We start from the raw sequence: 230,686 nt of genomic DNA on the forward strand, positions 1-230,686 counted from the left end.
AAATCTTTTTCAACTGTTTCGAGCGCTTCTTCTAAACAATTTTTAGCTTCTTGTAATGATTGAAAAGAATCTTGTACATATCCGCGAGCATTTTGATGCATTTCATAATCCTCCTTGCGTGTTCGTATATGGGTAGTATGAACAGTAAGGAAGAAAATATAATTTGTTATATTTATTTGACAATTAAAGTGGAATTACGTATAGTAAGAATTAAGTGAATATTTTCTTATCCAGAGAGGTGGAGGGACTGGCCCGATGAAACCCAGCAACCGCGATGCAGGTGCTAATTCCAGCAGAACATATTTGTTCTGGGAGATAAGACGAAGATATATACGTAACTTCTTCTTATCGGAGAGGTTTTTTTATTGCAAAAAAACCGATTACGAAAATTTATATTAAGAAGAAAGGGGTTGCGCATTACTGTGACACTCGAAAAATACGTAAAACTGCGTAGTACAGTTTATGAATATATGATAGAGCAAGATAAGCCGATATCATTGTTAGATATTCAAGAACATATCGTTTCGCATCATGAAGGAAAATTCACGAAAAAGATGTTGCATCAATTTTATTTATCAAGATTATTAGACGAACTAAAACTGGATGGGAAAATTACATTAGCTGATGAATATCTCTATGCTGAAAAAGGGGTATTGTATAAGGCGAGAAAAGGGAGCTAAGCTCTCTTTTTTTCTTAAAATAACGGAGTATGTAGAGTAAAAGACTGCTAAAGCAGCCTGATACAGGGAATGGTGTTGAGTGTGTAGTGTCAAAAATTGAATGTGCCTGAAAGAGGCAATTCATATCGGCTGCAAATGAAAAGAGACACCTTCGCCGAATAGGTGTCAGTCGTTTTGTCATATAGACTTGCTATTTGACAGTTATTAGAATAACATACAGGATTTTTGAAGTCAAAAGGGAATTAAAGGAAGGGGTACAATTATGTACGCTTACTTATTAAAAGATATAACGAAATGGATCCCAAAGTACATTGTAGATAAGGGATATGAATATTATGAAGATGGACATGTAGAAGATGTTGAAATACATGATAAAAAAGTGTTTGCTTTCGTTACTGGAAATGCAGGAAATTATGAAGTAGTTATCGATCTCGAAGATTTTTCAGAAAGTAGCTGCGAATGTCCATATGAGAATCTTTGTAAGCATATGGCGGCAGTTGTTTATGATATTCAAGGTGCTGGTGAGAGTGCAGTTAAAGAGAAACTGAAAGATTTAGAAAAAGAAGAATTACTTATATTATTGAATCGATTATTGCAAAGTTCGAAAAACGTACAAATTGTAGAGAAGTTATTAAAGAAGGGGAAACTTTAACGTATAGAGGGAGTTGTTATGTAGTGAACGTACTAATTGTATACGCTCATCCTAATCCTTCAAGTTTTAACGCGGCGATTTTAAATCATGTGCAAAAAGGACTACAGGAAACAAATCATTCAGTTACGCTGCTTGATTTATACAAAGAACAATTTGATCCAGTCCTCGTATTTAATGAAGAGAAGAAAAGGCTCGTACATTATGAATGAAGTCGACCGTATTATAAACTGTATTCAGTATGACGGCGAACTTTTTCGGAAGTATGTTACGCGTTTACTTCAATTGAAAAAATGTAGCGAAACATTTCAGCAAATTCAAATAGAGTTAAGAAATGACTACTTGATAAGAGGAATTTGTGAAAGAGAAGTAGATGAGGTAGTACAGGGAAGTAAAGAATATGAAATGCATTTTCTTCCTAAAGTATTACAGTGGAATTTTTTGAGGGAAAATCCACATTTAATTGAAAAAGTGTGTGAAGATTTTTTTGCATTTGAGTCATTACATCTTACGGAGGTAGAGTGGAAGAAGATTATAAATTGCATGGGAAATAAGTGATTTATTATGTAAAAAAGCTAGTATAAAACTAGCTTTTTGTTTAAATAAATAAGAAACATAGACTAATGATAAAACCCGCATATAGTAAGTTCACAACACAAAATCCCATAATGTCACGAGCACCTAAACCAGCTATCGCTAATGCTGGTAATGCCCAGAAAGGTTGAATTAAATTCGTCCAAGCATCGCCCCATGCAATTGCCATTGCTGTTTTTGCAGCAGGTACACCAAGTTCAGCGCCAGCTGGAATCATAATTGGTGCTTGCACAGCCCATTGACCGCCGCCAGATGGAACGAAAATGTTAACAATGCCAGCACTTAAAAATGTAAAGAGCGGAAAAGTCGTTTCATTTGAAATGCTAATAAAGAAATTAGAAATAGCTCCTCCAAGTGAAAGTCCTTCACTATTTGCTCCAATCATCATGCCCATAATTCCTGCGTAAAACGGAAATTGAAGTAAAATGCCAGAAGCACTTTTCGTAGAGTCTGAAAAAGCGCGAATATACTGAATCGGAGTACGGTGGAAAATAAGACCTGCAATTAATAACATGAAAATCACGATATCGAGAGTAAGGTTAAAACCTTTCGTATAAAAGTAATTGAAAATATAAATGAGACCTAACAATCCAACGCAAAGTGTAATAATAATGCTATTTTCCATCTTTTCAGCGAATGTATTTTTTTCTACTTCTTGAGCAGCGGCTTCTTCATGGAACACGCTAGGATCTACAGTGATCGTATGTTTTTCATCTGGATGCATCGCCTTATTAATGAGAGGCATCGTAATGAGAAAAATAATAACTGGAACGAGAGCGTATGGTGAGAATAACGTTTCTGTTATTGGAATCGCCTCTTTAATACTTCCAGCAGTCGTTTTAATTAACGTTTCACCGCCTGTTGCTAACGTAAGAGGGATAGAGGCAGAAAGACCCGCATGCCAAATGAGAAATCCAGAGTAAGAAGAGGCGATTGCTAGTCTATAATCTAATCCGTCCAGCTGCCTTGCCACTTCTTTTGCGTATAAAACAGATACAACAATTCCAAAGCCCCAGTTTATGTATGCACCAAGTAAACTTACAATTGAAATGGCAATAATGCCTTGTCCAGTCGTTTTTGGTAGTCTGGCAGCTTTCGTTAATCCCTTTTTAATAAGAGGAGCATTTGCTAAAGCAGATCCAGTCACGAGTACAAGTGCCATTTGCATAGAAAAGGCGAGGAGTCCCCAAATTCCATTACCCCAGTGATTAATCATTTCTACAGGGGTTTGGTGAGTCGCAAACATACCAAAGAAGATAACAAAAACAGTTAGTAAACATGATAAAATAAACGGTTCTGGCAAGAAGCGTTGCACCAAGGCGACGCAACCATTTGTAAAGGAACGAAACAAAATAGATCACCCTCCTTATGTATATGTATTACAATTATTCGAGGTTGTTTAGGAGATAACCTCTAATATAAAGAAAATTCAGATATTTATAGGGTGATAATTTATTGATAGGTTGATATAGAGCCTTGTATCAGATTCTGCTTTTAATATACTAGAAGAAAACGGTTGGAAATGGGGTAGCACTTATAGGGATAGTATAGAGAAAGGTTACTAGCTGGCTTCAAAGCAACTGTTGCAAAATGGTCAAAAAATAAAGTTCATCATCCCGGAAGAAACTTTATTTTCATCTATAGAAGAAATTTTCGACCAATATGAACAGACAATCTTTGTAAGGGAAGTGTTTTAATACATTCTCCAAAAGGTGTGGATGTATAAGTTAACGCTCAATTAAAATTGTAAACTGCTTATAAAATTTTCGATAGGTGTATTTTAGGTAATTGTTTTTTCAATCTTTTCTAATAACGAAAAGATAATTGGTATAGTAGTGTAAATAATGTACTGTAATGAAAAAGCTTCCACTACTGTGGAAGCTTTTCTAAATGATGTGCAATATCAATATACATATTTGAGTAAACCGAATGTATTTCATTACTTGGCGTTGCATTAGAAGAGAAATGAACGATTACCATATTTGTTTTCGGATCGATGTAAAGTGTTTGTCCGTAACTACCTAACACTTCGAAAGCACCTTGTTCATTGTGCGGAATCCACCATTGATTATGATAAGAAATGGAAGCTCCAGGGCCAATTGCAAGTTCACCTTCTTGGACATTTTTTACACTTCCTGTAATAGAAGAAGGGAGAATTTGTTTTCCGTTATATTCCCCATTGTTTAATAGTAATTGCCCGAATCTCGCCATATCTCTAGCAGTTGCATTTAATCCAGCACTAGCTTGTTCTACTTTTGTTTCATCTGTAACGTAATACGCGTTTTCTTCCATACCAATTTGAGACCAAATTCGTTCGTTTACATTTTCAGCTAGTGATTTACCAGTAATAGTTCTAATAATCCAAGCGAGCGTTTCTGTTGATCCGTTATTGTAAGAAAAGGAAGAACCAGGCGGTGCAGTTTCTTCGGCTTCTCGTAACATATCATAAATTTTCATCGGACCGTCGTAATTTTTGCCGCGGGGTAAAATATTGCTAGCTAAATATAATTGTGCATCTTGATTTTCTAGCCCAGGCTGCTCATATCCATGAGTAGGATATTCAGCTGACACTTGCATGTCCATTAATTGCTGAAGTGTGGCATTACCGAACGGTGTGTTTTTTAATTCTTTTATGTAAGTGTCAGCTGTTTTTTCTAAGTCAATACGTTTTTCTTCAGCGAGAGATTGTATAATCGCCCCGGTAAAGACTTTTGCTAATGATGCCATACCATGAGGTTCATTCTGTTTATACCCATTGAAATATCGTTCGTAAACAAGTTGTCCATTATGTACAACGACAAAAGCATCTGTTTTGTTATCGTCTAAAAGTTTTTTTAGAGGAGTTGTATTTCCGAATCTACGCTCCACAGCAAAATCGTCTAAGTTTTGCAATGCGGAAGGGAAGTGAGCAATTTGGTCAGGATTGTTTTTTACGTTATTAACTAAAGTGAATTCTTTCATATGGGTATATGACCAACGTAAGTAAGGGTCATTTAACCAGTTTTCTTTTGTCACATTATGTTTTGATGGGGTCGTTTTATTTTGTTTGAAGTAAGTAAACCCAAGCCCTGTAATTACAAATATGAATGTTAGTATAAGTAAGAGTAGGGGAGATTTTTTTAGTTTCATATATGGCCCTCCTTTTTATTTCTACTATAAGTATACGCTCGTCTTGAAAGAAATACAAAATAAGGAAAGTAAACGGGGAAGTTTACTTTCCTTATTAACGTTAAGCGGAAATTTTTCCGTCTGTAGGTTGTTTCTTGAATTTTTGTTTTCGTCCGTGTAATCCATAATATAAAAGTAAAGTGAACGCAACGATAATAGCTGCGATAAAATACATATTATGATAACTGGATTTCGCTGCGACAATACCTAAAATGAAAGAACCAAAGCCAATACCACTATCAAAGAATGAGAAATACGTAGCTGTCGCAGAACCACGTCTATGGTTTGGAGCGGCAGAAATCGCAATCGTTTGGAAACTCGGAATTAATGTTCCGTAACCTAAACCGATTAGCATACCTGCGCCAAGGAACCAAAATGAAGTTTGTGCTTGGCTTAATATGAACATTCCGATTGTGAAAATAATGATAGCAGGGTAAACGAGTACATTTTCACCGAAGCGATCAAAAATCTTTCCTGTAAATGGACGAGAAATGACAACAACAAGTGCGTATAAAATAAAGAAGTAACTTGCAATTTCACTTAAACCGAGTTCTTTCGCATAAATAGGAATAAAGGATAAAATACCACTATAAGAAAAGGCTAAAACAAATCCTGTAAGTGCAATCGGAATAGAAGATGGTTCGATTAAGTCTTTCCATTTCATTTTTTCACGTTTTTGTTTGCTAACAGGTGCTTCGTGTGGAATATCTACAAGTAGTCCTAATAAAAATGCAAGTAATGAAAATACGGAACAAACGATAAATAACACAGTAAACGAAAAATGAGAAATAATTGTTAAACCTAAAAAAGGACCAATTACCATCGGCAGACTCATAAATACGCCGAAATATGCAAGTGCTTCGCCTCGTCGATGAGCTGGCGCAACATCAGTTACGATCGTACCAGTAGCTGTCGTTGCCATCCCGAACCCAATACCGTGTAAGAAGCGAAGGGCAAGTAATAAGAATAAACTTTGCGCACCGAAATACATAACAGTAGCGGCTAAAAATAATGAAAGTGAAATAAATAATATTTTCTTTCTTCCTAAATCATCGAGCCATTTTCCTGTGAATGGTCTACATAAAACAGAAGAAATAAGAAACACAGTTGCAACTAAACCAATTTCCTCAGGTTTTCCTTTTAGGCCGTCTATTACATAGACAGGCAGAGTAGTCATAAGCATGTAAAATGTTAAGAAGAGAAATAGACTACTAAAACAAGTTCCGAGGAAATCCTTCGTCCAAAGTTTCTCACTTTGCATCGTCATCCCTCCAATTTAATCTAAATTTTTAATAATTTGTTGTAAAACTTGAAATGCTTGATGTAAATCATCTTCATTAATACCTTCTAGTGTTTTTTCTTCGAAAGTATCAACTTCTTCTTGCCATATTGGAATCATCTTTATCGCTGTTTCGGATAAAGAAATGAGCTTCTCACGGCGATCTTTACCTTCTGTACGAATAATCCATCCCATCGTTTCCATACGTGTTAATGTACGAGTCATCGTTGGTGATTCAACATTTAAATACTGGCACAATTCTGTTTGCGTACAAGAACCAGTTTGATTAATGCGGAAAATAACAGCCCATTGCGCACTAAATAACCCTGTTGGAGATACACGTTCATTAAATTTCTTCGTAAACTTTCGAGAAGTCTGGCTGACGATGTGAAAAAAATGTTGTTTTTCGTCCATGTATTTTGATCCTTTCAAATTAGTTACCTAGCTAACTATATACTTTTTTATAATAATTGTCTAGTAATAGACATGTTGATTTATGTAAAAAATTCTTATAGGTTTTATGTTGCGAACGTACATTCTACGTGCTATTCTTTAATTAAGTAAAGAATTTTCTTTCTATTAAATAGAATGGGGGAACTTGTGATGATTAAGCCTGCAACAATGGAGTTTGTTTCACTATCGAACGGAGAAACGATTGCATATCAGGAAGTTGGAAGGCGAAATACAGATATTCTTGTACTCATTCACGGGAACATGACATCGTCACAACATTGGGATTTAGTTATTGAAAAGTTGCAAGATCAATACCATATTTACGCTCTTGATTTAAGAGGATTTGGACAATCAACGTATAATCAATCGATAGATTCATTACAAGACTTTGCAGAAGATGTAAAATTATTTATCGACGAGTTAAAGCTAGAGAAATTCTCATTAATGGGCTGGTCAATGGGCGGTGGCGTTGCGATGCAATTTACAGCGAATCACCCAACTTTTGTAGAAAAGTTAATTTTAGTAGAATCAGTAGGAATGAAAGGTTACCCAATCTTTAAAAAAGATACGAATGGGCAGCCGATTGTATCAAGTTTAGTAAAGACGAAAGAAGAAATTGCACAAGATCCAGTACAAATCGCTCCAGTATTAGACGCGATAAAAAATATGAACAAACTATATTACCGTACAGTATGGAATCTATTAATATATACGCATAACCAACCTGAACCGGACCGTTATGAAAAGTATTTAGATGATATGTTAACGCAACGTAATTTCGTAGATGTGAATTATGCGCTCATTACATTTAATATTTCAGATGAACATAATGGGGTTGTAGAGGGAAGTAAGCAAATTCATCGTATTAAAGCGCCAACACTCGTCATACAAGGCGATAGAGATTATGTCGTACCCCAAGTAGTCGGTGAGGAATTAGCGAAACATTTGCCAAATGCAGAGTTGAAGGTATTAGAAGATTGCGGACACTCGCCGTTTATTGATTGTTTAGATGTATTTATAAAACATGTAGAGAATTGGTTAGAACAGAAATAATCCCCGAAATGAAAGGTATTGCATATACTATAACATTGTAGGTAAAAGGGGAGATTATCAATGCATCAACCATTTTTCATCGCTTATTCGCCATATAATCATTACGCATATACAAAAATGATGATAAACCCGCTGTATATGCAAGTTTCGCCAGCTGTAGTTCCTTTACAAATGCAATATCCGCAGCCACCAATCGCTAACGCACAGCAATACTTATATGAAACTGCTTTTTATAAACATCCATACTTTAAGCAATTTCATAACAATGTGAAAGCGCAAGTTTGGGAAGGATAAGATAACAAGCTAAAAGGTTCATTCTTTTAGCTTGTTTTTTATTGTGAATATCCGTACACGCATTTGCAGAAACAGTTTATAATGAAAAGTGGAAGCGTGAGAAGGAGAGGGAAAGGGATGTCAATGCGTTTTACTTTTTGGATTATGGTTGGGATTGTAGCAATCTCAGGTTTATCACAAGGAATGCTCTTACCTGCCATTGCAATGATTTTTGAACAAGAAGGGGTTAGTTCAAGTATTAATGGTATTCATGCGACGGCATTGTACATTGGGATATTAGTCATTTCGCCGTTTCTTGAAAAACCGATGCAAAGGTTTGGAATGAAGCCGATTATTGTTATAGGTGGGTTTCTCGTTATTATTTCATTATTCTTTTTTACACAAACATTTTCGTTTTGGGTATGGTTTATCCTTAGATTTCTAGTTGGAGTCGGAGATCATATGCTTCATGTCGGAACACAAACGTGGATCACGACAACATCAGACCCAAGTAAAATAGGGAGACAAGTATCGATATACGGTGTATTCTTTGGAATTGGTTTTGCCGTTGGCCCGTATTTAGCAAGCACTGTGCAGTACGGTCTTGCAACGCCATTTATTATATCTACTATACTTTGTTTAATAGGTTGGCTTTTACTACTTCCAACAAAAAATGCATTCCCAGCGCAAGATGAAAGAGAAGCGAAGAGTGAATCATCATTTTCTCGTTATAAACAAGTTGTTGGATTAGGATGGATTGCACTGCTAGGACCACTTGCATATGGCGTACTTGAAGCAATGCTAAACAGTAACTTACCAGTATACGCACTTCGTAAAGGGTGGTCTGTTTCAGATGTATCCTTCTTATTACCAGCATTTGCAGTTGGGGGTATTATTACACAAATTCCGCTCGGTATATTGAGTGATAAATACGGAAGGGACCGTATATTAACGTGGACGTTTAGCATAAGTACGAGCATTTTTCTACTTGCCGCCGTATTTGATCAATATTACTGGATCGTCTTTGCCTGCATGCTTTTAGCGGGTATGGTTATTGGATCGTGCTTCTCTTTAGGGCTTGGATTTATGACTGATTTATTACCGAGACATTTACTACCGGCAGGTAATATATTATCCGGAATCGCTTTTAGTTTAGGAAGTATTATGGGACCTGTATTAGGCGGCGTATTTATAGAAAAAATACAGTATACAAGCTTTTTTATTGCGGTTATGATTATAATGGGAATTCTCGCAATGTTATATATGGTCTACATGAAAAATCAATTTGCATCAAGAAAAATAGAAAGTAGGTTAGGGCATGACAAAACAACCTAATAAAAAGAAATTTGAAGTACTTGAAAATGAAACAATTACAGACTGCTTAGCACGTATGGAACAAGAAGGCTACGCTCCGTCTCGTCGTATGGAAGAGCCAATCTTTCATGAAGTAAAAAAAGACGGCAAAACAGTAGTTGAACCGTGCGGTAGGAAGATTGTTTTTGAAGGGAAATTGAAGTAATCCAATAACAAATTCTCTTTATAGTATAGAGCCATCCAATAGTTGGGTGGCTTGTTTTTTTATTAATCAATGCAGGAATTGAATAGAATGAATCTCTCGTTCATTTCTCCTAATGGGCTTCTTTATATGGGACAAAAGATTGCTACTTTTTTCGTATATTGGTAAAATAAGTTCTTGGGTCTTACTTATTGTTATCGGTATAATGTTTGTCGCTTGAATGAAAGAAATTAGTTGCAAAAATTTCGCACTATGTAAAGGGGTACAGCAACGATCCCTTTTTTGGAGGCACCTTAAACATAAAGCGAGAGAAGAGGCTATATGAACGATTCTCCTATCTTGTTTAAATATTAAACGAGTTATTGCAATTGGAATAGGTATATCAAACTAGTCGACATCCTGATGGATTATGTTTTTCTAGTAATCTATTACTTCTGATGGAATCGATAGATTGCTAGAAAGCGGAAAACAATTATTAGTATATTCCGAAGCAGGTGTAACAGAGTGTCCTTCCATAATTAAGGGTAAAACCAAAATACGTTTTTTTAAAGAATGATTTGTTAGAACAGGTTATAAGGAATAAAACAGAAAAGAGGATCACATGTTAGATACTTTACAGAGAAGTAAAAAGTTTTTTTTAGTATGTCTTATTTTTTTAGTGCTTTTAACCGCTTGTGGTAATACTGATGTTAAGACATCTAAAGCTTCGTTACCACCGGCTGAATCCAATATAGATACATCATTAAAAGCACCGAATTGGGTAGATAAAAGTCCTATCCAACAGTCTCCTAATTTTACGGAAGATAAAAAAGTACAATCGGTTGTGAATTTAATAGCTACGGGTGATAATTTATATCATGACGCAGTAATTAAAGATGGCAAACAAAAAGACGGTTCATATGATTATAATTATATTTATGAAAATATCAAAAAGGCTGTTAAATCAAGTGATCTTGCTATAGTGAACCAGGAGACTCCGATTGCCGGAAATAATTTAAAAGTACAGGGATATCCGACTTTCAATACACCTGAAGAAGTAGGCCAATCTTTAGTGGACACTGGATTCAATATAGTGACGCAAGCGACAAATCACGCTATGGATATGGGTATTAAAGGTGTTGCGAATACAAGAGAATACTGGAAAAAATATCCGGATGTTATCCCAGTAGGTATTAATGAGAGTAAAAACGAGCGTAATGAAATAAAAACGATTACAAAAAATGGTATTCGTTTTGCGTTACTAAATTATACATATGGTACGAATGGAATTAAAATTCCAGCTGATAAGTCTTGGGCTTTAAATTTAATTGATAAAAAAGCGATACAAAATGATGTGGAAAAGGCAAAGAGTAGCTCTGATATGGTGATTGTTATGGTGCATTGGGGAGTAGAATATACCTCAACACCTTCAAAGCAACAAAAAGAAGTTGCTCAATATTTAACAGATTTAGGTGTAGATGTAGTAATTGGAAATCATCCACATGTAATTCAACCAATTGAGTGGAAACAAAATAAAGATGGACATGAAACGCTAATCTATTATTCTCTTGGAAATCTTATTTCTGCGCAAGAAAAATTAGAAACATTAGTTGGAGGATTATCTTATGTACAATTTGTTAAGTATGAAGATAAAACTTTTGGTATACGACAAGCGGCAATCGTACCGACAGTAACCGACTATGCCGATGGTAAGAAACAATTTAAAATTCAATTTTTAAAAGATTATTCGGATGAAAATTCTAAAAAACATGGAATTAAAAAATTTGTCGGCCCCGTTTCTTTGAAGGATTTCAAGGAGATTCCTAGAGACGTGTTGGGAAATTGGTATAAAGACTAATAAACAAAAAGGGAATGAGATACAATTAAGAAATTTATAATTTTAGCATTGGTATTAGCAATGGGATGGAGTCTTGCTGCTTGTAGTGGAAAGCAAACATCTCAGGCAACTACTAATAATAACGATAAAAATAAAAATGAAATACATGCGAAGAAAAAAGATGTTTTACCTATCTCTGATGTTAATGATTGGAGAATTATCCTTGTAAATAGAGAGCATATGTTATCAAAGGAACTAGGAATTGAATTAACAAGTATCACTCAAAATGCGAAGCCAAATATGAAAATAGATAGTAGAATTGCAACTTCCTATCAGGATATGGTAGCAGCTGCAAAAAAAGAGGGAATCAATCTTTATTTAAGATCAGGTTATCGAGCTATAAAATTACAACAAACTTATTATGATGCTTCAGTTAAAAGCTATAAATCTCAAGGCTTGTCGGATAAAGAGGCTAGTGCTAAGGCTTTGGAATATCTTCAGTATCCTGGTGCAAGTGAACATCATACTGGATTAGCGTTAGACATTATTTCAGTTGAATGGCAGAATACTGTAGAAGATTTAAATGCAAAATTTGAAACTACCGATGCATTCAAATGGTTAGATAAGAACGCTGCAGAATATGGATTTACTCTCCGCTATCCAAAAGATAAAGAGAATATTACTGGCATTAAGTATGAGCCATGGCACTATCGTTATGTAGGAAAAGAAGTTGCCGTTTATCTAAAAGAAAAAGGGTTAACTTTAGAAGAATATAACGAAAAAATTAAGTCTGGTAAGTAAAAATATGCTTTAATTTTATTAAACATTATGCACTGCTACAAGAAAAGGTGAATCTGAGGATGTGTTAACCATCCACCTAGTATTGTAAAAACTGAGTATGATAATTTGAGCACGTACGAACCAGTTATCGTGTAAAAAGATGTATGTATTAAGAAATTAAAGTTAAGGATCTGATATTCATATCAGATCCTTTTTCTATTGTTCTTTTAAGAGCGACTGAGCCAAAATATTGGAATGAATATAGAAACAAAACAGCCCAAGAAATAGTATAACGAATCAGGGAGCCTACTCGTACGCTTCATTGGGATTATCCAGAAATAGTTGTTGATGAAATAAGAAAGAACTGGTCTTACTCTCAAGCAAGGATTTAATACGAATGAATTGGATAAAAGGTAGTAATAAAAAACACTGCGCCTGGCAGTGTTTTTTATTATTTCTGCACATAAATACATAGTCATATTGATTAAAGTTTCACTTTATTGAAGAAAAATGCGAAAGCCATTCATAAAATATGGAAATGTTAAAATCCCTTTGATAAAATAGCAATATGTAAAAATAATTATTTGTTAATTCTTAATGTAATGAATATTCATGTTTAAATATACGAATTTAACTACATAGTTATTGTGCTAAAGGGGGAGAAAGATGTTAGATGAATTGTACAATGCTTTTTTAAATGCGTCTGGTTTTACAGAAAGTGCGAGGAAACGAGATCGGTATGATGATTTACATGATTATTTAAAAGATAAAGAAAGAGAGTTAAAGCAATTCATTCAAGAGGCTGAATCAGCGAAGAGAGAGTATGAGAGTAAAAGTAATGGCTTAGAAGCTAATAAAATTCCGGCAGTTGAATTTGAACAAAAACGTCATGAAAAGGATGAAGAATTACATACATTAGTATCCTATTTTAAAAGTGCATTAAGCGATGTTGGATCTGCAAAAAGTACAGCTTATGCAAAGTATTTGGAATATAAAGCGAAAGCAGAATCGGAGAAAGCGTCAGCATACGCTGCAGCGACCAAGGCTTTTGAAGAAAAGAAAAAGGAATTTGAAAAACTTATCCATTAAGCATACAAAGAATGGAGGGAACCAACATGAGTGGTAAAGAGGTTGAAATTATAGGAAGTAACACTGCAAGTGCCATTTCTTACGCACAAAACATTGAAAATGGTATGAAGGATTCTTTAAACCAAGCGAAAGACTTAAAAGCATATGTCACAGGTGCGAAATGGAATGGAAAAACGAGAGATGCATTTTTAAGTTATCTTGATTTGATCATTCAATATAATTCAGAAATGGTAGAGGCATTTGAAGGACATACGAAAGCTTTGAAAGAGTTAGATAAAAGCATTCAAACGTACGGAGATAAATCGGAAGTAAGGGCGATAAAACAACTGTGATGGAGAAACGAGGGATAAAAGAATGGGGAAAGAAATGAGTTTTGCACCTGCTGAATTATATGTTCTCGCAGGTGCAGCTGGGGTTACCGATATATTTGGATTGCCAAACCGTGACGCAATTATTTTACTTGATGCAGAATGTGTCACGAAAGCAACTACGAGTTTAAAAGAAAAAGGCCTACTTACAAGTGAAAATGGAATTACCCCTGCAGCTTTTCAAATAATTGAACTATTAAAGGAATATGAAAATTGTCATGAATACACGAGAATGAATAATGTATTAATTGGCTTTTTAAATGAGGATAAAGACCGAGTGGCTGTATTAACAGAAATAGAACCAAATAAAAAATACGAGATCGACTACATACCAAAGCCGGACGTATATTTTTCATTATTAACACGCATTCCTTTCTTATTGAGAGAACCGAGGGAAATAGAAGATACATTTTTCTCAAAGAGAATGACAGAGACAGAACAACAAACATTTGAGGAAAAAGATTTATCAAATAAAGACGTTATAGCGATAGAAACGTATACGAGGCCTCGAAGTAATAGAGGAGGAAAATGGGAATGTTTCTTATATTTTACTGAAGGAGAAGATTTCGTTCAAATAGATGTAGATCGTAATCGATATGACTGGGTGAGCCTCTATGCGATTAATAAGAAATTGTATGACGTGTTAAAAATGCCATATAAAAAGTTAATTGACCCGAGACAATTCTCGTTAGGAGGTATTCAATAATGCAAGTATCAATGGGAGATAGTGGTTCTGGTGGTGGAGAAGAAGTATTAGTTAATTTTCAAGAACTACTTGATATAGTAATGAAGTTAGAAAATATATATAAAATCCATGTAGACGTCATTGGAACGAATATTGAGAGTTTATTAAGCTGTGATTTTTATCAAAAAGGTGAAGCGATGAGAGTAATTGAAAAATATCCTGATATATTACACAAAACACTAGAATTGGCTGAACACTATTCTAGGTCAGCGACAGTTGTAGGAAATGTATGTGTAGAAATGCTTGAAAAGGACGAACAATTACGTGAAATATTAAGTAAGTTGTAGAAATCACCATACGGCTGGGGGGATGAAAACGAGATGGATGTGAAATATAGACCTGAACCATGGCAAAACATGGGGGATGGTATGAATCGAATTACAAAAGATGCACTCATGAAATTACGGGAAGCAAATGAATCATTAAAAAGAATTGATGGAAGAATACGAGATTTAGACTCGGATGGTAGTATACATTTTAATCCTAAAGATCAATCGCAAAAAATCGGGGAATTACTTGATAGCTATTCGACATTACAAAAATATTGCGGAGAAGCAGGGCGATTAGTCTCTGAACATATAGATAAACCTTTTTTAGTAGAAATGGATAAATTTGCTCAAAAAATGAGAGATACATCTATTCTCAGTTTTGAAACAAATAACCGAATTGGCTCTACAACAACGACAGTATTACCAGGTGCGCATGCGGGCTACGGAAGTGTACCACAAACAATACAGAAGAAGAAAGATAAAATAACAGTAGAAGATATTTTTAAAGATTCACCTGCATTTGATAACGTACTGAGAGAGGAATACAAAGAACTAAAAAAACAAAATCCGGATGCAAAATTAAATTATGAAGAATACAAGAAAGTAGTCCCATCCACACGAGGATTTGAATACAAATCGATAGAAGATGAACAGAAAAAACTAGAAATGGTGCGAGACATAGGAATAGGCGTAGGAATCATCATCACAACAATCCTTTGTCCACCACTCGGGGCCGCTGCCGCAGTAGTATACGGAGGTGTACAAATAAAAAGCGGTATCGACGGAGAAGACTGGGGAACACATAGGAAATTGAGCCAAGAAGAGCGGGTAGGAAACATCATTTTTGGTGGATTAGATGCAATCCCAGTTGTTGGAGCAGTAGGAAAAGGAGTAAAAGCATTCAAAGGGACGAGTGAATTAGCCGATTTAGCCAAATTATTAAAATTCAAAGACGGAATGCCTGGTTTTAATCCAAATTTGGGTAAAAATGTGGTACAATCGCTTAAGGAAAATAAGACTTTAAAGAATGCACTAGATGCTATGAAAAATACTCCTATTCCAGTAGCAGTTAGGACGGTGGATACTGGAATAGGAATGAAGCTTCCTTATATAGAATCTTCAACTGTTGGAGAAGTAGCTGGAAAGTTTTCAAAGGCAAGTACGGCAGCTAAGGATGACGCTTATCAATTTGCTAAGGGTAGTGGTGGTAGTAACGCAAACCCAAACAAAATTAAACTAACCCCGGAAAGAGAAAAATACTATCGAATAAAAATAGATGAAGCCAAAGCACGGGGGGATTATAAGGAAGCAGATAACATTAGGTATAATCGTCATTGTGAAGAAACAAAAGAGCCTTTAGAACGTAAAGAGTGGGATGTTAAGCGTGAAAATTTAAAGAAAAGTCAAGAGCGTGGAAGAGAAGAAGAAATAAAAGGAAGAAAAGCTTTGGGAGAACACCTAAATCGTACATTAGAGGACAATAACTCTGGCAAGGTTGTTACGTATACATCCAGTGAAGGGCATCTTACGCGTCCAGATAGTATAGGTCGTAATGCTAAGGATGAAATCGATTTAGTTCATGATCACAAACACAAAATAAGTGACAAAGAACACGTTATTCATAATGACAGCCAAATGCGAGCTGAAAGAGAGATGCTCGAAGATAAAAATGGAAGTCATATTGTGACAATATCAAGCGATAAACCCGATTTGAATGGGATTCCTCCTCATCCAAGACCAAGTGGGCCTTTAGCGAAAGAGAGTGACATTTTCTATACTGATCCAAATAGTGGTAAAGTGACACATAAGTGGGAAGCGCACCCAGATATCCCTGGTGGAGGTATATGGATAAAAATATAGATAAGTATGTAACTTTACTTTTTAGTATTAAGGGGGATTTAAATGAAACCTAATTATTTTACAATTGCAATGTATCCTACAATATCGATTAATCAGGAAGAGATACTAGGTCGTCTTTTGAGCGTGTTTGATTCGAATGAAAAATTTGCTCCTACTCATTGGGGTAACAGTGAAACTGTACGGGTAGAATATAATCGTGAGGAAATTCTTGAAAAGGTGATTTTGGAACGTAAAGTATCAGAAGTACATTTGTATCGTGATAAAGCAGTGCACTATAGAGGAAGCTTTAAAGTTAACTGGAGTCATAGGTCATATCTTGAGTTTGAGTTTCATAAATCAATACCTAAAAGTTTATGGTCTGCTTTTTTTGAGTTATCCGATCAAATCGCAGAAATTGTAAAACCACGTTTTGGGGTGTCGCAAATCTTTTGGAAAGCGTCTTATCCATGGAATACAGAACGTGAACGGTTACATATGTGGATGAATATGTCTGCCTTACCTATACCGGTAAGGTTTCTTCCTAACGGTCCTTTGGGGGTAGGCGCTAAAACATATTTGAGTGGTCATATTTTAGACATGTTTGATAAGGAATTATTACTAAATAGCCCAGCTGTCGTATCAGAGCTGGATTGGGGTGGGATTTGTATAGACCTTTTACAAAATCCATTAGAAGCCGATATAGATATGTTACTTGATAGTTGGTTACATGTAATGAAATACTTAGAACCAGCTCAAGTAATGGCCATGCCAAGTTTTCATGAAAGTCGAATGGTTGTAACTTATTCTCCAAATGTTGCTTGGAAGGAGTATCTGGAAAGTTAAATGAAAGGAATTTGTAATCATGGATGAGAAAAATAATGATAGAATAAGAGTCATGGAAATATTAAATAGATCTCAATACAATGATGAAATTATAGATGGGCTAGATATGAGCAATTTAGATCTTACTTTTTCAGATTTGTCAGAGGTGATGGCAGAGGGTATCATGGCAAAACAAGTCCATTTAAGAGCTTCTTCACTAATGAGAGCATCTTTTTTTGATTGTGATTTTGAGTTTGCTGATTTCAGGAGCTGTAATTTAGAGGAAATACATATTGCAGATTGTAGATTTGGTGAAGCTAATTTCTCTAAAGCCAATATGAAATATGCAAAGGTAAATATAAGTAGTTGTTTTGAAACATGTTTTGATGAAGTTGATTTTTCATATGGAGAATTAGTTGGAACGATATTAAATCATGCTACTTTTCGACGAGCAAATTTATATAAAATAGATGCAAAACAGGCCGACTGTTCGGGAACGGATTTCAGCAACGCGAATCTTACAGAAGGTAACTTTGAAAAAGCATATTTAGAAGATGCTAATTTATCAGAAGTAAACGCTAGAAATGCAGATTTTACAAACGCAGATTTAACAGGAGCGACCCTTTTAAATGGTGATTTTACTGACGCGAATTTTACCGGTGCTAAACTTGACAATGTAGTTTGGACAGGAGCAAAGGTAGAAGGAGCCAAGTTTGACGAAAATGTGAAGGAACAAATCTTAAAAATGATTTAAATATGATGGGAAGTATATACATTTAAGCACTCGAAAACCTATGATTGGTAGCGAGTGCTTTTTTCTTAGAGATATTAGAGATTGCTAAATTAGTGAAAATCAATATAGATTATTTTTAAGGATTGTTAGATAGATTAAGTCGGGAATATTATATAATTGAAAATACAGTAGCAAAAGGTGTGGAATCCGTAACCCCATTCGCTAAAGGTGTAGCAATACTGCCAGATGGAAGTGTCGTTAGATCTGGAACGAACTATAGCGGGAAATTCCAAGAAGCCCATGATGCCTCAAAGGCGAGTATTCAGAATAGGATCTCGAATTTGGAGAGTGGTGGGGTTAAGGGTACGGGTGATAGAAGTAAGACAGCAAGTGAAGTTAATTTAAATAATATAGATGATTTTATTAACGGAACTAAGAATTTTGATGATGTATTAGATGATTATGCTCGACATTATATTGAGGTAATAGATATTAAAAACTGGTCTTGGGCCAATAATATTAAAGGTGGGAACAAATTAACAAGTAATAAAAGGAAAATGATAAAACAAAGAGCGGAAGAATTAGGTCTTATCCCGAAAGTTGAAGTGAAAAAAGTAGAAGGTATGCGCTATGGATTTGCTGATTTTGAAGGACTTGGTCTAGTAGTGCATAAAGATGAACTGCCAAAAAATTTATGGTTAAAAAGAGATGTAGAGCAATTTGACTGGTTGAACAACAGGCTTCCAGAAGATATAAGGGCTATGGTGGAAAATGGTTCTTATACGTGGCATCATACTGAAGTACCAGGGAAAATGCAACTAGTTCCTTACGGAATCCATGGTATTACTGTTCATAATGGTGGAAGGACTAAAGGAATGTGGGCAGATGCGCCAAGATAATAAAAAAAGGAGTGTTTTTGAATGGAAATTAAAAAAGAATCTATAATTTATCCGTTACCGTCTGATAGTTTAATATTAAAGAAAGAAGAATTTTGGAGAGTTCAACTACCGGTAGATTATAAGAACTTCATAAAAGTTAATAATGGTGGTTCCCCAGAAAAGAAATCTTTTGTGTGTAATAACCATAGCTATGCAGTTATTAGGTTTTTATGTATTCTTGAAGCCCCAGAAAATATTGAAATAGGTATGTTTGATATTGATGTAACGTGGACTCAGCTAGATGAGAGACTTACAGATGATGGAGATTTACTGGGAGTAGCTTTATTACCAATTGCTGTATTATTTGCCGGTGATTTTTTATGTTTAGATTTTAGAGAATCAAGAAATAACCCGAAGGTTTGTGTGTGGGATCATGAGAATTCTGCTGAACTTGAACCAGTAAGTCATCATGTTGCAGATACATTTGATGAATTTATGGGTATGCTTCACTAATACATCTATCTAGACAAAGCACATGATTAAAACTAAATAAAGGAACTCCAAAAAGATTTTTGAGTGATACAGGAAAAACAATGAGGAGTTTGACAATAATGACTCCTGATGGTTGTACCATCAGGGGCTACTATGTGCAATTCTAGAATAGAAAAGGAAGTACGAGCTTAGGCGAGATGACATTTTACTGGGTGATGAATATAAACATATGGAATGTATATTAAACTAATGAACTCGTACAAACTCGTACAAACTCGTACAAACTCGTAAGTTTTAAGATAGTATTTGTTATGAAGTATAAAAAGTGTCATATTGTTACTACAAAACTTATAAATTTATGCTGCTTAAAAACAAATGAACTTAAAGCGCTTGATTGTCTACGAAAGACAACAAGCGCTTTTTTATTAGATAGGCATGTTATAAATGTTTAGAAATTATTTTTATGAATTAAGGTTAACAGAAATTACTAGTATTATATAATTGAAAATACATTAGCAAAAGGTGTGGACTCCGTAACCCCAATCTTTAAAGGTGTAGAAATAATGCCAGATGGAAGTGTCGCTAGAACTGGAACGAACTATAGCGGGAAATTCCAAGAAGCCCATGATGCCTCAAAGGCGAGTATTCAGAGTAAGATCTCGAATTTGGAGAGTGGTGGGGTTAAGGGTACGGGTAAAGTATATCCAACTAGACAAATAGATTCAGTAACAGAAGCGCATATAATTGATAGAGTGAAGGAACTAAGAGGAAATTTATCGAGTAAATATAAGAAATCTGGTAATTTTGCTGTTGCCGAAGTGGATGTCAGTGGGATAAGCAAATCGGAATTTTATGCTCAAAGTAGCATAAATGAACTTAAGGGAAGTCTTGAGCATAAGGTGCCTGATATTTCTTTACAACCTGAAAATCCAATGTTTAAGGCTACAGAAGCAGTTGGTAAAAATGGATTTAATTATTTAAGGAATACAGATACTGAGTATAAAATACTAAATGATATAGCTTCTAGGCTTGGGGATAATACACAAGCTAGTGGTAGAATTAAGTTATTTACAGAATTGGATACTTGCGACAGTTGTAATAAAGTTATAGCAGAGTTTGCAGCTAAATATAAAAATATTGAATTAGAAGTCGTACACAACAATGGTAATAGAATTATTCCTTAAACTAAATTCTTTGGAGGAAAGTAATTATGAAAGATTGGGAGTATAATGAATTATTTGAAGCAATTCAGGAGACATATAAAGAGTTGTTAGATGAAGCTAGGGGATATAAGTATGCTATAGCAAAACTATCAGATGAGTTTGATAACTTAGGTAAGATAGAAGATGTTATTGTTGATACTGCTATTGGTGAGATTGCAATTGGACATGATAAAGTTTTTATTGGGCTTATTGAAGGTATAACAAGGAGATTAAGCAAGTTTAATCCACAAGAAGCAGGAGATGAATTAACATTAGAAGAAATAAAAGACTTATCGAGAAGAATAAATAAAGTAATAGAAGGACTAAAAAATGTAGAGGTTGATTATAATCCTTCAGCAGAATAAAGGTTAGTGTTTTAGAAAAAGAAATAAGTGTTTGAAAGTAAGTACTTCATGATGGTTGTACCATCATAGAGTATTATGTGCAATGATAGAATAGGAAAAGAAGTACGAGCTTAGGCGAGATGACATTTTACTGGGCGATGAATATAAACACATGGAATGTATATTAAACTAACGAACTCGTACAAACTCGTAAGTTTTAACGTAGTAGTTGTCATGACGTATAAAAGGTGTCATACTGTTACTACAAAACTTACAAATTTAATGCTACTTAAAAATAGATGAACTTAAAGCACTTGATTGTCAATTATGGCAACAAGTGCTTTTTTGCATTTTAGCGTAGAAATAAGTTGGTAAACGTATAATTTTATAAGTGCATTAATTGTTAATTTTTATAGATTGTAATGGCTGTGTACAGGGTATGACGATAGTAGAAGAAAAAATAAAGGGTTGTGTTATTTTTTGAATTCATCGTAAAGTACGTTTTAACGGATGGACGTTATGCACACGTTATCCGCAAAAAACGGGTAAACGTTACAGGAACTTTAATTGCTGTAACGGGAGAGGAATCAATATGGAAGAGAAAGTAGTTGGTTATGTACGAGTTTCAACAGAAGGACAAGTGCGTGAAGGTTATAGCTTAACGTATCAAGTAGAAGAAATCGAACGTTATTGTATGGAAAATAACTTACAATTGCTTCATGTATATGAAGATAGAGGACTAAGTGGCGCAACTGTTGATGAAAATGGATTAACAGTTGAACGTGAAGGCTTACAAGAACTATTGTCAGATATGGCATATCAACAAGTGAGGCGCGTGATTGTATTAAATACATCTCGGTTATGGCGCTCTGATATGGCAAAAGTATTAATACAACGAGAGCTAAAGAAACATAAGGTTGATGTGAAAGCGATTGAACAACCCAATTATAGTATATACACGCATGACCCAAATGATTTTTTAGTAAATGGCATGTTAGAACTACTAGATCAATATCAACGTCTCGAGATTGCATTGAAGCTGAGTAGAGGCAGAAAGAAGAAAGCGGAACAAGGTGGATATGCGGGTGGCGGTGTGATGTTTGGGTACACAGTCAAGAAAGGACAAAAAGTGTTAGAAGTAGATGCAGAAAAAGCAGTGGTTGTACGTAGACTATTTGAGTTACGACACTTTTTTAGGCAGTGGTCGCTGACTCAATTGGCAGAACGACTGAATGCAGAAGGCTATCGTACAGAGAAAGGGAAACGGTTTACGAAAGTACAAGTGAAACGCATGTTAGACCGGGAGAGCTTTTATCGAGGGATATACACATATGGTCAAATACAGACAAATGGGAAACATTCAGCAATTATTTTATAAACTCACTTAAAAAATTAGCTCATTTTACTATACATACTACTAGAGTGATGAAAATGGCTAGGCTTGCGTACCTATGCGCATCGGAAGATGAACGCTCGAACTAAGGTTGCCGACATTTTTATATATGACTAAATCATTGAATAGAGGGATGAGTTATGCATCATAGGCAGAACTATTTGTATGTAGGAGTAGATTTACATAAAGAGCAGCATACGGCTGTTATGATTAATTGTTGGCAAGAGAAACTAGGAGAAATACAATTTGAGAATAAACCATCTGCATTTTCGAAGTTCTTATTAGAAGTAGAGACATATGTGTGTGATGGGATAACTGTTGTATTTGGTTTAGAAGATGTTGGTGGTTATGGAAGAGCGTTAGCGAAATATTTAGTAGACCATGAACGAGTTGTGAAAGAAGTAAATCCAGCTTTATCATTTTTAGAGCGAAAGAGCCAAGTGATGATACAAAAAAATGATAGTTGGGATGCGGAATGTGTAGCACGCATACTGATAAACAAATTTAATCAACTGCCAGATGCAAAGCCAAACGATTTATTTTGGTCGATACAACAACTAGATTCAAGAAGGAATGCATTAGTAAAAGCACAAAGTGCATTAAAGAACCAACTACATATTCAATTAAACCATCATTATCCAAGCTATAAAAAGTTTTTCTCAGAGTTAGATGGAAAAACAGCATTAGCATTTTGGCAGCAATATCCGTCACCCTCTTGTTTAGAGGGGGTAAATATAAAGCAATTAACAGCTTTTTTATTAGATGTTAGCAACAATACATGTTCAGTAAAGAAAGCAAGCGACATATTAAAACTTGTAAAAGAAGATGGACAAACAATGAAAGAGTATCAAGAAACGCGAGATTTTTTAGTAAGAAGTATTGTACGGGATATTGAGTTTAAAAAGAGGGAAATGAAATACATCGAAAGAGAATTAAAACGGTTATTAAATCTACTAGATTATCAATTAGAGACGATGCCGGGAATAGAACTTGTGACGGCATCAGCATTAATTGCAGAAATTGGGGATGTAAGGCGATTTCCAAATGCCAACAAATTAGCACGATTCGCGGGGATTGCGCCTGTTTACTTTGGTTCTGGTGGGAAAGGTAAGACACACAAAAGCAAACAAGGAGACAGGGCGCTACATGCTTTATTTTATAATTTAGCTGTACAGCAAGTGCAAGTAGCAAAAGGAAGTAAGTTACCCAGAAACCCAGTGTTTCATGCATATTATCAAAAGAAACTTAAAGAGGGAAAAACAAAAGGACAAGCATTGGTATGTATTATGAGAAGGCTTGTAAACATTGTATATGGCATGATGAAATATAAAACAGCTTATGAATTGCCGGTAGTGGAAGAAAAAGAAGTAGTTTAATAAGGTTTTACATGGTTTGCTTTTTTATTGTGAGAGTTTAAGATTACAACATAGGGTACGGGTGAAGGTAGTACAAAAGTTAAAAAAACTGATAGTTTGTATAAGAGAAGTAGTTTTAGAAAAGGTACTCGTGTTAAAGCAGAAAGTGAAGCACCAAAAAATGCATCAGGAAAAATGATTTGTCCCACGTGCGGAAAAGATATTCCAGATAGTATTACCATTAATACTAAAAATGGACCAGTAAAAAGAATTGGATATGACTTAGATCATTATCCAGATACTTGGGCAGAAAGAGTTGTAAGTATGAAAACAGGTGAAGTAAAACCAACACGAAAAGAAGTATTGGATGAATATAATGCTCGACTAAGGGTTCAATGTCATGAATGTAATATAAGTCATAAATTTGAAGGAATAGAAGGAACATATAAAGGGGAGATAAAAGAATGATAAATTACGGAGAGCTTTATTATGACCATTATAGTAAATATTTAGGTGATCCAATAGACCGAGAGGTTTTTAAAAATAATGAAGAGCTTCCGAGTATGCAAATTTTAAAATATGAAAATGTATTTGAAGAATGTTTAGTTTTTAATACACTTGGACTCAGTAAATATGAAGAAATAGTAGGGGATAATGTTGAAATTTCAATGGTAGTTGATGGGGCATTTAATAGTACAGGGTATATCCTTGCAAGTGCTTTATTTTATTGTATAGGTAATGGAATAGAAATAGGACGAGGAACAGCAATTAGTGGTATTGAAAGTATTGATAAATCATTTGTTCAAAAATATAATAAAAGTGCAGTTTACTTTACTGAACCATTCGCTTTTCCAGAAGAATATGGTGATGTACGTACTGGAAGTGAAGATCAAGATGGTAAAATTTTGTTAGCATTCTTTATTTCCCAGTCGGAATATGAATGTTTTGTAAAATACGGAACAGAAAAATTTGAAGATTTGTTAGAGGAAAATAACGTAGATCCTTTTAATGTTAGCAGGAAATCTATAATTTGAGGGTTAATTAGTATTGAAAGGTATAGACAATTAGGGTTAGAAATTAAAGAATTCATATAAGACAAGTAAACGAAAAAGAATAAGAATAAGAATAAGAATAAGAATAAGAATAAGCTGTTAAAAAGTAAATACTTCATGATGGTTGTACCATCATGGAGTATTGTGTGCAATGATAGAATAGAAAACGAAGTACGAGCTTAGGCGATATGACATTTTACATGGTGGTGAATATAAACACATGAGATGGACATAAAACTAACGAACTCGTACAAACTCGTAAGTTTTAACGTAGTAGTTGCCACGATATATATAAGGTGTCAAACTGTACTACAAAACTTACAAAATTAGCGATACTTAAAAATATATTAACTTAAAGTACTTGATTGTCGATTACAGGCAACAAGTGCTTTTTTTGTTTTAGTGTAGAAATAATGTGGTACAATCGCCTAGGGAAAATAAGACTTTAAAGAATGCACTAGATGCTATGAAAAATACTCCTATTCCAGTAGCAGTTAGGACGGTGGATACTGGAATAGGAATGAAGCTTCCTTATATAGAATCTTCAACTGTTGGAGAAGTAGCTGGAAAGTTTTCAAAGGCAAGTACGGCAGCTAAGGATGACGCTTATCAACTTGCTAAGGGTACGGGTAATACAAACCATCCAGTGAGAGTATACCGTGATATTGACGACACCGTTTTAAATAAAGAGTATGAAATAATTACTAGAAAAGGAACATTTGTTACTAAAATAGTAGCAGATGAAAAACTTGTTGTGGATATGCCTTATATAGGTAAGGGGAAGCAAAGTACAAATTCAGAAGGATGGCTAAGAGATAACAAGTATTATTTTAATGAACTATATGAATTACATCCTGAGTATTTTAGCGATGCTAACATCAAAAATCTTAATAATGGATGGGCTATTGTAAATGATGCGGTCTTTAGGAGACATTTCCCTCAATATGATATTGTGGGATTAAAAGGAAAACCTTTAGTACATCATCATATTGGTGGTGGGGGACAAGCAATGGCTATTCCACAACCGTTGCATCCAGGGAGTGGAGGAATCCATAATATAGAGAAACAAATAGGTATATGGGGAAAAGATCAAGAAAACGCTGAACGTCTTCAAGTATTTATTAAGTAATCTTTTTGGAGGTATAACATGGACATAAAAAAAGCATTAGAACATTATTTTAAAGAACTCATAAATGTATGGGATACAAAATATGGTACATATCCTAAAGCACCGTGGGATGAAGAGATTGATCCCCGATTGTATTTAAGTAATCCAGATGAAGAAGAATATGTATATTGGAAACCTATTGAAAAAGTTGATTTAGATGATTTTACAGAAATTGAAAAAAAGCTGGGTATGAATATTCACCATGCAATGAAAGAATACTTTAATTCGTATTGGTTCTTAAGCTTACAAGGCTTTTACGGTTCAAGATTAGTTAATCTTGAACCCATAGAACCATGTAAATCTATATTAGAATTTTTTGAAGTAATGAAACAATATGAAGAGAACAATGGAAGAGAATTTAGATATATACAAATAGGATTTGTCTCTCCAGAAGATATGGCTATTATCTTTGACAATAAAACAGGACAGATATTGATAGAGAATTTTGAAACGGAAGAAAACGAATTTCTTGCTAATTCACTTGCTGAGTTGATAAATAATTTAAAAGTAGAATTGGAAGTTTAAGAGGTATTACTATTATGTAAACTTTATATGGAAATTTGTTTTACTGATTAAATAGTTTAATTTTATTATAGAAGTTCACCGATGTATTACGTTGAATAGGTGATAAAGAAGAATTTAGATATGGATAAAAAATTAGTATTACGTGCAATGATAGAATAGAAAATAAAGTACGTGCTTAGGCGAGATGACATTTTACCGGGCGATAAATATAAACACATGGAATGTATATGAAACTAAAGAACTCGTACAAACTCGTAAGTTTTAAGATAGTATTTGTTATGAAGTATAAAAAGTGTCATATTGTTACTACAAAACTTATAAATTTATGCTGCTTAAAAACAAATGAACTTAAAGCGCTTGATTGTCTACGAAAGACAACAAGCGCTTTTTTATTAGATAGGCATGTTATAAATGTTTAAAAATTATTTTTATGAATTAAGGTTAACAGAAATTACTAGTATTATATAATTGAAAATACATTAGCAAAAGGTGTGGACTCTGTAACCCCATTCACTAAAGGTGTAGAAATAATGCCAGATGGAAGTGTCGTTAGATCTGGAACGAACTATAGCGGGAAATTCCAAGAAGCCCATGATGCCTCAAAGGCGAGTATTCAGAGTAGGATCTCGAATTTGGAGAGTGGTGGGGTTAAGGGTACGGGTGAAGCTACACCTAAAAAGAAAAGTGTACCGGATTGGCTTAAAGAGCGATGGGAAGCAGGGAATAATTTTAATAAGGAAAATCGTCCTCGTTACCCTTATAATGAGGTAGAGTTGGAAGCAAAAGAAGTAGGGGGTAAAAAATACGTAGTTGACTCATATGCGCACAATAAGGAAATAGTATCTAGAAAATTCACTCAACTTAGTGAAGTGCAAGAAAAGACAGCTAAGAGTTATTTAAATGAAATTACAAAAAAATATCCTTCAGGTTCTAAAATATCAAATGGTCCTTTTAATCCTAACGCTCTCAAAGGGGGGCGGCTTAAAGGTGAGTTAATATTAGAAGTACCAGTTCAAAATAAACCAATTCCGCAAACGATTCTTGATGAAGCAACAAAAAATAGGATTATTATTAGGGATATTAAAGGGAAGGTGTATAATTGACTATGAAAATTTATTATTGTGACGAATGGTCGGATATTAAAAAGAAGCCTTGGAATATTTTAGATGACCGTGATGCATACACATACCATCAAAAACATGAACCATATACGGCGGTATTAACTGAAGATGAAAACCTTAAGTATATTGTAAATGTTACAAATGAATGGGTTTCGGTGGGATTTTATGATGACTTGATTCGTAAGTATTTAAATTATGATTTTGAAGTTGTGAGTGACAGTAAGATATTTTTAAGAACAGCTACGTATTGGGAATATGATGATGAAACTGATACAGAAGTAAGTAGCTTGATTTTGGGATTCCGAGAAAATGGCTATATAGCAATGGAAAGAAGGGATTTAAAGACCGGCTTAGTCGAGGAGCGTGAGATTAGCGATACCCTTGAAAGAAACTGGGATGTATTTCCTGAATTTGGTCATTATATTCATTTGTGTAGAGAGGAAAGATAATGTTTTTAGGAGCACTCTATAGTGCCAAAGCTATCTATAAGAAAGGTGTTATATATCACTAACACATAAGGCAAGCGAACTAAAGATAATTAAAGTATTGAATTAGAAAAAAGAAAAATGATATATTTGAAAATAGAGACTCCATGAAGGTAATACCATCATGGAGTACTGTGTGCAATGATAGAATAGAAAACGAAGTACGAGCTTAGGCGAGATGACATTTTACATGGCGATGAATATAAACACATGGAATGTACATTAAACTAACGAACTCGTAAAAACTCGTAAGTTTTAACGTAGTAGTTGTCATGGCATGTAAAAGGTGTCGTACTGTTAATACAAAACTTACAGATCTTATAAATCTTACAAATTTATGCTACTTAAAAACATATGAACTTAAAGCACTTGATTGTCTATTTGAGGCAACAAGTGCTTTTTTGTGTTTTAGAGTAGAAATAATGTGGTACAATCGCCTAGGGAAAATAAGACTTTAAAGAATGCACTAGATGCTATGAAAAATACTCCTATTCCAGTAGCGGTTAGGATGGTGGATACTGGAATAGGAGTGAAGCTTCCTTCAACTGTTGGAGAAGTAACTGGAAAGTTTTCAAAGGCAAGTACGGTAACTAAGGATGACGTTTATCAACTTGCTCATGGGCATAGTAAATTAGAAGGAAGTAATAAAACTAGCGGAGTGGGTAATAATAGCTCGCGTACTGACGAAATTGGAATCAAATCTAAACGTAATCGGAAACATAATGAAGATGAGTTTATATGACAATTAAAAAACCAAGAAGATGGACTGGGAAAATTGACAGTTTATGAGTTTATTTAGAATCGGAACTAATTTTTAAAATATGGGAGATCAAAACAAGCAAATTCAGCTCAAAGATTAACACGAAAACAAGCTGTGCAAGATAAAATTGATGAATTTATGGAAGAAGGTTTTTCATTTAGGGAAGCAGAAGAGCAAGCTTTAAAGTGGATAAAGGATAAAGCTACATTACATGACCCAGATCAAATTGCGGGTGGAAATCCATTAAAAATAACTGGCATGGGTGATTCTAGAATTAATTCATCAATAGGTTCGCAGTGGAAAAGCAGGATTGGTAATGTGGATAAGGAAATTAGACGAGTTGCTGACACCTTATCAGAGGAAGAAAAAAATTTGACATATCTTAATGTTAGATTGAAATCGGAGTAGGGGGATACTATGGAAAATATAAATGATTTTATATCTTTCGAAAAACCATCAACAGAGGTTATTGAAAAGTATACAGGGAAAGTTCCAGATCAAATAATAGATTTATGGAAATGCTATGGGTTTGGGAGTATGTTAAATGGATACTTAAGAGCAATAAACCCAGAAAAATATTTAGATATATTAAAGGAAAGTTATATCCGTTATGAAGAAGCTATCCCAATTTTTACAACAGGTATGGGAGATATTCTTGTGTGGGAAAATAACTATTTATTATTACTTAAGTATCGAAAAGGTACGGTAGATGTAGTAGCTGGAAAATTCAAGTTTTTCTTTAAAAATACGAAAGATGATTATTTTTTAGAGAAAGGATTGGATTGGAAGCATTATCAGCAGGCATTAAATAAATACGGAAAGCTTGAAATAGATGAATGTTTTGGTTACACACCTTTACTTGCACTAGGTGGACCAGAAAAAGTAGAAAACTTACAAAAAGTCAAACTTATCGAGCATGTTTATTTAATTACTCAATTTATGGGGCCGATAGAATAATGAAAGAAGAAACTGGAAGGTGGATTAATCCTCTTTCAGTTTTTTTATTTAAAAGGCTATTAATGTAAATGAAGCTTTAAAAGATACGATTGAGTTAATGTTATAATATAGAAATGTGGTAACGAGAAACTTGGGTTAAATTTATAAAAAGTAATTTTTTATGAATTAAGGCTAACATAAATTCCTAGTATTATATAATTGAAAATACATTAGCAAAAGGTGCGGACTCCGTATCCCCAATCTTTAAAGGTGTAGAAATAATGCCAGATGGAAGTGTCGTTAGATCTGGAACGAACTATAGCGGGAAATTCCAAGAAGCCCATGATGCCTCAAAGGCGAGTATTCAGAGTAGGATCTCGAATTTGGAGAGTGGTGGGGTTAAGGGTACGGGTGAAGGTGAAAAGCTTCAAAGAGGAAAATATGCAAATCGCTTGGATAAACTGCATGATAAATTTGGTAAGTTAACACCTGGACAAATTAATGAACGAATTAAGACACATTATAAAAAGGGAACACCAGATGAAATAGAAGTTAGTCCTGATTTTAGGAGCAAGATGATTACAAGAGAAAGACAGATTGAAAGAATATTGCAAAAACAAATTGATGATTTTAACAAAGAATAATATAAAATAATATTAAAAAGGATGGGAAAAAATGAGTTCTAAGTTAGATATATTAAGAGAGTATAATGAAGATATTCAATTGATTAATGCAAATGAATTTAAGAATATAAATTCACCTTTAATTCCTGCTTTATGGGTGGAAGTATTTAGTGAACATGATAGAGAAAAGAGAATCAAGAAAATTTTAAGTATATGGAAAAAATATGTAGATAATAATTTATCTAATACTATTGCTTACTTATCAGAATACCTTGAGGATATTGAACTGATGGTAAGTGAGGACACCTATTCAATCTTGTATACAATAAAAAATCAAGGTGGAGAAGATTTATATTATGAAGGAAGAAACCCTAAAGATAGTTTTAATAATGAGGAATTAGAATCTTCATGGAGAGAAATTCCTGAATCTATTAGGGACTTTTATGAAAATGTTCATAATGGATTTTATGATTACATAAGTGAATCAATGGGATTGATGCCATTAGAAGCTATAACTTACTTTGGGGATGATGACTTAGAGTGGGGGATTATAGATGAATTGGAAGAACCTATAAGGATTAATTTAAAAACATCTTTTGGATTCTTTAGTAATGGTATGGGGAGCTACATAGCTATAGATTATGAAAATTGTAAGAATGACAATGCTACTTTTTGGTCAGCTAAGAGCCAGCCTAAATATAATGTTCACTTTTGGAATTTTGTAGATGAATGGATTGTTATCGGTTTTGAATAAAAGGTTTTTAAAATTTTGATACAAAGTCTATAAACCTTTTGACGTGATTGTGACATCTGAGGGGAAATTAAAAATTTATTATGGGTATACTAAATGGTATCAATCTACTTTTGGACCGAATGACCGAGTGGATTATTTTGAATATAAATATTTAGGGAAGAAACCGAGTAATGAAAATGAGCGAAGAAAATTCGAAGAGATGAAAGAATATGAAGAGCAAAATAAATCTTAAAATATTCTCTGTTAAATTAAGGAATGCATTATTAGCGAGTAAATATGTAAAATATCCAAATCAACTAACTTTAGTTAGGCTATTGAAAAAAGAATAGTGACGGATTAATGTTACTTATAAAACAGATGAACTTAAAGCACTTGATTGTCAATTAAAGGCAACGAGTGCTTTTTTGCGTTTTAGCGTAGAAATAATGTGGTACAATCGCTTAAGGAAAATAAGACTTTAAAGAATACACTAGATGCTATGAAAAATACTCCTATTCCAGTAGCAGTTAGGATGGTGGATACTGGAATAGGAATGAAGCTTCCTTATATAGAATCTTCAACTGTTGGAGAAGTAGCTGGAAAGTTTTCAAAGGCAAGTACGGCAGCTAAGGATGACGCTTATCAACTTGCTAAGGGTAGTGGAGGGGTTAAGGGTACGGGAGAATCCAGATTAGAATATTTAAGAGGGAAATATGGCGAATTAACTTCTGAACAGCTCCATGCTAATTAATGAAAGGGCTGGTATTGCATTTCCGCAAAGGTCCACTAGGAGTCAACTTAAAAATGGAGGTTATATTGTTGAAGATGTTGACTTGTATAAAAAAATGAGTCCAAATAAGAATCGTGCTCTAGGTTTTCGGAATACCAAAAATGATGGATTGGTACAAGCGCATCATGCAATACAAGATGAATGGGCTAAGATATGGGCTAAAACAAGCGGTAATAATTATAGCAGTCGACAAGCACTATCAATATTACTCAAATCTACCTCTGGTGAACCACATACTATAATATCCGCCCTTCAAAGAGCTAGAAGAAGGAATGAAGGTTTTAGTACGGATATAATATACGAATTTAATATTAGCTATAAAGAAATGATTGAAGCGGGTGTAGATTTAAAAGTAGCAAAAAAAGTAATGCGAGAAGCATATAGATATTTTGATGGATTAGGAGGATTTAAATGATAAATGTTCAAAAATTGTCGACTTATGAATTATATTCTCCAGTTGATGAAAATGAAATTAAAAAAATTGAAGAGGAAATAGGATTAATACTCCCTAATGCTTATAAACAATTACTAAAGCATACAAATGGTTTTGTGTCCGATAATGGAGTCGTTATATTTGGAGTGGATATAATAGATGAAATGAATAAAACATATGAAGTCCATGAATATGCAAAGGGTTATGTTGCTGTAGGAAGTAATGGTGGAGGCAAAATACTGTTAATGACTGCAAATGAAAACGCAACAGCGTTAGTACAAGTTGATTCGGGGATTATGGATCCGAATTATGCAACCACAGTAAGTGAGAATTTTATACAGTGGATAAATGACGGAGCGATAGATATTGACTGTGTGGACGAAGAACAGGAAGTGTTTAAGGAAAAACTGTGTAATCTTATATTGGTAAGTCCACCAGTAGGAGGGGCTATGGATTTAAAGAAAATACAAGAGGTATTTATCATCAAAAAGGGATTGTTTGACTTATTAAAAGGATCAAAACAATTACCATTCGTGTTAATGAAAGACATACCTGTTGAGTTGGCTTTAAAAAACATAGAACTGTTAGGCGAATTAGGGGATATATTGAAAATATCTAGTACTGATTAACTGATTTTAGGGCTTAAAATAGAGGGTATTTGAATTAAGCACCGTTTAATACAATTATTAATTCAAAATAATATTGTTGGAAAATTGCTATTGGTTCCGTGTATGTCTTATATAATCAATAAATTAAACTCTTAGAAAATATTATTTGAATTTAGAGCACTTGATTGTCGACTAAAGGCAACGAGTGCTTTTTTAATAGATAGACATGTTATAATTTTATTGAGTGATTTTTCAGGCTATATAAACAATTTGAATTCAATTAATAGAAACGATGGATAACATCGTAGAAGAATGGGCAGAGATTAAAATTAATAAACCCATAATGGAGTGTAAAATATGGACTTAATTGGTATATACAATTTAATTGAAACTGAATTTAAAGTGATTAAAGGGGAAAAAGATATTATTTATGTTGCACCGGTAAGTGGAGAAGATTATCCTGAAGCTATAGTTAAGTTAACTTTCAATGAAGTAAATAATCAGTATGAGCTTTTTGAAGTTGTTAGAGGAAAAGAATACAAAGTAGATGTATTTTCAGATAAATATAAATCAGCAGTGGCTTTATATATTTTTTCGAAAAGTAAGTTAGAAGTAAGAAAATATGATGAAAATATTCAAAATGAGATTAAAAATGCAACATCATTAAGTATTATTCAAAAGATATTCAAAACTTTTTTAGATGAACAGTATTATTCTTTTTATGCACTTAAGCCAGACAGAATAATTTTAGAAAAAAGCACAAATGATAGATATAATGTATTATTTTTAGGAAAAGGTGACTCTAAGATTTATATAGATAAATCTAGAAAGTTAAATAGTGCCGCAGTTGTTCTATATAATTTTTCTTTTAAAATAAGCCAATTTTATGATTTGATTAATATGATTGGAGTAAAGACGGATTCTGATTTTATGGAAACTCTAAAAGAATTATATCTTTTGGGTTGAAAAATACAAATATATATTTTATAAATTGTTGAAAAAGCAGGTTGTTGCCTTTTCATAGATAGAGCTAGTAAGGGTAAAATATATTCTGTTGAAAATTCCTTAGATGAAATAAATGCTTTGGAAAGGTATTTTCAATGTTTTAGATATGAATAGGGTAAACGTTGGTTTTGTAATAGAGTTGCAGAAACTATTTCATACAATAATATTACGTTGTACTGGTTTTTTAACAGATATACAAAACAGCTTAAGCGTGAAGAGATATTGAAGTTTATAGAGAATACTAGAAATAATTTATTAACGGGGAAAATAGAATTCCTATATAAAGATTAAGAGGAGTAGTTTAATGAAAATATGGAAAATTATTAGCAATTCTAATTTTGATCAATTAGAGTGTGAGAATGAGGAAGGACAAGAAATCTTTGATAATGCTTTTCAAGGTCATTCAGTAATTGATAAATGGGATCCACTGCAAATGAAACTTTTAAATGAGGGGGAACCATCAGATTTATTAAGTGAAATACCACTTGTTTTTACAAAAAAAGCGATAGAAGTAGTATTTGATTTAATTAAAAGGAAAGTTGAAATTCTTCCACTTGTTCATGAACGATACGAATGTTATGCAATAAATGTATTAAATGTATTAGATTGTATTGATTATGAGAATGCGGACCCTGATGATTTTGGTGGATTTGATAAATTTGCATTTATTACAGAGGAAATTAGGGGGGAGCATATTTTTTGTACATTGAATACAAAGCATAAATATGGAGATTTTCCGATTGTATCTGTACAAACTTTCGTATCAAACGAATTTAAAGAGAGAGTTGCAAAAAGTGAACTAAAAGGGTTTGAATTTGAATTAGTATGGGAATCTGATGAGAAAAATGATGAACAAAAAATAGAAAATAATCCAATGATACGCCCAACGTCAATAGAAGATTTTAAGTCACATATTCAGCTACATTATGGAATGATTACGAATCATATAGAAGCCAATACAAAAATGATCACCGATGTAGAATTATATGATGTTGGACCAAATAAAATGGTTGATTTTCATACAGTAGTAACGTATCGAAATAGCTATTTCCGTATGCCAGCTCCATCGAGTGTAGATAGTGGTTATGCAGAGCTTGTCATGCATCTACCTAAGGATTGGGATGTATCAGTAGCCGCTTTGGCGAGTTCGAAATATGCTTGGCCTTTACGCCTTTTACAGGACTTTGGACAAGATGTAATGCGACATGGATATTGGTTGGGGCAGTGGCTTGTATTTCCAAATCAATCAAAGGAATATTTAAAAAATTCGTATGTAGCCCAGTTAGGTGGAGCAGAACAAGATCTAAATGCGCCAATTCATCCATATAGTGAAGAAACAAAATTTTCCGGTGTTATGGTGGTACCACCGCTTCCACAATGTTCAGGTGCATTCAAAATGGAATTTCGTGAAGATGGTAAAAGAATAGAGGGTGACTGGCCAGTATACTTCCATACATTATTACCATTATATAAAGAAGAAATCCATTGTTATTACACAGATGGACTTGATGTATTATTACAAAAATTAATGAAAAATGGCGTTGAAGCAGCATTTGACTTTAATCGAGAGAATACTTGTAAGTAAGGAATAGTAAGATATTAAAAGATACTATGAAAGTATAATAATGAAGCCGTTAGTGCATAAGGTAATAATATGATCAGAAATTACACCAACCTTAAAACTATTATAGCTAATAAAAAAATTGTTACTTTATAGTGAACTAAATGGTTTGATTTAGTAAGCGATAATTGAAAATCCAGTTATCGCTTTTTGTTTTAACTAAGGGCACGGGTGATATTGGAACACCGCCTCGATGCGGGGAAAGAAGAATCTCAAAGGAATTATATGATGAATTAAGAGATGGAACGCCTACTGCAAAGCTACGGGAAAAAGTTAATGAGGGCATTGAGGATAAAATAGGAACGCCTGACCCTGCTTTACCTGGTAAGTATATTACAGATAGACTTCAAGCTGATCATATCGTATCAATGAAAAATATAGCAAAGATGGAAAATTTCGATAAATTAACGAAAGAACAATAACTTAAGGTTTTAAACAATGAAGAGAATTTTCTAGGATTAAGTGAAGCAGCCAATAAATCTAAGGGGTCTAAATCTTATTCTGATTGGACAATTTATAAGAAAGAAAAAATTGAAGTTGATCCTAAGTTTAGAGAAGAAATGATAAAGAAGGAAAAAGAATTAGAAATGAAATTACAAAAACAAATTGATGATTTTGTTGAAGGAAATAAAAAGGATATAGATAAATAAAGGAGCTAGAATTATGGAACAAAAACTTGGTTTTTTAAGAAAATATAAAAGAAATGCACAACTTATATCATGCCATGAGATTAATAAACTTGATAGTGGGAAAATACCAAATTCATGGTATGAATTGTTTCAAGAAGAAAACGTAGACAAGAGAGTTGAGAGTATTTTATCGATATGGAAAGAGCAAGTAGGAGTGGAATTAAGAAACACTATTTCTTATTTGTCTAGGCACCTTGAAGAAGTAGAGCTTATGAACACAAATGGTAGATATTCAATTTTATACACTATTAAAACAGATAATGGGGAAATTCTATATTATGAAGGGGGAAATCCAAAAGATGAGTTTAATAATGAAGAATTAGAAAAATCTTGGGATAAGATTCCTTCAACAATACGAAATTTTTATCGAACTGTTCATAATGGTTTCTATTTTTATGCGAGTCAATCTATGGGTTTAGTTCCTTTAGAAAATGTAACTTTTTTTGATGATGAATGGGGTATTATTGAGGAGTTAGAAGAACCTTTACAAATTGATTTACAAACTACTTTTGGTTTCTTTAAAAGTGGTATGGGTGGTTATGTTGCAGTAGATTATAAGAATTCTAAGAATGATAATGCGACTTTATGGTGGACGAATAAAGAGCCTAGATATAATATGAATTTTTGGGACATAGTTGATGAATGGATAGTAATTGGATTTGAAGTTTAGTTTAAAGGTTCTGTTGCAAAGTTTTTATATAAACAAAAAAATCCTAATTTAGTAGGTAGAGTTTATGCAACTTTGAATAGTTTCTCTAATTCATTGTACGTCGAAAAAACAAAGTACGAGCTTAGGCGAGATGACATTTTACTGAGTGATGAATATAATCACATGGAAAGTATATTAAACTAAGAACCCGTACAAACTCGTCAATTTTAACTTAGTAGTTGTCATGGCATGTAAAAGGTGTCGTACTGTTGCTACAAAACTTACAGATCTTATAAATCTTACAAATCTATGCTACTTAAAAACATATGAACTTAAAGCACTTGATTGTCAACTAAAGGAACGAGTGCTTTTTTAATAGATAGACATGCTATAAATTTTTAGAAATTATTTTTTATGAATTCAGGCTAATGAAAATTACTATTATTATATAATTGAAAATATATTAGCCAAAGGTGTGGACTGACCACGAATAATAAAGTTGTTTGAAAAATCGTACAGAATTGAAATTTAATATCATCTTTTGAGTTTCTCGTATAATAAAAGGAATAATGTTTCGATATCTGTGGTTAGTTAATAAAAGGGAATGAGGTTTTGGGAGTGAAAATACCGCCACATATTACAGGTTTGAAAGCAATACATTTAAATTCCCATAATGAAAATGAAACAAAGAGAATATTTTATGATGTATTGAGGACATGTAAATTCAAAATAGTAGAATGGATACAACCACACTATCCCAAAAATTTTTTTGAAGTGATAGTGATAATAGACGATAAGGAATTTATTATTTTATTGCATGAGTTTTATCCTTTCTTAGCTTTTGCGGATAAAAATGTAGAAGGAAAAATTATTTTTAGTTTTATTGATATGCCCATATTAGAAAGTGAATTTGAAGCGTACTATCAAGTTTTGTCGAAAGCTTATTTAGAAAAGCCTTTTATACCTAGGGAACACAACTTAACAGAAGAAGAATTAAAAGATGCTAAATATTGGCGACCAGAAAATATCGGTGAAGTAATTTTTAATGTTTGGGATTGAATATTAAAGGGGTGATTATTAATTATTAGCTATCCAGAAATTAAACACTTTTATTATTCACTTAAATGAAAAAGTGCAACAAATAAAACTTATTTTTAAACAACTTTAATAACCTCGTACCAAATTAACAGGCAGAAGGTTATTGCATTTCTAGACACAAAATTAAACAACTTGATTATCACTGCACATGGACTCCGTAACCCCATTCGCTAAAGGTGTAGAAATACTGCCAGATGGAAGTGTCGTTAGATCTGGAACGAACTATAGCGGAAAATTCCAAGAAGCCCATGATGCCTCAAAGGCGAGTATTCAGAGTAAGATCTCGAATTTGGAGAGTGGTGGGGTTAAGGGTACGGGTGAAGCTCCTAAGATAACTGAAATAAAAGAGAAAGATCTTGGGAAGCACATTATTAAAGGGAAAAATGGAAGAAAAGAACTGGCACCAAACGTGCGTTATGTTACCGAGGATGGTTATAAATATACAACAGATGAGCTTGGTAGAATAGTAGATGTTGAGGCAGGAGAATTAATACTTCAAAAAGGAAAACGAAACAAAGGAATGCAAGTGGCAGCAGGCCGTGAAGATAGGTTACCTGATGATGGTGGCCACTTGATAGGAACTCAATTCCATGGTTCTGGAGATATAGATAATTTGATTGCTCAAAATAGACAAATTAATCGCTCTGGTGGAGAGTGGTATAATATGGAGCAAGAGTGGGCTAATGCGTTAGGTGGAAAGCCTCCTAAAAAAGTAACAGTAAAAATTGAACCAGTATACTTAGGTTCATCGCTAAGACCGAACTTATTTAAAATAAAATATCAAATTGAAGGTCAACGTAAGGTAATACGTGAAATATTAAATAAAACAGGAGGGTGATGTAAAAGTGTTCGAATTAGAATTAAATAAAATCTATCAAAATATAGCTCAAAAAATAAATGATACAATTCCCGTAGAATGGGATATCTTTTGTTTTAATGCAGAGATTCATAACCAAGAGGGTGGGGTATTATTCTTTTTCAATACCCCAGATAGATTGGATGAATATATATATTCCCATGATATACCAGATGTATTTAATGTGAGTGAAAAAGAATATGATAAAAAATATGATGAATTATTTCATTTAAGCGTAGAGTTACAGGAAATATTTATAAAAAATAATCAGGAACCTTGGTATTCTTTTGACATGATTGTGACATCTGAGGGGAAATTAAAAATTCATTATGGGTATACTAAATGGAATCAATCTACTTTTGGACCGAATGACCGAGTGGATTATTTTGAATATAAATATTTAGGGAAGAAACCGAGTAATGAAAATGAGCGAAGAAAATTCGAAGAGATGAAAGAATATGAAGAGCAAAATAGATCTTAAAATATTCCCTGTTAAATTAAGGAATGCATTATTAGCGAGTAAATATGTAAAATATCCAAATCAACTAACTTGAGTTGGACTATTGAAAAAAGAATAGTGACGGATTAATGTTACTTATAAAACATATGAATTTAAAGCACTTGATTGTCTACGAAAGGCAACAAGTGCTTTTTTTATAGATAGGCATGTTATAAATGTTTAAAAATTATTTTTATGAATTAAGGTTAACAGAAATTACTAGTATTATATAATTGAAAATACATTAGCAAAAGGTGCGGACTCCGTATCCCCAATCTTTAAAGGTATAGAAATACTGCCAGATGGAAGTGTCGCTAGAACTGGAACGAACTATGGCGGAAAATTCCAAGAAGCCCATGATGCCTCGAAGGCGAGTATTCAGAGTAGGATCTCGAATTTGGAGAGTGGTGGGGTTAAGGGCTTGTAAAAGTAAACTATGGAGAACAATATGCTAGGGAAAAACGTAAAAAGATATTAAAGCCAAATGTTGAGTATACAAGTAAAGAAGAATATACATATACAACAGATAGTCAAGGGCGTGTTGCAAGTTGCGAGGGTAGCCTTCAACTAGGTGATGGTAAGCGGAATAACTACGCTCAGAGAGTGGTAGGTGGGAATGATCGTTTGGATGATGATGACGGCGGACATTTAATTGCAACTATATTTAAAGGCTTTGGTAATATGGATAATTTAGTTCCAATGAATAGTAACTTAAACAGAAGAGAATGGAAAAAACTAGAGAATCAATGGGCTAATGCTCTTAATGATGGTGATAAAGTTAGGGTGAAAATAACGCCGAATTATAGCGGGAATTCAAAACGTCCAGACAGTTTTGTTATTAGATATAAAATTGGTGATGAAGATAGATGGAGATTGAGGAATTTTGATAATGTACCAGGAGGAAAATTAGATGAATGATGAAAAATTAAGCAAGTTATACAATGAAATAGCAGAGGTTATAATTGATACAATTCCAGAGAAGTGGTTTAAGGTTTACCTGTATGGTGAAGTTGGGGAAGGTGCTCAAGAGTCATATTTTTATTACTACCCTGAAGAGAATAGTACTCCTATTTACAGTCATAGTATTTTTGAACTCTTTAATGTCCCAGAAGAAGAATATTTTAAGAAGTTGCATCGTTTGTTAGAGTGTATTAAGAGAATGAAGAAAGAGTTTATTGATAATGATCAAGAAGCTTGGACAAATTTCACTATGATTTTTGATAATACAGGAAAGTTTAATATTGACTTTAATTATGATGACTTTTCGGGTGAAAATTCCCACGAGAGAATGATTATTTGGGAATATGAACATCTTGGTCTTATGCCTAAAAGTAATTCAGGAAAAAAATACTTAGAAAAGTATCTTAAAAATCTTGAAGATACAAAAAATTGAGTGCAATACCATATATGAGAAAAGCTTGTAGTGGTTTAACGTAAACATGTATAAGCATATATGAGAAGTGGGTAGAAAAAGAAATGGCTATTTTGAAGAATAAACTCCATGATGGTTGTACCATTATGGAGTACTGTGTGCAATGATAGAATAGAAAACGAAGTACGAGCTTAGGCGAGATGACATTTTATTGGGGGCTGAATATAAACGAATGTATATGAAACTAACGAACTCGTACAAACTCGTAAGTTTTAACGTAGTAGTTGTTACCACATATAAAAGGTGGAAGAGAAATTATGCTAAGGGATAAAATCAAAAATGATATATATTTTAACGAATTTATCGATTATGAGGAAAAGAGAATAGAAAAGTTTTTATTATTGGTTGAAAAGGTTATTGAGGAAAGAGGCAAAGATGATAAAGGTGTAAAGAATGGATATATAGCGTTACAAGGGTATCATTTTAATAAATTAAGGGCAATGTACTCGGCAGGTTGTTCTATTCAAACTATTCGTGATTTTTTACCTGAAGTAATAAATATAATGGAAAAAGTGTGGAATAAAGAAAGTGGATATATACGTATGTTATGGATGATATCTATAGCAATAATGCTAAATGTTGAAGATAAAGAATTTAATAGACTAATAGCGATGGTAAGGAAAGAAGGATTAAATGATTATTTGATTAATTATTTTATTGCTTTTAGAAATAGCGAGCCATCAGATTTTTATGATCAGAGTGAGTTTTATGTAAAATATCCATATTTAAAATTAAAAGAAGTAATTGAGAGTAATAAAATTTCACAAGAGAATTCTATAAAAAATTTAGGGGAATATATAAAGGAATATTGGTATAAGGGACATTCAGAAGAAGCATGGTACGATGCACATGAAAATAAACATGACATTTATAGTGGTTACTGGAGTTTTGAAAGTGGAGCAATAGCTAAAATTTTAAAATTAGATGACTCAACCTTGAAAGATAGTTTATACTACCCTTATGATATGGTGCATTGCCAAGAAAAATAAATGTTAAAATCCACAGTGATAAACTTTTATACTGTGGATTTTTTAAATTTGTGTTTAAGTACCTACTAGGGTACGTGTGAAGTAAAGGAGCTACATAACGTTCCGCGAATTGATGAAATGGAAGTAAACTGTAATTATAAAACTAAATTAGATTCAGAAGAATTTGCAAGACAGTTAAAGGATCAAGAAAAAGGTATGAATGCATTAAATATATATGAGTACCAGCAAAATCGGAAGCGATTTAATGGTGAAGGTAGAGCAATAGGAGGAAATGTAGCACAACAAGCAGCAGGAGAAAGAGCATTAAGAGATAAATTGAATAAGGATTAACACTTAAAGAAGTGAATGAATGAAAACTCAAGCGGTCTTATATAATCCAGGTCAAGTCGCTGGGGAGATTTAGTATTTATGTTCTCAATGGAGGATTGAATAAATGTTCTAGATGAACAAATTTGAAAAATATCTTCGAGCGTGAATGAAGAGCAATTGAAGGAATTTGAAATGATATCGGAGGTTTCTAAATTTGGAAGATAAAATATTAAATGAAGAATACGTTATGAATAATGGCGAGAAGTTTGGAGAGGATTTATCCTTTTTATGTTTGTTATTTGATGAGAACGCACAATATTTGGAAGTCTAAGTCCAAGCCCATCGACTTAAGATTTTTATAACAACCCATTCTAAAAATCACATATATTTTTGTTTCGGGATGAATAAGGATAAATTTGGAATAAAGGTATACAAAGGGGGATTCTCTACAACCGTAATACATGTTATCATATTATTAAAATCCCTAAAATTTCCTTTAAGAGCAAAAATGAGCTTATATTTGTTTATTTATTTTATGTTACAGTTCCATATGGTAGTCAATTAAAAAACTTTTAATTAGGAGTATACATAATGAAAGCAAAGAAACTCGTAATGTTAGCAATTCCAGTTATGTTATTAGTAGGTTGTGGGACAGATAAAGTAGACTCAAAAGCGAAGGATAAAGTAGAGTCTAAAGCAGAAACAAAAGAGAAGTTATCGAAAGACATTTATCCAGTACGTATGACTAGCTTATCATCTGAGTTAATGGGAAAAATCACGAATATAGTAGAAGTAGCAATGAATAAAGAAAAGGATGAGAAAACTTTAAAGAAAGAAGTCCTAAAACAAGAATCTGAGTTACAAACAATCATTGCTAAATTTGATAAGATTGAACCACCAAAAGAGTATGCAAAATCACATAAAGATTTACTAAAAGCAGTTGATTGTTATAGTAAAGCTTACTCAAAACAAGCTAAGTATTTTAAAGCAAATGAGAAGAATATAGACCCTGATAAGAAACAGGAAATCACAGAGTTAATCGAACGAGGTAATAAGTATTGGATATCAGGATTCCAACCTGTCCAAGACGAAACATCTAGAGTAGGCGCTGTGAATGCAAATAAAGCTGTAAAGGATAAGCAGAGTGCATTGGGGGATACAGACTCTGACACGATAAAAAGAACAGATGATGCCCCTAAGTCAAACGATGTATCTAATTTAGAAGAAGTTACGAAGTATAAGCAAGACATTATAGACAGTTCGAATGCAATTGCTGATACAATGCACTTAATTGAAGGAATAGCAGATTCAGACATCAAGGCTTATGTACAGAAGAAAAGTGAAATCCAACTAAGTGTAGGTGGAGCAAAAGCAAATGCTAAGAAACTAAAGAACTTAAAAGCCCCTTCAGGATTTGAGGGAGAACAAAATGAGATAAAAAAATCCATGCAATATTATGAAGATGCTTTCCAACTTCTATTTGATGCAATAGAGCAAGAAGACCAAGCTAAACTTCATGAGTCAATGGGTAAGACACATATAGGTGCAAAGATATTTGATGAAGCAACAAAGGGTATTGCAGATAAATCAAAACAATAAAGGGAATATGTAAATAAAACGTAAATTGTTATCTTTAGTTGTTCCAATCATATCATTGTCAGAAGAAGCTTGTTCTAGCAAAGACATTGCAGAAGAAAAGAAGACTGATAGTTTGCAAGTAGCTGTAGATTATCAACTACCCCCACTGAGATGAAATATTTCAGTGGGGGCTTGAGTTAGGACGCTAGGTCTTTTCGTCTATCGCTAGGAAGTCTGAAGCTCTAGCATTCATGCCACCTTATGGTAACGCCCCAAGTATGTTTTTGGTTGGTACTAGAAACGAACAATCGTTTCGAAAAGCGGCAGTCCTGTTGTGATAATATCAAGTGATAAACCTGATTTAAATGGGATTCCTCCTCAACCAAGACTTTGGGGAAATGACCAAAATATGCTGAACTATTAGAAAAGTAAGGATGATTATTTTGGTAATAAAGGATGCTATGAGCAAATATTTTAATTTAAGAAAAGAATATTTTGATAAAGGGTTAGATTTTTTATTTAAAACGCCATTTAACGAAGAAGTGGATTCATTTATATATCAGGGTGAAATGGATGATGAAGAAGAAATTTCATGGAAACCTATTGAAAAAAATAATAAGAATGATTTAACGACGATTGAGGAAAAATTTGAAATTAAATTGCATACTTCAATTGATGATTATTTTAATTCTTATTGGTTTGCTGATTTAGATGGATTTATTGATAATCATTATATTAGGTTAGAACCTGTATTACCAAATATTGAATTGGATTCCTTCGAAAGTAATTTAGAAGGGTATAAAAACAATCATAATAAGGTTGATAAGATTCCAATAGGTGTAGAAGGGAACGGTTTGATAGTTGTGTTAGATAATGTAAGTGGTAAGGTTGAATTGGAGGATTTTGAACGAGGTTCGTTTGAAGCGCTTTCGGATAGTTTAGATGAGTTAATTTCTAATTTAAAGTTACAAAAATAATATACTAAGAACATTTATATGAAAAAATGTCTGGTATGAAGTGTAGACCGAGTGTTAGATACAATTGGACTGCAGTATTTTATAGAAAGATATGATTAAAATCAAGCTAAGACCTACAAAATTTATGCTATTTAAAAAACATATGAAATTAATGCACTTGATTGTCTACGAAAGGCAACAAGTGCTTTTTTTATACATAGGCATGTTATAATTTTATTAGGAGATTATTTAGACTATATAAATAATTTAAATTCAATTAATAGAAACGATAGATAACATCATAGCAGGATTTGAAAATGTAGAAACTACCTAATCTCAACAGACAGATCTTTATGATCCTAATGAAGAAAAAAATATATATGAGTACATTGTAGATTATTGCAATAGACATATATAGGATAGGAGAAAATATGGCAGTTATAGATTTGGACCAGATAGATGCAATTGGAGTAGAAGGTAAAAACCTAAAGTTGTTAATAATAGACTATCTAGACTGGGAATATGAAGACATGCATCTAGACGTACTACAAGAAAAAATTAATAATTACTTAATATATATTGAAGATAAGCAGTACTTTAAAGATTACGGAGACAACTTTGAGAAAAAATAATTGATATACATTTCCAACATAGTGTTTCGGAAAATGGTTTAAAATTTCTGGATGTAGTTTCCAGTCAGCTAAGTAATACTGACATTTTCATCGATATTCACTTACCAGAAGAATAATTCTTTATTGAGGAGTGATTTCTAATATGAAAGAGGTTATGAAAGACTATTTCGGAAGATTTATAGATAAATGGATGGAGTACAACAACTCATTACCGCAAATAGCATGGAATGAAGATGTAGATGAATTTATATATTTGGGTGAAGAAGATGAAAATGGATATATTTGTTGGAAACCAATGGAGAAGGGAGTGGAATTTTCCTTTGATGAAATTGAAAGTCAATACAACGTTCAGTTACATGATTCGGTGAAGCAGTATTTCACTTCGTATTGGTTTTTAGAATTAACAGGATGGATTTCTTCTTATAATATTAATTTGCATCCTGTTATTCCAGGGATTGAACCAGATTATTTTATTTCACTTGTCAAAGACTATGCGGAATCTAAAAATGATATTTTTAAGTATATCCCAATTGGTTATGAATCAAATGGGATGTTAATAGTGCTAGACAACAATACAGGTGAAATTTTAGTTGAGGATTTGGAATTAAATGAGTATAAACGAATAACTAATAGTTTAGAAAGTCTCATTTCACAATTGAAATTTAAGGATGAACAATAGAAATCTATGGTCGAACTTTAAGTACGACAAAGTGTTTAACCTATTTTTGTTTCTTGTGGGAACTGGATTGATTTAGATACAAGTACTGAAATTGTTATGAACTGTATTAATAATGAGAGTCATTTACCTATTCCTGTTAGATTAGCAGATTTAGAAACACATAAAATGAGGAAGAAGTTAATAGGAGAATAAAACAATGTATTCTATATTTATTAAGCAATAACTACAAGTAGAATGCATTTGTATAAACTTGTAAGTTTTACCTAGGATTTGTCACAACATGTAAGGCTGTCGAACTGTTACTAAAAAACTTACAAATTTAATACTACTTAAAAACATATAAATTTAAAGCACTTGATTGTCTACTAAAGGCAACAAGTGTTTTTTTAATAGATAAGCATGCTATAAATTTATAAAAATTATTTTTGTGAATTAAGGCTAACCCAAATTACTGGTATTATATAATTGGAAATACATTAGCAAAAGGTGTAGAAATACTGCCAGATGGAAGTGTCGCTAAAACTGGAACGAACTATAGCGGGAAATTCCAAGAAGCCCATGATGCCTCAAAGGCGAGTATTCAGAGTAGGATCTCAAATTTGGAGAGTGGTGGGGTTAAGGGTACGGGTAATGTACCTAAAGGCTATTATCAAGATGCAAATGGGAAATGCATCGACCTAATGAGGAATACGCCTGGGAATGGCTACAATATGGGTAGAGAAGTAAATAGAAAGAATGGAAAATTCAATTTCATCAAAAATCCGTACAAAAAGTGATGGTGAACTAGAATTTATGGTAAGTGATAATAAATGGTATCCTCTAGATCAAGCAGATATGGCTCATTTAACTGATTCAGTTTCATGGTGGAATAGTACATACAGGTAGATAGATATTATGGAGCGAAGTCCCCAAAGGCTAGAGAATGGATGTTAGACTCCAATAATTATGTATTAGATCATTATAGGTTAAATCGATCCGCAGGTGCAAAGTTAAATGAAACCTACTTGTCACCAAATAAATGATTATTGGGAGGGGTTTATATTGGAACTCAACGATCAAGTGTATGACCAAATTGTGAGATTATGTAACGAAGGAGATGCTTTTGTTGAAAAAGGAAAAGATGATAAAGCAATAGAGAGCTATATTGCTGCTCTGGATTTGGTTCCGTTACCGAAGACCGATTGGGAAACAAGTACATGGATTTATACAGCATTAGGAGATACTTATTTTTTAAATCGTGAGTATGAGAAAGCAAAAAGTAATTTATATAATGCACGAAACTGTCCGGATGGTATTTCAAATCCATTTATTTTACTGAGACTTGGAGAGAGTTTATTCGAGTGTGGGGAGCTTGATAAAGCTAGAGAGTATTTGCTAAGAGCATATATTTTAGAAGGCTATAAACTCTTTTTTAATGAGGATGATAAGTATTTTGAATTGATTAAGGATATGATTTGAGGAGGGTAAATATGGCTATTTTACAATCACATATAAAAGAAGAATTCGAAAGTCTTTTGGAAAAAAGCAATGAAGAATTCAATAATGGTAACTATAATGACTCTATTGTGTTATTAGAAGAGGTATGGGATATAATCCCTGAACCTAAAGGTATTTATTGTGAAGAGAGTTACCATTTAGTTAAGGATATTATTTCCACTTGTTTTATGGTAAATGATTTAAAAAAAGCAAAGGAGTGGGCAGATAAAATATTTTTAACTGGATTTGCACGTATAGATTCTGGTGATAAGGAATTTATTGCAGGAAAAGTTTCTTTTGAATTAGGTGATTTAGAAACCGCAAAAGAATTTTTTAGTATTGCCAATAAAAAATCAGAAGGTAGATGTTTTGGGAATCCGAAGAATACTAAGTATCTTAAAATTTTAAAAAGTTAAATGTTTAGCTGCGTAAAAAAATTTAAGAACCTGATTACATTATATCTTAAAAAGTGGGCCTGATTTATTACCATTAGAACATAGAAAAATTGGAAAGGAGGATTAATATGGAAAGTCCAGGAGCTGTTTCTCTTTGGTTTGGAAATTGTACTAGCGAAATGGTGTTAAGAAAGTATGTAGAAATAAAATATGATAATGAGGGGAACAGAATCCCTTCGCGTTTTATGACTGATTTTCAAATAGATTTCATTGAGTATAACCAAGACTTATTAGAATGTACATATAATGAACATGTTACATCTTCTTTGTCTGAATTGATTCATAATGCTTCGTATTCTGAATCAATTATAAGTGAACTGATAGACTTTTATGGTGAAAATTTAGAAGAACAATACAATACTGTCATTAGGTTATATGATTTTGAGTATGAAGGACTTGTTAAAGAAGCAAAACTGGATGGTAGAAACATGAAGTATATGGGATCAGTAATTTATGAAGATTAGAAATTTAATGTAATGACCACGTATATATATTACACCGGATTAAATGTATTAAAGTATTTTTTGAAGTAAAGAAAAGCCTTTCTTTTCAAACGACAAAAGATACTTTTTTACATAGGTAATTTTGGAGGTAGATAGTAATGGCTTATGTAACAGGTGAAAAAGGTATCTATATACAAAAATTAATGGATAAGAGTAATGAAGAGTTTGATAAAGGGAATTTAGAAGAGTCTGTTTTTTTATTGGAGCAAGCATGGGGAGAGCTTCCAAATGATAAAATAACTTATGATGAAAGTTTTTTAATAATATGGGGTATTTTAGATATCTCAATTTTATTAAGTGATGTTGAACGGATGAAAAAATGGGTTGATAAAATATTTGTCGCAGATCCTGAAAGAGGAGATACAGGCGAACGAGAATTTTGGGCTGGCAAGGTGGCTTATGAAGTAGGAGATTTCTCTAAAGCTAGAGGGTATTTAGAGATAGCTAATAAGAAATCTAGAGGTAGATGTTTTAGTACAGAGGATGGAGAGTATTTGAATTTTTTAAAGAGTTAATGAAATAATATTCAATCAACTAAATTGAAGGATTTTAAAATGATATCGGGAGTTTCTAAGTTAGGAAGATGAAATATTAAAGGAGGAGACATATGGATATTAAATTTGAATATGTCTTTGAATCTACAAATAAACAAAATATTAAAGAGTTTGAAATGAAATATAATGTTGTACTTCCAGAGGAATATAAAGACTTTTTGTTACTAAACAATGGTGGAAAGACAGAGCGTAGAAGATTTACTATTTATAATAGTAAGGGGGCTAACATTACTTCATCAATTATGCTATTTTTTCCGCTTTCTCAAGAAGCAGAAAATAATCTTGAAAAGATGTACTTTTTATATAATAGAGGGAAGGTAGTGCCAAATTATTTAGTTCCGATAGGAATTGACCCAGCTGATAGTCTAATATGTTTGTCAATTGCGGGAGAAGATGCAGGTTATGTGTATTTCTGTGATTTAGATTATTTTGAAGAAGATAATGAGTTAAGAGAAGAATATATTATACTGATGGCAAAGAGTTTCACAGATCTTATAAACAATTTATTTAAACCCTCGGCATAGTAGTCCTGCAAATACATATTCGGATATAAATTACTTTATTTTGACTGTATATACAGAATCTTCATATGAGGTAAAGAAAAAATAACAATATCTATTATTAATATTCTTGGCTTAGTTTGTTAGTAAACAACCAGATACAAAAGAATACATATAAAGGATGAATAGGGGTGTAGTAAAAATGACAATGATACAATTTAATTCTTATCATCAAAAAGTAGAGATAAAGAGAAATTTAGAACTTATTAACTTAGAATATAAAAAAATTAGAGAGTATGTAAATTTTGATGTATGTTCTTTTGAGCAATTAGATGAATTTCAAGTAGGATACAGCATTGACACCGATGGAAACTCCCTTGTAACCGATGAGGAAGATACTTGGGATGCAAATTGGATTGTTATTGCATATGAAACTATGTGTGGAGATCCAATTATTATTGACTTAAGTGAGGAAGGATACCCTATATCTTCACTCATGCACGGAATGGATAGTTGGAGTGGTGGCAATTTTCTTGCAGATTCCATGGAATCATTTATTAATTTTATGAAAGATATAGGTGATTTTCTAACTGAGAAACAAGTGTTAGAAGGTAAAAGAATGATACTAACTAAAGAATTGGATATATTGTTAAATGAGTTTTTGGAAAGAAATAAATTTACTGATTTTGAAATATGGAACTCTTTATTAAGTCCATTATTTGATATTGCAGAAGAATATGAGCAAACAATGGAGAGAAAAGTAAAAAAGATGAAGGAAGAAGGAAAGAAAATAACGGAGATTGCCCACATGCTTAATATAAAACCTAAAGAAGTGTATGAGTATATTAAGAAAGTTTAATAGTGCCTCTTCACCTTAGAGGGAACAATCAGGCACTATGATGGAGTGATACATGCAGAAAATGCTCGAATTTTTATAAAGCCGAAACAAAAATTTGCTGGAGAAGAATTCATTTTGATCAATCTTTTTTCAAAATAGATTCTTTTTATTTATCGTAAAACCTAGAATTAAGAGTTGTTTTTGATTAGACTTTAGGGCATTGGGGTTTCGAGGCAGCTCTGCATGAGTAAAGATACTTATAAAAAATCAATGAAATTCAAAAGAATATCCATAAGTGAATACAGTATGGAGAATGGGAACGAAGGACGACGGGAAAGGTGGCTACAGGGATGAAGTATGGTGAAAATACTAAGTTAGTTGAGGAAGTTATCGAGTATATACAAAAAAGAAGCTTATTTGATAGGAATGATATAAAGTTACATGAATTAATACATGACATTGAAATGATTCATGATTTTGATAAAGCACAGGAATTGGCTTGGTCTCAAGATTTGGACGTTACCCAAATCGTTTGGGATGATATGAAATCGGATGAAAGTGCAAAATTATTAGAAGGAACTTATAACCCTAATATGGAATCAAAAAAAGATATGTTATATGAAGTTTTTTCTGATAACTATAATTATTATCAGGAGTTTATTTCTATTGATTATATAAATATTCTCGAAGAAGTAGAAAGAGACCTTGAGATGTGTGCAATAAATCGTTTAGTAAATGGAAAGGTGGATAATTTTTATCCCGCATTAACGAGCAGTAAGATCCCCACCTCAAAATCTAGCGAAAGCAAAGAAGTTAGGTGGGGGATCAACTGCCCGTAAAAGCCCGATTGGTGAGGGCTGATAATCAGTGGGTGATGAACAAAACCCCCACTGATTAAAGTTTCACTTTATGAAAAGGTATTTAAGGTGTATAAAATGGTAGGATGGCCTTGTGGATGGAAAGGTGAGTACTTGAAAGGGAAAATGATTGTCTACTTACCAAATGAAAAATGAAGGCTTACATACCGACATACTTTATAAATTTAATGAACTCTATTGTGAAACGATTATAGAGAGATGACAGGCAATACGTTTAAATATCTTGATAGTTTAGGAGGGAATATTAAATGATTAATCTATCTAATATTCCAGATTTGATAGAAAAGTCGGCAGCGAGTGATATTGAAATTCAAGCAGTAGAAAATCGCATGAATGTTACATTATCTAATGTATATAAGGAATTATTGAGATGTGCAAATGGCTTTTCAATAGGTGGTGGGTTACTTATTTATGGTACGGAGCATATTGCAGAAAGGAACGAGGTTTGGGAAGTAGATGAGTATGCGAGGGGGTATGTCTCAATTGGTGATGACGGTGGTGGTAATGTATTTTTAATGGCTCAACATGCAGAGGAAAAAGAGGTGGTAGTAATTGATTCTGGGGACATGAATCCAAGCCATGCTACTGTAATTACTGCTGATTTTAAAAAATGGGTGAATAGTGGTTGTGTAAGTGAAATAGAACAGAAAACGATAAATAAGTCGTCTGATTTATGTAATATAGTGTTAGTGAAAACTCCTAGTGAAGGTTTGAAAGATTTAATAAGAATAAAGAACGTATTAGGGCTTGAGATTTCCGCAATTGATTTGCTAAAGGGTTCAAAAAATTTTCCTTATATATTAGTAGAGAGATTTCCATACGGGAAGGCGAAAAAACTCATTGAAAAATTAGCAATTGATAGTACTATACTGAGTATAGAAACGACTGGAAAAAACAGTTAATGTTAGAGGGGAACTTTCATACGAATAGAGAAATCTATATGGATCCAAGGGAGTAAATAGGGAGAGTTAAAAATGATTATAAATGATGCAGTTTTTGGTGAGATTGAGTATACATATGGATGGGTTAAGGACATTACCGTTGAATTTTGTGGAAAAGAAGTTGAAATAGCATTGATAGTGAAAGGTGAAAAAGACGGTAAGTTTGATGAAGAACAATATACTGCTTATAATTCATTATTGCAAAATTGGGAACAACTGCAGCGAGGTTTTTTACAAGCGATTTTAGACTATTACAAGCAAGAGTGTCAACAATTAGGGTATGATATTGGATTTAATGAAAATTACCCGTATATCGAAACAATTGACCAATTACTTAGGAGGATCACTTTAGTTGGAATTGTAGTCCCATATGGAGATATTCATGAAGAGCGAGATATTGGGATAACTTTCGATTGTACGTGGGATACAGAGAATGGATTAGGAATACGTTTACTAAATGAAAAAGTAACTGAAGTGGGGTATCAAGACGTTGCTATTTAACTTTTAATCTAAGGAGCGAAAAAGTAGTATGAAAGAATTTGAGGAAAGGTTTAGTGAATTGCAAGTCGATATGATATCTATATGTATGGAATATGTTGAAAATAGAGCTGATAAAGTATATGTGTACGCTTCATGTGAAGAAGATATGATTTCTAGTAGTTTCTTTTATTTCATTAACAATAAGTATGTAGAGTGTCACAAGGTGAATGATGCATTGGAAAATGGGGAAAAAAGATATGATGTATCTCCAGAACGAATGTTTCAGGTTCTACAAATTATAAGTGAAGATATTGAAGGAATTGAAATGTTATGCAAAGAATACGAAAAAGATATGCCAACTGAGATGAAATTAATATACGATACTAAGAGTGGTAAGTTTAAAGCTGAATATGAGTATGATTTAATCCATACAAATGATGATATAAAAACGGCGGATGATTTTGCTGATGAGTGGTTTGAGGAAGTGAAAAATAATAACCTTTAAAAGGGGGACAGTAATAGTTATATCTTAGTTAAATAGATAATGAGTGGGAGTAGAAAATGGAGAAATCAATGGATTTTAATGAGCAAATAGCCATTTTATATAAAATGCGTTTTCTAGAGAATGAAGGGGATGATATTGAAGTTTTTGAGAGTATTCTCAATGAATTAGCGAATAAAGGGACAAATGATATAATTCCTGATCTTTGTATAATTTTTGATGATGATATTGCTGAGCCATCAGCGGGTGACTACCTTATTGAAACGATTTTTTATATTGCTGAACATTCCGGGCGAGAGGAAGGGCTATACAAATTAGCTATTAGTATTCCTAAAATGTTACCTCACGCAGAATTCTGGGCGGAAAGAATTCATCGGACACTTTTACATTCAAAAGGTTTAGTCGTATCGTATATGAATGTTTTAGAAAATATAAATAATTCAACAAAGCAAATAATTAAAGGGATTCTTCTTGAGATAAGAGAGGACGACCCAGATTTATATTTAGAAAAAGTAAATTCAATCTTAGAGAAATTATGATAAGGGGATACTATGAAAAAGAACACATATTCAGTATCATTTGACTTTAATCGAGAGAATACTTGTAAATAAAATAGAATGCAGCCTTTTTTCTAGTATAAGGGGGGATAGTTTGTGGGAAAAGATGAAATTGCAAACTTATTAGACAGTATGTTAGATAAAGAATTAGAGGATTTAGATTCTCCTTCAGATAATGATTGGAGGGAACTGGAGAAAAAATTCGGATGTCAATTTCCTAAAGAATTTAAATGCTTTATTGAACTAATGTCTGAATATGTATTTCCAGGAGATATTTTAAATGTTTCTAGTGGTAGAACGAATGGAAATGATACTATTGAATTTATTTATAATTATGAAATGAACGAAGGTTTTTGGAAAAAAGAACTAATCCCTTTTTATAGTATAGGTAATGGGGATTACTTTTGCCTTCATTCAAAAGAGGGGCAGAGAACGGGAGTTTACTTTTATTTTCATGAAGAACATGGTGTAACTAAGGAAGCGGATGATTTTGACGAATGGTTAAATCAATTACCAACCTATTTGAATTAATAGCAAAAGATAGATTTGTAAAGAGGTTATTTAATAAATTTATATAAAATAACTCTAAAGTTTGCGTGTAGGAATATGAAAATTTAGCTGAATTTGAATCTGCAAATAGCCTTGATATACTCCGTTAAAATATCAATCTAGATAAATAAAATGGTTAAAACTAGCTAGGGGAGCTTCGGAAAATATTTAACGGAGATGCCTAAAGCTTTACCAAAAATGGTTGAGAGTGCAAAAGAGTGGGCAATGCTACTAAACATAAGAATTTTAAATAATGATTTATATAGAAGTGAGTATGCTAAAGTACTTGTAGGAATGAATCATGATATACAACTAACGATAATTAATTTACTTAATGAAATTATTGCTGATAACCCTAAAAGATTTGAGGGCACTGCCAATGAGGTTCTTAGTCAATTACAAGGAGTTCATAAAAATAAATAAGAATTGTAGAACTACTGTATTATAGATAAAACTAAGAAAACCCTAGCGAAGAGCTAGGGTGTTTGTGTTATATAGTTTCACCATACGCTTCCGAATTAGGAGCAGGAGTAATCAACGAATCTTTTGTAGCGTTTCCTATAATAGAATGTAGGTGTTTAACATTTAAATATAGGAAGAAAAACAATTAAGCTTTTATTTTATTTAAAATGGATACTCTATTAGTAGTGAATAATAAATAATTTTGTTTTACTGTCTTAATTAAAATACGATCAGTTGTACTATATGCTGTTCCAATTCGGATTGCGCTTTTTTCTTCAACACCAGCATATGTATTATCTTCCGTTACCTCAGTGATTTCACATAATGGAATATGAATTTTAGAGAATTGCCATGAAATAATTAGTTCATCTTTTGTTTTTTCAACATGAATACCTAACATGTTACCAGAACCTTTCTATAATAAAATTTCACTCGTACTATTTTATTATACAAATTTACAGATTATATTTCTATTTTTTTACAGAGAGTATACAATTAACAACGAGAAAATGTTCATTATTACTTTCATCCCTATTATAACGAATTCTACAATAGAAAACAGAACGTATATTTGGTATAATCGAAATATACTATATGAAACGATGTACATGAGTTTGAGATTTTTGAAAAAAGGTAAGTGATACATAATAATACATACGCTATAGGATTCAGTTCATGTTATACAAATCAATCGTTAGAAAGGAAAAGAAGTATGAATCAAATTTCATTCGAAGATTTATTTGAAGAAGAAAACAAACGAGGAAAGGTAGAGGTAGCTGAGATTCCCGTACCTTTATCGCCCTTACAAAAGGACATTTTAGAATTAATTAATTCTGAAGAAATAAGTGCACTTGAGTTATGCGAACAATTAATACGAGCTGGTAAAATATCAGATGAAAGATTCACAACGAATAAGCCTAAAGCATATGGGCAAGTATGCTTACTATTAGAAGGGTTTGTTAAAGAAGAAAAGCTTATTTTTGTCAAAAGTGATGAGAAAAGAGATAGAGTATATAAATTGAAAGACGAAGATTCTAACGAATAAAATGTATAAAGTATAGTAATGAAATAAGGAAGTCCTCATATTTGTGTTGAAAGATTATTTTCACATAAGCGTGGGGATTTTTTTGAGGGAGGATGTATGAAAGATTGGGAGTATGATGAATTATTTCATGCAATTCGGGAGGCGTACGAAGAGTTATTAGATGAAGAGAGAGGGTATCGATATGCTATAGCAAAACTAGCGGATGAATTTGATAATGTAGGAAAGATTGAAGATGTTATCGTTGATACTACCATAGGAGAAATAGCAGTCAATCATCATATGGTTTTTGTTGGGCGTATTAAAGGTATAACAAAGAGGCTAAGTATGTTTAATCTTCAAGAGGCAGAAGGTGAATTGACAGTAGAGGAAATAAAAGATTTATCGATAAGAATAAATAATGTAATAGAAGGGTTAAAAAATGTAAAGAGTGATTATAAATCTTCGGTTGAATAATTCATGTTTCTGCAAATGTAAGAGACATAGCTAAACAAGAGAATAGAAATCGCTGCATACATAAAACGTAAGATAGATGAGAGATAATAAAGATTGGAAAAAAAAATAAGACTAAAATAATGGGATTGATAGGCATATGGTTATCAAATATAAAAAAATTATCTTATAGATAGTTAAATGGCTATTACTATATTACAAATAATCAACTTTTGTTTTATTTTTTATAGGAAAACAAAAGAGTAATCGTAAAGACTACTCTTGGATTTTTTTCTTTTCTTCCTTTTCAATTTCGGAAACAGACTTTTCAGGATCTTTTATAAGTTTTCCTAATTCCGCAGAGCAGTCAAATTTATCTTCGAAATTTTCTGTAGTACTAATACGAGCTACAAAATCTAATTGTTGGTTATTATTTATATACCCTTTTAGTCTAGGAATGCCCATAGGACTAGTTTCACGTTCTGTAAATGTAATAGATTTCACATCTTTAATATTATAATGAATATACTTTTCTACACGTACTTCTTGTGCTTTCCAAAACTTTTCTTCTATTTCTTTATGTTTTAAGTATTCCATTGTAAAATACCCTCCTGCTATGAGCACCAAAGCAGATACAATTAAAATAATTACTTTCTTCATTAGAAATGCCCCTATTACATTCTTTTTAAAATTGGATAGGGAAGACAAGAATAGTGCAAAGACTATTCTTTTTTCTTTTCTTTCTCTTCCTTTTCAATTTCGGATACGGATTTTTCAGGCTGTTTTATAAGTTGTCCAAGTTCTCCAGAACGCCCCAATTTCCTTTCGAAATTATCATTACTATTAAGACCGGCATCAAACCATAATTCTTGATTATCATTTATATATCCTTTTATATGAGGAACGCCCATAGGACTAGTTTCGTGTTCTGTAAATGTAATAGATTTTACATCTTTAACATTATAATGAATATATTTTGCTACTCTTGTTTCTTGTACTTTCCAAAACTTTTCCTCTTCTTCTTTATGTTTTAAGTATTCCAAAGTAAAAAATCCTCCTGCAATGAGTAACAAAGCAGACACAATCAAAATAACTACTTTCTTCATTAGAAATGCCCCTTATAAAAAACTTACCATTACATTCTTTTTAAAATGGGATAGACAAGAATAGTGCAGAGACTATTCTTTTTTCTTTTCTTTCTCTTCCTCTTCAATTTCGGATACGGATTTTTCAGGGTCTTTTATAAGTTTTCCTAGTTCTCCAGAACGTGAAAATTTATCTTCGAAGTTTTCTGTAGTACTGATACTAGCATCAAACCATAGATCTTTATCATCATTTATATATCCTTCTATAGACGGAATTCCCATTGGACTTATTTTATGTTCTATAAATGTAATCGATTTAACATCTTTAACATTATAATGAATATACTTTTCTACTCTTGTTTCTTGTGTTTTCCAAAAAAATTCTTCTTTTTCTTTATGTTTTAAGTATTCCAAAGTAAAAAATCCTCCTGCTATAATACAAATAATGGATAAAATAATTACTAATTTTTTCTTCATAAAAAATCCCCTTGTATTTGAATATAGTTAAAATATACCATGAAATGAGTTGAAAGATATGAGTGAATTTAAAAAGAATTCAATTGCGACAGATGAAGATTACTTCGAACTATCAGATAAAGTGTATGATGATAAATTTTTGCACAAAGGTGTAGAAATAAAAGGTGTTAATGGTAAAAAATGGGTTGTTATAGAATCAATAGATGCAGATTGTCAAAAAGTGAAAAATGGATTACAAGCTATTGCAGTGGTACCGAAAAATGATTATAAAGAGAATAAAACTCACTATGAAACTATAGTATTTGCATTTCGTGGAACAGAGCCTAAGCAATTAGCAGATTTCGAAACAGATATCGATCAAATTACGTTTGGAATTAAAACACATTCTAAAGTAATTACTCCAAGTAATAGTCAAACAGTAAAACCAGATTTTGCAACATCTTTTAATACCGGATTGGAATGGGTAGATAAAGTAAATGAAACATATCAGCCAACTTATGTGCATGCTACAGGGCATAGTAAAGGAGGCGCAGAAGCTGATTATGTTGCTTCGGAACGGAATTTTTATGCAACTACATGGGCTGCACCAAACCCTTATCGTTTGCTAAGTCCTGAAGCGAAAAAACGAGTAGATAGAGGGGAAATGGAAAACAAAGCTACGGATTATACACATGAGAATGACCCAATTGGTAACCATACTCAATTCGGTGCACCTCTAATTGGTAAGCAATTTACAGTGAGACAGAATGATACAAAAGAAGATTTTTTTACACGTTTAACTATGGAAGGACACGGTAGAGATACATTTAGAGGAGCATTTCATTCAAATGGAAGCCCCCTATTAAAATTAGAACCTGAAGATATTATAAGACAAGCACAAAAAATTCAAATGCTCAGTAATCGATTATCAGATATAGCAAAAAATATAGAAGAGTTTCAAAGAAGAGAAGCTGAAGCGGTTCAAAAGTTGAAAAGTCAATTAAAATATGAAACAGGGCCAGGTGGGAAATATCATCTATTAGAAGCATACGAAATAGATGAAGCCATCTCACGAATTGCTAAAACGAAAGAAGGTGGAAATGACTATTTTCACGATGTACACATGGCAGAAGAATTAATTCATCTTTTAAGAAAAGAACAAAAAAGTTTAAGTAGATTTGGGGATGAAATTAGTGATGCAGCAAATTCACTTAGGGATAAAGATAATCAATTAGCGGGGAATTTTCAGTTTAGATAAGGAGATAATTATATGATGGATTTTATGGGGGAAATTAAAAAGATAGAAAAGCAAATCGAAAATGTGACAGGAGATTTAGCGAGTCAGGTTGTTGAGGAGTTACAAGCTGCTAAAAAACAGATTGAAAGAGAAATGCAGCGTATGATGTTAAAAACAGAAGTAGGGTTTAAATCAATAGACATTATAAAAGAAGATACATATGCTCTTCAAAAAAATATAGGGACATTTCATGAATTACAAACAAGTCTAAGAGATATAGCAGCAGAATTAGAGAAAAGTTTTGAAAGTAAAACTGGCAGTAAAATCAATGAAGAATTAAAGAAATATGAAAAACAAATTAACAACAACATTTTTAATGAACATGTTCACTTAGCAAACAGTTGTGGGAAAAAATAAGAGAAGAGGAAAAACTAAAGATAGTTTCTATTGCTTTAATTTACTGAAAAAGATGCACTGTGTAAATGCGAGGTTTGGATTGAACAAAAAAGTGTGTCTGGTGATAAGTTATATGAATAGATAATACAAATTGTATAGAAATATATGAGCTCGTTGAAGGTGAGAGTGAATTAAGGGGAAAGGTTAAAGAAGAAAATAGATGTATTCATAGGAAGGATGCAGTTATGAATCAAAAAAAGTTAGAAATGGCTTTTAAAAGATATAGCAAAAATTTTGTGGATGGAATCAAATTTGAAGATGTTAAAGATAAGTATAATGTCAGTAAAAATAAGATTGAGAAGATTGTTGAGCAAAATGAAATAGAGAAAGGTCACATCTTATTAATAAATTTAAGCAAAATTTTCTCATATCACTTGTCACTATGGAAAAACGATGTATTAATAAACGATGGAAACAATGTAGAAGGATTAAAGAACATGCAGAAAGTCTTATTTTACCAGTGCATGGGACAGGATCTCTATACAATCAGGTATCCAAAGATGATTTTGGGATATACGTTTAGAGAAGTCACCCTCACAATAGTTCATTTTGCAATGTATGGATGGGAGAAAGAAGAGAATATATTATATGATTTTATGGTTCATCACTTCTGTGGACATTTAATAGATGCTAATGAAGAGAATAGACATATTTGGTTTTTGCTAGAGCTGTACTTGCAATATAAAAATAAAACCATCATGGGAACAAATCAAAAATTGCACTTAATCGTGAAAAATAAGTTTAAGGAAGCTAAGCTGCGATGCGATTTAATTCCTGAAGACCTTAACATGTATGATGAAGTGTTGGGACGTTGGGCGACTGATGATTTAGAAGAAATAGAACATCTAATTTCAATAATGGCTCATTATCATTCTGCATTAGTTTCTGAAATCGGACAACTAGGTGAATTTGGCGATTTCAGATATGGGTTTTATCCTGTTGAAATCTTATTTTTAATTCATGTAAGGAAACAACTAGGGTTGCCAGTACCTACTCAAATTGATAATTTTCTGATGAATACTCCAGAAGCGAGAATGGTATTTGGGGAACGTGAGCCATATCCTAAATGGGATCCTGTGCTTCAGATGATTGATCAATTTTATCGTAAAAACTATCCGGAATATATTCCTAACAAGCATGGAGAATTATTTTAATAAAAAAGGAGGAAGCTAATATGCATAATCAAGGTATAGCGCAGAGTATATTTCCCGATAGTGAGGATTTGGAAACGTTTTTGAAGGAGCAAGGAGGTTATGGCTTACATGAAGATCTATTAAAATATGGTTTGATGACGAAACTGTTTTTATACGTTGACTATAAAGGTGAGCAATATCAAGAAATTGTCAACTTTATGCTTGATTACGAATTTACAAACCAAATTGAATTAGCGACACAAGAAGAACTCGAGAAATTAGAAGCATTTAACTATGAATATTTACCTGAGAAGATTGAATTGGCCAACAAAATACTGTCACCAAAGGGGTATGGACTATTTTCATATCCTAATTCGGGCGATTTTTTCACATTATTCATTGCGAAAATAGAGGATATAATAAAGTTTCTGCAAGAAGAAGTGCTATTTGATGATAGAATCCCTTTCCAAGAAAGATGCATTAAGTACTATAAATAGACTTAAGATAATGCAGTTTTGAAAGAGACACCACACTATCCCTATGATATAGTGCATTATCAAGAAGAGTAAATGTAAGAATCTACAGTGATATACTAGACTGTAGTTTTTTTATTTGTGCGTAATTAATACATACTGTGCAAAATGAAAAATAACTAAGGGGATCTGTTAGTTCATTAGGCGATTGAGGAGTGAATTTAAAAATCAGAAAAAATATGTATTTAAAAGTTAAAATTATATATTGATGGATATATACGTTTATAAAAAAATATTAGAAAATCCCCCTCATTGTATATAGAAATTACATAATAAAAATAGAAGTATATTACGATAAAAACTTACTTTTACATAACAGACTTAACCATTAGCTAATATCGTAAAGGAGGATTGAAAATGTTAAATGGTGTGTTAACGAAGGAGTATATAATACAGAATGGCCTTGAGTTTGAAGAGTGTTTAGAATATGGGGGACCTTATGGGCTAGGAATAGTAGAGTGTGCAGATGATGGTAAAGAAAAATTGTTTACTGGTTTAGCTTATGATGTTTATGAGAATGGAAATATAAAAAGAATCAGCAATATGAATAGAAGCACGGTTGAAGGCTACCATGTTGAATTTTTTCAAAACGGAATGAAGAAGCATGAGTCTGAATGTATTGCGGGACGTGAAATGACTTTTAAAAAGTATGATGAACAAGGGAATATTGTAGAACAAAAAAATGAAACCGAATTATTTTACAATCGCAATGTATCCGACTGTAGCATTTAACGAGGAAGAGATATTGAATCGTCTTCTAGATGTATTTGAGTCAAACGAAAAATCCGCTCCTACTCATTGGGGAAACTGTGAAACGATGCAGGTAGAATATAATCGCCAAGAAATCATAGAAAAAGTAATTTCGGAGCGTAGAGTATCTGAAGTTCACCTGTATCGTGATAAAACAGTGCACTATTAACTCTACATCAGTAGAGTTAATAAATTATTTAAATAAAAAACTGTTAATAAAAAACTAGAATTAATGACGGGTTATATTCACTTAAGAATATAACCCTATTTATTAGAACCAGTAGTATATAAGGAGATTATCCTACGGGTTATTTACAAATATTTGACGCTGTAAAAGAAAAAATATTGATTCTTATATCATTATTGATATTGTCCTCAATTTTCCTCATGTAGCACTTGAAAATCAGTAACAAGTGAAACGATTTTTCCTGCTTCATCGATTCCCCAATAGGAAGGATAAAATCCATCTCCATAACCTGAACGGAATATAATGATATTACTTCCTGTTTCCTTACAAACCACGCAATTTCCCCAATCTTCATCATGTTCTGTTAGTATGTCATCTATAAGATCATCATACAAACTAGTAAATTCTTCTCCTAGTTCCTGTTGTAACTCATCTTCTATTTCTTCTAACTTATCAATTGCTTCAACATCTGCAAAGCACCCTAAGCCTGTATCAACTGGGTAACCAAAAATATATCCGTCTTCCAGTTCACTGACATTTTGTCCTGGTTTTGTTGCCATCTTCCATCTTACCGCTTTTGACTCCGACAATTTCAATTCGGCACCAGCAATGATTCTATCTTCCTTATGCCACCAAGCAACAATTGGATATGTACCTGGCTGAATTGTTTGTTCGAAGTGATTTTTATTAAAAATAAGAGGATCACAAGCAACAATTTTACCTGAAGTAACTTTCAACTGTTCTAGTGCTTCGGAACGCAGGGCCTCACTATCCGGTTTAGATAATTCACGTAATAACTTTGACATAATGTTTCTCTCCCTTTCCTTTTAAAATATTTGTTGGTGCTGCCTCCCATATATTTTTACATGAGTTTCATTTGTGTTCTGTGGTATTTCTAGCGCCTTTGTATGTTCCTATAACTTCGATATTATCGTCATGAACTTCTAAAACCTCTGCGGCATATCATACCCGCGTTTTCTAATAGTTCCGCAACATATTCTTCATGCGTTTTACGTTTTCGGATATATTGCTCCCCCGTACAAGTGTAGATAGAATAAACCTTTATTCATTGAAAAATATAACAAATGAATTTGATTTTAAAGTTAGACCCAGTTTTGAGGATGTAAATAATAATCCACCCGTTGATTATATTATTTTAAGGGTAAAAATGCATTAATTAAAAATTCAATAAAAGAAGATCGAACTAGATAGTCTTTCTAGATTGATCTTCTTATTTTATATTCTCAAAGGATATTCCCCTTCACTGCAACTCATTGCAATATGTCTACTTCTGTGACACATTACACAATTGTACAGAGATAATGAAGTAATATGAAAAAAAATATAAAGATTGTAATTTAATCCTATATATTTTTTATAAATTCTAAAAGTAAATCCCTTATTTTTGGTATGATTGACAGAGACTATTTAATTTCTTATGAATATTCTTAAAAAGAGAGTGATGCTATATGAAATCAATAAATATAAATGGGAATATATATCATATTGAATCTGTTCCTTTTGAAGATAAGAGTGAGCAGGATGAAGAGGGATACTACGAATATTTTTACAAAGGAGTCAATTTATCGTTTCACTCGGACAAAGAAATAATTAAAGCCCGAATTTATGAAGAGGAAGAAATAATATATTTCTTAAAAAATCCATCTCTTGCATTTGGTAAAGATTTTGAAGCTATAAAAGTATATATAATTAAAGAATATGATGTAAATAAATTTAAAATTCCAGGTGAAAAAAAGCCTATATAGAATTATAGCTATAATTCTATATAGGCTTTACCATGACCAATTATAATAAAACAGGAAAACTCACAAAGTATTTATGCCTGTGGGTGATGAAAGGAATGTATTCGAAATTGAGTAAATCAAGTGAAATAAGTAGATTTGAAAATAGATTCTCAGAAAATGTGATTGAAATAGCAGCTGTCACAGGGGCATTAGGAATCGGCGCATCAAAAGGCGGTGACAACATTTTGTGGACTGCGTCAATTGATTTGATTGCGTGGAAAGACTTACATAACAATGAAACGATTACAAAAGAAGACATACGACTTGAATGGTTGGTTGATGATGCAATTAGTTATTTCGGATAAACGTGATGTGATTTGTTAGGAGGTGAAGTTAACATGGCCAGTACCGGATGAACCAGTTTCAGCAGAATATATAAACAATGTGGGAAAAGAGATAGGGTATATATTTCCAAGTGACTATGTAAAATGTGCTACAAATAATAATGGTTCAGCTGTATTACCTTATAAATTTGAAATAGATACGATAACAAAGGTATTTGGAACTTTACTTTCTTATGATGTAGATAGTAGTGAATATATCGTTAAAGTATATAACCAGTATATTTCTACTCTGCCAAATGAATTGGTACCATTCGCATTTAATCCAGCAGGAAATTTAATTTGCTTTGATTATAAAAATCATGAAGAAGATCCAATTGTCGTCTTTTGGGAACATGAGGGGGCATGGGAAAAGGAAACATTGATGGAAAGTGAAAGGATTACCGCTGAGGAAGCAGAGGAAAGAGCAAGAGAAAATGTATTCCATATTGCTAATAATTTTATGGAGTTTTTAAATAAGTTACATGATTAATAATATTATCCATATAAAATGGTTCGTATAAATGTAAGCAGCAATAAAAGGAGGGAGAATGATGGAATTAGAGGATCTAAAAAAAGATGTTTGGTATGGAGAAGTTTCTAATTATACAAGAGAAACTCTTAAGTCTAACTTAAGGGATAGTGCAACAGAGAAAGAATCCTTTATTTTAATTAATGAATTGTTAAAGCTTGGTGATTTCTCTGTAAAGAGGTTACTAATCGAACTTATGAATAGTACTCGAGATGAGCTTGTTTTGAATTTATGCACTAGACTATTTTGTTCAGCAGCTACTCACGATGATTTATTAGAAACGAATAATTTGAAATTCCTTTCAAGTGCTTCAGAGGATGGAGTTCATAATTTTGTAGTAAGTGCTGGTGAAACTCTTTCATATCATGTAGTACCATATCTTTTAGCATTACTAGAAGAGTGGGAAGATACCTTTGTTGAAAAAGCTATAAGAAATGAACTTTCATGGATGCTTGGAATTGAGGACGAGTATTATGAAGTATCGTTAGAAGAATTTAATGAAGCTTATTCTAAATTTATCGAAAATAACGATACGCAAGAATACTATTATCGTAATAGACTATCTTTTCCTGGAGATTTGGCAAAGGAGTTAGTTTCGGAAGTTATGAGTTCTTTAAGAGATAGAACTACTTATAATGTTGTTACTATACCTTCCGTTTTATCAATTTGGAGTGGAATCAAATGTCCAATTCAATACGATACGATAATAACAAATGAAAAAAATAGAGAGTTGATGTCATATATCGATGTTCTAACAAAGAAAGAATGGAAGATTGGTAAAAAGTATTTTTATGGACATGTAGTCGTATAAGAAAACGATATATGTGATGAATCATTCTATGACACTCTGTTAAGGAGTGATTTTTATTATAACGGAAAGCTTTAATAGATGTTTTATGGGAGAAAATAAAAAAACAACTAGTAGCTCAACTAAATGTAAAAAGTTATAAATACATCAAGAAGGTGAAAAAATGATACTACCAGAGGATTTTCGAGAGAAATGGGATGTTAATAAAGATGGCCCACTCATTACATTTCCTGAAAAAGAATTAATAAACAAAAACTTTTCAGCTGAAGTGAAACGATTTTTGGCTATAGGAGGCTTACCGGAAACACCGCCACCATATTTAGAATTTACTTCATCTCAGTCTTTCGTAAGGTCTATTATAAATGTATTTCAAATGCCAGAAGAGTTTCGAAAATATTGGTATTTAGGAACAACAGGTTCTGGAAATCCAATTTGTATAATTGAAAAGCAAGAAAATATAGTATTTCTAAATAATAGTGATGAGTATAAAGAAGTGTTTATGAATTCTTCTATACATCAATTTGCAGCATGTTTATTAGTATATTCAAAAATGATCGATAGGGCAGTAGAGATAAATGGTGAGGATGCCTTTATCGATAATAATATACCAGAGTGTACAATAAGTTGGTTGAAAGAAAAATTAGAAAAAATTGATGAAAAGTGTATGGAAAAGGGATCTTTTTGGTTAATTGAAATTGAGAACTTATATGAATAATTGAAAGTGAAAAAAATGTATGGTGCATTGAAGAGGAGTATGGTGATAGTGAAGAATCCTATGAGTACATATTTTAAATTAAGAAAAGAATATTTTGATAGAGGTTTGAATTTCTTATTTAAAACACCATATAATGAAAAAGTCAATTTCGTTATATATCATGGTGAAATAGAGGAAGAAGAAATTTCATGGGAACCGGTTGAGAAATATATTAAAACGGATTTAACAATAATTGAGGAACGGTTCGGGATTAAGTTTCATGATTCGGTTTATCACTATTTTAACTCATATTGGTTTGCTGATTTGGATGGGTTTATCGGTGACCATTATATTAGTTTAGAAGCTGTATTACCAAATATAGAATTGGAGAATTTTGAAGGTAAGTTAGAAGGATATGAAAAAGATCATCGTAAGCTAGATAAGATTCCTATAGGAGTAGAAGGAAATGGTTTACTAGTTGTTTTAAATAATGTAAGTGGCAAAGTCGAATTGGAGGATTTCGAACGAGGTTTGTTTATAGAGGTTTCGAATAGTTTAAATGAGTTGATTTCTAGTTTGAGATTACAAAAATAGTAAAGTGAAGAATGTTTATATGAATTATAGACCGGCTAGAGGGGCGTGGGAAAGTGGAATATAGTGGAATGGCTTCAGTTTGGTTTGGAATTTCTAAATCACTCCAAAATCTTGAGGAGTATGTCGATATAGATTACACGATAGATGGTGATTCAGTTCATTCAAATTTTGGGACGAGCTTTGAATTCGGTTATTATGATGAAGATAATATTGAATTTTGTTTTTATGAGAATAATAAAAGGGACGTTGAACATATTTTAAGTGATTTTTCTTACAGTGAACGAATTACTCCTAAAATAAAAAAGCTAATAAATGGAGATAGTTTAGCGAAAGATATTAACTTTGCTATTGTTCTTTATGATTTTAAATATAATGAAGCGAAAAGAGAAGATATGTTTGATGGTTTAGAGGTTACATTTATTGATTCTATGCCATATAGGTAGTTTGCAGGGAGATGCAAATTCATTTCATAAACACATGGAATAACCTTATAAAAGGGGGATACAAATGCATGCTTTGCCAAATTGCTTAGAAGAAGTTTTGGAAGAAGACATATATAAACGGGAAGATAAAGATCAGGTGAATAAAGTAATAAATAGGTTAGGTGTAGAAGTGGCTAATACATTTAGAGAGTTTTATTATCGATTTGCAGGACCTTTTTGGGAAGAGTACGTTCCTTATGAATTACTTGATATTATAGATGAAGAGAATAATATAGAATATTACACAATGATTGCGCGAAAGGAACATGGATTTCCTAATAAATATTTAGTTTTAACGGAAATGACAGCAAATGCTGCATTGGTCCTTGATAGTGTAACTGATAAAGTTTACTCAGTAAATTTTGAAGGTGGAGATGCATTACTTTTAAATGGAGAATTAAAGGAGAGTTGGCCAACGTTTTATATGTTTTTGAAAGAATATTTCAAATGTTAAGTGTTGATGGGAGTTAACAATAAACAGGGACACCTTAGTAATAAGTGCGAGAGGAATGAAGGATAAATGAGAGTGAACGATTCAGTTTTTGGAGAGATTGAATATAATTATGCTTGGGGTAAGCGTATGCCTATAACTTTTATAGGCAATGTCACTGAGATTGATTTGATGATAGATGGTGAAGAAGATGAGATGTTTGATGAAGGGCAGTATGTAGCGTATCAATCATTAATAAAAAATTGGGAAGAGGTACAAATAAGTTTACTACAGTCTATATTAGACTATTACAAACAAAGGCGATGTGAATTAGGATATGATATTGGAGTGCAAGAAAATTATCCATTAGTTGAAACAACTGATCAAATACTAGAGATGATCGGTTTAGAGGGTATTGTTGTTCCGTATGCAGATATTACGGAAGGACGAGAGGTTGGAATTACATTTAATTGTACGTGGGATATAGAAAATGGTGTAGGAGTTCGATTATTAAATGAAAAGGTAATGGAAGTAGGTTATCAGGATATTATTTTTTAATATAAGTTAAAAGTAAATGAGGGGATATATAACCTGAATGAAAAAGGGATCAATCTTTATCAGATTGACACCCTAATACGAATCTTTTTTAACACCTTACATATTTACGCTTAAAACCAAGTCTTCCTCTATCAATTTCTTTCTGAATACTCTCTGAAGCATGTAGCAAACTGCTTTTTTTATTATCACGTTTCACTTCAACTATACCAACTTCTTTTGCAGTTTCGACTGCTTTTTCATGTAGTGGTACATATGAAATTGCCACGGTGTTTAGGAAATTATTCATAGCAGATTTTGTTCGTTCTGGAGAATGATGAATTGTATCTTTCACCATTTCAAGCATATCGGAAATTTTACTTTCGGAAAATTCATTGTCTTTGCGATTTCCTAAAAGCCAACAGTAGCAACTCCAGCCGGCAGACATTTTAAGCTCGTCCCCACTTGCAATCCATTTATCAGCAACATCTTGCGCAATATTTGACTCCGATAAAGTTACTGCCACTACATAATCAGATAGCATATAAAAATATGCCCCGTCTATCCAGCGATCAAAATCAGACTCACTCATAGCTTTTGGATCGGCAATAATACCTGCAAAGTACATAGCATCGTAGTTACCTGTGGCATAAAGTTCTTCAGCTAACTCTTGATTTAATTTTATTTTTTTAGCGATTGGTTTCATAGCACCTGTAGCTACTCCGAAAACCGGTTCGTGCGCACCGTTAGATATGTATATTTTTTTCGTTCGTTCCTTACCTAGAGCTTCAAGTTCTTGCATAACTGTTTTAAGATCCATAGTTGTGCAACTTCCTTTCTTCATGTGAAAGCCTTTTTAAGTCTTTCATATTTCTTATTTTAATACTAATTGTATTTAAGAGGTATGTCTACTTTCTAAAGGTATCGAAACTTGGTTTGAATTTTAGATGAAATAAAGAGCTAATTAAAAGGGTGGTATAATATAGAAAAAGTGAATGATGAACATCAAATAGGGGGTATTCAATTGGAAATAAAATTGAATCGATTATATAGAGAGATAGCGGAAACGGTTCATGCCATGATTCCAGAAGAATGGGAGAAATTTTATTTTTATGCACAAATATCAGAAGCTGGAGGGGGAACTTACTTTTTCTATAACAACTTCAGAAATAAACAAAATTATAAGTATAGTGTAGAAATTCCTTTTAAATACGAAGTTAATGAAGAGGAGTTTGAAAGGAAAGAAGATTCTTTATATAAATTGAGTAAGGAATTAAGAGATGTTTTTAAAGATAATCAGCAAGAGCTTTGGTACTCTTTTACAATGTCTCTGGAACATAGTGGGGAATTTAACATGCATTTCGATTATACCAATTGGCTCGAAACAGAATATAGTTTTAGTGATCAAATGATTATTTGGAAACATAAATACTTAGGTGAAGTACCAATTAATGAAAATGATAAAGCGTTAATTAATAAGTATGATAATGAATTTCCGAATAACCCCATTTAACTAAATGGAAAGAAGAAATGTTTTTTATAAAAATTATGTGTTTTAAAGTAGTCGGTAAGTTATAAAATTGGTTCTGCAAGATAAAAAATAAAGGAGAACTACAATGGAAGTACATGGAATGGTTTCAATATGGTTAGGTAATATGAAAACGCAAGATCAGTTAGATGCATATATCGATGTTACATATGATGAAGAAGGAGATGCTATACCAGCGAGTTTTTTTGTTGATTTTAATATTGATATGATTGATGTAGATGAGGATTTTATTGAAAAGGAAGTGTTAGAAGAAGCGAGTGATGACATTTCTATGTTATTAACGGGATGTTCATATGATGATAAAATATTATCTCGAATTAACGAAGTAGTTAAATTAAAGAAATCCTACAATTCTATCATATTAATTTATAATTTTCAGTATGACAATTCGGTTAGTAATTTTGAAGCTTTTGATTTTGTGACTGCTACAAGCTATCTATAATGGTAAGAAGGTCACTGTAAGGAAGAATGAAAAGTATGTATAGTTTTTCCAATGAATATTTGGTATGATGGTTAATGGGAAAAATATACAAGTTGTTAGTGGTTCATAAAAGGGGGATTGAATTGAAAAGAACACCTGAATTCGTATTAGGTTTAATTGGTGGCATTTTGGGAATTATTATTTCCATAATATTAATAGTTGTAGCGTTTAATATTATGGAAGGTGTTGATTACGAACTTTTAGCTTATTACTCTATTATTTTAACGGTTCAAATAGGGTTGTTCATTTTATCGTGTTTAGTAAACAAGGTTAATAATAAAGTTTATGGAGTTTGTATGATTGTGATTCCTATAGTTATGTTGTTTATGTCATTATTCTTTTTACTTATTCCGACAATTTTACAAATTATATCTGGTTCATTTGCATTTAGGACATTAAAGTTAGAATCGAATGTAAGCTAAATATAATTATTAACGTCTGAATATTCGGTTTTTTAAACATTTTCGTTTGCAGTTCCAATTAACATAAAGTACAAAGTTGTACGCTTTAGGAGGAGAAATAGATGATTATTTGGTCTGGTTGGGGTTTTTTAGTCGCAATTATTGTAATTATTAATACTCTTTTGGGTAAGGCTATCTTTGGATCTATAACGGGGGACGCTACATATTTTCAAGACCATAGTTGGCCAATGGCGGTAATGTTTATTATATCAGGGGTTATGTCTTGGTATTTAGGTAAATATATTAATAAGCCAGATGGGAAAGTTTATATAGATGCCGAAACTGGTGAAAAAGTTATGTTTAACAAAAAGCACTCATTATTTTTTATAAAAATGGAATATTGGGGACCGATTCTAGGAGTTATTGCGATTGTAACTTTAATTACAAGATAAAAAAAGAGGATGGGTATAGCAAGAGTAATCTATTCAAGTAGAAGGAGAAATCAGTCATGAATGCAAAGAAACTACTAGGGGTAGCAGTTCCGGTCATGTTGTTATTTGGTTGTGGAGTTTCTGAGAAAACGAACACTTCTAAACAGGAGAAAACGGAAGAGTCTAAAGTAAAAGAATCGAAGTCTAATAGTAAGAAAGAAAAAGTTTCAAAGGAAGACTATCCTAATAAAGTGTATAAATTAGGAGTAGAGTTTGATAAGTTGTTTGCGGAGCATAACAATATTACAAGAGAGGTTTTTGACGGTAAGAAAAAGAAATCAGATATAGTAGATAGTGTGAAAGAATTAAATAAAGTGTTAGATAAATTTGAGTCAATAGATCCCCCTACAGAGTATGTAAACCAACAAAAAGATTTTGAAAAAGCAATTAGTTATTTTAGAGAGTCTTTTTCTTTAATAAATGAAGTATTCACCAGAAAAGAAAAAAGAGAAAAAGGTGATAAGACTGATAAAGAGTTAATAGAGAAATCTGAAAAGCTAGTGAAAGAAGGAGATATTTACTGGCTTAAGGCATTCAAAGATCTTGAAGGGGATATTAAAATCGGTGACGGTACAGTATCAATGAAAGATTTGAAAGAGTTAGATAAGAAAGCTGGAATTAATACAGATAACGTTATGAAGAATGTGAAGGATGGTACGGAATTAATCGGTAATTGGGGATTCCAAGGAACAGACGGTTTCAATATGTCACTCATTTTAAAAGGTGATAAGACATTTGAAACGTATGGTAAAGGTGAGTATCCAAATAAAAAGAATTATATTGAAGGAACTTGGGAATATGATAAGGAAGCTTTTACAATCTATTTACATCTCAATAAACGTTTAGTAGACGGTGTAGAAGATACAATTCAAAAAAAGAAAATAGCATATAAAGTTCAAGATTATGATGGGGAAAACTTGCAATTATTTAATGAGACGTCATTTAATACAATTAAGTATGTGAAGCAAAGTTAAAGTTATGTAGGACTAGGTTTAAATGGCCTGGTCCTTCATTAAAGTGCGAGTATGTAAATAATATGTTATCTTTCGTTCTGTTTACTTAGTATCATGTTATTCTTTAATAGAGTAATAAATGGAGTTTTGCATTAAATATATGAGGTTGGCTACAAATGATAAAAAAATTTACTAGATTAGTATTAATAGTGGTTATCCCAATCAGTCTTATTACAGGTTGTGGGGCTGCTGAAAAAACTGAAGCACAAAAGCCGAAAGCGGTACAAACGGAGAAAAAGGACTATATGGATTACTCATATGGTAGCAAAGGTATATTAGTAAGTGGCAAAGCGAAAGAACGGCAACAATACGAGATTGGATATATGGATGATAATAAGTTAATTGGGATTGACGAAAATATTGAAGACTGCATTATTTTAGATAATAAAGATGAAGCAGGTCTCATTTGGAAACAAATAGAGCGAGGATCTATTATTGAAGTGCAATACGGTAAGGATCGCAATGATATCGTAGGCGTGCAATTCGTAGGAGATCGTGAGTCATATGAAATTAGTGATAAGTTTGATCGGAATACGATAAATGAGATTGTTGAAAACGTTAAAGGGAATTTGTAATAGATGTATTTCGATAGTATAGGATCTCTTATTATGAAATTGTATGCCAGTTATTTGTCTAAGTTTAAATTGATTATTTTGACGGTATTTGTAATTAGTTGTAAAATAATGTTTGTTGACGAAATTTGTAAAAAGTATGTTAGATGAAATTCATCTGTAGGGATGACATATAAATATTTTCTTAATGAGTATAAAATGAAATAATTAAAATATGTAAATAAAAAGAAAATATAATAGAAGTACATAGTAGATTCATATTTTTAAAAATTAATGTGACAATAAAGGGAGGTTGAGATACATACACGGTGGGAGTGTGTATGTATTTATTATAATAATGAATAAGACAATCAAACAACAAGTAATCGCACTATCAACAAGTCTAGTGATTTTAGGGAGCGTACCTTTATCAGCATCAGCAGAAGAGATAAACAAATCTCAAACTGATCAACTTAATATTGCCCAGGGAGAACATGGAACGAGCGGATTAAATTATTCTAATTTCAAGTTGGAAGTTCCTGATCATGTACAAATTAACGAAGCAGAAGTATCTGAAAATGAAAAAATGCTTTTAGAAGAATATAAGCATAAACATGATGAAACAGAAGAATTAAATAAAATGCAAGATGCTAAGAAGGGACAAGTAGCAGAAAAGGAAGCTATTTCAAACATTGAAAAGGCATTTGAATCTGTAGATGGTCGAAATGATGGGTCTGATCGTCAAATGAAACCTGTTGCAAAGCCAAGAGGTATTCAATATAGTGCACAGAGTACGAAGAAATATGGAACACTTGCAGGAGTTCCATTTGTGGAGTGGATTGTTCCAGCAGGAAATCCTGATATTCGTCCTGCAAATCCGATGAAAGCATGTTACATTACAATTCATGAGACCGCAAATACAGCCGCTGGTGCTAATGCTGAAAATCACGCGAAATATTTATACAAGCAAGCAACGGAAGGCACTTTCCGAACAGCTTCATGGCATTTTACTGTAGACGATAAACAAATTTATCAACACTTACCAACAAACGAAAATGGTTGGCATGCAGGAGATGGAGATGGATCAGGAAACAGGGAGTCTATCGGTATCGAGATCGCGGTTAACCAAGATGGTGATTACAATAAAGCTTTAGAAAATGCAAAACGACTTGCAGGTTATTTAATGAACAAAGAAGGAATTGGTGCAGATCATATTTACAAGCATCAACAATGGAGCGGGAAAAAATGTCCTGACATTTTAATTTCACGTGGTAATTGGGCTGGTTTCGTACAAGGAATTCAGTGGTATGCAAATATAAATGCGCAGATTGATACGCCTTTACAAGATAAAAATGACTCATTTAATCCAAATGAAAATAATCCAGCTGAACCTAGCATGGAACTAGTGGTAAATGGTAGTGGTATCAATGTACGTAGTGATGCGGGTATTGAACATCGTGTTGTACGTAAAGCTTCAAACGGAGATCGTTACAAAGTATTAGCGGTTAAAAATGGTTGGTATAAAGTAGGTAATGGAGAATGGATTTTCTATGACCCAAGTTGGATTAAAATTAACTACAATGTACCAAAGGAAGAAGTACAAAAGCCAAAGGAAGAAGTACAAAAACCAAAAGATGATATTACAGGTGGCTGGTTTGAAGGGCATATTCGTAAATTAAACAGTCTAGGTATTATGCAAGGCGAAGGTAATGGTGTATTTGCGCCATATCGAAATGTAACGAGAGCGGAGTTTGCGAAATTAATCTCGAATGCTCTTAAACTACCAGAGGGAAATAAGTCATTTGTAGATATTAATGAGGCACATCCATCACTTCATGACGGTATTAAACGTTGTGCAAGTGTAGGAATTATTAATGGTCGTGGTGAAGGGATTTTTGATCCTAACTCACCAATTACTCGTGAAGAAGTATCTATTATGATTGACAAAGCATTACGATATAAAGGAATTACAGGTGAGTTAGTAGCATTACCATTTACAGATAAGCATTTAATAACATACAAAGAATCGGTTCAACGATTATACAGTCTAAAGGTAGTTAATGGTATTGGAAATAATGAGTTTGATCCCCGAGGTACAGCAACTCGTGGTCAGGCAGCTGCCTTTATTGTGAAGATGTTAGATTCAATGCAAAAATAAAAGGAAACTTTAATCAGTGAGGGCCACTCGCATTGCAATCGAGCAGTTTATTCACCGAATTTTGAAATGAGAGTTGTACTGTCCGCAAATAGCAGAATAAATGGTATGTAGAAGCTGACATTGGTAGAAGTAAAAAATAAGAAGAATTTGAAAGGAGCTATCCAAAATAATAATTTGGAATAGCTCCTATTTAGTAGGAAGAACAAATTGTATTTCATAGATTGTAATGTAGAATGCCCTTCCAAGCCCCTTATAAGCCCCTACCAAGTAATAAATCACTAAGAAAAAACAAAAACAAAAACAAAAACAAGAACAAAACAAGCGCGAAAAAATGAAACCGGCGTTGTAGTAGTAAAAAAATTGTAATTCGAATGCCAAAACCATTCCCGTATGCCTATCTTTATAATGAAGGATTAAAATTTTCCTATTTACTAGCAAAGAGTGGAGGGAAACATATGGCGGTATACCGTAATGTGCAGGTGAACTTTTGGCAAGATGAATTCATATTAGATTTAACGCCAGAGGAACGTTATTTTTACATATATTTGTTAACTGGTACGAAAACAAAGCAATGTGGTATTTACATATTACCGAAGCGTGTGGCAGAGCTTGAAACAGGTTATAGTATGGAGACTGTTGAGAAGTTGCTAAACAGGTTTGTTGAGTATGGAAAGATTTTATATGATACGGAAACGAAAGAGGTATTCATAATAAATTGGTTACACTATAACCCTATTTCAAATACGAATGTGGAGAAGTGCGTATTACGTGAGTTAAAGACTATAAAAAGTAATGAGTTCATACATATATTTTTACGTAAATGCCTTGAAGAAGAATACAAGATTCCATTATTATTGCAGCATTTTGGTATGCCAAAAGAAGAGGATAATAGTAGTTCACAAGTAGTTATTGAAGAGAAAGAAGAAGCGGAAGAGATAGAGGTGGAAACTATAGAAAAGGACGTTCCAAATAGTGAAGTTTATAAGTTTTATGAACAAAATATTAGTAGTTTATCCCCATATATTGTGAAGGAATTGAAGAATTGGATACAAAGACTTTCTGGAGAGAAAGTGTTAGAGGTACTTAAAATTGCGTTTGAAAATAATAAGAAAACGTTAGCTTATGTGAGGGGGATTTTGAGGAATTGGTGTAGTGAAAAATTAAAGGATTTTAGTGGGGAGAAGTGCGTAATGGGAAGTTTAGAGAGAAGGAAATGTATTTTGAGTAGTGTATTTTAATTTACATTAACTTAACATAGAATGTATGTTCGTTTTTGTGAGGTTTATGCTATACTACCATTAAATAAGGGTATTTTTATAATAGATAAAAAGATGCGGGGGGTACAAAGTTTGACTACTAGTACATCTGAGTTGTTTCAATATATTAATATGACAGAAGAACAGAAACAATTATCACAACGATATTTACAGACAAAAGAAGAAGAGATTTTAAAAGATATTCAACTAACGACAATTCGTGATCAAAAAAGAAGCGATTTTGCGGAGCGATTTATAAACGATTTTAGGAAAGTGCATAAACAAGATCCGGATTTTTTTCGATTATTTTACCATATACTCGAGGAGCAATTATTAAATGTTCTTGTAGTCCGTTTTGCGCATGTCAGTTTTTCTAAAATGAAGATTTATTTAGAAAAAAGTGCACTTCCTTTGGACAAACTTGTAGCAATCGCATGCAAATATTTATCCAGTATTTCAAGTTATGTGAATGAAGCAGATGTTTTTCTTAGAGAGTTAACAAGAGAGAATCCGAACTATATAGAGGGACAATTACATACTTTACCAACTAACCAGCAAGTAACATTACTTCTTGTAATGTTTGATGTAGATTATGAAAAGTTTCGTACATATAGTTCTTTATTGAATGAGAGGTTAGAAGAACATACAGAATTTATATTGAAACTGCTAGGGGAAGAGGAAAAGGTTGAAGCAGTTAAACGGTATTTAAAAGGTAAAGATGATAGTGAAGTATTTATAGGTGGGAATTTACCGGAACATATTTGGCGGCTATTATTTTGTGTTCATAAATATTCGAATGTTGCGAGGCGATATATTGAAATATTGGCGAAGAAAAATGTTTGGGGTTTTATAAACTATGCAACACGTTATATGTGTCACACTCTCGGTCAGTCTCAAAACTACAAAAAAACTGGTAGTGTAAATAGAGAAACATATGAAGAAATTCAAAGTTTTTGTACACAGTTTTGGATTTCTAAGGAACGATTTTTTGCGCATCGTCTAAGGCAACATGATTTGAATAGTGAGGATTTTTGTAAGACGTATGAATATGAATTGCTATGCTTTATGTTGGAGGAAGATCCTGAATTTATTCAATGTACTTTGCAATATGTAAGTAAAATGAATTATCTCATCATCGCACGCACGTTAGCTGAAAAAGGATATGAGCTAAATATAGGGAAAATGCGAGAAGAATTTTTTGTTGCTGCTTTGCAAATAAAATTGTCTACAGTGCGGGATACATATCGTGATTATTTACTAGGGAAATTGTCACTTGAGGATATGGAGCAAATACTTAAAAATCCGAAATATAGAAGTATGTATTGGGGTATGCCGGTGTTAGAGGTTGCGCTTCTTTGGGATATAGATGATGTAGCGAAGAGGGAAGCTGTACTTACACTACAGTTTGGAGATGAAGATAGTGTTAATTTATACGAACTTCTTTACGAATGTTCTATCAGGGGAGTAGAACCGAAACAAGTATTAGAAGATCTGCTTTCGTATGGATTAAGTAAGGAAAAGCTTATCGCTTATGCAGTTGAAGAAGCTGCATGCTACAGTGAAGAGCGAAATAAGGCGAAGGAAGCGCTTGTTTGTGTAATTGTAAAAGAACAAGCGTACATCATTGAACGATTTGATGAGTATTCTGCTGTGGCCAAAGCATATATTTTAGAAGAGTTAGCAAAGGATAACATGATTAAAATGCGTCCAATTTTAATTAAAAGCTTAGGAGATTCATCTAAAAAAATGCGTGAGTCTGTAGTTAAACAGCTTTCAAAAGATGTAGAAGCTGCAGCAGATGTAGCAGTTGAACTTCATAATAAAAAGAAAATTGTTCGTGAAAATGTGATGAAAATACTTATAGAGTATAAGCTTGAAAAATATACGAAACTTGTACAGGAAGCTTTGCAAGAAAGTAAAAATGAATCTTTCGCAGGAAAATTCTCGTTTTTATTTCAAACGGAGGAAGAAAAGATAGAAGAACTATGTGCACGTATTTTAACTGAACAAACAAGAAATTCACTTCTGCAATTGATTGGGGATGAGCCACAAATCCGTTTACGTGACTCTGATGAAATTGCTGATGCTGCAATTCCGTTAGCCTATTTACAACAGTATATTTCAGATGCTGTTATTGAGAAGAAAGAAACAGCAGAAGTAATTGGTAGAGCTTTAAATGAAGAGGACTTAAAAGAATATGTGCAAACAATATATCAAATATGGATTTCTCAAGACGCAGATGTGAAGAAACGTGGAATTCTTTCGCTATACGGAATGTATAGTGACGACAAAATGGTCGACATACTTATAAAGCAAATTGATGAATGGGTGCTTCAAATGAGAGGAAAGATAGCAGCGGATGCCGTTCGTGCTTTAGGTTTGTCTTCATCTAAGCTTGCACTTATGTCTATTCATGCAATAGCATTTAAATATAAACATAAGCAAGTACGTAATGCAGCAAAAGAAGCGCTAAGTCTTGCTGCGAAAACACGTGGTATAACAGAGGAAGAGCTGGAAGATCAATTGGTGCCGGACCTTGGCTTTACTATACATGGTGAAAAAATAATTGATTTCGGGAATCGAAGTTTTACTGCCATTTTAACTACAGAGTCAAAAATTGAATTAGAGACAGAAGAAGGAAAACGTATGAAGTCACTTCCAAAGCCGAATGCAAAAGATGATGTAGAAAAGGCTGAAGAGGCTAAAAAAGAATTAGCCTCTTTAAAGAAGGAACTCCGAAATACTCTTTCCATGCAAAAACAACGATTGGAAACGGCACTTTCATTAAAGCGTTATTGGTCACATAATGCATGGAAGTCTGTATTTATGGATAATCCAATTATGAAGCAATTTTCTATTTCACTCATTTGGGGTGAGTATAAGGAAGGGAAGTTGCTGAAGGCATTCCGTTATGCAGAAGGTGGCGTGTTCTGTACAATTGACGGGAAGAGTTATGAACTTTCATCTAGCACTGTTATTGGTTTCGTTCATCCGTTAGAATTGTCTGGGGCGGAGAAGGAATTATGGAAAGAGCAATTAGAAAGTGCGGGAATTGTTCAGCCGTTCCTACAAATTGAGCGTCCAGTGTTTGTAGTAGAAGAGAATGATGAGAGTGCTATTGAGAGATTTGGCGGTATTTTACTAAATGGTCGTTCGTTATTCGGTAAGATGACGAAGCTTGGATGGATCCGTGGGTCTGTTCAAGATGGCGGTGTGTATTATACATTTTACAAAGAAGATACTCGTACCGGATTAGGCGTGCAATTGTCATTTAGCGGAGCGCCGATTGGTTATGAAGATGAAGAAGATGTATGTGTATTTGACATTCAATTTTATAAAGCAGGTACAGTGAATCGTGGTTCATATGAATACGATGAGATTGATGATGAAAGACGCATTGTACCAAAAGAAGTAGATAAACGCTTCTTTAGTGAAATGTTATATGATGTGCAAGTAGCGACAGATTCAAATCTTGGGCATAATGAAAGTTGGCGTAGCGAACGATAAGAAAAACCCCCTTCATTGGTAGGAAAATGAAGGGGGTTTTTCAATGTTTCAAAAGGTTCTTTCATAATAGAAGCGAATTAGGGGGAAGAGGATTTTTATCCTTTTAGAAGGGATTGGTATCATGATCAAATAGATGATTTATCATACGACTACACTGAATACAGCGGGAATAGAAGGGAAAATGTTAACGTTACAGCCACGGTAATGATAGAAAAGACTTTTACTATATGTAAGAGTCTCTTTTTTTGTAAACGCGACAAAATTTGACAAAAAAATTTGCAGGAACTTGTTATAATTTCTGTTGGAATATTTTGTTTAACGAGAAATGGGTGTATAGCGTAAAAGATTTCGATGTCATACAAATACATTTTTTGTTTTACATTCAAGGATTTCATAAGAGAAGAATTACAAAAATGAATGACATGGAGAAGTCATAGGGGGAGAGGAGATTTAGCATGAGTATTAAAGTAATAAGAGCAACAGGGGTAATGGGAGGAGCAGCAAGAGTTGCTGTAAAGGTAGATAACGAAGTAGTAATGAAACTTGAGAATAACGAAGAATATACGCTTCCTTTTGAATTAGATGAAGCGAATATTAAAGTAAAACAATTCTTTTTTGGAAGTAAAGAAAAGAAAGTAAAGGATGGCGATGTAGTAGAAATTAAGATAAATAGTATTGCTATGCTATTACTGATGGTGTCAATGATGGCTGTTTTATTTGGTTCGTCAATTGGTATAAATATTGTTGTTTTTGGTATGATAGGAGCTTTAGTTACATTAGTATACGGATTGAATAACTGGTTTCGTTTAGAGGTTAAATAATTATTGTATATATATTTATTTCAGTTGATTTACTATACATGGGATGAAAATATTTTTAAGTGGGAAATGGGGAGAATCAGTATGAAGAAAATGGTTGTAATATCTAGTTTGGCGCTAATAGTAGGTTTAACAACTGGTTGTAGCAGTGAAAAAACAAGTGGACCTAAAACAGTATCTGTAAAAAAAGAAAAAGAGTTAGTAGCGAAAGATATTTTTAAAAAGCAGCTGACGGATTAAAACAAGAGGAATATCTTACATTGACATCTCTTATGTCAATGAAGGGGAGCGGCCAATCAGAAGAAATTAAAATGAAAATACAAATGGAGCCGAAACTGAAGAATTCTAGAGCTGAAATGAAAATAAGTGGTACAGATATTGTAACGTATGAAGTAGATGGAAAGGTCGCTGCTCAAGTGAAAAACCCTGATACAGGAGAGTTAGTCACGATACCTAATGATCAATTTAATGTAAATGATGTAATGGTCAGTAAAAATTTACTTAATGAGTTAGATTTACCGGAAGCTTTGGCTAAGAAAATGAAAGCAAAGAAAGATGGAGACACATATAAACTTACACTTGAATTAAAGGGAAAAGAAGCGGTAGATACGTTACAAAAAATTAATGGAGATATGAAAAAATTAACGGAAGGATTTAATATGGATGCGTTTAACATTGAATATATAATAACAAAAGATTATAAATTTGAAGAGATGCGAACAACTATAAAAGTGAGTGAAAGTAACTCAGATAAAAAAGCTAGTACAGATAAGGAAAAATTGGATGCAGTTGTGAGTATAAAGATTGATTCATATGAAAAGTTTGATTCAATTAAGTTACCAGAAGGGATTCAATAATTTCAATCGTAAAAGGATAAAAAGGAGCGGAAATCTGCTCCTTTTTTATTTTTCCTACTATTTTTAGAAGATTTATATGAATATAGTTGAACGGCACTTCATTTTTTTCTGGAATAAATGTGAAACGTTGTATAAAATAATCAAGAAAGGCAAAAATTATAGGGGGAAAGTTGTGAAGAAAAATAAGAGTTTAATAAGTTTTTTAGGAGTGTTTATTATGTTGTTTTCTTTTTGTTTTCAAGGAAATGTACAGGCAGATGTAAATACTGTTCAATCTGGAAAAATCAAATCAGGAAACGTAACAGTATGGGAAGTTGGAAATGTAGCGAAAGTATTAGCGGATGTGGAGCGCTTAAATTTAAATACAGTAAATGTACCGATTCAAGTAGATATCCCAAATGTGACTTCTACTAATATGGTAATTAATCAAGCGCAAAAGCAACAAGCTATTATTTTAATTCAAGAATTATTAAAGCGTAATATTCAAGTTATAGTGGAACCGTTCCCATATATTCAGCAGGGGAATGTTGGAGAGACAGAATGGAACCCAAGTAACATTAATGATTTCTTCTGGAATTGGAAGACGGTTATTCTGCAAGATATTTTTAATTCCATTACAAGTAAATACAATGTGTATGGACTAAAGATTGCTTCTAATTTCGTGAATATGGAGTATGCAGAAGGATACTGGAGCGATACAATTGATTTTGTTCGTAATCAGTATAAAGGAAATGTTTTGTATCAAATGAACTGGTGGTTAACAGCAAGCTGGGATCCTTCTTATGAAGCGAAGTTTATAGAGAAAATAAACCGTCCGTATTTAAAGAAGGTAGATATTGTTAGTATCGATAGTTGGTTTGAAGTTTCTGGAAAAAGAAATCCGTCATATGAAGAAGTGAAGCAAAGTTTATTTGCGACGACAGTATATAACCGTGGACAAAATGTTGTTCAGCAATTGGAACAATTACATAATGCAACAGGAAAGCCCGTTTATTTTGGTGGATTTAACGTTCCAGCGCGTGAACTTGGACTGCAAAATCCGTGGAATCCAGATGTTTCTAATGTGTTTTCGAAAGATGTACAATTAAATGGATGGCGTGCTTACCGCGATGTATTAGAACCGAAACCATATTTTAAAGGTTTTTCAATTTGGTTTATTGGCTCTAATGATAGTACACATCCGTATCAAATACATAGTAAAGAAGCGGAGGCAGTTATTAACGGCTGGTACCGAAAATAATTTTTACAAAATAGGTAAGTTTTGAAGTTTACTACATATATTTCTAGTGAAAGGCCTTTCACCATCTTATCACCTAGGGGGCAATCATAATGAAATTTTTGTCTTACCTTACAGTAATTTTGGTGATTCTCGGCGGTTTGAATTGGTTGTTTGTAGCGTTAGATTACAATGTAGTTGAGAAATGGTTTGGTTCTATGCCGGCGCTTGTGGACACTATTTATTGGCTCATTGGTCTTTCTGCTATTTATCAAATTTTTGATCGGTTCTTCACGGATAATTAGCAATTATACTTTATTACTAGAGTGTTAAGTACGATTATGTACTTAACACTTTTTTGTATGTTTATAAAAATAGTTTGCACATGCAAGCGATTCCATTGCGTCTTGCGCCGTAATAATAGAAAACAAATTGACCACGTATTATATTTCGGGTTATAATTCAGAAAGTTTAAAAATTAATAAAAATGAGAAATAGGGAGGTTATGAGGGTAATGGAGAGAGTCTATAATTTTTCAGCAGGACCATCAATACTCCCTTTGCCAGTTTTAGAGAAAGTGCAAAAGGAGCTTGTAAATTATAACGGGACAGGCATGTCTATTATGGAAATGAGTCATCGATCTTCTTATTTTCAAAGTATTATAGAGGAAGCGAGTAACTTACTTCGTGAATTAATGAGCATCCCTGATGAGTATGATGTTTTATATTTACAAGGCGGTGCGTCATTACAATTTTCTATGATACCACTGAACTTAATGAATACGTATAAAAAAGCTGGATACGTACTAACTGGCTCATGGTCTAAAAAGGCACTGCAAGAAGCCGAAAAAGTTGGGGAAGTACAAGTGATTGCTTCTTCCGAGCAAGAGAAGTTTACTACGATTCCTAAACTGGACGGTTTACTAAGCGATGAAAAACTAGATTATGTACATATTACAACGAATAATACAATTGAGGGGACAAAATATGTGGATATTCCACATATAGAAAGAGTGCCGCTCGTTGCGGATATGTCTTCAAATATTTTGTCAGAACAATATGATGTTTCGAAGTTTGGTCTTATATACGCGGGAGCACAAAAAAATTTAGGACCAGCGGGCTTAACGATTGCTATTATAAAAAGAGATTTAATTGGGGGAGCAGATCGCTCTTGTCCGACAATGTTAAATTATGAAACTTACAGTAAAAATAACTCCTTATATAATACACCGCCATCCTTTAGTATTTACGTAACAAAACTTGTACTAGAGTGGTTGAAAGAGCAAGGCGGAGTATCTGCGATTGAAGAACAAAATAGAATGAAATCTTCACTTATTTATCATTTTTTAGATGAATCTAAATTGTTTACTTCACCAGTTGATCCTGCGCATCGATCACTTATGAACATTCCATTTACAACACCGTCAGAAGAACTTAACAATGAGTTTTTACAAAAAGCGAAGGAACGCGGCCTTGTTACGTTAAAAGGACATCGCTCAGTTGGCGGTATGCGTGCCAGTATTTACAATGCGATGCCAGCACACGGCGTAAAACGATTAGTAGATTATATGAAGGAATTTGAGCTTGAGAATAGATAGGGAGATGGGGATATGTTTCGTGTTCAAACGTTAAATCAAATTGCAGAAAAAGGCTTGCAAGTTTTTACTGAAGAACGTTATGAAGTAGGAGATAGAATTAATCATCCAGATGGAATTTTGCTTCGTAGCTACTCTTTACATCAAGAAGAGTTTTCAAAAGACTTAAAGGCGATTGCAAGAGCTGGCGCTGGTGTAAATAATATTCCTGTCGAGCGATGTACAGAAAAAGGAATTGTAGTATTTAACACGCCGGGGGCAAATGCAAACGCTGTAAAGGAACTCATTATTGCCAGTCTTATTATGTCTTCACGTAACATTATTAATGGTGTAAGTTGGACGAAAAACTTAGAGGGTGAAGAAGTACCACAGCTTGTTGAATCAGGAAAAAAACAATTCGTTGGATCAGAAATTGCAGGGAAACGTCTAGGTGTTATCGGACTTGGCGCAATCGGTGCTTTAGTTGCGAACGATGCGTTAGCGTTAGGGATGGATGTTATCGGATATGATCCTTATATTTCAGTTGAAACAGCTTGGCGTCTTTCTACACATGTGCAAAGAGCATTTAGCCTTGATGAAATTTTTGCAACGTGTGATTATATTACACTGCATATTCCTCTTACGAATCAAACGAAGGGGATTATTGGGGAACACGCTGTAGAGAAGATGAAAAGAGGGATGCGCTTATTTAATTTCTCTAGAGGAGAACTTGTAGATGAAAAGGTTCTTCAAACAGCATTAGAAGAAGATATTATTACACATTACGTAACGGATTTCCCGAATGAAAATGTAATAAAGATGAAAAATGTAACAGCGACGCCTCACCTTGGCGCATCAACGTCTGAATCGGAAGAAAATTGTGCAGTAATGGCGGCGCGTCAATTACGTGAATATTTAGAGACAGGAAATATTCGTAATTCAGTAAACTATCCAAACGTAGAATTGCCGTATATCGGAAAGAAACGAATTACAATTATGCATCAAAACGTCCCGAATATGGTAGGGCAAATTACAGGATGCTTAGCGGAACATCATATTAATATTGCCGATATGATTAATCGTAGTAAACATTCTTGGGCATACACAATGATTGATATCGATAACGGAATTGATGATATAATAAAAGAGAATATTGTGGAAAATATAAGCAAAATTACAGGTGTTGTAGCCGTTCGAATGATTGTGTAAAGGAGAGAGGAATGTGGCAAAAATCCGACCGTTTCGGGCCATTCGTCCAGTAGAGGAAAAAGCAGCACAAGTTGCAGCTTTACCGTATGACGTATTAAATAGTGAAGAGGCAAGGGAAGTTGTAAAAGGGAATCCATATTCTTTCTTGCATGTTGATAAAGCAGAAATTGATTTAGACCCTGAACTGTCACCGTATGATGATCGCGTGTATGAAAAAGCGGGCGACAATTTAAAGCAATTTATACGAGAAGAAGTGTTCATACAAGATGAAGAGCCAGCGCTATATATTTATGAACTGACGATGCAAGGAAGAACGCAGTCAGGCCTTGTCGTTTGTACATCTATTGATGAGTATGAAGATGATACAATTAAAAAACATGAAAGAACACGTCATGAAAAAGAGTTAGATCGTATTCGCCACGTAGATGTGTGTGACGCAAATACAGGTCCGATCTTTTTAACGTACCGTACAAAAGATGAAGTAAAGCATTTAATTAGAAGCTGGAAAGAAGAGCATGCGCCAATTTATACATTTACAGCAGAAGACGGTGTTAAGCATGTTGCGTGGAAGATTGCAGATGAAGATGTAATTACGACTTTAGTAAACGCATTTGAAGATATTCCTAATTTTTATATTGCAGATGGGCATCACCGTTCTGCATCAGCTGCAAAAGTAGGACTTATGCGAAGAGAACAATATCCAAATTACACAGGAGAAGAAGAGTTTAATTTCTTCCTATCTGTTTTATTCCCTCATGATGAGTTATCTATTTGGGACTATAACCGAGTTGTGAAAGATTTAAATGGCTTATCAGAGGAACAGTTTTTAAATCAAATTACGCAGTACTTTTATGTAGAAGGAGCACCTGTTTCTCCGTATAAACCAAATGAGCCAAAAACATTTGGTATGTATGTAAATGAGAAGTGGTATAAGCTTACTGTGAAAGAAGAAACATTTGATGCGAATGATCTTGTTAGAGGTTTAGATGTATCTATCCTGCAAGATCATTTATTAAGCCAAGTACTTGAAATACATGATCCGCGTTCTGATTCACGTATCGATTTTGTCGGAGGAATCCGCGGATTAGAAGAACTAGAACGCCTTGTGAACAGCGGCGAATACAAAGCAGCATTCGCATTATATCCGACATCTATGGAAGATTTATTAGCAATCGCAGATGCCGGAGAAGTCATGCCACCGAAATCAACGTGGTTTGAACCGAAACTGCGTAGTGGGTTGTTTGTCCATTCTTTAAAGTAAATATTGACTTCTATAGTTTTGAAAAACCGAAATGATTTGAGTTTCGGTTTTTCTTATTTTAAAAGAGTTTTTGAGGAGGGGCATGGGATGAAATTACAAGTAGGCGAAAAAATCACCTTTGAACGAACGTTTACAAAAGAAGATGTTGCGTTATTTACGGAAGTATCGAAAGATGAAGGTGTTCATCATGTTACACCAGATGAGCAGGGGAGATTTGTTGTACAAGGGCTTTTAACATCAACACTACCTACAAAAATTGGCGGTGATTATAACGTACTAGCTCGTCAACAAAAAGGACATTCCTAGTATTACAAGAAATGTCCTTTCCACTAAATTATAAGGTATTTTGCTAACGTTCAAATTCTAAAATTAGTTTACTAGTTTGACCTGTAAACTGATAATTATAGGACCCTCTCAGATTTTCTAAGTTACCGGTAGCCTTAATAATTGTTCCTGGGGAATCTAAATTTCCTTTATCAAATATTCCTTGCTCTATAGCTGTGAATGTCCCTTGTTGCCCCTTATAAATTCCTTCAAAGTGTAAAAATCCAGAAATTTTAGCCGTAGCCAAGTGACCATCATTTATATTTGAGTCTAGATAATATAATAAGTATTCAACAAAAGCTTTTCCTTTTAATTCTCCATCAATATCATATTCAACATGGGCAATATTAATAGGGAAATCTTTTCTAGTATCATCAATTAGTTTTTCATCCCATTTACTTACTGTAAATGTTACTTCCATACACGTAAATCCCCCTTTATCATTAGATAAGTAATCTTCATATCATTTGAAAAGTACCAATTCACAGTCATATCTTATAGGAGTGTTTTTTATTTATTTGAGTCCTGTCATATCGTTATCTGCTCCTCCCCACGAAGGACTTACTGTCGCCACGGTATCTCCTGGCTGTAATCTCTTTGGTTTTTTTAACATGTTAACTCCGCTCCTACATAATGTAATGGACTACGATTATACAAACTGTATCATTGAAAAACATGATGTATGACATTAGTTTCTTCATCATCAATCCGTTTACCTGCTGGGATTCAAGAATTCAGTCTTAGTGTTGAATATAGGAATAACCGATTTATATTTGAAAATTACAGTATGCAACATTGCATGAGGAAAACGGTTGTTATTTTCACTACCTGTAACTATAATGATTACAGGTTGGTCGATACCAATCAAAAAAATAAAATCATCATGAATGGAGATGTTTCATAATGGGTATGAAAAAATTAATTTTAGCAGGTGCTTTAGGGATCGCAGCATTATCAGGAACAAATTTACCAGGACTAGAAGTAACAAAAGCGAGTGCAGCTTCTATTGAATCGAATTTCTCGACGTTAGAAGGACGAGTAGTAGAAGTAGATAACGGTGTAATTGTTGTAAAATCTAAGCAATATGAGGAACCGGTTAGTGTGTATATTGATTCACTTTCAAATGTGAAAGTAGGAGATGAAGTAAAAGCTACTGGATCTATGATGCGTAATTTTACAGAATATATGGTTGCAACTGCAGTTGAAAATACAACAAACAAGTTAGGTATGCACATGAAAGAAGATGGCTCACCTAATTATGTAATTGGAGAAGTATCAAAAGCAAGAACGATGGAAGATGAGGGAGACGGTGCTACTAAATATGTTGTAGTTGAGTATCCATCGCTAAATGGGAAGAAAGCTATTATTGATGTTTTCTTAACAAAGGGACAAGTATTTAATGTGGGTGAGAAAGTGAAAATTGATATGAAGTATGTAGGCTGGGGTGGTATTTCTATTAACTGGAACACAGTTGACCATATTGAAAAAGTTCATGAAGCAAAGACGAACGCTGAAAATAATGATGGTGTATGGATTTGGTCTTAATTAAAATCCTGTAAATAACAAATGTATCATGTAGTATCCAGCAAATGGTGATGTGTATGACCATTTGCTGGATACTTTTTTGCTTTGTATTTTTTGAGAATAAGGGATATCCGACTAGAATATGATGTTTAAATCGGAGCGAGTTAAAAAATACAATAATGAAAGAGGTGTTTATATATGGAGCGAGATGAGAATTATTTACGAGCTAAAAAAAGAGTGGAGAATTTAAAAGCGTTTTACATTCATTTAACGGTCTATATATTAGTTAACTTAATGCTTTTTTTCATAAATATAAGCTCTGATTCAAGTAAATTATGGTTTTTATATCCACTTGGAGGTTGGGGGATTGGTATCGTTATACACGGTTTAACAACTTTTCCATTTGGGATATTCGGAAAAGAATGGGAAGAACGAAAAATTAAAGAGTATATGGAGAAAGATAAGTGAAAAAATCAGAGATTTATGAATATAAATCTCTGTGAGCACACGTTTGATGCGAAGCCTATTCTATAGCTTCGCCTATTTGTTTTGTACTCGAAGTTAATGCGAGTACGTGTTCCTATTCATTTTTAGCATGAATTGCATGTGAAATCAAAACTTTAGTTGTAGTACATAATAAATACAGTTATTTTACTTTCTTAATTACAAGTGGATATAGGATAAAGTTGATTTATCATCCTATATTAAAATAAAAAACAAACCACTGTTCGATTTGAATATTCCACGATATAATGGTGAGAGTTTATGACAGAATAAATATTTACATAAGAAGTGAGGTACTGTATGAAAAAAAGAACGACAGACATTATTTTTATTATTATTGGTGCATTTCTTTTTGCGTTAGGTGTCAATTTATTTGTTATCCCGAACGAGTTTGGTGAGGGTGGGGTAACAGGTATCACGATTATTACGTACTATTTATTTGAATGGTCACCAGGTTTAGTTAACTTAATTTTAAATGCGATTTTGTTAATAGTCGGTTATAAATTTTTAAATAAAATCACAACAATTTATACGATTATCGCTGTAGTGACTAACTCGCTATTTCTTCATTTAACAGAAGGCTGGACGATTGCTTCGGATGAAATGCTTGTAAATGCCATTTTCGGAGGAATATTTATCGGGTGTGGTATTGGTCTTATCATTCGCGTTGGCGGAACAACTGCAGGTACTACGATCTTAGCAAGGATGACACATAAATATTTAGGCTGGAGCATTAGCTACGGTCTACTGTTCTTCGATTTAATCGTTGCATTTTCATCTTATTTCATCATTGGTGCAGAAAAACTGATGATAACAATTATTATGCTATATGTAGCAACGAAAGTGATGGAATTTGTAATTGAAGGGTTAAATCCGAAGAAGGCTATTACGATTATTTCTGATAATCCAGATGAAATTGCCGGGAAGGTGACAACCTTAATGGGGAGAGGGGTTACTGTATATTCAGGGCATGGCTATTACACGAAAACTCCGAAGGAAATTCTTTATGTTGTTATTAATAAGCAAGAAGTAGTGAAGCTAAAGCGGATTGTTCAAACTACGGATCCGGCGGCGTTCATCGCTATACACGATGTTCGTGATGTGTTCGGAGAAGGATTTGTTGATATTTCGAAGGCTTAGAAATTGTTTTTGATTAAAATAATCTTAATACTAAAACGTAAGAATCTATTTTGAATAATCTTTTTTCAAAATAGATTCTTTTTCTTTTTCTTGCAAAAAATCCAATTGTTTCTTAATGTAGTGATGTAGAAGGATGAACGAGAGAGGGTTTAATGAAGATGATACATATTTTATTAGCTGATGATGATAAGCATATTAGAGAGTTGTTGCATTACCATTTACAAAAAGAGGGGTTTAAAGTTTTTGAAGCAGAAGATGGAAAGGTAGCGCAAGACGTTTTAGAGAAGGAAAATATTCATCTTGCGATCGTAGACATTATGATGCCGTTCGTTGATGGCTATACGTTATGTGAAGAAATCCGGAAGTATCATGATATACCGGTTATTTTATTAACGGCGAAAGATCAGTTAGTTGATAAAGAAAAAGGATTCATTTCTGGTACGGACGATTATATCGTAAAACCATTTGAACCAGCTGAAGTGATTTTCCGTATGAAAGCTTTATTACGACGTTATCAAATGCTGAGTGCAGATATTATTACGTTGCACGGAACGACAATTGATCGAAAAGGTGTAGAAGTAAAGTGTAACGGTCAAACGATTTTGCTTCCTTTAAAGGAATTTGAGTTATTATCACAACTTGCTAGTTATCCTGGAAGAACATTTTCAAGAGAAGAGCTAATTGAATTAGTATGGGGAATGGATTTTGAAGGAGATGAACGAACAGTTGATGTTCATGTGAAAAGGCTGCGAGATCGTTTCTCAAAACGAACGGATGATTTTCAAATTACAACAGTGCGCGGCCTCGGGTATAAGTTGGAGTTGAAATAAGATGAAATCACTATATTCTAGATTTGTATTTATGACGGTCGGCATTATGCTACTTAGTAGTATTATCGGCTTTTTATTAACGAACGTATATTATCAAGTGAAGTTAAAACCATATAACAGTGAAAAGATTTTAAAGTATGCGGAAGAAGTTAAATCGTTATATGAAAAGCAAAGTGAAGAAAATCAAGAGACGTATTTGCATTCTATTGCAAAATTAGGGTATGAGATTTACATTGTTGATGATCAAAAGAATGGAAAGCGTATCGGTAATGCGTTTCGTAAGACGACAATAAGTGATGATACCGTTCATAAAGTATTGCAGGGGGAGACATTTAATGGTGTTTCTACTTATCCAACGCGCCTCTTTATTACAGGTTTTTTCGATAATGAATTAATTAATAGCGTCGGTGTCCCAGTACAACACGGTGATAAACAGTACGCTTTATTCATTCGCCCTGACGTTCAACAACAATTCGGCGAGATGAGAATTTTTCTAGCGGTATTATTAGGGTTTATCGTACTATTAAGTATTATTTTTATAGCGATTGCAGCAGGTTACATCGTTCGCCCAATCCGTAAATTTACGAAGGCTACGCAAAAAATTGCGAGTGGGGAATATGAAATTGAATTAGATGTAAAACGAAAAGATGAAATAGGAACGTTATCTACAAGCTTCCAAAAGATGACGAAGAGTATTAAAGAACTAGATGAAATGAGACAAGAATTCGTTTCGAACGTTTCACATGAATTTCAGTCGCCACTTTCTTCCATACAAGGTTTTTCAAAGACGTTGCAAACAGAAAAGATGAGTGAGGAAGAAAGAAATCATTACTTACAAATTATTGAGGGTGAAAGTAAGCGAATGTCTAGTTTATGTAAACAGTTACTTACGCTCGCTTCATTAGATAAAGAGGAAAAGGTTCTACAAATAAGAGAATTCAATCTGCAGAAGCAAATTAAAGACGTCATTTTTATGCTTGAGTGGAAATGGCGGGAAAAAGATATCGCCGTTGAATTTGATGTGCCAGATATCACTATAAAAGGTGATGAAAACTTACTTCATCAAGTATGGAGTAACATTTTTACGAATAGCATTAAGTTTTCAAACGATGGTGGAACGATTGAGTTTTTCGTCGAAGAGTTAGAGTCTAGTGTCATTATTTCTATATCAGACAACGGAATCGGTATGGAAAAAGAAGAAATGGATCGTATTTTTGACCGTTTTTACAAAGTAGATACAGCAAGGACGAGAAACGTAGAAGGTAGCGGTTTAGGGTTGTCGATTGTGCAGAAGATTGTTGAACTGCATCATGGAAACGTTTCGGTGTATAGTACGAAGGGGGAAGGAACGACCGTTCGGGTGGAGCTTCCGAAATAGATGGAAAGAAAGAGGCTGTTTCGGAACGGCCTCTTTTTTTGTCGTTTTATGTCGGTAAGTCGATATAATCGGAAAATCGCTGATATAATTTGAGTTGCGCCGATATATTTTGAAAATCGCCGATATAATTCTATTTGCGCTGATATATTTGAAAAATCGCTGATATAAATTTCACGTACTGTATTTCTGTTACAAAGCAGTATCTTTCACCCGTTCTTCCTTAAACTGAAGCTCAAAAGTATCCGCTGTAATTTCATCTGCTTTCGGCAAAGCCCGTAATTTCGGATGAAGTAGCCATACGAGAGAAATGAATAAAATCCCAATACTAGCAAGCGCGAAAATGAGTTGGCTACTATATACATTCGCAGTGTATCCGCCAATTAAAGAGCCAAGCGGCATAGCAATTGTGCCCATACTCCGTGTGACTGAATTGATGCGTCCAAGATATTGGTTTGGAATTACAATTTGACCAATAGTTGCAAATAATATGTTGGTCGCACCAATTGGTATCCAAGCTAAGCCGAATAAAAAAATGGATAACCATTGAAACGGTACAACCGTAGAGAGAAACCAAAAGAAAGCGCCAGTTGCAAAGCTAATAATGGAGACACGGCCAACATTATATTTACCAACCCATGAACTGAATAGTGCTCCAATTAAACAACCAGCGGATATAGCGGCTAAAAAGAAACCATATAATTTCACACCGCCTAAAGAATCAGCGAAAGAAGGGAGTATTGCCATCGTCATACCGATTGAAAAATTAGCGACAATGGAACCGATTAAGAAGACACCCATCAATGAACGAAAGACGATTGAAAAGCCTTCTTTTAAATCAGAGAAATATTGCTTTGTTGAAAGTGTTGTGTCTGCTTCAGTTTGTTTTGGCATTTTTAATGAAAAGAACAAAAGGGCAGTAATCGCGAATGTAAAGGAGTCGATCACATATAAAGTAATTGCGCCAAATAGTGCTACTAATATTCCAGAAAGAGTCGTACAAATTAAATCAATGCCTTGATATGCAAATGAAAAGAGTGAGTTTCCTTTTAATAATTGTGTTTTATGCAGTAGAAGTGGTAAAGCTTTCGATTGTGCGGGATAGGCGAATTGTTCGATAAAAGCTACGATGGGCATGATGATGAGTAGTAGGTGGACTGTTAGTAGGTCGAAGTAGTGTGTAATTGGAATGATTAAAATAAGAATGCATTGCAAAACTTGTGTGATGACGAGGGTGTTTTTTATTGACCATCTATCGACGAATGGACCAGTAAGAAATTGTAATGCAGAAGGTAATAACGTAAGGAAACCAGCCAATCCAGAATAAAAAGGATTACCACTTAATTTGTATACGAGCCACATTGCTGCTACATAATACAAGCTATCTCCTATGTTTGTAAAAATTCTCCCTAAAAATAATAAGAGGAAATTCCGGTTTTTTAATATGTCCACTTTATCTACTCCTTTATAATAATTTTATTCGGTAAAATAAAATTGACCGTCTCGGTAAAAAAAATCGTATTACGATTTTTCTTCTTTTTTAATAAATTGCTGCATTGTTCTCTCAGCGATTTGAAGTGCAGTAGTAGAAATATAATAAGGTTTGCTATTCGGATCTTTATCTGCACCTTTTGTGATTTCGTTTAATTCAGCCATTAATTCATAAAACTTTTTCACCCACACTTGAAATTGTTCTGGCGTAGCATCAAATTCCCAGCAGGATGAAACGTAATTCCACTTAGCTGGATCTTCACTTGCATTTTGTAATGTAAAAGCTTCTTCTGGTGCAGCGAGAATTTGGCTTTTCGTTCTTTCTATCATTTGTAAAAAGATTTGGCGACCTGATTCGCTTAATATTTCTAAATGAGGTAATAGATCTGCGGCAGGGGTGAAGCCTTTAGCGACAGATTGATAAAACTTTTGAACAATCCCATTCTTTTCTTCTGTATAAACGATCTCTATAAGCTCATTCTTTTCTAATTCTTTTAAATGATAATGAATTTTCGCCCTTGAAATGCCGAATTTCTCAGATAGTAATTGTCCAGTATAAGGACGTTCGCATAGACGTATCATCATTTCGGCACGTAATGGATCGCTTAATGCTTTTAGTTGGCTATAAGTAGTTAGTGTTAATACGGGCTTCAACATGATCAACTCCTTGAATTAAATTACTCGGCCAATATTATTTGACTGAATTGTATCAAGGATTCTATTTATTTTCAATACTTTCTGAAAATTAAATCTTACTCTCTGTAATCTTCTGTTCATATTCCGTTCATATTTCTTTTTTATGATTAGTGCATAGAAAGAAAGAGGAAGGAGCGAGCGAAATGTTTTTAGCTCTGCGTGAATTGAAACAATCAAAATTAAGATACGGATTAATCGGACTGATTATGGTGTTATTATCATTTTTAGTTCTTGTTATTTCAGGATTAGCAAATGGACTATCATATGATAATGCTTCATCGATTCAAAATATGGAGGCGAATAAGTTCGTTTTAGCAGATGATGCGGAAAATAAATTACTTCGTTCACAAATTAAGAAAGACGATGTAGATAACGTAGTAAATCAAGTAGGCGAGAAAGAAGCCGTTCCGTTTCGTGTGAAAGTTTCAACATATGAAAAGAAAGATAGTTCTAAAAAGGTTGATATCGCTATTTTCTCAAGTGAACGGGATTCATTTTTAGAACCGAACATTGTAAAAGGGGAGAAATTAGGTACAGCAAATAACGAAATGGTTGCTGATGAATCAATTAAAGAAAAAGGAATCGATATTGGGGATACAATTATCGATCCTGTTTCAAAGAAAGAATTTACAATCGTCGGATTTACGAAAAATCAAATGTTTAGCCATACACCAGTCGTTTATGTAAATGAAGACGTATGGGGTGCTATTTCACAACCAAACCAAAAAGATTATAGTGCAATTGCACTTAACACAGATAAAGAGATTAAAAATGCACACGTAATTGACAAAAAAGAAGTGCTACAAAGTATTCCAGGATTTAAAGAAGAACAAGGAACATTAACGATGATCATTGCGTTCTTACTTGTTATCGCTGCATTACTAATCGGTGTATTCTTCTACGTTATTACACTGCAAAAAACACAGCAATTAGGTGTATTAAAAGCAATCGGTACAAAGAACTCGTATTTAGCAAATAGCTTAGTCGTGCAGGCGTTATTCTTATCAGTCGTTGCGATGGTAATCAGTATCGTTCTTGTACAAGGGTTAGAACAAATTTTACCAGCAGGTATGCCGTTCTTATTAACAACACCGATGATTGCGCAATATGCAGCAATCTTTATCGTAATTAGTATTTTAGGAACACTTATTTCGTTATACCAAGTATTAAAAGTTGATGCATTAGAAGCAATTGGAGGCGGGATGTAATGACTTCATTATTAAAATTAGACAAAGTAAGTAAAGTGTACGGAGAAGGGAATACGGAAGTAACAGCCCTTCATCCGATATCGCTTGATGTGAAAGCCGGAGAATTTATCGGAATCGTCGGTCCTTCTGGATCAGGGAAAAGTACGTTATTATCAATCGCGGGTGCATTATTATCACCATCAAAAGGGGATATTTACATTCGTGAGCAAAATATTACACAGTTATCAGAAAAGGAAATGACAGACATTCGTTTGAAAAAAATCGGCTTCATTTTCCAGTTTGCAAACCTTGTTCCATATTTAAATGTGAAAGAACAGTTACTTTACATTGCAAAGCTAAAAAAAGAAAGTAAACAAGAATCCGAAAAGCGTGCAGATCATTTATTAGCGGCATTTGGATTAGGAGAAAGAAAGAATCATTATCCAAATCAACTATCTGGCGGGGAAAAACAAAGGGTAGCAATCGCTCGTGCGTTCATGAACAACCCAGATTTAATATTAGCGGATGAGCCAACGGCAAGCTTAGACTCAAAACGCGCACGTGAAGTTGTTGAAATGATGAAACGTGAAGTGAAAGAGAGCCAAAAAGCAGCAATTATGATTACACATGATGAAAGAATGCTTGATGTATGTGATCGTATATTGACGCTTCGAGATGGACAGTTAATATAAAAAAAGGAAAACCGTACATGTATGTGCGGTTTTCCTTTTTTTATGGACTTATTTAGAGAATAACGTTTTAATTTTATTACGAGTAAGTAATAAAACACCGCCTAATACAGATAGCATTCCTAGAGCCATATTGTTTGATTGCTCGCTACCAGCGTTAGGAAGTTCTTTAGCGTTATTGTTTTTAGTACCATTATCTGCTTGCGTTTGTTTAGACTGTGATACTTCATTAATCTTGTTATCAACATTTTGCTTCGTTGTATGTAACTCAGCTAATTTGTCGTCAATTTTTTTCTCAGTATGCTTAAAGTCGTTGATTTTAATATCTAAGTCTTGTTTTTTCTTTGATAAATCATCTGAAACAGTTTGTTTCGATTGTTTAATTTCGTTAATTTTATTAATTAAATCTTGTCTAGCTTCTTGTAAAACAGCTAGTTTATTTTTTACATCTTGTTTAGCTAATTCTAAGTTAGCGGAAAGACTGTCTAAATTGCCTTTAATTTTCTTAAGTTCCTCTAACGTGTTACCAGTATTCGGCTTGTTTTCTTTTAGTTCAGCGAGTTTGTCCTCAGCAGTTTGTTTTGCTTTCTTTAACTCAGCTAATTTTTCATCTACTTGTTTTTTAACTTCCTTAAGTTCATTAACCTTTTGATCAATGTTCTCTTTATGTTGCTTCATTTCATTCACTTTTTCATCGACAGTTTGTTTATGTTCTTTAATCTCATCCACTTTGTTATCGATATTTTGCTTATGTTCTTTTACTTCAGCAACTTTATCTTCTACTTGTTTTTTATGCTCTTTAATTTCAGCGATTTTATCTTCGGCGATTTGTTTGTCTTGCTGCAGTTTTGCATCTAGTTCTTGTTTATGCTGTTTAACTTCGTTAATTTTTTCATCAGCAACTTGTTTACGTTCATGTAGTTCATTCACCTTCGTATCAACATTTTCCTTAACCTTGTTAAGTTCATTTAATGTTTGATCCACGTTTTCTTTGTGTTGCTGCAATTTTGCATCTAACTCTTGTTTATGTTGCTTAATTTCAGCTAATCGATCTCCCGTACTTTGCTGAGGAGTAGCATCATTTACTTCCGCATGAGCAGAGTTCGCGCCAGCAATCATTGCTAAAGCTAGTGTAGACGCAGCAATTGTTTTTTTTGTTTTCATATTTTTGTACCTCTTTTCTTTCATATGCATGAACTGTTTTGTGTAAAAATGAGCATATAGAAGTAGATTCTTCCATCATTATATACCATCTGCGCCGTCTAGAGGAAGTATTTGCATAATAATCTATGATTATGTAATTTTTATAATCTCTTATTTTGGAGTAGGGGATAAATCTTTAGCTAGATGAACAATTTCTTCAATAGTAAAGCTTATATCTTTATTATTGCAAATAACAAACAAATAATCAGCCTCATTTTCTATAGGATCTACCACATCATCGTGAAGTGATTCAGTTTGTTGTCGATCAAATACTTCTTTGAAACTAGAATATCCACCTCTAAAAATATTCGTACTTCGCGTGCTTCGAGCCACTCTTTCGTAAAGTACATCATCTGGAATGTCAAAATGAACGAGTATGCGTACATATTCATTCTGTGGAAATAATTCGTTTAGTAAATATAACCTTCCATTTTTACTGCGATTGGAGTTACTAATAATAAGGTGTAAATTTGAATGTTCTTTCGCATAATCAACAATGAATTTTGAAAGACCGTGCTTAAATGTATTAGGGCCTTTAGCCGGCTGTAATTTTTCATAATGCGTGTTAATAAATTCAGCTTGATTATCTTGATCCATAACGAAAGAGTGGGGTAACTCTTTTTCTAATGCTCTTGCAAATGTAGTTTTTCCACTGTGTGTTTTTCCAACTGTAATGATGACTAATCTTTTCATGACGCCCTCCATTTGTATTGTTATGAACTGGAATATTCGGTGTAGATCGAAATCTTCCTGCTAGAGATTACACAAATTATTGGAGCGTTAGTAGGCTGAAAACTTGACAAAAAAACTTATTTATGCTATAATTTACCAATACGAAAATAAGGTGTATAATAGGGTTCTCCTGGCCAGGGGAACCCTATTTTTGTTGTGAAAATGAAGGAGAGTGTATGTGCGTGAAACAAGGTGAAGCAAGTGTAACGTCGTTAGTATCAGCATTCGGAAGGGCGTATCATAGTGAATTTGATAGTCCTAAAATCTTTAATGATTATGTAGCTAAAGATTTCATTTCACAAAAAGAACGTAACAATATTGAAACGAACATGGTTCAAGGGATTCACTTTTTCAATACAGACATTGCAGAGCAGTTTCAAGACAATCCAAAAGAAATATTAAAATGGATTACACAAGTTCAGTTATCACCAACACCTTTAGCACGTGCCGCATATTGTGAAAGAGTATTACTACATGAAATTACATTAGGAGCGAAACAATACGTCATACTCGGTGCAGGCTTAGATACGTTCAGTTTTAGAAACCGAGAGTTAGAGAATAAAATAGAAATATTTGAAGTGGATCATCCTTCTACGCAGGCGTTTAAGAAGGAAAGAATAAAAGAAGTAGAACTTGAAGTTCCAAATAACCTTCATTTTGTTTCAATGGATTTTACGAAAGGATTTTCCTATGAACAGTTACGCAATGAAGGATTTGAAAATAAAAAGACGTTCTTTAGTCTATTAGGTGTAACGTACTATTTAACGAAAGAGGAACTTTCTAGTTTAATAGAATGTTTATTTGAGGTGGTTCCGGCAGGAAGTTCTATCGTTTTCGATTATCCCGATGAAAACTTGTTTACGGAAAAGGGACTGTCCAATCGAGTTGAAAATATGGTAAAAATGGCTGCGGTAGGCGGAGAACCGATGAAATCATGTTTTTCTTATGCCGAAATGGAAGCACTGTTAGAGAAGGCGGGCTTACTCATTTATGAACATTTATCGCCAGAAGACATAAATAAATTATATTTTGAAGGACGAAACGATTATTTGAAAGCTTTTGAGACAGTGCATTATGTGCATGCGGTGAAAAGGTAGGAAATTAGTAGGTATGGGGAGGAATCTCTGTGTCTTTTTTTATAAAAAAGGAAATGAGCTGTAGTGGTGGAAAATATAATTATAAATATATATAAATTAATGTTTTGTAGAAACTAAAGGAAAGGGCAAATAGAAGATGTTGAAATTACGAGGAAAATACAATGAAGCGAAAGTATATACTACGAATGTAGAAAAAATGGCAGCAGGTCAAATTATTGATCTTTGTAACCAAGAATTCGTAAAGGATAGCAAGATCCGTATTATGCCAGATACACATGCGGGTGCAGGTTGTACGATTGGGACAACAATGACAGTTCAAGATAAGATTGTTCCTAATTTAGTCGGGGTTAACTAATCGGCTCAGACTTTAAACTACTCACTCAATTGACTGGAAACCCTAACGATAAAAGACGAGGGCAATCAGCAGCCAGTGGTTATGGTGACATAATCGAATGGTTCAGAGACTTGCACCATGTTAGCAGACTAAGGTACAGAATTATTCCTCATCCATTTTGAGTTGAAGAGGAATAATTAATACGGTGAGCCTACAGTAGAGACTGCATATCTCGATGACTGTAGAGAAGGTATAGTCCACACTTTCAGGAAACTGGGAGGTAAGTACGATATTGGTTGTGGCATGGAGGTTGTTATAATTAATAAGAAAAAAGAGGAAATCAACTTCGATTACTTAGACGAAACGATACGTAAATTTGTCCCAAGTGGTTTTCGTATTCGAGATAAGGAACATAGATTTTCAAAAATGATTGATTTTGATAGTGTAAGAGCCCCGTTTACATTGCAACGTGCTCAAAAAAGTATTGGTACACTTGGCGGGGGCAATCATTTTGTCGAACTGAATGAGGATGATGAAGGAAATGTATACATTGTTATTCATAGTGGTTCGCGTAATTTAGGGAAACAAGTAGCAGAGTATTATCAAAACTTTGCTTACGAGCAACTTATAAACGTTAAATCTATTAAAGAAGAAATGATTGAGCGTTTAACGAAAGAAGGCAGACAACAAGAAATACATGAAGCTTTACGTGAAATTAAGAAACCGGTGATTCGTAAAGAATTAGCTTATTTAGAAGGACAAGGATTTAAAGATTACATGAATGATATGAAAATTGCACAAAAATATGCGGAGTTAAATCGTAAAGCAATGATTGATGAAATCGTCACTAAAATGGATTGGAAAGTAACAGATCAATTCACTACAATCCATAACTACATCGATATGGACAATATGATTCTAAGAAAAGGTGCTATTTCAGCTCAGAAAGATGAACGAGTAATCATTCCAATCAATATGAGAGATGGTTCAATCATTGCATTTGGTAAAGGAAATCCAGATTGGAACTTTTCTGGCCCTCATGGAGCAGGGCGTATTATGAGTCGCAAGAAGGCGAAAGAAGTACTTAACTTAGAGGATTTTCAAAATACAATGACAGAGGTTTGGACTACATCTGTTGCAGAAAGTACTTTAGATGAAGCACCAATGGTATATAAGCCAATGGATGAAATTATTGAGAATACAAAAGAAACAATTGATATTAAACATATTATTAAGCCACTTTACAATTTTAAGGCTAATTAAAAGAGGAGTAACGTTTATTAAAGAAAGAGAACTTGAAAAGATAGCATATTTTGTGGCGGTTATATAACAGAGATTAAAAAGACAACATATTAAACTAAGAGATTCATCATATTCATTTACATTTATGTAATGTAAAAGACTAGAAAGCTAGATTGGCGCGAATTGCTAATTGTGGAGTGTGTAGAAAAGACAAAATCTCTTAAAAAACACTTAATTTTTTATTCCATTAATCTTTACAATCTCCCCCTATAATATGAATTGGACAAGCACCTAAGAGAAAGCAGAATATGTCAGTTTGTACATTCTATTATTAGGGGGAGAATTTGTATGAAAAAGACAGTTGCTTCGTTAGCAGTTATGGCGGCATTATTACCGACATTTTCAGCACATGCGGAAGGGAAAGAGCAAGTTCGAAAATCAGCTACAACTTTTAATGTTATTAGTGACATTCAAGGTGATTTAGGAGATTTTGATCACGTATTAAAAGATATGAATAAAGTAACGCCACTTTCTAGAGCGCTTATTATGAATGGGGATATAACGCCGACTGGACAACAGTCACAATATGATGATGTAAAGCGTGTGTTAAATAAAAATAAGCATCCGGAAAATGTATGGTCTACTGTTGGGAATCATGAGTTTTATGCTGGTAAATGGACAGCAGATGGGAAACTCTCTCAAAGTACATGGCCAAATGGTGTAACTGAGGAAACTTTATTTAACCGCTATCTGAAATTTAGTGGACAAGAAAAGGTATATCATAAAAAAGAATTAGATGGCTATCCACTTTTATTTTTAGGAACTGAAAAATATATGAAATACCACGATTCAAAAATGTGGGATGAAGTATATATGAGTGATGAGCAATTAGGTTGGTTAAAACAAAATTTAGAAGAGTATAGTCAAAAAGATAAAAATAAACCAATCTTTATTTTCTCACATCACGTTTTACCTGATACAGTATCTGGATCAAGACAATCACCATATTTACAAGATTATTTAAACGTGGATAAATTGTACGATATATTAAAAGACTATCCGCAGGTTGTTTTCTTCACGAGTCATACGCATTGGGATTTAAACTTACCTGACTGGGCTGGTAAAAAGAAAATTAAAGGTGGAGATGAAAAAGGTTTCACTGTTGTAAATACGGGCGGGATTGAAACAGGCTGGATGTCAGCAGGACCAAATGGAGGAGAGAAAACTGCTCCTGATGGCTATTCATTTAAACAAGGGTTGCAAGTGAAAGCATATGGTAACGATGTAATTGTGACAGCTTACGATTACAAACGTGATAAGGATATAAAGAAGTTATTAATTAGTGATTCAAAAATTGCGCAGATGGCACCAAATGTAACGGCAGATGATAGTGAAAATATAATTGTCGGTGCAACTGAATATATGGAGTATTCTATAGAAGGAACGAATGAGTGGCATACGTATAGTAAAGCAAACCCTCCGAAATTTGATGGGGATAAAGTCGTATACGTACGCCATAAAGGTGAAATGAATTTAGAGCCGGGATTAACACAGTTACTTCGTTTTTCGGTAAATAAGTGATTGGAGGGAGTCTGCATTTGAATGTGTGGGCTCTTTTTATTTTGTCACTTTTTGTCGGTAAGTCGATATATTTGAGAAATCGCCGATATAAATTGAGAATCGCTGATATATTTTGAAAATCGCCGATATAAATTGAAAATCGCTGATATATTTGAAAAACCGCCGATATAAATTTCATGTACCGAATTTTAATACATTTTTAACCGAGAAAGGTGACTTCACCATTTTTACGTGTAATAATAGTAACGTTACATATATTGTGAAAGAAGTACAAAAGGAGCGTTACAATGAATTTAGCTAAATTCCCGAGAAAAAAATATACAGAATCATATACACCAATTGAAAAGTTAAACAACTTTTCTGAAGCACTTGGTGGCCCGACTATTTATTTTAAACGAGATGATTTACTTGGTTTAACAGCTGGTGGCAATAAGACGAGAAAGTTAGAATTTTTAGTTGCAGATGCACAGGAAAAGGGTGCAGATACGTTAATTACAGCTGGTGGTATTCAGTCAAATCATTGCCGCCTGACACTGGCAGCTGCGGTAAAAGAAAAAATGAAATGTATTCTTGTATTAGAGGAAGGGCTTGAGCCAGAAGAGAAGAGAGACTTTAACGGAAACTATTTCTTATATCACTTATTAGGTGCTGAAAATGTAATTGTTGTACCGAACGGAGCAGACCTGATGGAAGAAATGCATAAAGTAGCAAAAGAAGTAAGTGAAAAAGGTAGTACACCATATGTAATTCCAGTTGGTGGATCAAACCCTACGGGCGCAATGGGATACGTTGCTTGTGCGCAAGAAATTATGGCGCAATCATTTGAGCAAGGAATTGATTTCAGTTCAGTTGTTTGTGTAAGTGGTAGCGGCGGTATGCATGCTGGTTTAATTACTGGTTTTTCTGGAACACAAAGCCATATTCCTGTAATCGGGATTAATGTAAGTAGAGGAAAAGCTGAGCAAGAAGAGAAAGTAGCAAAACTTGTAGATGAAACTTCAGCACATGTTGGTATTCCAAACTTTATCTCGCGCGACGCTGTTACGTGCTTTGATGAATATGTAGGACCAGGCTATGCGTTACCAACGCCGGAAATGGTAGAGGCAGTTCAGTTACTTGCGAAAACAGAAGGTATTTTACTTGATCCAGTGTATACAGGTAAGGCAGTAGCGGGATTAATCGACTTAATTAGAAAAGGTAAATTTAATAAGGAAGACAATATTTTATTCGTACATTCAGGTGGTTCACCAGCTTTATATGCGAATACTTCTTTATTTGCGTAAGTGTAAAAAGCATTGGGTATCCAATGCTTTTTTTGTTATATACTGGAATTACCGAGAGGTAGGAGGATGATATGAATTCAAATTTAAAATGGATTATATATACGGCACTCGGCATTTCTATTCTATTAATCTTATTTGCGGCTTATGGGGTGTATTCTTATTTTGCATTTTAAAAGCGTAATGGAAGTGAACCATAATGTAATGTATGTTATAGTTTGATATGTTAATTACTTACAATACTTTCTACAAGGAGAATACATAATGAGAGCAAAGAAACTAGTAACGTTAGCAGTTCCATTTATGCTGTTAGTCGGATGCGAGGTAGGAGATAAAGATTCTACTCATAAGACTGAGCAAACTAGTAAAGCAATAACGAAAACAGTAATTTCTGAACAACAGTATCCGTACTACATATGTGAGCAAGTGGTAGAGTTCCAATTTAAGAAGGATGAACTATTACTAAACTTAGGAGAATCCTTAAAGGACAAAGAAAAAGCAAAAGCTGTTTTAAAAACATCAAACGAGATAGATAAAATTTTAGACAATATGGAACACATAAAAGTACCTGATACATACAAAGACATTCACAAATCCATACAAGAAGGGGTAACAGAGGCAAGAAAAGCAACCAAGTTAATTAAGGATGCTGGTAAAGAAGATAAACAGAAGATTCAAGAAGCTACAATGAAAGGTACTGAATTTTTATCAGGTGTAGACGGAGAGCATTGGAAAAAAGCAATTTATGAGTTATCGCAGGAAAACAAAGATGCTTATAGTAAGGCACTTGATAAGAAAGTAAAGGAGCACTCAAAGTAAAACAGTAACTTGTAACAATACATATCCACCTAAAATTTCCGCGAATGCTATGCTAGGAAGTTAGGTGGGAGATTACTGTCCTTAAATGTGGCTGATTAAAGCTAAAGCCACATTCTCCTGTTCTAATTAACTAAAAGAAGAACTTCCCCATCCCGATTAGACTACTGATCATTCCTATTCCACTCATGGTGCCTTTTCCTGCTGTAAGTAAGTTTCCAAGCATTCCTAGCTGACCGTTACCTCCGTTATTTCCCCATCCCATTGGGGCCCACGGACCACCCCATCCTGGAGAGTTTCCAAAAACACCCGAGTTATTGGTATTGAAATGAAAAGGCTTGGCTGGCGGCGATAGTAAAGCTGCAAGATGACCTTGTGCGAACATCCCTGTATGATTGAATGGTTGCGCCCAGGGGAAGGGAGGTTTTTGAAAATTAAAACCTGCATGACTTGGTAATGGAGTCCAATTAGCAGGATGACCTTGGGGCATTATCCCTCCATAATTAATTGGCTGCCCCCAAGAGAAGAGAGGGGGGCGGGGATTGAACCCCGTATAATTGGCTGATGAATCCCAACTAACTGGATAGACTCGGTAACTCCAATTTTCAGGAATCTTCAAATCATTCATTACCTCAGATGTAGTTATTTCGGACTGTGAATATAATGAAATTTGGTTATTATATTGTTGCCCATTTCCCTGTGAATTCAAATACCAATATTGGTCCATACGCTTATTCTCCTCACTTTAAAAATGTAATGTTAGACTTAGCCTATGTAATATTCCTTTTTATGGATGGTTACATAACTAGATCTACAAGCCTGTATTTAAAGGAATGGGTGCGTGGTCTTTTTGGTTTTTCTCGCTGCCTGTAAAATTCCCATTGATTTAAAGCTTCACTTTATTTTAGAAGGGGATTTTCAGTTGCTTATTTTGTGTATTTCAGCCTAATTTAAATTCCGTTAACAAACATTTTTATAAAGGTTTAATCAACAAAAAGATTTTAAAATGGTATGTTGAGCAAGTGGAATTGCTAAAAAGAGAATATCCATTCGAAGAGTTTGGCAAAATACTGCAAGGGTAATATTTTCTTGTGCAAATATGTAAACGATTTAAACGAATCAATGAAATTTATAATGAAGGGGCAATTAAATATATGAGTGAAACATTACATAAAAGAAAACCACCATATGTAATGCTTGTAATCCTTTTTATTGGGGCATTTGTTTCATTTCTAAATAACTCCCTTTTAAATGTAGCCTTGCCATCAATAATGAAAGATTTAAACATTCAAGATTATTCAACGATCCAGTGGCTTTCTACAGGGTATATGCTTGTAAGTGGTATATTAATTCCGGCCTCAGCATTTTTAATAACGCGTTTCTCGAATAGGAGCCTATTTATTACATCTATGGTGATTTTTATTCTTGGTACTGCCTTAGCGGCTGTAGCACCTAACTTTGGTTTATTACTTACTGGTCGGATGGTTCAAGCGGCAGGCTCTTCAGTTATGGGACCTTTGTTAATGAATATTATGCTAGTAAGCTTTCCGAGAGAAAAAAGGGGAACAGCAATGGGGATTTTTGGACTAGTTATGATTACAGCTCCAGCAATTGGGCCGACACTATCAGGTTATATTGTAGAGTATTATGACTGGCGTTTGCTTTTTGAAATGATTTTACCGTTAGCAATCATTAGCTTACTGTTAGGGATTTGGAAATCTGAGAATGTCATGAAACAAAACAAAAATGCAAAACTTGATTATCTCTCATTACTATTATCTTCTGTCGGTTTTGGCGGTTTGTTATATGGATTCAGTTCTGCAAGCTCCGATGGCTGGACGAATAAAGTTGTCTTAACAACCTTAATCATAGGCGCTATTGCCCTAATTGCTTTCATTATTCGTCAATTAAAAATGGATGAGCCGTTATTGGATTTACGTGTTTACAAGTACCCAATGTTTGCACTTGCGTCTGTAATTGCAATTGTCAACGCGGTGGCCATGTTTTCGGGTATGATTTTAACACCAGCTTATGTACAAAACGTCCGTGGTATTTCGCCGCTGAGCTCTGGGCTGATGATGCTTCCAGGTGCGGTTATAATGGGGATTATGTCACCAATTACAGGTAAACTATTTGATAAATATGGTCCTCGGATTCTTGGCATAGTGGGGCTTTCCATTACAGCTGTTTCAACTTATATGTTGGCAAGTCTGCAAATTGACTCTAGTCACACACATATTATTCTTATCTACACACTGCGGATGTTTGGGATGGCGATGGTTATGATGCCACTTATGACAAATGGTCTTAATCAATTGCCAACTCGCTTAAACCCGCACGGTACAGCTGTTAATAATACGGCTCAACAAGTGTCCGGTTCGATTGGTACTGCTATTCTTGTTACGATTATGAACTCTGTAACAAAAACAAAAGCTGAAAGTTTAATGTCTCATATAGATCCAACAACCTTTACAGAAACTACGAAGGCAATAGTAACTCAGAAGGCTTTATTATCTGGAATTCAATATTCGTTTTATGTAGCGCTTGGCATGAATGTTGTTGCACTACTATTAGTTTTTTTCGTTAAACGTGTAGATACAAGTGCGGAAGCTGTCGAGAAGCTAAATCGGTAGAGAAAAATAAAACGCTTGATAATGATTCCTACAAGTTTTTTGCTGCTAAGGCGCCGGTATTTAAAGCTGGAAAAGAACTAAAAGAAGCAGGGAAATAATTATATAGTAAAAGAGGACCTGATGTTCATATCAGGTCCTCTTTCATTAGTAACACGGTATACTTGCTTATCGTATTGGTTTAACTAAACTACTGATTTTTCGAATACTACAATCTTAAGCTCGTCAACTTCTCTATTTTTGGGGTGTTTTAGAAGAAAATGAATCAAAATAATCGTTTTTATAAACAAATACAAGAGATGAGATCCGTTTGCAATTTCTCATAAACATTACAAGTTTAGATTATCTTTTAACACCAACATTAAAAGGCTCCAACTATATTTATTCGCTTCATTTTAATTTAGTATTTTTCTACAAGTTAGAAATCTAATTGCCAAGCTTATACGTAATATCATAATCATGAATAGTTAGGGAAAAGATAAAATAAGGTAATCAATTACATATCTTTATCCCAGGCGATTAGTTGCTATTTCCTCTTTATTAAATGGGATATGTTATTTCATGCTTTTTTGAAAGGGTGTTTTAAATGGAAAAAAAAGTATCTGCCATTCCTCAGCCGAAAACATATGGACCGCTGGGTAATCTCCCATTAATCGATAAAGATAAACCGACCCTATCCTTTATCAAGATAGCGGAAGAGTATGGTCCCATTTTTCAAATTCAAACTTTAAGTGATACCATTATTGTCGTTTCCGGACATGAACTGGTAGCAGAAGTCTGTGACGAAACACGGTTCGATAAAAGTATAGAGGGTGCTTTAGCAAAAGTTCGCGCCTTTGCTGGAGACGGATTATTTACAAGCGAGACTCACGAGCCTAACTGGAAAAAAGCTCATAATATTTTGATGCCTACATTTAGCCAACGGGCAATGAAAGATTACCATGCTATGATGGTTGATATTGCTGTACAACTCGTTCAAAAATGGGCACGGCTTAATCCGAATGAAAACGTGGATGTTCCGGAGGATATGACTCGTCTTACGTTAGATACAATTGGTCTATGTGGTTTTAATTACCGATTTAATAGCTTTTATCGTGAGACCCCTCATCCTTTTATTACTAGCATGACCCGTGCTCTAGATGAGGCGATGCACCAATTGCAGCGGCTGGATATAGAAGACAAACTTATGTGGAGAACGAAACGTCAATTTCAGCATGATATCCAATCTATGTTTTCTTTAGTAGATAATATTATTGCTGAACGTAAAAGTAGTGGAGATCAGGAAGAAAATGATTTACTTTCCCGTATGTTAAATGTGTCAGATCCGGAAACTGGTGAAAAATTAGATGATGAAAACATTCGTTTCCAAATTATCACTTTTTTAATAGCTGGGCATGAGACAACAAGTGGATTGTTATCTTTTGCAATTTACTTTTTATTAAAGAATCCGGATAAATTGAAAAAAGCCTATGAAGAAGTAGACCGTGTTTTGACAGATCCTACTCCAACATACCAACAAGTTATGAAACTGAAGTATATACGGATGATTTTAAATGAATCACTGCGTCTATGGCCTACCGCTCCAGCATTCAGTCTCTATGCAAAAGAAGATACAGTGATTGGCGGGAAATACCCAATTAAGAAAGGAGAAGATCGTATTTCTGTTCTTATTCCACAGCTACATAGGGATAAAGATGCATGGGGAGACAATGTGGAAGAATTCCAACCTGAACGATTTGAAGAGCTGGATAAGGTTCCTCATCATGCTTATAAGCCATTTGGAAATGGCCAGAGAGCATGTATCGGTATGCAATTTGCACTTCATGAAGCCACTCTTGTAATGGGAATGCTTCTTCAACATTTTGAATTAATTGATTATCAAAACTATCAGCTGGACGTAAAACAAACATTAACGCTAAAGCCCGGTGATTTTAAGATTAGGATTCTACCCCGAAAACAAACTATTAGCCATCCTACTGCTCTTGCACCTACAGAGGACAAGCTGAAAAACGATGAAATTAAGCAGCACGTTCAGAAGACACCTTCTATTATTGGGGCCGATAATCTTTCACTTCTTGTTCTGTATGGCTCGGATACAGGGGTAGCAGAAGGTATTGCAAGAGAATTAGCGGATACAGCTAGTTTAGAAGGGGTTCAAACGGAAGTGGTAGCTCTTAACGATCGAATTGGAAGTTTGCCAAAAGAAGGAGCGGTACTTATTGTGACTTCTTCTTATAATGGAAAACCACCAAGTAATGCAGGGCAGTTTGTGCAATGGTTGGAGGAACTAAAACCGGATGAGCTAAAAGGTGTTCAATACGCAGTTTTTGGTTGTGGAGATCATAATTGGGCTAGTACCTATCAACGGATTCCAAGATACATTGATGAGCAGATGGCTCAAAAAGGAGCAACAAGATTTTCTAAACGCGGAGAAGCAGATGCAAGTGGTGATTTCGAGGAACAGCTTGAGCAATGGAAACAAAGTATGTGGTCTGATGCAATGAAGGCATTTGGATTGGAGCTCAACAAAAATATGGAAAAAGAGCGCAGTACTTTGAGTTTGCAATTTGTCAGTCGTCTTGGAGGATCTCCTCTTGCACGAACATATGAAGCAGTTTATGCATCTATACTAGAAAATCGTGAACTCCAATCATCCAGTAGTGATAGAAGTACACGACATATCGAGGTATCCTTGCCAGAAGGCGCTACATATAAAGAAGGAGACCACCTTGGAGTGTTGCCAGTTAATAGCGAGAAAAATATCAACCGAATTTTAAAACGTTTTGGATTAAATGGGAAGGATCAAGTTATACTGAGTGCAAGTGGACGAAGTATAAATCACATACCTTTAGACAGTCCTGTTAGTTTATTGGACCTTCTTAGTTATAGTGTTGAAGTTCAAGAAGCAGCCACTCGAGCACAAATACGAGAAATGGTAACATTCACAGCATGTCCTCCTCATAAAAAAGAATTGGAAGCATTATTAGAAGAAGGAGTTTACCATGAACAAATACTAAAGAAACGGATTTCAATGTTGGACCTTCTTGAAAAGTATGAGGCTTGTGAAATCCGATTTGAACGCTTTTTAGAACTTCTTCCTGCGCTCAAACCGCGTTACTATTCTATTTCAAGCTCTCCACTCGTTGCACAGAATCGTCTGAGCATTACGGTCGGTGTTGTTAATGCGCCTGCATGGAGTGGGGAAGGGACATATGAAGGAGTCGCTTCTAATTACTTAGCTCAGCGTCATAATAAAGATGAGATTATCTGTTTCATTCGAACGCCACAATCAAACTTTGAATTACCTAAAGATCCAGAAACACCAATTATTATGGTTGGGCCAGGTACTGGAATTGCACCATTCCGTGGATTCTTGCAAGCGCGTCGTGTTCAAAAGCAAAAAGGTATTAACTTAGGAGAAGCACATCTATATTTTGGTTGTCGTCATCCTGAAAAAGATTATCTTTATCGTACAGAACTAGAAAATGATGAAAGAGATGGATTAATCTCTTTACACACAGCTTTTTCTCGTCTAGAGGGACATCCAAAAACATATGTACAGCATTTAATAAAACAAGATAGAATCAATTTAATTTCGTTATTAGATAATGGAGCTCATCTTTATATATGTGGTGATGGAAGTAAAATGGCTCCGGATGTAGAAGATACCCTTTGTCAAGCATATCAAGAAATTCATGAAGTCAGTGAACAAGAAGCAAGAAATTGGTTGGATCGTGTGCAAGATGAAGGGCGATATGGAAAAGATGTTTGGGCTGGTATATGACTGTTTCTTAATTAGATACATATTAACTAATGAACTTCTTTCGAATAAATTTCACTTTATTAGTATAGTGTATTTAGATGAATAGTGATTAACCGGACTATTTAGTATCTACTAAATAAAAAACAGGACCTGATATGCATCTATCAGGTCCTGTTTCACATAGACATTATACATCGATATTTTCCACGCATTATCAATGTTTGTAATGTAGTTAGCCTTTTGAGTCAGCTATAAAATCAGATATTATTTTTTCAATATCGAAAGGAGTAATCCCTTTATCCAAAGAAAAAATGCTTTCTGCTTCTTCGATGTCTTGAACGAGTTCACCTCTAGCTTCAATATGTAATCGGAACAAGTCATATAAATTCGGTTTAACTAAATTAGTTAAAGCCTTTCCAACTAGTATCATACCTTTTTGATTAGCCTCGATGGTATTATCATAAGTTAGATCTCTTGTAAGAGACAAATCTGTCCAAATCAATTTTCGTTCCTTTAAGTCTAAAATAACTGGAATAGAGATTTGGGTGTCGGCAGTAATATCCACTTTATCTTGAACAGTAGAAGGTTCAAATGTTTCACCTGAACCAGGATATTGACGAACCATCCAACCAGTAAAGCATTCTGGTAAATCTTTATACGGTTGGTCTGTGTAAGAAAGCAAAGTCATGACTACATAGCGTGCACCATATTTCAGCACAGACGGAATATCGAAATCAATGAATTCAGATGCCCCCTTTGGTGCAGAAGTAATATCTCCGCTATGGTAGGCTTTGAAATTTTTTGAACGTAAGTTCGTGAAGGATACATGTTCTTTGTATTGCCAATCTTCGTCGTACATTGCAGCAGATAAATCAATGTCAACGCGTCCTGTATGTTGTCCATTCACATAGCCTTCTTTCCACCATAGGAAAAAACGAATCGTATCTCCTTCTGGCAAATCTACTTTACTTCCTCGAGATAATGTGCGAAGCGCTTTGCTGGCTGAACGTTGAGAGAAGGGAACTAAGTGATTTTTTAACTGTTCATCCAAAAATACTTTTCCGAGACTTGGAAGTTCTGCGAAGCGATTTTTTAAAGTATCTTCACACATTTTTACAATCATTAAACAAATATCCTCTGAGATAAATGGAAGTGTATTTTCGATACCTATAGCTTTTGCTACATTTCCCTTTGGAAAAAAGGTACGAAATTCATTTTTATCATTTCGATGCTTAAAATGAGCTGTGAGTTGAAGTAATACAGGAGTAGAAACGTTTCCTATTATACTTAGAAAATCTTCGAGAATATTGAAAACATCTGTTGACTTATCACTACATAAACGGATTAAATGATCCAAGCGTCTGGCAAATTCCCCTGGGCGAGTTTTTAAAAGATTTTTCGCTGTCATGATATCACGATTCAACAAAGCTGCTTCTATTTTTCCATTAAATGTTTCAACTTTAATGTTGTTGCGAAGAGTCTCAAATGCTCGGTGGGTTTTTGGGAAACGAGTATGATATTCTGCTGGATGAAGAATTTCACCTAAACGAATCCAACGTTTTTTGTATCGAAGCATATCTTCGGTAATGTTTCCGCATTGCTCTAACAATCCTAAAAGGAAGCGTCTTTCTGCTCGGTTAAACTTTTTGAATCGGACGGAGGATGCTAAACTCACATCGCCTTCAGATAAAGCAACTGCAAGGCGAAGAACATCAGTTGCTGTTTTAAAATACTTTGCAGCAGCATCGGCTGATATTTTTCTGTTTATTAATAAAACCCCAATTATAAAAGACATATTTTCCTTATGAGGAATTACATTAGGTAGAAAACAGGAAACATCTTCAGTGTGTGTAATAGCCCATTCTACATCCGTCTTATCAGTTGAGGAAATAGAGCTGTTTGCACTAATCAATTGAGAAATCATTTGATTGAAATCTTCTTCACTTCCTAAGTCAATAACTTTCAAATCAACTCTATCTAAAAGAGGGAGTCGTTCTTCTACTTTTGATACAGGTAGGCGCAACGTCACATAATGAATAATGGCATTAATGTATAAATCAGCGTCACTTAAATCCATCATTTGTTGCGGAAAGTTTGGATACATAGGAGTAAACTGAATATGTGCTCCAACCATTTCTTTTAAATGTTTTACCAACTCTTTGTAAAACGATGTGAATGCATCAACCGAAAGTGTTTGCAACTCTTCTATTAAAGGCTCGGAAAAAGTAAATCCTAAATTTTCCAAGTTTTTTAAAACAGTGGCTAAATAAATGTTCGGTAGTTTATTTTCTTCTCTTTTTATAATTACTTTCAAACTTCTTCTTATGTAAATAGAATTTTTCATGAGAACGCCAGCTATTCACGCCTTATAAAAGAGGGGAATAGTCTGACTGTCCTCCTTTCAGTGGTAGATTTTTATTTTTATATGTATAAACACACTAATTGTAGAAAAATGCACAGAGGGTACATAGCTATTTTTTAGTGGAAAATTAGGGATATAACATTTAGCTGTTAAGTGGTAATTTGTTAATTAAGAAAAGAAAACCTCTACATCAATGGTTGATAAACTAAAGTTTATGCAATCCCAAAGAAGAAAGAGGTTTTATAGTCTAATTATTTTTCATAGGGAATTGACAACTCTAAAACAATTTGAAATTTCTACAAAGAAGGAAGAATTGTCATAGCCTATGTGTTTAGCAGGAAAGTAACATCCCTATTTGGCCAAAGAAGTTAGAAGGAAGGAACGTCATAGCCTGCTTTATTAGTATATTCTCATGCGAAGAGCAATTCAAGTATACTGTCTGATTTTTTATTTTTTTCTTAAAGGGGAATTTTCATGATTATCCCGCATTAACGGGCAGCCAGATTGGTGAGGGCTGATTAAAGTTTCACTTTATCCTTTACTGTACCTTGTAACTACATTTCATCTTGCTGTAAAGAAACAAAAAACACTTTTTTATTCAATAACTCCAATTTCTAGAGCCTTTTGAACAGCTTCTTCTTTGTTAGAGACTCCTAGCTTTGTATAAGCTGTAGAAGCATAATTTCTGACCGTACCATTCGATAAATATAACCTTGATGCTATGGTAGTGTATCGAAGTCCCTTTGCTACTAGCTGTAATATTTCTATCTCCCTAGCTGTTAGCTCATAAGCGGTTGCTGTTGATTGTGGTGTCTCTTTTTGCTCATCAAACTTCTCAAATATTTTGTGAGACATTCCCTGATCAATCAGTGTTCCACCTTTGTGAATAAGTCGGATCGTATTAGCTAGCTCCAACGTTTCAATAGATTTAAGTAAAAAGCCATCCGCACCGTTGCGAAGTGATTCCAACGCCTGTTCGGTATCCTGAAACGTTGTGAAAATTAATACGCGGATATGTGGCCATTGTTGCTTGATTTTTTTGGTTGCTTCGACTCCATCCATGTGCTGCATATCTAAATCCATAAGTATAACATGGGGTTGAAGGCGCCCACACAAATCGATGGCTTCATTGCCATCTTCAGCTAAACCGACTACATTTAAATCTTCATATCTATCGAGTAGTGTCCTCAAACTTTCCCGGACAAATGGCTGATCGTCTACAATTAACAAACGAATAAGTCCATCTTTTATTTCAGTTTGTCGCGGTATGGTACAAGTAACAAGCATTCCTTCCTCTGGCTTTGTATATACAGACAATTGACCTTGCAAGTTCATTGCTCGTTCTTTCATCGCATTCATACCGAAGCCTTCCTGCCATTCTACATTTCCTTTTCCATTATCTTGAATTTCTAATCTCGTATATTGTTGTTCAAACTGCAATGAAACTATAATTTCAGTTCCCTGACCATGGCGTACTGCATTCGTAAGGGACTCTTGTAAGCAACGAATGAACGCTATCTTTGCTTGCCGAGACAATTCATATTCCTCTCCGTATGCTCGAAAACTTACATTAACCTGAGCGTGCTCCTGAAATTCGGCTCCAAGATTTTGGAGAGATTGAATTAAGGAAGGCGATTGACACGGAGAATCCATTTGATGTAGGTAACCTCTCACGTCCTCGATGCTTTTCCGTCCCATTTCAAGCAGAGAATCTAGCCTCTGTATACCCATTTCAGTAGCAAGTTCGGTGCGCAACGTTTCCATCCCCATAATAATAGAAGTATAAGCGTGACCAACTGTATCATGAAGCTCACTCGACAGTCTGTTCCGTTCTTCCGCCAGTGTGATGCGTTCAATCTGAGACATATATTGCTCAAGTACCGCGTTTTGTTTACGAATTGATTCATTTTGTTTATGATTGACGATTAATAAATGAAAAGCGAAACCCATTACATATGCGAATCCATAATAGGTGACCATAACCCAATAGCTATTACTTGGCGCAACCGCATAGAAAATTCCAGTCGTTATAAAAACTGTTATTGGAGCTGTCCAATAATAGGACAAATGCTTACTATTCGCAGCAATTAGAAACACTGATATAAGAAATGTGTTGTAAGCTCCTGGAAATAATGAGGTTAAATATATACATAGTCCACCATACAGCAGTATTTCTGTGAACAAATAATATTTATAATTGAATAGTAAGGCTACCCATGGAATAGAGAAGGCAATAATTTCCCAAAGAATAATACTCCAAAGTGGTAATGTTAAACCATCCTGAAAATTTAATGTAGCTAGAATGATAGACACACTAGCAAGTAGGCGTACCCCCAACATAATCCAATCATACCAAAACCAATACTTAACCATATCTAACAAGTTCTTTACCCCCTAAATAGCCTACCATTTTCTTCCTATATTATAATTTAATCCTTCCTGCTTTATTATACTTTTTAATTTAAAACTACGATACTACTCACAGACTGCAAACTTTTATTGATTTAGTTGCCGAATCATACTACGTGTATAGCCCCCAATTTTCTTTGTCAAACCTTCTACTATCCTAATACTTATGGCGGTAAATACTATACCTATAAACATTACAAAGAGTGACTTGGCAAAAGTATCTATCTGTATGAATATAATATTCATATCGATGTATCGATACAGTAGTGGTGCCAACAGGAGCATAAGTGGCATTACATAAAAAATGATTGCACTAATGAGACTGAAAATGCCAATCACAAATTTCTGCATTAACCAAAAGACAGCAGACCAAGTGCGACGATCTGTAAGCACTAATTTCACCTGAGTCCAGTTTGATGTAGCCATTTTTATACTTTTATCGTAAGAGTCGGTCGAAATATCAGTATAAATTTTCGTCTGTATGCGCTCGAATTGGATAAAAGGTGTCGTAGTCTGTAGTACGCGTATAACTAGTGGAATCCCAATTACCGTAAATGAAAGGGTAAAACTGAATAGCAGAGCTATTAGATAAAAACAAAAATAAAATAATCCTGTAACGAAAGTTAGCAATAAAAAATAACCATTCTGGATGAATTTTGATTTCATAAAGTTCATCGCTCCTATCTATGTAATAACCGAATCATACTGCTTTTTTTGTCATTCTCACTAGTGTAAAAGTGTCATATGACAGTTCTAAATGATATTAAAAAGGGGGAGAGCAGTTTACTTCTAGTTAACAAAGATGCTTGTATCCCGCTATTTGCCAGGCAGTAAGACCCCCGCCTCAAAATTCAGCGTTAGGTGGGGGGCGGGCTGCCGGTAAACGCACGATTGGTGAAGGCTAATAATAAGTGGGGGATGAACAAAAACTTGCTGATTAAAGTTTCACTTTATTAATCCCCACAAAACAATCCCGTTCTTACATCTGCAAGAACGGGATTGTTTTGTACTTTTATTTAATATGAGATGGACTTGTTTTTCGAATATGAAAAATAATATCAAATTGCTCAAGCAATGAAGTATCAAAGTATACCGAACTGTTGGGGATGATTTGTCCTCCTATACTTAGTAATGGTCTTTTTGCTTTAACCCATTTCTCTGCTTGTCCTTTAAGGTGACGGTTATCCAATAAAAACGTTTTATAGGGCACTTTTCCGAGAGTGTAATTGAAACTTTTTACATCTTGTGGAATAGCGTCTGTTGTAATCTTACCTCCGGTGGAAGGATTATATTCGCTATATAAGGTGAAATTCCCCTCCGTAGTTGTACTACCAATTGTGACATAATTATTGTTTAAACGTTCCTTTAAAAACTGCCCCGCAACATCAGGATATAATTGCTCATCGATAATTCCTTTAGCTATATGAATATTGTGTCCCCATACCATCGTTTTACCACCAAATGTCTCTTGTGCCCACATTGCATGATCGGCCAAGTATTGCTCATGTAGCTTTATCATACTTGGATAGTCGTTAGGAAGTAGCATTGTGGTAAATTTCTCTATTGCACTTGCCGTTGCTTTCACCCAGATGTACTCAGGTGAAACTATTTCTGTGTTGGCTTGCTCACTCTCATCTTTTAGTAATCGAGCTACCCTCTCAGCGTTTGCTTTGAACTTCTCTTTCAATTCAGGAGTAAGTTTCATATATTCCTGTATACTTTCAGTAAAAGACGATAATTCTTTATAATTTTCTTCTACTTCTGCCAACAAATCCGGTCGATGCACCCTTACATAATCAATTACTTTATTAAAGCTGCCTTGGTCCAACGTTTTTAAGTCGAGCCCAATAAATTGGATCTTTTTTTTATTGGATGGATCAGCATTATAATCTTTCATCCACTCAATCATGGCTATAATTTCATCAGTAGGATATAACAATTTTAAAAATTCTCTAGGGTTTCCTTTTCCTGTTTGGATATATTCATTTAGTTTTAAGCCGTTTCCCCAATCTTCTTCCATTGTGAAATTTGTAAAACCCATCTCAGTAACCAAATATTTCACAAGGCGAAACTTCATAGTGAAAATTTCAGAGCTTCCATGAGTATTCTCTCCTAATCCTACATATTGTGCGCTCCCAATCATTTTCTTAAGTGGTTTTAAATCCTCAAATGATTTTGACGGCTCTATCGTTTTTAATGGGTAAGCCTGTGATTGTATGGATTTAACTATATTTTTTTGTATTGATTGACCTGAATTTTCGACTGCTACTGTTTGAGCCTTTCCTACTTCTACACCTCCTGTGACTAATAGAGCTGTACTAACCATTGCAATTATTTTTTTCTTATTCATTTTTTCCACCTCAATTGAATTATTTGTAAAAGCAAGAATGATTCATTGTACTTGCACGAATCAATTGCCTTAATTCAATTGTTATTTATTCCATATCATATTTTCTAGTTACATAGTGTCATAAGGTTAATTGACACAGGTCATAGACTAATCATTACACTTTTGTACTATCGGTTATGACAACTTATAAATAATAATTACATTGATGAGCCGTAAGTAAGACTAGATTATAAATTGGGGAGGGATTTTAAAGATGAATGAATTTGTATACAAAAATATTTTTATTCTAAGTTGTGTCTGTGGAAATGACAAGAAGTATATTCGATAAACAAGTGAATTATAGGGGAAGGGCGGATTAAAATGATATTACACGCAAAGTCGTTCCACAATAAAGATAAAATCCAACGTGCTAAAATAGGACTTCAACTTTTTCTGAGTATCTTAATCATTACTTCAATTATCCTAAATGTAGTAGTAATAATTACGAAAAGTATGCCACTTATTGTGGTATATATGTTTACCCCAGCATTATCTTCTATTTTGACTCGCATAATACTGAAAGAAGGGTTTAAAGATGTATCTTTTAGTCTCGGTAACTTAAAGATATGGAAAGGGATTGGTTTTGCTCTGCTAATCCCTATGATTATTTGTGGAATTACTTATTCTATCGCCTGGTTGAGCGGAATTGCGGGGTTTCAGTATCCCGAAGTTGGTATGTTTATTTTAGAACCGATCTACAATATGCTTGGGCTTCAGTATGTAACGGCACCATTCAGCTTCATTTATCTAGTAGTATTGAGCGGCATTTTCGGAAGTTTGCTTGGCTTAATCCCAGCTTTGGGAGAAGAAATGGGTTGGCGAGGTTATATGCTCACAAGGCTAGTCGATGCAGAGTTTTCACGGCCCATCCTTATTAGTGGATTGATTTGGGCAACGTGGCATGTTCCAATAGTTATTGCTGGTCTATATGTAGCGGGACCATCTGTCGTTCTTTCAGTACTTGGTATTTATCTTTGTATTGTACCATTCGGTTATATTATAGCTTATTTACGACTTATCACAGGTAGCATTTGGCCTTCGGTTATCATCCATGCTACTTGGAATGCCATTATTCAAGGACCTTTCACACGTGCAAGTACAGGGTATCAAACTGAGATTTGGATTGGAGAATCTGGCTTGATAACCGCTAGTATTATCTTGATTACTGCAATAATTACGTCTCGAATCGTAAATTTTACTAAATAGCATACGGATGTGTTTTAAATTCAATTAGTGAAATATGACGAGGCGAAATAAGATGCTCCTAAAAATATTAGAAAAAATCTAGTTGAACAGACTCTTACTTTATCTTAGGCTGCTGGAGATGTGGGGGACATCAAGCTAAGAAAATAAACTTGGTTGCCATAAAAAACATAATGTTTTCATTTAAAGGCTATGAGATGAAATTTCATCATCTTCATCAAGTTTGACCTTCAGGAAATAAAAAGTTAAACGATTATACAAATACTCTAACTGAAAAAACGATAGTCCTTCTACATTTTAGATAGAAGGACTATCGTTTATTTTTTTGACAAAATTAGGAGGTGATGTTTATAAAATGGATAATATAATTCGTATTTGCGTAAAGAGAAAAAGTTTTCCAAAGAAGATGTAGTTAATTCCTTTGGTATAACGGTTGATTGAAATTTCATTTTATAAGTTGTAAAGGGCTGTGCAATGCATCGTACTATTGAAAAATCTAAATTTAATCATTAAATTGCGATAAAATGTGGTCGGAAATAATGAAATTTTAGGAAAAATAAGGTACACTAGTTTATGATTTTAGTTGAAAATCGTTTGACGTTAATGCATACGGGGGAAAGATTGATGAACAACAATACAACAAATGAATCAGTTGAAGAAATTGATCAAAAACGAGTAAGATCAAAAAAACGTTATACAAATTGGAAGTTTATTGCAGCGGGTATTGGTGTAATTGCACTTCTTATTGGGGGAATGAGTTATTACCAGGCAACTCACTTCAATTCGAATGTTACAATTAATGACACAAAAGTTGGTGGTCTGAGCGCTGATCAGGCAATACAGAAATTAAAGACATCTGGACTAGCAAACAAAGTCTATGTTGATCAACAACAAATTTTAGATGAAAAAGATACAAAAACGGAACTTACGGAAAAAGATTTGCCTCAAGTTAAGAAACTATTAAAAAACCAGTGGACATTTTTCCCTTCCTCAAAGGGAGAAAATTATTCATTGCTACCAGAGAAGGCAGATCAGTATCGTAGTGAAACGATGAAAAAACTTGTAGAAGAAAAGCTCATCTCTATGAATGAGAAATTAAAAGCGCCTCAAGATGCTATGGCGAAGCTAGAACAAGGGAAAATTGTTATTTCGAAAAGTGTTGAAGGAAAACAGTATGATGTTACTAGTCTACTGAAAGATTATGATAAACAAAAATATAAAAGCGAAATTCATCTGAAGTCTGCATACATAAAACCTATTAAAGAAGACGATCCGATTGTCAAAAAAGAGGAGAAAGCACTACAGAATCTTCTTGGGCAGTCTGTTGAGTATAAAGTGCAGGATGAAGTTTATCCTTTAAAAGCGAAAGATTTAATTCAAAATGCCTCTATGTCAAAGGATATGAAAGTTACAATTGATGCGAGTGACATTAAGAAGAAAATCACTGAAATTAATAATGCCAAATCAACATTAAATAAAGATTTCTCATTTAAAACTCATTCCGGTTCAGTCATATCAGTAAAAGGACAAGGATACGGCTGGGCACTAGATGTTGAAAAAGAAACTAAACAAGTTCAACAAGCCTTTGAGAAAGGCGACAAATCGCTTTCTGCTTCTAATATTCACGGGAATGGTTGGGAGAAGGAAGGTATCGGTTATAAAACAACATCGAATAATGGCATCGGAGACACGTATGCAGAAGTTTCAATTGCAGAGCAACAAATTTGGATTTACAAAGATGGAAAATTAGTTGTTACAACAAATGTAGTAACTGGTAAACATAGTACTGGTGAAGATACATCACCAGGTGTGTGGTACGTCCTTTATAAACGAACACCATATACGCTAAGAGGTAACGCAGTAGGAAAAGCTGATTATGCGGTTAAAGTAGATTACTGGGTTCCATTCACAAATAGTGGTCAAGGATTTCACGATGCCGGCTGGCGAAAAGACTGGGGAAATAATGCTTATTTAACAGGAGGATCAGGTGGGTGTGTGAACCTTCTTCCTAATGTTGCAAAAACTGTATATGATAGTTTGAACACGTATGATCCAGTTATTGTGTATTAAAAAATAGCTACGTATCAAGAAATAAACAAAGCAGGAAATCTTACCTGATGGTATATGAAAAAACACCTCTTGCATTCGCATACTAAGTGTGCAAATGTAATGGAGGTGTTTTTGTTTGAATATAAAAGTGTGTTGCTTATAAGAAACAAAGTAGAAAGAAATAATAAGTATTCAAATAGTCAATAAAATTGACGATGAATATCATTTTCATTTAATATAGAATCGTTGCATGTAATTAGACATGAATTTTTTGTTAATATAATAGATTTCTATTAAGTTGTCACATTTAAGAACTATCATTAAATATTTTAAGAATTTAAACGTAGGAAAGGGTAATATAAAATGAACTGGAAAAAAGGCGGATTATGGGTTATTATTTTTTTTGTTGTAAAAGGCACGATTTCTACACTTTTAATCGTTACAGGTGCTAAATATTTTGATTTATCATTTATGCAACTTATCTTATTAATTCTGACCTTATTAGTGATTTCTCTAATAAGCCGAAAATTGCTGTATAGACATAAACAAAACAAAAAGCAAAAAGAGCTAAATATATAATGGAGCCCCAGAGACCTTTGGATTTCTGGGGTTTTATTTATTCAATAGTGAGTTTTCGGTCCGCGATACGAATGGTACATTCCATCAGTTTTATCGATTGTAAATCAAGAATTCGCTGATTTTATTGAATAAATAGAAAATTATTTTCTTTTTCTTGTGTTTCATTTAATATCAATAAGGGCACTAAAAAATAGATAGGGGTGCTAAAATGTACGGTATTATTAATTATGAAGTGTTTTTACTAACAGGAATTTTATTAAATCTAATTCCTGGTGCAGACACCATGTATATTGTGGGAAAAAGTATTTCACAAGGTAGAAAAGCAGGTGTGTATTCTGTTTTTGGTATTATTACTGGTTCTTTAGTCCATACGTTATTGGTTGCTTTTGGTTTATCTATTATACTTACAAAATCCGTTGTGTTATTTAACACCATTAAGATTATAGGTGTTATCTATCTTGTATATTTAGGAATGAAAATGATACTTGATAAGACAAATGTAGATTTTCAAGCCCCATCCAATAAATTGAACATTAGAAAGATATATTTACAAGGGCTCTTAACAAGTCTTACGAATCCAAAAGTCTCTTTATTCTTTATTGCGTTTCTGCCGCAGTTTATAGATACAAAGGCTTCAGGTCCTATACCTTTTATCATTTTAGGAATTACTTTTACAGTAACAGGACTATTGTGGTGTTTATTTGTTGCTTATTTCTCTTCCTATGTCACCAAAAAATTAAGAGGAAGTCAAAAGGTAGGAATGATTCTAAATAAAGTAACAGGACTAATTTTTATTGGGATGGGGTTAAAGTTGCTTCAAGCGAAGGCTCCTCAATAAACATGAATAATAAAAAAATGCCCCCTTCAAGAGATGTTATCTTTGCTTTAAGCTAATTTCTATATATTAAAAAGCCCCTTCAAATTTGAAGGGGCTTTTTGCTGGTTATTTTGGTTTATCTAAAAATTTATTTCATCGTGCATGACCTATTTTAATCAATTGTCATGTATATATGTGTCCTCTAATAACAAGGTTAAATCCATTCAGTTCGTCATCGTAGCTTCGTTATCTTGCTGTTACATTCCAAAATGCGTACAACAGCGTGCCTTCAAGGTTATACTGATGCTGGAGGTGATTCAAAGTGACATACAATCGGAAAATGAATTCGAAGCAAGCTAATTAATAACTAGATTCTTACAAATAAATCTCATCTGTATATCAATTGATTTATAAACGAATGCAGAATTATTTTTCGGAAAATGAGCTTTTTAATAGCCAAGAGAGCTCTAAAGATCAAGTCTTCATTTTGAAACTAAAATCGCTTTTATATTAGGCTTCGAATTTTTATGTGCTACAGACATTAGTTGAAAGATAGGCTTTTCCTGTTCTTATTTATATCGTTAACTTGATAATTTATAAATATGAATTTAGTGGGGGGATATTATGAAAGGTAGCAAACATTTTAATTTTCACAAGCTTTGGTTAGGACAGTCTATAAGTTTGTTGGGTACTCAGTTTACAATAGTAGCTTTGCCACTTTTTGCATTAGAGGTGTTACAAACAAGCGAAGCAAATGCTGCTATGCTTCGTGGGATTATATTCGTTCCTTATCTAATTTTCGGGTTAGTAGCCGGTGCTTTAATAGACATTTTTCATAGGAAAAATGTCTTGCTAATTTGTAGTTTATGTCAAGGAGTATTGTTTTTATCAGTATTCATACTGACTGTAACAAATATTATAACGTTCCCTTTGTTGGTGTTTATCATGTTTTTAAATGGAATATTCACCACGTTTTACAACATTGCCATTCCTTCTTTTTTACCGGAAATAGTAACAGATAAAGACCACTTAAAAAAAGGAAATGCACAACTAGCACTTTCGGAGTCTCTTTCTATAGTAATTGGTCCTATGCTAGCTGGAATCGTCATTACTCTAGTTGGATTAACAGGCTCATTCACTGTTGACGCAGTAACGTATTTTGTTTGCTTTATGTTTGTATTAATTATTTCAAAGTTTAAACCGCATACAGAAGGTTCTTTAAAAGACGTAAATGTAAAATCTATATACCAAAACATATATGAAGGTTTGGTATATTTCAAAAAACACCCTGTATTGGAGCCGATTGTAACTTGTGGTGCTGTTTACGGTTTTTTTAAATACATATTAAATAGCATTTTAGTAATATTCCTTTATAAGGTAATGAATCTATCTGAAATTGAAATAGGATTTGTTATAGGTTCAGCAGCGGTGGGATTTTTAATAGGTAATACGATACTTATGAAAAAAAGTCAACAAATTAATAATGCAAAAATGCTTATTTATAGCGCTGCTGTATCAGTTACCGGTTTGGCTTTTATACCGATAATGGGGTATATGGGAACAGTTTACGGAATAGTAGCCGCAAGTATCATACATGGTATGGGAGAAGGTGTATTTGGCCCTTACGCTGCAACTATACGACAACTTGCCTCACCAAATCACATGCTAGGCCGAGTAAATGCTGTACAGCGTACGCTGAATTGGGGAGCTTGGGCATTAGGAAGTTTTGCTAGTGCATTTTTAATTTCTATATTTGGGCTTCAAACTACGTTATTTATAGGGGGCTTCGGAACAACATTGTGTTTAGTGGCGTTGTTAAGACGAGGCGTATCAAAAGGAAATGAAATTGAATATACGAGTTCATATTAGAGGAGATGATTATGATGCATAAGGTATTAAAAGGAAATGACATAGAAAATAAAACACACATTTTATTTATAGGGGGATGGACAAAGCCTATACAAGATGCATTAGACAGTGGGTATACTGTTTCGTATATAGGATCTTACGCTAAACACATATATTTTGATGGGGCTATCTTAGAAAAATGTTTCTATAAAAAAGAATTAGACACGACAAACATACCCTTGTCTATATACTACGCTGAAGGATTATTCAAAGAGAAACCATTTGATGTGGTTGTATCTTTCAACGAAACAGCATTAGATACGGCTTGCATAATTGCAAAGATTTTTAATGTTAAAGGACCTTCTTACAATGCTAATATGATAACCCGTAATAAAGACATGATGCGTGAAATGCTAGCAGGTAAAGACTTTTCTATAGATTCGAAAGTTTGCAATAACATTAAAGGTATTAATGAATTTTTGAACAAAAAAGATAGGATTATAATAAAGCCCCCGATTGGCGCAGGTGGTAAAGGTGTATCTAAGCTAGACACGGGAGATGACGTAGAGGTATTTATTAAAGAGAATGGTATTCAACTACCTGTTTTAGTGGAAGAGTATATTGAAGGTGATATAGTTTATACGGTTGAAACCGTTTCTTATAACAAAAAACATTCTATACTAGCGATATCAGCTGAAGTATTTAAAGAAGATACGTTTATAATAAACTATACTATTATGCCAGCACCTATAGATGAATCTCAAAAACAATTAATTATGGAAAAAGTAATGCAATTTTTGGACGACATGCAAATGGAAAACGGCATTACTCATACAGAAGTAAAGATAGACAAACAAAATAAGCCAATAATTATAGAATCTCAAGTTAGAATAGGTGGCGGCAACATCTGGAAGATGGTGGAACTAACAACTGGCATTTCTCAATTTGGATACTATTATGATGCGTTAGCTACTGAGACTATAGATGAATTTAGATGTGTACCTTCAAAATGTCAAGCTATGTCTTTAAGTCTGATCCCAAAACCAGGTTGCATAAAAGAAATCAAGTATAAAGAGTTAACTAACATATCGGAGGTTGTATTAATTGATCTATTAGTAAAAGAGGGTGACACCATACCAACTATTGTAGATAGCACTCAACACAAAGGGTCTATAGTATTTACGGCTAATGATATAAAACATATGTACGAAGCTGCAGAGAGAATATGTAATAATATAACGTTTGTTTATCAGGATTTATCAGAATGGAAACCTTCTTTTAGAAAAAAATATAAAAATAAATGTGGAAAATGAATGGATCCAAATACCACTTCTTAAAAAAAGAAAAAATAATAAAGAAACCGAAACCCTTAAGCGGTGGGATTCGGTTTCTTACTACAATATTTAACTGCAATTAGGAAATGATTGTAAACTTTAAAAGGTAATCAGTAAGCTTTACAGTTTCTTTTTCACTCTTACTTTCTTCCTCAAATACCTTATTCTTTTTCTCTAACTTTTCAATTCTTCTTTTAATAGAAGCAATGACGGCGTTTTGATTGTTCTCGTTCCGTTTGGTTACACAGTGTGGTTTTACTAATCAGGCTTCTTTTTGTCACACTCTTGAAGTTAATTATATTTTTCTACGTACGAAATAAAAAGCTAAGGACCCCATAATAACAGGTGCAACAAAGTCAAAGAAATGCGAAAAATTAAAAGGAAAAAGAACAAGAAATGGTATAATTGTATAGAGAGCTGCTTGTCCTATAAATACAGGGACTCCAAATTGAAATTCTCTACATCGCTTGATTTTCCTGTATAACACTTCCCCGATTAGACAAGCTATAAGAGCTGGTATACTACCATAAGTGAAGATCGTTTTAATGAATCCTAATACAACGTTCGGGTGAATAAAGCTAGGATGAGAAATATATGAAATCAAGAACCATCCAAAAATAAAAGCAAACAGACTTGCAGCATAACTAATTACAAATTTTATCAACGTAATCATCCCCACAGTTTTCTAATATTAACTCCATTGTATGACATGAAATCCTATTATTGGTACCGAGAAAAAAGCGGATCCCTACTCTAAAATGCATCCACTCATCCTTCTATACTTGTTTTATTTTCTTTGCTCTAGCAAACTTCCAAAAAGCTGCAAGTAGTATGAGCAGCGGTATTCCCTGAATAAAGAGAAATCCTCCCAAAAAATAAAGTGCACGACTAACTAGAGGAGGCGCTGTTGTCGACTCGCCCGCAAAATAAGCCCCATAATTAGCTGCTACACCTGCATAATCAGCTATCCCACCTATAAGAAAAGCCGCTGGACTTATGATTAGATTTATTCCTAAACAGATCATTATTGAAGATAGGTTTTTAGCCTTAATTTTTGGTGAAACAGACAAGAAAAATAACAATATTGCAGTGCCGTCTATAAGAAGTAGTGTTATTACAAAAAAATTCCCATAATATCCCTCCATGATTTTAATTGTACCATCAGCAAGGACAACTTTGTGTAAATTTGGATGAATAGGGTCTTCATGTGAGGTTAACATAACGTCTCATTAACAGTAGTCAATGATGCATATAATTTTCGTTTTTGCTTTCTTATCTGAGCTGGATAGCGGTGGGGGGAGTCATAAATTGTGGAACACACTCTTAAGTTATTTGATATGAAAAAATGAAATTCTCCTTCTGTAATTTATTCAAATGACTCAATCTCCGCATCTTTTGAATGTCCTTCAATAAAACATAAGCAAAATAATTACCAATCCTATGCAAGAAAGTTAGGCTAGTTAATCGCATATGTTTTATGGAAGGGATGTGATGGAACTATGGAACGGCCGAATTGGGGAATTGGAGGATTAGTATTCGTTGGCTGTATGTTTCTTGGTGGAGGAGTGGGATCTATGTTAGGTAATGCCCAAACTGGATGGCTAATAGGAATGGGCGCTGGATTTCTTGGTATGGCTTTAACGAGACTGTTCAGAAAATAATGTAACTGAGATTCTTCTTCTGGTAAATAAGGAAATATGTAAGTAAGTCATGGCATAAGAGTTCTATAAATTATAGTTAGAATCTTCTCTTTTGTATTTGTCTTTTCTAAATTTCTCCATACATAGATATAATTCTCAAGTCGGAGGATGGCACCTTAGGGTGTCTTTTTTATGCTCTTTAAAAATGTCTTACCATTATAATAGCTGAGTTTTGCTTTCAGTCTCCGATGTCCATTAAGCATAAAATAAAAATTCTGCACCATTTAAACTCTGATAACAATTCATACGATCAAGAATAATTGAGTTAATAGCTTTCGGTAGATCGCCATCATTTTTTTATAATAGATTAGATTCATTGCCGTTTCAGACCTATGTATGAATTCATAATCTAATAGTAAAAGGAGGAATGATTAAAGGTATGGCGGTTAATGAGGAATCAATTTGTCAACAGTTTGCAAGAATCATTGGCGGTCAAGAAGGATTCGCTGGTGGGAAATGCGTGGCAACAATAAACCGTGATGAAATACGAGCCACAATCTTGGGAAAACGTTTTAGAGTAACAACTTCCTTTTCATTCGAATCACGAGACAATAAAACTGGACGAGCATTATGCCTAGGCCGAGTAGCACTCTTACAAAAAGAAGTCACTGAATTTGTGGCGACAATTATTAAACAAGGAATAATCGTTTCGTCTATACACAATGAGTGGTTATGTGATGATCCAAATTTAATTTACGTTAATATCGAAGACGTTGATGATCCACTAAATTTTGCAAGAAAAGTGAGAAGAGCGTTATGCACGTAATCAATTTCTTTAGTTAAACGAGTCATTATATTAAATTGAAAAGTTCAGCGTGTTGGATGGTTTTATAAAACGAAAGAAGGTGTTTCATATTTGGAATGCCTTTTCTTTATGTTTTCGTTACTAATGTGGGTGGTTAACTGATTACATGCTGTTTATCTTGCAACAGCAAGAACTGGACGAGGTATCTTTAAAGGTGTTTGACTGTCTATAGATACCGTATTTTATCAAATGTTGTTAGCATATCATAAAACGATAAGGGAAAAATCGCCTTCATACCAACCAATCAAAATCTTGAGGTACTATTCTTTATGTTGTAAGGTTCCACTATTATTTTCATCAATTACTCAACGTATTGCTTCGATGTTTTCTGGAGTCATTTTAATAAATCCTTGCTTTTCATGAGATAATACTTTTTGATGAGTCATTTTGTGCATGGCATTGATTATATGACGATTAGAATTGAGGTCAAGTATTACCTCTTCACCTTTAATTCTATCAGTCTGCTTTTCCTTAACTCCTGATTATATTAGCTTCAATAACATATGATCATTCTTAAGAATGTCATTGAAATGTACGAATAGATGTTAGTGCAGCAAAATAAATTGTGTTATGATATGAGGAAATATAAAGCTATGTAACGGAGGGAATAACATGCCGCATGTTGTGTTTCGTGGAATTACTACTGAACAATTAAAAAGCATAAGCAAGCCATTGGTAGAAGAACTCGCAGATATCTGTGAGTGTGGTACGGATAATTTCACCTTGGAACTACCAAGTTCTACGTTTGTATTCAATGGAGAAGAAATAGAAGCGTTTCCTCTTATTGAAGTGAAATGGTTCGAGCGTGGACAGGAAATTCGTGATCGATTTGCCAAGGCCATTACTACATATGTAATGGATTTTGGACTTCCAGAAGTAGAGGTTGTATTTACAGTTTTCACAGAATCAGCCTATTATATTAACGGGAAGCATTGTGCAAGTTAGAGTTATTAGAAAGATTTTTATAACACTAAGAAAAGAAATAGGAGAGGATATCCTATTTCTTTTTATTCCTATAATAAAATATGTTTCATTAAAAACAAGGGCCGGAATTCCGGCTCCTTTTCTATCCTAAAGTCTTACTTTATCTCTCCGTCTCAAAAAACTCAATCCACTCTCCATCAGGACCAGCGAAGAATATGTAACGTGTTCCATCTGGTAATGTTTCGATTTCTTCTCCTAGTAAAAAGGTTACTGCGTGTTTCTTCAGTCTTTCGATCTCATCCTCTAATGAATCCACTTTAAAGCAAATGTGATGTACTTTTCCTTCTGCCGGAAGAGAAGAGTTGTAGCCTTCAATGAGTTCTAGTATCGTTTCTTTTGATTCTTCTACACCTAAAAAAGCGAGTTTTAAGTCTGGATTCGGATGACCCATACGTTTCATGAGCTGTAAGCCGACTACTTCTTCATAAAATGAAATAGATGTTTCTAAGTTTGCAACCATAAGTCCGACGTGTTCAATTCTTCTAACTGGCATGTAGATTCCTTCTTTCTGAAAATTATATACAATATGTTATTGAAAATTAAGAAAATAAGCAAGATAAAAACCTTACAAATTTTAGCGTTTTATATGGTATAGTGAGAAAGTATGTTTGGGGAGAAGGAAGGAGATTATACGATGAATACAACTACTCAAACTCCTTCATTATCGGAAACGATGAAAGAGTGGCATTATGCATTAGCATATGAAATTAAACATTGGAAAACGATAGGTGGTAGTAAAATTTCTATCATGAATGGTCGTTTTTTATATACAGATTATGAAAGTACAGTATACGTATTTCAGCTTATTTCGGAAGTAAGCTTACCTGAAGGTTCACCCATTCGAATTGAGTTTGATGGTGAGGAAGCGACAGGAGAAGTATTGTCTGTACATGGATTAGAAATAGAACTGAAATTAAATGATTATATACAAGGTGAAATACGAGAAGCTGTTTTATATAGTGAACCGTGGCAACTTTTAGAGCAACTACAAGAGAGGTTGAAAGAAGCACGTAAAGATAAGCTGAAACGTAATCGTATAAAGCGTCTTGTTGATGGGACGAGCAGTCCGAAACATATTGAGAAGATGAAAAATCCGAAAAATGAATTGGCGTATCGTTCGTTTTACAATCCGACGACGTACGTATGGGGACCACCAGGAACAGGGAAGTCTTACAATTTATCACGTATTATTTCGGCGCATTATCAAAAAGGAAAATCGGTACTTGTATTAGCTCATAGTAATGCGGCAGTAGACGTATTAATGAGTGAAGTAACGAAGCAAATTGAGAAGAAAAAGAAATGGACGCCTGGCGAAATTGTTCGTTACGGTTATAGTCAACATGAACATATACGAAATCATGAAACGTTACTTGCGTCGAAGTTAGTTGAAACGACGAACGGATCTTGGGGTGAGGAAAGACTCTATTTAGAAGAGACACGACAAGATCTTCGTGAAAAAATCTTATCGTATAAAGCAACATCTGCTGATAAGAAGCGCATACAAGAGATTGAAAGTGATCTTCGAAAGCAAAAGGCTAAAATTAAAGAAGTAGAAAAAGAATATATTGAAAATGCAAAAGTAATCGGCGCAACTTTATCAAAATGTGCCATTGATTCACTTATTTATGAGCGCACATTTGATTTAGTTGTTGTAGATGAAGTAAGTATGGCATATGTTCCGCAAATTGCATTAGCTGCTTCACTTGGAAAACGTATCGTCGTTTGCGGTGACTTTTTACAGTTACCTCCAATTGCGATGGCAAATCATGAACTCGTTCGCAAATGGCTTGGGGAAGATATGTTTTACCATGCTGGGATTGTTGAGTCTGTTAATAAATCAGAAGCACACCCAAACCTATTTATGTTGCAGGAACAAAGACGTATGCATGCGGATATATCGAAGTTTACGAATTCGTTTATTTATAAAAATAGAGTATACGATCATCCGTCTGTTTCAGAGCGTAAAGAACTTGCGCAATTGCAGCCGTTCGCAAATGAAGCGAGTGTTTTATTTGATACGAGCCAAATGGGAGCTTTTTCGTTAAAAGATGCTGCTTCTGGTTCACGTTTTAACATTATGTCTGGTTTAGTAGCAATGCAAATGATGTTAATCGGATTGTTAGACGGTGTGCAATCAATTGGTATTGTGACACCTTACAGGGCGCAGTCACGCTTTTTAGCGACGTGTATTAGAGAAATGTTGCAGAGAACGAAATATCAAAACATACCAGTTTTAGCGGCGACAGTTCATAAGTTCCAAGGTTCTGAAAGAGATATGATGATCTTTGATACGGTTGACAGTTATCCGCAAGAACGACCTGGCGTATTATTCTTTGATCACAAAAACCATCGCCTCGTCAATGTAGCAGTGACAAGGGCGAGAGGGAAGTTCATTCAATTATCAGATTGCCATTATATGCGTAAAAACCTTTCGAGAAAACAAGCATTATCACAATTAACAGCTCATATAGAACGTCACGGAGATGTGTATGATCGCACGACATCAAGACAATTGTGGGAACGGAAAATTTCGAAACGTTTACGCTGGTTTATGGAAATGAATCTTGAAGAGCCGAAAGGGTTATTAAAAGATATTTTAGCCGCAAAACGAAAAATTATTATTTCACTTCCAAGTACAAAACAAGTGGATAAACGAGTATGGCAAGCGTTAATGCGTACAAATGCGCAAATAACAGTGTATAGTGATGGACCAGTTCCACTGAAAAATGTAAAGTTACAAAGACAAAATAAAGCATTCCCGTTTATCGTAATTGATGATGAAATCTTCTGGGCAGGCGCACCGCTTACATCTCAAATGATGTTTGAAGGTAGTACGGAATTTCCGTACGTATGTGCAAGACTGCAAGCACCTGAGACAATTGGTGTATTAAAAGGATTTTTAGATATTCGGTAAATTCGGATAGGAATTCCTTGACTTTTACTTGGAATGAACTTAGAATAAAAAATAATTTAATATAATTTTATGAAAATTCTTATCACGAGAGGTGGAGGGACTGGCCCTATGATACCTCGGCAGCGGATTCGTTATGAATACTGTGCCAATTCCAGCAAGGTAACTTGAAAGATAAGAAAGAAGCTCATTTTGACTGTATATACAGAAGCCTCTTTCTATCTTTTAGAAAGAGGCTTTTTTATGTGAAAATAAAAGGAGGAAGAAAAATGGGAGCGACAGGAGTAGCGTCACAAAGAAAAACAATTGAAGAGAGTATCGAAAGAAATAAGGAAAAGTACATAGAAACAAGTCATGATATTCATGCGAATCCGGAAATTGGTAACCAAGAGTTTTATGCATCTAGAACGTTAAGTTTATTGCTAGGCAGTGCAGGATTTCAGTTGCAGCACAATATAGCTGGACATGAAACGGGATTTATCGCGCGAAAAAGCTCTGGAAAACAAGGACCAGCAATCGCATTTTTAGCGGAGTACGACGCTTTACCAGGACTAGGCCATGCGTGTGGTCACAATTTAATCGGCACAATTAGCGTTGCAGCAGCAATTGCATTATCAGAAACGCTTGAAGAAATTGGCGGGGAAGTTGTCGTGTTCGGAACACCAGCTGAAGAAGGAGGACCGAACGGTAGCGCAAAATCGAGTTATGTAAAGGCAGGCTTATTTAAAAACATTGATGCGGCGCTTATGATTCATCCAAGCGGAAAGACAGCGACAACGAGTCCTTCACTAGCGGTCGATCCGCTTGATTTTCATTTTTACGGAAAAACAGCTCACGCTGCAGCTTCGCCAGAAGAAGGGATTAACGCATTAGATGCGGTTATTCAGCTCTATAACGGTATTAACGCACTTCGCCAACAACTTCCGTCAGACGTGAGAATTCATGGCGTCATTACAGAGGGAGGAAAAGCACCTAATATTATTCCTGACTATGCCGCAGCAAGATTCTTCATCCGTGCAGCAACGAGAAAAAGATGCGCGGAAGTAACAGAAAAAGTAAGAAACATTGCACAGGGAGCAGCATTAGCAACAGGTGCGAAAGTAAAAATCCATCAATTCCAAAATGAAATCGATGAATTACTCGTAACAAAAACATATAACGATATCGTAGCGGAAGAACTAGAACTATTAGGTGAAGATGTAAATCGTAAAGAAAGAGTAGGGATTGGTTCAACCGACGCAGGAAACGTAAGTCAAGTCGTACCGACAATTCATCCGTACATTAAAATCGGACCAGATGATTTAATTGCACATACGAATGAATTTAGAGAAGCAGCACGTTCAGAACTTGGAGATAAAGCATTAATTACATCGGCAAAAGTACTAGCGAATACGGCATATCGATTAATTACGGAAGAAGGGTTGTTAGAGAAGGTGAAGGAGGAGTTTAGAGAAGCGCAGAAGAATCAGGGGTAGATGGTTAAAGGGAGTGGGGGATCCACTCCCTTTCTTTTTTTTGTAACACTGATGCTAAGATTTTTTTGCAGTAAAATCAATGTTAGTGGAACTTTTTTAATTAAACTTTTTTAAAAATTAACATAAATACTTGCAATGTTTAAATTAGTACTATATAGTTCTAGTTATGACAAAGGTAAAATTAATGAATCAAAAACGTGTGATTGAAGTAGCTGCAACATTATTTTTAGAAAAAGGGTTTGCTTATACAAGTATGGATGAATTAGTACGTGTAAGCAAAGTTTCAAAGTCTAATGTGTATTATCACTTTTCTAATAAGGAAGTACTATTAGAAGGGGTCGTTGATTATTGGATTGAAATGTATCAATCTGCAATTGATGACATAATTTCTCAGAGCCAATTTTTAGTTGAAGATCGTATCCAACAGTTTTTAAAGCAATTATCACAAGGAGTTCAGTCGAGAGAGTATAAGGGGAGCTGTCCATTTATTACTCTTTATATTCAAAGTCCTAAACAGGCCACGCAAATAAAAGAAAAAATAGGTCTTTTTTTTACAGGATTACAAAAGAAAGTTTCTCTATTACTTAAACAAGGGGTAGAGAATGGAGAATTCAGAAATACGATTAATATTGATGAGGTTGCATCCCTTTTTCTTACAAATCTTGAAGGAGCGTTATTTATTTCAGAAACATTGAAGGATGCAACTGTAATTACGAAAACAGCAGATCATTTTTTAAAATTGCTTCGATAAAAGAAGCATTTTTTTTACATCGAATTAGTACTGAATAGTACTAAAAAGGAGATTTTATATGAGAACAGTATTTTTAACTGGTGGAACAGGCTTTATTGGAAAGCAATTAGTGAAAGAATTAGCCAAAGAGGATGTTAAAATTCTTCTTTTAGTGAGGTCGAAAAGTAAAGCAATACGCCTTTTTCAAGAAAGAGGCATCTTAAAAAAGGCAGTTATGCACTTTATTGAAGGTGATTTGACGAAAATAGATTTAGGTCTAAGTGCTGAAGATAAGGAGAGGGTGTTGAAAACGGATGTGATTATTCACGCAGGAGGCCCCATGGATATTCAAGCGACAAGTAAAGAGGCAGCTTCCGTATTTTTAAATGGCGCGAAACATATTAGTGAATTAGCTAAAAGTATTCATCAATTGAAGGGCTTGCAACAATTTATTCATGTTGTAGGTTATATGAGCCCCTTTGATGATAAAAATAGCAAGATTGCAATTGATGTGTTTAAAGAAGGAAACAGTTATTTGAAAATAAAAAATCCATATGAGAGAACAAAATTTTTAGCAGATCTTTATATCCGTCAACAGGCATCAGCAGTAGGTTATCCGCTTTCTGTAATTAATCCACCAACTGTAGTCGGTAGTAGTAAAACAGGGAGTACAGAGCAGATAGCAGGATTAGGTTTGCTTGTGATGAGTATGCGAAGAGGGCTCATGCCAGTGATTCCTGGAGGTAAGGGATATAGGTTACCACTTATTTCAAACGATGAGTTTGCGAAGTTTATTGTGCAGGTTTTCAGGTTGGAGCAACCGACTATTCAAACATATACACTTGTTGAAGACAAACAGCACGATCAGAACATTGCTGAATTATTAAGTATTATGTCAGAAAGTATGAATATGAGGGCACCAAAAATCTCTGTCCCAATGCCACTTATGAAAGCAATTATGAATAGTGGAGTAAGTAAAATAACAAAAATTCCTTCTGATGGACTGAATTTTATTACAAAACGAAAATTTTCAAATGTTTCAGCGAAAAAAATTATGGGAGGAGATTGGTTTAAGGAGACGAGTGTAATGAAATTTTTCCCTGCCGTAGTAGCTGATCTGGATTATCGAATGATGTATCAATATGGCCAGCATAATCATGTATTTAAACGAACATTATGCGATAACAATACCCTTTACCAATTACAAGGAGAGGGTAAACCGTTTATATTATTACATGGTTTATTGAGTGATGGAGAGGATTTATTTCCTTTAGCACAAGAGCTTCATAAAAAAACTGGTCAACCTGTATGGATCTTGGATCTTCCAGGTTTGGGACGTTCTCCCTTTAAACGGGAGAAAAATCTTCTAGATATCTATTTGAATGTAGTGAAAAAGTTATTGGAGAAAGCTGTGAATGGTGCACATCTAATTGGCCATTCATTCGGTGCGTTTATTCTTCTAGAAGCATTGGTAAAAGAGTACATAGATAAGAAGTATGCAATCACTTTACTTCAGCCACCTGTTGCTAAAAAAAATGCTAAATCGCTAAATGTTCCTCAATTTATGAACAAATGGACATTAAAATTGGCAACTACTAATTTGATAGGGCGTTATTTATTAAGTAATGGTTTGTTTGAAAGTATGGAGAGCATCCCTGAACATTATATTGAAAAAATAAGTAACAGTTTTACTTCCCCTAGAATTTTAAATACTACGGTTCAGCTTAACAGTTTACTACTGAAAAACGATCAAGGTGATTTCAATGAAGTAACAAAGTATAATCTTCACATTATTTGGGGGGATTATGACAGAGGTTATTCTGCTCCATCGCATCTTGGTAAGGTTGATTTTGTTCCATATGGCCATCATTTTCCTCTTAGCCATCCGAGTGAAACGGCAACATTAGTAATAAAAAATAGTAATACTAGCATATGAGAGTGTGGGATAAATAAAAAATGTGTAGTAAGAACGTTGTGTCTTTGAAATAAAATCGTACTGTTTGTGGTCCCGCGAACAAGACGCGAATTTTGCACGCTAAGCAAAAAAATACAATAAGCTGCCCATATGGACAGCTTATTTACATAATTTTCGAAAGCGGAAGTAACTACACTATATTTTTTAACTGTTGTTAACAGTACAAGTTAACTTTTCTAATACTTGAGCTACACCATCTTCATCATTAGTGTCGGTAATAAAATATGCAATATCTTTTAGTTCAGGTATTGCATTTCCCATAGCAATTGGAAAACCACATGCATAGAATAGCTCTAAATCATTCCAATCGTCTCCAAAGACCATTACGTCACTTATAGGGATATTATTTTGAATGCAGATTTCCTTTATAGCTTGTTCTTTAGAAACACCTTTTGCCATAATTTGCGTTAAAGTTCCTGCATCGGTACATATTGTATTTACTTTGTGTTCAAACTGTTTTTGTAACTTTTCATGATGAGAATATTGTGAAATTAATAATTTTGAAGCATTAACTTTTTTTAATTCATTTAAGGAAATTACAGTTGGATTTACATCTGTATTCATGGCTTTTTTATAATCTAATGTTTTATTACTGTACCATGTATCTTCTGATTCAACGGAAAGACATGCATCAGCTTGGTAAGTAATAACAAATTCTATAATTTCACTTGTGATAGCTGAATCAATTGGATAATGTTGTCTATAATCTAATGCTTTATTCACTATCAAAGCCCCATTGTAATAAACCATAGTTGCAATGTTTTGAAGTTCATGAGGAAGAAAATCTTTAACTGATCGTGGCGGTCTTGCTGTAGCAAAAATAACTATGATTCCTTGTTCATGAGCTGTTAAAATGGCTTTTTTATTTCTTTCAGACACTTCTTTTTTTGAATTTAATAAGGTTCCATCGAGATCCAAAACAATTGTTTTAACATTTTTTATTAGTTCCATATGATATCTCCTAGTTTAAAAATATTGTTACTTCTTTATATGTTCTATATTGAGTTATAAAATCCTGTATATCTTATACATGCTTGGTTAACATAACATCCCATTATCGGTAGCAAGTTTTTCATAGCATCCTTATTTTTACTAAATTTTTTGTCTCTATGTCTATCTATCTCTTATACAAGATTTTATACATCATTGATATAGCGGGGATTCTAGGGTCTTCGCTATTCTTTTTTGCATAAAATCTTGTATAGAAAAGTAGTTAGACTAGTGTGTTTTACTTCGGTCTATTTCAAAATATAATTGAAAATTCATCTTTAAATTAAAAAAAAGTGTTACCTATATATATTAATAACTTCGAAATATTGTATAACAGATAATTTTTATTGTGCTAACGAATCAGGATAGTGTGGCGACTGACCAACTAAATAGTTGCTTATTCTCGATTATTAGAAGGGAAGTTCTATCATTTCGCGAATTGATTAGACATAGACGAGTCCTATAATTTTCTATATATACATAAAGAGGTGACTACGTATGAATCAAAGACCGTCAGAAGAAGAATACGCCGGGAGCTCCGGTGAATATATCCGTTTGGTGCCGGACGGTAATATCATCGATATTCTGTTCGCCCAGGAAAAGCAAATGATCGAGCTACTGGCATCGTTGACCGAAAGCCAGGCCGCATATCGGTATGCGGAAGGAAAATGGACGCTGAAAGAAGTCGTGGGCCACATTGCAGACGCGGAACGCGTCATGACCTACCGCCTGCTCCGGTTCGCAAGAGGGGACCAGACGCCCCTGACTGGTTTCGATCAGGAATTGTTCATGCCCCCTTTCGGAAGTTGGACAACTGAGCAATTGGCCGAAGACTACCGGGCTGTACGGCAATCAACGATCACATTGCTGCGCGGGCTACCGGCGGAGGCGTGGACCCGCAAGGGCACAGCCAACAACCTAAGCATTACGGCGCGCGCCCTCGCGTACGGCATCGCAGGACACGAACTTCATCACATGGGGGTCATCCGAAACCGGTACTTGAGTTAATCGTCGGCTGAGGCCTTTTGAATGGAACTAACACCTTTCATACAATCTTAGATACCGTTCTTATTGGGGCCCGCCCCACAACCATCAACTTAAGGATTTAGACTATTTTTGAAATTGAAAGCACGTTACTATTCTCTTATGTTAATGAGAAAGGGTGACGTGCTTTTTATGATTATGCACTAAAAACAAGAGTTATCTTTATTTGCCGAAGAGTTATATCGATTTTTCTCATTTTGGGGTATTTGTTTTTCTTAGATTGATGGTGATGGGGCACTACTCTATAATGATCAAATTAAAATTTAAAATAGTTATAGAGACTCCATTTCTCGGAAATATTGTAACTATTAAGTTGTAAAAAGATATAATGGGAGGAAGTTTTTCTAAATCAAAAAAATTGATTAATAAGTTGCATAATAAACTCACTAGCGTATATACTATAAACATCAAAAAAAGTTGATGAAGGGAAGTGAACTACAGTGGCACAAAATTTTCAGTTATATGAGAAAAAGTTTAAAGCGTTGGCTGATCAAAAACGTTTAGAAATCATGTATGAACTTTGCCAGCGAGGCCAGACTTGTGTATGTGATTTAACAGAGATTTTTGAAATGACGCAATCTAAATTGTCCTATCATTTAAAGATTTTATTAGATGCAGGTTTAATTGTAAAAGAAACAAAAGGTACGTGGAGTTATTATGATTTAAATGATGCGGAAGTGAATAATTTGTTATCAGAAGAGTTGTGCTGTATCTTTAGAAAAACAGGCAAAGGTAGTTGTTGTTAAAATTTTGCGTTATTAATCAAAAAAAATTGATTAATAACATATAAAGAGGAGGAATAAGCTATGAGATATGTTCATGTCGGTATAAATGTTACGGATTTAGAGAAGTCTATTGAATTCTACGAAAAGGTATTTTGTGTGTCACCAGTTAAGGTGAAAGTAGATTATGCAAAATTTTTATTAGAGACGCCAGGACTTAATTTCACGCTAAACGTACGAGATGAAGTGAAGGGAAATCAGGTAAATCATTTCGGTTTCCAAGTGGATACAGCTGAAGAAATTACGTTACATAAAGAAAGATTAGAAAAAGAAGGTTTCTTTGCGCGTGATGAGATGGATACGACTTGTTGCTATGCGGTTCAAGATAAGTTTTGGGTAACGGATCCTGATGGGAACGAGTGGGAATTCTTTTATACAAAAGCACAGAGTGATGTTCATAAAATAGAAGAGGCACCTTGTTGCAAGACTTCTAACGTAGTAGAACAAAATTCTTGTTGTTAATAGGAGATGGAAAATAAAATGAAACGTTTATCTTTTCTAGATCGATATTTAACACTATGGATTTTTCTAGCTATGGCTGTTGGGATTGGTTTAGGGTTTGTATTTCCTAGTGTAGTAGACGGATTGAATACATTACAAGTTGGAACAACGTCTATCCCGCTAGCTGTTGGTTTAATTGTCATGATGTATCCACCGTTAGCGAAAGTTCGTTACGAGGAAATGGGCCGCGTATTTAAAGATGTAAAAGTATTGGTTTTATCTTTAGTACAAAACTGGATTATTGGACCTGTACTTATGTTTGTTTTAGCAATTATTTTTCTTCCTGATAAGCCAGAATACATGGTCGGACTCATTATGATTGGTTTAGCACGTTGTATTGCAATGGTAATTGTTTGGAACGATCTTGCAGATGGGGATAAAGAGTATGCAGCAGGTTTAGTGGCTTTTAACTCAGTATTTCAAATGTTATTCTTCTCCGTTTATGCATACGTGTTTGTAACAGTCATTCCAGAATGGTTAGGGATTGAAGGGGCTATTGTCGATATTACAATGGGAGAAGTAGCGAAATCAGTATTTATCTATTTGGGAATTCCTTTTATAGCAGGCATGTTAACACGTTTTGTACTCGTTAAGTTAAAAGGAAGAGAATGGTATGAAAAGGTGTTTATACCGAAGATTAGTCCACTTACATTACTTGCATTATTATTTACAATCATCATTATGTTCTCTTTAAAAGGGGAGATGATTGTTAGCGTACCATTAGATGTGGTAAGAATAGCGATTCCGTTATTAATCTATTTTATTGTAATGTTTTTTGTATCTTTCTTTATGGGAAGAAAAATTGGTGCAAACTATCCGGTGACGACAACGTTAGCATTTACAGCAGGTAGTAATAACTTTGAGTTAGCAATTGCTGTAGCAGTTGGGGTGTTTGGTATTCATTCAGGCGCAGCATTTGCAGCAGTTATCGGACCATTAGTTGAAGTACCTGTAATGATTGCACTTGTAAACGTTGCTTTTTGGTTTAAACGTAAATATTTTAATGACCAACCAGTCTAAATATAAAATAAAGGTGGAAAATACCATGGAAAACAAAAAGACAATCTATTTCTTATGTACGGGAAATTCATGCCGAAGCCAAATGGCAGAAGCGTGGGGTAAACAATATTTAGGGGATAAGTGGAATGTGTATTCTGCAGGAATTGAAGCACATGGAGTAAATCCAAACGCAATTAAAGCAATGAACGAAGTAAATATCGACATAACAAATCAAACATCAGATATAATTGATGCAAACATTTTAAATAGTGCTGATTTAGTCGTTACGCTGTGTAGTCATGCGGATTCTGTTTGTCCATCTACTCCGCCGCATGTAAATCGTGTTCATTGGGGATTTGATGATCCAGCAGGAAAAGAGTGGTCTGAATTTCAACGTGTTCGTGATGAAATTGGTGAACGTATAAAGCGATTCTCTGAAACAGGGGAGTAAATAAAGGAAAGAGTCAATCTTCTATCTTATAGGGGATTGGCTCTTTTTTTATTGTACATAGTCATGACTGTATTGGTTCGCATAAATTACCGGAAAATAGAGGGTATTCTATTGAATTGATAAAATTAGAAATCTATTTAATCATGTAGGTGTTCACAAATAATAAATTCATTTAAAAGATAATATAGTTGTTTAGAATTAGAGATGGTATGATGAATAATTACAATATCTTCCTTGTTTTATGTATAATTTAATAAAGGGTAGTATATTAGCGCAAGGGGGAGAATGATGGATAAGTTGTTACAAGAAATTATAAATTGGTTAAGGATGAGCGATGAAAAAATTGTTATTGGTATTTCAGGACATGGTGCAGCTGGAAAAACAACGTTTGCTAATAGACTCGTAAATCTACTAAATCAAAATGAAGCAAATTATATTAATACAGATCCTTACATTGTCAGTTCAGATATCCGTAAGCATGCAGTGATTCACTATACATATCAAAATGAAAATCATCGTTATAAAATGACAGCTTGTCATCCAGTGGCACACCATTTGGAAGCTTTAGAAAGAGATATTCAGATGGTTAGAGCTGGGCTAGATTTTTATACGATAGATACGCATTATATGAAAAGTAAGTTGATTTCTTCGAAAAATAAAGTAACGATTGTGGAGGGAATGAGTGCCGCATTTATTAACCCTGATTTATTTGATTTGAAAATTTATTTTTATACAGATGGCGAAACGGAACTAATGAGAAGATCAAGCCGGGATATAGCTGAAAGGGGAGCGGATATAAGTTATTTAAGGCAGTCTCATGAAGAACGACGGATTCAATATGAAGTATTTATGCATTCGTATAGTCAGCGTTTTGATATCATTATCAAAACTTCTGATGAAACAATATGTTTAGAAAAGAATACATTTGAGTTTTATAAAATTTAAATGAAAATCCTCACTTTGTTAATTACATTATGACGGTTAATTTTTCTTACGGAGTACTTGTATTAAACAAATGTATTATTTAATCAATAATACATTCATTATGAAATATCTAAATTTAAAAAAAGATTTAGTAGCCTTCTTTCATCTATATAGATAGAAGGCTACTGTAATTTTTGCATGAAAGGAGAATAGAATGAAACACATAATAAAAGACATATTAATAAATTATTTTAAAGAAATTCATTCACTAGCAGTGGAAGAAGAATTGTATAAGGATAGGTGGAATACGGATCTGCATTATAAAATAATGGTAAATGGAAAGCAATATTCCGCAAGATTTATAAATAGCAAGCGAACAATCAATCCAGCCTTTGGGGCGTTATCAAACGAACAACTGATAGAGCAAGTACGGTTTACCTATTATTTACGCGAACATGAAATTCCTTTTATGCAGATAAACAAGAATAGGGCAGGAGAGCCATTTACACTTGTCGCTTGGAATGATGAACAATACCGATTTGTATTGTCTAATTGGATTGAGGGAGAACATATTACGCATTGCACAGAAAACATTGTAGAAGCCTTCGGAAAGGAAGCAAGAAAGATTCATGATATTTCTTGCGCATTTCAAAGCTCGATTTTTCAAAAGATATCTCATTTGGATGGGTATGTTGAGTTTATTAATATGTTAGAAAGTAGGGCAAGCGCATGTAAGGAATTGCGGGAGTATATAGATCTTGCTAAATATCATATAGAGTGCGCATATACGAGTGAACTAGAATTTATCGTACAAACAGATTTAAATCCTTTGAATGTTTTATGGGGCTCAAGTCAAAAGGTAAAAGGAATTGTGGATTTTGAATCTATTAGTTATGTTGACCGCATTGAAGGACTAGCCTTTTTAATAAAATGGTATTCTCGAACAGAAGGAGTACAGTCTCATGAGGTGTGTTCGAAGGTTGCTAGTTCATTTTTAGTAGGGTATAAGGCCCATAATATTTTAACACCAAATGATTATAAGAGATTTTCTTCCTTGTTATGGTTATCCGGTAGTTTGAATTGGAATTTTGTGAAGAAAACGCTAGGTGTAATAAGTGATGAGAGGGAATTAGAAGAACATTTGGAAGTTTATAGAGTGAGGGGAGAAAGACTATCTTCATTATTAACGTGTACATAACATGTATTCTCCTAGTCTGGGACTCAAATAAGAAACCATAGGATGTGTTCTAAAAATGAAAATACAAATAGTATTGTTTGATGGTTTCGGAGAACTTGTCTCTTTCGCACCGTTTGAGGTACTGAAAAGAGCTATAGAAGAAGGGGCTCCATTTATAGTTGAATTCGTTTCGAGTGAACAAAAGCAGGAAGTTATTACCTCGTTTGGAGTTACAGTTAAACTACATGATTTTTTACGAATGGAGAATCGTCCAGATTTGTTAATTGTACCTGGTGGTGGCTGGAATCATAAAGCAGAGCATGGGGCTCGAAAGCAAGCAGAGCTTGGAACTTTGACTAAAATGATTAGCGAGATGCACAATGCAGGAACAATCGTTGCTGGTGTGTGTACAGGAGGTATGCTATTAGCTGCCTCTGGTATATTGAACGGTCGAAAGGCAACGATGCACTATTTGGCACAGGATGAAATGAATGAATACGGGGCAGAGCTTCTTCATTACAGAATTGCGGATCAAGGGGATGTTATCACTGCAAGAGGAGTCACTTCAGGAGTTGATTTGGGGCTTTGGATCACGGAAAGATTCGCAAGCCCTAAAATTGCGGCTGCCGTTGAATACAGAATGGAATATGAGAGGCGAGGTGTTGTTTGGAAGTAATTTGCTTTCTTTTTTATCCTATTTTAAATGGGAGGGGGGGGGCTGCCCATAAAAGCCCAATTCATATGTACTAATAATCAGTCGGGATGCCAAAACTCTTACTGATTAAAGTTTCATTTTATAATTTTTACTTTATTAAAAGTTGATTTGTTAGAAAGGATAATCATTTATTGATATAATGAATGGATGCGTGGCAGGAAATAGATAGAAAGATACTGCTAGTAATTTATACTTAAAATGTAGGGAGATTGAACAGAGTTATGGGGACAGAAAAAGAAATTAGTTCCGCTAAATTAATATGGAAGATGACGCGCCCGCATACGTTAACGGCGACGTTTTCTCCTGTAATTTTAGGGACAGTGGCATCACTTTATGTTGCTAAAATTGATTGGCTGTTATTTATTGCGATGATGCTTGCATGTTTAGCATTGCAAATAGCAACGAACTTATTTAATGAGTACTATGATTTCAAACGTGGATTAGATACCGCTGAATCCGTTGGCATCGGTGGTGGAATTGTCCGTCATGGATTGAAGCCAAAAAATGTGTTAACAGTTGCGCTTTTATTGTATGTAGTAGCAGCTTTTATTGGCATTTATATTTGTATGAATAGTAGTTGGTGGTTAGTGGTTATTGGTTTAATTGGGATGGCAGTTGGCTATTTATATACAGGTGGTCCACTACCAATTGCGTACACTCCGTTTGGAGAATTAGTTTCTGGGTTGTTAATGGGGACATGTTTTGTACTCATTGCTTTCTTTATTCAAACGAATACTGTAACGATTGAAAGTGTATTGATTTCCATTCCAATTGGAATTTTAGTAGGTGCAATCAATATGTCAAATAACATCCGAGATATCGAAGAAGATATTAAAGGTGGAAGAAAGACATTAGTAATCCTCCTTGGGAGAGAAAAAGCTGTGGTAACACTAGCGGTAGCCTTTTTCATTGCGTATTTATGGATTGCCGTAATTGTATTAATGGGTTATATAAGCCCTTGGGCATTAGTTATGTTCCTAGGTTTGAGAAAGCCAATTTCTGCGATTCAAAGTTTCCAAAAAGGGGCAAAGGATCCTGGATATATGCGCATCGCAATGAAATCAACAGCGATGACAAATACGATTTTCGGCTTCTTGTTGTCAGCAGGATTATTAATTAGTTATTTGTTTTAAATAACTTAACCCCAATTTCTCGATTTTAGTATAGAGAAATTGGGGTTTTATTTTGAGTTTTTTACGTTATAAACTATTATCATTTGAAATGTATATACCAATAAATTGCAACTTCATCACTTGTCTTATCCAAACCTTTATAAACAAGAAAATCAAACCCACCAATTACAAATCCACATTTTTCATAAAATTTACATGCTGCGACATTATTATTTTGCGTTTCAAGCATGATACCTGGCATATTTCCTTTTTTTGCCCACTGCTTTGCTTGATCAACTAATCTTTTACCAACTCCGAGTGTACGATATTTTTTATCTACCGTTATATCTTCTATGTAAGCATAGTGGTTCCAATTCTTTTTCAATACCATTAATCCAATGATTTGGTTATGTAACAGTGCTATGTAAATGACTTGATTAGGTTTATTTATATATTCATTGTAAGCCAGTTCTTCATTATCATCTTGATTTTGTAAATAACTTTTTTCATAACTTGGAACGTCTTCTACTGTATATTCTATACGTTTATTTCCTTTGGAAAGAGAAAGAATTAACCGAGCATTCACTATAAAACTGTCATCAATCTCCGGGAGATTATCTAAATCATTTGTTTCTAACTCTCTAATTACAAGGTTCATCGGGGCACCTCCACATAATAATATTTCTTCTAGTTCTTCATTTGGTTCAAATGAATTCCAATTACAAAATTATAATAGAATTTCAATAGTACGGCTATTTTTGTATTTTATCTTTATACCAGTATGTTGTTATCTTGATATAAAAATATTGTTTAGAAAGAGTAGTATCTTTTATTTTGGATGTATATCCAGTTTTTAAATTTAACTGTATTAGAGAAACAAATATTTTTCTAAAGAGTGGATGCCATACGTTATTCTTTAACTAAATTCGACATTATCTGCATTTTATCTTCACCTTCCTCTATTAATCTATTTATTGTAAACATCAGCTGGAGTTAATGCTCAGCTGTATAAATAATGAATATAAAAATTAATAGGGAAAGGATCGAAAAATAATGAAAGAATCACAAAGTAAGAAAAAAACAAGTCGACTAACTAAGGTAATAATATCTCTAGGAGTTGTTTTAGCAACGACCTTTTTCACCTTCTTTTTAATAGGAAAATGGAACTCTATCCCAGCGAAGGGAATAGCTAACGAAAGTAGTAATCAAGTTAACACGCAACAACAAGAAAAAAAAAAAGAAACACCACCAGCAAAACAGAAAAGACCTGATGGAAAACCGGTGGGAAAGGTTGTTTATTTAACATTCGATGATGGTCCTAGCGAACTAACTGGGAAATTTTTAGATGTACTAAAAGAGCAACATGTTGCTGCGACATTTTTTATGCAAGGTAGCAATTTACAAAATACAGGTTTTCAGGAAAACGTAAAACGAGCGGTAAAAGAAGGACATTATATTGGTGCTCATAGTATGACACATAATAGTGATAAGCTATACAAAAAAGGACAATTTGTAACGGAGATGAAAGAAACGTTAGCTCTTATCCATAATATTACGGGTACAACTCCTAAATTAGTTCGTCCGCCATATGGATCTGCACCAGGATTAAAGGGTGAGGAAATTCGTAACCAAATTGTAGAAGCAGCAATAAAAGTTTGGGATTGGACAATAGACTCAAATGATTGGAAATTAAAAGATAATCCAACTCAGATTATCGATAATGTAAAGAAACAGACAACAGAAGAAGTAGAAGTTGTTTTAATGCATGAAAAGGCGCAAACATTACAAGCCCTTCCTGAAATTATTAAATTTTATAAAGAGCAAGGGTATGGATTTGGGGTATATAATGACGAGGATCATTTTCGTCTAAACTTCCAAAAAGATCAACGTCTATAGTATAAACATAGTTATTTTAAAAAGGTGTTTTTATTACTAAATCAATAATTAAGCCAAAAGTCGATTTCCTATACGATAAAGAAATCGGCTTTTTTTATAAAGTTGACTTTTTAATCAAAAAGGTTTATTCTACTTGTGCAAGTGACGACTTGCATTCGGGTTTGGATAAAGATTATGTGAAAGTTGGATGAAACGTGAATGAAATGACAAATACATCAGAACGTATTATTGAGGCTTTTTTAGAACTATTTCGTACTCATGGCTATAAGGGAACGACGACTCGCTCGATTTCGGAATTAGCGGGCGTAAACGAAGTAACGATCTTTCGGAATTTCGGAAGCAAAAAGAATATTATGGAAAAAGCTGTCGAATCTTTATCGCGTGATATGGAATTGAATAAATTAATGCCTGGAGAGATGACTTGGAATCTTGAAGATGACTTGCTATCTATTGCAGAAGGATATCTTGCATATATAGAAAAGTTAAAGGATTTAATTTTGATTAGTTTTCAGGAAGCTGAAATGTTCCCAGAGCTTAAAGAAAAAATTGCATTAATTCCTAAACAATTAAAAGATAATTTGGTTTCATATTTTATTGAGATGAGAGAAAAGGGAAAGCTTATTGAAACTGATATGGAAGCTCAGGCGATGAACTTTATTTGGATGAATTTCGGTTACTTTCTTTCTAACTCACGCTTCGGGGACAATTTATTTTCAAATTCAAAAGAGATTTTTCTAAAACATAGTGTCCAACTATTTTCTAGGGGGCTAACTCCCTAGGTCTTTTTTTACACCGGATGCAAGTAAGTACTTGCTATAATAAAACAACAAGGAGTACGACAATGAAAACTTTAAAAAATTTCTTTAAATTCCCCCCAACATTCATTGGAATTGCAACAGCATTTGCCTTTCTGTTAATTTTCTTTTGTGTGTGGATGACTGCATACGATGGTGTTACTGATCGGGTAAACCAATTAAAAATCGGATTAGTTAATGAAGATAATCAAATGGGAACTGATATTGAAAAAAGCTTGAAGGAAAATCTGCCCTTTAAAGTTAAAAGCTATAGCTCGGTAACGCACGCCCAAAAAGACATGGATAACAGGAACTTAGATATGGTTATTCAAATTCCTGCAAATTTCTCAAGCCTATTGAAAGAAAATAATACTACAGAGATTAACTATTTCATCAATCAAGCAAACTCATCTTTGGCAAAACAGATTATGGAAGGCGCGGCAAAGGATATTACGCAAACAGTTAATAAAAACGTATATGCGTATAAACAAAAGTTTATTTCATCTAACCTATCTAACGAACTAAGTACAGTGATACCGTCAGAAGAATTGGCCCAAAAGTTATCAGAAAACATTACGAAAGCTGTAAGTTCATTAAACATTGATTCTGTGCAATCATCTGTCGAAAAAACAAACAATACAGATGGCTTTGCAGCAACCATGATTCCATTTTTAATTGTTCTTGCTTCATGGGTTGGAGCGATGCTTATGAGTTTAAATCTTAATATTGTTGCAACAATATTAAAAAACACGCACGGAAAATGGTCTATATTTTTCTCAAGACAAGTTATTAATATTGTCGTATCTGTTATTTTAGCTATTATCACGTTATTATTGATGACCGTATTTAACGTTAAATTGAATACAAGCTTATTTGAAACATGGATCTTCCAAACTCTTGTCTTTTTCTCTTTCTTAAGCGTAACACAAATGTTTATCGTTCTATTCGGTCCTGCGGGTATGATGTTTAATATCATATCGCTGTCAGTACAATTAGTTACTTGTGGAGTAATTGTTCCAAAAGCGTTACTATCTAATTTTTATCAAACTGTAGGTTCTCTTTTCCCTGGAACTTATGTAGCTGACGGATATCAAACAATAATTTTTGGTGGGGGAAATCTATCACACGATATGAATATTCTTCTTTGCATTTCAATTATTACCATTCTTATAGCGGTGGGGAGAATTATGCTGCAAAGAGATAGTAAAAGTGAATTGATCAAACAAACTGCCAACAGATAAAAAGCTTATAGTACATGTGAAGTGCACCCTGATTGCTAAACAAAGTCTAACAATCGAGGGGCACTTTTTTTAGTCAAATTCTCTTAGCATACGAAATTCGCGTTTTTCTCCGTAGCGAAATAGGGCTCATATGCTCTAACCTCATTCTATTAGTAAATAGCCTGCAATCATTGTCCTCTGTACATGAAATAAATTTGGTTTGTAATATAATCTGAACTAAAATGAAGTCCGTTTTTTATCCACCACATAATGATTCCTACCAATGAAGCGGTTTTAATCTCAATGGCAACATAATCTTCGGGTAGCTCTGTCTCACTATTATTTCTGCGCGTTTCTACTAATTTCTTTATTAATAGAAATAATTGTTCCTCAAAATGATTCATATTAAATAAAACAGATAAATAATTTCGATGAATATATAAATAATCAAGCAATTGTGTTAGCTGTTGTTTTTCTGATAAATTGCTTACGTGTATTAAAGCGGTAATTTTATTAGAAAGTTCGTTTAAAATTTCATCAGTGAGTTGCATGAGTAAATCCTGAATATCTTGATAGTGTAAGTAAAATGTTGTCCGATTTAATCCAGCTTCGTTTGCAATTTTCTGGACTGTTAAATTTGAAATAGTGGATTCCTCTTGTAAAAGAGAATAGACGGCATTTTTAAACATTTCTCTTGAACGAAGTGTACGAGGATCCTCTTTTTTAGATGTAGACATTTTGAAACTCCTTTATAGATTTTTCTTTGACTTTCTCGACATAGCATATTTTCAATGTCGATTAATGAACATTTTTAACAAAATTGTTCATGGTCAGGAATATGTATCTTTGTTACTATGAATTTTATCGACACTGTGTCGATAATGCAACTATAGAAAAAGGGAGTTTACAAATGGAGAAGGGAATAACAGAAAAAAATAAGAAAATTTTATTACTTGTACTAATTGCTGGATGTTTTTTATCAACATTAAACCAGACGTTACTTAATGTGGCAATGAGTAAATTAATGGAAGTATTTGATGTTACAGCTACAACTGTACAATGGTTAGCAACAGGTTTTATGCTCGTAAACGGTGTTTTAGTGCCAATTACGGCATTTTTAATGAAACGTTTTACAACGAGGCAATTATTTATTAGCTCAATGATTTTTTTATTGATCGGAACATTACTATGTGCCGGTGCCATCAATTTTGGCATGTTATTAACAGGAAGAATGATTCAAGCAATTGGGGCAGGAATTATTATGCCGCTCATGATGACAGTTATTTTATATTTATATCCTAGTGAAAAGCGCGGGAGTGTTATGGGAACTATCGGCTTTGCTATAATTTTTGCGCCAGCCATTGCTCCAACGTTATCTGGTTTTATCATTGAATATGTATCATGGAGATGGTTATTTATTGGATTAGCTCCATTTGTATTCATCGTCATTATTCTTGCGCTAAAATATTTAATGAACGTTGCAGATACGACAAAAGCAAGAATGGATATTGTAAGTGTCATTTTATCAACGATTGGCTTTGGTTGTGTTTTATTTGGATTCAGTAGTGCAGGAAGTAAGGGATGGGATCACCCGATTGTTATTACGACAATTATTACCGGGGTACTTGTTACAACGCTATTTTGCTTACGTCAAATAAAGTCTAACGATCCATTATTAAATTTATCCGTATTTAAGTATAAAATTTTTACTCTTACATCAGTGATCAATGTACTTATCACGATGATTATGTATGCTGATTTAATTCTTTTACCGATTTACTTACAAAACGGAAGAGGCTTTACTGCATTTGAATCAGGTTTACTTCTATTACCTGGAGCGGTCATTAATGCATTCTTATCACCAATTACAGGTAAAATGTATGATAAATACGGAGCAAAACCACTCTTTATTACAGGGTTAGTATTTATCATTATTTCGATGTGGGGGGTAATTGATTTAACTGAATCCACAACGTATATGTATGTAATGGTGCGTACTATTCTTTTACGGATTGGGTTAAGTTTCATTTCAATGCCTTTAAATACAGCAGGACTAAATGCTTTACCTAGAGAATTAGGTTCACATGGTTCAGCCGTAAATAATACGGTTCGTCAATTAGCTGGTGCTATTGGAACAGCTGTTGTTATTACTATATATACAACTCAAGCAACTTCACACGCTTCAGAGTTATCTTTAGAAAATGGAAACATTACAGCTATTCAACTAGCGAAATTATCCTCTATTTTCGGCTCAAGCGATGCGTATCTATTCATGTTATTTTTATCTTTCGTAGCATTAATCTTTGCATGTTTCATGCCTAAAAAAGTGGCAACTCAAAAACTTGAAAGTAAGGCAAGTAATTAGAATGGTTTATAGAGTTGTTTAGAAAGTATATGATGGAAGAAAAGCAAGTGATCTAATAATTAAGGTCATTTGCTTTTCTTTTTGTTTATGCACTTAACTGTATTTTGTAAAGATATTAAAGGAGACATGAAAAAATCCACCTACAGCAATTAAAAGATTGATTGAAACAATATAAAAAGGACTCGTAAATTTATCCCACTTTAATGGGTAGTAAGACCCCTACCTCAAAATTCAGAGAAAGCAAAGAAGTTAGGTAGGGGTCGGGCTGCCCATAAAAGTCCGATTGGTGAGGGCTGATTAAAGTTTCACTTTATAAGAGTTCTTTTTTGTAATTGCTATAATTTCTACTTAGGAATTGAAAATAAAATTAATCCGGATTATTATATTGTTATTGTAAATTTATTTTATTGAAGGAGGATACATAGATGAAAAGCTCAAAAGGCTCTATTGAATCAGAGATAAGCAAAGCAATTACTCACTGGGAAAAGGACTACCTAGGACGCGGGTCTATATCCGTTAAGACAGATATATTACGGGATATGATTATCGTAAATTTACAAGGTGTTTTAACGCCGGCTGAATATAGTGTTTGCGAAACAAAAGACGGTATGTTAACGATAAAGAAAAATCGTTCGGAGCTAGTTGAATCTGGAATTGATGATCTGAAAGAGATTATACTAGAATTAACTGGAGAGAAAGTGAAGAGCTTTCATACGGATATAAGCTCCCGTACAGGCGAACGAGTAATGATTTTTAAATTGCTTCATAATCTTGAGGAGAAATTTTAAAAATACCTTAAGGTTAGTGGAAGGATTAAGAAACCTACAAGTTTTGCACTTTATTAACAGGCTAATAATTAAAAACTTGAAGTTATTTAGGTATAATAAATCTTAATTCTAATAACTCTTAAAAAACGGATAAATAAATTGACAAACTGCTTAATATGGTTTATCTTATAATTGTTTTAAAAAATTGATAGATGCTCATTTTAACAGCTTGCTATAATTAAGGCTTTAGCATTTTTTTAATATGTAATATTGACTAAATGAAAAAGTTTCTTAATTAAAAGATAGCGTATAACATAAATTGATATATTGATTGCATAATCTAGGAGATCAGAAATATACATTTCTTTTTAACAGGAGTAATACATACATTATTATCCTCTATAAAATGGGAGCTCTTCAAAAAACTTTATTGAAGTTAGTTGAAGGGAAACCGACAATCTCCATAATTCAATGATGATATAAAATCATTGAATTATGGAAGTTGTCGGTTTTTTTTATGGGAAAAAACGATGCACTAAAAAGAGTGAATGAAAATTGAAATTTAAAAAAACATCTTAATTAAAAGGAATTTTATAGGTTATTTTCGCTTAGAAGGGAGTATTTAACATGTTAATTTCGCTGAGTTCATCAACACTGTTAACATTATTTTTTATGGCGCTTAGTGCTTCTTGGCTAAGTGGATTATTGTTTTTAAATGCAAGGATGCCTTTACGTTTTGTTCATATCCATATTGGTATCGCTGCTTTGCCTTCATTGATTTCTTTACTCGCACTTGTTAATAACAATGGAGATAGAGTTGTGGGGCCTTGGCATCTAGATACTTTAGCTTGGTTAATGGCTTTCTTTGTTCTTACAATTGGTTTAATCATTCAGCGTTTTTCTGTACGTTACTTAATGGGAGACCGCTCATATCGAAAATATTTTTTACTTTTTACATTTACTACAGGTGTATCTTCGGTTGCATGGTTAAGTGATGATCTTCGTTTCATGATCATTTGTTGGGGAGCAACGCTTATAGGATTGGTTCTACTCATAGGGCTAAATAAAGGGTGGAAAGTAGTTAGTGAAGCAACTAAAATCTCTGGCTATTTATTTACAATAAGTTGGATTGCGTTGCTATCAGCTATCATTTGGCTTTTTCAAGTAACTGGACAGTGGCAATTAACATCAGTTTTAACGAATGAAAATGTAGCGCTACATGGAACATTGGAGAGAACAGGAATTAACTTATTAATTATATTAGCGGTGATGATTCCAGCAGCACAATGGCCTTTTCAAAGATGGTTAATTGAGTCTGCTGTTGCTCCAACTCCTGTTTCTGCTATTATGCATGCGGGTTTAGTAAATGCTGGCGGTATCATGTTAACTAGATTTTCACCTCTTTTTCATGATGATATTGCACAAATAATTTTACTAATTTTCTCTAGTATTTCTGTCTTGATAGGTACAGGAATTAGTTTAGTCCAAGTTGATTATAAACGTCAGCTAGTAGGTTCAACTATTGCACAAATGGGATTTATGCTTATTCAATGTGCATTAGGCGCCTATTTAGCGGCTGTTATTCATTTAATTTTACATGGTTTGTTTAAAGCTACACTGTTTTTACAAGCTGGTTCTTCAGTGCAACGTTGTGGGGTAGTGAATCAGTCTAATGAAAAGATGTCCAATTTATGGATTATAGTCGGGCGTGTTTTAGGAGTATTTATAGCAATTACTTTCTGGTTTATGACTTCTGGAGAGGGGTATCAGCTAGTTAGTGCGTTAATCTTAGGGTGGTCATTATATTTTTCATGGAAACAGCTTGTTGTTTTTGGAGAGGGAAGAATGGGACGAATTGCTGGCGTAATTGTTTTGATTGGATGTTCTCTCATTTACTCTACTGTTCATAATTCTCTTTATAAATGGTTGCATACTGACATTTATCAAAGTGTTCAACCTTCAGCTCCAGCCGTTATCTTTGTTATATGTATTTTACTATTTAGTAGTGCTATTAGTACTTTCGTTACTCGTAATCAATCTTCTACTTTATTCGCTGTACTTTATCTTTGGTTAGTTCGAGTAGGTGAGGCGAGAAGAAAATCAGTAGAAAGTCACCCAAGCTATCTGAAACATTATGTATCAAAGGGAGGTAATTCGTGATGAGCATATCGTCAATATTAAAGAAAGATACAAACATTGATATACAAAAAAATAATATAAATGATTTAGTTGCATCTGCTAGCAGAGTTATTGCACCACTTTGGCCTATCTCTACGTTTGCAGCTCACCATCCTTGGATGGGACTTGAAAAGCAATCATTTGATCAAGTTGCAAATTGGTTAAAAGAAATTCGTAATGTGGATATGTATCCTAGTACTTCCATGATTCATTCGGCAAAAGCGAAAGGTGAGATTGAGGAATCATTTTTACAAAGTAGTTTGTCTCGTTGGCTGGATTCACAATCTTTTCATATTCCGCGAGAGAAAGCAGAGCGATTTTGCCAAGCGGCTTTAAAGTTAGAAAAATTACCTTCTAGTCTATTATCATCGCCAGAATTAAATAAACTGGCAGACGAAATGAGTTATATAAATACAGGGAGTATGAAAGCCTCTGTTATGCAGCCAATAAGTTCGCTTATAGAGAATCAAAATAGTGAAAACCTATCTGATATTCTTAATTATCATATCATTAAATGGTGTAAATTATATCTTGATGACTCCGGATCAAGTTGGACGATGCCAAATCGAGAGAAAGGTTTTTATCGTGCATGGCAACACCTTATTACATTTGATCCAGCGCTCAGTAAAAATGAGCGTAAAGTTTTAAAAGATTGGCCACAAGATGCCGAAGTAGCTTTAGCGAGAGCGTTATTTGAACTAGGAATTTCTGAATCTAACATACAAGCTTATCTTGAAGGGCACTTACTTTCTTTACCTGGGTGGGCAGGAATGATACGATGGCGCTCACAACAATCAATTCAGGAACAGGGGCTTTTAATAGAATATTTAGCAGTTCGAATTTCTATGGAGCTGGCTATTGCAAAACCTTATTTACCTTTAAAAAATCAAAAGGTTGAGAAAAAAGTTTCGATCGTCCCACTTATAGCTTCTTGGATCTATTGGGGGAATATTTCAACACGGGAATGGTCACAAATGTCTGCAGCTGAACAAAGCGAATTGTTAGCATTTGCATATCGTTTTGATGAAAATATTCGCAGGAAACTTTGGCTGGAAGCTTGGGAACAAACGCATGCAGAGCAATTAAGAGAGAAGATTGCTTCTAAACAACGTGCAACCAATGATAAAAAGTGTGTATTAGCTCAATTAGCATTTTGTATTGATGTACGTTCAGAACCGTTTCGTCGCCACTTAGAAAAACTAGGTCCGTTTGAAACGTTTGGAATAGCTGGTTTCTTTGGGTTACCAATTGCGACTAGTGAACTAGGTAGTAATGACAGCCATCCTTCTTTGCCAGTTATACTGAAACCGAAGCATCAAATAAAAGAGCTTACAGATGAAAATGAATTTAAATCTTATGAGCAACGTAAGAGGGTAGGCAGTTCGGTGCGTTATACATTTAAAACGATGAAACAGAACGTACTGACAAGTATGGCGCTACCTGAGTTAAGTGGTCCTTTACTTGGTCTACAGATGGTGACAAGAAGCTTTGTCCCAAGAGGAGTTGGTGGTTTCATTCGTAAACTTCGTAAAACTATGTTACAAAAACCTGATACAACATTCTCGCTTAATTATGTTCATGACACAAAAGGTGAGATACCTATCGGTTTTACGAAAGAAGAAAAAGTGAACTATGTGCGTCAAACTTTAAAAATGGTGGGACTGACAGAAAAATTTGCTCCTTTAGTTGTAATGTGTGGACATAGTAGTCAAAGTACGAACAATCCTTATGCGGCAGCACTTGAGTGTGGTGCTTGTGGAGGCGCAGCAGGGGGATTCAATGCAAGAGTTTTCGCTACTTTATGTAATCTTCCAGAAGTAAGAGAGGCGTTGTCTGCTGAAGGCATTAACATTCCTGAGGATACCATTTTTGCAGCAGCTGAACATAAAACAACAGTGGACGAATTGGAATGGATTTACGTCCCAGAACTTTCGAAAACTGCGCAAGAAGCGTTTGATTGTATCGAGACGATTATGCCAAATGTGAGCCAACATGCAAATAGAGAACGTTTAACGCAATTACCTAATTTTAAAACGAAAATAAAAAATCCGAGTAAAGAGGCGCATCGATTTGCAGAAGATTGGAGTGAAATACGTCCAGAATGGGGATTAGCGCGTAATGCATCTTTTATTATCGGAAAGCGTGAATTAACTCAAGATTGTGACTTAGAAGGTAGGGCTTTCCTTCATAATTATGATTGGAAACAGGATGAAAGTGGAGATATATTAGCTAATATTATTGCAGGACCAGGAACAGTTGCGCAGTGGATAAATCTACAATATTACGCATCAACTGTAGCTCCTCACTATTATGGTAGTGGAAATAAAACAACCCAAACCGTAACGGCGGGTCTCGGTGTTATGCAAGGGAATGCTAGTGACCTGTTGCCAGGCTTACCTTGGCAATCCGTTATGCAGTCAGATAGTGAGACGTATCATTCACCACTTCGTTTACTAATTGTCATTCAAGCACCTATTGAATATATAGAACGTTTGTTAAATAATGATTTCACATTTCGAGAAAAAGTTCAAAATGGATGGGTTAGACTTGCAAGTGTTGATCCAGAGGGAAGCTGGAAAAACTGGTAACAATTATTATTGTTACTAGCTTAAAAGTTTCATAAATACAATAATGAAGAAAGGGTGCTCCATATGAATTCAAAGAATAAAAAAGTTTTATTATTAACAGACATTGAACACGGAATAGAGCCTAGTATCCAACAAGTAACTAACATTCAACAAGAAAACATGTTGACTATACACAGCTATGATTCTGTAATTGTACATCCTTATGGAGATATAATGAGATCTATTATTATTGCTATTTATCAAGAAAATGTTAAAGAAATTTTTGTTGTCGGAATAGAGGATAAAAAAACTTCTTCAGTTAATCTACAAACTCAACGTGATTTCATAAAAGATAATATAGAATTAGACTATCTCTTTAAAAATTGCATGCCTGAATTTTCAAGTGGTAGCCTTAATCAATGGCTGAGTGGACAAAAAAATGTTAGTGAAAATATTGAAAAGAGTATAGATATGATCCGTCATCATCCATTAGTACCTTCTGATATTGAAGTTCATGGTTTCATAATTGATAGAACGGGTGAAAAAGAAACGGTTGTTAAAGTTTCTGCTAATAAAGTACTGAAACAAATGGATTTTTATGTGTAAGTTATCAATAGATAAGCAACTTTTATTTGGACTTGTGTCCTTTACAAAGAGCAAAAGAAATCTTCTATAAATGGGGATCTTTTGCTCTTTTTGTTTGAATTTTTAATGTGTTTTATAGGAGATACCTAATATGTACATAATAAAAATATATAACTTTTTGCATAAAATTTTAAGGACGGATTAGCAGGCGGAAAATAAAAATTTATGTTGTGATTTATTTCAAGATTATTACTAAAAAGAATGGAGATTCTTTAATTATGAGAATAAAACAGTTAAAACCTAAAGTGATATGGAAAAAAAGAATGTTGCTAACTCTTTTTATTGTTTTCGGATTGATTATTGCGGGGGTTGTTTTTTGGAATGTTTCACCTATTCCGAAAGCGTTTCTCATAAAAAAAGCATTTGAAGGTGGAATGTTTGTTCAATCTAATAATTATAAAAACGCTCTAAAAGAGACACGAATTGTTAAAGATATCAATTATAATTCTAAATTTCCTGATGGTACATTAGACATTATTTATCCCAAAAATTTTATAGGGAAAACACCTGTTATTTTTTGGGTGCACGGGGGTGGATTTGTAGGTGGAGATAAATCAGACATTACTGGTTATGCAGTAGAATTAGCTGCTCGTGGTTATACAGTGATAAATATAAATTACGCTCTTGCTCCTAAAAGAAAGTATCCTACACCAGTACTACAACTTGGTGAGGCTTATGAATATATAAAAGCAAATGCAAAGAAATATAATGTAAAACTAGATGACCTATATTTTGCAGGAGATTCTGCGGGAGCGCAAATATCTGGACAATTTGTTACTATTCAAACATCTCCAGATTATGCGAAATTAACCGGGATTGACGCTGTTGTTGCTCCTTCTACAATTAAAGGTATACTGCTATTTTGCGGCCCGTATAATATGCCTGCATTAGCTAAAATGGAAACATCCAAAGAAGTGCAAGACTTTATGCGTACTACTGGCTGGGCTTACTTTGGGAAAAAGAAATTTGAAACATTACCTGAAATGGAAATCGCCTCTATTTATAAACACGTTACAAAAGATTACCCACCAACGTTCATCACAGATGGAAATACTGCATCATTTGAAGAGCAAGGTAAAGCATTAGCTTCTACTTTACAAAATAAAGGAGTACCTGTAGATACACTTTTCTTTGATAAAAATATCTCTGGCGAGTTAGCACATGAATTTCAATTTAAAATGAACACTTCAGCAGGTGAAGAAGCTTTTAACCAAGTTCTTAAATTTCTAAATGAAAATAAATAATATATATACTATTAACTTTTTATAAGCCTAGTTTAATACTATATATGGGTGAACAAAATATTGCATTAATAATCTAATGGTAGCAAAAATAAATTTGATAAGAAGTATATAGTAAGAATGATTTGGAGATACAGATGGGGATATAACTATTTTATTTAGGACGGTGCACTTTAAATGGATTTACAGAAAGGGAAATTATATTGGAACACAACTTTTTCTAATACACCTTCTTATCCTCGGTTGGAAGAAGATATAAAATGTGACGTACTAATAATAGGAGCAGGAAGTTCAGGTGCTCAATCAGCATACTATTTGAGTGAATCAGATTTAAATATTGTTGTCGTTGATAAAAGAAAGGTAGGACACGGGAGTAACCTTACAAATACAGCACTTATTCAATATTTAGGTGACAAGATGTTTTTTGAACTTGTAAATACATTTGGAGAAGAGTATGCAGTTAAGCATATGAAATTGTGTGAACAAGCTATTAATGATATTGAATATGCTGATCAAAACTTGCCTTATTGCTCTGATTTTAAACGACGTGACAGTTTATATTATGCAAGTTATGAAGAGGATATAAAGAAATTAGAAAAAGAACTGTATTATTTACATAAGCATGATTTTAAAGCGACTTGGCTATCAGAGGAACAAATTGGACAGAGATATCCATTTAAAAAACGTGCAGCTATTTATACGTATAATGATGGTGAAATAAATCCTTATAAATTTACACATAGTTTATTAGAACAAGCTGCTAATAAAGGAGTTCAAATTTATGAAGATACAGAGATTGTTGGCAAAAAGTTAGAGAAAGAATGTGCTATCTTTTATACAAAGGGGGGCAATTCTATTACTGCCAATAAAGTAATTGTGGCTGCAGGATATGAAGGGTTGGAATTTAAAAAGGAAAAGAACGCTACACTGATTAGCTCATATGCAGTTGTTACTAATCCTGTAGAAGATTTATCTTCTTGGTATAAACGTACTCTCATTTGGGAAACTGCGAGACCATATATTTATATGAGAACTACTGCAGATAACAGGATTATTATAGGTGGGTTAGATGAAGATACAAACATTGCTCAAGAAAGAGATTCAAAATTAATCCATAAAAAAGAGAAATTAGTAAATGAATTTAATAAGCTCTTTCCCAATATAACAGTTGAACCTGAATTTTATTTAAGTGCTTTTTATGGTGGTACTCATGATGGTTTACCTATAATTGGAATGTATGAAGAGTTTCCAAATTGTCACTTTATCTATGCGTATGGAGATAATGGATTAGTATATAGTATGGTGTTTTCTAAAATTGTTCGAGATATAATTATTAACGGTTCAAGTCCGGATTTGAATTTATATTTACAAACTAGACCAAAACTAAATGAGTAAGCTACATGTATGCAAAATCAAGGTAGTATAAAAAAGTAATAGTTTTTACGGTTTTAATTACTTTATATAGGAAGCAATTCTACAATTATAATCTCTCCAATATATTTGGGGGGATTTATTTTTTTTTTAATGATTTATTGAAAAATAGTCTAATTAGACTATAATGAGTATATAGTTTAATTAGACTATTTATTTTGTTGAGTGTGAAAAAAGGAGGAAAGAGGTATGGTTGCAAAAGAGAGCAACTTACGCTTAGTGATAGCTGGGTTAATGCTAGGTATTTTAATGGCTGCAATGGATAATACAATTGTTGCCACTTCAATTGGTACAATTGTCTCAGATTTGGGTGGATTGGATAAATTCATCTGGGTTACTTCTGCTTATATGGTTGCAGTTATGGCGGGTATGCCTATTTTCGGGAAATTATCTGATATGTATGGTAGAAAGAGGTTTTATATTTTTGGTTTATTAATCTTCTTAATTGGTTCTGCATTATGTGGTACTGCGCAAAGTATTGTTCAGCTAAGTATTTATCGTGCAATTCAAGGTATAGGTGGGGGGGCACTGATGCCAATCGCCTTTACCATTGTATTTGATATTTTTCCTATTGAAAAAAGAGGGAAAATGACTGGGTTATTAGGGGCCGTATTTGGTTCTTCAAGTGTATTAGGACCTTTATTAGGTGCGTATATAACAGAAAATATAAGTTGGCATTGGATTTTTTACGTCAATATTCCAATTGGTCTAATGTCATTAATTTTTATTTTAAAAGCTTATAAAGAAAATAATCCACCTACTAAGCAAAATATTGATTGGTGGGGGGCGATAACACTCGTCATAGCAGTAATTAGCTTAATGTTCGCTTTAGAATTGGGAGGAAAAGAATTTAAGTGGGATTCGATACAAATCATTGGGTTATTTGCATCGTTTATTGTATTTTTTGTTGGCTTCCTATTGGTAGAAAGAAAAGTGAAAGATCCGATAATATCATTTTGGATGTTTAAGCGTAAGGAGTTTGCAATATCACAAATTATTACGTTTTTCTATGGAGCAACATTTGTTATTTTAACAGTATTTATTCCTATTTTTGTTCAGGCTGTATATGGTGGAACAGCAACTAATGCTGGATTAATTTTAACCCCAATGATGTTAGGTTCTGTAGTAGGTAGTGCAATTGGTGGAATATTTCAAACGAAAATTAGTTACCGCAACTTGATGTTATTATCTATAATATCCTTTGGGATAGGTATGTATTTGTTAGGAACGATGGATCCACAAACAAGCCGTGTACTTTTAACGATATACATGATTATAACGGGGTTTGGAGTTGGATTTTCGTTCTCTCTGCTTCCCACAGTTTCTATTCATAATATGGAACCGAGATTCCGTGGTTCAGCTACTTCAACAAATTCATTCTTTCGTTCACTAGGTATGACAATTGGAATAACGATTTTTGGCTCCATTCAAAATAGTACCTTTACAGCTAACTTAAAGGATGCTTTTAAGGGAATAGAACATGGTTCCAGCATGTTAAATAATCTAGGTGATCCGAGTGCAATATTTCGCTCAGATGTAAGGTCCAGTATACCTACTTTTATTCTTGAAAAGGTTATAGCTGCTATGTCATCTTCCATTACTACTGTTTTTCTATTAGCTTTAATTCCAATTATCGTTTCGTTTATGGCAATATTATTTATGGGGAATGTCAAAGCTGGTACAAAGGATAATAAAGTGAATTTGAAGTTATAAATTTTATAAAACAAAAAGATTCTTTACTTATTTTTAGCTTATACTATTGGTATAGGTTATTAAGGAGTGGAGAGTTATGAATACAAAGCTTTTTATGCTGGGTCTTCTTATGGAGAAAAATAGGCATCCGTATGAAGTCCAGCAACTTTTAAAAAATAGTGAAATGAAATATTATATAAAAATTACTAAAGGCTCTTTATATTATACATTTGAGCAACTTGAAAAGAAGGGTTTTATAGAGGTTGTTGATATTATTCGTAATGAACAACGTCCTGAACGGACTATTTACGGTATTACTAAAAGTGGTAAACAAGAATTTGAACATTTATTATTAGAGCAAATGATAAAGAAAGAGGATATGCATCGTCCTATATATGAAGCGCTACTTTTTGCACAATATGGGGAAGAAGAATTAATTCTAGAACAGCTAAAAACTAAAATTTCTCAACTGACGTTATATCTTACTACCCTTCAAAAAGTATATGAAGAGAAGTGTGGAAAAGAGAGTGTAGCTAAGTTATATATATTATCTAGTGTCATTTTACATTTAAGAACAGAGTTAAAAGTTTTACAGAGTTTATATAACACTATAAAAAATGAAAAGATAGATAATATTGGAAATGATGTACTTAGAGAGATAGAAAATCAATGTTTATAGTGACAGATATTATAAAATAAAGAAAAGTATAATATTTTAATTCATAAATTAAAAACGTTAATTTGGACAGGTCTAATAGTATAGGGAACTGTCCATTTTTAATATGTAAATTCTCCATTCAATGTTAAGAAATCTTAATATTTTTGTAGGGTGAAAATTAAGATTTTTTCAGTAGATTGATTGTATGTTCTAAATTAACATTGGAGAGGAATTTATGAATGTTATTTGTTTTATGTAAGAGTATGTGAAGCGGCCTCGGATCGTAGGGGGCTATTTTACCCAGTTCAAATCAACTTGCAAAACAGATGGTTTCTTCAATATGTTTAAAAAAGCAAAGTGTATTATCACGCATTAACGGGTAGTAAGACCCACATCTCAAAATTAAGTGGAAGCAAAGAAGTTAGGTGGGGGGCGGGATTCCCGTAAAAGACCGATTGGTGAGGGCTGATTAAAGTTTCACTTTATACGTGTAAGGTAAAACTAAATGTATAATACTACAGCATAGAACGAGATGTCAGAGAGGAAGAAAATATGATGCAGAAAGAAAAAATTTTGATTGTAGATGATGATATAGAGATAAGAAAAATCGTATCCATTTATTTAAAAAATGAAGGGTATGAAATTATAGATGCATCGGATGCTATAGAAGCTTTAGAAACTTTAAGAAATACAACAATTGATTTAATCATTTTAGATATTATGTTACCGAAAATGGATGGCATAGAGGCTTGTTTAAAAATAAGAGAACAGTATCAAATGCCTATAATTTTTTTGTCAGCTAAAGATGAGGATATAGATAAGATCCAGGGATTAATGAGTGGGGCAGAAGACTACATTACCAAACCGTTTAATCCACTTGAATTAATGGCAAGAATTAAATCTCAATTACGAAGATATCGTGTTTATCAAACAGAAGAAGTAAAACAATTTATTCATGAAATAGGCCATCTTAAGGTAGACGAGGAGACAAGACAAGTTTTCATTAGAAATGAAGAAGTAAGGTTAACTCCAAAGGAATTTGACATACTTTCTTTATTAGTGAGAAATAAAGGAAAGGTTTTTAGTGTAGAAAAAATATACGAGATGGTCTGGGAAGATTCATTTTATAAATCAGATAATACAGTCATGGTTCATATTACTAAAATACGGGAAAAAATTGAAGAAAACCCTCGTCAGCCTGTTTATTTAAAAACAGTATGGGGAGTTGGCTATAGAGTATGATCGATCGTACGAAATTAAGGGATAATATATTCTTTTCTACACGCTTAAATATAAAGCTTATTTTAATTTTTTTGCTCTGTTTCATCGTTGCGGTTGTTACTTTTTTTCTCATAGCAATGAAAAGTGCAAATCTACTTTCTTATAATCAACAGATTGAAAAAGAAGCCGAAATAAGGGAAATAGCGATAGGGATAACTAATGATATACAAAAGCGTAATTTGGAATCTGGGCATATAGAACAAGTTATACCGATGATTCAATCTATCCAAAAGAAGAATGAAAATTTAAGGTTTTTAGTATTAGATTATAAAGGCCATATTATCTATCGTTCACATAATTTTCAATTGCAGGATAATCTCCCACAGGAATTATTACAGGAGAAATTAAATGTTACACCAAACGTCAGAAATCCTTTGTTTGAGAAGTTCATATTGTTTGTTTCACCAGTTTCATTTCAAGATGGAATTGGATATGTAATGGTACAATCTCCAAATTCGAATGAAACAATCTCACCAACTCAATATAATCAAAATTTATTACTTGCTTTGGTGAGCAGTATATTAATTTTCATCCTTTTATTTTTGCTGTTTATGATCCCTATTACAAGATACATTAAAGAAATTGAACGAGGTATTCAAAAGATTGTAAAAAAAGATTGGAAACATTCCATACGTGTTAAAGGAAAAGATGAATTATCTTCTTTAGCTTATAATATTAATTGGATGGCTAGTCAATTAAGGGAGCGTTTTGAGAAAGAGAGAGCAATTGAGAAAGGTAAAAGTGAATTTATTACCAATATTTCTCATGATTTGCGTACCCCTTTAACGTCTATTATTGGATATTTAGCATTAGTAAATGAAAAACAATATCGAAATAAAGAAGAATTAGAAATGTATATTCAAAATACGTATAATTTAACATTAAAATTAAAAACTCTCATTAATGAATTGTTTGAATACACAAAATTATCTTTACCTGATGTTAAGTTGAGAAAAGAAAAAGTAGAATTGGGCAATTTGTTAGGTCAGCTAGTAGGAGAGTATATCCCGATTTTTGAAAAACAGCAATTAATTGTTAAACTAAATATCATTAATAAGGATATTTGGGTATGGGCAGATATAGAAAAACTGGTGCGTGTATTTGATAATTTACTATCTAATACTGAAAAATATAGTTTTTCAAATTCAACAGTAATAGTGGAACTAAAAAAAGAAGAAGATAAGGCATTTATTTGTATTACAAATAAAACAGATCATCTTGAAGCACAAGAATTAAGCAAGATGTTTGAGAAGTTTTATCGAGTTGATAAATCACGGTCGAGTCAAATACACGGATCCGGAATTGGTTTAGCAATTGTAAAGCGCACAATTGAATTGCATGAGGGTAAAGTATGGGCTGAAAGTCATGGAAATAGTCTTACGATACATGTAGAATTACAACTTTTAAAAAATGTTTAAAAACTATTTAAAAATTTTCATTATGTAACTAATATAAATGCTTAAATAAAGCATTTATAAACAATAGTAGGCTTCTTTTTGTAACCATTGCATGAATGCCATGCCCAAATGGGGAAATCTATAGTAAAGTCAATACCTTTCTGTTTCATGTGTCTTACAATGTATTTATATGCTGTGCAATCTTCTTTACTAACAAAAATAGGATTGGCTATAAGCTTACCTTCATTCAAAAGTGTATTTATAGCATTTTTGTTTTGAAAAGTCCATAGGATTGTTGAATCAATAAATGTATTTAAGTTTGACTGTTTATCAAATTGTTTTCCTATATTTTTCTCCAGTTTCTTTTTATTTTGCAGAATTAAGAATAAATATGACTAATCGGACAATAAGAAATACCTATGCTAGATACAATTTTAAATGCTTATTTAAAGTAACAGCAAGGAATAACCTTTGTATATAGAGTGTACAATACATGCAAAACAGGATTAAAGAAGATTTTAAATATAATATGAAATAGTACAAAATAAGAATTTGATATATCTTTTATATATAAACTATTAATTGAAGTTTGTAATTACACATTATAGTTAGTATACTAACTATATAATTAGTGTACTAACTATATTGGAGGTTATATGAATAATTTAGGCTATTTATTACACAAGGTAAGTATAATGACGAAAACAGAATTATCAAATCAATTAAAAGAATATAAAATAACAGCTCAGCAATGGTCTGTGCTAAAGGATATATCTCTTTATCCAAATGGAACCACCCCGGCTATGATTGCTGAAAGGCTCTTAGCAGACCGTCCAACAGTAACCGGAATTATACAAAGATTATTGCAAAAAGAATGGATTCTTATAAAACATAATCCTAAAGATAAACGGTCACATTTAATATTTTTAACAGATGAAACTAAGACATTAATACAGGAGATAGAAAATGTAAGCGATGAAGTTATAAAAAATGCTACAGCTAGTATTCCTAAAGAGGAAGTAGAAAATACAGTTCGAGTTTTGCAAAGTATGATTCAAAATTTACAAAAAAATAAAGGGTGATTAAAATGATTTTAGTAACAGGTGCTACGGGGAATGTAGGAAAAGAGGTTGTAAAATGCCTAATAAAAAGAAATGCTACTTTCAAAGTCACAACGCGCAGTAGAGAAACTGAAGGAGTGTATTTTGATTTTGAAAACCCTTCATCTGTAAAGGCGGCTTTAACAGGTGTTACTAAAGTCTTTCTAATAAGACCACCACATCTAGCTGATGCAAAAAAGTATTTCCAGCCTGTTGTAGATGTCGCAAAAGAAATAGGTATAAAACACATTGTATTTTTATCTTTATTAGGTGTAGAAAAAAATCCGATAGTACCTCATGCTAAAATTGAAGCTATGATAAAGGCTTCTGGGATCCCTTACACATTCCTAAGACCGAGTTTTTTTATGCAAAATTTATTATCACAACATGGTGATGAATTAAGAAATGAAAAAATAATTGAAGTACCTGCTGGTAAAGGGGAAACAAGTTTTATAGATGTACGGGATATTGGAGAAGTTGCAGCTAAAATATTAACCGAAGAGGGACATGAATTTAAAGCTTATTCTTTAACGGGAAATGAGGCATTAACATATTATGAAGTTGCTGCTATTATTTCAAAAATAATAAATAAAGATATTACTTATACAAATCCAAGTATATTTAAATTTAGAAAAAGAATGATTCAAAAGGGACTTAACAGTGACTTTATTTGGGTTATGATTGGAATATATACAACTGCAAAATTAGGGTTAGCTAAAAAAGTCACATCAGATTTATCGAATTTACTAGATAGAAGTCCAATAACTATGGAAACGTTTGTTTACGATTACAAAGAATTATTAATATAATAATGCAAAAGTAAAAAAGAGGATTATTCACATAAAGAATCTATTATGTTTTAAGAGTAAGAGGGGATAGCCATGCAAAACAAAATTATCGTTATGTTTCAAAAAGATTTTCGTTTATATGATAACCCAGCTCTATTTGAGGCTGTTCAGTCCGGGGAGGTTCTTCCGGTATATGTACAAGATGAAACTTTTTCAATAGGAAGTGCGGCAAAGTGGTGGTTACACCATGCTATAATAGATGTCCAAAAGCAACTTAAGGCATTGGGCTCTACTTTAATAATCCGCAAAGGAAATACACAGGAAGAAATACTTTCTCTCATAAAACAATTAGATATAACGGCTGTATATTGGAATAGTTGTTATGATCCAGACAGGTTAAAATCTAATCAAAAAATGAAAATGATATTAGAAGATAAAGGTATTATTTGTAAGGAATTTAATTCGCATTTATTATTAGAACCGTGGATTATAAAAAAGAAGGATAACACTGAATATAAGGTGTTTACGCCTTTTTACAATGCATTTCAAAAGCAGGTAATACCTAAACCTATTAGCAGAGTGCAGAGTATAAAGTGGGGAAACTCTTTACCAGCAAGCTTATCTGTTTCAGAATTACACTTGCTGCCGACTATACCGTGGACATCTCATATGGAAGCAATATGGGATCCGACAGAAGAAGGGGCATATAAAACATTTAAGAAATTTTTCTCTAGCAAATTAGTCTCTTATAGTGAAGGAAGAGATTTTCCAGATCAAAATGTCCATTCGATGTTGGCAACGTATCTTTCATTTGGTCTAATATCAGTAAAGCTAATGTTTCATTACTTAATAAATAAAAGTACCGAAAGACAATGTAGTCTTTTTGAAAAACAAGTTAATAGCTTTATACGTCAATTAATTTGGCGAGAGTTTTCTTATTATTTACTATACCATTATCCATTTACAGTATATAAACCTCTTAATAAGAGCTTTGAACATTTTCCGTGGAATAAGGAAGAGGAGTTATTAAGAGTATGGCAGAAGGGTGAAACTGGTTATCCGTTTATTGATGCGGGAATGCGGGAGCTTTGGCAAACAGGTTTTATGCATAATCGGGCAAGAATGGCTGTAGCCTCTTTTCTTGTAAAGCATTTGTTAATTCCGTGGCAAGAAGGTGCAAAATGGTTTATGGATACACTACTAGATGCTGATATTGCAAATAATACAATGGGATGGCAATGGGTTGCCGGAAGTGGAGCAGATGCATCACCGTATTTTCGTATTTTTAACCCCATCACACAAGGAGAAAAGTTTGATAAAAATGGAGAGTATATAAGAAGATGGGTACCAGAATTAAGAGATATCCCAAACAAATATATACATAAACCTTGGGAAGCACCTGAGCATATTTTACAAAAATCCAATATAAAACTTGGGAATACATATCCTTATCCGATTGTTGATCATAAGGCAGCACGAGAGAGAGCCCTTTGTGCATATAAAAGTATGAAAGAATTTGTATAAAATAGGTTAAAAAATATGTATTTGGAATTTAAATATTAGAATTTTATCCATTACAAGGGCATACTAATCATATAAAGTTTCTATAATCTTCTAGTAAAAAGGAGAATGTTTATGAAAAAATCTAGTATTATAGTATTTTTACTAACATATGGTTTGTTTTATGTTTCTAGTGTTTTATTCCCTATTGATCGTACTTGGTATGATGCGTTAGAAAAGCCGTCTTGGACACCTCCTGGTATGACAATCGGAATGATATGGGCTGTATTATTTGGACTTATTGCATTATCAGTTGCAATTATTTACAACAACTATGGATTCAAGCCAAAAACATTTTGGTTTTTATTCCTTTTAAATTATATATTCAATCAAGCGTTCAGCTATTTTCAATTTAGCCAAAAGAATTTGTTTTTAGCAACAGTAGATTGTTTACTTGTCGCTATTACTACGTTACTTCTCATAGCGGTTTCTTCCAAATTATCTAAAGTATCGACATGGTTGCTAATACCATATTTTTTATGGTCTGCATTTGCTACATATTTATCTTGGACAATTTATAGTATAAATTAAAGACGGAACTAAAAACTTGAGCACAATAAAAATGCTCGAGTTTTTATGTGTGTTAATGATAATCCGAAATATGGAATATATACATCTTATGGAGGTCATCTTTGTGAAGAAATGGATAAAAATTATGCTGTACTCTTTACTAGCTATTTTAATTATAGGAAGTTTTACTTTTTTGACTTGGTCTCAGTTTACTTATAAACCGACGAAAGAGGCTTTGTCGTTAGTAGATGATAAAAAAGATGAAGATAATATCGTTTTTGGAGCGAAAGATGCGAAAGTAGGGGTTATTTTTTATCAAGGAGCTAAAGTAGAAGCTGAGGCTTATAGTTACTTAGGAGAAGCGCTTGCAAAAGATGGGCACTTTGTAGTAATGCCTAAGTTACCATTAAATTTAGCGATACTTGGAATAAATGAGGTAGACAGTGTAATTGAAAAGTATCCGGAAGTTCAAAAATGGTATGTTGCAGGGCATTCAATGGGAGGAGCTATGATTTCTAAGTATGCCTTCCAACATGAAGACAAGGTAGACGGGATTATTTTCTTAGGTTCGTATCCTGCAGATGACTTTTCTACAAAATCGATTCCGATGTTATCAATTTATGGGGAAGTAGATGCTTTAGCAACTGTAGAAAAAATAGAGAACAATAAAAAGTTCATGTCAAAGAATACAACTATGCACATGATAAAAGGGGGAAATCATGCTCATTTTGGCATGTATGGTGAGCAAAAAGGTGATAATGCGAGTTTAATTACGGCAAAAGCACAACGAGATGAAACAGTAAAAGTAATTGAACAATGGTTATTGGAACAATGATAACGAATTTAATAAATCTACCGAAAGAATTATCCAAACGGTAGATGGGAGAGAGAATAAAGAGCCAAATCGTATGAATTGGCTCTTTTATTTATTTGCTATCTCCAATTGTCCCCTTATTTTCTCCGGAATATCCTCTTTAGAAATAATATCGTAAGAATACACATATTTTCCTTTCACATGAATTTTTAAGTAAGTTTTTCTTATAAAATCATTAGGCGTGTTCGTTCCAACTGTATATTCTTTTTCATTACTTAATTCGTCAACAGCTTTTAGTGAGTACATAGCTTTTCCTTTATGATGATAATCTGGAACACCATATCCTTTCGCAACGGCATATACATTTTTTTCTTCAGCAATCGGATTAAATCTGTCTAAATCTCCGCGTAATATAAAAGGTAGTAAGTATATAGGGAGGCCTATTCCTAGTATGCAAATTACAAATTTCTTCATGATCGTTTCTCCTTTTGTCTATTTACATTTTTGAGTATAGAAAAAAGTTCTTATGAATATAGAGGGAAATTCTTTAAGTTTTTCTTAATAAAGTTTAACTTTGTGAAAAAAACTAATTTGAGCATTAAGTTTACGAAATGAATAGCCAAATAACCTATTTTCTTTATTTTTCGATGGTAGGTTATTAGGTTTTATATTGGTATGAGTGAATTAAGAAATAAGTGAGGTTTAGGAAATAGAATGAATTTATCTTATAGTAATAAGAGAATTACCTGAATAAATGATAGTGAGAACAATTAAAGAAAGCATCTAGTGGGGTGCTTTTTTCTTTTGAAACAGAGAATCTCATGGGTCGGTTACATGTAATTTCGTGCTGTGCTTCTAGGTCATTGGAAAATCCAACAATAAAAAAAGAGGGGGAAGGCGTTTTTTATTGAAGTTTGTTAATGATAGATTTTTAACTTGAGAGGGGGATCGTAAAATAGATTATTAATCTCTTTGGTAATTTTTATTTTCCTTATAGTTGGCATATTGTATTAGAAATTTTAAATTTTGAAGGGAGAATCAATAAGTATGGGTAAGAAAAGAAGAATAAGTAATAAGTTATTACTTATCAGTGCAATTTTTACAATAGCAATTCCCTCAGTCTCATATGCGGAGGAAGTAATTTCACCTGAAAATTTTAAGAGTTCTTCAAATTTGTATAAGGCACGGAATACGGAAATTTTGAAAACAAATTTATATCCTAATACATATAATAATCCATTTAACCACCAATTTATTTCAAAATTAAAGGAAGTAAACACAAATATAAAAAAAATAGACAATAGTGATGATGAAAATCCTGTTATATCTACTACTCTTTCATTTATTCGCCATATGAATAGTGAAGATTATAAATCTGCATTTGATTTAACCTCAAGGTCATTACAGAAAATAATATCCGAAGAATGGTTGAAGAGCTATTGGGAGGGACTGCCAGTTCAATTACAAGCAGGTTCTTTTATAGAAATTGGAGAGGTTACACAAAAAGAGACAAATCCTGTTCATACAAATGTGGAGATTCAATTAGTTTTTGAAAAAATGACTGTACCTTTACTAATTAAACTAGATCCATCTGGAAAAATAGACGATTTTCAACTAAGCATGTCGTTTAGTCCTGTTGCTGAGCGTCCATCATATAGTAAGCCTGAATCATTTGTTGATAAAGAAGTAGTAGTTGGAAGTGGTGCATTTCCATTACCAGGAACATTGTCGGTTCCAAAAGGAAAGGGTCCTTTTCCAGCGGTTATTCTTGTTCAAGGATCAGGAGCAACTGATCAGGATGAAACAGCGTTTGCTTTAAAACCATTTCGCGATTTAGCTGAAGGTCTTGCATCGAAGGGAATTGCTGTCCTTCGCTATAATAAACGAACGTATGAACATGGGCTGAAAACACAATTCAGTCCCTTCTATACAGTTGATAAAGAGACAACAGATGATGCTCTTCTTGTAACTCAATTTCTTAAAAATGAGCCTCTAATAAATAAGAATCAAATATATATTCTTGGTCATAGTCAAGGTGGAATGATGCTTCCAAAAATGATTGAAAAAGACCAAAATCAAAATATTGCTGGGGCAATTGTAATGGGTGGACCAGCTCGTACGATTCAAGACGTTGTTTTAGATCAATTTGAGTATCTTTTTTCTATTGGAGCAATGAACCAGGAGCAATATAAATTCTACAAATCGCAATTTGAATTATTAAATGATCCAAATTTCTCTGGTCAGAATCCCCCAAAAGATTTTTACTTAGGATCAGCAGTATTTTGGGATTCTATTCGGAAAATTAAAGCAGCAGAAATATCAAAAGAACAAAAGACACCGCTTCTTATTATTCAAGGGGAAAGAGACTATCAAGTTCAATCAAAAATCGAAATTCCTCTTTGGAAAGAACAATTAAAAGAACGAAATAACGTTGATTATCGACTATATCCAAAGTTAAATCATTTCTTTACAGAGGGCGATGGGGAAATAAGTAAACCGGATGAATATTATAGTCCTGCTAATATTCCTGAGTATGTTATAAATGATATAGCTGCTTGGGTGCAAGGCAGATCGCAATTAAATTAGCAACCATATGTTTTAATAAAGACTTTCTTTCTGTAATCAAAATAGAAATATTTTTATTAGGTTATATGTTTTTTTTAGCACTCTTTGAAAAGGAGTGCTTTTTTATTTTTCTATGATTTCTATAAAATAATGGACTTGTCTTCCAAATAAAGCGTTATTTGTAACACTGTTATCAAAGCAAAGTGCTCGTGACATTTCCTTGATATTCAAAAACATTAATAACCTATTATGTGAAGTTTTTTGAAAATTTAGGTTTAACATCTTTAAAATAGGTGTATTACATATTACATAACAACTAAATAAGAAAATAAAAAATCTAAGGGAGGAAAAATACGATGCATAAGAATGAAAGAAAACCGGTGGTTTATGAATATCAAAATGAACAGGAAGTAGTTATGAAAGTAAAAGAGCTAGAATTGAAAGGGATTCACCAAGATGACATTTACGTCTTAACACATGAAAAACATATAACAAAAAAGATTGCGGATGATACAAACACAAATACGATTGGAGTAAAAGAACAAGGGTTGGGCACAAGTATTATCAACTTTTTCTCCAAAAAAGGGGACGAGCTCCGAAATCAAATGGAGGAAATGGGGTTGTCGAAGGAGGAAGCTAACTTATATGAAGAAAAACTAGATCAAGGGAGAATTTTACTTCTAGTAACAGATGAAACACTAACGGCGAGTGATAGGCAGCCGCAAAACTATCATTCTCTCTAATAGATTGCAATATCTGATAAATAGATAAGTTAATTATTTTAGGTTGTAGCATGGAAGAAAATAAAAGTAGAGAAGGGTGAGAAAAATGAAACATACAATATTTAAATATGCTGTGATTGGGATTACGACCGGAGTCATAGTATCTCTGTTAAAAAAAGAAAATCGGAAAGCTATACAAACAAAAGGAAAAAGCGTAAAAGACAAACTACAAGAAGGAAACATAAAGGAAACATTAGAGAAGGTAACCGAGACAAGTAAACAATTCTCTGTAACTGCAGCTAATGTTGCAAAACAAACATTACCACAACTGCTTACAGCCACACCGGTTGTCATTTCTACTATTAAAGATTTAACAGAAAACGAAAATAACAAAAAGAAAAAAGATGAAAAGGATAATGAAATAAAACAAAATAGTAAGAACCTAGACGGAGAAAAAACGGAAAATGAAAAGAAATATGTGAAAGAAGGGAAAGAAGAGAGTGCTTAGATTTAATTCTAAAAAGAGAAAGTGAGGAAAAAAGTATGAAATCTCTGTATGCAATTGATGTAGGAATTGGTTTTACTAAGCGGGCATATCGACAGGATGTAGATTCTGAGGTGACGATTAAGAGTGAAGCTGCCACACTAGCTCCTGTACCTAATCATGCTGAAAGTGAAGATTTAACAAAAGTAAGTTTTATAGACTTAGACTTTGCATACTACATGGGAAATGAAGCACATCAATCTGACGCTTCATTTCTTCCTCCATTTGACGAAGAAATAGAAAATTATTATGAAAGCGAAGAGTTTAAACAACAAATATTTGGTTGCATTGCAAAGGATTATAAAGAAAATGTCGTGTTACCTTTAGTTGTTACCGGGCTTCCAGTCACTTGTTTTGGTAGTCAGCATGAGCAATTACAACGTGCACTAAAAAAAGAAACTTCCGTACAAATTGATGGGAAATTTATTAATATTACGGTTGAAAATGCTTTGATTCTTCAGCAACCGATCGCTTTACATGCCTATTTCTTAAAAGAGGGAATCATTCAGGAACAAGATCGCATCTTAATTATTGATGGTGGATTTCGTACATTAGAAATGACAGATATGAAACAGAATGTCATTTTAAATCATTATGAGACGGAACTAGGATGTAGCAAGCCTTTGAAAAATATTAAGAATATCCTGCAGAATCATGCGGGTGAAAGTAATCAATTGCATATTAATGACATGCCAAAAATATTAGAAAAAGGATATGGAGATAAAGAAGAAAATTATGAGACAAGTCAGGTGGATATTTTAATTCAAAAAGAGTTGGATACACATTTCCAAGACATCATGCGTGTATTACAAGAACAATTTAAGTTAGACCAGTATGATACTATTATTTGGACAGGAGGAATAGTAGATCTCCACAAAAAACAAATTGAAAAAATGCAAGGTGAAATTGTTTCTTTCCGTATGGTAGACGCTTCAAAAGAGGCCGCGCTTCATGGATACTATATTATTGGAAGTCAAGTATTTGAGGACATCACCACTCAATCTGCATATAAATCCAAATTATAATGACGACCGAAATGGAGTTCGTTGAATAGACGTGCCAAATTGTGTGGCTTCTTTTCCAAATATAAATAAGAAAAGATAAAAAGTGCTTGTATAGAGGAAATGTTTAAAATTGAGAATAAAAATAACTAATATATAGGGGGTCTTCCTTTTTAAAGAATAAGACCTCCTATGCATTTATTTTGTAATTTAGATGATTTAAAAACTTTTCCTCCAAGATATGGATACCTACATACAAATTTCATATTACGGATATGATTCGATCAAACATAAAACTATTTAGAAAGGAAGAATAATATGGAATGCATAAAAATGACGAAATGGAGTTGGTATCATGTGAAAACTAGTGAGTTTGAAGAAATTTCTTCTATAATCCCCCGTGATGTAACATCTTATTTCTCTCAATTTGTAAAGAAAATAAGTTCTCCTTGTGAAAATGGATTATATGTTTATACGTTATCACCAAGTCAAACTTGTGTATATGGTTCGTTTTTATATGATCAAGATAAAAAGGACGCCAAAATTCAAAAATTTCTTCATTATTTCGTAGCTCATGGGATACTGATAACGGTCCAAGAAAAAGAGGAAGAAGATTTTCAAGAATTAATACATAATTTCCCTATAGGTATAAAAAATTGTAATAGTTCCGCTGAAGGACTATGTGCCATCTTATCGATATTTATATCTCACTATTTACGAAAGGTTGACTATTTTGAAAACAATTTCAGAAATGTGTTATGGGATTTTTATCATCATAATAACATAGCAGTTTTAGAAAGGATTTATCATATTCGTCATGAATTATTTATGAACACACATGTGTTTCGCTTAATACAAGAAGTGTTACAAGGCCTAAAAGAAGCTTGGTTAGAAAAACTAACAAACACCCTTTGTTATAAACAAACACACGTAAAATTAGAGCGTGGATTACAACTTGTTAAAGAGTACCAAGAAGAATTAGACACGATGATTCATTTGCAAGAAGTTGTTTCTTCTCATCGTGGGAATGAAATTATGAAAGCTCTTACTGTATTAACTGCTGTGAGTACGCCTTTGACAGCCTTAGGAGCATTATGGGGTATGAATTTTAAATACATGCCTGAACTAGAATGGAAATATAGCTATTTAATCGCTCTCTTATTTATTATTTTCACAACAGCGGGTATGTATATGTATATGCGATTCAAAGGGTGGACAGGTGATTTATTACGAGTAAAGAAAAAGAAGTCTTTTTTTAAATCTAATTGATCCTGTTTATAAAAAATATGATAGACATATAGTTAATAATATTTATTAATTGGGGGTAGTGCCATATCCCTATCAAGTTAAAGTTTTGATGTCCCCGCAATGATAAAAATAAACTTGGTTTCCATAAAAAACATAATATTTTCATTTAAAGGCTATGAAGTGAAATGTCATCATCTTCATCACGTTTGACCTTCAAGAAATAAAAAGTTAAACTATTCTTGTACTCGAAGTACTATTATAGTACTGGAGAGATAATAACTTTACTATTTTGGTATGAGGTGAATAAATGATGAAAGATCGGATTGCCAAAACTGCTATTGCGCTTTTTCATGTAAGGGGAATAAAATTCACAATGAGTGATTTAGCTCGTGATCTAGGTGTAAGCAAAAGTACGCTTTACGAGCATTTTCCATCTAAGGACGAGCTTATTGGTTATGTAGTTGAGCAAATAAATGAAGAAGCCCAAATACGTTTTCGGGAAATTATCGATAATTCGAATTTGACCATACCGGAAAAATTAAAAGGGATTCTTTTAATTGTGCCTAAGGATTTTCAGCACAGCTTCGTACGTTTACTGATTGAACTGCGACGTTACCATCCAGAGCAGTGGGCAAAAATAGAACAAGGCATAAATGAAGAATGGGAGGTAATTACTGGGCTAGTTGAAGAGGGCATCAATAGCGGTGTTTTACGTTCAATGGACATTCCAGTGCTAATCCAAACACTCAAAACGTTAATGAAATCAATTTTTGAACAGGGGAGTATAGCCTCTAACCAAATTACTCTACAAGAGTCACTTGCAATGATGGCCGATATCATATTGCATGGAATCACAAGTAAGGATTAAATAGTACTTCTACATAAAAAATGAGTAGGGTCACAATAACCATACAGGTTAACGTAGCCCCGCTCATTTTTTATTTTTATCCCGCTTTAATGGGCAGTAAGATTCCTACCTCAAAATTCAGTGAAAGCAAAGAATTTAGGTGGGAGATCAACTGCCCATAAAAGTCCGATTGGTGAGGGCTGATAATCAGTGGGGGATGAAGAAAACCCCACTGATTAAAGTTTCACTTTATGTCGATTTTACTTAAGGGTAATTATACTTTACAGTCTGGAAGATTTCGGTATAATATAAAATGAGTACCAAAAATAATTTTTAGGTACTGAAGGTACGGATTAAGATAATCAGAGATGGAAACGAAAAGTTTGTAATTTTAAATTGTTTTTTCAATTTGGCTGGGATGTCCTTGAAGATAAAATACGGGTATAGGAGGAATGTAAATGGATTTTTTTGAGACTGTTATAATTATTGTGAATTTTAGTATTCTAGGCTGTATATTGTTTTTTAGTGAGAAAATAAAACAATGGTCTGTCTTCATTCTAACAGTTGCCTTTTGTGTGGTTGTTGTGCAGCTTATCGTAGAAGGGTATCGCTGGCAGATGATTCCTGCTTATTTGTCCCCATTTATTTTAACAAGCTGCTATCTATTTGCTGAATCAAAAAAGAACGTTAAAAGTTGTGGGGCATTCACAGTCAAGACAGCGCTACTGGTCATTTATTTGACTATTGCGGTCATGCTTCCTTCCCTCATGCCGGTAGTTTTATTTGAAAAAACGAGCGGTCCCTTCAAGGTTGGTACTACACTTTATCATTGGATTGATTATAATCGAGAAGAACCTTATATGAAAGATTTGAACGGCCGGCGCGAGCTGATGGTTCAGGTTTGGTATCCTGCAAAAGAAAAAGGAGAGATGAATCGCGCACCTTATATCCATAACTCGGATGAGATTGCCAAGGGGTTGGAAAAATCATTGTCTATTCCAGCATTCGCGTTTCATCATCTAGGCTTGATGAAGTCGAATGCATTCATGGAAGCTCAATTGTCAGATTCAGAGGAACGTTATCCGGTCCTACTCTTTTCCCATGGTTTAAGCGGTTTTCGCAATCAAAACACGTTTGAGGTAGAGGAGTTGGCCAGCCAAGGTTACATCGTCGTAGGAATTGATCATACCTATGATGCTGCAGCTACCGTCTTTCCAGATGGCAGAACCGCTTTTGTACAGTCGATCAATTTAACTGATTTTGCCGAACGAGATCGCCATATCAAATTATGGAAGGAAGATGTTGTTTTTGTACTTAATCAAATAGAGAAGCTTAACCAAAGCGATAAAGATAATCGCTTTACAGGAAGAATGGATACATCCCGAATTGGAATGTTTGGACATTCTTATGGTGGAGCTACAGCTGCGCAAGTGTTAGTGGAAGACTCCCGTGTCAAAGCAGCCATCAATATGGATGGTACATTATATGGGGAAAATGTTCCGAAATCTAGAGTTGGAAAACCGTTTTTGATTATGAATGCAGAGACTAGTGATGATTCCACGAAAGATTTTTTAGAGGGAAAAGTTCGTAGTGACCATGCACTTGCAGGTGGTGGCATGTCAATGGTTATTCCCCATACCAATCATACGAGTTTCACTGATTTTCATTTGTTCTCTCCTTTGTTACGAAGCTTAGATGAAGATCCAAGATACGTTCACCGTATTATAAACGAATTCAGTCTCGCTTTTTTTGATCGATATGTGAAACAGGTAGACGATAGCTCTGCGCTTGAAAAATTGGACTCCAAATACCCAGAAGTGAAATTTAAAGTGAATTAATGACAATGTCTTTTAATATATTTGCTAACAGTTGGGTATATATTTTAATCATCAAGAAAGATTGCCCTCTGTAGCATACAGAGGGCAATCTTTTTTAAATTAATATAAAGGAGTTTTTTTATGTTTAATAGATTGAAGTATTTTCTTTTATCCGAGAAAGAAATAGTTGAAACTGTGAAGAATTACAAGGAGGAAAAAATACATGTTTTCATAATAAAAGATTTTTTAGGGGAGTTAATCTTAATAAGAACTCTTATATTTTTAATGTTTGTTCCAATATCAACTTTTATTTTTTCAGTTGTAATTTTTGGAGCTGTTTTCTTTTTATCCGGTATTAAGATTACCATTTGGGGCATTGCTATAATGTTATTGGTTCCAATAACATTACTTTTCTATATGAATATAACTAATACATCAATTATTATTACTGATTTAGTGAAGAAATTTTTATTAACCATAAAATATCTAAATCCATTTTACTCAATATTAAATAAACCTTGGTTATTTATTTTTGAATTATTATTTGGTTTTTTATATGTCTTCGTGCTATCTTTGTTTTCTATTTGGATAGTATTACATTCATTAGAAATAGGTTTCTCTGAATTTAGTTCAGAGGACAATCGAAGTTTCCAATTTTCAATTATTATTTTGCATACAGCAATTTATTTGTTTATAAGAGTTCATGGCCAGCCTTGTAAGACAACTAAGCAAAAAATTAAAAAACTGAAAATGAAATTTTATTTATGGTTTTGTTCTATGATTGCAAGTATTGTATATATATTTGAATCACTCTTTAATTATATGAATGGAATTCAAGCAATTTATTTTATATTTGTTTTAATGATTGCTTTAGAAAGAACAGTGACACATTATAAGAAATTTATAGATTTTTTAGAATCTGAAAATTTGTATGAAAAATAATTTTAGAGAGAAAAGTCATTTGAAATATAAAAAGTTATACCTACTAAGTACTGAACGAGTAAAAAAACGTTATTCTTTCTCTAGAATCCTAGGAAAGGATAGCGTTTTTTATGTCTATTTTTGTATCTGATGAACTACAACTATTTGCTCAAGAAATTCAATGTTATTTATCCCCGAACATCTTAAGAAATCTTGCCAGAGAGTCTGGTTTCGTGCAACGAACCTGTAAATTCCAAACAAAAAGTTTACTCAATTTATGAGTATGTATGGAAAAAGAAAGAGATTCAATAATGCTTTGTTTAATGTTAATTTATACAGAAATACATATTAAACAATTTGTAATAATACATTTTATGATAATTTATTAAGATAAAATGTTATATTTTTGGGTGGAATATATAAATGGAGGAAATGTTATGAACAAGAATTTAAAATTTACTCAAATGATGATCGGTATTAGTACGATGGCATTATCATTTGGAAGTATTCAAACACAGGTATCCGCAGAAGAAAAAGCACCCTATAATCTGTTGCAGATGAAACCAATTGGAACAGAAACTTCAAAAGATGAAATGGCTCATGCTACAAAAGCGGACGAAACATTGAATTTTGAAGAGCGTTTAAAAGTAGGCGATTTTTCACAACGACCTACTTCGGTGATGAAACATGATGAAAGGCAATTAAAGCAAAGCTATACTCTGGCAGAATTGAATAAAATGTCTGATAGTGAATTCATTGATACGCTATCAAGAGTTTCATGGAATCAAATTACAGACTTATTTCAATTCAATCAAGATACGAAAGCTTTTTATCAAAATAAAGAACGTATGAACGTTATCATTGATGAATTAGGACAAAGAGGGACATCTTTTACGAAAGAGGATTCAAAGGGAATTGAAACTTTTGTTGAAGTATTACGTTCTGCTTTTTATGTGGGATATTTTAATAATGAAGTAGGTTACTTAAAAGAGAGAAGCTTCCATGACAAATGTTTACCATCATTAAAAGCAATTGCAAAAAATCCAAACTTTACATTAGGTACAGCTGAGCAAGATAGAGTAGTAGTTGCGTATGGAAAGTTAATTAGTAATGCTTCTAGTGATGCTGAAACAGTACAGTATGCAGCAAATATTTTAAAACAGTTTAATGATAACCTTTCTATGTATGCTAAAAATTATACGAAAGAACAAGCTGTATATGAAATTGTAAAAGGTATTGATTATGATCTACAGTCTTATTTGCAGGAAACGAATAAAAAACCTAATGCAACAATGTGGTATGGAAAAATTGATAATTTTATAAATGAGGTTAGTAGAATTGCTCTCATACGGAATTTAACAACTGAGAATAGTTGGCTAATTAATAATGGGATTTATTATGCAGGACGTTTAGGGAAATTTCATAGCAATCCAAACAAAGGATTGGAAGTTATTACACAAGCGATGAATATGTATCCTCGCCTAAGTGGACCTTATTTTATAGCGGTAGAGCAAATCAAAACAAACTACGGTGGAAAAGATTATGATGGAAATACAGTAGATTTACAGAAAATACGTGAAGAAGGGAAGTTACAATACTTACCTAAAACATATACATTTGATGATGGATCTATTGTTTTTAAGACAGGCGATAAAGTAACAGAAGAGAAAATTAAAAGGTTATATTGGGCAGCCAAAGAAGTAAAGGCACAATATCACCGTGTAATTGGAAATGATAAAGCACTAGAACCAGGTAACGCAGATGATGTGCTGACAATTGTAATTTATAATAATCCAGATGATTATCAATTAAATAGACAATTATATGGATATGAAACGAACAACGGCGGTATTTATATTGAAGAGAAGGGTACTTTCTTTACATATGAGCGTACACCAAAACAGAGTATTTATAGTCTAGAAGAGTTATTCCGTCACGAATTCACTCATTATTTACAAGGAAGATACGAGGTTCCTGGTTTATTTGGGAGTGGAGAACTATATCAAAATGAACGCTTAACTTGGTTCCAAGAAGGGAATGCAGAATTCTTTGCAGGATCTACACGTACAAATAATGTTGTTCCACGTAAAAGTATTATAAGTGGCTTATCATCTGATCCGGCAAGCCGTTATACTGCAAAGCAAACTTTGTTCGCAAAATATGGATCATGGGATTTTTATAATTATTCCTTTGCACTACAGTCTTATCTATATAATCACCACTTTGAAACCTTTGATAAGATTCAGGATTTAATCCGTGCAAACGATGTGAAAAATTATGACGCGTATCGTGAAGCATTAAGTAAAGATGCACAGCTGAATACAGAATATCAAACGTATATGCAGCAGTTGATTGATAATCAAGATAAATACAATGTACCACAAGTAACAAATGATTACTTAATACAACATGCACCTAAGCCGTTAGCTGAAGTGAAGAAAGAAATTGTTGATGTAACTAATATAAAAGATGCAAAAATCACAAAACATGAGTCTCAATTTTTTAACACATTTACTGTAGAAGGCAAGTACATAGGTAGTACATCAAAAGGTGAGTCTGAAGACTGGAAAACAATGAGTAAACAAGTCAATCAAACCTTGGAGCAGTTGTCTCAAACAGGATGGAGCGGCTATAAAACAGTTACAGCCTATTTTGTTAACTATCGTGTGAATGCAGCCAATCAATTTGAATATGATATTGTTTTCCATGGTGTTGCAACAGAGGAAAAAGAAAAAACAACGACTATAGTAAATATGAATGGACCATATAGCGGGATAGTAAATGAAGGAATTCAATTCCATAGTGATGGTACAGAAAGTGAAAATGGAAAAATTATTTCTTATCTATGGAACTTTGGAGATGGTACAACAAGTACAGAAGTCAGCCCTACCCATGTATATGGAGAAAAAGGAGCATATACTGTGGAACTAACAGTGAAAGATAGTAGAGGAAAAGAAAGTAAAGAACAAACAAAAGTTACTGTAAAACAAGATCCGCAAACAGGTGGATCCCTTGAAGAGGAAAAGGTACTCCCGTTTAATAAGCTTGTAAAAGGAAATCTGATTGCTCCTGATCAAACAGATGTTTATACGTTTGATGTTACAGTTCCAAAAGAAGTAGATATTTCTGTGGTAAATGAACAAAACATTGGGATGACATGGGTACTTTATCATGAATCAGACATGCAAAATTACGTAGCTTGTGGTGAAGATGAAGGAAATGCTATAAAGGGAAAATTCGTAGCGAAACCAGGGAAATATTATTTGAATGTGTATAAATTTGATGATAACACTGGTGAATATTCATTATTAATAAAATAAATTTATTTTCAATATGTATATAACGGTTGTTTTTTTAGGAGGAGTCTGTCACGATAGGCTTCTCCTATTTTTTACTCTAAAATAAGTTAATAAATTAGGTAATTATCTTTAAAAATAAATCATTATAAACCTAAAATATTCAATTAAAAAATAGAAGAGAGGGAGCTTGCGTCTTAATAAGACTAATATTAGGAGTTATGTCACATTTCGATTAAATAAAATATCGTAAAATCCTCAGAATAAATTTTTTTGCATGTTCATTCATTTAGGGTAATTCTCAACTCTTAAGCTGATGTATGTGGGGGACCGACTCATATACATCAGCTTAAATAATTAGATATTTTATTTATTAAGTTAAGCGAAATTTTATTCGTATAGGAGGAAGGCGCATTTAATTCTTTTTTCGAATGTTATTCATGTTTATCGTATTCCATCGAATGCGCTTGTTACCAAGTGATGTACATAGGAATCATCAAACTTATCACCGGTTACTAGCAACCGATAAAAAATTGGTCCGTAAATGAGATCGATGGATAATTCAATATCAAGGTTTTCTTTCAATTCTCCTCTTTGAATTCCCTTCTCTAGAAGTTGCTTTGCTTGCAGTCGACGGGGCTGGAAACATCGAGTGCGATATTCCTCTTCCAGTTTTAAGTCAACGTTTGATTTTCTCTTTGCAACCAGAAGTTCGTAGTCGCTTAAATGGATTATTCATGTCTATTTTCTTTTTGGGTGTTGCTGTTGGATCCTTTTTCGGAGGATGGAGTGTAGCATTGTGGATCGGAATCGCTTTTCCGACCATAGCGCTGCTTTATTTTGCCACAGAGAAATAGTTCAATAATCAAATTTAAACAGACCGGATTCGCTTGAATGCATATTCATTAATATGTCTGATTTTTATAGATTATTTGCGGTTATTTTGAAGTTTTTACATCACAACCAGATTTTTTGTCTCTATCGCTAAAAGAGGGCAAAACTCACCATATAAAATGTGTCCGAATTCCATTTAGACTATGAAAAAAGAGAGCTTGCGCTAGACAACAAGCCCTCTAAAAAATAACGTAATTGAGATATCTATATATTAACAGTTATTTTCTAACGATTCTATATGTCTTATGTTGAGAAATAAATTATAAGTGGCTTGATAACGCTAAAATGAATTATTGACATAATATTTCGACGATAATATAATAAATCTCGAATTCAAGATAACTTGTAAAGGATTGGTAATTATGAGAGCTTATCTTTAAAGTTATTTGTTATATTATCAAGGGAATTACAGCCAATCACTAAACGTATGAAAAGGATCTAAAAATTTATGGACTTAATGCAACTGAATTTGCAGTGCTTGAGCTACTATACAGTAAAGCTGATCGGCCTATAAAAAAATTGAGGACAAAATATTACTTGTAAGTTTTTGTATCACGTATGCATCAATTATTTCAGAAGGTATTGAATTGGTGACACTAATTTTTCCACAGCATAGAGAGGGGATTCGGCAAATATTTGGTAGTTTGGACTATATTGAGAAAAAATGATAAGTAAACAGTTGAAAAAGTTAGGATATTACGCACAGAAAGTGTAAGTTTTTAGATGTTATTTCTGTTTAGTAATATCCTAATTAAATATAAATTAAATAAATAGGAGGGAAAATTAATAAATAGTAGTAAATGTATTGTAGTACAAAATAAAGAAATTATGTAATTGCAATTAATATAGTAGGAAATAAAGTTGTTATGTTAACGTATACATATCGTCCTTTAAATTATAAATCTTTCATAAAGCGGAGAGTGGGTATCAAGAATGGAATTACGTCATTTAGAGTATTTTATTCAAGTTTGTAATAATAATAGTTTTACTAAAGCTGCGGAAGTTCTAGGTATTTCACAGCCGACTTTAAGTCAACAAATCCGTGTGTTAGAAGGTGAACTTGATACACCCTTGTTTCATCGAGTTGGAAGAGGTATCAAAATGACAGAAGCGGGTAAGCTGCTATTTGATAAAGGAAAATTTATCATGCAACAATTTGATGACGTTTATAATGAAATTTTTGAATTAAAGGGTGTAAAAAGAGGTGTAATTACTGTAGGAGGTTTATTAGAGGATCTCACTTATTTAACACCTTATATTATGAAGTTTCAACAACATTATCCCAACATCGTAGTAAAGATTATAGAATCTGAAGTTGCTGTAAATCAAATCGTTGACAAAAATATTGATTTCGGGATTACACGTAGTGCTCAAATTCCAGACACATTAACAAACACCCTTTTGTATAGTGAAGAGCTCGTCCTTGTCATTCCCAAAAATCATCCTTTGAATGAAAAATCATTTGTTTCTTTTCGAGAATTAGTAGGGCTGAGTAGAATAATGGTTTCATGTAGTTGTCGTGAATCTATTAAAATATATTGTGAGAGTTTAGGGTTATCTTTATCTGAAGCAAATATAGAAACAAAATCTTCTATTTCTCTATTGAGCCTTGTATACAATGGACATGGGGTTGCCATAATACCTCTTTCACTGGTTAACTTTGTTAATAATGATACTTTGAGCATAGTTCGTATTACTGACCCAACACCAAGCCAAGATATTAATCTTATTCACTTTGATGATAAATTTTTAAGTTTTGCAGCACGTATCTTTATGCAGAAGTTAAATGATTCGCAAAAAGTATCAGTGTAATAGAAATAATAATGATTCTAGTGTGAAATTTGAAAAAATCTATAAGTCTTAAGATAAAGCAAATATTAAAGTCAAAGGGTAGTGGCTTTATATGTGTGGTGTGATCGATTTTTGACTTTTACTTAAGGGAAAGGGGTAGGCTTTGCAAGGAGAGAAGGATGTAAAAAACAAATCAAGTTTAAGCTATCAACTCTTTGGTCCTATTGAATAGTAATAAATTCCAATAGGGATATACAATGCTATTTCGAATCTACATACCCTTATTGCAGAAAGAAAACCACCGGCATTATACCGGTGGTTTTGACTTAGAAAGCAAAGCAAGTACAACCGATACCCCATGTAGTTCCATCTTTTCCTATTACGGTATGAGTGTGTTGATGGAGAGGGTTACTGCAACTATGTAACTTGTTATCATAGGAATCGTGAGAAAGTATAGTGTTGGCTAGGTTAGCACCACCATACCCATAAACTCCCGTCGGTGACCAATCAGGTGATGCTGGCGGCAATTCAGGTGATAAATTTTTAAATTCATCATTTCCATACACAACCTGTCCACCCATAATGGTGAGTAATGATTCAAGGTTTTTGATTTCTTCTTCTGGCACAGTAAAGTAGTCAGCAGACAATACAGCAAGATCAGCAAACTGACCTACTGCCAGGGTTCCCTTTTTACCTTCATCACCAGAGAACCACGCACTTCCTTTTGAATATAATTCCAGGGCTACTTTTCTATCAAGTTTATTTTTTTCATCGTATATAGAAAGCCCACCAATGGTTTTTCCGGCAACCATCCAGTAAAGAGCAACCCAAGGGTTATAGCTGGAAACCCTGGTTGCATCACTACCGGCGCCAACAGGTATACCAAGGTCTAACATACGATAAATCGGAGGAGTACGCTTTGCAGCTTCCTTTCCGTATAAATCAACAAAGTATTCACCTTGAAAAGCCATGCGGTCTTGGATGGCAATACCGCCATTTAAAGCCTTAACACGTTCCATGCTACGATCTGAGATTGTTTCTGCATGATCAAACCACCATCGTAGACCATTAAAAGGAATTTCACTGTTAACTTCCTCGAATACATTTAAGAAACGTGTGATTGACTCATCATAAGTTGCATGTAAACGGAAGGGCCAACGGTTTTCCACCAATAGAGAAATTACTTTCTTTAAGTCAGCTTCCATCATCGTAGCTAGTTCAGGCCGTGGCATTTGAAATTTTTCAAAATCGGCTGCTGAGAATACTAACATCTCTCCGGCACCATTCATTTTATACTTATCAGTTCCTTGACCTGGAGAAACAATTTTTGCCCATGAAGCAAAGTCTTCATATTCATGATTTGGATTCTGCGTAAATAGATTATAAGCAATACGCAAAGTTAATTGTTCCTTCTCGGCTAAATGTTCAACAACTTTGTAATCATCAGGATAATTTTGGAATCCACCACCTGCGTCAATAGCACTTGTAATACCTAATCTATTTAATTCGCGCATAAAATGGCGAGTTGAATTAATCTGGTCGTCAAAATTAAGTGCTGGTGCTTTACCCAAACTTGAATAAAGAATAGAAGCGTTAGGATTCGCAATTAAAAGGCCCGTTGGATTACCTCGTTTATCCCGCTCAATTAAGCAGCCTGGAGGGTCTGGTGTATCTTTTGTATATCCCAGTGCATGCAGCCCAGCACGATTTACAAGTGCTCTATCGTAAAGATGTAGCACAAATACAGGAGTGTCTTCAGAAACGGCATTAATTTCTTCCAAAGTTGGCAACCGTCTCTCTTTAAATTGAAATTCAGACCAACCTCCAACTACCCTTACCCACTGAGGAGCAGGTGTACGCCTTGCCTGTTCTTTGAGCATTTCTAGAGCAATAAAAAGTGATGGCACGCCTTCCCAACGTAATTCCATATTATAATGCAGACCACCACGAATAACGTGTATATGAGAGTCATTCAGGCCTGGAATAGCTCTCTTTCTTTTAAGGTCTATTTTCTTTGTTTTTTCCGTGGCACTATTAAGAAGCTCATCTCCACCTACTGCAGTGACTAAACCATCAGTTATGGCGATAGCAGATACCTCAGGCTGAGAAGGGTCAAGGGTAGTAATTTTTCCGTTATATAAGATCATATCCGGTAAATTCATGTTCACACCTCGTCTACTTTCTATTATTTTGTAACCATGGATGAAATAATTTACCGAAAATCGGCATGACTACCCATGATAGCAAGGACACTATACATACTGAAACAAAAAAGGCCGACATAATAGGATTCATATGTTTTATAATAGGTCCTATCACTTTAGGAACTAACATGCTAAGAGGCCATACACCCAAAAGGGTAACGATAGACATTTTCCATTTTGGCGGTGGAACTGGCGTTTTCGGAGTAACAAACCAATAAGCCAAACTACTTTCAGTTTTGTAACTTGGATTAGTAGCTTGAAATTGTTCTGCCGTTTTTAACAAATCCCGGCGAATGTCTGATTCTTGCCAAGCACGTAGATGCTCATACGTATCAAATCGAAAAATAACAGTATACTCTCTCGATTCGTTATTTGGAACTATTAGATTTACACCTAAATGCCCTGGGAATTTAGTAGCGGCAGCTTCGATTTCATGTCTCCATGTTTCAAACTGTTTTTCTTTACCTTGTTGAATTTCCCATGTAACAATCGTTGTTACTGGATCAGCAGCATCCATCGTGTTCCCTGTATAAGTCTCTTCGACAGCTACTCCTTCTTGTTTCATATTTTCCTGCTTGGAAGCGCGCCGTGCACCATAGTATATGCGTATTCTACTCCTTGACCATAAGCGCCAGTGTGCTCCTTTACAATTTCCATTACAGCATCATAAGTGTCTTTGTGTGCCCAGTCACGTTGGTATTCAAGTAAAACTTGAATTGCTGTCACTGGAATTGCACCAGCTTGTTCTACACGACGCATAGCAGCATTATGTGCTGTCAAACTAGTACCACCTGAAGCATCATCAACTGCATACACTTCATAGCCAGCTTTAATTGCTTCAAGCACAGGGAATGCAAGGCAAACTTCAGTCCAAAGTGCTGCAAATATTAATTTCTTTCTACCTGTTGCTTTAACTGCTTCAACAAATTTTGGATCTTCCCAAGAGTTCATTGAACTGCGTTCTATAATTTCATGGTTTGGGAATATATCAAGAATTTGTGGCCAAAAATAACCAGAAAAGCTACGTGTCTCAACTGTAGTAAGAATAGTAGGTACGTTAAAAGTTTTTGCTGATTTAGCAAGTAGCATAACGTTATTAATTAATGTTTGTCTATCAATACTTGCAACTCCAAAAGTCATTTGAGGTTGAAAATCAATTAAAATTAAGGCACTGTTCTCCGGATTTAACAATTCTAAATTACTCATAATAAAACGCTCCTTTTTTAATTGTTTAAAATCAAGTTTTTGAAAGTAATATATTTTCTATTGACTAAAGCTGTAATCATAAAAATAAAAGCTATGTTGTACTGTTTAATTTAAAATTTAGTGCCGATTTAATCGGCACTAAATTTATACTAGAAACTTTTTAAAAAGTGATAATACATTTATGCATTTTGTTTACTAAGATCGCGCTGAGCTCCCATATAGCTTCCAATTATATTTTGATAGCCTGGAAGATTGCTAGCAAGCAAATTGCCAAAACCTTCGACATCGTTGCGCCAATCGCGTTGTAATTCGCAAGCTACGCTAAACCAGTTCATAAGTTGCACACCACTATGTGCCATACGAGTATTGGCAGCATCTGCAACTTGTTTACTGAAAGTTCCTGAAGCATCAGTAACAGCAAATACTTCATATCCAGCTTTTATAGCGGACAGTGCCGGGAAAGCAACACAAACGTCCGTAACTACGCCTGCGATGATAAGTTGTTTTTTTCCAGTGTCTTCGATTGCTTTTACAAAATCATCATTATCCCATGCGTTAATTTGTCCAGGTCGAGCTATTTTTGGTGCATGAGGAAAGAGATCAACCAATTCTTGCATTAAAGGTCCATTAGGCCCGTTTTCAAAACTTGTTGTTAAAATAACTGGTAAATCAAAAAACTTAGCAGTATGAGCAAGAGCTAAAACATTGTTCTTGAATTCATCAACACCATAGTCACGTACTAGTCCAGACATAAGACCAGTTTGATGATCTACTAAAAGCACGACAGCATCATCTTTGTTAATACGAGAATAGAGATCAGTCATTATGTATTCCTCCTAAAAATTAAGTAATCGAAGAAAGTTTTATTATAAGTTTCTTCGTTTATAACTAAGCTGACCAATAATATTGGTTATAGTAGCATTCACAGAACATGAAGTGCTATACAAATTTATAGTATTTGAAAATCGAATAGTTAATCAATTCTAAATTATCTATAATTTGTATAGGTCGTAACTATAGTTGTTTTCACTATAAAATAGATTGGTTTTACCTATACATCCTATAGATAGAACAATATTGATAGTCACCTATTTTTGTTATTATAATTGAATATGAGGAATGTTCAGAAATTATATTGTGGTGAAAAAGGTATTAGAGGGGGAATTGTCCAAAAGGAGAAAATGAATGCATTGGGACAATAGAGTTTCATACTTAGAGTTCACAACATAAACGTGCATGAATAGGTTATGACATTCATCCGGATTATTGAAGAAAAGGATACATATTAGAATATTTTTTGGAGGTAGAAGCATGGCTAAAATTACTGTAGGAACCGAAAATCAAGAACCAATTGAGATATATTATGAGGATTATGGCACAGGAAAACCAGTTGTACTAATTCATGGTTGGCCGTTAAGTGGTCGATCTTGGGAATATCAAGTTCCCGCTCTTGTTGAGGCTGGATACAGAGTTATAACATATGATCGTCGAGGATTTGGAAAATCATCTCAGCCGTGGGAAGGGTATGAATATGATACCTTTACTTCTGATTTACATCAACTATTAGAACATTTAGAGCTTCAAAATGTCACACTTGTTGGTTTTTCTATGGGTGGAGGCGAAGTAGCCCGGTATATTAGTACGTATGGAACAGATCGTATTGAAAAGGCTGTTTTTGCTGGAGCAGTACCTCCATATTTATACAAATCAGAGGATCATCCTGAAGGGGCATTAGATGATGCAACAATTGAAGCGTTCAAAAGTGGTGTGATTAATGACCGCCTTGCATTTCTTGATGAATTTACTAAGGGATTTTTCGCAGCTGGTAATCGAACAGATTTAGTTAGTGAGCCATTCCGTTTATATAATTGGGATATTGCAGCCAGTGCATCACCTAAAGGAACACTTGATTGTATTACCGCCTTTAGTAAGACAGATTTTAGAAAAGACTTGGAGAAGTTTAATATACCTACTCTTATTATTCACGGTGATTCTGATGCAACTGTACCATATGAATATAGTGGGAAATTAACACATGAAGCAATTCCTAATTCTAAAGTAACGTTAATAAAGGGTGGTCCACATGGGCTAAATGCAACGCATGCCAAAGAATTTAATGAAGCACTCCTATCATTTTTAAAGGACTAATTACAACTATATAATTGTTAATTAATAAATTATAAACAAGTTAAAATAAAGCTTTATAAAAGATGCTCTTGGATAAATCCAGGAGCATCTTTTTAATGGTGATATTGAGATGTTAGGTTGATAAATCTCCATTAATTTTGGATTGAATACTCTTCTTAACAGCTAAAATATATTGATTAGAGTTTTTTAGATTTCTTAGAAGTATTGTTATATTACTATCAAGATAATATTTTGAATAATCCTCAAAATAAAGAAATGTTTTGTCAGAAAACAATAAAATCTTATTAATTTTTATAATTAGTTGAATTTTTATAGAAATAATTCTCTTAATATATTAAAATAACATCGTATTATGTCAGATTTTAATTAGGGGAGAGAAATTTTATGTTGAAAAAAATCATTCCAGTTGCTTTAGCATTAAGTACAGTTACTTTTACTAGTGTATTTGCTATGCCTTCAGCCCAAGCAAGTACAGAATCAAACCGCTACATAGATGTACAAATGCTCGGTATTAACGATTTTCATGGGCAACTAGACACTGTAAAAAAAATTAACAATAAAGATGCAGGGGGAATTGAGTACTTAGGGGCTTATTTACGTGATCGTGAAAAACAAAATCCGAATACATTAAAGGTACATGCTGGAGATGTTGTTGGAGCAAGTACTCCTGTTTCAGCATTATTACAAGACGAACCTACGATTGAATTTCTAAATGATTTGAAATTCGATGTTGGAACGATAGGGAATCATGAATTTGATGAAGGTGTTGAAGAAATGAACCGCCTTATTTATGGTGGATACCATGAGAAAACAGGAAATTTTAAAGGGGCAAAATTCCCATATGTTGCTGCAAATTTCTATAATAAATCCACCGGTCGTTTATTTTTACCACCATTCACTATAAAAAAGGTACAAGGAGTTCCTGTTGGATTTATCGGAGTCGTAACAACGGATGTTCCTAACCTTGTTATGCCTACTATGCTAAAGAATGTAGAAATTACAGATGAAGTTGAAGCTATTAACAAATCCGTAAAGCAATTAAAAAAACTAGGCGTTAAATCTATCGTTGTTCTTGCACATAACGGAGGTATAACAGATGGGAACGGCGTAACAAATGGTGATATCGTCCGATTAGCAAATGAGACTGATCCAGAAGTCGATGTTATTTTTGGTGGCCATAGCCACACTTATGTAAATGGAACTGTTAATAATAAACTTGTCGTACAAGCAAATTCATATGGTATGGCTTTTGCTGATGTTGATGTAAAGATTGATCGTAAAACACAAGATATTGTTGAGAAAAAAGCAGAAATTGTTACAACTTATCATGAAGGCATAGAGCCTGATAAAAAAATAAAGAAGAAGATGGAGAAATATCAAGCAAAAATCGCACCTCTTGTTAATGAAGTTGTAGGTAAGTCTATTGCGCCACTAGATCGCAAACTCAATACGGCTGGTGAATCTACTCTTGGAAATTTAGTTGCTGATGCCCAGCGTACAACAATGCAATCCCAAATTGCACTTATGAATCCTGGTGGTATTCGTAATGACTTAGATGCTGGTGATATTACATGGGGAGAGATATATGGTATTCAACCATTCGGAAATCAATTAATAAAAGTAAATTTAACAGGTCAAGACATTCGTGATATTTTAAATCAACAATGGCAAAAAGACATAACAAGAATGCTTCAAATTTCAGGGATCCAATACACTTGGGATGCGAACAAGCCCAATGGAGAAAAAGTAACAAGTATTCGCTTAACGAATGGAGAAGAAATTATTCCTTCTAAAACTTACAGCGTCGTTGCTAACGCATTTCTAGCTTCAGGGGGAGATGGATTTGTATCCTTTAAAAACGGTAAAGATGCTGAAACAGGACCAACTGATTTTGAAGCATTAGTAGATTATATAAAAAAATCAAAAGAACCAATTCAGTCTGTTATTGATGGAAGAATTCAAAAGATAAATTAGTTTTTTATTAATCTCAAAAACAACTAGATTACCTGTGCACTATACTCTTTAGTGTGCAGGTAATCTATTTTTTTGATTTGAAATAGTCTAACTGTGGCCAATGGGTATACAGTCTAGATGCAGAGTGCCGAAAAAAATGAAGTGAACAAAAAATAACCCCTAAATTAACTCTATGATAAAGAGACTACAAACAATCAAAATTTGGAACTTCATATTAACCATATATTAACTACGTTAATAATACATACTGAAATTGAATACTTTAGATAACATCATTTATAACGAATATCTGTACATTATAATGTTATGCAATGAGGAATTTACAATACAATGAATTGAAGCTTATTTAGCTTTATATTCGTATAAATGAATTAAGAATTTCTTAAGAACCTATTAAGAAATAAGTGAGTTTTAGGAACTAGAATAAATGTATCTTAACAGTAATAAGAAAATGAATGTTTTAAACGGAAGTTGGCAGAGTATGTTAAAAAGCTATAAGTAAATATTTCAGGAGGTTTTTTATGAAAAAGAAAATAATTATTGCAATTGTTGCTTCTGCTATAACAATGACTCATTTTGTAGGAAATACTTATGCAGATTCGAAAACAGAGGTTTCTGTTACAGCTCCCTATAATACAAATCAAATAACGAAATGGTTAGAAGCACATGCAAAGCCTTTAAAAACAACTAATCCAACTGCATCTCTTAATGATTTGAAACCACTTAAGGATATGGTAGGTTCAGCTTCAATTGTAGGTTTAGGTGAAGCTACGCATGGGGCTCATGAAGTTTTTACGATGAAACACCGCATTGTTAAGTATTTAGTATCTGAAAGGGGCTTTACCAATCTAGTTTTAGAAGAGGGATGGGACAGGGCCTTGGAACTTGATCGATATGTTCTTACTGGTAAGGGAAACCCAAGCCAACACCTAACACCTGTATTTAAGACGAAAGAAATGCTAGATTTACTTGATTGGATTCGGCAATATAATGCTAATCCAAAACATAAATCGAAAGTACGTGTCATCGGGATGGACATTCAATCAGTAAACGAAAATGTTTATAATAATATAATAGAATATATTAAAGCGAACAATTCAAAACTGTTGCCTAGAGTAGAAGAGAAGATAAAAGGGCTTATTCCTGTAACAAAGGATATGAATACTTTTGAAAGCCTTACGAAAGAAGAAAAAGAAAAGTATGTTTTAGATGCTAAACAAATTAGTGCTTTATTAGAGGAAAATAAAAGTCATTTAAATGGGAAATCTAAAGAGTTCGTATGGATAAAGCAAAATGCTCGTATTATTGAACAGTTTACTACAATGTTAGCGACACCTCCTGATAAACCAGCGGATTTTTATTTGAAACATGATATTGCAATGTATGAAAATGCGAAGTGGACTGAAGAACATTTAGGAAAAACCATTGTATGGGGACATAATGGACACGTTTCGAAAACAAATATGCTTTCTTTTATATACCCTAAAGTAGCAGGGCAGCATTTAGCAGAATATTACGGAAAACGGTACGTATCTATTGGAACGTCAGTTTATGAAGGACAATACAATGTGAAGAATAGCAATGGTGAATTTGGCCCCTATGGAACATTAAAATCGGATGATCCAAACAGTTATAACTACATTTTTGGACAGGTCAAAAAAGATCAATTTTTTATTGATTTACGTAAGGCGAACGGCGTGACAAAAACTTGGTTAAACGAACAACAGCCAATTTTCGCTGGAATAACTACCGAAGGGCCTGATATACCAAAAACTGTTGATATATCATTAGGTAAAGCGTTTGATATACTTGTTCAAATTCAAAAAGTGAGTCCATCTCAAGTACATCAATAAATTTAGAATCATGTGCCTTAATGACAAATTTCATATAACACAATGAAATTTGTTTTATATAGCAAGAAGAATAATCGCATTAGAAAAAATCAGCAGTTTAACCTGTTAAGAGTAAAACGAATCTTACAATATGTAAAGCGCAAAAACACTGAAGCGAAAAGCATTGGTGTTTTTTGCGCTTTCGGGCACAGATACTACTTCAGTCCTATTGTAGAAGTGATTTTGTATGTAAGGAATTTGTAAGGAATAGGTAAGAAAAAAGAGATTTTCATTGTGTAGGATAAAAATATAAGGAGGCATGAAGGGGGGAACAAGTACGGCCTACATATAAAACAAATAATCAGTAACAAGAGTGTTTTAAGGAAAAGAAGTAATTTCTATGGTTAATATGTATGTGGAAAAAGAGTGATTTAGAGATTGTTAGAACACAATGGTGTTTGTGAAAATAATGATTAGTACGTTGATTGCAAATTCAGTGTTGACTTTTATCATTGGGAGAGTTGATAGCTATGTGGTTAGTATATGAGACAGCTATCAGCCATCAATACAATTTAAATAGAAGAGAGGAATTCTTTATGAAAACACGCAGTAAAATTACATGTGCAAGTCTAGCACTTTTAATAGGTGGAAGTTCCCTGTTATACATAACACCAACATTAATTGTAAAAGCAGAACCTACGCAAAATGTATCTAGTTCGTTACAAACAAGTACGCAAAGCGATCGTACTTCCGTTAAGAAAGCAATGCGAGATGAACTGCAACTTGGATACCCAGGAATACTCGCTAAAATTTCTAAGGGGGGTAAAACTTGGAGTTATACAGCTGGGGTAGCGGATCTGAAAACTAAGAAACCAATGAAAGCAGATTTTCGCTTTCGCATTGGCAGTGTGACGAAAACGTTCATTGCAACAGTTCTACTTCAATTATCTGGAGAGAACCGTTTGAATCTAGACGACTCCATTGAAAAATGGTTACCTGGTGTTATTCAAGGAAATGGATATGATGGTAACCAGATTACGATCCGGCAAATATTGAATCATACAAGTGGTATTGCTGACTATATAAATTCAAAAGACTTTGATATTACGGATATAAAAAAATCGTATACGGCTGAAGAATTTGTAAAGATGGGGATTTCACTTCCCCCAGACTTTGCCCCAGGAAAGGGTTGGTCTTATTCAAATACAGGATATGTAATACTAGGAATCCTTATTGAAAAAGTAACAGGAAACAGCTATGCGGAAGAGGTTGAAAATCGGATTATTGAACCGCTTGATTTGTCAAATACATTTCTACCTGGTAATTCAAGCGTGATTCCAGGCACCAAGCATGCCCGTGGCTATTTGCAACTAGACGGAGCGAGTGAGCTAAAAGATGTTACTTATATTAACCCAGGTAGCTCGGATGGAGATGTGATTTCTACTGCTGACGACTTAAACAAATTCTTCTCTTGCTTACTAGGTGGCAAATTACTGAAGGAACAGCAGTTAAAACAAATGCTTACTACAGTTCCTACAAATAGAGAGGGAACCGGATATGGTCTTGGAATACTTGAAATTAAGCTTCCGAACGGTGTCTCGGTATGGGGACACAGGGGGGCCGTTCCAGGGTTTTCCACTTTTGCTGGTGGAACACTTGGAGGTAAACATACACTCGCTATCAATTCGAACAGTTTAAACCTTAATAACCCAGAAGTTTTTAAAAACATTTTACTTGCTGAATTTAGCAAGTAGGAAAAACGGATAAATTTTGTCATTTGTAATTTCTATCGGAATGGATTACCGCTTGAAAGAGTATAGAGGGATTAAGTATCTATAATTGTGTAGGAGCAGCATTTGCAAAATTAGAAATTGAACTAGATTCAACCATCAAAGATAATATTAGCGGGAAAAAATTGAGGGACATTAAGGATTTTGTGAAGAAGACTTCAAAAATAAACTGAAATCTAATAAACAACGTAAAAGCTAAAAGATTTTCACTGTGAGAACATCTCAAAATATTAAATTGATGGTAACTTAGTTGTAGCTCTTTAAACATACCTATATCAAAACCCAAATTTCTCAATTTAATGCTGAGAAATTTGGGTTTTTCTAAAGGAATCAATTTTTTAAAAAATTTTTAGAAATTTAAAGATAAAGTATTGTATACATGTAAGTATGATTAAAAATGCAAAGTTGTAAATGCTAAATTTAATTAAATACGCCTTACTCTCTTTAACATTGGCCTGAATGAATAGTTTATAGGAGATTACACTGGCTAAAGATGCGATAATTGTTCCAAGCCCTCCAATATTTACTCCTAGTAATAAAGCTTTCCAATCAGAAGTAAAGTTTGATAGAAGAATTGAAGTAGGAAAATTGCTAATCAATTGACTCAAAAATATGGAACTAAAGAAGACTGAAGTATCTCCTCTTAAATTAGCGCGAGCAAATGTCCCCAGTGCATCGGAATGGGAAATGTTTCCGATAAAAATAAAAAAACAGACAAAGGTTATTAGAAGAAAGTAATCGATCTTAAATAGTAAGTTTCTATCTAACGTAAATGCTGCTATCAGTGTGACTATTAGCGCAATGTAATAATTAATAACACCAAAAATAGATGCAATGATAGTAATAAGTATCAAAATCCAGACGGTAGCTTTTTTTCGATTTTTCACGGTAATAACAGGTAGTTCTATTTTCAAATCTGTTTTTTGAAGTTTTTGAGTAAATATAAATAACAAACTAATTCCAAGTACAGCTAAAAGCAGGATTGAACCTAAAAATGGGATGAGCTTAATTCCATAGTAAGAATATAGGTATAAATTTTGTGGGTTTCCCATAGGCATCAAGCTACTACCGATGTTTGCCGCAATTGTCTGCAGGATGATTGTATCCATCATGTTCATTTGTGTTTTTTTACTAATGACAAGTGTTATTGGTACAAAAGTGAGGAGAGCAACATCATTTGTTACAAACATGGAGCAAATAAAGCATAACAAAATTAGAATAATAGATATTGACCTGCTGTTATTGCATTTATTTAAAATCGCAACGGCAAGTTTGTCTAATATCTTTAGCTGTTCCAAGGCCTTAATGGCCACCATTAGATTAAATAAGCTAATTAACACTTCAAAGTTAATATATTCGATCTTTGGCGAATGTATTAAGCAGCTTACAATTGCTAGTATCAGTGAAATGGTAAGTACTAAATCCTTTTTTAAAAATTCGAATTTCATAAGGAGTCTTTTTTTATTTTGAACAAATACTATTTCTTTCACAATACACCACCTGTAATCTATGTTAGTAAATATACGTTTTTGGGATAACTCGATATTGCTAGAAAAGAGGATGACATAAGGTCCTAAATAAGAGTTTTGTAATGTTTCATCCCTTCAACAAAATCTTTTTTTCTTAGTGTCTTTCATGTTGTAAATATGTGCAATATAGACGAATCCAACTAGGGGGATTAATTGAGAAAACAAATGTTTTTTGTATGATACCATAAATAAATTAAATGTTTTATTTTTTAAATATTCTTATAATATCCCGTTGATTCTTGATTTCAAATACTTTATATGAACTTCTAAAAGAGAAAAAATATGCATGTTTTTATGAAGAAAATAGAGGCTTGTCAAAGGATAGATAGAACAAAATCTGCGACGTTTGGATACTGTATAAAATTCACAAAATCTCACTGTTTTTTTAGATGAAAAATCTTAAAATATTTTTTATTTTTATAAAAACCTGTACTTTTTCGTAACATTCTGTACTTTTAATTATAAATTAAAGACAAGCTTCTCTTAGTTAAAGATTGAAAGCGCTTTATAGATTTTTTGTGAAATTTTTACCTAGCCTATTTTTGAGATTAGTAGTAAGAAAGGAGATATTTCCATGTTCTTAAGAAAATTAACAAAAAACCAGTTAATCACTATAGATTATTATGATTTAAATGTAAATCACCGGTAAACGAAACAAACATAATAGTACAACAACATTAGTGGATAAGAATATTAGTTTTGCAGAAGGGGATAGAGCATCGTGTGTATAAATGGTAAGTTTTTAGAAAATTCAGTTTTGTGGTTGCGTGTTGCGATGTTTGTTTAAACAGGCCAATTCTATTAATATAGAAAATTTTTATCCTTGTTGTATTTGAATATGAATGAGGTATTTATGCCAAGGAATATAGGTGATTTTATATAGATTATAATAGATAAATTTTTGGTATGGAGTGATAATATGGAAAGATTTTTTGTAGAGTTAGTCGGATCAACAAATGATTTTTTATGGTCTAAATTGTTAATTATTATGCTTGTTATTTGCGGAATTTATTTTACATTTAAATTGAATTTTGTACAGTTTCGAATGTTAAAAGAGATGGTCCGTGTATTAATGGAGGGGAAAAGTGGTTCTAAAGATCAAATCTCTCCTTTTCAAGCGTTTTGTATTGGTATGGCAGCCCGCGTTGGAACAGGGAATATCACAGGAATTGCGATTGCAATTGCATTAGGTGGTCCTGGAGCTGTATTTTGGATGTGGATTATTTCTATTATTAGCTCGGCCTCCAGTTTTGTCGAAAGCACATTAGCACAGATATATAAAGTAAAAGATAAAACTGGTTTCCGCGGTGGTCCATCCTATTATATGGAAAAAGGGTTGAATAAACGTTGGATGGGAGTATTATTCTCTATTTTAATCACAATTACTTTTGGTCTTGTATTCAATTCAGTACAATCAAATACAGTTACAATTGCTTTTCAAAACTCATTTGGTACAGATCGTCTAACAGTTGGGATAATCATGGCTATTGCTTTCGCTGCGATTATTTTTGGTGGTGTACAACGTATTGCAAAAATGGCTGAATACAAGGTGGTATTTTTAGCAGTATTATACATTGGAGTTGCATTATTTGTTGTAGTTACCAACATATCAAAAATGCCGGAAGTTCTTTCTCTTATTGTTCAAAACGCATTTGGTTTTCAACAAATAGCAGGCGGTTCAATTGGTGCAGCACTTATGAATGGAGTTAAACGTGGTTTATTTTCAAATGAAGCTGGTATGGGAAGTGCACCAAACGTTGCCGCAACAGCAACAACAAGTCATCCGGTGAAACAAGGACTGATTCAAGCATTTGGTGTATTAACGGATACACTGATCATTTGTACTAGCACTGCCTTTATTATTTTGCTGTCTGATGCATATAAACAACCGGGGTTAAATGGTATTGCACTTACACAAGCAGCATTAAGTGAACACATAGGTCCTTGGGCATCGGGTTGTCTTGCTATCTTTGTTTTTTTATTTGGATTTGGTGCGTTAATTGGCAACTATTATTATGGTGAAACAAATATTCGCTTCTTACATACAAGTAAAGTGTGGTTAATGATATACAGAATAAGTGTGTTGGCTATGATTGTATTTGGTTCTGTTGCAAAGATTCAAATTGTATGGGATTTAGCGGACTTATTTATGGGCTTTATGGTTATTATTAATTTAATTGCTATTACCTTACTTTCAAAAGTAGCATTTGCGGCGTTACAAGATTATATAAACCAGAAAAAAGCTGGTAAAGATCCTATTTTTTATAAAGAAAACATTAAAGGGCTTGAAAATATTGAATGTTGGGATAGTTATGAGAAAACTTCAAAAAAGAAAAGTGTGTAATAAGAAGGATATTCAGACTGCAATATGTCTGAATATTTTTCTTGGTTCTAGTGCAAATATTATTGATTATAGTAAAGAAAAAATCATTCTATATAAAGTTAATAGTACGGGGGAATATGATTAAATGATAAAGGATTCTAGCGTTCAAGTTGAGGGTCAAGAAAAAGTTTGCTTAGATCAATGGGTAGCTCATTATCGAGCGTATGCAGCTAAGGGACGAAGCGCCAGTTATATTCCCGCTCTGGGGGAAATAAATGTATCGCAGTTAGGTATTTGTATAGTAAAGCCAGATGGAACAATGATAAAATCAGGAGATTGGGAGATACCTTTCACATTACAAAGTATATCAAAAGTAATCGGTTTTATAGCCGCTTGTTTAAGTCGCGGTATTTCTTATGTATTAGAACGAGTTGACGTAGAGCCAACTGGAGATGCCTTTAATTCAATTATTCGTTTAGAGATACATAAACCAGGAAAACCTTTTAATCCTATGATCAATGCTGGAGCGATTACGATAGCTTCACTTTTGCCAGGGACATCGGTGCAAGAAAAATTAGAATCTCTATACGTATTAATTGAAAAAATGATAGAGAAGCGTCCCGCTATTAATGAAATAGTATTTCAATCAGAATGGGAAACGGCTCATCGTAATAGAGCATTAGCATACTATTTAAAGGAGAATGGTTTTCTAGAATCAGATGTGGAGGAGACACTAGAGGTTTACCTAAAACAATGTTCGATTGAAATAAATACAGAAGATATTGCCTTAATAGGGCTTATACTAGCACATGATGGATATCATCCTATTCGCAAAGAACAGGTGCTCCCTAAAGAAGTAGCTAGGTTAACAAAAGCTTTAATGCTAACTTGTGGAATGTACAATGCTTCTGGAAAATTTGCTGCTTTCATTGGATTACCAGCTAAGAGTGGGGTATCCGGCGGAATTATGACACTTGTTCCCTCAAAATCTAGGAAGGATTTATCGTTCCAAGATGGATGTGGTATTGGTATTTACGGACCAGCCATTGATGAATATGGGAATAGTTTACCAGGAATTATGTTGTTAGAACATATTGCAAAAGAATGGGATTTAAGTATATTTTAAAAAGGAGCACAGATATTTTGGTGTTAGAGCGAGTCCAAAAGTGTTCAGACCTTATATTGTGTCTGAACATTTTTGAGTTATAAAGTATCTTTCTAAAGTAGAAGGGTGTAATGAATACTCACAATCTATAATGCTTTCGTTTATATCTTATTTATCAGTTTTTGAAAAAAATAGAGTAAGTATTGTATTAATGCAAATAGGTTTGTATACTGACTGTTAGGCGAAAGTGAGAAGTGATTATTTTGAATCTTAGTAATTTAGTAAAAAAAGACATCTATATTCTCGTTTTAATGATACTTACAGTACCCTTAGTAGGTGAAATAAAGTCATTTCCTTTAAATGAAACATTTAGAATGAGCTTTGGCGCACCAACATTTTTCTTTTTTTTGTTATTGTTTCGACGAATTCCAGCATTTTTACCGGGTTTTTTAACAGCGATAGTCGTGGTAGTATTTCGTATCTCAATGGATGTCATTATAAAGGGAAATATGGATTGGCTAGCCGCTTTTCATACTCACTATCCTAGTTTTTTCTTTTATTTTACTTATTCGTATCTCTTTCATTTAGCAAAAATCAAACGTTTTTATCATCAACCACTAATGATTGGTTTTATTGGTTGCATGATTGAAATACTGTCAGACTGTGTGGAATTAATGATTCAATATTTCGTATTAAAAACATCAATCACATCCGAGGCAATAAATGAGATTATTGTTATCGCATGTTCCCATAGTTTTATAGTTCTAAGCTTTTTCAATATGATGAAATTGTATGAAGCGCAATCAAGGGAGAGACACATAAAGAAACAAAATGAACACATGCTCATGCTTATCTCTAATTTATATGAAGATGCTGTTCATTTAAAAAAAACATTACAAGATGCTGAGAATATAACAAAAAAATCCTATGATTTATATAAAACCTTAGACTCTTTTGAGCACAAACAGATGGATTTTCAGTTTGGGGATTTAAGGCAACAGGCATTACAAATTGCTGGTGAGGTCCATGACGTTAAAAAGGATAACCAACGTATTTTTGCGGGACTTTCAAAACTAATTTCCGATGAAAGTTTTACAGATTATATGTCTGTACATGAACTAGTAAATATCATTATACGGGCAAATACGAAATATGCACGCTTGCTAGAGAAAGACATCCAATTTTTGTATAAAATTGATGGTGTGCATCCTCATTATCATATTTACACAATCTTATCTATTATAAATAATATCGTTACAAACGCTGTAGAAGCTATCCAAGGTATGGGAACCATCACAATTGACATTAATAAAGACCACCATTTTGTTGAATTTCAAATAGGCGATAATGGTCCTGGTATTTCTTCAAAATATAAAGATTCAATTTTTGAGCCTGGGTTTACTTCTAAATATGATGATTTAGGCAACCCATCGACAGGTATCGGATTATCGTATGTTAAAGAAATGGTCGAACAACTTGAAGGTGATGTTACGCTTGAGGACAGAACCGAAGGAAAAGGATCAATTTTTATAATTAGATTAGGGATTGATCATATAATTTCGAAAGGGTGATTCTATGTATTTTTATATAGTAGATGATGAAAAAGCGGTTCGCTCAATGTTGGCTCAAATTATCGAGGATGAAGATCTTGGGGAGGTTATAGGAGAAGCTGAGGATGGTTTATCTTTAGAGCAACAAATGCTAATCCTTAAAAATATAGACATTTTATTTATCGATTTGTTAATGCCGATTCAAGATGGAATAAAAACAATCCGTCAAATAAAACCTTCGTTTAAAGGGAAAATCATCATGGTCTCTCAAGTAGAATCAAAAGAATTAATTGCTGAAGCTTATTCGCTTGGTGTTGAATACTATATTATTAAGCCAATTAACCGGATTGAAGTATTAACAGTTGTTCGGAAAGTCATTGAACGAATTCGTTTGGAAAAATCGATAAACAACATTCAAGAATCGCTTAATATGGTACTAAAATTGGATAGTAATTCAAGTGCACAAGAAAAATACCGTAATGAAAAACATTTAAATACTTTTAATCATTTTCAAAATTCCATTCATTTTCTTTTGTCTGAATTAGGAATAGCCAGTGAAAGTGGAAGTAAAGATTTAATGGATATGCTAGATTATTTATATAAATATGAACAAGATAACACGTTGGAACAAGGCTTTCCCTCACTAAAAGAGATTTTTATGAATTTGGCTCAAAAAAAACTTGGGGATTCAGCTGAAGATGCCGAATTAAAAAGGTTCATAGAAGCTTCCAAACAACGGATTCGGAGAGCAATTTATCAATCATTAAACCATTTAGCATCCCTTGGACTTACTGATTTTTTAAACCCGAAGTTCGAAAATTATGCTTCTAGATTTTTTGATTTTACTACCGTAAGGAGAAAGATGACAGAATTGAATAATGAACCAACATTACCTGCTCGTATTGATACGAAAAAATTTATTCAAGTTCTTTATTTTGAAGCAAAACGAATACACTTGGAGTTAAGATGATAAACTCTTGCTAAGTATTATTTTCAATTGATAGATTGATAATAGTTTTTCTTTTTATTCTCCTTTATTTCATATTAGTTTTAAAATCAGAAAATTCCGTATCGGTTTGGTAGAAGTGTATGAACTTAGAACAAAAGAATATGTATTTTTTACACATTAATATTCATTTAAAAACGAGTATTTCCAAAATAAAATATAACTACATAGTAAGTTGAATTTAAAAAAAAGATGCTATCTTCTAGCATCTTTTTTTCTTTAAGAGGAAATATCATTGATCCTTATATTATTTGAAATTCAAATGCGGGCATATAAATAAGGGAAAAGGAGATAATATTTAACAAATTATAATTGGAAATGGTATTTTAGGTCAGAAATGTTTTTATACTAATTAGGTTATTTGTACTAAATAAGCATAATGTCTCGCTTTTCTGCTCTTTAATCTTATAGTTATTTTTTATTAAGTACATATCGTTTTTTAGAAATCTCAATCCTAGCAGAGTATATAAATTGGGTGATAAAAATGTGGAACATAATTACTTCTTATCTTCCAGATTGGAAAGTCTTTGTACAAGCTTTTATCTTGTTTTTAATTCCGTATACTATCTCAAGATTTTTTCATTGGGTTCGTATGTCAGAGAAAGAGTGGGAAGAATGAGTTGGTGGAAGTCAAGAGACAAACAAGTGAAAAAAAATAATATTCAAAGTAAAACGAAACAAGAGCATAAACCATCTCAAAATGCAATCGTTCATTTCACAAATGATTTTGCCTCTAACTTAGAACTTATAAAGCAACAAATCGGACATAATTCTGATGTTCGCTTTCGGAAGTTTAATATTGGACGCACAGATATTCAGGCTGGGATCGTTTTTGTTGATGGCCTATCAGATAAAGAGATAATTGACAAACATATTATGAAATTACTAATGGATGATTTTTCTGATGAATATAAAAATGAATCTTCTTATGTGGAGGGGACTGTTTCAAAAGAATATATTAAAAATAAAGTTCTTACAATTAGTGAAGTAGCAGAAGTCCATTACATAAAAGATTTAATACCCAAAGTATTGATAGGTTCAACAGCTCTTTTAATTGATGGTTTAGCAGATGTGTTTATTCTTGGTACAACAAAAGCAAATAAACGAAATATTGAAGAACCAGTATCGGAGGCATTAGTCAGAGGGCCACGGGTCGGTTTTACTGAAGTATTGAGTGATAATACCTCACTTTTGCGACGACACTGTGCGGATGAGAACTTATCATTAGTAAAGCTACCAGTAGGAGAACGTGCAAAGAAAGAGTTAGTTGTCGCATTTATTAAAGATCTTGCTAGTACAGAATTGGTGGATGAAATAAAAAACAGAATTCAGAAAATTGACATAGACAGTGTACTCGAATCTGGTTATATAGAGCAACTTATTGAAGATAATTATCTCAGTCCTTTTCCGCAGATTCAAAATACAGAACGACCTGATCGTGTTATTAGTGCTTTAATGGAAGGTCGAGTAGCTATTTTGTTAGATGGAACACCATTTGTTTTAATTGCTCCAGTTACATTTAGTATGCTGCTGCAATCACCAGAAGATTATTATGAAAGGTGGCTTCCTGGTACGCTTCTCCGCTTATTACGCTTCATGACAGCTTTTGTTTCATTATTTGCTCCAGCACTGTATATTTCTTTTATTTCATTTCATCCAGGATTAATTCCCACTAAGCTCGCTATTTCTATTATCGGATCGCGAGAAGGAGTCCCTTTTCCCGCTTTAATAGAAGCGTTAATTATGGAAGTAGCTATCGAAGTTTTGCGAGAAGCAGGTTTACGTCTGCCTAAACCAATTGGACCTGCAATGGGAATTGTGGGCGGTTTAATAATTGGTCAGGCTGCCGTAGAAGCAGGAATTGTTAGTCCAATAATGGTTATCGTTGTTGCGGTAACAGCTATTTCTTCTTTTACTATTCCGCAATATAGTGTAGGAATTACGTTACGCATTCTTCGTTTTGTAGCTATGTTTTGTGCTGCGATATTTGGTTTGTATGGAGTTATTCTCTTCTTTCTTTTACTTTGCAGTCATTTAGTGAAACTGAAAAGTTTTGGCGTTCCTTATACCAGTCCTGCTGTTCCATATCAATTCAGTGACTGGAAAGATTTTATGGTTCGCATGCCATTAAAAATAATGAGACGTCGACCGAAAATAATGCATACCAAAAAAAATATCCGCAAAAGGTAGCTGATGACGAAAGGAAGTGGCCTTCAGTGATTACTAAACTTAAAGACCGAATAACAACTTCACAGGCAGTTGTTATTATTGTAAATTACATACTTGGGACAGGAATTCTCACTCTGCCCAGAGCATCTGTGGAAAAAGTGAAAACACCAGATGTATGGATAAGTGTGATATTAGGTGGAATACTGGCAATGGTTTCAGGAGTAATTATGGTCAAATTAAGTCAGCAGTTTCCAGAAAAAACATTTTACCAATACAGTCAAGATATTGTAGGGAAATGGATAGGCAGATTACTTAGTTTTCTTATTATAGGGTATTTTCTTACAACTTCAGCATTTCAAATTCGTTCAATGGCAGAAGTAATAAGCTTTTTTTTGCTCGAAGGAACCCCCACATGGGCTATTGTTATGCCTTTTATGTGGATAGGTCTCTATTTGATTATGAGTGGTATTAATTCAATTGCACGGATGTTTGAAATAATATTTCCTATTACTGTTTTTATTTTTTTAATCATTTCCTTTATGAGCATCGGAATATTCGAGATAGATAATCTCCGTCCCGTATTAGGTTTGGGAATTAAACCAGTATTAGATGGGATAAAAACAACGTCTCTCGCATATACAGGTCCTGAAATTATGTTAATTCTTTTGGTATTTATGGAACAACGAAATAAAGCAGTAAAAGCTATTTTAGTTGGAATTTCTATTCCGTTAATCTTTTATGTAATAACTGTTGTAATGGTCATTGGTGCATTATCAATTGATGGGGTTGTAACAAGAACATGGCCGACAATTGATCTTATGCGCAGTTTTGAAATTTCTGGATTGATATTTGAACGTTTTGAATCTTTATTGCTTGTAATATGGATTATGCAAATATTTGCTACCTATACGATTAGTTATTATGCAGCTGCATTAGGATTAGCACAACTCTTTAAAAAGAGAATTCATCCGTTTATTTTTGCTTTGATTCCAATCATTTACATCATTGCTATGACTTCGAAAAATATAAATGACTTGCTTAAATTGGGGGATATGCTCGGTAATGCTGCTTTATTTTTATTTGGTTTACTGCCACTGCTTCTTCTTATTATTACGCGATTAAAAGGAGGAGTAGTGTGAAAAATAAATTTAATTATATGCGGTTCTATTTGACTTTGTTATGGACGCTTTTGCTTCTATTTTTAACAGGATGTTGGAGCAGTAAAGAAGTAGAAGAGTTGAGTTTAACTGCAGGTATAGCACTAGATAAAGGGAAGGATTCAACAATTGAGAAAGAGGATGAGGAAGGAGGTTATCCTAAAAGAAATCTTATAACAGCTACTTATCAAATTGTTAGTTCGCAAGCACAAAGTAAAGGAAATGGACAACAAAAACGTTATATAAATGTTTCTGAGACCGGTGATTCCATTCATCAAATTGTTCGTGAGTTTTCATTGAAAAGAGAGAGCACAATGTTCAGCCCACATTTAAAAAACATTGTTATTAGTGATAGTCTTGTACGTACATTCAGTTTAGAACAATTACTTGAACAGTATCTCCGTGACAATGAAGTTCGGCTTAGCTGTATGCTCTTAATTAGCAAGGGTCTAGCGAAGGAGGTACTGGAATCAAACAAAAAAGGAGAAATCCCAGCATTTCGTTTGTCTGGAATTGCAGATAATAGAAATAGAACAACAAGGATTTTACCTCCTGTATCGCTCGCTAAATTGGAAGGAAAGATGCGGTCAGGGTCCAGTTTTCTTTTGCAAAATGTAATCTCGATAAAAGGGGAAACAAAATTTGCAGGAGCTGCTGTAATTAAAGGGAAGACAAAAAAGTTGATGGGCTTTTTAAATGAACAGGAATTGGAAGGAGTAGTATGGATAAATGGAAAAAGGAATGGTGGTGTGGTAAAAACTTTTGATAAAGAATCAAAGAAACTCATTATATACGAAATAAAGTCAATAAAAAGCAAAATCATACCACATGTTAATGGAAATAATATTTCCTTTGATGTAAACATTGAATCAGAAGGACGTTTGTCTGAAAATTGGATGCAATCAGGAAAAAAATTTAAAAATAAATTTTTAAAAAGGGAAGAAAAAGCTATTGAAAAAGAAGTAAAGCACTTAGTACATCATGTTACAAAAAAAATACAAAAAGAATATCAAGTCGATATTGCGGGTTTTGGCAACCAATTAAGAATTAAACACCCGAGAACATGGGAGAAAGTTAAAAAAGATTGGGATCAAACATTTAGTAAAGTACCGATTAAATATCATATAAATGTAACTATACAAGATTATGGAGCGTCAAGTTTAAAACGATGAGATACTTTAATTGAAATTATATTTACATCAAAACAAAAAGTTATAAAAGTTTTAATTTGAAAATTTTTGTAACTTTTTGTTTTTTTATGTCCTTCTTATTATAGATTAAAGAAATGATTTTATCCCGCTATTTGCCGGGCAGTAAGACCCACACCTCAAAATTCAGCGAAAGCAAAGAAGTTATTAGAGGTATATGTAAGCTCTATATAGGAAGGAGAATTTTGAAATTCTATTGATAAACCAAGTAATTGTAATAGCCCTTATTTAGAATAATAATTTCAAGATCAATAAAATTTAGAGTAGAAGGAGCAAGAGCAAATTATTATGAATAAACAAATAGGATTCATCGGATGTGGAAACATGGGTATTGCTATGATAGGTGGGATGATTAAAAAAAATATAGTTTCTCCAGATCAAATAATTTGTTCAGATTTAAATGTCATTAATTTAAAAAATGCTAGTAATGAATATGGCATAACTATAACTACTAACAACAATGAAGTCGCTAACAGCGCTGACATTTTAATTTTATCAATCAAACCAGATTTATACTCATCGGTAATTAACCAAATAAAAGATCAAATAAAAAATGATGTAATCGTTGTAACTATTGCTGCAGGGAAAAGTATTAAGAGCACTGAGAATGAATTTGGTAGAAAGTTAAAAGTTGTTAGAGTAATGCCTAATACACCGGCACTTGTTGGAGAAGGAATGTCTGCGTTATGTTTTAATGAAATGGTTACAGAAAAAGATATAAAAGAGGTACTGAACATATTTAATATTTTCGGCCAGACGGAGGTCATAAATGAAAAACTAATGGATGTTGTTACATCTATTAGTGGTTCTTCTCCAGCATATGTGTATATGTTTATAGAAGCCATGGCAGATGCTGCTGTACTTGGCGGTATGCCGAGAAAACAAGCTTATAAATTTGCGGCTCAGGCTGTATTAGGTTCTGCAAAAATGGTATTGGAAACAGGAATACATCCAGGTGAATTGAAGGATATGGTTTGTTCTCCAGGTGGAACGACGATAGAGGCTGTAGTAACGCTAGAAGAAAAAGGTTTAAGAACAGCTATCATTTCAGCTATGAAACGTTGTACGCAAAAATCTATGGAAATGTCTAGTTTAACTAGTAAGTGAGAAGCGAATTTATATAATATTTTAAATCTATTTAATGTAAAAGAAATATTATGAGGCTAGTTAATAACTAAGTAAATTTATATACAACACTAACGAGAAGAATAAACCTTATTTTAAAGGGGATACAGAAAATATGAGTAATTTACTAAAAAAGAAATCCGTTACACAATTGTTAGAGCATAATCAAAGCAAGACTTTAACGAAAACATTAGGAGCATTTGATTTAATTATGTTAGGGGTAGGCTCGATAGTTGGAACGGGCGTTCTTGTGTTAACTGGATTAGTAGCAGCAAGAAATGCTGGCCCAGCAGTTGTTTTTTCATTTATACTTGCAGCAATTATATGTGGATTTATAGCATTATGTTACGCGGAAATTGCTTCTACACTCCCGGCGTCTGGTAGTGTATATACATACTCATATGCAACAATTGGTGAGTTTGTTGCTCATCTAGTAGGTTGGTCATTGCTATTAATATATATCGTGGCAACAGCGGCTGTCGCTGCTGGATGGACAGGCTATTTCCACAATTTAATAAAGGGATTTGGATTAGAGATACCTAAAGCTCTAGTAACGATTCCTTCGCATGGTGGTATTGTGAATCTACCAGCAGTAATCATTACATTGATATTAGCATGGATGTTATCCCGTGGTACGAGAGAAAGTAAACGAATCAATAATACAATGGTATTGATTAAAATTGGAATGATTTTGTTGTTTATTACGGTTGGTATATTTTATGTAAAACCAATAAACTGGATACCAATTGCACCATACGGTTTAAGTGGAGTTTTTACGGGTGGAGCAGCTATTTTATTCGCTTTTACGGGTTTTGATATATTAGCAACTTCAGCAGAAGAAGTAAAAGATCCGAAACGTAATCTTCCGATCGGTATTATTGCATCATTAATCATATGTACAATTATTTATGTTATGGTATGTCTTGTTATGACAGGAATGGTTTCCTATAAAGAATTAAATGTTCCTGAGGCGATGGCTTATGTAATGGAAGTTGTAGGACAAGGAAAAGTCGCTGGTGCAATTGCTGCAGGTGCTGTAATTGGCCTTATGGCTGTTATTTTTTCCAATATGTATGCGGCAACACGAGTATTCTTTGCAATGAGTCGTGATGGATTGTTACCGAAATCATTTGCGAAAGTTAATAAGAAAACTGGAGCACCCACTTTTATAACTGGATTGGCAGGAATAGGGAGCTCTATAATAGCTGGGTTTATTGATTTGAAAGAATTAGTTAATTTAGTTAATATCGGTAGTTTGGTGACGTTTGCGTTAGTTTGTCTATCAGTTATTATTCTACGTAAATCACACCCAAATTTAAAACGTGGATTTATGGTACCTTTTGTACCTGTATTACCATGCGTTGCAATTGTATGCTGTGTGTTTTTAATGCTAAATTTACCGTTAAGGACATGGGTGTACTTTAGTATTTGGATTACTATTGGGGTAGTAATATATTTCCTTTATTCGATAAAACACAGTAATTTAAATGAGGAAACGATCTCGAAATTACATGATAAAATTGCGAGATAATAACGATAGAAAATTTTATTAATAATCATATTGATAGTTGAGGAACATAGAAACAGTTTTTTGACATTTAGCAAGAGATAAAATAAGAGATGCTAGGGCAGCTAAGTACTTTTTTAGAAACCTTGCTTGTTTTTTACGATTTAAAACTGCTAAGGAGAGAGAAGTATGAGTGAATTGCATTTTATGAGTATAGAAGAATTAGATAATAAATTGAAAAAATCTGACAGTGGTATTTATTTCATTAAAGATTATAATGACAATATTATTTATGTAGGCAAGGCTTTTAGTATAAAAAGTAGAGTATTAGCTCATTTTAATAGTTATTCCAATATTGAGGAATATGTCCATTTATTTAATAAAGTAGCGTATCTCATTGAAGATAGTTTGTTAAAACGCTCATTGTTACAAGTTACTTATATGATTAAATATAAACCAGTATTAAACAAAGAAGTACAAAAAGAATTCCCAGAGTTGTATACTCAATACATTAAGCAGACAAATAAAAAATCTATGTTGTTAGAAATTGATGAAGCTAAAGAAAAAGGGGATGAGTTAAAGAATAAATTAGTAAAATTAGTGGGTGGAAAAACTATGTTTTATGACATAATTTCTCTGTTAAACAATGGATATAACTATCATGTCCTCGCAAAAGTATTGAACATAGAACTTCAAACTTTAATTATAATAAAAGAACACCGAAATAAATTCCCGATACCACATAATTATAAAAGGACAATAAAACATCAAGATATAATGTATGCTTTATCTGGAAAAAAGAATTTAAGTACTTCAAGGTTAAACACTTAACTTTAAAATAGTAAATTCGTTGCTTTTGTAGCTTTTATTGTTATATTGAAATGCAATGTACATTTGTTTTTCAAATTTAATTGGTGGAATAAGGGGAAGGAAAGGGTTTCTATAAAAATACTGGAATAAATTAGGTTACTCATGCATAAATAGCATAATTAGGTACATGTTATTTATAAATATTCAAAGATGCGAAAGTAATACAAATGAAATTCTTATTTCTGCTACTACAAGTACTATTGAGCAAATGAAGTATAAAATTGCTTTTGAACTAGGAGTCACACTGGGACCTGATACATCACATCATCTGCAAATGGTTCGGATCGGTGGAGAGATTACAAAACGCTTAGTTCGAATGGCTGAAAAACAGTTAACAGGTCAATACAGAGTACACTAAGAAAATAATCCGTATATATGGATTATTTTTCCTTTAATTTACAAAAAAATAAATTTCGAAATTGAAAAAACCTCTCAGATTCCTTTGTAATAAACTTTTTTAGTTGTGTTAATGACATAGGTATCAAAAGATAATCAACCAGATACGAACGATGTGCGAGCTCTTAAAAGAGTTTTGGTGTTATTTGTAATTTTAATTTCATAATACTTAAGCCGATATAATAAAATGTTTTATGTCTAAATTGATATAAAGTAATAATTATTAAGTGATATTTCTTTTTTATAGAATAAGTAAAAACTGATATTGTAGTAATTACTGTTTTGAGGTCAATTTACTGTGCACCTTAATTATTGAAGTTTTTTTGTTGATTAACAACTATTGTATTTGGAAATTGATAATAAGTTTATCCCGCTATTTGCCGGGCAGTAAGACCTCCACCTCAAAATTCAGCCGAAGCCAAAGAAGTTAGGTGGGGGGCGGGCTGCCCGTAAAAGCCCGATTGGTGAGAGCTAATAATCAGTGGGGGATGAACAAAACCCCCACTGATTAAAGTTTCACTTTATGTGATGCGGTAATAAAACTATCTAGTTTGCTATTCTTAGTATTTGTAAAGTCTATATATTTTTCCTCTTTTGTGGAAAGTAAAACTATTGTTACGACCAGTAATATAGTGTCATGTTTTTGAATATTCCATTCGTTTTTTATTTTTAGTTGATGAAAAGACCTTTCTCTCAATTAAATATTTAATTGAGTACTTGAATTTCCTCCACCTTGTACTTTTCAAAGCATAGTGCTTCAAAAATAGCCGTATCGCTTTCATCTGTTTCCAATTTCACAACTTCTTTATTATCTTTTTCTAAAATTTGGAGCAAAATAGTTTTTCAGTTTCACATTTAAATTAGCAGTATTTATTTTTTGAATTCAATTTGTATAAATGAATGAATTGGAACTTTGACTGTTGTTTCTTGCGGTGGTACAGTATCTCCTGTTACTTTCGCTTTATTTTAAATCTTTTTCCAGCTTGGTCCTCGCATTGACTACCACTGTATTTTGAAGTACTTCACTGTTTTCTCAAATTCAATAATTATATTTTGTAGAATTAAGAAAAGAACTTAGTGTATTTCCTTTACGTATCTACTCTGATATTTAGATGCTAACTACAATTAAATAATATATGATTTTTATAAAAAAGATATAGTAATATTTTGTTGTGAATTGTACTAATTTGATATTTTATAGTATTATTTGTCGTGAATTATATATAACAAAATATATTTTATGGATCTATAAAGGAGAATGTAATGAATACTTCTATCGATATACAACACTTGTGTGATCTTGCACATAAAGCATTTAATGCTCCTGTACATATTTTATCTGCAGACAGAAAAATTTTATATCATTCTACATCTGATAATGTTTGTAGTCCTTTTTATTCTTCAAAAGAAGAACATCTTAGTGATATTTATCAAGAAAACGATCCCTGTAACTTGCCACTTTTTCGAAGCAACAACTATCTTGAAAATTTTGTTCTAATTCATATAGAAAATCATGATGATATTAAAGGGACTATTATAATCGGTCCTACTATACATTCAAAAGATTCAGATGATATGATCATAAAATTTCAGAAAGAATTTAAATCAAATGATAACATTCAAGAAAGACTTGCCTATTATCAGTGTTTATCTGAGATTAAAAAAACTACATTAATTGATATGGGAATTTTATTACATTACATGATTTTCAATGAAAAGTTAGATGTAGATATTGTCTTGGAAAAAAATAAAGTACTAGAGGAAACTCCTAATAAAAATGTGAAACCTGATTTATATATTTTAAAACGTCGACAAAACAAACCTAAAACGCACAATATGGCATTAGTAAATGATTTCTTTTCGACTATCAAAGAAGGAAATAAAAAAAAGTTAATACAGTATATGTATGCGGTTTCGCAAGAAGATGTTGAACTTATGCTAGTAGAGGATCCGCTCAGGAATCAAAAAAACCTTGGAATTATTGCGATTACCTTAGCCACTCGATATGCAATAGAAGGAAATCTGCCACCAGATATTGCTTTTGCCCATAGTATTTTATATATACAAACCCTAGAACAATTAGATAATGTAGAATCTGTAAAGCGATTATCAGGGGACGCTTTACGTACCTTTGCAGATCGTGTGAAAGAATACAATGCAAAAAAGTATTCTTACGCGGTTACTACATGTATAAAACATATTAATAAAAATGTTTACGATGGAATATCTCTGAATGAACTTGCTAATCATTTAGAAATTACGCCTACTTATCTGTCTAAACTATTTAAAAAAGAAATGGGAATTACTTTAAGTGAATATATTCAAAGGGAACGAGTGGAAGAAGCAAAGAAATTATTAACCCTCACTACTTATTCGTTATCAGATATCTGTGCTTGGCTTAACTTTAATGACCAAAGTTATTTTATAAGAGTTTTCAAAAAAATCACTAGCATGACTCCTAGGCAGTACCGTGAAAAATATACAATAATATAAGCTTGTTATTTGCTGTCTCCAATGTAAAGACTTAAACATGGGTGTAAGTATCCCAAAAGATGAAAATACTGGACTTATTACTCTAGAAAGAGTTTGTGATTTGTCTAGAAAAAGAACTTGTATTCAAATAGACGTATGAGATTAACCAGATATTATCTTGTTAGCGGAACAGTTTCAATTTTTAGGAGTTAGAAAAATAATGGAGAAACAAAGTATATCTATTTTTTTAATAACAATCATGTGCTGAATTTATCCAGCTATTTGCCGGGCAGTAAGACCTCCATCTAAAAATTCAGCGAAAGCAAAGAAGTTAGGTGGGGGGGCGGGCTGCCCGTAAAAGCCCGATTGGTGTGGGCTAATAATCAGTGGGGATGAACAAAACCCCCACTGATTAAAGTTGCACTTTATCGGTATAGTTCTGAATCAGATAAACTAGTCTGATGTCAGCTCAAACAAATAGCTCTTGAAGACTTTATAAACACATATGTGAGCAAAAGCTCAATGGAAATCTTTGTACCATATTGTTAATTTGAAAAAATACACTAACCGTTATTTTGCTAAAGGAAATAAAAAGACAGAAGGCTGCAAAGTGTTTCAAGGAAGCTTTGCAGCTTTTTTGTAATTTAAAACCTATGTTTATAACGAAGATAAGTTTATAGACTAATATCTTCATACTGGATATTTATTAATAATGATATTAGGATTTTTTTGTGAAAAATCAATAATATAACATATATTACTAAATATATCTACATTTTATGCAATTATACATAACTAAATAAAGGTAAAAAAGTATAAAAAAACCTATTATATTATTCTATAAGTATTTTTTCTAAAATAAAATTTCTTGGTTGAGCTAAAATAGTTATTTTTAACCGTATACACATTAATTTGTAATCATTCCAATTACAGAAATGAAATTTACGAATAACTATATTTATATAATTTTTTCCGGGACATATTTTTATTTAACAGTGAATTATCGAGCTTAATCGACAAAATCTTTCTATTTACGCATTAAAAATTTAATGTTTTAATGAACAACATAACTGGTATGACCAGACAGAAAGGAGAAGGTTACGCTAATAGGAATTATAGTGAAGTTGTAAGTAACATTATGTCTTTAATAATTTTCTAAATAGTCAATTTATTCACAAGAGGTCAAGAATCAAATTGGTAATAAACGTGTTCTAAGTTTCTGCATAACAAAAGTGAAGTTATTCCGCAATAAAAGTATAAGCAATGTACAGTATAATTTCATCTTTTGTTGTCTAGTAAGGAGTTTGCTGACAAAACTAAGAGGGATATTATCAAATTGAAATTAAACAATGTTATGACAAGATTAACTGTAAGCATTGGTTTATTGATCCTCACGATTCTGTAAGTTAAACCGCAACTTTAGGAAAGAATTAATAATTTACTACTCATAAGGTGCCTGATTCAAATATAGTTAATAAATTTTTGTTATTTATATTTTAAAAAATAGAGTATCGAAATGAGAGATAAATAAAATCCTTATATCCTATTAGAAGTAAAAAACAACGATATTAACGTATCTGAAAGATTTCTCCTTCTTATCCAGTTTACAAAGAGAGCGGTCGTACAAGTTATATGAATTAAGTTATAAAAACAATGGTAAAGGAGTGTACGGAATGAAAACTAAAATAATGACAGGATTTTTAATAACATCCATTGTAACTGGAGCAACTATTCCTATCAATACTCTCGCAACACCAATCGTTCAAGCAGAAACTCAACAAGAAAACATGGATATTTCTTCATCATTACGAAAATTAGGTGCGCATTCTAAATTAGTCCAAACGTATATTGATCAATCTTTAATGAGTCCTAATGTACAGCTAGAGGAAGTCCCAGCTTTAAATACCAATCAATTCCTAATCAAACAAGATATGAAGGAATGGTCATCGGAACTCTATCCACAGTTAATTCTATTAAATTCAAAAAGTAAAGGATTTGTAACAAAATTTAATAGTTATTACCCGACATTAAAATCGTTTGTAGACAATAAAGAAGATAGAGAAGGGTTTTCGGATAGACTTGAAGTACTTCAAGAAATGGCTATGACGAATCAAGAAAATGCGCAACGACAAATCAATGAATTAACAGATCTTAAATTACAGCTTGATAAAAAATTAAAAGATTTTGATACTAATGTGGCAACTGCGCAAGGCATACTAAGTACAGATGGAACAGGAAAAATAGATCAGTTAAAAAATGAAATATTAAATACCAAAAAAGCAATTCAAAATGATTTACAGCAAATTGCATTAATACCAGGGGCTTTAAATGAACAGGGATTTGCTATATTCAAAGAAGTTTATAGTCTTTCAAAAGAAATTATTGAACCGGCTGCTCAAGCAGGGGTGGCAGCGTATAACAAAGGAAAAGAAATTAACAACTCTATTTTAGAAGCGGAGAAAAAAGCGGCGCAAGAAGCGACAGAACAAGGTAAAACTGCTCTAGAGATTGAAGCAGCAAAAAAAGCAGCTCGTGAAGCAATTGAGAAAAGCAAACAAGGTGAAATAGCAGCCGCAGCCGCAGCAAAAACACAAGAGTATGACCTGATGAAGGTCATTGATACCGAAAAGATTAAGAAAACATTTGGCGTTTTTGCTGAAGTAAATAAATTAACAGCAGAACAGCGAGCATATTTAGATGATTTAGAGAAACAAAATCAAAAAATATATGATTTAACAACGAAATTATCAATAGCTGATTTACAAAAATCAATGCTTCTTCTTACACAAAATGATTTGCATACGTTTGCAAATCAAGTAGATGTAGAACTTGATCTACTAAAGCGCTATAAAGAAGATTTAAATCTAATAAAAAATAGCATTACAAAATTATCTACTAATGTTGATACAACTAACGAGCAGTCTCAAAAAGATACATTAAGACAATTAAAAAATGTAATAAGTTACCTTGAAGAACAAGTATATAAATTTTAATATTGCGTTTTTTGGGAATTCATAAAGATTATAAGCATTTAGCGAAAGAAGGAGAATAGTCATGAAAAAATTTCCATTCAAAGTACTAACTTTAGCTACATTAGCAACTGTTATAACTGCTACTACCGGTAACACTATTCATGCATTTGCACAAGAAACGACCGCTCAAGAACAAAAAGTAGGCAATTATGCATTGGGCCCCGAAGGACTGAAGAAAGCATTAGCTGAAACAGGGTCTCATATTCTAGTAATGGATTTATACGCAAAAACAATGATTAAGCAACCAAATGTAAATTTATCTAATATCGATTTAGGCTCAGAGGGGGGAGAGTTGCTCAAAAATATTCACCTTAATCAAGAGCTGTCACGAATCAATGCGAATTACTGGTTAGATACAGCGAAGCCACAGATTCAAAAAACTGCTCGTAATATTGTAAATTACGATGAACAATTTCAAAATTATTACGACACATTAGTAGAAACTGTACAAAAGAAAGATAAGGCAGGTCTAAAAGAGGGTATAAATGATTTAATTACTACAATCAATACAAATTCAAAAGAAGTTACAGATGTGATTAAGATGCTACAAGACTTCAAAGGGAAACTATATCAAAATTCTACAGATTTTAAAAATAATGTTGGTGGTCCAGATGGGAAAGGTGGATTAACTGCAATATTAGCAGGTCAACAGGCAACGATTCCACAACTTCAAGCTGAAATTGAGCAACTTCGTTCTACTCAGAAAAAACATTTTGATGATGTATTAGCATGGTCAATTGGTGGTGGATTGGGAGCAGCTATTTTAGTTATTGCAGCTATTGGAGGAGCGGTAGTTATTGTTGTAACTGGCGGTACAGCAACACCGGCTGTTGTTGGTGGACTCTCGGCTCTTGGCGCAGCTGGTATCGGTCTAGGAACTGCGGCTGGTGTCACAGCATCTAAGCATATGGACTCCTATAATGAAATTTCTAACAAAATCGGAGAATTAAGTATGAAAGCAGATCGTGCTAATCAAGCAGTTCTTTCGCTTACTAACGCGAAAGAAACATTGGCATATTTATACCAGACTGTAGATCAAGCGATATTGTCTCTAACAAATATTCAAAAGCAATGGAATACAATGGGCGCAAATTATACAGATTTATTGGATAATATCGATTCTATGCAAGACCACAAATTCTCTTTAATACCAGATGATTTAAAAGCCGCTAAAGAAAGTTGGAATGATATTCATAAAGATGCAGAATTCATTTCAAAAGATATTGCTTTTAAACAGGAGTAGAACTGAAATTTAAAACCTAAATTGGAGGAAAATGAAATGATAAAAAAAATCCCTTACAAATTACTCGCTGTATCGACGCTATTAACTATTACAACTGCTAATGTAGTTTCACCAGTAACAACTTTTGCAAGTGAAATTGAACAAACGAATAATGGAGATACGGCTCTTTCTGCAAATGAAGCGAGAATGAAAGAGACCTTGCAAAAGGCTGGATTATTTGCAAAATCTATGAATGCCTATTCTTATATGTTAATTAAGAATCCTGATGTGAATTTTGAGGGAATTACCATTAATGGGTATGTAGATTTACCTGGTAGAATCGTACAAGATCAAAAGAATGCAAGGGCACATGCTGTTACTTGGGATACGAAAGTAAAAAAACAGCTTTTAGATACATTGAATGGTATTGTTGAATACGATACAACATTTGATAATTATTATGAAACAATGGTAGAGGCGATTAATACAGGGGATGGAGAAACTTTAAAAGAAGGGATTACAGATTTACGAGGTGAAATTCAACAAAATCAAAAGTATGCACAACAACTAATAGAAGAATTAACTAAATTAAGAGACTCTATTGGACACGATGTTAGAGCATTTGGAAGTAATAAAGAGCTCTTGCAGTCAATTTTAAAAAATCAAGGTGCAGATGTTGATGCCGATCAAAAGCGTCTAGAAGAAGTATTAGGATCAGTAAACTATTATAAACAATTAGAATCTGATGGGTTTAATGTAATGAAGGGTGCTATTTTGGGTCTACCAATAATTGGCGGTATCATAGTGGGAGTAGCAAGGGATAATTTAGGTAAGTTAGAGCCTTTATTAGCAGAATTACGTCAGACCGTGGATTATAAAGTAACCTTAAATCGTGTAGTTGGAGTTGCTTACAGTAATATTAATGAAATGCACAAGGCGCTTGATGATGCTATTAACGCTCTTACTTATATGTCCACGCAGTGGCATGATTTAGATTCTCAATATTCGGGCGTTCTAGGGCATATTGAGAATGCAGCTCAAAAAGCCGATCAAAATAAATTTAAATTCTTAAAACCTAATTTAAATGCAGCGAAAGACAGTTGGAAAACATTACGAACAGATGCTGTTACATTAAAAGAAGGAATAAAGGAATTAAAAGTGGAAACTGTTACTCCACAAAAATAGGGAAATATTAATTCTGTTGTAAAGTGAACTAAAACATAGAAAGTCTATGATTACACTGTTAAACAGAAAAGTAATAATTAATAAATCCTTATATAACAGAAAGGCGGAGTCTCATTAAAGACTTCGCCTTTCAATTATATATAAGTATGATTCGAATAAAAAATAACCTTGTAGTTTAATTGCTTTTTTAAAATTTGCAACAGAATCGGTTAATTTGAAGCAGATTATATACATTTTCTTTAATAATTAATGATTTGAAGGCTGCTAAAGAAAGTTCAAACGATACTGATAAAAGATGTAGAACTCATTTTGAAAGACATCGCTTTTTAATAAGATTAGAACTTGAAACCATACCTTATATAGGAGGAATACGAAATGATGAAAAAAATCCCTCATAAACTACTCGCTGTATCAGCATTTTTAACTATAACAACTACTTATGCAGTCATACCACTAGAAACTTTTGCAATTGAAATTGAACAAACGAACACTGAAAATATGTCTCTTTCAGCAAATGAAGAACAGATGAAAAAAGCTTTGCAAGATGCTGGTTTATTTGCAAAAGCTATGAATGAATATTCTTATTTGCTAATTAATAATCCAGATGTGAGTTTTGAAGGAATAACTATTAATGGAAATGCAGATTTACCTAGTAAAATTGTACAAGATCAAAAGAATGCAAGAGCACATGCTGTTACATGGAATACACAAGTAAAAAAACAGCTTTTAGATACATTGACAGGCATTATAGAATACGATACAAAATTTGAAAATTATTATGAAACATTAGTAGAGGGGATCAATACTGGAAATGGAGATACTTTAAAAAAAGGGATTACAGATTTACAGGGAGGAATTCAACAAAATCAAAAGTCTGCAAAAGCATTAAAAGAAGAATTAATTCAATTAAAAAATGCTATTGGAGAAGATGTTAGAACATTTGGAAGTCATAAAGAGACATTGCAATCGATTTTAAAAAACCAAGGTGCTGATGTGGAGGCTGACCAAAAGCGTCTAGAGGACCTTTTAGGACAAGTAAAATATCAGAAAGACATAGAATCTAAGGGCTTAGACATGGTGAAAATCCCCTTTATTCCAACCTTGATTGCTGGTGGCATAATGATAGGTGATGCAAGAGGTAAGTTAGGTTGGCTAGAACCTGAATTAGCAAAATTGCGTCAGACTGTAGATTATAAAATAACATTGAATCGTGTAGTTGGAGTTGCATTTCATAATATTAGTGATATGCATAGTATGCTTGATAGTGCTATCACTGCTCTTACTTATATGTCTACGCAATGGGAGGATTTAGATTCTCAATATTCGGGTGTACTGGGACATATTGATAAAGCTGATCAAAAAGCTGATCAAAATAAATATAAATTCTTAACCCCTAGCTTGAATGCAGCGAAAAACAGTTGGAAAACATTAAAAACAGATGTTGTCACTTTGCAAGAAGGGATAAAAATTGCAGAGAAAAAAGAACAGGATTTTTTGAATCAGCTTCGTCCATCAAACGTTTTCTACTTTTATAAAAAAATTCATAACGCATACACTTTTGAAATAAAGACTGGAACAAATGCGCCAAATGCGTCTTATAAAGTTATGAATTTAACTAAAAACACTGTTCATAATATGTGGAGTGGAGGGGCTAATACTAACATGTGGGCTGATTGGCTTTCATTCAATCCAAATGATGAATTTGCGGTAGTAGCAGTAGTGGATGGTAAAGAATATGTTGTGTATAAAGACAAAGTACAAAATATAATGAACTGAATCTGAAAGTAACGAAGTAATTGGAGCTGGACAATAAACTAGACAACAAGTTAAATGAAAAATCTCCTTATATCCTAGAATATTTTGCTCAAGAAAAAGAATTTGTTCAGCTAAAAAGTAAATATTGAACCAAGGAGTTAGTTGTCTTATGTGTATGGTTTTACCGAAAGGTTTCAAGTACATTACTCATACAATTATGTAGTTATCCTGAAGCATCTACAGGTGTTCTTATCGACCTTGAAGAACTACTTAGCTTCCTAAGTGGAGTGATTTTATACAAAATTAAGTGAACGTTTTTGTACATAGATTAGTTGACATTTATATAGGTTTTTTCCATTTTCAAAGATAGTTTTGTTTTTTATGTTATTTTTCAAAAATTACTGCTGAAATTTCTATATTCATGACTTAGTATATAATCATTGTTTGATGAAATGACATACCACGTCCCTTAGAGTTTCAGACATATTACGATAACTTAAAGAAAAAAGATAATAGTAGTCAACGGTTACTATTATCTTTTTTGAACTATTTTTCATTAAAATATCTCATCTGCTGTGCTCCGTATTTACTTTTCTAGATTTTATCCTAGTTTAAAATTTATGCATTTGAACTGTTTATACAATTTGTAGGATTTTTAGTTTTTTTGTCGAATACACTTAATGCAAGGAGGGACATTACATGATTATTAAAGATTATTTCATCAACCTTTCTATTTTTTCTTTATTAGTTAGCGCAGCAATATTTATTCAAGTGTTTACAATTAATTCTAGTCGATATTTTGAAAAGCTCTATGGAGGGATTATTGCAGTTACGTTAATGTTCTTTTCTTTTCCATACATGGGATTTTCCTACGATCTTCGAGTTGTTCCTCTTATTCTATCTTTTATTTACTTTGGTCGTATTGCTGGTTGGATTACGTTAATTAGCATAATTGTAATGCGTATCTTTTACACAGGAGGGTACTGGGAACCTCCTGTGATTGCTTATTTAGGTATGGGGATTCTATTTTCTACCTTTAAAACTTATTTTAAAAAACTACATCCTTTTAAAAGTGCATCGTTATATTTTTCTGTTTTTATTGGAATAAAGTGGTTAGTTGGCGTATTATTTAATACTACATTACTTTACACAGGAGGCTTATTATATATAGCGTTAGGACTTTTAATTGGGCTATTTCTTATGGAAGCCTACCAGAGATTGTATTATTTAACACAGGACTTATCTAAAATGAATCGAGAATTAAAAAAATCGAAGCAAGAACTTGCAGATACCGTACATGAGCTTCAAGGAGGAATTTTTAAATTTAAAAAAGTGGGTAAGCACTTTATACACACTTTATGTGATGGACAGTTTTATTATCAAAACGGATTTTATTCTGAACAGGTGGTAGGAAAAAGCTTACGTACTATTGATGCTTCTATTGTTCCTCCACATTTAGTTCCACAATTGATGAAGTACTATCTTCAGGCATGGGAAGGAAAAGAAATTATATTTGAATTACCTTGGCCAAATGATAAAACTATTATTCTTATTGCGCTTAGGCCGATTAAACGAAATGGACAAGTTATTGAAGTTGTTGGTTCTACAGTTGATATAACCGAAAGGAAAAAGGTAGAATCAGAATTAAGCGCTACCAAAGAATTATTGGAATCATTTATAAAGCACAATCTAGATGCTATTACCATTTCTGATCGAGAAGGGCATATTTTACAAGCGAATAAAGCTTATGAAAAGATATTTGGGTGGTCATCACAAGAAATCATAGGTAAGAGATTACCTTGTGTACCAGATTTTTTAATGGAAGAATCGCTTAAAAATATTCAGAAAATTCTAACAGGTGAATCTGTGGTTACTAGATTAGAAACTGTTAGACAAAGGAGCGATGGGAGTCTTCTTGATGTCAGTCTGACAGTTTCTCCTATACTAGATGTAAGAGGAAATGTGATAGCTTTATCAGCAATATGTAGAGACATCTCTGAAAGAAAACAAGCAGAAAGAGAACGACATCGATTACACCAGCAATTAAGAGATAGTGAAATGAAGTACCGTGCACTAATTGAACAAGCAACTGATGCGGTATATGTAGTAGAGCTGAATGAAGATAATGCTCCAAGTCGATTTATTGAGGTAAACCCTGTTGGGTGTAGAAGATTTGGATATAGTAGAGAAGAGTTGCTCTCATTATCATTTTCAAATATAGTACCACAAGATTCTCAAATAATCGTAAGGTTATTAGAAAAAATTAAAAAGGGACAAACTTCCTTCACTTTGCAAGATGAATATGTTTTTCCAACAGGAAAAGTAATAACAACTGAGTTTAGTGTTCGTGTTTTTAACTTAAATGGTAAAAAAGTTTTCCTAAGTATTTCTCGTGATATCACTGAACGGCTAAAAACAGAAGAATTATTACGAAAATCTGAAAAACTTGCTGTTGTAGGACAATTAGCGACTGTAATGGCTCATGAGATTAATAATCCATTAACTGCAATGAAAGGGTTCATGCAATTACTAAAATCAACGGAAAATGAAAATAATCAAAGTTATATAAATATAGTATCATCAGAGATTGAGCGTATAGAGAGTATTACAACTGAATTTATGGCGGTAGCCAAACCACAGGTGGTAAAAATGCAACCTAATAACATTAGTGTACTAATGGATCAAGTTTTAATGCTACTACAACCTCAAGCAATGATGAATAATATAAAAATTAGAATCGATCTTAACCCTGGTATTCCATTGATTTCATGTGAAGGAAATCAATTAAAGCAAGTATTTGTTAATATATTAAAAAATGCAATTGAATCTATGCCGATGGGAGGAGAAATTCTCATTCAATTAAATATACTTGATAATAATCAATTAAGTATTCGTTTTATCGATCAAGGGTGTGGGATTCCAAAAGAACGTATACCATACCTCGGAGAACCTTTTTATAGTATTAAAGAAGAGGGGATTGGCTTAGGGTTAATGATCTGTTATAAAATCATTGAAACACATCAGGGAAAGGTATTTATTGAGAGTGAAGTGAATAAGGGAACTACAGTTGAAGTCACTCTCCCTATTTGTACACTTCAAAATTAATACACTCTTTTACTGAAATTTTATAAATTTGTGAGCAGTTAGCTTTGGCTAGCTGCTTTTTTGCATATATTGTAATGGATTCTTCATATTACGGCTTTTTGATGTTTCATATATGGATTTTGTAGCTTTTAAGAACTCTGTAAGTGTTTTGTAATATTTACGAGAGACTTTTTTAACAGTTATGAGAGAGAAAAGAAAGATTTGTTATATATGATGAAATTAATCTTACTAGTAGGTGTTCTAATTGACCTAGAAACCAAGGAGGAAAAATAACAATGAAACAATTGAAGCCAGCAATTAGTGTATTAGGTAGTGTATCGATGGCACTGACTCTAGTATCTCCTGCTTTAGCAGATGTAAAACAACCGAATCCAGGAGGTACAGTTGAAATATTTAAAGAAAATGCAAATGCAAAAAAAGAAGATAAGAATTTCACGCTCGGATCTGATGGGGAGATAGGTTCGCTCATTACACAAAACATTGAAATGGCAAACAATGATTGGGACAAAGATGGTATTTCTAACGACTTAGAGATTAATGGTTATAAAATTGAATTCAATTCACAAACTGGAAAAAATGAAGCGAAAGCATGGGATCCTGAGAAGGATAAAGGGAAACCAAAATTTATATCGAATCCTATGAATGCAAATACGGATGGTGATCCTTTTACTGATATGTATGAGGTTGAGAATTATAACAACGATTCTGATACTAATTTCAATCCGATAGTTGCCAACATACCGAATTTGCAAATTGGTGTCAAACGAATTGAGGTAATTCCTATTGCAACCATTACGGATAATAATGGCGGATCAGTTAGCAGAGGGTGGGAAAAAAGTGTATCTACACAACATTCATTTAATGTAGGTTTAAGTGGTTCAGGTGGTGTAGAAGGCTCAGCAGCCGGCCCTGTTCCTTCCGGAAGTGTTTCAGCAAATGTGGGATATGGATATTCAAAAACAACTACGGAAACGGAGAGTTATACAAATAATTTTGATTGGTCTACGGCAACAACTGTGGATACAGCGAACGCAGCAAAATTACGGGTACATTTGGAATATAAGAATGTAGGAACAGCATCCGCTGAAAATGTTTCGCCACATTTTAATATTCGTTTAGGAAACAAAATTATTAATACTGTAAAGGCAACACAAGATCGTTATAAAGCAAACTATTTAAGTACAGAAAAAGGTGGACGGAATAAAACAGAAGTAGTAATTGACAGTTTAGAAGGACAAGCAGATGCAAATATTGTCTTATCTTTGGATGAATTAAAAGCTGTTGAACAAGGGGAACTTCTTTCGATTGAAGTTTTACCTACAAGTACAATGGATTTATCTATTGAAAAAGGTGAAGAAATTATGCATTTGGGGGATTCAGGGAGATATGAGTCTAGAGTGAATGCAGCTACTGAACAATTAGAAACAGATATAGGAAATATACCAAATTTTAGGATATATACTCCTAAAGACAAATCCCTTGCTGATAAGCCAGTTTTATCCTATAACGAAGTTTTTCAACATGTAAATATAGATACGAAAAAAGTGAATCATATTGTAAACAAGGCTAAAAGTACTAATAACGTATCAGTGGTTTCAGCTAATAATGGAACTGATGCATTAAACGATTTAAAAGCGGGACAGGGAGATGGCGGTTATTTACATAAAGACTCTGTACACGGTGCTTTTGCAAAACTACAGCAACCAACATTAGTAGAAGGTAGTTATGATTCTGTGACGCAAAAGATTAGGGCAACAATTTTACCTGGTTTATTTGGAGTGAGTAAAGAGATTCCTACTACGTATAACAAGAAATGGAATGCTCCATCACAAACAGTAACACTAGTTAAACGTGAGAATGGATTTACATATGAGTCTAGAGAAAATATACACCCAATTAAATCTGAAATTGCTGCGCACAGAAAAGTTACATTTGAAATCAATGACGCACACAATTTAACGCCTATACAAAAGATTGATACTGAAATTAAAGCTAATAAAGAATTTGAAGATTATGTAGTAGATAATTCAGGTGAATTTGTTACAGAAGGAGTTCCTTATACTGTGGCCTCATATGGAAATACAGCTTATTGGGGAAGTCATCATGCCGGGAATAAATGGGAGTATCTTTGGTCTGAAAAATCTAGTGATGAAAAAGTGAATGTAATTATTGAAAGAGTAGGTCAACCTAAACCTGGAAAACCAATTAAAAAGGATGAAGAGGTATTAATTAAATTTCAAAATCCTATTTATTCAGATTATGCATATTTAAAACTTCAAGATAGTTATATCCATTTAGATCAAAAACAGAACGCAAGTACTTTTAAATTTAATCATGCATATCCAAAGAATTTCACTGGACACCATAAGCAATGGAACATACTATCTAATGGTAACAAGTTAAAGGTAGGATATTTAATCGATTATATGAAATATGGTAATGGAGAGAATGGGACTGATACTATAGCATGGAATCTATCAAGAGTTCAGTAATAGGTAATAGTTCTGTTGCTAAGTTTGGAAAGAGAAACGGAAATGAATTGAATCCGAAAAGTTAGATACGATAATTTAGGTTACTAATAAGGAATGAGTTCGATGTTAAATCGGACTCATTTCTTTTAATTTATATGATTTAGTAACTACTATTTTAAATACTTATCTAGTCATATAAGTAATCAAATGTTAAGATTACTATCTATATTACATAATTTATTTTTCGAATTTTCATTTGTTTTGAGGCTGAAATGTGGAATTCTGATTTATTTATGTGATTAGTTTCTATATCTTTACCTATAAAGATATTTTTATTGAATAATAGAAAAAAATTTTGTGTTATTGGTGAAAAAGAAGTGAGGATAGTATATGAAGAAAAGAATTTTAATCGTAGAAGATGAAGAAAATATTCGAGAAGTATGCAAACGATATTTAGAAAGAGAAGAATATGAAGTTTATACAGCTGTAAATGGTAAAGAAGGTTGGGATTTATTTCTTACACATCAACCAGATTTAATTATATTAGATTTGATGATGCCAAAAAAAGATGGATGGGAATTATGTGAGGAAATTCGTCAACAGTCAAATGTCCCTATTATTATGTTAACTGCTAAGGGAGAGGAAAGGGATCGGATTTTAGGCTTAACAATGGGGGCAGATGATTATTTAACAAAGCCATTTTCCCCTCGTGAATTAGTATTAAGGGTTCAAATTATACTAAGAAGAGGAAGTCATGTGCCAATACAAGCGAAAGAATCCCTGTTGGAAGTGATAGAGTTTCCAGATTTAAAAATATACCCAAAGACAAGATATGTACTTGTTTGTGATAAGGAAGTGGAGTTAACGGTGAAAGAGTTTGAAGTACTTTATCTCATGGCAAAGCATCCAAAACAAGTATTTTCTCGCTCGCAGCTTCTTGAATTAATTTGGGATTTTGGACATGAAGGGGCATCAAACACAGTTACCGTATTAGTGAGTCGTTTACGTGAAAAGCTCGAGAAGCATACGATAAAGAATCGTTGGATTCATACGGTCTGGGGTATAGGATATCGCTTTGAGCCAAATGGAGGAAATGAAACATGAGATTACGTATTCAATTGTTACTCATGAATCTATTAAGTACCAGTATTATGGTAATTGCTATATGGTATAGTGAGACCAAAATGTTACTTGAACAGGAACAAACGCGGTTATTAACAGTAATTGCATTTGTGGCATTCATTATTTCAACGTTTATTTATTGGTTAATGACACGTCCTATCATGAGATCTATACAAAATTTAATAAAATTGACGAAACAATTTAGTGATAGACACTTTGAAACAATGTATATAATTGGGCAAGAACCACGTGAGTTTAAAGAATTAGCAACAGCCTTTCAACAGATGGCAAAAAAATTAGAAGAAGGGTTTACTAAGTTAGAGGAACAGGAAAACTCTCGTAAGGAGCTAATTACCAATATCTCACATGACTTACGAACACCTATGGCTAGTATGCAAATGATGATAGAAGCATTACAAGATAACCTGATTGAAGATCCTGAAATGAAAAAGCAATACTTAGCAACGGTTTTAAAAGAAATAGAAAGATTAAATGGATTAATTAACGACTTATTTGATCTTTCAAAGTTAGAGTTTGAGCAAGTAGATTTTCACCCAAGTTTCACACATTTAGATAAAGTTCTATTAGATGTATTAGAGTCACATTCTGTCTTATTAGAGGACAAACAAATCCATGTGCAATTGGAGGTCCCTGATACATTACCTCAACTTTTGATTATGCCTTGTAAAATAGAAAGGGTCATAGGTAATTTATTACATAATGCAATTCGATATTCTCCTATCTCTGGAACAATCGAGTTGACTGTAGTGGAAAATAAACTAACTCAAAAGGTCCAATTCACTTTGCGGGATGAAGGAATAGGAATTTCTCCAAATGATCAATTACGTGTATTTGAACGCTTTTTTAGAACAGATCGATCAAGAAGTTCACAATCTGGAGGTTCCGGACTTGGATTAGCTATTGCAAAATCATTAATTGAAATGCACAAAGGGGAAATTGGTGTAAGGAATCGCGCAGATGGTAAGCAGGGAAGTGAATTTTGGTTCACTCTTCCCATCACATCAGTAAAAAAATAAGATGGCTGAAAGACTTTTGTAACATTTATGTTAGAAAAATGAAAGACCTTCTTGTTAACATACTACTACACAGTATGTTACAGGAGGTTTTTTACTTTATGAAAAGAAAATATGTATGGCTTATAGGTGGTTTGATAATTGTATTGGGGATTTTATGGTCATTGTTCCGACCAGAGAAATTATTTATTGATAAGCACGTAAATGAATCATTGCCACAAGCAGAGATACAATCAACTGAAATAAAGCAGCAAAGTGATCGAGTAATAAGGGAAGGTCAGTTTCAAAACGGTGTCCATGAAACAACCGGAACGGCAAAAATTCACCAATTAGCAGATGGAAAACGTGTTTTACGACTTTCTAATTTTGCAACA

Annotated in this window: 213 protein-coding genes, 25 pseudogenes and 2 riboswitches (2 of these 240 running past the window's edge); of the genes and pseudogenes, 201 read left to right on the plus strand and 37 right to left on the minus strand. The window is 33.5% G+C overall.

Features of this window, described 5'->3' with window-relative positions; all coding sequences use genetic code 11:
* On the minus strand, nt 1-101 hold the 5' portion of the coding sequence (locus ACTFR8_RS16175) for a hypothetical protein (RefSeq protein ID WP_000554032.1). The gene continues 91 nt to the left of window position 1, outside the view; the window shows 101 of its 192 coding nt (coding positions 1-101); it begins with the start codon at nt 99-101; its stop codon lies beyond the left edge, outside the window.
* 122 nt (nt 102-223) lie between these two features.
* A riboswitch (SAM riboswitch) is annotated at nt 224-322 on the plus strand.
* A gap of 100 nt (nt 323-422) precedes the next feature.
* Between ACTFR8_RS16175 and ACTFR8_RS16180 the strand changes: the two genes are divergently transcribed.
* The 4 genes and pseudogenes from ACTFR8_RS16180 to ACTFR8_RS16195 all read left to right on the plus strand — a co-directional run bounded on the left by ACTFR8_RS16180 (nt 423) and on the right by ACTFR8_RS16195 (nt 1,887).
* Entirely contained in the window at nt 423-680 is a 258-nt protein-coding gene (locus ACTFR8_RS16180; RefSeq protein ID WP_000171476.1) for a hypothetical protein, read from the plus strand.
* A gap of 262 nt (nt 681-942) precedes the next feature.
* A complete protein-coding gene (locus ACTFR8_RS16185; protein ID WP_044584692.1) occupies nt 943-1,332 on the plus strand; it encodes an SWIM zinc finger family protein in 390 nt (129 codons plus the stop codon).
* A gap of 23 nt (nt 1,333-1,355) precedes the next feature.
* A pseudogene (locus ACTFR8_RS16190) lies at nt 1,356-1,523 on the plus strand (NAD(P)H-dependent oxidoreductase); the annotation flags it as partial.
* Between the two features lie 10 nt (nt 1,524-1,533).
* Nucleotides 1,534-1,887, plus strand: coding sequence for a group-specific protein (locus tag ACTFR8_RS16195; protein WP_142325789.1), 354 nt, complete (start codon nt 1,534-1,536; stop codon nt 1,885-1,887).
* Nucleotides 1,888-1,927: 40 nt separating this feature from the next.
* On the opposite strand, the gene ACTFR8_RS16200 is transcribed toward ACTFR8_RS16195, so the two are convergent.
* The 4 genes from ACTFR8_RS16200 to ACTFR8_RS16215 form a co-directional block, all read right to left on the minus strand.
* The gene (locus ACTFR8_RS16200) at nt 1,928-3,274 is read right to left on the minus strand and encodes a short-chain fatty acid transporter (protein WP_000490030.1); all 1,347 of its coding nucleotides are present in this window, start codon (nt 3,272-3,274) and stop codon (nt 1,928-1,930) included.
* 518 nt (nt 3,275-3,792) lie between these two features.
* Nucleotides 3,793-5,052, minus strand: a complete 1,260-nt coding sequence (locus ACTFR8_RS16205; protein WP_098379142.1) for a serine hydrolase domain-containing protein — start codon at nt 5,050-5,052, stop codon at nt 3,793-3,795.
* Between the two features lie 100 nt (nt 5,053-5,152).
* Complete coding sequence (locus tag ACTFR8_RS16210; protein WP_001190318.1) at nt 5,153-6,352, minus strand: MFS transporter; 1,200 nt, start codon at nt 6,350-6,352, stop codon at nt 5,153-5,155.
* Between the two features lie 15 nt (nt 6,353-6,367).
* Complete coding sequence (locus ACTFR8_RS16215) at nt 6,368-6,784, minus strand: MarR family winged helix-turn-helix transcriptional regulator (RefSeq protein ID WP_000343675.1); 417 nt, start codon at nt 6,782-6,784, stop codon at nt 6,368-6,370.
* Nucleotides 6,785-6,973: 189 nt separating this feature from the next.
* Here ACTFR8_RS16215 and phaZ point away from each other — a divergent pair, with 189 nt between their 5' ends.
* The 67 genes and pseudogenes from phaZ to ACTFR8_RS16550 form a co-directional block, all read left to right on the plus strand.
* The gene (gene phaZ, locus ACTFR8_RS16220; protein ID WP_000594881.1) at nt 6,974-7,876 is read left to right on the plus strand and encodes an intracellular short-chain-length polyhydroxyalkanoate depolymerase; all 903 of its coding nucleotides are present in this window, start codon (nt 6,974-6,976) and stop codon (nt 7,874-7,876) included.
* Between the two features lie 60 nt (nt 7,877-7,936).
* Entirely contained in the window at nt 7,937-8,170 is a 234-nt protein-coding gene (locus ACTFR8_RS16225) for a hypothetical protein (protein ID WP_000554161.1), read from the plus strand.
* 117 nt (nt 8,171-8,287) lie between these two features.
* Entirely contained in the window at nt 8,288-9,484 is a 1,197-nt protein-coding gene (locus ACTFR8_RS16230; RefSeq protein ID WP_252209635.1) for an MFS transporter, read from the plus strand.
* Nucleotides 9,468-9,668 carry an NETI motif-containing protein gene (locus ACTFR8_RS16235; protein WP_000166303.1) on the plus strand — a complete coding sequence of 67 codons (201 nt, stop codon included), beginning with the start codon at nt 9,468-9,470 and terminating at the stop codon, nt 9,666-9,668. Before ACTFR8_RS16230 ends, ACTFR8_RS16235 begins: the two co-directional genes overlap by 17 nt.
* 598 nt (nt 9,669-10,266) lie before the next feature.
* Nucleotides 10,267-11,502 carry a CapA family protein gene (locus ACTFR8_RS16240; RefSeq protein ID WP_000887599.1) on the plus strand — a complete coding sequence of 412 codons (1,236 nt, stop codon included), beginning with the start codon at nt 10,267-10,269 and terminating at the stop codon, nt 11,500-11,502.
* 48 nt (nt 11,503-11,550) lie between these two features.
* Complete coding sequence (locus tag ACTFR8_RS16245; RefSeq protein ID WP_000241986.1) at nt 11,551-12,282, plus strand: M15 family metallopeptidase; 732 nt, start codon at nt 11,551-11,553, stop codon at nt 12,280-12,282.
* 645 nt (nt 12,283-12,927) lie between these two features.
* Nucleotides 12,928-13,350: a hypothetical protein gene (locus ACTFR8_RS16250; RefSeq protein WP_000883470.1), complete on the plus strand. Its 423-nt coding sequence runs from the start codon at nt 12,928-12,930 to the stop codon at nt 13,348-13,350.
* A gap of 26 nt (nt 13,351-13,376) precedes the next feature.
* Nucleotides 13,377-13,682 (plus strand): WXG100 family type VII secretion target, encoded by a 306-nt coding sequence (locus tag ACTFR8_RS16255; RefSeq protein WP_000014535.1) that lies wholly within the window; start codon nt 13,377-13,379, stop codon nt 13,680-13,682.
* A gap of 22 nt (nt 13,683-13,704) precedes the next feature.
* Nucleotides 13,705-14,424, plus strand: a complete 720-nt coding sequence (locus tag ACTFR8_RS16260) for a DUF5081 family protein (protein WP_252209634.1) — start codon at nt 13,705-13,707, stop codon at nt 14,422-14,424.
* Complete coding sequence (locus tag ACTFR8_RS16265; RefSeq protein ID WP_001198201.1) at nt 14,424-14,750, plus strand: hypothetical protein; 327 nt, start codon at nt 14,424-14,426, stop codon at nt 14,748-14,750. Before ACTFR8_RS16260 ends, ACTFR8_RS16265 begins: the two co-directional genes overlap by 1 nt.
* Before the next feature lie 33 nt (nt 14,751-14,783).
* Nucleotides 14,784-16,592 carry a hypothetical protein gene (locus ACTFR8_RS16270; RefSeq protein ID WP_044584686.1) on the plus strand — a complete coding sequence of 603 codons (1,809 nt, stop codon included), beginning with the start codon at nt 14,784-14,786 and terminating at the stop codon, nt 16,590-16,592.
* A gap of 42 nt (nt 16,593-16,634) precedes the next feature.
* Complete coding sequence (locus ACTFR8_RS16275) at nt 16,635-17,414, plus strand: hypothetical protein (protein ID WP_098379139.1); 780 nt, start codon at nt 16,635-16,637, stop codon at nt 17,412-17,414.
* Nucleotides 17,415-17,433: 19 nt separating this feature from the next.
* On the plus strand, nt 17,434-18,147 hold the full coding sequence (locus ACTFR8_RS16280) for a pentapeptide repeat-containing protein (RefSeq protein WP_000343658.1): 714 nt from the start codon (nt 17,434-17,436) through the stop codon (nt 18,145-18,147).
* Between the two features lie 122 nt (nt 18,148-18,269).
* Nucleotides 18,270-19,025: an HNH endonuclease gene (locus ACTFR8_RS16285; protein ID WP_165852348.1), complete on the plus strand. Its 756-nt coding sequence runs from the start codon at nt 18,270-18,272 to the stop codon at nt 19,023-19,025.
* A 21-nt stretch (nt 19,026-19,046) separates the two neighbouring features.
* A complete protein-coding gene (locus tag ACTFR8_RS16290) occupies nt 19,047-19,517 on the plus strand; it encodes an SMI1/KNR4 family protein (protein ID WP_044584685.1) in 471 nt (156 codons plus the stop codon).
* A gap of 542 nt (nt 19,518-20,059) precedes the next feature.
* A complete protein-coding gene (locus ACTFR8_RS16295; RefSeq protein WP_234483322.1) occupies nt 20,060-20,680 on the plus strand; it encodes a deaminase domain-containing protein in 621 nt (206 codons plus the stop codon).
* A gap of 26 nt (nt 20,681-20,706) precedes the next feature.
* Nucleotides 20,707-21,063, plus strand: coding sequence for an Imm3 family immunity protein (locus ACTFR8_RS16300; RefSeq protein ID WP_000656075.1), 357 nt, complete (start codon nt 20,707-20,709; stop codon nt 21,061-21,063).
* A gap of 449 nt (nt 21,064-21,512) precedes the next feature.
* Nucleotides 21,513-21,650 carry a hypothetical protein gene (locus ACTFR8_RS16305; protein WP_080449845.1) on the plus strand — a complete coding sequence of 46 codons (138 nt, stop codon included), beginning with the start codon at nt 21,513-21,515 and terminating at the stop codon, nt 21,648-21,650.
* Nucleotides 21,635-22,420, plus strand: coding sequence for a recombinase family protein (locus ACTFR8_RS16310; protein WP_000391698.1), 786 nt, complete (start codon nt 21,635-21,637; stop codon nt 22,418-22,420). The genes ACTFR8_RS16305 and ACTFR8_RS16310 overlap by 16 nt, the downstream gene beginning before the upstream one ends.
* A 155-nt stretch (nt 22,421-22,575) precedes the next feature.
* Nucleotides 22,576-23,811: an IS110 family transposase gene (locus ACTFR8_RS16315; protein ID WP_044584683.1), complete on the plus strand. Its 1,236-nt coding sequence runs from the start codon at nt 22,576-22,578 to the stop codon at nt 23,809-23,811.
* A 96-nt stretch (nt 23,812-23,907) separates the two neighbouring features.
* Entirely contained in the window at nt 23,908-24,258 is a 351-nt protein-coding gene (locus tag ACTFR8_RS16320) for a GH-E family nuclease (RefSeq protein ID WP_223153415.1), read from the plus strand.
* Nucleotides 24,255-24,824, plus strand: a complete 570-nt coding sequence (locus ACTFR8_RS16325) for a suppressor of fused domain protein (protein WP_000611567.1) — start codon at nt 24,255-24,257, stop codon at nt 24,822-24,824. The genes ACTFR8_RS16320 and ACTFR8_RS16325 overlap by 4 nt, the downstream gene beginning before the upstream one ends.
* A gap of 430 nt (nt 24,825-25,254) precedes the next feature.
* Nucleotides 25,255-25,971: pseudogene (locus tag ACTFR8_RS16330) on the plus strand (hypothetical protein); the annotation flags it as partial.
* A gap of 18 nt (nt 25,972-25,989) precedes the next feature.
* A complete protein-coding gene (locus tag ACTFR8_RS16335) occupies nt 25,990-26,535 on the plus strand; it encodes a SecY-interacting protein Syd (protein WP_097863120.1) in 546 nt (181 codons plus the stop codon).
* A gap of 464 nt (nt 26,536-26,999) precedes the next feature.
* Nucleotides 27,000-27,638: a hypothetical protein gene (locus ACTFR8_RS16340; RefSeq protein ID WP_252210026.1), complete on the plus strand. Its 639-nt coding sequence runs from the start codon at nt 27,000-27,002 to the stop codon at nt 27,636-27,638.
* A 2-nt stretch (nt 27,639-27,640) separates the two neighbouring features.
* Complete coding sequence (locus ACTFR8_RS16345; protein ID WP_144608259.1) at nt 27,641-28,105, plus strand: hypothetical protein; 465 nt, start codon at nt 27,641-27,643, stop codon at nt 28,103-28,105.
* Between the two features lie 511 nt (nt 28,106-28,616).
* Complete coding sequence (locus ACTFR8_RS16350) at nt 28,617-28,883, plus strand: hypothetical protein (RefSeq protein WP_260854366.1); 267 nt, start codon at nt 28,617-28,619, stop codon at nt 28,881-28,883.
* Nucleotides 28,884-28,976: 93 nt separating this feature from the next.
* Nucleotides 28,977-29,309: pseudogene (locus tag ACTFR8_RS16355) on the plus strand (polymorphic toxin type 15 domain-containing protein); the annotation flags it as partial.
* 9 nt (nt 29,310-29,318) lie between these two features.
* Entirely contained in the window at nt 29,319-29,858 is a 540-nt protein-coding gene (locus ACTFR8_RS16360) for a T6SS immunity protein Tdi1 domain-containing protein (RefSeq protein ID WP_000427865.1), read from the plus strand.
* Nucleotides 29,859-30,118: 260 nt separating this feature from the next.
* Nucleotides 30,119-30,254: pseudogene (locus tag ACTFR8_RS16365) on the plus strand (DNA/RNA non-specific endonuclease); the annotation flags it as partial.
* 258 nt (nt 30,255-30,512) lie between these two features.
* Nucleotides 30,513-31,214 carry a superoxide dismutase gene (locus ACTFR8_RS16370; RefSeq protein ID WP_044584682.1) on the plus strand — a complete coding sequence of 234 codons (702 nt, stop codon included), beginning with the start codon at nt 30,513-30,515 and terminating at the stop codon, nt 31,212-31,214.
* A 37-nt stretch (nt 31,215-31,251) separates the two neighbouring features.
* Nucleotides 31,252-31,446 (plus strand): annotated as a pseudogene (locus ACTFR8_RS16375) (immunity protein YezG family protein); the annotation flags it as partial.
* A gap of 192 nt (nt 31,447-31,638) precedes the next feature.
* Nucleotides 31,639-31,881, plus strand: a pseudogene (locus tag ACTFR8_RS16380) (DNA/RNA non-specific endonuclease); the annotation flags it as partial.
* Between the two features lie 52 nt (nt 31,882-31,933).
* Nucleotides 31,934-32,398 carry a hypothetical protein gene (locus tag ACTFR8_RS16385; RefSeq protein ID WP_234483323.1) on the plus strand — a complete coding sequence of 155 codons (465 nt, stop codon included), beginning with the start codon at nt 31,934-31,936 and terminating at the stop codon, nt 32,396-32,398.
* Nucleotides 32,395-33,045, plus strand: a complete 651-nt coding sequence (locus tag ACTFR8_RS16390; RefSeq protein ID WP_044584681.1) for an SMI1/KNR4 family protein — start codon at nt 32,395-32,397, stop codon at nt 33,043-33,045. Before ACTFR8_RS16385 ends, ACTFR8_RS16390 begins: the two co-directional genes overlap by 4 nt.
* A 336-nt stretch (nt 33,046-33,381) precedes the next feature.
* Nucleotides 33,382-33,990 (plus strand): hypothetical protein, encoded by a 609-nt coding sequence (locus tag ACTFR8_RS16395; protein ID WP_044584680.1) that lies wholly within the window; start codon nt 33,382-33,384, stop codon nt 33,988-33,990.
* Between the two features lie 343 nt (nt 33,991-34,333).
* Nucleotides 34,334-35,614: a suppressor of fused domain protein gene (locus tag ACTFR8_RS16400; protein WP_044584679.1), complete on the plus strand. Its 1,281-nt coding sequence runs from the start codon at nt 34,334-34,336 to the stop codon at nt 35,612-35,614.
* 404 nt (nt 35,615-36,018) lie between these two features.
* A pseudogene (locus ACTFR8_RS16405) lies at nt 36,019-36,300 on the plus strand (hypothetical protein).
* A gap of 13 nt (nt 36,301-36,313) precedes the next feature.
* Complete coding sequence (locus ACTFR8_RS16410) at nt 36,314-37,009, plus strand: SMI1/KNR4 family protein (protein WP_252209620.1); 696 nt, start codon at nt 36,314-36,316, stop codon at nt 37,007-37,009.
* Nucleotides 37,010-37,606: 597 nt separating this feature from the next.
* Nucleotides 37,607-38,047: a hypothetical protein gene (locus ACTFR8_RS16415; RefSeq protein WP_044584677.1), complete on the plus strand. Its 441-nt coding sequence runs from the start codon at nt 37,607-37,609 to the stop codon at nt 38,045-38,047.
* A gap of 187 nt (nt 38,048-38,234) precedes the next feature.
* The gene (locus tag ACTFR8_RS16420) at nt 38,235-38,924 is read left to right on the plus strand and encodes a DNA/RNA non-specific endonuclease (RefSeq protein ID WP_044584676.1); all 690 of its coding nucleotides are present in this window, start codon (nt 38,235-38,237) and stop codon (nt 38,922-38,924) included.
* A gap of 7 nt (nt 38,925-38,931) precedes the next feature.
* Nucleotides 38,932-39,423 (plus strand): immunity protein YezG family protein, encoded by a 492-nt coding sequence (locus tag ACTFR8_RS16425; protein WP_044584675.1) that lies wholly within the window; start codon nt 38,932-38,934, stop codon nt 39,421-39,423.
* Between the two features lie 247 nt (nt 39,424-39,670).
* Nucleotides 39,671-40,359: pseudogene (locus tag ACTFR8_RS16430) on the plus strand (DNA/RNA non-specific endonuclease).
* The gene (locus ACTFR8_RS16435; RefSeq protein WP_044584673.1) at nt 40,352-40,834 is read left to right on the plus strand and encodes an antitoxin YezG family protein; all 483 of its coding nucleotides are present in this window, start codon (nt 40,352-40,354) and stop codon (nt 40,832-40,834) included. The pseudogene ACTFR8_RS16430 and the gene ACTFR8_RS16435 overlap by 8 nt, the downstream one beginning before the upstream one ends.
* A gap of 296 nt (nt 40,835-41,130) precedes the next feature.
* A complete protein-coding gene (locus ACTFR8_RS16440; protein ID WP_044584672.1) occupies nt 41,131-41,862 on the plus strand; it encodes a PoNe immunity protein domain-containing protein in 732 nt (243 codons plus the stop codon).
* A gap of 117 nt (nt 41,863-41,979) precedes the next feature.
* Nucleotides 41,980-42,192, plus strand: coding sequence for a polymorphic toxin type 15 domain-containing protein (locus tag ACTFR8_RS16445; protein WP_119781812.1), 213 nt, complete (start codon nt 41,980-41,982; stop codon nt 42,190-42,192).
* A gap of 570 nt (nt 42,193-42,762) precedes the next feature.
* Nucleotides 42,763-43,770 carry a DUF7018 domain-containing (lipo)protein gene (locus tag ACTFR8_RS16450; protein ID WP_252209619.1) on the plus strand — a complete coding sequence of 336 codons (1,008 nt, stop codon included), beginning with the start codon at nt 42,763-42,765 and terminating at the stop codon, nt 43,768-43,770.
* Between the two features lie 292 nt (nt 43,771-44,062).
* Nucleotides 44,063-44,137 (plus strand): annotated as a pseudogene (locus ACTFR8_RS16455) (ADP-ribosyltransferase); the annotation flags it as partial.
* 73 nt (nt 44,138-44,210) lie between these two features.
* Nucleotides 44,211-44,726 carry a SecY-interacting protein Syd gene (locus tag ACTFR8_RS16460; RefSeq protein ID WP_180740654.1) on the plus strand — a complete coding sequence of 172 codons (516 nt, stop codon included), beginning with the start codon at nt 44,211-44,213 and terminating at the stop codon, nt 44,724-44,726.
* A 410-nt stretch (nt 44,727-45,136) separates the two neighbouring features.
* Nucleotides 45,137-45,453, plus strand: a pseudogene (locus tag ACTFR8_RS16465) (DUF6572 domain-containing protein).
* Nucleotides 45,454-45,479: 26 nt separating this feature from the next.
* Complete coding sequence (locus ACTFR8_RS16470) at nt 45,480-46,016, plus strand: SecY-interacting protein Syd (protein WP_119781814.1); 537 nt, start codon at nt 45,480-45,482, stop codon at nt 46,014-46,016.
* A pseudogene (locus ACTFR8_RS16475) lies at nt 46,016-46,208 on the plus strand (endonuclease V); the annotation flags it as partial. The gene ACTFR8_RS16470 and the pseudogene ACTFR8_RS16475, both read left to right, overlap by 1 nt.
* Nucleotides 46,209-46,447: 239 nt before the next feature.
* Nucleotides 46,448-46,657, plus strand: a pseudogene (locus ACTFR8_RS16480) (hypothetical protein); the annotation flags it as partial.
* A 94-nt stretch (nt 46,658-46,751) separates the two neighbouring features.
* Nucleotides 46,752-46,901 (plus strand): hypothetical protein, encoded by a 150-nt coding sequence (locus ACTFR8_RS16485; protein WP_245305153.1) that lies wholly within the window; start codon nt 46,752-46,754, stop codon nt 46,899-46,901.
* A 156-nt stretch (nt 46,902-47,057) separates the two neighbouring features.
* On the plus strand, nt 47,058-47,474 hold the full coding sequence (locus ACTFR8_RS16490; RefSeq protein WP_000422367.1) for a tetratricopeptide repeat protein: 417 nt from the start codon (nt 47,058-47,060) through the stop codon (nt 47,472-47,474).
* A gap of 11 nt (nt 47,475-47,485) precedes the next feature.
* On the plus strand, nt 47,486-47,908 hold the full coding sequence (locus tag ACTFR8_RS16495; RefSeq protein ID WP_044584668.1) for a hypothetical protein: 423 nt from the start codon (nt 47,486-47,488) through the stop codon (nt 47,906-47,908).
* 107 nt (nt 47,909-48,015) lie between these two features.
* The gene (locus tag ACTFR8_RS16500) at nt 48,016-48,411 is read left to right on the plus strand and encodes an immunity 22 family protein (protein ID WP_044584667.1); all 396 of its coding nucleotides are present in this window, start codon (nt 48,016-48,018) and stop codon (nt 48,409-48,411) included.
* A gap of 137 nt (nt 48,412-48,548) precedes the next feature.
* On the plus strand, nt 48,549-48,965 hold the full coding sequence (locus ACTFR8_RS16505) for a hypothetical protein (protein WP_044584666.1): 417 nt from the start codon (nt 48,549-48,551) through the stop codon (nt 48,963-48,965).
* Between the two features lie 92 nt (nt 48,966-49,057).
* Nucleotides 49,058-49,528 carry an SMI1/KNR4 family protein gene (locus ACTFR8_RS16510; protein ID WP_044584665.1) on the plus strand — a complete coding sequence of 157 codons (471 nt, stop codon included), beginning with the start codon at nt 49,058-49,060 and terminating at the stop codon, nt 49,526-49,528.
* Nucleotides 49,529-49,706: 178 nt separating this feature from the next.
* Nucleotides 49,707-50,363, plus strand: a complete 657-nt coding sequence (locus ACTFR8_RS16515; protein WP_044584664.1) for an SMI1/KNR4 family protein — start codon at nt 49,707-49,709, stop codon at nt 50,361-50,363.
* A gap of 329 nt (nt 50,364-50,692) precedes the next feature.
* Nucleotides 50,693-51,181: a hypothetical protein gene (locus ACTFR8_RS16520; protein WP_044584663.1), complete on the plus strand. Its 489-nt coding sequence runs from the start codon at nt 50,693-50,695 to the stop codon at nt 51,179-51,181.
* A gap of 287 nt (nt 51,182-51,468) precedes the next feature.
* Complete coding sequence (locus ACTFR8_RS16525) at nt 51,469-52,122, plus strand: SMI1/KNR4 family protein (RefSeq protein ID WP_252209617.1); 654 nt, start codon at nt 51,469-51,471, stop codon at nt 52,120-52,122.
* A 72-nt stretch (nt 52,123-52,194) separates the two neighbouring features.
* A complete protein-coding gene (locus tag ACTFR8_RS16530; protein WP_097813914.1) occupies nt 52,195-52,662 on the plus strand; it encodes a DUF2004 domain-containing protein in 468 nt (155 codons plus the stop codon).
* 28 nt (nt 52,663-52,690) lie between these two features.
* A complete protein-coding gene (locus ACTFR8_RS16535; protein ID WP_098207450.1) occupies nt 52,691-53,146 on the plus strand; it encodes an immunity protein YezG family protein in 456 nt (151 codons plus the stop codon).
* A gap of 68 nt (nt 53,147-53,214) precedes the next feature.
* The gene (locus tag ACTFR8_RS16540) at nt 53,215-53,682 is read left to right on the plus strand and encodes an Imm30 family immunity protein (RefSeq protein WP_088070374.1); all 468 of its coding nucleotides are present in this window, start codon (nt 53,215-53,217) and stop codon (nt 53,680-53,682) included.
* A gap of 114 nt (nt 53,683-53,796) precedes the next feature.
* A complete protein-coding gene (locus ACTFR8_RS16545) occupies nt 53,797-54,231 on the plus strand; it encodes an SMI1/KNR4 family protein (protein WP_097813912.1) in 435 nt (144 codons plus the stop codon).
* Between the two features lie 177 nt (nt 54,232-54,408).
* Nucleotides 54,409-54,672: pseudogene (locus ACTFR8_RS16550) on the plus strand (Imm30 family immunity protein); the annotation flags it as partial.
* 184 nt (nt 54,673-54,856) lie between these two features.
* Here the strand turns inward: ACTFR8_RS16550 and ACTFR8_RS16555 are convergent.
* Nucleotides 54,857-55,111 (minus strand): SunI/YnzG family protein, encoded by a 255-nt coding sequence (locus tag ACTFR8_RS16555; RefSeq protein WP_252209615.1) that lies wholly within the window; start codon nt 55,109-55,111, stop codon nt 54,857-54,859.
* Nucleotides 55,112-55,423: 312 nt separating this feature from the next.
* Here ACTFR8_RS16555 and ACTFR8_RS16560 point away from each other — a divergent pair, with 312 nt between their 5' ends.
* The gene (locus tag ACTFR8_RS16560) at nt 55,424-55,756 is read left to right on the plus strand and encodes a DUF3895 domain-containing protein (protein WP_001071932.1); all 333 of its coding nucleotides are present in this window, start codon (nt 55,424-55,426) and stop codon (nt 55,754-55,756) included.
* 96 nt (nt 55,757-55,852) lie between these two features.
* Nucleotides 55,853-56,209 (plus strand): Imm3 family immunity protein, encoded by a 357-nt coding sequence (locus tag ACTFR8_RS16565; protein WP_252209614.1) that lies wholly within the window; start codon nt 55,853-55,855, stop codon nt 56,207-56,209.
* Between the two features lie 252 nt (nt 56,210-56,461).
* On the opposite strand, the gene ACTFR8_RS16570 is transcribed toward ACTFR8_RS16565, so the two are convergent.
* From ACTFR8_RS16570 to ACTFR8_RS16580, 3 genes are all read right to left on the minus strand, one after another.
* Nucleotides 56,462-56,845 (minus strand): DUF1433 domain-containing protein, encoded by a 384-nt coding sequence (locus ACTFR8_RS16570; protein WP_061663077.1) that lies wholly within the window; start codon nt 56,843-56,845, stop codon nt 56,462-56,464.
* A gap of 62 nt (nt 56,846-56,907) precedes the next feature.
* Nucleotides 56,908-57,291 (minus strand): DUF1433 domain-containing protein, encoded by a 384-nt coding sequence (locus ACTFR8_RS16575; protein WP_000758185.1) that lies wholly within the window; start codon nt 57,289-57,291, stop codon nt 56,908-56,910.
* A gap of 72 nt (nt 57,292-57,363) precedes the next feature.
* The gene (locus ACTFR8_RS16580) at nt 57,364-57,747 is read right to left on the minus strand and encodes a DUF1433 domain-containing protein (RefSeq protein ID WP_000728327.1); all 384 of its coding nucleotides are present in this window, start codon (nt 57,745-57,747) and stop codon (nt 57,364-57,366) included.
* Between the two features lie 58 nt (nt 57,748-57,805).
* Between ACTFR8_RS16580 and ACTFR8_RS16585 the strand changes: the two genes are divergently transcribed.
* The 6 genes and pseudogenes from ACTFR8_RS16585 to ACTFR8_RS16610 form a co-directional block, all read left to right on the plus strand.
* Entirely contained in the window at nt 57,806-58,984 is a 1,179-nt protein-coding gene (locus ACTFR8_RS16585) for a hypothetical protein (RefSeq protein WP_001288655.1), read from the plus strand.
* Nucleotides 58,985-58,996: 12 nt separating this feature from the next.
* Nucleotides 58,997-59,380 (plus strand): hypothetical protein, encoded by a 384-nt coding sequence (locus tag ACTFR8_RS16590; protein ID WP_000968637.1) that lies wholly within the window; start codon nt 58,997-58,999, stop codon nt 59,378-59,380.
* Between the two features lie 224 nt (nt 59,381-59,604).
* The gene (locus tag ACTFR8_RS16595) at nt 59,605-60,573 is read left to right on the plus strand and encodes a hypothetical protein (RefSeq protein WP_001072153.1); all 969 of its coding nucleotides are present in this window, start codon (nt 59,605-59,607) and stop codon (nt 60,571-60,573) included.
* Nucleotides 60,574-60,593: 20 nt separating this feature from the next.
* On the plus strand, nt 60,594-61,049 hold the full coding sequence (locus tag ACTFR8_RS16600; protein WP_044584651.1) for a hypothetical protein: 456 nt from the start codon (nt 60,594-60,596) through the stop codon (nt 61,047-61,049).
* Nucleotides 61,050-61,442: 393 nt separating this feature from the next.
* Nucleotides 61,443-61,817, plus strand: a complete 375-nt coding sequence (locus ACTFR8_RS16605; RefSeq protein ID WP_044584650.1) for a hypothetical protein — start codon at nt 61,443-61,445, stop codon at nt 61,815-61,817.
* Nucleotides 61,768-62,001 (plus strand): annotated as a pseudogene (locus ACTFR8_RS16610) (hypothetical protein); the annotation flags it as partial. The gene ACTFR8_RS16605 and the pseudogene ACTFR8_RS16610, both read left to right, overlap by 50 nt.
* Before the next feature lie 209 nt (nt 62,002-62,210).
* Here ACTFR8_RS16610 and ACTFR8_RS16615 read toward each other — a convergent pair.
* Nucleotides 62,211-62,828: a DUF4241 domain-containing protein gene (locus ACTFR8_RS16615; protein WP_044584649.1), complete on the minus strand. Its 618-nt coding sequence runs from the start codon at nt 62,826-62,828 to the stop codon at nt 62,211-62,213.
* A gap of 663 nt (nt 62,829-63,491) precedes the next feature.
* Here ACTFR8_RS16615 and ACTFR8_RS16620 point away from each other — a divergent pair.
* The 9 genes and pseudogenes from ACTFR8_RS16620 to ACTFR8_RS16660 all read left to right on the plus strand — a co-directional run bounded on the left by ACTFR8_RS16620 (nt 63,492) and on the right by ACTFR8_RS16660 (nt 68,245).
* Nucleotides 63,492-63,788 carry a hypothetical protein gene (locus tag ACTFR8_RS16620; protein ID WP_002178507.1) on the plus strand — a complete coding sequence of 99 codons (297 nt, stop codon included), beginning with the start codon at nt 63,492-63,494 and terminating at the stop codon, nt 63,786-63,788.
* An 86-nt stretch (nt 63,789-63,874) separates the two neighbouring features.
* A pseudogene (locus ACTFR8_RS16625) lies at nt 63,875-64,114 on the plus strand (DUF7021 domain-containing protein); the annotation flags it as partial.
* A 40-nt stretch (nt 64,115-64,154) separates the two neighbouring features.
* The gene (locus tag ACTFR8_RS16630) at nt 64,155-64,640 is read left to right on the plus strand and encodes an SMI1/KNR4 family protein (RefSeq protein WP_044584647.1); all 486 of its coding nucleotides are present in this window, start codon (nt 64,155-64,157) and stop codon (nt 64,638-64,640) included.
* Between the two features lie 61 nt (nt 64,641-64,701).
* Nucleotides 64,702-65,490 (plus strand): Imm47 family immunity protein, encoded by a 789-nt coding sequence (imm47, locus tag ACTFR8_RS16635; protein ID WP_044584646.1) that lies wholly within the window; start codon nt 64,702-64,704, stop codon nt 65,488-65,490.
* Between the two features lie 160 nt (nt 65,491-65,650).
* Nucleotides 65,651-66,202 carry an SUKH-4 family immunity protein gene (locus ACTFR8_RS16640; protein ID WP_044584645.1) on the plus strand — a complete coding sequence of 184 codons (552 nt, stop codon included), beginning with the start codon at nt 65,651-65,653 and terminating at the stop codon, nt 66,200-66,202.
* 60 nt (nt 66,203-66,262) lie between these two features.
* A complete protein-coding gene (locus ACTFR8_RS16645; protein WP_180740655.1) occupies nt 66,263-66,775 on the plus strand; it encodes a SecY-interacting protein Syd in 513 nt (170 codons plus the stop codon).
* A gap of 53 nt (nt 66,776-66,828) precedes the next feature.
* Nucleotides 66,829-67,218, plus strand: a complete 390-nt coding sequence (locus ACTFR8_RS16650; RefSeq protein WP_044584643.1) for an immunity 22 family protein — start codon at nt 66,829-66,831, stop codon at nt 67,216-67,218.
* Between the two features lie 64 nt (nt 67,219-67,282).
* Entirely contained in the window at nt 67,283-67,711 is a 429-nt protein-coding gene (locus tag ACTFR8_RS16655) for an SMI1/KNR4 family protein (protein WP_044584642.1), read from the plus strand.
* A 66-nt stretch (nt 67,712-67,777) separates the two neighbouring features.
* Nucleotides 67,778-68,245 (plus strand): DUF6985 domain-containing protein, encoded by a 468-nt coding sequence (locus ACTFR8_RS16660; protein WP_044584641.1) that lies wholly within the window; start codon nt 67,778-67,780, stop codon nt 68,243-68,245.
* 88 nt (nt 68,246-68,333) lie between these two features.
* Here the strand turns inward: ACTFR8_RS16660 and ACTFR8_RS16665 are convergent, their stop codons facing one another.
* Nucleotides 68,334-69,041: a DNA alkylation repair protein gene (locus tag ACTFR8_RS16665; RefSeq protein WP_044584640.1), complete on the minus strand. Its 708-nt coding sequence runs from the start codon at nt 69,039-69,041 to the stop codon at nt 68,334-68,336.
* A gap of 204 nt (nt 69,042-69,245) precedes the next feature.
* Between ACTFR8_RS16665 and ACTFR8_RS16670 the strand changes: the two genes are divergently transcribed.
* From ACTFR8_RS16670 to ACTFR8_RS16750, 17 genes and pseudogenes are all read left to right on the plus strand, one after another.
* Entirely contained in the window at nt 69,246-69,734 is a 489-nt protein-coding gene (locus ACTFR8_RS16670; RefSeq protein ID WP_000403543.1) for an antitoxin YezG family protein, read from the plus strand.
* Between the two features lie 103 nt (nt 69,735-69,837).
* Nucleotides 69,838-70,212: an immunity 22 family protein gene (locus tag ACTFR8_RS16675; protein WP_000451798.1), complete on the plus strand. Its 375-nt coding sequence runs from the start codon at nt 69,838-69,840 to the stop codon at nt 70,210-70,212.
* Between the two features lie 122 nt (nt 70,213-70,334).
* Nucleotides 70,335-70,673, plus strand: a complete 339-nt coding sequence (locus ACTFR8_RS16680; RefSeq protein ID WP_000831724.1) for a DUF4064 domain-containing protein — start codon at nt 70,335-70,337, stop codon at nt 70,671-70,673.
* Between the two features lie 101 nt (nt 70,674-70,774).
* Nucleotides 70,775-71,104: a hypothetical protein gene (locus tag ACTFR8_RS16685; protein WP_000587853.1), complete on the plus strand. Its 330-nt coding sequence runs from the start codon at nt 70,775-70,777 to the stop codon at nt 71,102-71,104.
* Between the two features lie 56 nt (nt 71,105-71,160).
* Nucleotides 71,161-72,117, plus strand: coding sequence for a DUF3994 domain-containing protein (locus tag ACTFR8_RS16690; RefSeq protein ID WP_000992211.1), 957 nt, complete (start codon nt 71,161-71,163; stop codon nt 72,115-72,117).
* Between the two features lie 155 nt (nt 72,118-72,272).
* On the plus strand, nt 72,273-72,731 hold the full coding sequence (locus ACTFR8_RS16695) for a hypothetical protein (RefSeq protein WP_000591634.1): 459 nt from the start codon (nt 72,273-72,275) through the stop codon (nt 72,729-72,731).
* 334 nt (nt 72,732-73,065) lie between these two features.
* Entirely contained in the window at nt 73,066-74,865 is a 1,800-nt protein-coding gene (locus ACTFR8_RS16700) for an S-layer homology domain-containing protein (RefSeq protein WP_252210025.1), read from the plus strand.
* 455 nt (nt 74,866-75,320) lie between these two features.
* Nucleotides 75,321-76,103 (plus strand): DnaD domain-containing protein, encoded by a 783-nt coding sequence (locus ACTFR8_RS16705; RefSeq protein WP_000312090.1) that lies wholly within the window; start codon nt 75,321-75,323, stop codon nt 76,101-76,103.
* 111 nt (nt 76,104-76,214) lie between these two features.
* Nucleotides 76,215-79,628: a DUF4132 domain-containing protein gene (locus ACTFR8_RS16710; RefSeq protein ID WP_252209613.1), complete on the plus strand. Its 3,414-nt coding sequence runs from the start codon at nt 76,215-76,217 to the stop codon at nt 79,626-79,628.
* A gap of 455 nt (nt 79,629-80,083) precedes the next feature.
* Nucleotides 80,084-80,449, plus strand: a complete 366-nt coding sequence (locus ACTFR8_RS16715) for a hypothetical protein (protein ID WP_000025025.1) — start codon at nt 80,084-80,086, stop codon at nt 80,447-80,449.
* An 81-nt stretch (nt 80,450-80,530) separates the two neighbouring features.
* Nucleotides 80,531-81,303 (plus strand): annotated as a pseudogene (locus tag ACTFR8_RS16720) (hypothetical protein).
* Between the two features lie 172 nt (nt 81,304-81,475).
* Nucleotides 81,476-82,543 carry a glycoside hydrolase family 113 gene (locus tag ACTFR8_RS16725; protein ID WP_000739764.1) on the plus strand — a complete coding sequence of 356 codons (1,068 nt, stop codon included), beginning with the start codon at nt 81,476-81,478 and terminating at the stop codon, nt 82,541-82,543.
* An 89-nt stretch (nt 82,544-82,632) separates the two neighbouring features.
* Nucleotides 82,633-82,824: a DUF378 domain-containing protein gene (locus ACTFR8_RS16730; protein ID WP_000670803.1), complete on the plus strand. Its 192-nt coding sequence runs from the start codon at nt 82,633-82,635 to the stop codon at nt 82,822-82,824.
* Nucleotides 82,825-83,033: 209 nt separating this feature from the next.
* On the plus strand, nt 83,034-84,116 hold the full coding sequence (gene serC, locus ACTFR8_RS16735) for a 3-phosphoserine/phosphohydroxythreonine transaminase (RefSeq protein ID WP_050821992.1): 1,083 nt from the start codon (nt 83,034-83,036) through the stop codon (nt 84,114-84,116).
* Between the two features lie 12 nt (nt 84,117-84,128).
* Entirely contained in the window at nt 84,129-85,301 is a 1,173-nt protein-coding gene (locus tag ACTFR8_RS16740) for a 3-phosphoglycerate dehydrogenase family protein (protein ID WP_000490230.1), read from the plus strand.
* Between the two features lie 13 nt (nt 85,302-85,314).
* Nucleotides 85,315-86,562 (plus strand): DUF1015 domain-containing protein, encoded by a 1,248-nt coding sequence (locus ACTFR8_RS16745; protein WP_001063068.1) that lies wholly within the window; start codon nt 85,315-85,317, stop codon nt 86,560-86,562.
* Between the two features lie 87 nt (nt 86,563-86,649).
* Nucleotides 86,650-86,850, plus strand: a pseudogene (locus tag ACTFR8_RS16750) (enoyl-CoA hydratase); the annotation flags it as partial.
* A 61-nt stretch (nt 86,851-86,911) separates the two neighbouring features.
* Here the strand turns inward: ACTFR8_RS16750 and ACTFR8_RS16755 are convergent.
* Entirely contained in the window at nt 86,912-87,307 is a 396-nt protein-coding gene (locus ACTFR8_RS16755) for a DUF3224 domain-containing protein (RefSeq protein ID WP_000454080.1), read from the minus strand.
* A gap of 482 nt (nt 87,308-87,789) precedes the next feature.
* Here ACTFR8_RS16755 and ACTFR8_RS16760 point away from each other — a divergent pair, with 482 nt between their 5' ends.
* The 5 genes from ACTFR8_RS16760 (at nt 87,790) to ACTFR8_RS16780 (ending at nt 92,262) form a co-directional block, all read left to right on the plus strand.
* Complete coding sequence (locus tag ACTFR8_RS16760; protein ID WP_000525523.1) at nt 87,790-88,431, plus strand: F0F1 ATP synthase subunit alpha; 642 nt, start codon at nt 87,790-87,792, stop codon at nt 88,429-88,431.
* A 177-nt stretch (nt 88,432-88,608) separates the two neighbouring features.
* Entirely contained in the window at nt 88,609-88,878 is a 270-nt protein-coding gene (locus ACTFR8_RS16765) for a 2TM domain-containing protein (RefSeq protein ID WP_000438994.1), read from the plus strand.
* 336 nt (nt 88,879-89,214) lie between these two features.
* A complete protein-coding gene (locus ACTFR8_RS16770; protein ID WP_000747492.1) occupies nt 89,215-90,054 on the plus strand; it encodes a YitT family protein in 840 nt (279 codons plus the stop codon).
* A gap of 152 nt (nt 90,055-90,206) precedes the next feature.
* Nucleotides 90,207-90,884, plus strand: coding sequence for a response regulator transcription factor (locus ACTFR8_RS16775; protein WP_000781961.1), 678 nt, complete (start codon nt 90,207-90,209; stop codon nt 90,882-90,884).
* A 1-nt stretch (nt 90,885) separates the two neighbouring features.
* Complete coding sequence (locus ACTFR8_RS16780) at nt 90,886-92,262, plus strand: sensor histidine kinase (protein ID WP_000839527.1); 1,377 nt, start codon at nt 90,886-90,888, stop codon at nt 92,260-92,262.
* 189 nt (nt 92,263-92,451) lie between these two features.
* Here ACTFR8_RS16780 and ACTFR8_RS16785 read toward each other — a convergent pair whose 3' ends face one another.
* Both ACTFR8_RS16785 and ACTFR8_RS16790 read right to left on the minus strand, forming a co-directional pair.
* Nucleotides 92,452-93,711, minus strand: a complete 1,260-nt coding sequence (locus ACTFR8_RS16785) for an MFS transporter (protein ID WP_070183949.1) — start codon at nt 93,709-93,711, stop codon at nt 92,452-92,454.
* Nucleotides 93,712-93,780: 69 nt separating this feature from the next.
* On the minus strand, nt 93,781-94,404 hold the full coding sequence (locus ACTFR8_RS16790; protein ID WP_025966679.1) for an ArsR/SmtB family transcription factor: 624 nt from the start codon (nt 94,402-94,404) through the stop codon (nt 93,781-93,783).
* Between the two features lie 185 nt (nt 94,405-94,589).
* Here ACTFR8_RS16790 and ACTFR8_RS16795 point away from each other — a divergent pair, with 185 nt between their 5' ends.
* On the plus strand, nt 94,590-95,654 hold the full coding sequence (locus tag ACTFR8_RS16795) for an ABC transporter permease (RefSeq protein ID WP_252209612.1): 1,065 nt from the start codon (nt 94,590-94,592) through the stop codon (nt 95,652-95,654).
* The gene (locus ACTFR8_RS16800; RefSeq protein ID WP_000202597.1) at nt 95,654-96,325 is read left to right on the plus strand and encodes an ABC transporter ATP-binding protein; all 672 of its coding nucleotides are present in this window, start codon (nt 95,654-95,656) and stop codon (nt 96,323-96,325) included. Before ACTFR8_RS16795 ends, ACTFR8_RS16800 begins: the two co-directional genes overlap by 1 nt.
* A 48-nt stretch (nt 96,326-96,373) precedes the next feature.
* On the opposite strand, the gene ACTFR8_RS16805 is transcribed toward ACTFR8_RS16800, so the two are convergent.
* Together ACTFR8_RS16805 and ACTFR8_RS16810 are read right to left on the minus strand one after the other, a co-directional pair.
* On the minus strand, nt 96,374-97,486 hold the full coding sequence (locus ACTFR8_RS16805) for an LPXTG cell wall anchor domain-containing protein (RefSeq protein ID WP_000850437.1): 1,113 nt from the start codon (nt 97,484-97,486) through the stop codon (nt 96,374-96,376).
* Nucleotides 97,487-97,636: 150 nt separating this feature from the next.
* On the minus strand, nt 97,637-98,218 hold the full coding sequence (locus ACTFR8_RS16810) for an ATP-binding protein (protein WP_252209611.1): 582 nt from the start codon (nt 98,216-98,218) through the stop codon (nt 97,637-97,639).
* Nucleotides 98,219-98,433: 215 nt separating this feature from the next.
* Here ACTFR8_RS16810 and ACTFR8_RS16815 point away from each other — a divergent pair, with 215 nt between their 5' ends.
* From ACTFR8_RS16815 to ACTFR8_RS16840, 6 genes are all read left to right on the plus strand, one after another.
* Nucleotides 98,434-99,354: a class I SAM-dependent methyltransferase gene (locus ACTFR8_RS16815; RefSeq protein ID WP_252209610.1), complete on the plus strand. Its 921-nt coding sequence runs from the start codon at nt 98,434-98,436 to the stop codon at nt 99,352-99,354.
* Between the two features lie 136 nt (nt 99,355-99,490).
* Complete coding sequence (locus tag ACTFR8_RS16820; protein ID WP_061654911.1) at nt 99,491-99,709, plus strand: RtcB family protein; 219 nt, start codon at nt 99,491-99,493, stop codon at nt 99,707-99,709.
* A 282-nt stretch (nt 99,710-99,991) separates the two neighbouring features.
* Nucleotides 99,992-100,951: an RNA-splicing ligase RtcB gene (locus ACTFR8_RS16825; RefSeq protein ID WP_016118245.1), complete on the plus strand. Its 960-nt coding sequence runs from the start codon at nt 99,992-99,994 to the stop codon at nt 100,949-100,951.
* 327 nt (nt 100,952-101,278) lie between these two features.
* Nucleotides 101,279-102,511: a DUF4073 domain-containing protein gene (locus tag ACTFR8_RS16830; RefSeq protein ID WP_000754277.1), complete on the plus strand. Its 1,233-nt coding sequence runs from the start codon at nt 101,279-101,281 to the stop codon at nt 102,509-102,511.
* A gap of 287 nt (nt 102,512-102,798) precedes the next feature.
* Entirely contained in the window at nt 102,799-103,794 is a 996-nt protein-coding gene (locus ACTFR8_RS16835) for a D-cysteine desulfhydrase (protein WP_001046604.1), read from the plus strand.
* A gap of 261 nt (nt 103,795-104,055) precedes the next feature.
* Nucleotides 104,056-104,610: a hypothetical protein gene (locus ACTFR8_RS16840; RefSeq protein ID WP_001201801.1), complete on the plus strand. Its 555-nt coding sequence runs from the start codon at nt 104,056-104,058 to the stop codon at nt 104,608-104,610.
* A 130-nt stretch (nt 104,611-104,740) separates the two neighbouring features.
* Here the strand turns inward: ACTFR8_RS16840 and ACTFR8_RS16845 are convergent, their stop codons facing one another.
* Entirely contained in the window at nt 104,741-105,334 is a 594-nt protein-coding gene (locus tag ACTFR8_RS16845; RefSeq protein WP_252209609.1) for a hypothetical protein, read from the minus strand.
* A 427-nt stretch (nt 105,335-105,761) separates the two neighbouring features.
* On the opposite strand from ACTFR8_RS16845, the gene ACTFR8_RS16850 reads away from it, so the two are divergent.
* Nucleotides 105,762-107,240, plus strand: a complete 1,479-nt coding sequence (locus ACTFR8_RS16850) for a DHA2 family efflux MFS transporter permease subunit (RefSeq protein WP_000005138.1) — start codon at nt 105,762-105,764, stop codon at nt 107,238-107,240.
* 583 nt (nt 107,241-107,823) lie between these two features.
* Nucleotides 107,824-111,021: a bifunctional P-450/NADPH--P450 reductase gene (cypD, locus tag ACTFR8_RS16855; RefSeq protein ID WP_000412771.1), complete on the plus strand. Its 3,198-nt coding sequence runs from the start codon at nt 107,824-107,826 to the stop codon at nt 111,019-111,021.
* Nucleotides 111,022-111,232: 211 nt separating this feature from the next.
* Here the strand turns inward: cypD and ACTFR8_RS16860 are convergent, their stop codons facing one another.
* The 4 genes from ACTFR8_RS16860 to ACTFR8_RS16875 all read right to left on the minus strand — a co-directional run bounded on the left by ACTFR8_RS16860 (nt 111,233) and on the right by ACTFR8_RS16875 (nt 118,121).
* Complete coding sequence (locus tag ACTFR8_RS16860; protein ID WP_252209608.1) at nt 111,233-113,344, minus strand: TerD family protein; 2,112 nt, start codon at nt 113,342-113,344, stop codon at nt 111,233-111,235.
* Nucleotides 113,345-113,956: 612 nt separating this feature from the next.
* Nucleotides 113,957-115,744 (minus strand): helix-turn-helix transcriptional regulator, encoded by a 1,788-nt coding sequence (locus ACTFR8_RS16865; protein ID WP_252209607.1) that lies wholly within the window; start codon nt 115,742-115,744, stop codon nt 113,957-113,959.
* Nucleotides 115,745-115,858: 114 nt separating this feature from the next.
* Complete coding sequence (locus ACTFR8_RS16870; protein WP_025966688.1) at nt 115,859-116,437, minus strand: sensor domain-containing protein; 579 nt, start codon at nt 116,435-116,437, stop codon at nt 115,859-115,861.
* Between the two features lie 346 nt (nt 116,438-116,783).
* On the minus strand, nt 116,784-118,121 hold the full coding sequence (locus ACTFR8_RS16875) for an erythromycin esterase family protein (RefSeq protein WP_252209606.1): 1,338 nt from the start codon (nt 118,119-118,121) through the stop codon (nt 116,784-116,786).
* A gap of 360 nt (nt 118,122-118,481) precedes the next feature.
* Here ACTFR8_RS16875 and ACTFR8_RS16880 point away from each other — a divergent pair, with 360 nt between their 5' ends.
* The 6 genes from ACTFR8_RS16880 to ACTFR8_RS16905 all read left to right on the plus strand — a co-directional run bounded on the left by ACTFR8_RS16880 (nt 118,482) and on the right by ACTFR8_RS16905 (nt 125,969).
* The gene (locus ACTFR8_RS16880; RefSeq protein ID WP_000600468.1) at nt 118,482-119,366 is read left to right on the plus strand and encodes a CPBP family intramembrane glutamic endopeptidase; all 885 of its coding nucleotides are present in this window, start codon (nt 118,482-118,484) and stop codon (nt 119,364-119,366) included.
* A 621-nt stretch (nt 119,367-119,987) separates the two neighbouring features.
* Entirely contained in the window at nt 119,988-121,433 is a 1,446-nt protein-coding gene (locus ACTFR8_RS16885; RefSeq protein WP_044584629.1) for a L,D-transpeptidase family protein, read from the plus strand.
* A gap of 342 nt (nt 121,434-121,775) precedes the next feature.
* Nucleotides 121,776-121,991, plus strand: coding sequence for a hypothetical protein (locus ACTFR8_RS16890; RefSeq protein WP_001104104.1), 216 nt, complete (start codon nt 121,776-121,778; stop codon nt 121,989-121,991).
* Nucleotides 121,992-122,199: 208 nt separating this feature from the next.
* Nucleotides 122,200-122,829: a LysE family translocator gene (locus ACTFR8_RS16895; protein WP_000274241.1), complete on the plus strand. Its 630-nt coding sequence runs from the start codon at nt 122,200-122,202 to the stop codon at nt 122,827-122,829.
* Between the two features lie 603 nt (nt 122,830-123,432).
* The gene (locus ACTFR8_RS16900; protein WP_000678758.1) at nt 123,433-124,677 is read left to right on the plus strand and encodes an MFS transporter; all 1,245 of its coding nucleotides are present in this window, start codon (nt 123,433-123,435) and stop codon (nt 124,675-124,677) included.
* 14 nt (nt 124,678-124,691) lie between these two features.
* Nucleotides 124,692-125,969: an ATP-grasp domain-containing protein gene (locus ACTFR8_RS16905; RefSeq protein WP_252209605.1), complete on the plus strand. Its 1,278-nt coding sequence runs from the start codon at nt 124,692-124,694 to the stop codon at nt 125,967-125,969.
* A 316-nt stretch (nt 125,970-126,285) separates the two neighbouring features.
* On the opposite strand, the gene ACTFR8_RS16910 is transcribed toward ACTFR8_RS16905, so the two are convergent.
* Together ACTFR8_RS16910 and ACTFR8_RS16915 are read right to left on the minus strand one after the other, a co-directional pair.
* The gene (locus ACTFR8_RS16910) at nt 126,286-126,663 is read right to left on the minus strand and encodes a hypothetical protein (protein ID WP_030026376.1); all 378 of its coding nucleotides are present in this window, start codon (nt 126,661-126,663) and stop codon (nt 126,286-126,288) included.
* 103 nt (nt 126,664-126,766) lie between these two features.
* A complete protein-coding gene (locus ACTFR8_RS16915; protein WP_033685804.1) occupies nt 126,767-127,135 on the minus strand; it encodes a hypothetical protein in 369 nt (122 codons plus the stop codon).
* Nucleotides 127,136-127,489: 354 nt separating this feature from the next.
* Between ACTFR8_RS16915 and ACTFR8_RS16920 the strand changes: the two genes are divergently transcribed.
* Together ACTFR8_RS16920 and ACTFR8_RS16925 are read left to right on the plus strand one after the other, a co-directional pair.
* Nucleotides 127,490-127,651 (plus strand): hypothetical protein, encoded by a 162-nt coding sequence (locus ACTFR8_RS16920; protein WP_000441008.1) that lies wholly within the window; start codon nt 127,490-127,492, stop codon nt 127,649-127,651.
* A gap of 418 nt (nt 127,652-128,069) precedes the next feature.
* Nucleotides 128,070-128,456, plus strand: coding sequence for a DUF1259 domain-containing protein (locus ACTFR8_RS16925; RefSeq protein ID WP_001986336.1), 387 nt, complete (start codon nt 128,070-128,072; stop codon nt 128,454-128,456).
* A 302-nt stretch (nt 128,457-128,758) separates the two neighbouring features.
* On the opposite strand, the pseudogene ACTFR8_RS16930 reads toward ACTFR8_RS16925, so the two are convergent.
* Nucleotides 128,759-128,977 (minus strand): annotated as a pseudogene (locus ACTFR8_RS16930) (DUF6241 domain-containing protein); the annotation flags it as partial.
* Nucleotides 128,978-129,107: 130 nt separating this feature from the next.
* Here ACTFR8_RS16930 and ACTFR8_RS16935 point away from each other — a divergent pair.
* A complete protein-coding gene (locus ACTFR8_RS16935) occupies nt 129,108-129,440 on the plus strand; it encodes a DUF1904 family protein (protein WP_001120970.1) in 333 nt (110 codons plus the stop codon).
* Between the two features lie 139 nt (nt 129,441-129,579).
* Here ACTFR8_RS16935 and ACTFR8_RS16940 read toward each other — a convergent pair whose 3' ends face one another.
* Nucleotides 129,580-129,972 carry a VOC family protein gene (locus tag ACTFR8_RS16940; protein WP_001145284.1) on the minus strand — a complete coding sequence of 131 codons (393 nt, stop codon included), beginning with the start codon at nt 129,970-129,972 and terminating at the stop codon, nt 129,580-129,582.
* 111 nt (nt 129,973-130,083) lie between these two features.
* On the opposite strand from ACTFR8_RS16940, the gene ACTFR8_RS16945 reads away from it, so the two are divergent.
* From ACTFR8_RS16945 to ACTFR8_RS16960, 4 genes are all read left to right on the plus strand, one after another.
* Complete coding sequence (locus ACTFR8_RS16945) at nt 130,084-132,393, plus strand: AAA domain-containing protein (RefSeq protein ID WP_044584628.1); 2,310 nt, start codon at nt 130,084-130,086, stop codon at nt 132,391-132,393.
* A gap of 76 nt (nt 132,394-132,469) precedes the next feature.
* A riboswitch (SAM riboswitch) is annotated at nt 132,470-132,571 on the plus strand.
* Nucleotides 132,572-132,659: 88 nt separating this feature from the next.
* Nucleotides 132,660-133,865: a M20 family metallopeptidase gene (locus ACTFR8_RS16950; protein WP_044584627.1), complete on the plus strand. Its 1,206-nt coding sequence runs from the start codon at nt 132,660-132,662 to the stop codon at nt 133,863-133,865.
* 184 nt (nt 133,866-134,049) lie between these two features.
* Nucleotides 134,050-134,616, plus strand: coding sequence for a TetR/AcrR family transcriptional regulator (locus ACTFR8_RS16955; RefSeq protein WP_252209604.1), 567 nt, complete (start codon nt 134,050-134,052; stop codon nt 134,614-134,616).
* Between the two features lie 58 nt (nt 134,617-134,674).
* Entirely contained in the window at nt 134,675-136,531 is a 1,857-nt protein-coding gene (locus ACTFR8_RS16960; protein WP_001261141.1) for an alpha/beta fold hydrolase, read from the plus strand.
* 183 nt (nt 136,532-136,714) lie between these two features.
* Here the strand turns inward: ACTFR8_RS16960 and ACTFR8_RS16965 are convergent, their stop codons facing one another.
* The gene (locus ACTFR8_RS16965; protein ID WP_000420192.1) at nt 136,715-137,521 is read right to left on the minus strand and encodes a Cof-type HAD-IIB family hydrolase; all 807 of its coding nucleotides are present in this window, start codon (nt 137,519-137,521) and stop codon (nt 136,715-136,717) included.
* A gap of 537 nt (nt 137,522-138,058) precedes the next feature.
* Here ACTFR8_RS16965 and ACTFR8_RS16970 point away from each other — a divergent pair.
* The 9 genes from ACTFR8_RS16970 (at nt 138,059) to menA (ending at nt 145,286) form a co-directional block, all read left to right on the plus strand.
* Nucleotides 138,059-138,568, plus strand: coding sequence for a DinB family protein (locus ACTFR8_RS16970; RefSeq protein WP_001076307.1), 510 nt, complete (start codon nt 138,059-138,061; stop codon nt 138,566-138,568).
* Nucleotides 138,569-139,044: 476 nt separating this feature from the next.
* Nucleotides 139,045-139,350, plus strand: coding sequence for an arsenical resistance operon transcriptional regulator ArsR (gene arsR, locus ACTFR8_RS16975; RefSeq protein ID WP_000068188.1), 306 nt, complete (start codon nt 139,045-139,047; stop codon nt 139,348-139,350).
* A gap of 60 nt (nt 139,351-139,410) precedes the next feature.
* Nucleotides 139,411-139,848 (plus strand): ArsI/CadI family heavy metal resistance metalloenzyme, encoded by a 438-nt coding sequence (locus ACTFR8_RS16980; RefSeq protein ID WP_001270987.1) that lies wholly within the window; start codon nt 139,411-139,413, stop codon nt 139,846-139,848.
* Nucleotides 139,849-139,866: 18 nt separating this feature from the next.
* Nucleotides 139,867-140,907, plus strand: coding sequence for an ACR3 family arsenite efflux transporter (gene arsB / locus ACTFR8_RS16985; RefSeq protein WP_000826557.1), 1,041 nt, complete (start codon nt 139,867-139,869; stop codon nt 140,905-140,907).
* Nucleotides 140,908-140,932: 25 nt separating this feature from the next.
* On the plus strand, nt 140,933-141,337 hold the full coding sequence (gene arsC, locus ACTFR8_RS16990) for an arsenate reductase (thioredoxin) (protein WP_000428354.1): 405 nt from the start codon (nt 140,933-140,935) through the stop codon (nt 141,335-141,337).
* Nucleotides 141,338-141,625: 288 nt separating this feature from the next.
* Complete coding sequence (locus ACTFR8_RS16995; protein WP_000359533.1) at nt 141,626-142,282, plus strand: uridine kinase family protein; 657 nt, start codon at nt 141,626-141,628, stop codon at nt 142,280-142,282.
* Between the two features lie 193 nt (nt 142,283-142,475).
* On the plus strand, nt 142,476-143,459 hold the full coding sequence (locus ACTFR8_RS17000; protein ID WP_000680472.1) for a phosphotransferase: 984 nt from the start codon (nt 142,476-142,478) through the stop codon (nt 143,457-143,459).
* A 55-nt stretch (nt 143,460-143,514) separates the two neighbouring features.
* A complete protein-coding gene (locus ACTFR8_RS17005) occupies nt 143,515-144,114 on the plus strand; it encodes a DJ-1/PfpI family protein (RefSeq protein WP_000701552.1) in 600 nt (199 codons plus the stop codon).
* A 260-nt stretch (nt 144,115-144,374) separates the two neighbouring features.
* Nucleotides 144,375-145,286 carry a 1,4-dihydroxy-2-naphthoate polyprenyltransferase gene (gene menA, locus ACTFR8_RS17010; protein WP_000536369.1) on the plus strand — a complete coding sequence of 304 codons (912 nt, stop codon included), beginning with the start codon at nt 144,375-144,377 and terminating at the stop codon, nt 145,284-145,286.
* A 79-nt stretch (nt 145,287-145,365) separates the two neighbouring features.
* Here menA and satA read toward each other — a convergent pair whose 3' ends face one another.
* The gene (gene satA, locus ACTFR8_RS17015; protein ID WP_001054993.1) at nt 145,366-145,923 is read right to left on the minus strand and encodes a streptothricin N-acetyltransferase SatA; all 558 of its coding nucleotides are present in this window, start codon (nt 145,921-145,923) and stop codon (nt 145,366-145,368) included.
* Nucleotides 145,924-146,318: 395 nt separating this feature from the next.
* On the opposite strand from satA, the gene ACTFR8_RS17020 reads away from it, so the two are divergent.
* The 3 genes from ACTFR8_RS17020 (at nt 146,319) to ACTFR8_RS17030 (ending at nt 149,196) form a co-directional block, all read left to right on the plus strand.
* Nucleotides 146,319-147,161: a polysaccharide deacetylase family protein gene (locus ACTFR8_RS17020; protein WP_000665173.1), complete on the plus strand. Its 843-nt coding sequence runs from the start codon at nt 146,319-146,321 to the stop codon at nt 147,159-147,161.
* Nucleotides 147,162-147,355: 194 nt separating this feature from the next.
* Nucleotides 147,356-147,940 carry a TetR/AcrR family transcriptional regulator gene (locus ACTFR8_RS17025; protein ID WP_001004645.1) on the plus strand — a complete coding sequence of 195 codons (585 nt, stop codon included), beginning with the start codon at nt 147,356-147,358 and terminating at the stop codon, nt 147,938-147,940.
* A 62-nt stretch (nt 147,941-148,002) separates the two neighbouring features.
* The gene (locus tag ACTFR8_RS17030) at nt 148,003-149,196 is read left to right on the plus strand and encodes a YhgE/Pip domain-containing protein (RefSeq protein ID WP_000854135.1); all 1,194 of its coding nucleotides are present in this window, start codon (nt 148,003-148,005) and stop codon (nt 149,194-149,196) included.
* Between the two features lie 167 nt (nt 149,197-149,363).
* Here ACTFR8_RS17030 and ACTFR8_RS17035 read toward each other — a convergent pair whose 3' ends face one another.
* Nucleotides 149,364-149,912 carry a TetR/AcrR family transcriptional regulator gene (locus ACTFR8_RS17035; RefSeq protein ID WP_000107858.1) on the minus strand — a complete coding sequence of 183 codons (549 nt, stop codon included), beginning with the start codon at nt 149,910-149,912 and terminating at the stop codon, nt 149,364-149,366.
* A gap of 173 nt (nt 149,913-150,085) precedes the next feature.
* Between ACTFR8_RS17035 and ACTFR8_RS17040 the strand changes: the two genes are divergently transcribed.
* From ACTFR8_RS17040 to ACTFR8_RS17090, 11 genes are all read left to right on the plus strand, one after another.
* Nucleotides 150,086-151,540 carry a DHA2 family efflux MFS transporter permease subunit gene (locus ACTFR8_RS17040; protein ID WP_252209603.1) on the plus strand — a complete coding sequence of 485 codons (1,455 nt, stop codon included), beginning with the start codon at nt 150,086-150,088 and terminating at the stop codon, nt 151,538-151,540.
* Nucleotides 151,541-151,965: 425 nt separating this feature from the next.
* Nucleotides 151,966-152,328 carry a DUF2294 domain-containing protein gene (locus ACTFR8_RS17045; protein WP_000842548.1) on the plus strand — a complete coding sequence of 121 codons (363 nt, stop codon included), beginning with the start codon at nt 151,966-151,968 and terminating at the stop codon, nt 152,326-152,328.
* 606 nt (nt 152,329-152,934) lie between these two features.
* On the plus strand, nt 152,935-154,467 hold the full coding sequence (locus ACTFR8_RS17050; protein WP_098006187.1) for an NADH dehydrogenase subunit 5: 1,533 nt from the start codon (nt 152,935-152,937) through the stop codon (nt 154,465-154,467).
* Nucleotides 154,467-157,073 (plus strand): DUF2309 domain-containing protein, encoded by a 2,607-nt coding sequence (locus ACTFR8_RS17055; RefSeq protein WP_098481222.1) that lies wholly within the window; start codon nt 154,467-154,469, stop codon nt 157,071-157,073. The genes ACTFR8_RS17050 and ACTFR8_RS17055 overlap by 1 nt, the downstream gene beginning before the upstream one ends.
* Nucleotides 157,074-157,136: 63 nt before the next feature.
* Nucleotides 157,137-157,658 carry a hypothetical protein gene (locus ACTFR8_RS17060; protein WP_001086250.1) on the plus strand — a complete coding sequence of 174 codons (522 nt, stop codon included), beginning with the start codon at nt 157,137-157,139 and terminating at the stop codon, nt 157,656-157,658.
* A 257-nt stretch (nt 157,659-157,915) separates the two neighbouring features.
* Entirely contained in the window at nt 157,916-158,941 is a 1,026-nt protein-coding gene (locus ACTFR8_RS17065) for an alpha/beta hydrolase (RefSeq protein WP_001220684.1), read from the plus strand.
* 174 nt (nt 158,942-159,115) lie between these two features.
* The gene (locus tag ACTFR8_RS17070; protein WP_098481223.1) at nt 159,116-160,333 is read left to right on the plus strand and encodes an NAD(P)/FAD-dependent oxidoreductase; all 1,218 of its coding nucleotides are present in this window, start codon (nt 159,116-159,118) and stop codon (nt 160,331-160,333) included.
* 225 nt (nt 160,334-160,558) lie between these two features.
* Nucleotides 160,559-162,082, plus strand: coding sequence for an MDR family MFS transporter (locus ACTFR8_RS17075; protein ID WP_252209602.1), 1,524 nt, complete (start codon nt 160,559-160,561; stop codon nt 162,080-162,082).
* 76 nt (nt 162,083-162,158) lie between these two features.
* Nucleotides 162,159-162,740: a PadR family transcriptional regulator gene (locus ACTFR8_RS17080; protein WP_001093176.1), complete on the plus strand. Its 582-nt coding sequence runs from the start codon at nt 162,159-162,161 to the stop codon at nt 162,738-162,740.
* A gap of 534 nt (nt 162,741-163,274) precedes the next feature.
* Complete coding sequence (locus ACTFR8_RS17085) at nt 163,275-163,961, plus strand: response regulator transcription factor (protein ID WP_001168370.1); 687 nt, start codon at nt 163,275-163,277, stop codon at nt 163,959-163,961.
* 116 nt (nt 163,962-164,077) lie between these two features.
* The gene (locus ACTFR8_RS17090; RefSeq protein ID WP_002005408.1) at nt 164,078-165,418 is read left to right on the plus strand and encodes a sensor histidine kinase; all 1,341 of its coding nucleotides are present in this window, start codon (nt 164,078-164,080) and stop codon (nt 165,416-165,418) included.
* Nucleotides 165,419-165,483: 65 nt separating this feature from the next.
* Here ACTFR8_RS17090 and ACTFR8_RS17095 read toward each other — a convergent pair.
* Nucleotides 165,484-165,744, minus strand: a pseudogene (locus tag ACTFR8_RS17095) (DUF3841 domain-containing protein); the annotation flags it as partial.
* Between the two features lie 309 nt (nt 165,745-166,053).
* Here ACTFR8_RS17095 and ACTFR8_RS17100 point away from each other — a divergent pair.
* The 5 genes from ACTFR8_RS17100 (at nt 166,054) to ACTFR8_RS17120 (ending at nt 170,190) form a co-directional block, all read left to right on the plus strand.
* Nucleotides 166,054-166,479 (plus strand): MarR family winged helix-turn-helix transcriptional regulator, encoded by a 426-nt coding sequence (locus tag ACTFR8_RS17100; RefSeq protein ID WP_001061041.1) that lies wholly within the window; start codon nt 166,054-166,056, stop codon nt 166,477-166,479.
* Between the two features lie 5 nt (nt 166,480-166,484).
* Nucleotides 166,485-167,306, plus strand: a complete 822-nt coding sequence (locus ACTFR8_RS17105) for an SDR family oxidoreductase (RefSeq protein ID WP_000604774.1) — start codon at nt 166,485-166,487, stop codon at nt 167,304-167,306.
* A 72-nt stretch (nt 167,307-167,378) separates the two neighbouring features.
* Nucleotides 167,379-168,809, plus strand: a complete 1,431-nt coding sequence (locus tag ACTFR8_RS17110) for a cryptochrome/photolyase family protein (RefSeq protein WP_440027589.1) — start codon at nt 167,379-167,381, stop codon at nt 168,807-168,809.
* A gap of 111 nt (nt 168,810-168,920) precedes the next feature.
* The gene (locus tag ACTFR8_RS17115) at nt 168,921-169,376 is read left to right on the plus strand and encodes a TspO/MBR family protein (protein WP_000749743.1); all 456 of its coding nucleotides are present in this window, start codon (nt 168,921-168,923) and stop codon (nt 169,374-169,376) included.
* A 103-nt stretch (nt 169,377-169,479) separates the two neighbouring features.
* Entirely contained in the window at nt 169,480-170,190 is a 711-nt protein-coding gene (locus ACTFR8_RS17120; protein WP_000758813.1) for an alpha/beta hydrolase, read from the plus strand.
* An 87-nt stretch (nt 170,191-170,277) separates the two neighbouring features.
* On the opposite strand, the gene ACTFR8_RS17125 is transcribed toward ACTFR8_RS17120, so the two are convergent.
* On the minus strand, nt 170,278-170,643 hold the full coding sequence (locus ACTFR8_RS17125) for a YxeA family protein (protein ID WP_000714887.1): 366 nt from the start codon (nt 170,641-170,643) through the stop codon (nt 170,278-170,280).
* Between the two features lie 573 nt (nt 170,644-171,216).
* Here ACTFR8_RS17125 and ACTFR8_RS17130 point away from each other — a divergent pair.
* The 10 genes and pseudogenes from ACTFR8_RS17130 (at nt 171,217) to colA (ending at nt 183,154) form a co-directional block, all read left to right on the plus strand.
* Nucleotides 171,217-172,755 (plus strand): alpha/beta hydrolase, encoded by a 1,539-nt coding sequence (locus ACTFR8_RS17130; RefSeq protein ID WP_252209601.1) that lies wholly within the window; start codon nt 171,217-171,219, stop codon nt 172,753-172,755.
* A gap of 335 nt (nt 172,756-173,090) precedes the next feature.
* A complete protein-coding gene (locus tag ACTFR8_RS17135; RefSeq protein WP_000549439.1) occupies nt 173,091-173,477 on the plus strand; it encodes a general stress protein in 387 nt (128 codons plus the stop codon).
* An 85-nt stretch (nt 173,478-173,562) separates the two neighbouring features.
* The gene (locus tag ACTFR8_RS17140; RefSeq protein ID WP_000683210.1) at nt 173,563-173,964 is read left to right on the plus strand and encodes a hypothetical protein; all 402 of its coding nucleotides are present in this window, start codon (nt 173,563-173,565) and stop codon (nt 173,962-173,964) included.
* Between the two features lie 35 nt (nt 173,965-173,999).
* Nucleotides 174,000-175,025: a ParM/StbA family protein gene (locus ACTFR8_RS17145; protein ID WP_000839453.1), complete on the plus strand. Its 1,026-nt coding sequence runs from the start codon at nt 174,000-174,002 to the stop codon at nt 175,023-175,025.
* 294 nt (nt 175,026-175,319) lie between these two features.
* On the plus strand, nt 175,320-176,270 hold the full coding sequence (locus ACTFR8_RS17150; protein ID WP_000388912.1) for a magnesium transporter CorA family protein: 951 nt from the start codon (nt 175,320-175,322) through the stop codon (nt 176,268-176,270).
* Between the two features lie 289 nt (nt 176,271-176,559).
* Nucleotides 176,560-177,117, plus strand: coding sequence for a TetR/AcrR family transcriptional regulator (locus ACTFR8_RS17155; protein ID WP_000654864.1), 558 nt, complete (start codon nt 176,560-176,562; stop codon nt 177,115-177,117).
* A gap of 437 nt (nt 177,118-177,554) precedes the next feature.
* The gene (locus ACTFR8_RS17160) at nt 177,555-178,934 is read left to right on the plus strand and encodes an alpha/beta hydrolase family protein (protein WP_000345276.1); all 1,380 of its coding nucleotides are present in this window, start codon (nt 177,555-177,557) and stop codon (nt 178,932-178,934) included.
* A 120-nt stretch (nt 178,935-179,054) separates the two neighbouring features.
* Nucleotides 179,055-179,855 (plus strand): hypothetical protein, encoded by an 801-nt coding sequence (locus tag ACTFR8_RS17165; protein WP_000483298.1) that lies wholly within the window; start codon nt 179,055-179,057, stop codon nt 179,853-179,855.
* Nucleotides 179,856-179,965: 110 nt separating this feature from the next.
* Nucleotides 179,966-180,112 (plus strand): annotated as a pseudogene (locus tag ACTFR8_RS17170) (IS4 family transposase); the annotation flags it as partial.
* 159 nt (nt 180,113-180,271) lie between these two features.
* Nucleotides 180,272-183,154, plus strand: a complete 2,883-nt coding sequence (gene colA / locus ACTFR8_RS17175) for a collagenase ColA (protein WP_050821962.1) — start codon at nt 180,272-180,274, stop codon at nt 183,152-183,154.
* Between the two features lie 420 nt (nt 183,155-183,574).
* Here colA and ACTFR8_RS17180 read toward each other — a convergent pair.
* Nucleotides 183,575-183,814, minus strand: a pseudogene (locus tag ACTFR8_RS17180) (TetR-like C-terminal domain-containing protein); the annotation flags it as partial.
* On the opposite strand from ACTFR8_RS17180, the pseudogene ACTFR8_RS17185 reads away from it, so the two are divergent.
* The 3 genes and pseudogenes from ACTFR8_RS17185 to ACTFR8_RS17195 form a co-directional block, all read left to right on the plus strand.
* A pseudogene (locus ACTFR8_RS17185) lies at nt 183,802-183,987 on the plus strand (MFS transporter); the annotation flags it as partial. The pseudogenes ACTFR8_RS17180 and ACTFR8_RS17185 overlap by 13 nt on opposite strands.
* A 389-nt stretch (nt 183,988-184,376) precedes the next feature.
* Nucleotides 184,377-184,739 (plus strand): annotated as a pseudogene (locus tag ACTFR8_RS17190) (MarR family transcriptional regulator).
* A 218-nt stretch (nt 184,740-184,957) separates the two neighbouring features.
* Entirely contained in the window at nt 184,958-185,836 is an 879-nt protein-coding gene (locus ACTFR8_RS17195) for a LysR family transcriptional regulator (RefSeq protein ID WP_000423208.1), read from the plus strand.
* A gap of 305 nt (nt 185,837-186,141) precedes the next feature.
* On the opposite strand, the gene ACTFR8_RS17200 is transcribed toward ACTFR8_RS17195, so the two are convergent.
* The 4 genes from ACTFR8_RS17200 to ycaC form a co-directional block, all read right to left on the minus strand.
* Nucleotides 186,142-187,977, minus strand: a complete 1,836-nt coding sequence (locus tag ACTFR8_RS17200; RefSeq protein ID WP_061139109.1) for an amidohydrolase — start codon at nt 187,975-187,977, stop codon at nt 186,142-186,144.
* 13 nt (nt 187,978-187,990) lie between these two features.
* Nucleotides 187,991-188,584, minus strand: a complete 594-nt coding sequence (locus ACTFR8_RS17205; protein WP_000806847.1) for an antibiotic biosynthesis monooxygenase — start codon at nt 188,582-188,584, stop codon at nt 187,991-187,993.
* The gene (locus tag ACTFR8_RS17210) at nt 188,581-189,225 is read right to left on the minus strand and encodes a hydrolase (protein ID WP_000067162.1); all 645 of its coding nucleotides are present in this window, start codon (nt 189,223-189,225) and stop codon (nt 188,581-188,583) included. Before ACTFR8_RS17210 ends, ACTFR8_RS17205 begins: the two co-directional genes overlap by 4 nt.
* A gap of 179 nt (nt 189,226-189,404) precedes the next feature.
* Nucleotides 189,405-190,049, minus strand: a complete 645-nt coding sequence (gene ycaC / locus ACTFR8_RS17215) for an isochorismate family cysteine hydrolase YcaC (protein ID WP_000131210.1) — start codon at nt 190,047-190,049, stop codon at nt 189,405-189,407.
* A gap of 487 nt (nt 190,050-190,536) precedes the next feature.
* On the opposite strand from ycaC, the gene ACTFR8_RS17220 reads away from it, so the two are divergent.
* From ACTFR8_RS17220 to ACTFR8_RS17240, 5 genes and pseudogenes are all read left to right on the plus strand, one after another.
* Nucleotides 190,537-191,373 (plus strand): bromoperoxidase, encoded by an 837-nt coding sequence (locus ACTFR8_RS17220; protein ID WP_001074330.1) that lies wholly within the window; start codon nt 190,537-190,539, stop codon nt 191,371-191,373.
* A 384-nt stretch (nt 191,374-191,757) separates the two neighbouring features.
* Nucleotides 191,758-193,347 (plus strand): bifunctional metallophosphatase/5'-nucleotidase, encoded by a 1,590-nt coding sequence (locus ACTFR8_RS17225; RefSeq protein ID WP_000913792.1) that lies wholly within the window; start codon nt 191,758-191,760, stop codon nt 193,345-193,347.
* A 521-nt stretch (nt 193,348-193,868) separates the two neighbouring features.
* Nucleotides 193,869-195,200, plus strand: a complete 1,332-nt coding sequence (locus tag ACTFR8_RS17230) for an erythromycin esterase family protein (protein ID WP_069605259.1) — start codon at nt 193,869-193,871, stop codon at nt 195,198-195,200.
* Nucleotides 195,201-195,775: 575 nt separating this feature from the next.
* Nucleotides 195,776-196,933: a serine hydrolase domain-containing protein gene (locus ACTFR8_RS17235; RefSeq protein ID WP_000857798.1), complete on the plus strand. Its 1,158-nt coding sequence runs from the start codon at nt 195,776-195,778 to the stop codon at nt 196,931-196,933.
* A 110-nt stretch (nt 196,934-197,043) separates the two neighbouring features.
* Nucleotides 197,044-197,142 (plus strand): annotated as a pseudogene (locus tag ACTFR8_RS17240) (cytochrome P450); the annotation flags it as partial.
* Nucleotides 197,143-197,307: 165 nt separating this feature from the next.
* Here the strand turns inward: ACTFR8_RS17240 and ACTFR8_RS17245 are convergent.
* Nucleotides 197,308-198,459 (minus strand): anion transporter, encoded by a 1,152-nt coding sequence (locus ACTFR8_RS17245; RefSeq protein WP_000659286.1) that lies wholly within the window; start codon nt 198,457-198,459, stop codon nt 197,308-197,310.
* A gap of 958 nt (nt 198,460-199,417) precedes the next feature.
* On the opposite strand from ACTFR8_RS17245, the gene ACTFR8_RS17250 reads away from it, so the two are divergent.
* The 11 genes from ACTFR8_RS17250 to ACTFR8_RS17300 all read left to right on the plus strand — a co-directional run bounded on the left by ACTFR8_RS17250 (nt 199,418) and on the right by ACTFR8_RS17300 (nt 212,876).
* Nucleotides 199,418-200,842: an alanine/glycine:cation symporter family protein gene (locus tag ACTFR8_RS17250; RefSeq protein ID WP_000439290.1), complete on the plus strand. Its 1,425-nt coding sequence runs from the start codon at nt 199,418-199,420 to the stop codon at nt 200,840-200,842.
* A 124-nt stretch (nt 200,843-200,966) separates the two neighbouring features.
* Nucleotides 200,967-201,947, plus strand: coding sequence for a glutaminase GlsA (gene glsA, locus ACTFR8_RS17255; RefSeq protein ID WP_000588648.1), 981 nt, complete (start codon nt 200,967-200,969; stop codon nt 201,945-201,947).
* 233 nt (nt 201,948-202,180) lie between these two features.
* Nucleotides 202,181-203,497 (plus strand): sensor histidine kinase, encoded by a 1,317-nt coding sequence (locus ACTFR8_RS17260; RefSeq protein WP_000584792.1) that lies wholly within the window; start codon nt 202,181-202,183, stop codon nt 203,495-203,497.
* A gap of 4 nt (nt 203,498-203,501) precedes the next feature.
* Nucleotides 203,502-204,446 (plus strand): response regulator, encoded by a 945-nt coding sequence (locus ACTFR8_RS17265; protein WP_119781405.1) that lies wholly within the window; start codon nt 203,502-203,504, stop codon nt 204,444-204,446.
* A 651-nt stretch (nt 204,447-205,097) separates the two neighbouring features.
* A complete protein-coding gene (locus ACTFR8_RS17270; protein ID WP_000119222.1) occupies nt 205,098-206,672 on the plus strand; it encodes a spore germination protein in 1,575 nt (524 codons plus the stop codon).
* Between the two features lie 26 nt (nt 206,673-206,698).
* The gene (locus ACTFR8_RS17275) at nt 206,699-207,790 is read left to right on the plus strand and encodes a spore germination protein (RefSeq protein WP_000628927.1); all 1,092 of its coding nucleotides are present in this window, start codon (nt 206,699-206,701) and stop codon (nt 207,788-207,790) included.
* Complete coding sequence (locus ACTFR8_RS17280; RefSeq protein WP_000790801.1) at nt 207,787-208,980, plus strand: Ger(x)C family spore germination protein; 1,194 nt, start codon at nt 207,787-207,789, stop codon at nt 208,978-208,980. The genes ACTFR8_RS17275 and ACTFR8_RS17280 overlap by 4 nt, the downstream gene beginning before the upstream one ends.
* A 324-nt stretch (nt 208,981-209,304) precedes the next feature.
* The gene (gene proC / locus ACTFR8_RS17285; RefSeq protein ID WP_001041290.1) at nt 209,305-210,123 is read left to right on the plus strand and encodes a pyrroline-5-carboxylate reductase; all 819 of its coding nucleotides are present in this window, start codon (nt 209,305-209,307) and stop codon (nt 210,121-210,123) included.
* 133 nt (nt 210,124-210,256) lie between these two features.
* The gene (locus ACTFR8_RS17290; RefSeq protein WP_000067452.1) at nt 210,257-211,672 is read left to right on the plus strand and encodes an amino acid permease; all 1,416 of its coding nucleotides are present in this window, start codon (nt 210,257-210,259) and stop codon (nt 211,670-211,672) included.
* A gap of 165 nt (nt 211,673-211,837) precedes the next feature.
* Entirely contained in the window at nt 211,838-212,479 is a 642-nt protein-coding gene (locus ACTFR8_RS17295) for an excinuclease ABC subunit C (RefSeq protein ID WP_001292158.1), read from the plus strand.
* Nucleotides 212,480-212,645: 166 nt separating this feature from the next.
* Entirely contained in the window at nt 212,646-212,876 is a 231-nt protein-coding gene (locus ACTFR8_RS17300) for an alpha/beta-type small acid-soluble spore protein (RefSeq protein ID WP_000897398.1), read from the plus strand.
* Between the two features lie 743 nt (nt 212,877-213,619).
* Here the strand turns inward: ACTFR8_RS17300 and ACTFR8_RS17305 are convergent.
* A complete protein-coding gene (locus ACTFR8_RS17305; RefSeq protein WP_000939299.1) occupies nt 213,620-213,748 on the minus strand; it encodes a hypothetical protein in 129 nt (42 codons plus the stop codon).
* Between the two features lie 429 nt (nt 213,749-214,177).
* Here ACTFR8_RS17305 and ACTFR8_RS17310 point away from each other — a divergent pair, with 429 nt between their 5' ends.
* The 11 genes and pseudogenes from ACTFR8_RS17310 to ACTFR8_RS17360 all read left to right on the plus strand — a co-directional run.
* Complete coding sequence (locus tag ACTFR8_RS17310) at nt 214,178-215,407, plus strand: helix-turn-helix domain-containing protein (RefSeq protein ID WP_001097905.1); 1,230 nt, start codon at nt 214,178-214,180, stop codon at nt 215,405-215,407.
* 1,652 nt (nt 215,408-217,059) lie between these two features.
* Nucleotides 217,060-218,379, plus strand: coding sequence for a hemolytic enterotoxin HBL lytic component L2 (gene hblC, locus ACTFR8_RS17315; protein ID WP_000850227.1), 1,320 nt, complete (start codon nt 217,060-217,062; stop codon nt 218,377-218,379).
* 61 nt (nt 218,380-218,440) lie between these two features.
* Nucleotides 218,441-219,661, plus strand: coding sequence for a hemolytic enterotoxin HBL lytic component L1 (gene hblD, locus ACTFR8_RS17320; RefSeq protein WP_000714435.1), 1,221 nt, complete (start codon nt 218,441-218,443; stop codon nt 219,659-219,661).
* Between the two features lie 36 nt (nt 219,662-219,697).
* Complete coding sequence (hblA, locus tag ACTFR8_RS17325; protein ID WP_000591972.1) at nt 219,698-220,825, plus strand: hemolysin BL binding component B; 1,128 nt, start codon at nt 219,698-219,700, stop codon at nt 220,823-220,825.
* A gap of 375 nt (nt 220,826-221,200) precedes the next feature.
* Nucleotides 221,201-222,601 carry a hemolysin BL regulatory component HblB gene (gene hblB / locus ACTFR8_RS17330; protein ID WP_044584613.1) on the plus strand — a complete coding sequence of 467 codons (1,401 nt, stop codon included), beginning with the start codon at nt 221,201-221,203 and terminating at the stop codon, nt 222,599-222,601.
* A 20-nt stretch (nt 222,602-222,621) separates the two neighbouring features.
* A pseudogene (locus ACTFR8_RS17335) lies at nt 222,622-222,849 on the plus strand (IS4 family transposase); the annotation flags it as partial.
* Between the two features lie 430 nt (nt 222,850-223,279).
* Complete coding sequence (locus ACTFR8_RS17340) at nt 223,280-225,685, plus strand: PAS domain S-box protein (RefSeq protein WP_000584300.1); 2,406 nt, start codon at nt 223,280-223,282, stop codon at nt 225,683-225,685.
* Between the two features lie 275 nt (nt 225,686-225,960).
* On the plus strand, nt 225,961-228,177 hold the full coding sequence (locus ACTFR8_RS17345) for a binary toxin-like calcium binding domain-containing protein (RefSeq protein WP_252209600.1): 2,217 nt from the start codon (nt 225,961-225,963) through the stop codon (nt 228,175-228,177).
* 369 nt (nt 228,178-228,546) lie between these two features.
* The gene (locus ACTFR8_RS17350) at nt 228,547-229,260 is read left to right on the plus strand and encodes a response regulator transcription factor (RefSeq protein ID WP_000746049.1); all 714 of its coding nucleotides are present in this window, start codon (nt 228,547-228,549) and stop codon (nt 229,258-229,260) included.
* The gene (locus tag ACTFR8_RS17355) at nt 229,257-230,315 is read left to right on the plus strand and encodes a sensor histidine kinase (protein WP_100618830.1); all 1,059 of its coding nucleotides are present in this window, start codon (nt 229,257-229,259) and stop codon (nt 230,313-230,315) included. Before ACTFR8_RS17350 ends, ACTFR8_RS17355 begins: the two co-directional genes overlap by 4 nt.
* Before the next feature lie 98 nt (nt 230,316-230,413).
* Nucleotides 230,414-230,686: the 5' portion of a DM13 domain-containing protein gene (locus tag ACTFR8_RS17360; RefSeq protein ID WP_098379122.1), read on the plus strand. It continues 231 nt past the right edge of the window; 273 of the gene's 504 nt are visible here — the first part of the coding sequence; it begins with the start codon at nt 230,414-230,416; its stop codon lies off the right edge, out of view.

It is taken from the genome of Bacillus cereus group sp. MYBK15-3 (genome assembly GCF_051916765.1).
Taxonomy (GTDB): Bacteria; Bacillota; Bacilli; order Bacillales; family Bacillaceae_G; genus Bacillus_A; species Bacillus_A cereus.

What these genes read in the sequence shown, in the direction of transcription:
- ACTFR8_RS16185 (WP_044584692.1), top strand. Translation starts at nt 943, where the DNA reads ATGTACGCTTACTTATTAAAAGATATAACGAAATGGATCCCAAAGTAC.
- ACTFR8_RS16195 (WP_142325789.1), top strand. Translation starts at nt 1,534, where the DNA reads ATGAATGAAGTCGACCGTATTATAAACTGTATTCAGTATGACGGCGAA.
- ACTFR8_RS16205 (WP_098379142.1), bottom strand. Translation starts at nt 5,052, where the DNA reads ATGAAACTAAAAAAATCTCCCCTACTCTTACTTATACTAACATTCATA.
- ACTFR8_RS16210 (WP_001190318.1), bottom strand. Translation starts at nt 6,352, where the DNA reads ATGCAAAGTGAGAAACTTTGGACGAAGGATTTCCTCGGAACTTGTTTT.
- ACTFR8_RS16215 (WP_000343675.1), bottom strand. Translation starts at nt 6,784, where the DNA reads ATGGACGAAAAACAACATTTTTTTCACATCGTCAGCCAGACTTCTCGA.
- phaZ (WP_000594881.1), top strand. Translation starts at nt 6,974, where the DNA reads ATGATTAAGCCTGCAACAATGGAGTTTGTTTCACTATCGAACGGAGAA.
- ACTFR8_RS16225 (WP_000554161.1), top strand. Translation starts at nt 7,937, where the DNA reads ATGCATCAACCATTTTTCATCGCTTATTCGCCATATAATCATTACGCA.
- ACTFR8_RS16230 (WP_252209635.1), top strand. Translation starts at nt 8,288, where the DNA reads ATGTCAATGCGTTTTACTTTTTGGATTATGGTTGGGATTGTAGCAATC.
- ACTFR8_RS16235 (WP_000166303.1), top strand. Translation starts at nt 9,468, where the DNA reads ATGACAAAACAACCTAATAAAAAGAAATTTGAAGTACTTGAAAATGAA.
- ACTFR8_RS16240 (WP_000887599.1), top strand. Translation starts at nt 10,267, where the DNA reads ATGTTAGATACTTTACAGAGAAGTAAAAAGTTTTTTTTAGTATGTCTT.
- ACTFR8_RS16250 (WP_000883470.1), top strand. Translation starts at nt 12,928, where the DNA reads ATGTTAGATGAATTGTACAATGCTTTTTTAAATGCGTCTGGTTTTACA.
- ACTFR8_RS16255 (WP_000014535.1), top strand. Translation starts at nt 13,377, where the DNA reads ATGAGTGGTAAAGAGGTTGAAATTATAGGAAGTAACACTGCAAGTGCC.
- ACTFR8_RS16260 (WP_252209634.1), top strand. Translation starts at nt 13,705, where the DNA reads ATGGGGAAAGAAATGAGTTTTGCACCTGCTGAATTATATGTTCTCGCA.
- ACTFR8_RS16265 (WP_001198201.1), top strand. Translation starts at nt 14,424, where the DNA reads ATGCAAGTATCAATGGGAGATAGTGGTTCTGGTGGTGGAGAAGAAGTA.
- ACTFR8_RS16270 (WP_044584686.1), top strand. Translation starts at nt 14,784, where the DNA reads ATGGATGTGAAATATAGACCTGAACCATGGCAAAACATGGGGGATGGT.
- ACTFR8_RS16275 (WP_098379139.1), top strand. Translation starts at nt 16,635, where the DNA reads ATGAAACCTAATTATTTTACAATTGCAATGTATCCTACAATATCGATT.
- ACTFR8_RS16280 (WP_000343658.1), top strand. Translation starts at nt 17,434, where the DNA reads ATGGATGAGAAAAATAATGATAGAATAAGAGTCATGGAAATATTAAAT.
- ACTFR8_RS16290 (WP_044584685.1), top strand. Translation starts at nt 19,047, where the DNA reads ATGGAAATTAAAAAAGAATCTATAATTTATCCGTTACCGTCTGATAGT.
- ACTFR8_RS16295 (WP_234483322.1), top strand. Translation starts at nt 20,060, where the DNA reads ATGCCAGATGGAAGTGTCGCTAGAACTGGAACGAACTATAGCGGGAAA.
- ACTFR8_RS16300 (WP_000656075.1), top strand. Translation starts at nt 20,707, where the DNA reads ATGAAAGATTGGGAGTATAATGAATTATTTGAAGCAATTCAGGAGACA.
- ACTFR8_RS16310 (WP_000391698.1), top strand. Translation starts at nt 21,635, where the DNA reads ATGGAAGAGAAAGTAGTTGGTTATGTACGAGTTTCAACAGAAGGACAA.
- ACTFR8_RS16315 (WP_044584683.1), top strand. Translation starts at nt 22,576, where the DNA reads ATGCATCATAGGCAGAACTATTTGTATGTAGGAGTAGATTTACATAAA.
- ACTFR8_RS16325 (WP_000611567.1), top strand. Translation starts at nt 24,255, where the DNA reads ATGATAAATTACGGAGAGCTTTATTATGACCATTATAGTAAATATTTA.
- ACTFR8_RS16335 (WP_097863120.1), top strand. Translation starts at nt 25,990, where the DNA reads ATGGACATAAAAAAAGCATTAGAACATTATTTTAAAGAACTCATAAAT.
- ACTFR8_RS16345 (WP_144608259.1), top strand. Translation starts at nt 27,641, where the DNA reads ATGAAAATTTATTATTGTGACGAATGGTCGGATATTAAAAAGAAGCCT.
- ACTFR8_RS16350 (WP_260854366.1), top strand. Translation starts at nt 28,617, where the DNA reads ATGAAAAATACTCCTATTCCAGTAGCGGTTAGGATGGTGGATACTGGA.
- ACTFR8_RS16360 (WP_000427865.1), top strand. Translation starts at nt 29,319, where the DNA reads ATGGAAAATATAAATGATTTTATATCTTTCGAAAAACCATCAACAGAG.
- ACTFR8_RS16370 (WP_044584682.1), top strand. Translation starts at nt 30,513, where the DNA reads ATGAGTTCTAAGTTAGATATATTAAGAGAGTATAATGAAGATATTCAA.
- ACTFR8_RS16385 (WP_234483323.1), top strand. Translation starts at nt 31,934, where the DNA reads ATGCTAATTAATGAAAGGGCTGGTATTGCATTTCCGCAAAGGTCCACT.
- ACTFR8_RS16390 (WP_044584681.1), top strand. Translation starts at nt 32,395, where the DNA reads ATGATAAATGTTCAAAAATTGTCGACTTATGAATTATATTCTCCAGTT.
- ACTFR8_RS16395 (WP_044584680.1), top strand. Translation starts at nt 33,382, where the DNA reads ATGGACTTAATTGGTATATACAATTTAATTGAAACTGAATTTAAAGTG.
- ACTFR8_RS16400 (WP_044584679.1), top strand. Translation starts at nt 34,334, where the DNA reads ATGAAAATATGGAAAATTATTAGCAATTCTAATTTTGATCAATTAGAG.
- ACTFR8_RS16410 (WP_252209620.1), top strand. Translation starts at nt 36,314, where the DNA reads ATGGAACAAAAACTTGGTTTTTTAAGAAAATATAAAAGAAATGCACAA.
- ACTFR8_RS16420 (WP_044584676.1), top strand. Translation starts at nt 38,235, where the DNA reads ATGGACTCCGTAACCCCATTCGCTAAAGGTGTAGAAATACTGCCAGAT.
- ACTFR8_RS16435 (WP_044584673.1), top strand. Translation starts at nt 40,352, where the DNA reads ATGAATGATGAAAAATTAAGCAAGTTATACAATGAAATAGCAGAGGTT.
- ACTFR8_RS16440 (WP_044584672.1), top strand. Translation starts at nt 41,131, where the DNA reads ATGCTAAGGGATAAAATCAAAAATGATATATATTTTAACGAATTTATC.
- ACTFR8_RS16445 (WP_119781812.1), top strand. Translation starts at nt 41,980, where the DNA reads ATGGAAGTAAACTGTAATTATAAAACTAAATTAGATTCAGAAGAATTT.
- ACTFR8_RS16450 (WP_252209619.1), top strand. Translation starts at nt 42,763, where the DNA reads ATGAAAGCAAAGAAACTCGTAATGTTAGCAATTCCAGTTATGTTATTA.
- ACTFR8_RS16460 (WP_180740654.1), top strand. Translation starts at nt 44,211, where the DNA reads ATGAGCAAATATTTTAATTTAAGAAAAGAATATTTTGATAAAGGGTTA.
- ACTFR8_RS16470 (WP_119781814.1), top strand. Translation starts at nt 45,480, where the DNA reads ATGAAAGAGGTTATGAAAGACTATTTCGGAAGATTTATAGATAAATGG.
- ACTFR8_RS16485 (WP_245305153.1), top strand. Translation starts at nt 46,752, where the DNA reads ATGGAAAATTCAATTTCATCAAAAATCCGTACAAAAAGTGATGGTGAA.
- ACTFR8_RS16495 (WP_044584668.1), top strand. Translation starts at nt 47,486, where the DNA reads ATGGCTATTTTACAATCACATATAAAAGAAGAATTCGAAAGTCTTTTG.
- ACTFR8_RS16500 (WP_044584667.1), top strand. Translation starts at nt 48,016, where the DNA reads ATGGAAAGTCCAGGAGCTGTTTCTCTTTGGTTTGGAAATTGTACTAGC.
- ACTFR8_RS16505 (WP_044584666.1), top strand. Translation starts at nt 48,549, where the DNA reads ATGGCTTATGTAACAGGTGAAAAAGGTATCTATATACAAAAATTAATG.
- ACTFR8_RS16510 (WP_044584665.1), top strand. Translation starts at nt 49,058, where the DNA reads ATGGATATTAAATTTGAATATGTCTTTGAATCTACAAATAAACAAAAT.
- ACTFR8_RS16515 (WP_044584664.1), top strand. Translation starts at nt 49,707, where the DNA reads ATGACAATGATACAATTTAATTCTTATCATCAAAAAGTAGAGATAAAG.
- ACTFR8_RS16520 (WP_044584663.1), top strand. Translation starts at nt 50,693, where the DNA reads ATGAAGTATGGTGAAAATACTAAGTTAGTTGAGGAAGTTATCGAGTAT.
- ACTFR8_RS16525 (WP_252209617.1), top strand. Translation starts at nt 51,469, where the DNA reads ATGATTAATCTATCTAATATTCCAGATTTGATAGAAAAGTCGGCAGCG.
- ACTFR8_RS16530 (WP_097813914.1), top strand. Translation starts at nt 52,195, where the DNA reads ATGATTATAAATGATGCAGTTTTTGGTGAGATTGAGTATACATATGGA.
- ACTFR8_RS16535 (WP_098207450.1), top strand. Translation starts at nt 52,691, where the DNA reads ATGAAAGAATTTGAGGAAAGGTTTAGTGAATTGCAAGTCGATATGATA.
- ACTFR8_RS16540 (WP_088070374.1), top strand. Translation starts at nt 53,215, where the DNA reads ATGGATTTTAATGAGCAAATAGCCATTTTATATAAAATGCGTTTTCTA.
- ACTFR8_RS16555 (WP_252209615.1), bottom strand. Translation starts at nt 55,111, where the DNA reads ATGTTAGGTATTCATGTTGAAAAAACAAAAGATGAACTAATTATTTCA.
- ACTFR8_RS16560 (WP_001071932.1), top strand. Translation starts at nt 55,424, where the DNA reads ATGAATCAAATTTCATTCGAAGATTTATTTGAAGAAGAAAACAAACGA.
- ACTFR8_RS16565 (WP_252209614.1), top strand. Translation starts at nt 55,853, where the DNA reads ATGAAAGATTGGGAGTATGATGAATTATTTCATGCAATTCGGGAGGCG.
- ACTFR8_RS16570 (WP_061663077.1), bottom strand. Translation starts at nt 56,845, where the DNA reads ATGAAGAAAGTAATTATTTTAATTGTATCTGCTTTGGTGCTCATAGCA.
- ACTFR8_RS16575 (WP_000758185.1), bottom strand. Translation starts at nt 57,291, where the DNA reads ATGAAGAAAGTAGTTATTTTGATTGTGTCTGCTTTGTTACTCATTGCA.
- ACTFR8_RS16580 (WP_000728327.1), bottom strand. Translation starts at nt 57,747, where the DNA reads ATGAAGAAAAAATTAGTAATTATTTTATCCATTATTTGTATTATAGCA.
- ACTFR8_RS16585 (WP_001288655.1), top strand. Translation starts at nt 57,806, where the DNA reads ATGAGTGAATTTAAAAAGAATTCAATTGCGACAGATGAAGATTACTTC.
- ACTFR8_RS16590 (WP_000968637.1), top strand. Translation starts at nt 58,997, where the DNA reads ATGATGGATTTTATGGGGGAAATTAAAAAGATAGAAAAGCAAATCGAA.
- ACTFR8_RS16595 (WP_001072153.1), top strand. Translation starts at nt 59,605, where the DNA reads ATGAATCAAAAAAAGTTAGAAATGGCTTTTAAAAGATATAGCAAAAAT.
- ACTFR8_RS16600 (WP_044584651.1), top strand. Translation starts at nt 60,594, where the DNA reads ATGCATAATCAAGGTATAGCGCAGAGTATATTTCCCGATAGTGAGGAT.
- ACTFR8_RS16605 (WP_044584650.1), top strand. Translation starts at nt 61,443, where the DNA reads ATGTTAAATGGTGTGTTAACGAAGGAGTATATAATACAGAATGGCCTT.
- ACTFR8_RS16615 (WP_044584649.1), bottom strand. Translation starts at nt 62,828, where the DNA reads ATGTCAAAGTTATTACGTGAATTATCTAAACCGGATAGTGAGGCCCTG.
- ACTFR8_RS16620 (WP_002178507.1), top strand. Translation starts at nt 63,492, where the DNA reads ATGAAATCAATAAATATAAATGGGAATATATATCATATTGAATCTGTT.
- imm47 (WP_044584646.1), top strand. Translation starts at nt 64,702, where the DNA reads ATGGAATTAGAGGATCTAAAAAAAGATGTTTGGTATGGAGAAGTTTCT.
- ACTFR8_RS16640 (WP_044584645.1), top strand. Translation starts at nt 65,651, where the DNA reads ATGATACTACCAGAGGATTTTCGAGAGAAATGGGATGTTAATAAAGAT.
- ACTFR8_RS16645 (WP_180740655.1), top strand. Translation starts at nt 66,263, where the DNA reads ATGAGTACATATTTTAAATTAAGAAAAGAATATTTTGATAGAGGTTTG.
- ACTFR8_RS16655 (WP_044584642.1), top strand. Translation starts at nt 67,283, where the DNA reads ATGCATGCTTTGCCAAATTGCTTAGAAGAAGTTTTGGAAGAAGACATA.
- ACTFR8_RS16660 (WP_044584641.1), top strand. Translation starts at nt 67,778, where the DNA reads ATGAGAGTGAACGATTCAGTTTTTGGAGAGATTGAATATAATTATGCT.
- ACTFR8_RS16665 (WP_044584640.1), bottom strand. Translation starts at nt 69,041, where the DNA reads ATGGATCTTAAAACAGTTATGCAAGAACTTGAAGCTCTAGGTAAGGAA.
- ACTFR8_RS16675 (WP_000451798.1), top strand. Translation starts at nt 69,838, where the DNA reads ATGGAAGTACATGGAATGGTTTCAATATGGTTAGGTAATATGAAAACG.
- ACTFR8_RS16685 (WP_000587853.1), top strand. Translation starts at nt 70,775, where the DNA reads ATGATTATTTGGTCTGGTTGGGGTTTTTTAGTCGCAATTATTGTAATT.
- ACTFR8_RS16690 (WP_000992211.1), top strand. Translation starts at nt 71,161, where the DNA reads ATGAATGCAAAGAAACTACTAGGGGTAGCAGTTCCGGTCATGTTGTTA.
- ACTFR8_RS16695 (WP_000591634.1), top strand. Translation starts at nt 72,273, where the DNA reads ATGATAAAAAAATTTACTAGATTAGTATTAATAGTGGTTATCCCAATC.
- ACTFR8_RS16700 (WP_252210025.1), top strand. Translation starts at nt 73,066, where the DNA reads ATGAATAAGACAATCAAACAACAAGTAATCGCACTATCAACAAGTCTA.
- ACTFR8_RS16705 (WP_000312090.1), top strand. Translation starts at nt 75,321, where the DNA reads ATGGCGGTATACCGTAATGTGCAGGTGAACTTTTGGCAAGATGAATTC.
- ACTFR8_RS16715 (WP_000025025.1), top strand. Translation starts at nt 80,084, where the DNA reads ATGAGTATTAAAGTAATAAGAGCAACAGGGGTAATGGGAGGAGCAGCA.
- ACTFR8_RS16730 (WP_000670803.1), top strand. Translation starts at nt 82,633, where the DNA reads ATGAAATTTTTGTCTTACCTTACAGTAATTTTGGTGATTCTCGGCGGT.
- serC (WP_050821992.1), top strand. Translation starts at nt 83,034, where the DNA reads ATGGAGAGAGTCTATAATTTTTCAGCAGGACCATCAATACTCCCTTTG.
- ACTFR8_RS16740 (WP_000490230.1), top strand. Translation starts at nt 84,129, where the DNA reads ATGTTTCGTGTTCAAACGTTAAATCAAATTGCAGAAAAAGGCTTGCAA.
- ACTFR8_RS16755 (WP_000454080.1), bottom strand. Translation starts at nt 87,307, where the DNA reads ATGGAAGTAACATTTACAGTAAGTAAATGGGATGAAAAACTAATTGAT.
- ACTFR8_RS16760 (WP_000525523.1), top strand. Translation starts at nt 87,790, where the DNA reads ATGGGTATGAAAAAATTAATTTTAGCAGGTGCTTTAGGGATCGCAGCA.
- ACTFR8_RS16765 (WP_000438994.1), top strand. Translation starts at nt 88,609, where the DNA reads ATGGAGCGAGATGAGAATTATTTACGAGCTAAAAAAAGAGTGGAGAAT.
- ACTFR8_RS16770 (WP_000747492.1), top strand. Translation starts at nt 89,215, where the DNA reads ATGAAAAAAAGAACGACAGACATTATTTTTATTATTATTGGTGCATTT.
- ACTFR8_RS16775 (WP_000781961.1), top strand. Translation starts at nt 90,207, where the DNA reads ATGAAGATGATACATATTTTATTAGCTGATGATGATAAGCATATTAGA.
- ACTFR8_RS16780 (WP_000839527.1), top strand. Translation starts at nt 90,886, where the DNA reads ATGAAATCACTATATTCTAGATTTGTATTTATGACGGTCGGCATTATG.
- ACTFR8_RS16795 (WP_252209612.1), top strand. Translation starts at nt 94,590, where the DNA reads ATGTTTTTAGCTCTGCGTGAATTGAAACAATCAAAATTAAGATACGGA.
- ACTFR8_RS16800 (WP_000202597.1), top strand. Translation starts at nt 95,654, where the DNA reads ATGACTTCATTATTAAAATTAGACAAAGTAAGTAAAGTGTACGGAGAA.
- ACTFR8_RS16805 (WP_000850437.1), bottom strand. Translation starts at nt 97,486, where the DNA reads ATGAAAACAAAAAAAACAATTGCTGCGTCTACACTAGCTTTAGCAATG.
- ACTFR8_RS16810 (WP_252209611.1), bottom strand. Translation starts at nt 98,218, where the DNA reads ATGAAAAGATTAGTCATCATTACAGTTGGAAAAACACACAGTGGAAAA.
- ACTFR8_RS16815 (WP_252209610.1), top strand. Translation starts at nt 98,434, where the DNA reads ATGTGCGTGAAACAAGGTGAAGCAAGTGTAACGTCGTTAGTATCAGCA.
- ACTFR8_RS16820 (WP_061654911.1), top strand. Translation starts at nt 99,491, where the DNA reads ATGTTGAAATTACGAGGAAAATACAATGAAGCGAAAGTATATACTACG.
- ACTFR8_RS16825 (WP_016118245.1), top strand. Translation starts at nt 99,992, where the DNA reads ATGGAGGTTGTTATAATTAATAAGAAAAAAGAGGAAATCAACTTCGAT.
- ACTFR8_RS16830 (WP_000754277.1), top strand. Translation starts at nt 101,279, where the DNA reads ATGAAAAAGACAGTTGCTTCGTTAGCAGTTATGGCGGCATTATTACCG.
- ACTFR8_RS16835 (WP_001046604.1), top strand. Translation starts at nt 102,799, where the DNA reads ATGAATTTAGCTAAATTCCCGAGAAAAAAATATACAGAATCATATACA.
- ACTFR8_RS16840 (WP_001201801.1), top strand. Translation starts at nt 104,056, where the DNA reads ATGAGAGCAAAGAAACTAGTAACGTTAGCAGTTCCATTTATGCTGTTA.
- ACTFR8_RS16845 (WP_252209609.1), bottom strand. Translation starts at nt 105,334, where the DNA reads ATGGACCAATATTGGTATTTGAATTCACAGGGAAATGGGCAACAATAT.
- ACTFR8_RS16850 (WP_000005138.1), top strand. Translation starts at nt 105,762, where the DNA reads ATGAGTGAAACATTACATAAAAGAAAACCACCATATGTAATGCTTGTA.
- cypD (WP_000412771.1), top strand. Translation starts at nt 107,824, where the DNA reads ATGGAAAAAAAAGTATCTGCCATTCCTCAGCCGAAAACATATGGACCG.
- ACTFR8_RS16860 (WP_252209608.1), bottom strand. Translation starts at nt 113,344, where the DNA reads ATGAAAAATTCTATTTACATAAGAAGAAGTTTGAAAGTAATTATAAAA.
- ACTFR8_RS16870 (WP_025966688.1), bottom strand. Translation starts at nt 116,437, where the DNA reads ATGAAATCAAAATTCATCCAGAATGGTTATTTTTTATTGCTAACTTTC.
- ACTFR8_RS16875 (WP_252209606.1), bottom strand. Translation starts at nt 118,121, where the DNA reads ATGAATAAGAAAAAAATAATTGCAATGGTTAGTACAGCTCTATTAGTC.
- ACTFR8_RS16880 (WP_000600468.1), top strand. Translation starts at nt 118,482, where the DNA reads ATGATATTACACGCAAAGTCGTTCCACAATAAAGATAAAATCCAACGT.
- ACTFR8_RS16885 (WP_044584629.1), top strand. Translation starts at nt 119,988, where the DNA reads ATGAACAACAATACAACAAATGAATCAGTTGAAGAAATTGATCAAAAA.
- ACTFR8_RS16890 (WP_001104104.1), top strand. Translation starts at nt 121,776, where the DNA reads ATGAACTGGAAAAAAGGCGGATTATGGGTTATTATTTTTTTTGTTGTA.
- ACTFR8_RS16895 (WP_000274241.1), top strand. Translation starts at nt 122,200, where the DNA reads ATGTACGGTATTATTAATTATGAAGTGTTTTTACTAACAGGAATTTTA.
- ACTFR8_RS16900 (WP_000678758.1), top strand. Translation starts at nt 123,433, where the DNA reads ATGAAAGGTAGCAAACATTTTAATTTTCACAAGCTTTGGTTAGGACAG.
- ACTFR8_RS16905 (WP_252209605.1), top strand. Translation starts at nt 124,692, where the DNA reads ATGCATAAGGTATTAAAAGGAAATGACATAGAAAATAAAACACACATT.
- ACTFR8_RS16910 (WP_030026376.1), bottom strand. Translation starts at nt 126,663, where the DNA reads ATGATTACGTTGATAAAATTTGTAATTAGTTATGCTGCAAGTCTGTTT.
- ACTFR8_RS16915 (WP_033685804.1), bottom strand. Translation starts at nt 127,135, where the DNA reads ATGGAGGGATATTATGGGAATTTTTTTGTAATAACACTACTTCTTATA.
- ACTFR8_RS16920 (WP_000441008.1), top strand. Translation starts at nt 127,490, where the DNA reads ATGGAACGGCCGAATTGGGGAATTGGAGGATTAGTATTCGTTGGCTGT.
- ACTFR8_RS16925 (WP_001986336.1), top strand. Translation starts at nt 128,070, where the DNA reads ATGGCGGTTAATGAGGAATCAATTTGTCAACAGTTTGCAAGAATCATT.
- ACTFR8_RS16935 (WP_001120970.1), top strand. Translation starts at nt 129,108, where the DNA reads ATGCCGCATGTTGTGTTTCGTGGAATTACTACTGAACAATTAAAAAGC.
- ACTFR8_RS16940 (WP_001145284.1), bottom strand. Translation starts at nt 129,972, where the DNA reads ATGCCAGTTAGAAGAATTGAACACGTCGGACTTATGGTTGCAAACTTA.
- ACTFR8_RS16945 (WP_044584628.1), top strand. Translation starts at nt 130,084, where the DNA reads ATGTTTGGGGAGAAGGAAGGAGATTATACGATGAATACAACTACTCAA.
- ACTFR8_RS16950 (WP_044584627.1), top strand. Translation starts at nt 132,660, where the DNA reads ATGGGAGCGACAGGAGTAGCGTCACAAAGAAAAACAATTGAAGAGAGT.
- ACTFR8_RS16955 (WP_252209604.1), top strand. Translation starts at nt 134,050, where the DNA reads ATGAATCAAAAACGTGTGATTGAAGTAGCTGCAACATTATTTTTAGAA.
- ACTFR8_RS16960 (WP_001261141.1), top strand. Translation starts at nt 134,675, where the DNA reads ATGAGAACAGTATTTTTAACTGGTGGAACAGGCTTTATTGGAAAGCAA.
- ACTFR8_RS16965 (WP_000420192.1), bottom strand. Translation starts at nt 137,521, where the DNA reads ATGGAACTAATAAAAAATGTTAAAACAATTGTTTTGGATCTCGATGGA.
- ACTFR8_RS16970 (WP_001076307.1), top strand. Translation starts at nt 138,059, where the DNA reads ATGAATCAAAGACCGTCAGAAGAAGAATACGCCGGGAGCTCCGGTGAA.
- ACTFR8_RS16980 (WP_001270987.1), top strand. Translation starts at nt 139,411, where the DNA reads ATGAGATATGTTCATGTCGGTATAAATGTTACGGATTTAGAGAAGTCT.
- arsB (WP_000826557.1), top strand. Translation starts at nt 139,867, where the DNA reads ATGAAACGTTTATCTTTTCTAGATCGATATTTAACACTATGGATTTTT.
- arsC (WP_000428354.1), top strand. Translation starts at nt 140,933, where the DNA reads ATGGAAAACAAAAAGACAATCTATTTCTTATGTACGGGAAATTCATGC.
- ACTFR8_RS16995 (WP_000359533.1), top strand. Translation starts at nt 141,626, where the DNA reads ATGGATAAGTTGTTACAAGAAATTATAAATTGGTTAAGGATGAGCGAT.
- ACTFR8_RS17000 (WP_000680472.1), top strand. Translation starts at nt 142,476, where the DNA reads ATGAAACACATAATAAAAGACATATTAATAAATTATTTTAAAGAAATT.
- ACTFR8_RS17005 (WP_000701552.1), top strand. Translation starts at nt 143,515, where the DNA reads ATGAAAATACAAATAGTATTGTTTGATGGTTTCGGAGAACTTGTCTCT.
- menA (WP_000536369.1), top strand. Translation starts at nt 144,375, where the DNA reads ATGGGGACAGAAAAAGAAATTAGTTCCGCTAAATTAATATGGAAGATG.
- satA (WP_001054993.1), bottom strand. Translation starts at nt 145,923, where the DNA reads ATGAACCTTGTAATTAGAGAGTTAGAAACAAATGATTTAGATAATCTC.
- ACTFR8_RS17020 (WP_000665173.1), top strand. Translation starts at nt 146,319, where the DNA reads ATGAAAGAATCACAAAGTAAGAAAAAAACAAGTCGACTAACTAAGGTA.
- ACTFR8_RS17030 (WP_000854135.1), top strand. Translation starts at nt 148,003, where the DNA reads ATGAAAACTTTAAAAAATTTCTTTAAATTCCCCCCAACATTCATTGGA.
- ACTFR8_RS17035 (WP_000107858.1), bottom strand. Translation starts at nt 149,912, where the DNA reads ATGTCTACATCTAAAAAAGAGGATCCTCGTACACTTCGTTCAAGAGAA.
- ACTFR8_RS17040 (WP_252209603.1), top strand. Translation starts at nt 150,086, where the DNA reads ATGGAGAAGGGAATAACAGAAAAAAATAAGAAAATTTTATTACTTGTA.
- ACTFR8_RS17045 (WP_000842548.1), top strand. Translation starts at nt 151,966, where the DNA reads ATGAAAAGCTCAAAAGGCTCTATTGAATCAGAGATAAGCAAAGCAATT.
- ACTFR8_RS17050 (WP_098006187.1), top strand. Translation starts at nt 152,935, where the DNA reads ATGTTAATTTCGCTGAGTTCATCAACACTGTTAACATTATTTTTTATG.
- ACTFR8_RS17055 (WP_098481222.1), top strand. Translation starts at nt 154,467, where the DNA reads ATGAGCATATCGTCAATATTAAAGAAAGATACAAACATTGATATACAA.
- ACTFR8_RS17060 (WP_001086250.1), top strand. Translation starts at nt 157,137, where the DNA reads ATGAATTCAAAGAATAAAAAAGTTTTATTATTAACAGACATTGAACAC.
- ACTFR8_RS17065 (WP_001220684.1), top strand. Translation starts at nt 157,916, where the DNA reads ATGAGAATAAAACAGTTAAAACCTAAAGTGATATGGAAAAAAAGAATG.
- ACTFR8_RS17070 (WP_098481223.1), top strand. Translation starts at nt 159,116, where the DNA reads ATGGATTTACAGAAAGGGAAATTATATTGGAACACAACTTTTTCTAAT.
- ACTFR8_RS17075 (WP_252209602.1), top strand. Translation starts at nt 160,559, where the DNA reads ATGGTTGCAAAAGAGAGCAACTTACGCTTAGTGATAGCTGGGTTAATG.
- ACTFR8_RS17080 (WP_001093176.1), top strand. Translation starts at nt 162,159, where the DNA reads ATGAATACAAAGCTTTTTATGCTGGGTCTTCTTATGGAGAAAAATAGG.
- ACTFR8_RS17085 (WP_001168370.1), top strand. Translation starts at nt 163,275, where the DNA reads ATGCAGAAAGAAAAAATTTTGATTGTAGATGATGATATAGAGATAAGA.
- ACTFR8_RS17090 (WP_002005408.1), top strand. Translation starts at nt 164,078, where the DNA reads ATGAAAAGTGCAAATCTACTTTCTTATAATCAACAGATTGAAAAAGAA.
- ACTFR8_RS17100 (WP_001061041.1), top strand. Translation starts at nt 166,054, where the DNA reads ATGAATAATTTAGGCTATTTATTACACAAGGTAAGTATAATGACGAAA.
- ACTFR8_RS17105 (WP_000604774.1), top strand. Translation starts at nt 166,485, where the DNA reads ATGATTTTAGTAACAGGTGCTACGGGGAATGTAGGAAAAGAGGTTGTA.
- ACTFR8_RS17110 (WP_440027589.1), top strand. Translation starts at nt 167,379, where the DNA reads ATGCAAAACAAAATTATCGTTATGTTTCAAAAAGATTTTCGTTTATAT.
- ACTFR8_RS17115 (WP_000749743.1), top strand. Translation starts at nt 168,921, where the DNA reads ATGAAAAAATCTAGTATTATAGTATTTTTACTAACATATGGTTTGTTT.
- ACTFR8_RS17125 (WP_000714887.1), bottom strand. Translation starts at nt 170,643, where the DNA reads ATGAAGAAATTTGTAATTTGCATACTAGGAATAGGCCTCCCTATATAC.
- ACTFR8_RS17130 (WP_252209601.1), top strand. Translation starts at nt 171,217, where the DNA reads ATGGGTAAGAAAAGAAGAATAAGTAATAAGTTATTACTTATCAGTGCA.
- ACTFR8_RS17135 (WP_000549439.1), top strand. Translation starts at nt 173,091, where the DNA reads ATGCATAAGAATGAAAGAAAACCGGTGGTTTATGAATATCAAAATGAA.
- ACTFR8_RS17140 (WP_000683210.1), top strand. Translation starts at nt 173,563, where the DNA reads ATGAAACATACAATATTTAAATATGCTGTGATTGGGATTACGACCGGA.
- ACTFR8_RS17145 (WP_000839453.1), top strand. Translation starts at nt 174,000, where the DNA reads ATGAAATCTCTGTATGCAATTGATGTAGGAATTGGTTTTACTAAGCGG.
- ACTFR8_RS17150 (WP_000388912.1), top strand. Translation starts at nt 175,320, where the DNA reads ATGGAATGCATAAAAATGACGAAATGGAGTTGGTATCATGTGAAAACT.
- ACTFR8_RS17155 (WP_000654864.1), top strand. Translation starts at nt 176,560, where the DNA reads ATGAAAGATCGGATTGCCAAAACTGCTATTGCGCTTTTTCATGTAAGG.
- ACTFR8_RS17160 (WP_000345276.1), top strand. Translation starts at nt 177,555, where the DNA reads ATGGATTTTTTTGAGACTGTTATAATTATTGTGAATTTTAGTATTCTA.
- ACTFR8_RS17165 (WP_000483298.1), top strand. Translation starts at nt 179,055, where the DNA reads ATGTTTAATAGATTGAAGTATTTTCTTTTATCCGAGAAAGAAATAGTT.
- colA (WP_050821962.1), top strand. Translation starts at nt 180,272, where the DNA reads ATGAACAAGAATTTAAAATTTACTCAAATGATGATCGGTATTAGTACG.
- ACTFR8_RS17195 (WP_000423208.1), top strand. Translation starts at nt 184,958, where the DNA reads ATGGAATTACGTCATTTAGAGTATTTTATTCAAGTTTGTAATAATAAT.
- ACTFR8_RS17200 (WP_061139109.1), bottom strand. Translation starts at nt 187,977, where the DNA reads ATGAATTTACCGGATATGATCTTATATAACGGAAAAATTACTACCCTT.
- ACTFR8_RS17205 (WP_000806847.1), bottom strand. Translation starts at nt 188,584, where the DNA reads ATGAAACAAGAAGGAGTAGCTGTCGAAGAGACTTATACAGGGAACACG.
- ACTFR8_RS17210 (WP_000067162.1), bottom strand. Translation starts at nt 189,225, where the DNA reads ATGAGTAATTTAGAATTGTTAAATCCGGAGAACAGTGCCTTAATTTTA.
- ycaC (WP_000131210.1), bottom strand. Translation starts at nt 190,049, where the DNA reads ATGACTGATCTCTATTCTCGTATTAACAAAGATGATGCTGTCGTGCTT.
- ACTFR8_RS17220 (WP_001074330.1), top strand. Translation starts at nt 190,537, where the DNA reads ATGGCTAAAATTACTGTAGGAACCGAAAATCAAGAACCAATTGAGATA.
- ACTFR8_RS17225 (WP_000913792.1), top strand. Translation starts at nt 191,758, where the DNA reads ATGTTGAAAAAAATCATTCCAGTTGCTTTAGCATTAAGTACAGTTACT.
- ACTFR8_RS17230 (WP_069605259.1), top strand. Translation starts at nt 193,869, where the DNA reads ATGAAAAAGAAAATAATTATTGCAATTGTTGCTTCTGCTATAACAATG.
- ACTFR8_RS17235 (WP_000857798.1), top strand. Translation starts at nt 195,776, where the DNA reads ATGAAAACACGCAGTAAAATTACATGTGCAAGTCTAGCACTTTTAATA.
- ACTFR8_RS17250 (WP_000439290.1), top strand. Translation starts at nt 199,418, where the DNA reads ATGGAAAGATTTTTTGTAGAGTTAGTCGGATCAACAAATGATTTTTTA.
- glsA (WP_000588648.1), top strand. Translation starts at nt 200,967, where the DNA reads ATGATAAAGGATTCTAGCGTTCAAGTTGAGGGTCAAGAAAAAGTTTGC.
- ACTFR8_RS17265 (WP_119781405.1), top strand. Translation starts at nt 203,502, where the DNA reads ATGTATTTTTATATAGTAGATGATGAAAAAGCGGTTCGCTCAATGTTG.
- ACTFR8_RS17270 (WP_000119222.1), top strand. Translation starts at nt 205,098, where the DNA reads ATGAGTTGGTGGAAGTCAAGAGACAAACAAGTGAAAAAAAATAATATT.
- proC (WP_001041290.1), top strand. Translation starts at nt 209,305, where the DNA reads ATGAATAAACAAATAGGATTCATCGGATGTGGAAACATGGGTATTGCT.
- ACTFR8_RS17290 (WP_000067452.1), top strand. Translation starts at nt 210,257, where the DNA reads ATGAGTAATTTACTAAAAAAGAAATCCGTTACACAATTGTTAGAGCAT.
- ACTFR8_RS17295 (WP_001292158.1), top strand. Translation starts at nt 211,838, where the DNA reads ATGAGTGAATTGCATTTTATGAGTATAGAAGAATTAGATAATAAATTG.
- ACTFR8_RS17300 (WP_000897398.1), top strand. Translation starts at nt 212,646, where the DNA reads ATGTTATTTATAAATATTCAAAGATGCGAAAGTAATACAAATGAAATT.
- ACTFR8_RS17310 (WP_001097905.1), top strand. Translation starts at nt 214,178, where the DNA reads ATGAATACTTCTATCGATATACAACACTTGTGTGATCTTGCACATAAA.
- hblC (WP_000850227.1), top strand. Translation starts at nt 217,060, where the DNA reads ATGAAAACTAAAATAATGACAGGATTTTTAATAACATCCATTGTAACT.
- hblD (WP_000714435.1), top strand. Translation starts at nt 218,441, where the DNA reads ATGAAAAAATTTCCATTCAAAGTACTAACTTTAGCTACATTAGCAACT.
- hblA (WP_000591972.1), top strand. Translation starts at nt 219,698, where the DNA reads ATGATAAAAAAAATCCCTTACAAATTACTCGCTGTATCGACGCTATTA.
- hblB (WP_044584613.1), top strand. Translation starts at nt 221,201, where the DNA reads ATGATGAAAAAAATCCCTCATAAACTACTCGCTGTATCAGCATTTTTA.
- ACTFR8_RS17340 (WP_000584300.1), top strand. Translation starts at nt 223,280, where the DNA reads ATGATTATTAAAGATTATTTCATCAACCTTTCTATTTTTTCTTTATTA.
- ACTFR8_RS17345 (WP_252209600.1), top strand. Translation starts at nt 225,961, where the DNA reads ATGAAACAATTGAAGCCAGCAATTAGTGTATTAGGTAGTGTATCGATG.
- ACTFR8_RS17350 (WP_000746049.1), top strand. Translation starts at nt 228,547, where the DNA reads ATGAAGAAAAGAATTTTAATCGTAGAAGATGAAGAAAATATTCGAGAA.
- ACTFR8_RS17355 (WP_100618830.1), top strand. Translation starts at nt 229,257, where the DNA reads ATGAGATTACGTATTCAATTGTTACTCATGAATCTATTAAGTACCAGT.